220 protein-coding genes and 1 tRNA gene (2 of these 221 cut by a window edge) are annotated in these 229648 nt (G+C 68.7%); 150 read left to right on the top strand and 71 right to left on the bottom strand.

Annotated elements, in window-relative coordinates; translation table 11 throughout:
- The 7 genes from MA876_RS09950 to MA876_RS09980 form a co-directional block, all read right to left on the bottom strand.
- Positions 1–37, bottom strand: partial view of an ABC transporter substrate-binding protein gene (locus MA876_RS09950; protein WP_248148294.1) — the start only. It extends 1136 nt beyond the left edge of the window; 37 of the gene's 1173 nt are visible here — the first part of the coding sequence; it begins with the start codon at positions 35–37; the stop codon falls past the left edge of the window.
- Positions 38–79: 42 nt separating this feature from the next.
- Positions 80–901, bottom strand: a complete 822-nt coding sequence (locus tag MA876_RS09955; RefSeq protein ID WP_248148297.1) for an ABC transporter permease — start codon at positions 899–901, stop codon at positions 80–82.
- Positions 898–1701, bottom strand: a complete 804-nt coding sequence (locus MA876_RS09960; RefSeq protein WP_248148300.1) for an ABC transporter ATP-binding protein — start codon at positions 1699–1701, stop codon at positions 898–900. The genes MA876_RS09955 and MA876_RS09960 overlap by 4 nt, the downstream gene beginning before the upstream one ends.
- On the bottom strand, positions 1698–2564 hold the full coding sequence (locus MA876_RS09965) for an ABC transporter permease (protein WP_248148889.1): 867 nt from the start codon (positions 2562–2564) through the stop codon (positions 1698–1700). The genes MA876_RS09960 and MA876_RS09965 overlap by 4 nt, the downstream gene beginning before the upstream one ends.
- 65 nt (positions 2565–2629) lie before the next feature.
- Positions 2630–3646, bottom strand: coding sequence for a TIGR03842 family LLM class F420-dependent oxidoreductase (locus tag MA876_RS09970; protein WP_248148304.1), 1017 nt, complete (start codon positions 3644–3646; stop codon positions 2630–2632).
- A gap of 8 nt (positions 3647–3654) precedes the next feature.
- Positions 3655–5097, bottom strand: a complete 1443-nt coding sequence (gene hydA / locus MA876_RS09975) for a dihydropyrimidinase (protein WP_248148308.1) — start codon at positions 5095–5097, stop codon at positions 3655–3657.
- A gap of 2 nt (positions 5098–5099) precedes the next feature.
- A complete protein-coding gene (locus MA876_RS09980) occupies positions 5100–5948 on the bottom strand; it encodes a nitrilase-related carbon-nitrogen hydrolase (protein ID WP_248148310.1) in 849 nt (282 codons plus the stop codon).
- A gap of 194 nt (positions 5949–6142) precedes the next feature.
- On the opposite strand from MA876_RS09980, the gene MA876_RS09985 reads away from it, so the two are divergent.
- Together MA876_RS09985 and MA876_RS09990 are read left to right on the top strand one after the other, a co-directional pair.
- Entirely contained in the window at positions 6143–7288 is a 1146-nt protein-coding gene (locus tag MA876_RS09985; RefSeq protein WP_248148312.1) for a sensor histidine kinase, read from the top strand.
- On the top strand, positions 7285–7923 hold the full coding sequence (locus tag MA876_RS09990; RefSeq protein WP_308221652.1) for a response regulator: 639 nt from the start codon (positions 7285–7287) through the stop codon (positions 7921–7923). The genes MA876_RS09985 and MA876_RS09990 overlap by 4 nt, the downstream gene beginning before the upstream one ends.
- A 291-nt stretch (positions 7924–8214) precedes the next feature.
- Here MA876_RS09990 and MA876_RS09995 read toward each other — a convergent pair whose 3' ends face one another.
- Positions 8215–8904, bottom strand: coding sequence for a hemerythrin domain-containing protein (locus MA876_RS09995; RefSeq protein WP_248148314.1), 690 nt, complete (start codon positions 8902–8904; stop codon positions 8215–8217).
- Between the two features lie 135 nt (positions 8905–9039).
- Here MA876_RS09995 and MA876_RS10000 point away from each other — a divergent pair, with 135 nt between their 5' ends.
- Together MA876_RS10000 and MA876_RS10005 are read left to right on the top strand one after the other, a co-directional pair.
- Entirely contained in the window at positions 9040–9825 is a 786-nt protein-coding gene (locus MA876_RS10000) for an ABC transporter ATP-binding protein (protein WP_248148316.1), read from the top strand.
- On the top strand, positions 9822–11270 hold the full coding sequence (locus MA876_RS10005; RefSeq protein WP_372491510.1) for an ABC transporter permease: 1449 nt from the start codon (positions 9822–9824) through the stop codon (positions 11268–11270). Before MA876_RS10000 ends, MA876_RS10005 begins: the two co-directional genes overlap by 4 nt.
- Positions 11271–11377: 107 nt before the next feature.
- On the opposite strand, the gene MA876_RS10010 is transcribed toward MA876_RS10005, so the two are convergent.
- Positions 11378–11878, bottom strand: coding sequence for a hypothetical protein (locus MA876_RS10010; protein ID WP_248148318.1), 501 nt, complete (start codon positions 11876–11878; stop codon positions 11378–11380).
- A 46-nt stretch (positions 11879–11924) separates the two neighbouring features.
- Here MA876_RS10010 and MA876_RS10015 point away from each other — a divergent pair, with 46 nt between their 5' ends.
- Together MA876_RS10015 and MA876_RS10020 are read left to right on the top strand one after the other, a co-directional pair.
- The gene (locus MA876_RS10015; protein WP_248148319.1) at positions 11925–12647 is read left to right on the top strand and encodes a DUF1345 domain-containing protein; all 723 of its coding nucleotides are present in this window, start codon (positions 11925–11927) and stop codon (positions 12645–12647) included.
- A 17-nt stretch (positions 12648–12664) separates the two neighbouring features.
- Positions 12665–13291: a 2-phosphosulfolactate phosphatase gene (locus MA876_RS10020; RefSeq protein ID WP_248148321.1), complete on the top strand. Its 627-nt coding sequence runs from the start codon at positions 12665–12667 to the stop codon at positions 13289–13291.
- A gap of 2 nt (positions 13292–13293) precedes the next feature.
- Here MA876_RS10020 and MA876_RS10025 read toward each other — a convergent pair whose 3' ends face one another.
- The 3 genes from MA876_RS10025 to MA876_RS10035 form a co-directional block, all read right to left on the bottom strand.
- Entirely contained in the window at positions 13294–13782 is a 489-nt protein-coding gene (locus MA876_RS10025; protein ID WP_248148324.1) for a SprT-like domain-containing protein, read from the bottom strand.
- A 29-nt stretch (positions 13783–13811) separates the two neighbouring features.
- On the bottom strand, positions 13812–14339 hold the full coding sequence (locus MA876_RS10030) for a tetratricopeptide repeat protein (RefSeq protein WP_248148327.1): 528 nt from the start codon (positions 14337–14339) through the stop codon (positions 13812–13814).
- Between the two features lie 70 nt (positions 14340–14409).
- Entirely contained in the window at positions 14410–15273 is an 864-nt protein-coding gene (locus tag MA876_RS10035) for a spermidine synthase (protein ID WP_248148330.1), read from the bottom strand.
- Between the two features lie 171 nt (positions 15274–15444).
- Here MA876_RS10035 and MA876_RS10040 point away from each other — a divergent pair, with 171 nt between their 5' ends.
- The 4 genes from MA876_RS10040 (at position 15445) to MA876_RS10055 (ending at position 20057) form a co-directional block, all read left to right on the top strand.
- The gene (locus tag MA876_RS10040) at positions 15445–17139 is read left to right on the top strand and encodes an ABC transporter substrate-binding protein (RefSeq protein ID WP_248148333.1); all 1695 of its coding nucleotides are present in this window, start codon (positions 15445–15447) and stop codon (positions 17137–17139) included.
- Between the two features lie 87 nt (positions 17140–17226).
- Positions 17227–18231 carry an ABC transporter permease gene (locus tag MA876_RS10045; RefSeq protein ID WP_248148336.1) on the top strand — a complete coding sequence of 335 codons (1005 nt, stop codon included), beginning with the start codon at positions 17227–17229 and terminating at the stop codon, positions 18229–18231.
- Positions 18228–19190, top strand: a complete 963-nt coding sequence (locus MA876_RS10050) for an ABC transporter permease (protein WP_372491512.1) — start codon at positions 18228–18230, stop codon at positions 19188–19190. Before MA876_RS10045 ends, MA876_RS10050 begins: the two co-directional genes overlap by 4 nt.
- Positions 19191–19214: 24 nt before the next feature.
- Positions 19215–20057: a hypothetical protein gene (locus tag MA876_RS10055; protein ID WP_248148339.1), complete on the top strand. Its 843-nt coding sequence runs from the start codon at positions 19215–19217 to the stop codon at positions 20055–20057.
- A 49-nt stretch (positions 20058–20106) separates the two neighbouring features.
- On the opposite strand, the gene MA876_RS10060 is transcribed toward MA876_RS10055, so the two are convergent.
- Positions 20107–20712: an HD domain-containing protein gene (locus MA876_RS10060; RefSeq protein ID WP_248148342.1), complete on the bottom strand. Its 606-nt coding sequence runs from the start codon at positions 20710–20712 to the stop codon at positions 20107–20109.
- A gap of 177 nt (positions 20713–20889) precedes the next feature.
- Here MA876_RS10060 and MA876_RS10065 point away from each other — a divergent pair, with 177 nt between their 5' ends.
- Both MA876_RS10065 and MA876_RS10070 read left to right on the top strand, forming a co-directional pair.
- The gene (locus MA876_RS10065) at positions 20890–21888 is read left to right on the top strand and encodes a TIGR00341 family protein (RefSeq protein WP_248148345.1); all 999 of its coding nucleotides are present in this window, start codon (positions 20890–20892) and stop codon (positions 21886–21888) included.
- 268 nt (positions 21889–22156) lie between these two features.
- On the top strand, positions 22157–22435 hold the full coding sequence (locus MA876_RS10070; protein WP_248148347.1) for a hypothetical protein: 279 nt from the start codon (positions 22157–22159) through the stop codon (positions 22433–22435).
- Positions 22436–22698: 263 nt separating this feature from the next.
- Here the strand turns inward: MA876_RS10070 and MA876_RS10075 are convergent, their stop codons facing one another.
- Both MA876_RS10075 and MA876_RS10080 read right to left on the bottom strand, forming a co-directional pair.
- A complete protein-coding gene (locus MA876_RS10075; RefSeq protein WP_248148350.1) occupies positions 22699–25641 on the bottom strand; it encodes a discoidin domain-containing protein in 2943 nt (980 codons plus the stop codon).
- A gap of 195 nt (positions 25642–25836) precedes the next feature.
- Positions 25837–26865 (bottom strand): LacI family DNA-binding transcriptional regulator, encoded by a 1029-nt coding sequence (locus tag MA876_RS10080; protein ID WP_248148353.1) that lies wholly within the window; start codon positions 26863–26865, stop codon positions 25837–25839.
- 196 nt (positions 26866–27061) lie between these two features.
- On the opposite strand from MA876_RS10080, the gene MA876_RS10085 reads away from it, so the two are divergent.
- From MA876_RS10085 to MA876_RS10100, 4 genes are all read left to right on the top strand, one after another.
- Positions 27062–28357 (top strand): ABC transporter substrate-binding protein, encoded by a 1296-nt coding sequence (locus MA876_RS10085; protein ID WP_248148356.1) that lies wholly within the window; start codon positions 27062–27064, stop codon positions 28355–28357.
- 85 nt (positions 28358–28442) lie between these two features.
- Positions 28443–29417 carry a carbohydrate ABC transporter permease gene (locus MA876_RS10090; protein WP_248148359.1) on the top strand — a complete coding sequence of 325 codons (975 nt, stop codon included), beginning with the start codon at positions 28443–28445 and terminating at the stop codon, positions 29415–29417.
- On the top strand, positions 29414–30316 hold the full coding sequence (locus tag MA876_RS10095) for a carbohydrate ABC transporter permease (RefSeq protein ID WP_248148362.1): 903 nt from the start codon (positions 29414–29416) through the stop codon (positions 30314–30316). The genes MA876_RS10090 and MA876_RS10095 overlap by 4 nt, the downstream gene beginning before the upstream one ends.
- 2 nt (positions 30317–30318) lie before the next feature.
- Entirely contained in the window at positions 30319–31365 is a 1047-nt protein-coding gene (locus tag MA876_RS10100; protein ID WP_248148365.1) for a glycoside hydrolase family protein, read from the top strand.
- Positions 31366–31498: 133 nt separating this feature from the next.
- On the opposite strand, the gene MA876_RS10105 is transcribed toward MA876_RS10100, so the two are convergent.
- The 4 genes from MA876_RS10105 to MA876_RS10120 form a co-directional block, all read right to left on the bottom strand.
- Complete coding sequence (locus MA876_RS10105; protein ID WP_248148368.1) at positions 31499–31738, bottom strand: hypothetical protein; 240 nt, start codon at positions 31736–31738, stop codon at positions 31499–31501.
- Between the two features lie 175 nt (positions 31739–31913).
- Positions 31914–33137 carry a DUF2254 domain-containing protein gene (locus tag MA876_RS10110; RefSeq protein ID WP_248148371.1) on the bottom strand — a complete coding sequence of 408 codons (1224 nt, stop codon included), beginning with the start codon at positions 33135–33137 and terminating at the stop codon, positions 31914–31916.
- A 657-nt stretch (positions 33138–33794) separates the two neighbouring features.
- On the bottom strand, positions 33795–34397 hold the full coding sequence (locus tag MA876_RS10115; RefSeq protein WP_248148374.1) for a DinB family protein: 603 nt from the start codon (positions 34395–34397) through the stop codon (positions 33795–33797).
- Positions 34398–34712: 315 nt separating this feature from the next.
- A complete protein-coding gene (locus MA876_RS10120; RefSeq protein ID WP_248148376.1) occupies positions 34713–36920 on the bottom strand; it encodes a helix-turn-helix domain-containing protein in 2208 nt (735 codons plus the stop codon).
- A 228-nt stretch (positions 36921–37148) separates the two neighbouring features.
- On the opposite strand from MA876_RS10120, the gene MA876_RS10125 reads away from it, so the two are divergent.
- The 4 genes from MA876_RS10125 to MA876_RS10140 all read left to right on the top strand — a co-directional run bounded on the left by MA876_RS10125 (position 37149) and on the right by MA876_RS10140 (position 40074).
- Positions 37149–37868, top strand: coding sequence for an alpha/beta fold hydrolase (locus tag MA876_RS10125; RefSeq protein WP_248148379.1), 720 nt, complete (start codon positions 37149–37151; stop codon positions 37866–37868).
- A 5-nt stretch (positions 37869–37873) separates the two neighbouring features.
- Positions 37874–38695 carry an alpha/beta fold hydrolase gene (locus MA876_RS10130; protein WP_248148382.1) on the top strand — a complete coding sequence of 274 codons (822 nt, stop codon included), beginning with the start codon at positions 37874–37876 and terminating at the stop codon, positions 38693–38695.
- Positions 38696–38734: 39 nt separating this feature from the next.
- The gene (locus tag MA876_RS10135; RefSeq protein WP_248148384.1) at positions 38735–39103 is read left to right on the top strand and encodes a nuclear transport factor 2 family protein; all 369 of its coding nucleotides are present in this window, start codon (positions 38735–38737) and stop codon (positions 39101–39103) included.
- Between the two features lie 80 nt (positions 39104–39183).
- Positions 39184–40074, top strand: a complete 891-nt coding sequence (locus MA876_RS10140) for a DUF5996 family protein (RefSeq protein ID WP_248148387.1) — start codon at positions 39184–39186, stop codon at positions 40072–40074.
- Positions 40075–41233: 1159 nt separating this feature from the next.
- On the opposite strand, the gene MA876_RS10145 is transcribed toward MA876_RS10140, so the two are convergent.
- Positions 41234–41914, bottom strand: coding sequence for a DUF4238 domain-containing protein (locus MA876_RS10145; protein ID WP_248148390.1), 681 nt, complete (start codon positions 41912–41914; stop codon positions 41234–41236).
- Between the two features lie 511 nt (positions 41915–42425).
- Between MA876_RS10145 and MA876_RS10150 the strand changes: the two genes are divergently transcribed.
- Positions 42426–43265 carry a hypothetical protein gene (locus MA876_RS10150; RefSeq protein WP_248148393.1) on the top strand — a complete coding sequence of 280 codons (840 nt, stop codon included), beginning with the start codon at positions 42426–42428 and terminating at the stop codon, positions 43263–43265.
- A gap of 108 nt (positions 43266–43373) precedes the next feature.
- On the opposite strand, the gene MA876_RS10155 is transcribed toward MA876_RS10150, so the two are convergent.
- Entirely contained in the window at positions 43374–43571 is a 198-nt protein-coding gene (locus tag MA876_RS10155; protein WP_248148395.1) for a hypothetical protein, read from the bottom strand.
- A gap of 144 nt (positions 43572–43715) precedes the next feature.
- On the opposite strand from MA876_RS10155, the gene MA876_RS10160 reads away from it, so the two are divergent.
- Positions 43716–44159: a hypothetical protein gene (locus tag MA876_RS10160; protein WP_248148399.1), complete on the top strand. Its 444-nt coding sequence runs from the start codon at positions 43716–43718 to the stop codon at positions 44157–44159.
- 31 nt (positions 44160–44190) lie between these two features.
- Here MA876_RS10160 and MA876_RS10165 read toward each other — a convergent pair whose 3' ends face one another.
- Together MA876_RS10165 and MA876_RS10170 are read right to left on the bottom strand one after the other, a co-directional pair.
- A complete protein-coding gene (locus MA876_RS10165) occupies positions 44191–45573 on the bottom strand; it encodes a DUF1214 domain-containing protein (RefSeq protein WP_248148402.1) in 1383 nt (460 codons plus the stop codon).
- Positions 45574–45710: 137 nt separating this feature from the next.
- Positions 45711–46277, bottom strand: coding sequence for an NYN domain-containing protein (locus MA876_RS10170; protein WP_248148405.1), 567 nt, complete (start codon positions 46275–46277; stop codon positions 45711–45713).
- A 171-nt stretch (positions 46278–46448) separates the two neighbouring features.
- On the opposite strand from MA876_RS10170, the gene MA876_RS10175 reads away from it, so the two are divergent.
- Entirely contained in the window at positions 46449–47024 is a 576-nt protein-coding gene (locus MA876_RS10175) for a dihydrofolate reductase family protein (RefSeq protein WP_248148407.1), read from the top strand.
- 68 nt (positions 47025–47092) lie between these two features.
- Here the strand turns inward: MA876_RS10175 and MA876_RS10180 are convergent, their stop codons facing one another.
- From MA876_RS10180 to MA876_RS10190, 3 genes are all read right to left on the bottom strand, one after another.
- Positions 47093–47332 carry a toxin gene (locus MA876_RS10180; protein ID WP_248148410.1) on the bottom strand — a complete coding sequence of 80 codons (240 nt, stop codon included), beginning with the start codon at positions 47330–47332 and terminating at the stop codon, positions 47093–47095.
- A complete protein-coding gene (locus MA876_RS10185; RefSeq protein WP_248148413.1) occupies positions 47329–47592 on the bottom strand; it encodes a ribbon-helix-helix domain-containing protein in 264 nt (87 codons plus the stop codon). Before MA876_RS10185 ends, MA876_RS10180 begins: the two co-directional genes overlap by 4 nt.
- 66 nt (positions 47593–47658) lie before the next feature.
- A complete protein-coding gene (locus MA876_RS10190) occupies positions 47659–48063 on the bottom strand; it encodes a RidA family protein (protein WP_248148416.1) in 405 nt (134 codons plus the stop codon).
- A 198-nt stretch (positions 48064–48261) separates the two neighbouring features.
- Here MA876_RS10190 and MA876_RS10195 point away from each other — a divergent pair, with 198 nt between their 5' ends.
- Positions 48262–49062 (top strand): hypothetical protein, encoded by an 801-nt coding sequence (locus MA876_RS10195; RefSeq protein ID WP_248148419.1) that lies wholly within the window; start codon positions 48262–48264, stop codon positions 49060–49062.
- Between the two features lie 281 nt (positions 49063–49343).
- Here MA876_RS10195 and MA876_RS10200 read toward each other — a convergent pair whose 3' ends face one another.
- From MA876_RS10200 to MA876_RS10210, 3 genes are all read right to left on the bottom strand, one after another.
- Positions 49344–49562 carry a toxin-antitoxin system YwqK family antitoxin gene (locus MA876_RS10200; RefSeq protein ID WP_248148422.1) on the bottom strand — a complete coding sequence of 73 codons (219 nt, stop codon included), beginning with the start codon at positions 49560–49562 and terminating at the stop codon, positions 49344–49346.
- Positions 49563–49664: 102 nt separating this feature from the next.
- A complete protein-coding gene (locus MA876_RS10205; protein WP_248148425.1) occupies positions 49665–50237 on the bottom strand; it encodes a recombinase family protein in 573 nt (190 codons plus the stop codon).
- 54 nt (positions 50238–50291) lie between these two features.
- A complete protein-coding gene (locus MA876_RS10210; RefSeq protein WP_248148428.1) occupies positions 50292–50765 on the bottom strand; it encodes a DUF805 domain-containing protein in 474 nt (157 codons plus the stop codon).
- Positions 50766–51079: 314 nt separating this feature from the next.
- On the opposite strand from MA876_RS10210, the gene MA876_RS10215 reads away from it, so the two are divergent.
- Entirely contained in the window at positions 51080–52657 is a 1578-nt protein-coding gene (locus MA876_RS10215) for a hypothetical protein (protein ID WP_248148430.1), read from the top strand.
- 4 nt (positions 52658–52661) lie between these two features.
- Here MA876_RS10215 and MA876_RS10220 read toward each other — a convergent pair whose 3' ends face one another.
- Entirely contained in the window at positions 52662–54350 is a 1689-nt protein-coding gene (locus MA876_RS10220; protein WP_248148433.1) for an ABC transporter ATP-binding protein, read from the bottom strand.
- 181 nt (positions 54351–54531) lie between these two features.
- On the opposite strand from MA876_RS10220, the gene pxpA reads away from it, so the two are divergent.
- The gene (pxpA, locus tag MA876_RS10225; protein ID WP_248148436.1) at positions 54532–55287 is read left to right on the top strand and encodes a 5-oxoprolinase subunit PxpA; all 756 of its coding nucleotides are present in this window, start codon (positions 54532–54534) and stop codon (positions 55285–55287) included.
- On the top strand, positions 55281–56855 hold the full coding sequence (locus MA876_RS10230) for a 5-oxoprolinase subunit B/C family protein (RefSeq protein ID WP_248148439.1): 1575 nt from the start codon (positions 55281–55283) through the stop codon (positions 56853–56855). Before pxpA ends, MA876_RS10230 begins: the two co-directional genes overlap by 7 nt.
- Positions 56856–56862: 7 nt before the next feature.
- Here the strand turns inward: MA876_RS10230 and MA876_RS10235 are convergent, their stop codons facing one another.
- Positions 56863–59478: an ATP-binding protein gene (locus MA876_RS10235; protein WP_248148442.1), complete on the bottom strand. Its 2616-nt coding sequence runs from the start codon at positions 59476–59478 to the stop codon at positions 56863–56865.
- A gap of 61 nt (positions 59479–59539) precedes the next feature.
- Complete coding sequence (locus MA876_RS10240) at positions 59540–62173, bottom strand: DUF4062 domain-containing protein (protein WP_248148445.1); 2634 nt, start codon at positions 62171–62173, stop codon at positions 59540–59542.
- Between the two features lie 314 nt (positions 62174–62487).
- On the opposite strand from MA876_RS10240, the gene rpoB reads away from it, so the two are divergent.
- From rpoB to MA876_RS10255, 3 genes are all read left to right on the top strand, one after another.
- A complete protein-coding gene (gene rpoB, locus MA876_RS10245; RefSeq protein WP_248148448.1) occupies positions 62488–65985 on the top strand; it encodes a DNA-directed RNA polymerase subunit beta in 3498 nt (1165 codons plus the stop codon).
- 34 nt (positions 65986–66019) lie between these two features.
- On the top strand, positions 66020–69892 hold the full coding sequence (gene rpoC, locus MA876_RS10250) for a DNA-directed RNA polymerase subunit beta' (RefSeq protein ID WP_248148451.1): 3873 nt from the start codon (positions 66020–66022) through the stop codon (positions 69890–69892).
- A gap of 111 nt (positions 69893–70003) precedes the next feature.
- Positions 70004–70618, top strand: coding sequence for a hypothetical protein (locus MA876_RS10255; protein WP_248148454.1), 615 nt, complete (start codon positions 70004–70006; stop codon positions 70616–70618).
- 15 nt (positions 70619–70633) lie between these two features.
- Here the strand turns inward: MA876_RS10255 and MA876_RS10260 are convergent, their stop codons facing one another.
- A complete protein-coding gene (locus tag MA876_RS10260) occupies positions 70634–71239 on the bottom strand; it encodes a hypothetical protein (protein WP_248148457.1) in 606 nt (201 codons plus the stop codon).
- Between the two features lie 132 nt (positions 71240–71371).
- Between MA876_RS10260 and MA876_RS10265 the strand changes: the two genes are divergently transcribed.
- The 46 genes from MA876_RS10265 (at position 71372) to MA876_RS10490 (ending at position 110677) form a co-directional block, all read left to right on the top strand.
- Positions 71372–72262 (top strand): ABC transporter, encoded by an 891-nt coding sequence (locus tag MA876_RS10265; protein WP_248148460.1) that lies wholly within the window; start codon positions 71372–71374, stop codon positions 72260–72262.
- The gene (locus MA876_RS10270) at positions 72262–72747 is read left to right on the top strand and encodes a DUF6121 family protein (RefSeq protein ID WP_248148464.1); all 486 of its coding nucleotides are present in this window, start codon (positions 72262–72264) and stop codon (positions 72745–72747) included. Before MA876_RS10265 ends, MA876_RS10270 begins: the two co-directional genes overlap by 1 nt.
- Before the next feature lie 49 nt (positions 72748–72796).
- A complete protein-coding gene (locus MA876_RS10275; protein WP_248148467.1) occupies positions 72797–73450 on the top strand; it encodes a spermidine/putrescine ABC transporter substrate-binding protein in 654 nt (217 codons plus the stop codon).
- A gap of 135 nt (positions 73451–73585) precedes the next feature.
- Positions 73586–74722: a serine/threonine-protein kinase gene (locus MA876_RS10280; protein ID WP_248148470.1), complete on the top strand. Its 1137-nt coding sequence runs from the start codon at positions 73586–73588 to the stop codon at positions 74720–74722.
- A complete protein-coding gene (locus MA876_RS10285; RefSeq protein WP_248148473.1) occupies positions 74722–80682 on the top strand; it encodes an Ig-like domain-containing protein in 5961 nt (1986 codons plus the stop codon). The genes MA876_RS10280 and MA876_RS10285 overlap by 1 nt, the downstream gene beginning before the upstream one ends.
- 31 nt (positions 80683–80713) lie before the next feature.
- The gene (locus MA876_RS10290; protein WP_248148475.1) at positions 80714–81679 is read left to right on the top strand and encodes an AAA family ATPase; all 966 of its coding nucleotides are present in this window, start codon (positions 80714–80716) and stop codon (positions 81677–81679) included.
- Positions 81676–83046, top strand: coding sequence for a DUF58 domain-containing protein (locus MA876_RS10295; protein WP_248148478.1), 1371 nt, complete (start codon positions 81676–81678; stop codon positions 83044–83046). Before MA876_RS10290 ends, MA876_RS10295 begins: the two co-directional genes overlap by 4 nt.
- Entirely contained in the window at positions 83043–85547 is a 2505-nt protein-coding gene (locus MA876_RS10300; RefSeq protein WP_248148481.1) for a transglutaminase TgpA family protein, read from the top strand. The genes MA876_RS10295 and MA876_RS10300 overlap by 4 nt, the downstream gene beginning before the upstream one ends.
- Complete coding sequence (locus tag MA876_RS10305) at positions 85544–86992, top strand: DUF5684 domain-containing protein (protein ID WP_248148483.1); 1449 nt, start codon at positions 85544–85546, stop codon at positions 86990–86992. Before MA876_RS10300 ends, MA876_RS10305 begins: the two co-directional genes overlap by 4 nt.
- Positions 86989–87504 carry a hypothetical protein gene (locus tag MA876_RS10310; RefSeq protein ID WP_248148486.1) on the top strand — a complete coding sequence of 172 codons (516 nt, stop codon included), beginning with the start codon at positions 86989–86991 and terminating at the stop codon, positions 87502–87504. Before MA876_RS10305 ends, MA876_RS10310 begins: the two co-directional genes overlap by 4 nt.
- 302 nt (positions 87505–87806) lie before the next feature.
- Positions 87807–88175 (top strand): 30S ribosomal protein S12, encoded by a 369-nt coding sequence (gene rpsL, locus MA876_RS10315; RefSeq protein WP_013584051.1) that lies wholly within the window; start codon positions 87807–87809, stop codon positions 88173–88175.
- 5 nt (positions 88176–88180) lie between these two features.
- Positions 88181–88651, top strand: coding sequence for a 30S ribosomal protein S7 (rpsG, locus tag MA876_RS10320; protein ID WP_050722490.1), 471 nt, complete (start codon positions 88181–88183; stop codon positions 88649–88651).
- 83 nt (positions 88652–88734) lie between these two features.
- Positions 88735–90849, top strand: a complete 2115-nt coding sequence (fusA, locus tag MA876_RS10325; protein ID WP_248148489.1) for an elongation factor G — start codon at positions 88735–88737, stop codon at positions 90847–90849.
- A gap of 196 nt (positions 90850–91045) precedes the next feature.
- Positions 91046–92239, top strand: coding sequence for an elongation factor Tu (tuf, locus tag MA876_RS10330; protein ID WP_248148492.1), 1194 nt, complete (start codon positions 91046–91048; stop codon positions 92237–92239).
- 147 nt (positions 92240–92386) lie between these two features.
- Positions 92387–92605 carry an Rv0909 family putative TA system antitoxin gene (locus tag MA876_RS10335; protein ID WP_248148495.1) on the top strand — a complete coding sequence of 73 codons (219 nt, stop codon included), beginning with the start codon at positions 92387–92389 and terminating at the stop codon, positions 92603–92605.
- Positions 92606–93057: 452 nt separating this feature from the next.
- Complete coding sequence (gene rpsJ / locus MA876_RS10340) at positions 93058–93366, top strand: 30S ribosomal protein S10 (RefSeq protein WP_248148498.1); 309 nt, start codon at positions 93058–93060, stop codon at positions 93364–93366.
- 8 nt (positions 93367–93374) lie between these two features.
- Positions 93375–94034 carry a 50S ribosomal protein L3 gene (rplC, locus tag MA876_RS10345; RefSeq protein ID WP_248148501.1) on the top strand — a complete coding sequence of 220 codons (660 nt, stop codon included), beginning with the start codon at positions 93375–93377 and terminating at the stop codon, positions 94032–94034.
- 2 nt (positions 94035–94036) lie between these two features.
- The gene (rplD, locus tag MA876_RS10350) at positions 94037–94696 is read left to right on the top strand and encodes a 50S ribosomal protein L4 (RefSeq protein WP_248148502.1); all 660 of its coding nucleotides are present in this window, start codon (positions 94037–94039) and stop codon (positions 94694–94696) included.
- Positions 94693–94992 (top strand): 50S ribosomal protein L23, encoded by a 300-nt coding sequence (gene rplW, locus MA876_RS10355; RefSeq protein ID WP_248148505.1) that lies wholly within the window; start codon positions 94693–94695, stop codon positions 94990–94992. Before rplD ends, rplW begins: the two co-directional genes overlap by 4 nt.
- Positions 94993–95017: 25 nt before the next feature.
- Positions 95018–95857, top strand: coding sequence for a 50S ribosomal protein L2 (rplB, locus tag MA876_RS10360; protein ID WP_248148508.1), 840 nt, complete (start codon positions 95018–95020; stop codon positions 95855–95857).
- 12 nt (positions 95858–95869) lie between these two features.
- Positions 95870–96151 (top strand): 30S ribosomal protein S19, encoded by a 282-nt coding sequence (gene rpsS / locus MA876_RS10365; protein ID WP_248148510.1) that lies wholly within the window; start codon positions 95870–95872, stop codon positions 96149–96151.
- A gap of 40 nt (positions 96152–96191) precedes the next feature.
- Positions 96192–96590 carry a 50S ribosomal protein L22 gene (gene rplV / locus MA876_RS10370; RefSeq protein WP_248148512.1) on the top strand — a complete coding sequence of 133 codons (399 nt, stop codon included), beginning with the start codon at positions 96192–96194 and terminating at the stop codon, positions 96588–96590.
- Entirely contained in the window at positions 96590–97351 is a 762-nt protein-coding gene (rpsC, locus tag MA876_RS10375) for a 30S ribosomal protein S3 (RefSeq protein ID WP_248148514.1), read from the top strand. Before rplV ends, rpsC begins: the two co-directional genes overlap by 1 nt.
- The gene (gene rplP, locus MA876_RS10380; protein WP_018171451.1) at positions 97351–97770 is read left to right on the top strand and encodes a 50S ribosomal protein L16; all 420 of its coding nucleotides are present in this window, start codon (positions 97351–97353) and stop codon (positions 97768–97770) included. The genes rpsC and rplP overlap by 1 nt, the downstream gene beginning before the upstream one ends.
- Positions 97770–98084, top strand: a complete 315-nt coding sequence (gene rpmC / locus MA876_RS10385; RefSeq protein ID WP_274645346.1) for a 50S ribosomal protein L29 — start codon at positions 97770–97772, stop codon at positions 98082–98084. Before rplP ends, rpmC begins: the two co-directional genes overlap by 1 nt.
- Positions 98084–98485: a 30S ribosomal protein S17 gene (gene rpsQ / locus MA876_RS19035; RefSeq protein WP_275562587.1), complete on the top strand. Its 402-nt coding sequence runs from the start codon at positions 98084–98086 to the stop codon at positions 98483–98485. The genes rpmC and rpsQ overlap by 1 nt, the downstream gene beginning before the upstream one ends.
- Entirely contained in the window at positions 98482–98850 is a 369-nt protein-coding gene (gene rplN / locus MA876_RS10395) for a 50S ribosomal protein L14 (protein WP_248148516.1), read from the top strand. Before rpsQ ends, rplN begins: the two co-directional genes overlap by 4 nt.
- Positions 98851–98853: 3 nt before the next feature.
- The gene (gene rplX, locus MA876_RS10400) at positions 98854–99213 is read left to right on the top strand and encodes a 50S ribosomal protein L24 (RefSeq protein WP_248148518.1); all 360 of its coding nucleotides are present in this window, start codon (positions 98854–98856) and stop codon (positions 99211–99213) included.
- A gap of 2 nt (positions 99214–99215) precedes the next feature.
- Positions 99216–99806: a 50S ribosomal protein L5 gene (gene rplE, locus MA876_RS10405; RefSeq protein ID WP_248148520.1), complete on the top strand. Its 591-nt coding sequence runs from the start codon at positions 99216–99218 to the stop codon at positions 99804–99806.
- A gap of 91 nt (positions 99807–99897) precedes the next feature.
- Positions 99898–100296 carry a 30S ribosomal protein S8 gene (gene rpsH / locus MA876_RS10410; RefSeq protein WP_248148523.1) on the top strand — a complete coding sequence of 133 codons (399 nt, stop codon included), beginning with the start codon at positions 99898–99900 and terminating at the stop codon, positions 100294–100296.
- A gap of 7 nt (positions 100297–100303) precedes the next feature.
- Positions 100304–100840: a 50S ribosomal protein L6 gene (gene rplF, locus MA876_RS10415; RefSeq protein ID WP_248148526.1), complete on the top strand. Its 537-nt coding sequence runs from the start codon at positions 100304–100306 to the stop codon at positions 100838–100840.
- Positions 100841–100842: 2 nt separating this feature from the next.
- Complete coding sequence (gene rplR / locus MA876_RS10420) at positions 100843–101202, top strand: 50S ribosomal protein L18 (RefSeq protein WP_248148529.1); 360 nt, start codon at positions 100843–100845, stop codon at positions 101200–101202.
- A complete protein-coding gene (gene rpsE / locus MA876_RS10425; RefSeq protein ID WP_372491514.1) occupies positions 101199–101888 on the top strand; it encodes a 30S ribosomal protein S5 in 690 nt (229 codons plus the stop codon). Before rplR ends, rpsE begins: the two co-directional genes overlap by 4 nt.
- Entirely contained in the window at positions 101888–102073 is a 186-nt protein-coding gene (gene rpmD, locus MA876_RS10430) for a 50S ribosomal protein L30 (RefSeq protein ID WP_091484804.1), read from the top strand. Before rpsE ends, rpmD begins: the two co-directional genes overlap by 1 nt.
- Positions 102073–102747: a 50S ribosomal protein L15 gene (gene rplO / locus MA876_RS10435; RefSeq protein ID WP_248148532.1), complete on the top strand. Its 675-nt coding sequence runs from the start codon at positions 102073–102075 to the stop codon at positions 102745–102747. Before rpmD ends, rplO begins: the two co-directional genes overlap by 1 nt.
- 98 nt (positions 102748–102845) lie before the next feature.
- The gene (gene secY, locus MA876_RS10440) at positions 102846–104168 is read left to right on the top strand and encodes a preprotein translocase subunit SecY (RefSeq protein WP_248148535.1); all 1323 of its coding nucleotides are present in this window, start codon (positions 102846–102848) and stop codon (positions 104166–104168) included.
- On the top strand, positions 104165–104767 hold the full coding sequence (locus MA876_RS10445; protein WP_248148538.1) for an adenylate kinase: 603 nt from the start codon (positions 104165–104167) through the stop codon (positions 104765–104767). Before secY ends, MA876_RS10445 begins: the two co-directional genes overlap by 4 nt.
- A 1-nt stretch (position 104768) precedes the next feature.
- Positions 104769–105608 (top strand): type I methionyl aminopeptidase, encoded by an 840-nt coding sequence (gene map, locus MA876_RS10450; protein WP_248148541.1) that lies wholly within the window; start codon positions 104769–104771, stop codon positions 105606–105608.
- Positions 105609–105623: 15 nt separating this feature from the next.
- Entirely contained in the window at positions 105624–106301 is a 678-nt protein-coding gene (locus MA876_RS10455; RefSeq protein ID WP_248148544.1) for a DsbA family protein, read from the top strand.
- 149 nt (positions 106302–106450) lie between these two features.
- Positions 106451–106672: a translation initiation factor IF-1 gene (infA, locus tag MA876_RS10460; protein ID WP_028496510.1), complete on the top strand. Its 222-nt coding sequence runs from the start codon at positions 106451–106453 to the stop codon at positions 106670–106672.
- A gap of 64 nt (positions 106673–106736) precedes the next feature.
- A complete protein-coding gene (gene rpmJ / locus MA876_RS10465; RefSeq protein WP_005050492.1) occupies positions 106737–106853 on the top strand; it encodes a 50S ribosomal protein L36 in 117 nt (38 codons plus the stop codon).
- Positions 106854–106992: 139 nt separating this feature from the next.
- Positions 106993–107367 (top strand): 30S ribosomal protein S13, encoded by a 375-nt coding sequence (rpsM, locus tag MA876_RS10470; protein ID WP_248148547.1) that lies wholly within the window; start codon positions 106993–106995, stop codon positions 107365–107367.
- A gap of 33 nt (positions 107368–107400) precedes the next feature.
- On the top strand, positions 107401–107799 hold the full coding sequence (rpsK, locus tag MA876_RS10475) for a 30S ribosomal protein S11 (RefSeq protein WP_248148550.1): 399 nt from the start codon (positions 107401–107403) through the stop codon (positions 107797–107799).
- 174 nt (positions 107800–107973) lie between these two features.
- Positions 107974–108963: a DNA-directed RNA polymerase subunit alpha gene (locus MA876_RS10480; protein WP_248148552.1), complete on the top strand. Its 990-nt coding sequence runs from the start codon at positions 107974–107976 to the stop codon at positions 108961–108963.
- 40 nt (positions 108964–109003) lie between these two features.
- Entirely contained in the window at positions 109004–109561 is a 558-nt protein-coding gene (rplQ, locus tag MA876_RS10485) for a 50S ribosomal protein L17 (protein ID WP_248148555.1), read from the top strand.
- Between the two features lie 78 nt (positions 109562–109639).
- Positions 109640–110677, top strand: coding sequence for a GNAT family N-acetyltransferase (locus MA876_RS10490; RefSeq protein ID WP_248148558.1), 1038 nt, complete (start codon positions 109640–109642; stop codon positions 110675–110677).
- A 6-nt stretch (positions 110678–110683) separates the two neighbouring features.
- Here MA876_RS10490 and MA876_RS10495 read toward each other — a convergent pair whose 3' ends face one another.
- Positions 110684–112702, bottom strand: coding sequence for an acyltransferase family protein (locus MA876_RS10495; RefSeq protein WP_248148560.1), 2019 nt, complete (start codon positions 112700–112702; stop codon positions 110684–110686).
- Between the two features lie 187 nt (positions 112703–112889).
- Here MA876_RS10495 and MA876_RS19310 point away from each other — a divergent pair, with 187 nt between their 5' ends.
- From MA876_RS19310 to truA, 3 genes are all read left to right on the top strand, one after another.
- Positions 112890–115067, top strand: coding sequence for an adenylate/guanylate cyclase domain-containing protein (locus MA876_RS19310; RefSeq protein WP_248148562.1), 2178 nt, complete (start codon positions 112890–112892; stop codon positions 115065–115067).
- 7 nt (positions 115068–115074) lie between these two features.
- The gene (locus MA876_RS10505; RefSeq protein ID WP_248148564.1) at positions 115075–116505 is read left to right on the top strand and encodes a mechanosensitive ion channel domain-containing protein; all 1431 of its coding nucleotides are present in this window, start codon (positions 115075–115077) and stop codon (positions 116503–116505) included.
- A gap of 132 nt (positions 116506–116637) precedes the next feature.
- Positions 116638–117474 (top strand): tRNA pseudouridine(38-40) synthase TruA, encoded by an 837-nt coding sequence (gene truA / locus MA876_RS10510; protein WP_248148566.1) that lies wholly within the window; start codon positions 116638–116640, stop codon positions 117472–117474.
- A gap of 6 nt (positions 117475–117480) precedes the next feature.
- On the opposite strand, the gene MA876_RS10515 is transcribed toward truA, so the two are convergent.
- On the bottom strand, positions 117481–117924 hold the full coding sequence (locus MA876_RS10515; protein ID WP_248148568.1) for a hypothetical protein: 444 nt from the start codon (positions 117922–117924) through the stop codon (positions 117481–117483).
- A 114-nt stretch (positions 117925–118038) separates the two neighbouring features.
- On the opposite strand from MA876_RS10515, the gene MA876_RS10520 reads away from it, so the two are divergent.
- The 4 genes from MA876_RS10520 (at position 118039) to glmM (ending at position 121248) form a co-directional block, all read left to right on the top strand.
- Entirely contained in the window at positions 118039–118731 is a 693-nt protein-coding gene (locus tag MA876_RS10520) for an endonuclease/exonuclease/phosphatase family protein (protein ID WP_248148570.1), read from the top strand.
- A gap of 187 nt (positions 118732–118918) precedes the next feature.
- Entirely contained in the window at positions 118919–119365 is a 447-nt protein-coding gene (rplM, locus tag MA876_RS10525) for a 50S ribosomal protein L13 (protein ID WP_248148572.1), read from the top strand.
- Between the two features lie 29 nt (positions 119366–119394).
- A complete protein-coding gene (gene rpsI, locus MA876_RS10530; protein ID WP_248148574.1) occupies positions 119395–119877 on the top strand; it encodes a 30S ribosomal protein S9 in 483 nt (160 codons plus the stop codon).
- A 15-nt stretch (positions 119878–119892) separates the two neighbouring features.
- Positions 119893–121248 (top strand): phosphoglucosamine mutase, encoded by a 1356-nt coding sequence (gene glmM, locus MA876_RS10535; protein ID WP_248148576.1) that lies wholly within the window; start codon positions 119893–119895, stop codon positions 121246–121248.
- 3 nt (positions 121249–121251) lie between these two features.
- Here glmM and MA876_RS10540 read toward each other — a convergent pair whose 3' ends face one another.
- On the bottom strand, positions 121252–122196 hold the full coding sequence (locus MA876_RS10540) for a Ppx/GppA phosphatase family protein (RefSeq protein WP_248148579.1): 945 nt from the start codon (positions 122194–122196) through the stop codon (positions 121252–121254).
- A gap of 55 nt (positions 122197–122251) precedes the next feature.
- Between MA876_RS10540 and coaA the strand changes: the two genes are divergently transcribed.
- The 5 genes from coaA to tsaE all read left to right on the top strand — a co-directional run bounded on the left by coaA (position 122252) and on the right by tsaE (position 127150).
- The gene (gene coaA, locus MA876_RS10545; RefSeq protein ID WP_248148582.1) at positions 122252–123208 is read left to right on the top strand and encodes a type I pantothenate kinase; all 957 of its coding nucleotides are present in this window, start codon (positions 122252–122254) and stop codon (positions 123206–123208) included.
- Between the two features lie 63 nt (positions 123209–123271).
- Positions 123272–125125 carry a glutamine--fructose-6-phosphate transaminase (isomerizing) gene (gene glmS, locus MA876_RS10550; protein ID WP_248148584.1) on the top strand — a complete coding sequence of 618 codons (1854 nt, stop codon included), beginning with the start codon at positions 123272–123274 and terminating at the stop codon, positions 125123–125125.
- Between the two features lie 80 nt (positions 125126–125205).
- Positions 125206–125562 (top strand): holo-ACP synthase, encoded by a 357-nt coding sequence (locus MA876_RS10555; protein ID WP_248148587.1) that lies wholly within the window; start codon positions 125206–125208, stop codon positions 125560–125562.
- Positions 125559–126680: an alanine racemase gene (gene alr / locus MA876_RS10560; RefSeq protein ID WP_248148589.1), complete on the top strand. Its 1122-nt coding sequence runs from the start codon at positions 125559–125561 to the stop codon at positions 126678–126680. The genes MA876_RS10555 and alr overlap by 4 nt, the downstream gene beginning before the upstream one ends.
- On the top strand, positions 126677–127150 hold the full coding sequence (gene tsaE / locus MA876_RS10565; protein WP_248148592.1) for a tRNA (adenosine(37)-N6)-threonylcarbamoyltransferase complex ATPase subunit type 1 TsaE: 474 nt from the start codon (positions 126677–126679) through the stop codon (positions 127148–127150). Before alr ends, tsaE begins: the two co-directional genes overlap by 4 nt.
- Here tsaE and MA876_RS10570 read toward each other — a convergent pair.
- On the bottom strand, positions 127134–127931 hold the full coding sequence (locus tag MA876_RS10570; RefSeq protein WP_248148595.1) for an alpha/beta fold hydrolase: 798 nt from the start codon (positions 127929–127931) through the stop codon (positions 127134–127136). The genes tsaE and MA876_RS10570 overlap by 17 nt on opposite strands.
- Before the next feature lie 256 nt (positions 127932–128187).
- On the opposite strand from MA876_RS10570, the gene tsaB reads away from it, so the two are divergent.
- From tsaB to MA876_RS10590, 4 genes are read left to right on the top strand one after another with little or no spacing between them, the layout of a single operon-like run.
- Positions 128188–128862: a tRNA (adenosine(37)-N6)-threonylcarbamoyltransferase complex dimerization subunit type 1 TsaB gene (gene tsaB / locus MA876_RS10575; RefSeq protein WP_248148598.1), complete on the top strand. Its 675-nt coding sequence runs from the start codon at positions 128188–128190 to the stop codon at positions 128860–128862.
- Positions 128859–129353: a ribosomal protein S18-alanine N-acetyltransferase gene (gene rimI / locus MA876_RS10580; RefSeq protein WP_248148601.1), complete on the top strand. Its 495-nt coding sequence runs from the start codon at positions 128859–128861 to the stop codon at positions 129351–129353. The genes tsaB and rimI overlap by 4 nt, the downstream gene beginning before the upstream one ends.
- Entirely contained in the window at positions 129350–130417 is a 1068-nt protein-coding gene (gene tsaD / locus MA876_RS10585) for a tRNA (adenosine(37)-N6)-threonylcarbamoyltransferase complex transferase subunit TsaD (protein ID WP_248148604.1), read from the top strand. Before rimI ends, tsaD begins: the two co-directional genes overlap by 4 nt.
- Positions 130414–130854 carry a hypothetical protein gene (locus MA876_RS10590; RefSeq protein WP_248148607.1) on the top strand — a complete coding sequence of 147 codons (441 nt, stop codon included), beginning with the start codon at positions 130414–130416 and terminating at the stop codon, positions 130852–130854. The genes tsaD and MA876_RS10590 overlap by 4 nt, the downstream gene beginning before the upstream one ends.
- A gap of 379 nt (positions 130855–131233) precedes the next feature.
- Here the strand turns inward: MA876_RS10590 and MA876_RS10595 are convergent, their stop codons facing one another.
- Complete coding sequence (locus MA876_RS10595; RefSeq protein WP_248148610.1) at positions 131234–132421, bottom strand: THUMP-like domain-containing protein; 1188 nt, start codon at positions 132419–132421, stop codon at positions 131234–131236.
- Positions 132422–132599: 178 nt separating this feature from the next.
- On the opposite strand from MA876_RS10595, the gene MA876_RS10600 reads away from it, so the two are divergent.
- From MA876_RS10600 to MA876_RS10615, 4 genes are all read left to right on the top strand, one after another.
- Entirely contained in the window at positions 132600–133538 is a 939-nt protein-coding gene (locus MA876_RS10600; protein ID WP_248148613.1) for a hypothetical protein, read from the top strand.
- Between the two features lie 81 nt (positions 133539–133619).
- Positions 133620–134579: a hypothetical protein gene (locus tag MA876_RS10605; protein WP_248148615.1), complete on the top strand. Its 960-nt coding sequence runs from the start codon at positions 133620–133622 to the stop codon at positions 134577–134579.
- Positions 134580–134695: 116 nt separating this feature from the next.
- Positions 134696–136564, top strand: a complete 1869-nt coding sequence (locus MA876_RS10610; protein ID WP_248148617.1) for a dynamin family protein — start codon at positions 134696–134698, stop codon at positions 136562–136564.
- Positions 136564–138084: a dynamin family protein gene (locus MA876_RS10615; RefSeq protein ID WP_248148619.1), complete on the top strand. Its 1521-nt coding sequence runs from the start codon at positions 136564–136566 to the stop codon at positions 138082–138084. Before MA876_RS10610 ends, MA876_RS10615 begins: the two co-directional genes overlap by 1 nt.
- Here the strand turns inward: MA876_RS10615 and MA876_RS10620 are convergent.
- The 4 genes from MA876_RS10620 to MA876_RS10635 form a co-directional block, all read right to left on the bottom strand.
- Entirely contained in the window at positions 138013–138666 is a 654-nt protein-coding gene (locus MA876_RS10620; protein ID WP_248148621.1) for a hypothetical protein, read from the bottom strand. The two genes, MA876_RS10615 and MA876_RS10620, sit on opposite strands and share 72 nt — an antisense overlap.
- Positions 138653–139540 carry an IniB N-terminal domain-containing protein gene (locus tag MA876_RS10625; RefSeq protein WP_248148623.1) on the bottom strand — a complete coding sequence of 296 codons (888 nt, stop codon included), beginning with the start codon at positions 139538–139540 and terminating at the stop codon, positions 138653–138655. The genes MA876_RS10620 and MA876_RS10625 overlap by 14 nt, the downstream gene beginning before the upstream one ends.
- Positions 139541–139655: 115 nt before the next feature.
- Positions 139656–142178: a LuxR C-terminal-related transcriptional regulator gene (locus tag MA876_RS19315; RefSeq protein ID WP_248148625.1), complete on the bottom strand. Its 2523-nt coding sequence runs from the start codon at positions 142176–142178 to the stop codon at positions 139656–139658.
- Positions 142175–143674, bottom strand: coding sequence for an Hsp70 family protein (locus tag MA876_RS10635; protein WP_248148628.1), 1500 nt, complete (start codon positions 143672–143674; stop codon positions 142175–142177). Before MA876_RS10635 ends, MA876_RS19315 begins: the two co-directional genes overlap by 4 nt.
- A 217-nt stretch (positions 143675–143891) precedes the next feature.
- Between MA876_RS10635 and groES the strand changes: the two genes are divergently transcribed.
- Positions 143892–144188 (top strand): co-chaperone GroES, encoded by a 297-nt coding sequence (gene groES / locus MA876_RS10640; protein ID WP_017203655.1) that lies wholly within the window; start codon positions 143892–143894, stop codon positions 144186–144188.
- A 199-nt stretch (positions 144189–144387) separates the two neighbouring features.
- A complete protein-coding gene (gene rarD, locus MA876_RS10645) occupies positions 144388–145326 on the top strand; it encodes an EamA family transporter RarD (RefSeq protein WP_275562699.1) in 939 nt (312 codons plus the stop codon).
- Between the two features lie 3 nt (positions 145327–145329).
- Here the strand turns inward: rarD and MA876_RS10650 are convergent, their stop codons facing one another.
- Genes MA876_RS10650 through MA876_RS10660 form a run of 3 tightly spaced genes read right to left on the bottom strand, consistent with a single transcriptional unit; the run spans position 145330 to position 148124 of the window.
- On the bottom strand, positions 145330–145668 hold the full coding sequence (locus MA876_RS10650; RefSeq protein ID WP_248148634.1) for a metal-sensitive transcriptional regulator: 339 nt from the start codon (positions 145666–145668) through the stop codon (positions 145330–145332).
- A 15-nt stretch (positions 145669–145683) separates the two neighbouring features.
- Complete coding sequence (locus MA876_RS10655; protein WP_248148637.1) at positions 145684–147912, bottom strand: heavy metal translocating P-type ATPase; 2229 nt, start codon at positions 147910–147912, stop codon at positions 145684–145686.
- Complete coding sequence (locus MA876_RS10660; RefSeq protein ID WP_248148641.1) at positions 147912–148124, bottom strand: heavy-metal-associated domain-containing protein; 213 nt, start codon at positions 148122–148124, stop codon at positions 147912–147914. Before MA876_RS10660 ends, MA876_RS10655 begins: the two co-directional genes overlap by 1 nt.
- A gap of 231 nt (positions 148125–148355) precedes the next feature.
- Between MA876_RS10660 and MA876_RS10665 the strand changes: the two genes are divergently transcribed.
- Both MA876_RS10665 and MA876_RS19050 read left to right on the top strand, forming a co-directional pair.
- The gene (locus MA876_RS10665; protein WP_248148643.1) at positions 148356–149639 is read left to right on the top strand and encodes an ABC transporter substrate-binding protein; all 1284 of its coding nucleotides are present in this window, start codon (positions 148356–148358) and stop codon (positions 149637–149639) included.
- A 147-nt stretch (positions 149640–149786) separates the two neighbouring features.
- On the top strand, positions 149787–149918 hold the full coding sequence (locus tag MA876_RS19050) for a hypothetical protein (RefSeq protein ID WP_275562603.1): 132 nt from the start codon (positions 149787–149789) through the stop codon (positions 149916–149918).
- A 53-nt stretch (positions 149919–149971) separates the two neighbouring features.
- On the opposite strand, the gene MA876_RS10670 is transcribed toward MA876_RS19050, so the two are convergent.
- From MA876_RS10670 to MA876_RS10690, 4 genes are all read right to left on the bottom strand, one after another.
- Positions 149972–150754, bottom strand: coding sequence for an ABC transporter ATP-binding protein (locus MA876_RS10670; protein WP_372491515.1), 783 nt, complete (start codon positions 150752–150754; stop codon positions 149972–149974).
- The gene (locus tag MA876_RS19055) at positions 150751–151698 is read right to left on the bottom strand and encodes an ABC transporter ATP-binding protein (protein ID WP_308221655.1); all 948 of its coding nucleotides are present in this window, start codon (positions 151696–151698) and stop codon (positions 150751–150753) included. Before MA876_RS19055 ends, MA876_RS10670 begins: the two co-directional genes overlap by 4 nt.
- Before the next feature lie 76 nt (positions 151699–151774).
- Complete coding sequence (locus MA876_RS10685; protein ID WP_248148646.1) at positions 151775–152773, bottom strand: branched-chain amino acid ABC transporter permease; 999 nt, start codon at positions 152771–152773, stop codon at positions 151775–151777.
- Between the two features lie 3 nt (positions 152774–152776).
- Entirely contained in the window at positions 152777–154099 is a 1323-nt protein-coding gene (locus MA876_RS10690) for a branched-chain amino acid ABC transporter permease (protein WP_248148903.1), read from the bottom strand.
- A 338-nt stretch (positions 154100–154437) separates the two neighbouring features.
- Here MA876_RS10690 and guaB point away from each other — a divergent pair, with 338 nt between their 5' ends.
- The 3 genes from guaB to MA876_RS10705 all read left to right on the top strand — a co-directional run bounded on the left by guaB (position 154438) and on the right by MA876_RS10705 (position 157841).
- Positions 154438–155940 carry an IMP dehydrogenase gene (guaB, locus tag MA876_RS10695; RefSeq protein ID WP_248148649.1) on the top strand — a complete coding sequence of 501 codons (1503 nt, stop codon included), beginning with the start codon at positions 154438–154440 and terminating at the stop codon, positions 155938–155940.
- A gap of 212 nt (positions 155941–156152) precedes the next feature.
- Positions 156153–157001 (top strand): endonuclease domain-containing protein, encoded by an 849-nt coding sequence (locus tag MA876_RS10700; protein WP_248148652.1) that lies wholly within the window; start codon positions 156153–156155, stop codon positions 156999–157001.
- A 204-nt stretch (positions 157002–157205) separates the two neighbouring features.
- Positions 157206–157841 (top strand): TMEM175 family protein, encoded by a 636-nt coding sequence (locus MA876_RS10705; protein WP_248148654.1) that lies wholly within the window; start codon positions 157206–157208, stop codon positions 157839–157841.
- Here MA876_RS10705 and MA876_RS10710 read toward each other — a convergent pair.
- A complete protein-coding gene (locus tag MA876_RS10710) occupies positions 157825–159258 on the bottom strand; it encodes an MFS transporter (RefSeq protein ID WP_248148657.1) in 1434 nt (477 codons plus the stop codon). The two genes, MA876_RS10705 and MA876_RS10710, sit on opposite strands and share 17 nt — an antisense overlap.
- Positions 159259–159338: 80 nt before the next feature.
- Between MA876_RS10710 and MA876_RS10715 the strand changes: the two genes are divergently transcribed.
- From MA876_RS10715 to MA876_RS10760, 10 genes are all read left to right on the top strand, one after another.
- A complete protein-coding gene (locus MA876_RS10715; protein ID WP_372491516.1) occupies positions 159339–159941 on the top strand; it encodes a TetR/AcrR family transcriptional regulator in 603 nt (200 codons plus the stop codon).
- 31 nt (positions 159942–159972) lie between these two features.
- Positions 159973–160251, top strand: a complete 279-nt coding sequence (locus MA876_RS10720; RefSeq protein ID WP_248148660.1) for a DUF2277 domain-containing protein — start codon at positions 159973–159975, stop codon at positions 160249–160251.
- A 53-nt stretch (positions 160252–160304) separates the two neighbouring features.
- Positions 160305–161993, top strand: coding sequence for an ABC-F family ATP-binding cassette domain-containing protein (locus MA876_RS10725; protein ID WP_248148663.1), 1689 nt, complete (start codon positions 160305–160307; stop codon positions 161991–161993).
- A 37-nt stretch (positions 161994–162030) separates the two neighbouring features.
- Entirely contained in the window at positions 162031–163149 is a 1119-nt protein-coding gene (locus MA876_RS10730) for a GuaB3 family IMP dehydrogenase-related protein (protein WP_248148907.1), read from the top strand.
- Positions 163146–163979, top strand: coding sequence for an SURF1 family protein (locus MA876_RS10735; protein WP_372491517.1), 834 nt, complete (start codon positions 163146–163148; stop codon positions 163977–163979). The genes MA876_RS10730 and MA876_RS10735 overlap by 4 nt, the downstream gene beginning before the upstream one ends.
- Positions 163980–163989: 10 nt before the next feature.
- Positions 163990–164511 carry a DUF3817 domain-containing protein gene (locus tag MA876_RS10740; protein ID WP_248148666.1) on the top strand — a complete coding sequence of 174 codons (522 nt, stop codon included), beginning with the start codon at positions 163990–163992 and terminating at the stop codon, positions 164509–164511.
- Entirely contained in the window at positions 164508–166091 is a 1584-nt protein-coding gene (guaA, locus tag MA876_RS10745; RefSeq protein ID WP_248148669.1) for a glutamine-hydrolyzing GMP synthase, read from the top strand. Before MA876_RS10740 ends, guaA begins: the two co-directional genes overlap by 4 nt.
- 86 nt (positions 166092–166177) lie before the next feature.
- Entirely contained in the window at positions 166178–167575 is a 1398-nt protein-coding gene (locus MA876_RS10750; protein WP_248148672.1) for a glycosyltransferase, read from the top strand.
- A gap of 261 nt (positions 167576–167836) precedes the next feature.
- Complete coding sequence (locus MA876_RS10755) at positions 167837–168451, top strand: ClpP family protease (RefSeq protein ID WP_248148675.1); 615 nt, start codon at positions 167837–167839, stop codon at positions 168449–168451.
- Complete coding sequence (locus MA876_RS10760) at positions 168448–169035, top strand: ClpP family protease (protein WP_248148678.1); 588 nt, start codon at positions 168448–168450, stop codon at positions 169033–169035. The genes MA876_RS10755 and MA876_RS10760 overlap by 4 nt, the downstream gene beginning before the upstream one ends.
- Before the next feature lie 195 nt (positions 169036–169230).
- On the opposite strand, the gene MA876_RS10765 is transcribed toward MA876_RS10760, so the two are convergent.
- The gene (locus MA876_RS10765; protein ID WP_248148681.1) at positions 169231–169941 is read right to left on the bottom strand and encodes an MBL fold metallo-hydrolase; all 711 of its coding nucleotides are present in this window, start codon (positions 169939–169941) and stop codon (positions 169231–169233) included.
- 76 nt (positions 169942–170017) lie between these two features.
- Here MA876_RS10765 and MA876_RS10770 point away from each other — a divergent pair, with 76 nt between their 5' ends.
- Positions 170018–170587: a TetR/AcrR family transcriptional regulator gene (locus MA876_RS10770; protein WP_248148684.1), complete on the top strand. Its 570-nt coding sequence runs from the start codon at positions 170018–170020 to the stop codon at positions 170585–170587.
- Here MA876_RS10770 and MA876_RS10775 read toward each other — a convergent pair.
- The 4 genes from MA876_RS10775 to MA876_RS10790 form a co-directional block, all read right to left on the bottom strand.
- Positions 170539–171777, bottom strand: coding sequence for a DNA polymerase domain-containing protein (locus MA876_RS10775; protein WP_248148711.1), 1239 nt, complete (start codon positions 171775–171777; stop codon positions 170539–170541). The two genes, MA876_RS10770 and MA876_RS10775, sit on opposite strands and share 49 nt — an antisense overlap.
- Positions 171778–171817: 40 nt before the next feature.
- Positions 171818–172126 carry a helix-turn-helix domain-containing protein gene (locus MA876_RS10780; RefSeq protein ID WP_248148713.1) on the bottom strand — a complete coding sequence of 103 codons (309 nt, stop codon included), beginning with the start codon at positions 172124–172126 and terminating at the stop codon, positions 171818–171820.
- A gap of 67 nt (positions 172127–172193) precedes the next feature.
- Complete coding sequence (locus tag MA876_RS10785; RefSeq protein ID WP_248148714.1) at positions 172194–174104, bottom strand: alpha/beta fold hydrolase; 1911 nt, start codon at positions 174102–174104, stop codon at positions 172194–172196.
- A 179-nt stretch (positions 174105–174283) separates the two neighbouring features.
- Positions 174284–175213 (bottom strand): Bax inhibitor-1/YccA family protein, encoded by a 930-nt coding sequence (locus MA876_RS10790; RefSeq protein ID WP_248148911.1) that lies wholly within the window; start codon positions 175211–175213, stop codon positions 174284–174286.
- Positions 175214–175343: 130 nt separating this feature from the next.
- Between MA876_RS10790 and MA876_RS10795 the strand changes: the two genes are divergently transcribed.
- The 7 genes from MA876_RS10795 (at position 175344) to MA876_RS10825 (ending at position 183309) form a co-directional block, all read left to right on the top strand.
- Positions 175344–176357 (top strand): glycerophosphodiester phosphodiesterase family protein, encoded by a 1014-nt coding sequence (locus MA876_RS10795; RefSeq protein ID WP_248148715.1) that lies wholly within the window; start codon positions 175344–175346, stop codon positions 176355–176357.
- Positions 176358–176463: 106 nt separating this feature from the next.
- Positions 176464–178272, top strand: coding sequence for an oleate hydratase (locus MA876_RS10800; RefSeq protein ID WP_248148717.1), 1809 nt, complete (start codon positions 176464–176466; stop codon positions 178270–178272).
- Complete coding sequence (locus MA876_RS10805; protein ID WP_248148718.1) at positions 178269–179342, top strand: NADH:flavin oxidoreductase/NADH oxidase; 1074 nt, start codon at positions 178269–178271, stop codon at positions 179340–179342. Before MA876_RS10800 ends, MA876_RS10805 begins: the two co-directional genes overlap by 4 nt.
- 144 nt (positions 179343–179486) lie before the next feature.
- Positions 179487–180656 (top strand): cupin domain-containing protein, encoded by a 1170-nt coding sequence (locus tag MA876_RS10810; protein WP_248148719.1) that lies wholly within the window; start codon positions 179487–179489, stop codon positions 180654–180656.
- Between the two features lie 4 nt (positions 180657–180660).
- Positions 180661–181461 (top strand): DUF1275 family protein, encoded by an 801-nt coding sequence (locus MA876_RS10815; RefSeq protein WP_248148720.1) that lies wholly within the window; start codon positions 180661–180663, stop codon positions 181459–181461.
- Between the two features lie 70 nt (positions 181462–181531).
- Complete coding sequence (locus tag MA876_RS10820; protein ID WP_248148721.1) at positions 181532–181987, top strand: hypothetical protein; 456 nt, start codon at positions 181532–181534, stop codon at positions 181985–181987.
- A gap of 2 nt (positions 181988–181989) precedes the next feature.
- Positions 181990–183309 (top strand): ClC family H(+)/Cl(-) exchange transporter, encoded by a 1320-nt coding sequence (locus MA876_RS10825; protein ID WP_248148722.1) that lies wholly within the window; start codon positions 181990–181992, stop codon positions 183307–183309.
- Positions 183310–183315: 6 nt separating this feature from the next.
- Here MA876_RS10825 and MA876_RS10830 read toward each other — a convergent pair whose 3' ends face one another.
- Together MA876_RS10830 and MA876_RS10835 are read right to left on the bottom strand one after the other, a co-directional pair.
- A complete protein-coding gene (locus MA876_RS10830) occupies positions 183316–184608 on the bottom strand; it encodes a hypothetical protein (protein ID WP_248148724.1) in 1293 nt (430 codons plus the stop codon).
- Between the two features lie 58 nt (positions 184609–184666).
- Entirely contained in the window at positions 184667–185332 is a 666-nt protein-coding gene (locus tag MA876_RS10835; RefSeq protein ID WP_248148729.1) for an esterase/lipase family protein, read from the bottom strand.
- A 108-nt stretch (positions 185333–185440) separates the two neighbouring features.
- On the opposite strand from MA876_RS10835, the gene MA876_RS10840 reads away from it, so the two are divergent.
- The 4 genes from MA876_RS10840 to MA876_RS10855 are packed head-to-tail and all read left to right on the top strand — an operon-like array spanning position 185441 to position 187677.
- Positions 185441–185782, top strand: coding sequence for a PadR family transcriptional regulator (locus tag MA876_RS10840; protein WP_248148731.1), 342 nt, complete (start codon positions 185441–185443; stop codon positions 185780–185782).
- Between the two features lies 1 nt (position 185783).
- Positions 185784–186149, top strand: a complete 366-nt coding sequence (locus MA876_RS10845) for a DUF1048 domain-containing protein (RefSeq protein ID WP_248148733.1) — start codon at positions 185784–185786, stop codon at positions 186147–186149.
- The gene (locus tag MA876_RS10850) at positions 186146–186913 is read left to right on the top strand and encodes an ABC transporter ATP-binding protein (RefSeq protein ID WP_248148734.1); all 768 of its coding nucleotides are present in this window, start codon (positions 186146–186148) and stop codon (positions 186911–186913) included. The genes MA876_RS10845 and MA876_RS10850 overlap by 4 nt, the downstream gene beginning before the upstream one ends.
- A complete protein-coding gene (locus MA876_RS10855; protein ID WP_248148736.1) occupies positions 186913–187677 on the top strand; it encodes an ABC transporter permease in 765 nt (254 codons plus the stop codon). The genes MA876_RS10850 and MA876_RS10855 overlap by 1 nt, the downstream gene beginning before the upstream one ends.
- A 46-nt stretch (positions 187678–187723) precedes the next feature.
- On the opposite strand, the gene MA876_RS10860 is transcribed toward MA876_RS10855, so the two are convergent.
- On the bottom strand, positions 187724–188929 hold the full coding sequence (locus MA876_RS10860) for an alpha/beta hydrolase family protein (RefSeq protein WP_248148738.1): 1206 nt from the start codon (positions 188927–188929) through the stop codon (positions 187724–187726).
- Positions 188930–189077: 148 nt separating this feature from the next.
- On the opposite strand from MA876_RS10860, the gene MA876_RS10865 reads away from it, so the two are divergent.
- From MA876_RS10865 to MA876_RS10880, 4 genes are read left to right on the top strand one after another with little or no spacing between them, the layout of a single operon-like run.
- Positions 189078–190502 (top strand): LuxR C-terminal-related transcriptional regulator, encoded by a 1425-nt coding sequence (locus MA876_RS10865; protein ID WP_248148740.1) that lies wholly within the window; start codon positions 189078–189080, stop codon positions 190500–190502.
- 46 nt (positions 190503–190548) lie between these two features.
- Positions 190549–191709 carry a serine hydrolase domain-containing protein gene (locus MA876_RS10870; protein WP_248148742.1) on the top strand — a complete coding sequence of 387 codons (1161 nt, stop codon included), beginning with the start codon at positions 190549–190551 and terminating at the stop codon, positions 191707–191709.
- Positions 191706–193268 carry a D-alanyl-D-alanine carboxypeptidase/D-alanyl-D-alanine endopeptidase gene (dacB, locus tag MA876_RS10875; protein WP_248148744.1) on the top strand — a complete coding sequence of 521 codons (1563 nt, stop codon included), beginning with the start codon at positions 191706–191708 and terminating at the stop codon, positions 193266–193268. Before MA876_RS10870 ends, dacB begins: the two co-directional genes overlap by 4 nt.
- Positions 193269–193309: 41 nt before the next feature.
- Positions 193310–194086: an EI24 domain-containing protein gene (locus MA876_RS10880; protein WP_248148746.1), complete on the top strand. Its 777-nt coding sequence runs from the start codon at positions 193310–193312 to the stop codon at positions 194084–194086.
- Here MA876_RS10880 and MA876_RS10885 read toward each other — a convergent pair.
- Both MA876_RS10885 and MA876_RS10890 read right to left on the bottom strand, forming a co-directional pair.
- A complete protein-coding gene (locus tag MA876_RS10885) occupies positions 194083–194430 on the bottom strand; it encodes a LysR family transcriptional regulator (protein ID WP_248148748.1) in 348 nt (115 codons plus the stop codon). The two genes, MA876_RS10880 and MA876_RS10885, sit on opposite strands and share 4 nt — an antisense overlap.
- Positions 194431–194522: 92 nt before the next feature.
- The gene (locus MA876_RS10890) at positions 194523–194891 is read right to left on the bottom strand and encodes a VOC family protein (protein ID WP_248148750.1); all 369 of its coding nucleotides are present in this window, start codon (positions 194889–194891) and stop codon (positions 194523–194525) included.
- Between the two features lie 66 nt (positions 194892–194957).
- Here MA876_RS10890 and MA876_RS10895 point away from each other — a divergent pair, with 66 nt between their 5' ends.
- The 4 genes from MA876_RS10895 (at position 194958) to MA876_RS10910 (ending at position 198256) form a co-directional block, all read left to right on the top strand.
- Entirely contained in the window at positions 194958–195398 is a 441-nt protein-coding gene (locus MA876_RS10895; protein ID WP_248148752.1) for a MarR family winged helix-turn-helix transcriptional regulator, read from the top strand.
- A gap of 167 nt (positions 195399–195565) precedes the next feature.
- Positions 195566–196981, top strand: a complete 1416-nt coding sequence (locus MA876_RS10900; protein WP_248148754.1) for an HNH endonuclease signature motif containing protein — start codon at positions 195566–195568, stop codon at positions 196979–196981.
- 197 nt (positions 196982–197178) lie between these two features.
- On the top strand, positions 197179–197757 hold the full coding sequence (locus tag MA876_RS10905; protein ID WP_248148756.1) for a GNAT family N-acetyltransferase: 579 nt from the start codon (positions 197179–197181) through the stop codon (positions 197755–197757).
- A gap of 118 nt (positions 197758–197875) precedes the next feature.
- Positions 197876–198256 carry a rhodanese-like domain-containing protein gene (locus MA876_RS10910; RefSeq protein WP_248148758.1) on the top strand — a complete coding sequence of 127 codons (381 nt, stop codon included), beginning with the start codon at positions 197876–197878 and terminating at the stop codon, positions 198254–198256.
- Positions 198257–198277: 21 nt separating this feature from the next.
- On the opposite strand, the gene MA876_RS10915 is transcribed toward MA876_RS10910, so the two are convergent.
- On the bottom strand, positions 198278–199894 hold the full coding sequence (locus tag MA876_RS10915; protein ID WP_248148760.1) for an MFS transporter: 1617 nt from the start codon (positions 199892–199894) through the stop codon (positions 198278–198280).
- A gap of 178 nt (positions 199895–200072) precedes the next feature.
- Here MA876_RS10915 and MA876_RS10920 point away from each other — a divergent pair, with 178 nt between their 5' ends.
- From MA876_RS10920 to MA876_RS10930, 3 genes are read left to right on the top strand one after another with little or no spacing between them, the layout of a single operon-like run.
- Positions 200073–201278, top strand: a complete 1206-nt coding sequence (locus MA876_RS10920; protein ID WP_248148768.1) for an LLM class flavin-dependent oxidoreductase — start codon at positions 200073–200075, stop codon at positions 201276–201278.
- Complete coding sequence (locus MA876_RS10925) at positions 201275–202636, top strand: NtaA/DmoA family FMN-dependent monooxygenase (protein WP_248148769.1); 1362 nt, start codon at positions 201275–201277, stop codon at positions 202634–202636. Before MA876_RS10920 ends, MA876_RS10925 begins: the two co-directional genes overlap by 4 nt.
- Complete coding sequence (locus MA876_RS10930; RefSeq protein ID WP_248148770.1) at positions 202633–204516, top strand: FAD/NAD(P)-binding protein; 1884 nt, start codon at positions 202633–202635, stop codon at positions 204514–204516. Before MA876_RS10925 ends, MA876_RS10930 begins: the two co-directional genes overlap by 4 nt.
- Before the next feature lie 11 nt (positions 204517–204527).
- Here MA876_RS10930 and MA876_RS10935 read toward each other — a convergent pair whose 3' ends face one another.
- Positions 204528–205253 carry a GNAT family N-acetyltransferase gene (locus MA876_RS10935; RefSeq protein ID WP_248148771.1) on the bottom strand — a complete coding sequence of 242 codons (726 nt, stop codon included), beginning with the start codon at positions 205251–205253 and terminating at the stop codon, positions 204528–204530.
- 258 nt (positions 205254–205511) lie between these two features.
- Between MA876_RS10935 and MA876_RS10940 the strand changes: the two genes are divergently transcribed.
- Positions 205512–206612: an FAD-dependent oxidoreductase gene (locus MA876_RS10940; RefSeq protein WP_248148772.1), complete on the top strand. Its 1101-nt coding sequence runs from the start codon at positions 205512–205514 to the stop codon at positions 206610–206612.
- Between the two features lie 66 nt (positions 206613–206678).
- Here MA876_RS10940 and MA876_RS10945 read toward each other — a convergent pair whose 3' ends face one another.
- The 3 genes from MA876_RS10945 to MA876_RS10955 are packed head-to-tail and all read right to left on the bottom strand — an operon-like array spanning position 206679 to position 209625.
- Entirely contained in the window at positions 206679–207689 is a 1011-nt protein-coding gene (locus tag MA876_RS10945) for an ABC transporter substrate-binding protein (RefSeq protein WP_248148773.1), read from the bottom strand.
- A 47-nt stretch (positions 207690–207736) separates the two neighbouring features.
- Positions 207737–208525 (bottom strand): amino acid ABC transporter ATP-binding protein, encoded by a 789-nt coding sequence (locus tag MA876_RS10950; protein ID WP_248148774.1) that lies wholly within the window; start codon positions 208523–208525, stop codon positions 207737–207739.
- Positions 208522–209625 carry an amino acid ABC transporter permease gene (locus MA876_RS10955; RefSeq protein WP_248148776.1) on the bottom strand — a complete coding sequence of 368 codons (1104 nt, stop codon included), beginning with the start codon at positions 209623–209625 and terminating at the stop codon, positions 208522–208524. The genes MA876_RS10950 and MA876_RS10955 overlap by 4 nt, the downstream gene beginning before the upstream one ends.
- A 265-nt stretch (positions 209626–209890) precedes the next feature.
- Between MA876_RS10955 and MA876_RS10960 the strand changes: the two genes are divergently transcribed.
- The 3 genes from MA876_RS10960 to MA876_RS10970 all read left to right on the top strand — a co-directional run bounded on the left by MA876_RS10960 (position 209891) and on the right by MA876_RS10970 (position 212305).
- A complete protein-coding gene (locus MA876_RS10960; RefSeq protein WP_248148779.1) occupies positions 209891–210745 on the top strand; it encodes a sulfurtransferase in 855 nt (284 codons plus the stop codon).
- A gap of 98 nt (positions 210746–210843) precedes the next feature.
- Complete coding sequence (locus MA876_RS10965) at positions 210844–210984, top strand: anaerobic C4-dicarboxylate transporter family protein (RefSeq protein WP_248148782.1); 141 nt, start codon at positions 210844–210846, stop codon at positions 210982–210984.
- Between the two features lies 1 nt (position 210985).
- The gene (locus MA876_RS10970) at positions 210986–212305 is read left to right on the top strand and encodes a threonine/serine exporter family protein (protein WP_248148784.1); all 1320 of its coding nucleotides are present in this window, start codon (positions 210986–210988) and stop codon (positions 212303–212305) included.
- A gap of 21 nt (positions 212306–212326) precedes the next feature.
- Here the strand turns inward: MA876_RS10970 and MA876_RS10975 are convergent, their stop codons facing one another.
- Both MA876_RS10975 and MA876_RS10980 read right to left on the bottom strand, forming a co-directional pair.
- A complete protein-coding gene (locus MA876_RS10975) occupies positions 212327–212725 on the bottom strand; it encodes a hypothetical protein (RefSeq protein ID WP_248148786.1) in 399 nt (132 codons plus the stop codon).
- A gap of 262 nt (positions 212726–212987) precedes the next feature.
- Positions 212988–213923: a formylglycine-generating enzyme family protein gene (locus MA876_RS10980; protein WP_443677190.1), complete on the bottom strand. Its 936-nt coding sequence runs from the start codon at positions 213921–213923 to the stop codon at positions 212988–212990.
- A 35-nt stretch (positions 213924–213958) separates the two neighbouring features.
- Between MA876_RS10980 and MA876_RS10985 the strand changes: the two genes are divergently transcribed.
- The 7 genes from MA876_RS10985 (at position 213959) to MA876_RS11015 (ending at position 221972) form a co-directional block, all read left to right on the top strand.
- Complete coding sequence (locus MA876_RS10985) at positions 213959–214561, top strand: PadR family transcriptional regulator (RefSeq protein WP_248148790.1); 603 nt, start codon at positions 213959–213961, stop codon at positions 214559–214561.
- Positions 214558–216375: a sulfatase gene (locus MA876_RS10990; RefSeq protein WP_248148792.1), complete on the top strand. Its 1818-nt coding sequence runs from the start codon at positions 214558–214560 to the stop codon at positions 216373–216375. Before MA876_RS10985 ends, MA876_RS10990 begins: the two co-directional genes overlap by 4 nt.
- A gap of 65 nt (positions 216376–216440) precedes the next feature.
- Positions 216441–217865, top strand: coding sequence for an MFS transporter (locus MA876_RS10995; protein ID WP_248148794.1), 1425 nt, complete (start codon positions 216441–216443; stop codon positions 217863–217865).
- Between the two features lie 11 nt (positions 217866–217876).
- On the top strand, positions 217877–220087 hold the full coding sequence (locus MA876_RS11000; RefSeq protein WP_372491518.1) for a glycoside hydrolase family 3 C-terminal domain-containing protein: 2211 nt from the start codon (positions 217877–217879) through the stop codon (positions 220085–220087).
- Between the two features lie 71 nt (positions 220088–220158).
- On the top strand, positions 220159–220581 hold the full coding sequence (locus MA876_RS11005; protein ID WP_248148796.1) for a YidH family protein: 423 nt from the start codon (positions 220159–220161) through the stop codon (positions 220579–220581).
- On the top strand, positions 220578–220910 hold the full coding sequence (locus tag MA876_RS11010; protein WP_248148797.1) for a DUF202 domain-containing protein: 333 nt from the start codon (positions 220578–220580) through the stop codon (positions 220908–220910). Before MA876_RS11005 ends, MA876_RS11010 begins: the two co-directional genes overlap by 4 nt.
- Before the next feature lie 420 nt (positions 220911–221330).
- On the top strand, positions 221331–221972 hold the full coding sequence (locus tag MA876_RS11015; RefSeq protein ID WP_248148798.1) for a hypothetical protein: 642 nt from the start codon (positions 221331–221333) through the stop codon (positions 221970–221972).
- A 32-nt stretch (positions 221973–222004) separates the two neighbouring features.
- Here the strand turns inward: MA876_RS11015 and MA876_RS11020 are convergent.
- Positions 222005–222080: transfer RNA gene (locus MA876_RS11020), tRNA-Met, on the bottom strand.
- Positions 222081–222157: 77 nt separating this feature from the next.
- Entirely contained in the window at positions 222158–222634 is a 477-nt protein-coding gene (locus tag MA876_RS11025; protein ID WP_248148799.1) for a heme-degrading domain-containing protein, read from the bottom strand.
- A gap of 153 nt (positions 222635–222787) precedes the next feature.
- Here MA876_RS11025 and MA876_RS11030 point away from each other — a divergent pair, with 153 nt between their 5' ends.
- Positions 222788–226891, top strand: a complete 4104-nt coding sequence (locus MA876_RS11030; protein ID WP_248148802.1) for a S8 family serine peptidase — start codon at positions 222788–222790, stop codon at positions 226889–226891.
- A 19-nt stretch (positions 226892–226910) separates the two neighbouring features.
- Here MA876_RS11030 and MA876_RS11035 read toward each other — a convergent pair whose 3' ends face one another.
- Positions 226911–227309, bottom strand: a complete 399-nt coding sequence (locus MA876_RS11035) for a DUF8738 domain-containing protein (protein WP_248148804.1) — start codon at positions 227307–227309, stop codon at positions 226911–226913.
- Between the two features lie 25 nt (positions 227310–227334).
- Positions 227335–228324 (bottom strand): helix-turn-helix transcriptional regulator, encoded by a 990-nt coding sequence (locus tag MA876_RS11040; protein ID WP_248148805.1) that lies wholly within the window; start codon positions 228322–228324, stop codon positions 227335–227337.
- A 62-nt stretch (positions 228325–228386) separates the two neighbouring features.
- Here MA876_RS11040 and MA876_RS11045 point away from each other — a divergent pair, with 62 nt between their 5' ends.
- Both MA876_RS11045 and MA876_RS11050 read left to right on the top strand, forming a co-directional pair.
- Entirely contained in the window at positions 228387–229403 is a 1017-nt protein-coding gene (locus MA876_RS11045; RefSeq protein ID WP_248148806.1) for an ATP-binding cassette domain-containing protein, read from the top strand.
- Positions 229400–229648, top strand: partial view of an ABC transporter permease gene (locus MA876_RS11050; protein WP_248148807.1) — the 5' portion only. Its footprint extends 534 nt past the window's final position; 249 of the gene's 783 nt are visible here — the first part of the coding sequence; it begins with the start codon at positions 229400–229402; its stop codon lies beyond the right edge, outside the window. The genes MA876_RS11045 and MA876_RS11050 overlap by 4 nt, the downstream gene beginning before the upstream one ends.

Here is a 229648-nt window from a genome sequence, read left to right on the forward strand (position 1 = left end):
ACAGGGCGGCGAGGCCGCGCCCGGTGCTGTGTCTCATGCTGTTCCTTTCGGGTTCGGTGATGCGATGGTGCAATGCCGGTCAGACCGGCGATCTCCTCGTCGCGAGTCGCTCCAGGAGCGATGTCACGAGGAAGAAGACGAGACCGATGAGGATGCCGCCGAGGACGTACGCCCACGCGAGCGCCGCGCGCCCCGACTTGGCGTACGTCGCGATGGCGGTGCCGATGCCGTCGGCGGGACCGCCGAAGTACTCCGCGACGAGGGCGGCGATGACGGCGAGGGAAGCCGCGATCCGAAGCCCTGTCATCAGGTACGGCACGGCCGTCGGCAGAGTGAGGAACCGGAAGGTCTGGCCGCCCGTGGCAGCGGACGCGCGCAGCACGTCGCGGTGCACCGCGCGCGTCTGCCGCAGACCGCGCAGCACGTTGACGAACACGGGGATGAACGCGGCGATCGTCGCGACCGCCTGGCGGCCGAACTGGCTCGACGCCCCGAACATCGTGTTGAGGATGGGTGTGATCGCGACGATCGGGATGACGGCGAGGGCCGCGACGAGCGGCGCGAGCATGCCGTCGATCGGTCGTGCCGCTGCGGCGAGACCAGCAAGGAGGATCGCGAGGATGGCGCCCACGAGCAGGCCGATCAGGGCGTTCGTCGCCGTGATCAGCATGTCCTCCCAGATGATCGGGAAGCGCAGGACGAACTCCTCGCCGATCGCGATCGGGCTCGGCAGCATCCGTGGCGCCGCACCCGAAGCGACGTAGATCGTCCACAGGACGACGATGAGCACGCCGACGACGATCGGCGCGACGAAGCGCAGCCAGCTCGGCGGCTCGCGATCCGGGTTGCGGGTCTTGACGCGCCGGAGCGTGACGTCCTGCGCCTGAGCGGTCCCGGTCATCGCTCGTTCGCCCTCTCGACGCGCGTTCCGTGCAGGGCTTCGTGAACGGCCGTGACGCGGTCGAAGTAGGCGGGGGACTCCCGCAGGCTCTCGTTCCGTTCGCCGGTGAGACCGGTCTCGATGACGTCGGTGATACGCCCGGGCCGCGGGCTCATCACGACCACGCGGTCCGAGAGGAAGACCGCTTCCGGGATCGAGTGCGTGACGAACACGACGGCAGCCCCCGTCTCGGCGGCGATCCGCGCGAGCTCGGACTGCAGGTGCTCGCGCGTCATCTCATCGAGCGCGCCGAACGGCTCGTCCATGAGGAGGAGCTTCGGGCTCGTCGCGAGGGCACGGGCGATCGCGACGCGCTGCTGCATGCCGCCGGACAGCTGGTCGGGGTAGCGGTCGATGAACTCGGTGAGCCCCACGAGCTCTGCGAGCTCTGCGACGCGCGCCGCGCGGGCTGCTTTCGCCGTGCCGTGCAGCTCGAGCGGCAGCGAGATGTTCGCCGCGACCGTGCGCCACGGCAGCAGGCCCGCCTGCTGGAACGCGATGCCGTAGTCCTGATCCAGGCGCGCTTGGCGTGCGCCTTTGCCGAAGATCTGCAGGTCGCCGCTCGTGGCCTGGTCGAGATCCGCGATGAGGCGCAGGAGCGTCGACTTGCCGCATCCGGAAGGTCCGATCAACGACACGAACTCGCCCGCCGACACCGTCAGCTCGACGCCGGTGAGCGCCGTGATGTCGCCGTCCTTCGTGGGGAAGATCTTGCCGACGCCGACGGCGCTGACGGCGAGCTCTGCGGGGGACTCGGTCATGCGGTGGCCTCTCCTCGGCGATAGTTGCGCAGGCCCAGACCCAGGAGGGCGACGGAACCGGCGGCGATGAGCCCGAGGGCGATCGACCCGAAGGTCGGCCCCCACGGGGCTGCGGGGTCGCTCGAGGCCTGACCCGCGAGCTGGATGAGCATGCGGCCGATGCCCCCGCGCATGCCGATCGACACTTCGGCGACGACGGCGCCGAGGACGGCGTTCGCTGCGGCGAGTCGCAGGGCGGGCAGCAGATACGGCACGGCGGCGGGGATCCGCAGGCGTGCGAGCGTCGACCAGTACCCGGACGCGTACGTGCGCATGAGATCGAGATGGATGCGGTCGGGGGCCGCGAGACCGCGGAGGACGCCGACCGCGACCGGGAAGAACGCGAGGTACGACGCGATGACGGCGACCGAGAGCCACTGCGGCCACGGCGTCCCGCCGCGATCGATCTGATTGCCGATCGCGTTGACGACGGGCGCGAATGCGATGAGGGGGACGATCTGGCTCACGACGATCCAGGGGAGCAGGCCCCACTCGACGATGCGCCAGCGCTGCATCGCGAGGCCGAGGATCGCTCCGACGACGACGCCGATGATCCACCCGACGGCGGCGATGCCGAGTGTGACGAGCGCCGCCGAGACGACGGTGACCCAGAGCGGCGGGGTGTCTCCGCCGCTCGTGGACTCGAAGAGCCGCGCGACCATGTCCCACACGTGCGGCATCGCGCGATCGTGGGTGCGCGGCAGGATCATGACGCCCGAGCCCGCCGACCCGTCGCCGCCGATCGTCACACCCTCGGCGGGGCCGAGGAACTTGTACAGCTCCCAGATCACGAGAACCGCAACGATCCCCAGGACGCCCCACATCACGGCCGAGGCCGTGCGCGCCTGCGCGTCCCGCCGTCGGCGAGAGGTCGATGCGGGCGGAGCCGTCACCTCTTCGCCGTCGCGTGGGTCGTGAGGGCCGGGATGACGGTCTCGCCGTACACCCGCATCGTCTCCTCCTTGTTGTCGTGCTGGAGGTAGCCCGCGAACTGCGTGACGCCGATGCTCTTGAGGTGCTCGAGCTTGGCGATGTGGTACTCGGGAGAGCCGAGGATGCAGAAGCGATCGACGATCTCGTCGGGGACGAAGTCCACGTGGTCGTTGCCGGCTTTGCCGTGGGTGTTGTAGTCGTACCCCTTGCGGCCCTCGATGTAGTCGGCGAGGGCATCCGGGATCGCGCCGTGGTGACCGTACTTCGCGACGATGTCGGCGACGTGGTTGCCGACCATCCCACCGAACCAGCGGCACTGGTCGCGCATGTGCTCCCAGTCCTCACCGATGTACATGGGTGCCGCGACGCAGAAGGCCAGCGACTCGGGGTCGCGGCCGGCGTCGGACGCGGCATCCTTCACCGTCTTGATCATCCACTCGGCGATGTCGACGTCCGCGAGCTGCAGGATGAAGCCGTCGCCGACCTCTCCGGCGAGCTTGAGCGCGAGCGGGCCGTAGGCGGCGACCCACACGTCGAGCGACGAGCCACGACTCCACGGGAACTGCAGCGTCGCCCCGTTGTACTCCACGGCTCGCGAGTTGCCCAGTTCGCGGATGACGTGGATCGACTCCCGGAGCTCTGCCATCGTGACGGGCTTGCCGTTCGTGACGCGCACCGCGGAGTCGCCGCGGCCGATGCCGCAGATGGTGCGGTTGCCGTACATCTCGTTGAGAGTGGCGAAGACGGATGCCGTGACCGTCCAATCCCGTGTCGCGGGGTTGGTCACGAACGGGCCGACGATGACCTTCTTGGTCTCGGCGAGGATCGCCGAGTGCACGACGTAGGGTTCCTCCCACAGCAGGTGCGAATCGAAGGTCCACACGTGGCTGAAGCCGTGCGCTTCGGCGAGCTTGGCGAGCTGCACCGTGCGAGCGGCGGGCGGGTTGGTCTGGAGGACGACTCCGAAGTCCATCGTGATCCTTACGTCAGGTACTGGCTCAGGCCGCGCTTGAGGAATCGGCCGTCGCCCTTGGCGCCGAGGTAGGCGCCGCCGTCGACGATGACCTTGCCGCGCGAGATGACGGTGTCGACGTGCCCGTCGATCTCGTAGCCCTCCCACGCGGAGTGGTCCATGTTCATGTGGTGGGTCCTGCCCTCGCCGAAGCCGATCGAGGTGTGGCCGTTCGGGTCGTAGACGACGATGTCGCCGTCGGCGCCGGGCTGGATGACGCCCTTGCGGCCGTACAGGCCGAACATCCGCGCCGGGGTGGTCGAGGTGAGCTCGACCCAGCGCTCGAGCGTGATCTTGCCCGTGACGACACCTTGGTACATGAGGTCCATGCGGTGCTCGATAGAGCCGATGCCGTTCGGGATGGCGCGGAAGTCGCCGAGACCGAGGTCCTTCTGGCCCTTCATGCAGAACGGGCAGTGGTCGGTCGAGACCATCTGGATGTCGTTCGTGCGCAGCGCCTGCCACATGTGGTCCTGGTGACCCTCTTCGCGCGACCGCAGGGGAGTGGAGCACACCCACTTCGCGCCCTCGAAGCGCCCCCACTCGTCGCTCGACGCGCCGAGCTGCTCCTCGAGCGAGAGGTAGAGGTACTGCGGACACGTCTCGCCGAAGACGTTCCATCCCTTGTCGCGCGCGGTGGCGAGCTGCTCGACGGCCTGCTTCGCGCTCACGTGCACGACGTACAGCGGAGCGCCGGTGAGGTTCGCGAGCATGATCGCGCGATGCGTCGCCTCCTCCTCCATCTGCCACGCGCGGGCGATGCCGTGGTAATACGGATCGGTCTTGCCCTGCTCGACGAGCTGCGCCGCGAGGACGTCGATCGCGGGACCGTTCTCGGCGTGCATCATCGTCATGAGCCCCGTGTCGCGGCTCACCTGCATCGCCTTCAGGATCTGCGCGTCGTCGGAGTAGAAGACGCCGGGATAGGCCATGAAGAGCTTGAAGCTCGAGATGCCCTCATCGAGCAGCCCGCGCATCGCGGCGAGCGAGTCGTCGTCGACACCGCCGATGATCTGGTGGAAGCCGTAGTCGACGGCACAATTGCCGGCGGCGAGCTCGTGCCAGTGTGCCAGGCCGTCCTGGACGCGCTCGCCGTACTTCTGCACCGCGAAGTCGATGATGCTCGTCGTGCCGCCCCACGCCGCGGCGCGCGTGCCCGTCTCGAACGTGTCGCTCGCGAACGTGCCGCCGAACGGCAGCTGCATGTGCGTGTGCGCGTCGATGCCGCCCGGGATGACGTACTTTCCGGTCGCGTCGATGACGGTGTCGACGGATGCCGCGACATCCGTCCCCAGCAGCTCACTGCCCGGCTGCAGTACGGCCGCGATCGTCTCGCCGTCGATGAGGACGTCGGCCGCGGCGCGCCCCGTGGCCGAGACGACCGTGCCGCCCGTGATGAGTGTCGTCGCCATGATCAGGGCTTCGCGATCTTCGCGTAGGAGTCGGGCCGGCGGTCCCGATAGAACTGCCAGTCATCCCGCATCTGCAGGACCATGTCCATGTCGAGGTCGCGGACGAGGAGCTCCTCGTCCGTGCCGGAACCGCGCTCGCCGACGAAGTTGCCACGCGGGTCGATCACCTGGCTCGTACCGTAGAAGTCGACGGCGAGCTCGCCGTATTCGTTGTCCTCGCGCCCGACGCGGTTGGGCTGCAGGACGAAGTAGCCGTTCGCGACAGCCGCGCACGGACCCTCGACCTCCCACAGCCTGTTCGACAGACCGGGCTTGGTCGCGTTCGGGTTGAAGACGATGTGCGCGTCGTTGAGGCCGAGCTCGCGCCACCCTTCGGGGAAGTGCCGGTCGTAGCAGATGTACATGCCGACGCGGCCGACGGCGGTCTCGAAGACCGGGTAGCCGAGGTTGCCGGGGCGGAAGTAGAACTTCTCCCAGAACCGGTCGAGGTGGGGCAGGTGGTGTTTGCGGTACTTGCCGAGGATCGTGCCGTCGGCATCCACGAGCACGCTCGTGTTGTAGTAGACGCCGGTCTCGGCCTCTTCGTAGATCGGCAGCACGGTGACGAGCCCGAGCTCCTTCGCGAGAGCGGCGAACCGCTGGACGATGGGGCCTTCCGCGGACTCCGCGAAACGGTAGTACTTCTTGTCCTGCGTGATGCCGAAGTACGGCCCGTAGAACAGCTCCTGGAAGCACACCACCTGAGCGCCCTGGGCCGCGGCATCCCGCGCGAAGCCCTCGTGCTTGTCGAGCATGGACTCCTTGTCGCCCGTCCACGTGGTCTGCGAAATCGCTGCGCGTACCGTCGTCATCGTCTCTCCGTCCGTCTTCGTTGATCCTGGCGAGTCGACATTTCTCGTCTGTTTCCGCCCGTGACGCGACAGTAAAGCCTTCGCTCCGATGCCGCAATGGTGGGCTGGGCAGACCAATGGAAAGTCCGCAGGATGACGCGGAATACACCGAGCGATGGATGCCGCGGCCCTCGCCGCGACGTAGCGTGAGAATCGTGTTCCGTCCCATGAAGCCGTACCAGATCGTGATCGACGCCTGCGCGGCCGTCGCGCTGTTCGTCTTCTGCGTCGCCCTTCTCGCGCAGGGCGGCTGGCCCGTGGAGGACCTCAACGGCGTCGTGGTGACGGCGGCCATGTCGGTCGCGCTCGGCTTCCGGCGCGCCGCGCCTGGGCGCGCGCTCGGCGTCGCGTGGATCGGCGCCGTCCTCCAGATGATCGTCGGCCTCGGGCCGGTCCCTGCGAACATCGCGATCTTCTCCGTGCTCTACACGACCGCGGCCTACGGAACCACGACGGTGTTCCGATTGGGCCTCGCATCCTCGCTCGTCGGCGCCGTCACCATCACGGTCTACCTGTTCGCGACGGGGTGGTTCGGGGTGGGCGCATCCTGGCAGTCCGTTCCTCTCGCGATCGTCGTGCTGTTCGCCGCGGCATTCGCCCTTCTGCTGGCCTGGACGGCGGGCGCCCTCGTGCGCACGGCGATCAGAGCGAGGGAGAACCGCCGAGCGCAGGAGCGCGCCGAGTCCGAAGCGGTCGTCGAGCAGGAGCGGGTGCGCATCGCGCGCGATATGCACGACGTCGTCGCGCACTCCCTCGCCGTCGTGATCGCACAGGCCGACGGTGCGCGGTATGCCGCGGCATCCGATCCCGTTGCGGCGACCGCCGCGCTCGGCACGATCTCGACGACCGCTCGCAGCGCGCTCGCCGACGTGCGGCTGCTCCTGACGCAGCTGCGCCACAGTCAGTCGGACGGGCCGCAGCCTACGCTCGCCGACCTCGAGGGGCTCTACGCCCAGGTGCGCCACGCGGGTGTCGAGCTGCGGGTGTCGGTCGATCCCGCACCGCCGGGCGAGCCGCCGGCCGCCGTGCAGCTCGCGGTGTATCGCATCCTCCAGGAGGCGCTGACGAACGCGATGCGTCACGGCGACGGGCCCGTCGACGTCTCCCTCGCGTGGCGTGCCGACCGCGTCGAGCTGCGGGTGCGCAACCCTCTCGCGACAGCGTCGGTGACCGCCGGCGGAGGTCACGGCCTCGTCGGCATGCGCGAGCGCGCGTCGCTCGTCGGCGGTCGACTTGAGGCGGGTGCGGTCGCGGGCGAGTTCGTCGTCGATGCGAGGATCCCGATCGGAGGGATGCCGTGATCCGCGTCGTGCTCGTCGACGACCAGGCGCTGTTCCGTGCCGGCATCCGCATGCTCATCGATTCCCAGGCCGATCTCGACGTCGTGGGGGAGGCGTCGGACGGTGCACAGGCGCTCGCGATCGTGCGCGAGACGCGGCCGGACGTCGTGCTGATGGACATCCGCATGCCCGTCATGGACGGCCTCACCGCGACCGCCGAGCTGCTGCAGGATGCCGACCCGCCCCGCATCGTGATGCTCACGACCTTCGACCTCGACGAGGCGGCCGCGCGTGCGATCCGACAGGGCGCGAGCGGGTTCCTGCTCAAGGACGCCGACCCCGAGTTCCTCCTGGCCGCGATCCGCACGGTGCATGCGGGATCGGCCGTCATCGCGGCATCCGCGACCCGGGACCTTTTCGCGCAGGTGTCGGATGCCGCGTCGCGGCCGGTACCGGATTCCTACGGGCAGCTCACCGACCGCGAGCGCGAGATCTTCGCGCTGGCCGCCCGCGGGTTGTCGAACGCCGAGATCGCGGGACGCGAGTTCCTGTCGGAGGCGACGGTCAAGACGCACATCAGCCGCATCCTCACGAAGCTCGCGCTGCGTGATCGTGTGCAGCTCGTCGTGTTCGCCTTCGACCACGGTCTGGCCTGAGTCCGCTCGCCATGGTGCCGAGTGCCGGGCGTGTCGCGGGCGACGCGGTGCTCTCCTTTCTCGATTGAACTTCCGGCTCACACCCTGAGGTAGCGCACCGCCGTCGCCTCTGTGTGTGAGCGGGAAGTTCACTGCCGTGGAGGTATCAGTCGTCCTGACCTGTGTGTGAGCGGGAAGTTCACTGCCGTGGAGGTATCAGTCGTCCTGACCTGGTGTGTGAGCGGGAAGTTCAATGGCGTTGAGGCATACACGCCGTGGGCCGCGACACGCCGAGTGAGCGAGCCCGAGCGGTCAGCGGCCCTCGAGCGCGGCGCGCGTCCGTTCGTAGCGGGGCTTGCCGACCCAGCGCCACAGCAGGCGCACCGGCCCGGGCAGGTGCTTCTGCAGCCACTCCTGGCCGCCGTCGGGCTGTGCGGACAGGATCGCGCCGAGCGAGTTCCAGGTCTGGCCCTTCGGGGTCGAGGCACGCCCGTGCTCGGCGAACCACTCGACCTCCTTCTCGGTGATCGTGCGCTCCATGACGGGCACGATGTTCGCCTCCTCGTCGGGCAGATGGATCGCCAGCGCACCGTTGATGCCGTCGAGCGCCGCGATCAGCGGAGCAGCCTCGGTCGACGACGCCGACGCGCGCCACGCGGGCAGCGCAGCATCCATCGCCTGAAGCTCGACGAGCATCGCCGCGTGATGCTGCTTCATCCGCTCGACATGGGCGGCGCACGCCGGTGCGCGTTCGACGAGGGTTCCCCACAGGCGCTCGTCCTCGCCCTCGTGGTGGGCGTGCAGCGACGTGGACAGCAGGTCGAGCTGCGTCGCGACGACCTCGGCGTGCGCGGTGTCGCCGCTGTGCACGCCGCGCACGAGTGCGGGTCCCTCGCCGAAGCCGACCTTGTACATGCGATGGATCTCGGCCATTCCGCTCGCATCGCACGTCCGGGGTCCGCTGGGCGGATCCCCGCTCGGCGGGAGTGGTGTTGCGGTCATGACGGCTCCTTCGACGCTGACGGTGCAGACACTACGACGCGCGCGCCCGGCGCGGAAGAGGATCATCCTCGAGATGTAGCCGGATGCCTCGCCAGGCCGACGCGACGGCGGTATGCCGATCCGTACGTTCGAGGCATGGAGATCACTTCGACCGACCTCGGGCTCGCCGCCCGCGTCCAGCAGCTGACCAAGACCTACGGCACCGGCGAGGGCGCCGTCCACGCGCTCGAAGGGGTGAGCGTCGGCATCCGCCGCGGTGAGTTCACCGCGATCATGGGGCCCTCGGGCTCGGGCAAGTCGACGCTCATGCACATCATGGCCGGGCTCGACGCACCCACGAGCGGTCGCGCCTGGATCGGCGACACCGACATCACGGGGCTGTCCGACCTCGAGCTGACGATCCTGCGCCGTCGGCGCGTCGGGTTCGTCTTCCAGTCGTTCAACCTCGTGCCGACGCTCGACGCGATCGGCAACATCCTGCTGCCGTTCGACCTCGACGGGCGTCGTCCCTCGACGCTCGAGCGCGCGCGCATCGACGGCCTCGTCGAGACGCTCGGGCTCACGTCGCGGCTGCGGCACCGGCCGCACGAGCTGTCGGGCGGGCAGCAGCAGCGCGTCGCGATCGCCCGTGCGCTCGCGACGGCCCCCGACCTCGTCTTCGCCGACGAGCCGACCGGCAACCTCGACTCCCGCAGCGGCCGCGAAGTTCTCGCACTGCTGGCGGCCGCGAGCCGCGAGCACGGGCAGTCGATCGCGATGGTGACGCACGACCCGATCGCGGCGAGCCACGCCGACCGCGTCCTCTTCCTCGGCGACGGGCGCATCGTGGCCGACAAGCCGCGGCAGTCGGCGGACGAGATCTCGAGCTGGATGCTGGCGTCCGAGCTGCACGACACGAAGACCGCGGCGGTGACCTCGTGACCGCGCTCGCCGCCGCCCCGCGCCGTCAAGCAGCTGCTCCGCTGGCCTGGCTGCGCGAACGCGGGATGGGCGCCAGCATCCTCGTCGCGGCGATCTCGAGCGCCTTCGGCGTCGTGCTCATCTCGGCGACGGGCTTCATCGGGGCGATGCTCCAGAACAACCCCTACATCGGCGAGAGCGAGATCCTCGCGGTCGTGGTGGGCGTGCTCACCGTGCTGCTGCTCGCCCTCGCGCTCTACGTCGGCGCGATCGTGACGGCGAACACGTTCGCCACCGTCGTCGCGGTGCGCACGCGGCGCATCGCGCTCATGCGCCTCATCGGGGCCTCCGCGCGCTCGCAGCGCGCCGAGGTCGCCCGGCAGGGACTCGTCGTGGGAGCGATCGGGGCGGCAGTCGGGCTCGTCGGCGGCATCGCGCTCGCGGTCGTCGGGGTCTTCGCGGCGCAGCGCGCATTCGGCCTCTCGTTCGACTACGCCGTCGTGCGCCCCGAGCTCGTCGCTCCGGCGATCGTCGTCGCCCTCACGACGTGGGCGGCTGCCTGGGTCGGCTCGCGCAAGGTGCTCGAAGTGACGCCGCTGCAGGCCCTCGGCGGGTCGGTCGAGGCATCCCACACCGACGTCGCACGTCGCAAGGGACGCAACGTCACCGCTCTCGCGCTGCTGATCTCGGGCGCTGCGCTCCTCGCGCTCGGCATCCTCGTCGGACTCGTCTCGCCGCTCGGCGTCGTGATCGCGTTCTTCGGCGGGGTTCTGTCGTTCACCGGTCTCGCCCTCGCCTCGACGCTCGTCATGCCCCCGGTGCTCCGTCTCGTCGGGCGCTGGTTCGGCCGTTCGGCGACGGCGAAGCTCGCTGCCGAGAACGCCCTGCGCTATCCCGAGCGGTCGAGCCGCATGGCGATCGGCGTCGTGATGGGCGTGACGCTCGTGACGATGTTCGCGGTCGCGCTCGAGACGGTGAAATCGGTGCTCGCGGCATCCGGCGGCGGCGAGCCCCCCGCCGAGATGACGACCCTCATCGACACGTTCTCGGGCATCATGATGGGCCTCGTCGGCGTCTCGGCGGTCATCGCCGCCGTGGGCCTGGTGAACCTCCTCACGATCGGCGTGCATCAGCGCACGCGCGAACTCGGGCTCCTGCGCGCGCTCGGCGTCTCGAGCGGTCAGGTGCGGCGCATGGTGCTGCTCGAGGCTGCGCACATCACGATCGCCGCGACCGTCGCAGGGCTCGCGCTCGGCATCGTCTACGGCTGGGCTGGAGCGCAGTCGCTCCTCGGTTCGGTGCAGGTGCCGCCGTTGTGGATGTCACCCACGTTCGTGCTGCCGGCGATCCCGTTCTGGCCGATCGTGGCGATCGTCGTCGCGACGGCCGTGCTCACCCTGGTCGCAGCGGTCGCCCCCACGCGGCTCGCGACGCGCGTGGCGCCGGTCGAGGCGCTCGCCGAGTAGGCATCCATCACCCCGTCGAACCCACACATTTCGCTCGAACCCACACGATTCCGCCGGCCGGATCGTGTGGGTTCGGCGAATTCGTGTGGGTTCGACGCCTCAGCGCGTCACGCCGCCGCGGGGTCGTGCGCCCACGTCGGCGCCAGCGCTCGGATGCGGGCTGCACGCCACTGCCACGTCGACCACAGCACGGGCCACAGGAGCGGCGCAGAGGCACCGCCGATCACGAGCCGATCGCGCCAGAGGGTGCGATCGGGGTGGCCGGGGACGGGCGAGATCGCCATCTGGTGGTCCCACACGTCGAGGCTCGAGAGCGGACCCGTGAGCGGGATGCCGCTGTCGCGGAAGATGCGCACACGCCCCGCGGGCTCGTCGACGAACCGCTCGCTCATGTGGATGAGCTGCCGCCCCATCGGCAGGACGCCCAGCGCCGAGAGCGAGACGGGCACGTCGTCCCCCGGCTCCCACGCCGTCGGCATCCCGCTCGGCACGAGGGGTTCGAGCTGGAGGAGCGGACCATAGAGCTCGGCCACGGCGCGTGGGGAGTGGACGGCGCGCCACGCGGCATCCGGATCGCAGTCGATCTCGAGCTTCAGGAGGATCCGCATCGGCCCAGTCTCGCACCGCGGCCGTGCGTCGTGGCATCGTGTGACCATGACGACTCCGTCGGCTCCGGACTCCGCCCCGCCCGTTCCGCGCGTCGCCTTCGATATCGTCCGCCTCGGGTACGCGTGCGGCGCGGGGTTCACGTCGGCGGCCATCACACTCCTGCTGGTGCTGATCACGGGCGGAAGCGTCGCGGGCGACTCCATCGTGCTGTGCCTGTTCGCCTTCTCGGCGGGGTGGTCGATCGCGTATCTCGTGCACACGCTCGTCTTCTTCACCAAGCTCGACGCGCCGCGGCTCAAGCAGGTGCTCCTGGGGTCGCAGCCGAAGAGCCGCGCCGGGCAGTTCGGCGCGATCATCTCGGGCACCGGCCCGACGATCGGCGTGCAGTGGTCGATCATCGCGATCGCCGCCGTGCTGGTCTTCACCGTCTGGCCGGGACTCACGAGAGAGATCGTGACGGTCGTCTTCAGCTGCGTCGTCGTCGCAGCCTCGTGGGCGGTCACGATCGTCGCCTACGCGCTGCACTACGCGCGCGCCGATGCGCCGACGGGCGATTTCCAGTTCCCCGACAACGACCGCGGCCGGATCTTCGCGGACTACATCTACCTCGCCGTCCAAGTGCAGACGACGTTCTCGACATCGGACGTCTCGCTCATGTCACCATTGGCCCGACGGATCGTCACGGGGCACACGCTCGTGTCGTTCGCCTTCGCGACCGTCATCATCGCGATGCTCATCACCGTCATCTTCCTCGGCGGGTCGAGCTGACCGCCTAGGGTCGGAGGGTGCCTCCCTTCGATCAGCATCGCTACCAGGTCCGCCTCGACTGGGGCCTCGACGGACTCGCGCGGCTCGCGCCCGCCGACGTCGTCATCGTGGTCGACGTGCTGCGGTTCTCGACGACGGTGACGGATGCCGTCGCCCGCGGAGAGTCCGTGGCGATGGATGCCGCGGCCCGCGCAGTCTCGATCAACGGCGCTCCGCTCGCCGAAGCGGCGGCCGCCGCCGGCGCGGTCGTCCTGCTCGGGTGCCTGCGCAACCCCTCGGCCGTCGCCCGTGCCGTGCTGGAAGAGCAGCAGCGCCGCGGCACGCGCACGAGCATCGCGGTCCTCGCAGCCGGCGAGCTCGACGGCGACGGCACGCTCCGGTTCGCCGTCGAGGACCTCTTCGGCGCGGGCGCGGTCGTCGATGCGCTGAGCTCGCTCGGCATCGATCACACGTCCCCCGAGGCGGCCGCCGCGTGCGAGTCGTTCCGCGGCCTGCGCCCCGCCGTCCGACACCTGCTCACCGCGAGTGGGTCGGGTCAGGAGCTGCTCGACCGCGACCGCCGGGACGAGGTGCTCAACGCCTCGGAGGTGGATGCCGCATCCGTCGCCCCCGTCCTGCGCGACGGCGTCTTCGTCGCCGCCTGACGTCAGCGCGGGGTCATCGCCGCGAGACGCGCGGCGGGGCTGATCTCGCGGCGGGTCCAGCGGAAGAGGTTGCGCTCGTCGAAACGCGGCGCGCACTTCGCGCACGAGGTCGGGCGAGTCGGGCGACGGTGACGATAGGCGCTGTGGCCCGCGGGGCAGACGCCGACCCACGGGGCGAGTTCGGTCGCCGTCTCGCCGTGGTGCGTCGTGCCGCCGACGTAGCCGAGGTCGCGCGCGATCTTCTTCCACGCGGGGCCGTGACCGGCCGCGGGCCCCGCCATCGCGTGCGCCACCTCGTGCAGCAGCGTCTGGTGGTTGTCGTCGTCTTCGTAGCGCGCCGCGAGGTAGCGCGAGACGCTGATGCGCTTGCGCGTGTAGTCGCACAGACCCGCCCGGCGCTTGGCGTTGTCGAAGGCGAACGACCACGAGGGGTCGAGGTGCGCGGAGATCAGGGCCTCGGCCCACACGCGCACGCGATGCAGTTCGGTCATGCGAGCACGTTAGAACAGAGGTGCGACACTCAGCCGGCGATGGCTGCGTACGCACGCCGACGGTCGGCGGCGTCGATCGCGAGCAGAGTGGATTCGAGCTGGCCGTCGGACGCTCCGGCCTCCTGGCGCAGGAACAGTGCGCGCTTGAAGTCGTCGCGGGCCAGGGGGAAGTCACCGGCGTCGAAGTGCACCTTGCCCCGGTGCTGCGCGGCGAACGCCGCGATCGCCGACCAACCCTGCCCCTCGGCCTCCTCGACGCACGTCGTGAGCTCATGCTCCGCGGCCGCGTACGCGCCGCGGCTCTGCTCGACCGTCGCGTGCAGGATGCGCGCTCGCAGGAGGTCCTTGCGCGTGCCGGCCATGCGCGCGACCCGGACCGACTGCTCGGACAGCACGAGGGCGTCATCGAGGCGTCCGAGCACCTTCAGCAGCCACACGCGCTCGAGCAGCGCCGGCAGGGAGCGCTGCTCCCCGATCTCGTCCAGGCGATCGCGGCACTGGTGGGGATCGATGATCTCGCGCAGGGTCTCGGGGTCGTACCCCTTGATGTAGCTCACTCGGCGCCTCCCGTCATCGGCCTCTTCCAGTGTGCACGGGCCGGGCCGCGACGAACGACCGGCACGCCCGTCACCGCTCGAAGAGGGACGCCGCGGGTTTCGGGGACGCGGTGGAATCGGCATCCGTCGCGATCCGCGCGCCGCGGGCGAGTTCGTCGACCTCGGCGCCCTGCGCGACCTTGGCGGGGTGCGGACCTGCCGCCATGAGCCGCGGCAGCCACTCCGTCGGAAGGAGAGTGGGGGATGCCGCGACCACGAGATTCCCGAAGCGGCGCCCCTTGAGCACCTGCACCTCGGCGAGCACGATGACGTGGTCGAACACCGTCTGCACCGTCGCGATCTGGCGACGGGCGAAGGCGAGGCCCGCGCCGTCGGCGACGTTGACGAGGAGGACGCCGTCGGGCGCGAGCAGGTCGGCCGCCTCGCGGTAGAACTCGAGCGTCGTGAGGTGCGCGGGGGTCTGGGCGCCCGCGTACACGTCGGACACGAGCAGGTCGACGTTGCCGCGCAGCGCCGCGGGCATGCGCGCGAGGCCGGCGCGCGCATCGCCGATCCGCACGCGGATCTGCGCGTTGCAGGGCAGCGGCATGCTCTCGCGGACGAGGTCCCACAGGGCGGGCTCGAGTTCGACGACCTGCTGCCTGGACCCCGGCCTCGTCGCCTCGACGTAGCGCGGGATCGTCAGGCCCCCGCCACCGAGATGCACCGCCGTCAACGGCTGGCCCGGCATCCGGAGCCTGTCGATCACCGCGCCCATGCGCGCGACGTACTCGAAGTGCAGGTGCGTCGGGTCGTCGAGGTCGACGTGCGACTGCGGAGTGCCGTCGACGTCGAGTTCGAGACCCCCCGCGAAGGCCGACGGCACGACGCGTGCGATCCGTCCGTCCGAGAGGCGGACTTCGGGAATGGATGCCTCGATCCGCGCGCGTGCCATGGAACCACGGTATCCGCAAGGCCGCGCCCGGTCGGTCGGAGCGAAACACAATCGAGACATAGGTGTAATGGTCGCGACAGTCGCTCGCGGGTAGCGTCGAGGGATCACACCCCCGCGGCCCCGGGCGCCATCAGCGCGACGGGCCGCATTCCTACGGAAGGTGCACAGCAGATGCTCCACTCAACGAGAAAGCGCTGGCTCGCCGGCGCCGCGATGGTCGCCATCGGCGCTCTCGCTCTCTCCGCCTGCGCGAGCCAGCGCGACGACTCGGGCGACGAAGGCAGCGGCGAGGTCGACAGCACGTTCGTCTTCGGCGCATCGGGCGACGTCTCGAGCCTCGACCCCGCGTTCGCGAGCGACGGCGAGTCGTTCCGCGTCTCGCGGCAGATCTTCGAGGGTCTCGTCGGCGTCGAGCCCGGCACGGCCGACCCCGCTCCGCTTCTCGCCGAGAGCTGGACGCAGTCCGACGACGGTCTGTCGTACACGTTCACCCTCAAGGAGGGCGTGACGTTCCAGGACGGCTCCGAGTTCAACGCCGACGCGGTGTGCTTCAACTTCGACCGCCAGAACTCCTTCACGGGCGTCGCGGCGAGCCAGAGCATGGCCTACTACTGGGGCGTCATCATGCGCGGGTTCGAAGAGACCGGCACCTCGATCTACGGCAGCTGCGAAGCATCCAGCCCCACCGAGGTCACCATCACCCTCACCGAGCCCTTCGCCGGATTCATCCCCGCGCTGTCGCTCCCGGCGTTCGCGATCCAGAGCCCGACGGCGCTGCAGGAGTACAACGCCGACGAGGTGGGCGGCACGGCCGACGCACCCACGCAGAGCGAGTACGGCTCGGGCCACCCGACCGGAACCGGACCCTTCAAGTTCGACGAGTGGGCGGTCGGCGAGTCCGTCACGCTCAGCGCGTACGACGATTACTGGGGCGAGCAGGGTCAGGTCCAGGAGGTCATCTTCCAGGTGATCGGCGACACCACCGCCCGTCGCCAGGCGCTCGAGTCGGGCAGCATCGACGGCTACGACCTCGCGGCACCCGCCGACCTCGGCGCGCTCGAGGACGCCGGTTTCGTGCTCGTCAACCGCGACCCGTTCAACGTGCTCTACCTCGCGATGAACCAGTCGACGGGTGCGCCGCTGCCCGAGGCCGGGTCGCCGTCGCCCCTCGCGGACATCAAGGTGCGCCAGGCGATCGCCCACGCGATCGACAAGGACCAGCTCATCACGCAGGTTCTGCCCGAGGGCACCGAGACGGCGACGCAGTTCATGCCCGACAGCGTCATCGGCTGGAACGACGCCGTCACGACGTACGACTACGACCCCGAGGCCGCCAAGGCGCTCCTGGCCGAAGCCGGCTACACCGAGGCGAACCCGTTGACGATCACGTTCAACTACCCCGTGAACGTCTCGCGTCCGTACATGCCCAACCCGGAGCAGATCTTCACGAACCTGCAGAGCCAGCTCCAGGCGGTCGGCATCGTGCTCAACCCGGTGTCGAACGAGTGGGGCGACTACCTCGACCTCATGCAGGGCGGCCGTGACCACGGCATCCACCTCCTCGGCTGGACCGGCGACTACAACGACCCCGACAACTTCGTGGGCACGTTCTTCGGCCTGCCGACCAACGAGTGGGGCTTCGACAATGCCGAGCTCTTCGACGCGCTGACCGCAGCCCGCGGTCTCGCGACCGAAGAGGAGCAGTCGGCCGCCTACCAGGCGATCAACGAGCAGATCATGGAGTTCCTCCCCGGCATCCCGCTCGCCCACCCGGTGCCCACGCTCGCCTTCGCGGCGCGCGTGACGTCGTACCCGGCGAGCCCCGTGCAGGACGAGGTCTACAACCTGATCGAGCTCAGCGAGTAAGCCCGATCCGCGCCTGCCGCGGGCCCCTTCCGGCCCGTGGCAGGCGCATCGCCGCTCTCGACCCACGATCCCCCGGAGACCACCCCCGTGCTACGCACCATCGGCAAGAGGCTCCTCCTGCTCATCCCGACCCTGCTGGGTCTGTCCATCCTGCTGTTCCTGTGGGTCCGCTCCCTTCCGGGCGGCCCTGCTGTCGCGCTCCTGGGCGAGCGCGCGACCCCCGAAGCCATCGAGCAGATCAACGAGCTCTACGGCTTCAACCGCCCGCTCATCGAGCAGTACTTCACGTGGCTCGGCCGACTGCTGCAGGGCGACTTCGGCGTCTCGACGCAGACGCGGGCGCCGATCGTCGAGGAGTTCTTGCGGCGGCTGCCGGCGACCCTCGAGCTGAGCTTCTGGGCGATCATCATCGCTGTCGGCGTCGGCATCCCGCTCGGGTACCTCGCCGCGCGCCGTCACGGGAAGGCCGCCGACCACGTGCTGGTCGGGGCGAGCCTGCTCGGCATCACGATCCCCGTGTTCTTCCTCGCCTTCATCCTCAAGTGGATCTTCGCCGTCCAGCTCGGGTGGCTGCCCTCCGAAGGGCGACAGGATCCGAGGATGGATGCGACGCACTACACCGGCTTCTACGTGCTTGACGGCATCATCACCGGGGAGTGGGATGCCGCGTGGGACGCGTTCCTGCACCTCATCCTTCCGGCGATCGCGCTGGCGACGATCCCCCTCGCGATCATCGTCCGCATCACGCGCGCCTCGGTGCTCGAGGTGCAGAACTCGGACTACGTCCGCACGGGTATGGCGAAGGGCATCTCGACCGGGACCATCCGCCAGCGGTTCATCCTGCGCAACGCCCTGCTGCCGGTCATCACGACGATCGGTCTGCAGGTGGGACTGCTCATCTCGGGGGCCGTCTTGACTGAGACGGTCTTCGCGTATCCCGGGATCGGGTCGTTCATGTATCGCGCGATCTTCAACCGGGACTACCCGGCCCTGCAGGGCTTCATCATCTTCATCGCGATCGGCTATGCGCTGATCAACCTGCTGGTCGACGTCTCCTACAGCTTCATCGACCCGAGAGTGAGGGTCCAATGACCTCGGCGATGCTTCCTCCCGCCCCGATGGGCGGTCCCGTCGACGACACCTCGGTGGACGATCGTGAGCTGATGTCGGCGCGCGTCGGCGGCGGTGGATTCTGGCGCGGCGTGTTCCGCCGCCTCGTGCGCAACCCCAGCGCCTGGGTCGGTGCCATCATCATCGGGCTCTTCCTGCTCGTCGCTCTTCTGGCTCCGATCCTCGCGCCCTACGGACCGACCGACCTTCCGGGTCAGCGATACATCACTCCGACCCACATCCCCGGGCCGGGGGAGATCCCGGAGTTCCCTCTCGGCCTGGACCGCTTCGGCGGCGACGTGCTCTCGAAACTCATCTGGGGCGCCCAGGCATCCCTGTTGATCGGCGTCATCTCCACCGCGATCGGTCTGCTGGGCGGCATCATCCTGGGCTTCCTCTGCGGCATGTTCGGCGGCTGGGTCGACACGCTCATCATGCGCGTCGTGGACATCATGCTCTCGATCCCGAGCCTGCTGCTCGCGGTCTCGATCGCGGCTCTGCTCGGCCAGAATCAGCTGTCGATCATGATCGCGATCGGTGTCGCGCAGGTGCCGATCTTCGCGCGATTGCTGCGCGCGTCGATGCTGCAGCAGCGCACGGCCGACTATGTGCTCTCGGCGCAGACGCTCGGCCTCGGGCGCGGAACGATCACGATGAGCCACGTGCTGCCCAACTCGGTCGGGCCGGTCATCGTGCAGGGCACGCTGTCGCTCGCGACGGCGGTCATCGAGGCTGCCGCGCTGTCGTACCTCGGTCTCGGCGGCGGTCTGCCGCAGACCGCCGAGTGGGGACGCATGCTCACGTACGCGCAGCTCGAGCTCGCGGTCGCCCCGTGGCTCGCGTTCCTGCCGGGCATCTGCATCACGATCACCGCGCTCGGCTTCACACTGCTGGGCGAGGCTCTGCGCGAAGCGATGGATCCCCGGACCCGCAAGCGCTGAAAGCACCTGGGTAGGGTGAGGCGCATGTCATCCGCGGTGCCGTCGACCTCGCTCGAGCGCACGTACCGGTATCTCCGCATCGGTGTGGCCGGCACCGCGGTCGTCATCCTCGTCTCCGTGGCGGTGGCGGCGTCGTCCGTCGGATGGCTGCCGTCGCTCAGCGACTACTACTACACGTCTGCCCGTGACTCGTTCGTCGGCGCGCTCATCGCGGCATCGCTCGCCCTGCTCGCCCTGTCGGGACGCGGTGTCGATCGCGCGCTGCTCGACACGGCCGCCCTGTTCGCGCCCCTCATCGCGCTCATTCCCACCACTGTCGCGCCCGGTACGGTGCCGGGGGTCGAGGTGCCGTGCCAGTACCGCTGCTTCCCGCCGGAATACGAGGCCGGCGTCGCGACGAGCGTGCTCACCTACCTCGCCATCGGCACCCTCACCGTGCTCGTCGCGGTGCTGCTGCGGGCGATGCGCCAGGTGTCACTCGGGGCCGTGGCCGTGTCACTCACCATCACCGTCGCATGGCTGCTCGTCGTCGGCGGCACGTGGGTCTTCGCCCGCGACGCATTCCTGCAGCAGGGGCATTTCGTCGTCACGATCGCCTTCTTCGCGCTGTTCGCCGCCGTTGCCGTGCGCAATGCCTTCCCGCGCCGCACGGACCCGCCGCCCGCGGTCTTCCGCGTGCTCTATCTCGTGATCGCCGCGTTGCTCGTCGCTGTGCTGATCGGCTACGCGGTCTTGCTGCCGAGCGCGGCCGACGTCGACGTGCCAGTCGTGCTGATCGCCGAGGCGTCTGCCCTCGTCCTGTTCTCCGCTTTCTGGGTCGTGCAGGGCGTCGAGCGCTGGAGTGAGCCGGATCCGGCGCTGCGCTGAGTCCTCACGGTGCGGGCGACGGATCCCCTGCCGCCGCGATGCTGCGAGGTCAGCCGAGGCGTTCGAGGGGGTTGGCCGCGAGCTTGTCGATGAGACCGCCGTCGACGAGTCGTCTGGCGGCCGTATCGGGCTTGCGCGCTGCCTGGTCGCTCACGCATGAGCCGAACTCCGCAGCGAGCATCCCCCGTGGGTGGGCGGCGAGCACCTCGCGCCGGAAGTCCTCCGGCAGAGCGTTCGGCCGCGCACCCGAGATGTCCAGACCCGTGGCGATCTCGAGCAGGTAGCCTTCGGCGTCCAGCGCGGGATCGACACTCGGCCAGTTGTGACGCACGATCACCTCGAGCACCCGATCACGCCGGTGCGGGGGCCAGCCTGCTCCCGCGGTGAGCACGACACCGACGTGCCCGCCGGCGTGCTCGTACGAGATCCTGTGGTTGTCGAACTCCGCCACGGTGCCGATGTCGTGCAGAACGGCGGACACGTACAGCAGCTCGTGGTCGATGTCCGTGATGCCGTCGACCTGCGCGAAGGCCTCGGCCCAGAGCCAGGAGCGCAGCGCGTGAGCCGTGATCGCTGCGGACTGGTATTGCGTGGCGAGCTCGAGGGCGCCCCGGGCAGCAGGAGAGTCGGGCACAGGGAAGTCTGCGATGCGCATAAGTACATCCTGCGGGCGCATGAGACACCTCGACCCAGTCCGGTGCGACAGCGATCGTCCGAAAACAGCCATCCGCACGCGGAGGCATCGAGGTTCCACGTGCGAGCGGTGCACTTTCGTCACATGGTGAAGGGCATTTCCTGCCACGATGATCACAACCGCCCCGGAGGAGTGCCCATGTCCCGGTTCACGCAGACCCTGATCCCACGTGCGCAGCGGCAGAGTGTCGAGGCGCTGGATGACGCGCTCGACCTCGGCAGTGGAGACACGCTCAGCAAGCGGTCCGGATTCCTCATCATGCTGACGATCTCGGCGATCATCGCGACCGCGGGTGTGCTCGCCGATTCGACGGCGACCGTGATCGGCGCCATGATCATCGCTCCGCTCGGGACACCGATCCTCGGCATCGCGTGGGGGATCGTGATCGGGCGACTCTCGCTCGTCATCCGATCGATCCTGTGGGTGCTGCTGGGGCTGGCGATCGTGGTCGTGCTGGGTCTGTGCTTCGCCGTGTTCGTGGCCACTCCGGAGTCGCTCGCCACGAATTCGCAGGTGCTGGGCCGCACCTCGCCGAGTCTCATGGACCTCATCGCGGCGCTCGCGACCGGGTTCGTCGGCGGGTTCGCCATGTGCCGCAAGGATCTCAGCGCCGTGCTGCCCGGCGTCGCGATCGCCATCTCACTCGTTCCGCCCCTGGCGGTCGTCGGCGTCTGCGCAGGTCAGGGGCTGTGGAGTGATGCGCTCGGCGCGCTCGTGCTGTTCCTGTCGAACGTCGTCGCGCTCGTCATCGCCGGAAGCATCGTCTTCACGATGGCCGGCTATGCGCGCGACCCCCAAGCGTCTCCTCGCGCCAACCGACGACGTGCGTACACCGTCGTCACGGTGCTCGCCCTCATCATCGCCCTGCCCCTCGCGGCCAACTCGATCGTGTCGGTCGCGATCGCCCGGTGGACCGTCACGATCCAGGAGGCGACGACGGAGTGGCTTGCCCCGAGCGAGGGCGCACGGGTCTACAACGTCGCATGGAGCGGCTTGACCGCCACCCTGCAGCTCACGACCACCAATGGCCAGATCCCGACGATCGACGATCTCGAAGCCACCTTGGATGCGCAGATCCCGTCCTACGTCGGAGTGGTCCTCGATGTCGGCCAAGGCGTCGAGCACGTGGTGCGCTGATCACGGATACCGCGTCGAAGCGTGGAAGCAGGGATGGATCTCCGAACGACGAGGCCCCCGCTCGACAACGTCGGGCGGGGGGCTCGTTTTGGGTATCTCAGAGATCGCGGCTCATAATCTGTGTCCTTCCCTCGGGATAGCGAATCTAGTCATCGACGAGGACTTCGACAATGGCCCCGGCGACCTCAGCATCTTGCTCCGACCGGCGTCGCCGCGTAGCGTCCACGTCAGCACGGTGTTCGTGCAAGTACCTCTCGGTGGAGATGCAGTGTCCGATGAACCGGTCGGGCGGCCACGCACGCGTGTCGCGCGGCTCACGATCGCGTTGCCGGTGTTCCTTGTCGCTGTAGTCGCGATTTATCTCGTCTTCACGGGTCTCGCGTGGACGATCTTTGCGCCGGTCTTCTTCTATTCAGGTGAGACGACGGCCGGCATCATCGTCGGACGCATCCTCTTCTGGGCCCTCATGCTCGGATCAATGGTCGCTGTCGGCTGGGGCCTGGTCCGCTGGGTCCTCCGAGGCGCCCTGTCCGATCGACGCTCCTGACCTCCGCATATCGCAGCGGATCCGGCGGCCGCGGACGCCGTCGCCGCCAGGGTGACGGAACTGCGACGCGAGCCGACAGACGATCCCCAAACGGGCCTTGCGCGTAGGAGGGGCGATGCGGGCGGGCTCGAACCGCACCCATTCCATACGCCCCCGATTGTGACGACGGAGAATCCGATGACGTTCTCTCCCGTGTCGGCGCGACGACTTGCCGAATGGGTGCGCGGCCCGAAGACCGCGCACCCCACGACAACCTGTCGCAGTTAGCGGCCGAACACCTCGATCTCGGCCAATTGCATTCGGTACCCGCCGTCGGTCTGACGTAGCGACGTTCCGGTCACGCGCACGTACCGCGCGTCGCGCGGCTCGAACGACCATGTCGGCACATCGAATCCGGTGGGTTGAGAGAATCCGGTTTCCGCTGCCGCAGGCATCCACGTCTCGCCATCGACAGACGTCTCGATCGTGAAGTCGACGGGGAAGCCGCGGCCGATGTCGCGTCCGTCGTAGTTGCGCGGCAGCAGGTCTACTCGGGCGACCCGTGCGGTCGAGCCGAGGTCGATCGTCACCCACTCACTGTGGTCAACAGCCAACTCGGAATCGCTCGACCAGCCCATCGAGGGGTCGGTGCTGAAGCGCGAACCGTCGGTGACGCCGGGTTGCAGGAAGCGGTCTTCCTCCCACGAGCTGCTCACCATGGTGGGTGCACCGACAGCCAGGTTCTCGGGCACGTCCGTGGTGAGCACGTGCCCTTCGATCGAACCATCGACCAGCGTGACGCGGGTCTTCTTCACCCTGCCCTCGAGGGCGTAGCGCACGATGCCCGACTCATCGGCGGTCACCTCGTGCGTCCGCTTGCCCTCGCGCACGGTGTACTTGGCGCCGGGCTGCTGGCCCGACCATTCCATGACGACCGTCTGATCCTTCGCGGAGTAGTCCACGGTCTGGTCGAGCACCGAGTGGTACGTGACGGTCAGCTCGTCGTTCTCGTGGATCGTGCGCGTCACGGTCGTACCGTTCATCGCCGCCGGGAAGTTGGGCGCGATCTGCACACCGTCCGGTTGGGGTTGGATGCCGAGCATGGCCGTGTAGACGCCGCCCGCCGCGTTCGCGTTGGTGGGGAACCACTCCTCGCCGAAGCGGGGTTCGAGCGACCAGTCGAGGAAGCTCCAGCCGACGAACCCGTCGCGCGTGTAGCGCTCGAGCGTGGCGTCGAGGTACTCCAGCGAGCGGTCGCGCTCGCCGACGAACGCCGCCGCCTTCATGTACAGCTCGGTCATGAAGGGGTAGATGGGCCCGTCTTCGAGGCCCGACTGGAAGTGATCGCCGCTCCACTCCTCGGTGTTGGGGAGGATCGGGTAGAAGTTCATCGGCACCATCGGCAGCCGGTTCTTCTTCATCTCCACGTCGAGGTCGTCGAGAATCGCCCGTGCGCGGTCGATGTCGACCATGCCGAACGCGATCGCCTGCAGGTTCAGCTGCGTGTGCTTGACCGATGCCTGGACGGTGCCGTCGGGGCAGCGCCAGAACGCGAAGGAGCCCATCTCGGGATCCCAGAGACCGCCGTCGGCGGCGTCCTTGTTGAACTGCTCCTTGAGAGCTGATGCGGTGTCGGCGTAGTGCGTGGCCCGGTCGGTGTCGCCGAAGACGTCGCGCTCGAGGGTCGCCCACTTGGTGAGCGCGTGGTACATCAACTCGTTTACGTAGCCGCTCTGCCACTTGACGTAGAAGGCGTCGTTCCACTCCATGATGCCCCGGCGGCTGTTGCAATCGGTGATGCCGTTGTGGAACATCCCGGTCGGTGCGTCATAGCGCTCCTCGAGCATGTATCCGATCGCTCGGTGCGCGGAGTCGCGCATCGAGGCGAGCCACTCGCTGTCGGGCGAGTAGTCGTACATCTCGGCGATAGCGGCGGCGTAGGCCGGGTCTGCGTCGTGCAGGTTGTTGTCGCCCCACGGATTGCTGAGCCGGTAGGTGCGGCCGAACATGTGGCCGTTCGCGCCCTGGGCGTAGTCGCGGAAGTACTCCAGCATGCCCTTCTGCGACTCGGTCATGGCCGGGTCGAAGTAGCCCATGACCGTCGGGTTCGAGTGCGCCAGGTCGTACGGGCCGTTGCCGAGGTAGCGCAGACCCACGGTCGACATCCCGTACTCCTCGTCGACAACGCCCGAGCGGCCGAAGTCGTTGAGCAGTGACGTGAGGGCCGCTGTGTCGGCGATGCCGTTGATCCTGCCGCCCAGGTCGTAGTACGCGTCGAAGTCGGCCGTGGCGAACGAGAACGACACCGAGTCGGTGCGGTCGGCCGACGCGACGGGCAGGTAGATGTATCGGTCGGTGCCGTTCGAGCTGTGTCCGCTGTAGACGAAGCCCTGCTCCTTGGTGCCGACGATGTACTCCCACTCGCCGTCGTCGCGCACTTGGGTCTGCTGGTACGTGTTGTCACCGCCGTACGCGAACTCGGTCGCGAGGTCGCGATCGGCGCTGGTCGCGTCGACCGCGAGCGCGCGCTCGCCCTCGTTCGCGAGCATCACGAACGCCGACTGCTCGACGCCGTACCGGTCGTTCGGCTCGTTGAGGTAGAAGCCATCGGTGCCGGCGTAGGTGTTGCCGATGGGGATGTTGCCGCCGTCACCCGGCCGGCGGATGTTGTCCCACACGCGGGCCCAGCCGATCTCGAGCTGGCCGTTGTGGGCGAGGCTCGGTGCAGCATCGCCGGCCCAGTCGTAGGTGCGGTCGACGTCGAGGTCGATGTCGCCCTTGCTCAGCGAGAACGACCAGGTCTCGTCGATCGCGAGTTCATCGTTCGCCATCTCGAAGGTGAGGTCGACCTTCTTGCCCCGCACTTTCACCGTTGGGTCGGCCGCGAGAGTGCGGCTGTCGAGCACGGCACCGGATCCTGCGATCTCGGCCGTGCTGTACATGCCGTCGGCGAGCAGTTCAACACCGCCCTGCGTGAAGGAGGTGACTCGTGCGGCGCCGGCGTAGTCGACCACCATGCGCAGGTCGCCGTCGGTGAGGGTCAGCTGCCTGGCAGCCTTGTCGTGCGCGACCGTGCGATCGTTCCCGTTGGATGCCGCGGCGGGCGCGTCCTCGACGGGGGCGGCGGATGCGGGACCGAGTCCGGCGACGCCGGTCGCTACCAGGGCCGCGGAGGCGGCGACGGCCGCGACGCGTCGAGCCGTGATTCGTGGGCGGTTGAGTGTCATCTCTGAGCTCCTCGTTCTTCGCCAGGGCGCGCCGGAGCACGCCGGGGACGGCGAAGGGGGTGTGGATTCGACAGTGGATCGACACCGCGAGCACTTCGGCGTGCGGGGTCACGAGTACTATCGCAACCCGTTTCTCTATCTGTCAACATTTTCCGTGATCTTTCCGTGCAGATGCATCCCCGCATCTGTACGATCTCAGACGACGGCGGTCGACTCGCGGGGAATGAACTCGCAGTCGATGCGGCGGATACCGGGCTCGAGGCGCCCGGTCTCGATGGCCTCGAGCAGCGCCGTGGCGGCTGCCGCACCCACCTCATGAAGGCTCATGTCGATCGTCGACAGCGGTGGCTGACTGGCCTCCACCATGACATCCCAGTTGTCGAAGCCGATGACGCCGACCTGACGAGGAACGTCGATCTGCGCCTCACGCAGCGCCTCGGTCGCCCCACGGGCCACCTGATCGCTCGCGCACACGACGCCGTCAAACTCGACACCGGAGAGGATCACCTGTTTGACGGCCTGACGCCCCCACCGCTCACTCCACTCCCCGAAGAGTGGAGCGTGCACCAGGTCGAGGCCGCGCTCGGCGAGCACCTCGCGCGTGGCCGCCAGTCGCTTGCGTGACGCATCGTCGCGCTGCGGTCCCGATATGAACACGAGCTTCTCACGCCCGGTCGAGAGCAGGTGCCGGGTCGCCATGCGAGACCCCTCGGCGTCGTCCGGCACGACTGACGCGTCGTTTTCGTCTCTCGACCAGGACATCGCGTAAACCACCGGCACCGGCAGGTCGCCACGGAGACTGTCGCGGCCGAATTCCCCGGCCCCGGTCACCAGGATGCCGTCGACGCGGCGCCGCAGGAAGGAGTCGATGAAATGCTGCTCGCGGATCGGGTCACCACGACCGTCGCACAGGACGAGCGCGATCTCGCGCTCCGAGAGCTTCTCGATCGCTCCCAGCATCACCGGCACGGTGAGGCGCCCGAACTGGTCGCTGGTGATGACGCCGATCGTGTTCGTGCGACCGGTGAACAGGCTCGTGGCGACATGGTTCGCCTGAAAGCCGAGCTCGTCGGCGGCGGCGAGAATCCGCTGCTTGGTCTCGTAGCGCACGGCACCCTTGCCGGAAAGCGCCTTCGACACGGTCGAGATCGAGACGCCGGCGCGCTCGGCGACGTCGCCGGCGGTCACACGCCGCCGTTGGTTCGAGTCAGATGCGGTAGTCACGGAAGCGACTATAGCGGGATTGCGGAAAACTTTTCCATGCGAGCGATCGCAAACGTTTCATTTTTCGCGAATGGGTTGCGCTTCTATTTCCGAATGGCTATCTTCAATCCCGCAACCCGTTTCTGAAATTACTCAGTTGCGGCTTCTCTCCCGCTCTCGCGGGACCTCGTTTCCCTTCACGACAACGGAGTTCCCCATGAAACGATCGACCAGTGCGGCAACCCTCGCCGCTTCGGCTGGCATCTTCGTCCTCGCGCTCGCCGGCTGCGCCGGCGGATCGGCCGGCGGCGCGGCCTCGACCGACGAGATCACCGCTGAAGACACGGGTGCCACGCTCAGCCTCTGGGTACGTCCAGGCAACGAGGCGGTGACCGACGCGGTGGTCGAGGCGTACAACGACACGCACGAGAACCAGATCGAGATCACCCACGTGCCGGCCGACCAGTATGTGACCAAGTTCGCGCAGGCGGCGCAGTCCGGTTCGCTTCCCGACATCCTCGCGGCCGATCTGGTCTTCATGCCGCAGATCATCGAGACGGGCGCCGCGCTCGACATCACCGATCTGCTCGATGAGGCCGGTGCTCTCGAGAACCTGTCCCCCTCGCACATCATGGCCTCGACCGCCGACGAACGCGTCTACGGTGTGCCGTACGTGGCCGACACCTCGCTGTACCTCTACAACAAGGACCTGTTCACGCAGGCCGGCCTCGACCCCGAAGCCCCACCGACCACATGGGGGGGCATCGCCGATGCCGCCGCGGCGATCACCGCGCTCGGTGACGGCAACAAGGGCTTCTACCTCTCCGGCGGCGCACCGGGCAGTCTTGCCTACGACTTCACCCCCACCATCTGGGCGCAGGGCACCGAGGTCGTGAACGAAGACGGCACCTTCAATTGGGACAACGCCGCCACGCAGGACGCCCTCGCGTTCCTGCAGCAGATGTACGAAAACGGCGACATCCCCGACACTGCCAAGACCGACGCCGGCGACGGCTTCTTCGCCGTCTTCGCCTCGGGCAAGATCGGCATCAACTTCGCCGGCGGCAACGGGGTGAACACCGCCACCCTCGGCACCGACCCCGAGTTCGACTTCGGCCTGGCCCCCATCCCGGGCCAGAACGACGGCGAGTTCGCCACCTTCTCGGGCGGCGACGTGGCGGCGATCACCGCCGGCACCGAGCACCCGAACGAGGCGTGGGACTTCATCCAGTGGCTGACCTCGACCGAGACCTCGGAAGACGTCTACTTCTCGCTTCCGGCGTTACCCCCGCGCACCGATGTGACCGCCCCTGACGAGCTCGGGCCGCAGTTCACCATTCCCGCCGAACTCGTCAAGTCGGGCCAGACCTACGTATCGCCCTTCTACAACGAGGTCGTCGCCAGCGCCCAGGGTCCGTTCCTCGAGATGTTCCAGTCGGTCGTCTTCAACGGCGCCGATCCCGCCGAGGCCACGGCAAAGGCTCAGGAAGCCTCGGACGCGATCACCGAGTGAGTGTGAGGCGGGCTCCCGGCATCCCGCGCGCCGAGAGCCCGCTCTCCCTCCCGAACCCCTGTCGACCCGCTGAACGGAAGCCATGATGTCGAAGTCCGCAGTCCTCGCGCCGCCCGCGGCCGCGGCCTCAGCCGCAGGCAGCGGAACCCCCACGAAGGTGACCATGGCACGCGGACCCCGCAGCCGCCGGCGCGGTGAGAACCTCTCGGGCTGGGCGCTGGCCGCACCCGCCGCGATCCTGATCGCCCTCTTCTTCGTGCTGCCGTTCGGCCTGACGGTCTACATGTCGTTCTTCGACTGGCCGACGTTCGGTGTTCCCGAGGCCGTCGGCCTCGCCAACTACGGCGCCGTCGTCACCGACGGGGACTTCGGGGAGGCCGTGCTGTTCACGGTCGCCTACACCGTCGTGACGTCGGTGCTCGGCATCCTTCTCTCACTTGGTCTCGCTCTGCTGGTACGCCCCCGCTTCGCGGGACGCACCGCCGTACGGGCTCTGCTGTTCGCTCCGGTCACGATCGGCTTCGCTCCCGCCGGACTGCTCTGGCTGTCTATGAGCAATGCGCGCACCGGCGTGCTGCCGTCGATCTTCGTGTCACTCGGGCTCGCTCCCGATGGCGTCGACTGGTTCGCCGAACCGACCACCACACTGTCGATCGTGGTGGTCATGACCATCTGGAAGACCGCGGGCCTGGCGATGCTGGTGCTGCTCACCGGTATGGACTCGATCCCGGCCGAGATCTACGAAGCCGCCAAGCTCGACGGCGCCGGCGCGTGGACCACCCTCACCCGCATCACCCTGCCGCTGATCGTCAAGCCTCTGTCGCTGGTGATCCTGCTGACCGTCACGACGACGTTCCTGGCGTTCGACCAGTTCTACACGATGACCAAGGGCGGCCCCGACGGGTCGACGGTCACGGTCGTCTACTACCTCTACAACGCCGCGTTCGTCGCGCTCGACCGCGGCTATGCCGCCGCCGTCGCCGTGGTAGTCGTGCTGCTGATGGCTGTGTTCTCGGTGCTCCAGGTGCAGCTGCAGCGCGGAAGGAAGGTGAAGGCATGACCGCCACACAGGTGCTCACCACGGGATCGTCGGGCCGACGCGGTACGCGGCGCTCCCGCATCCATGCCCAGGACGTGTCGCGCAACCCGCTCCGCATCATCGTCGCGATCGTGCTCGCCGCACTGTTCGCCTTCCCGATCGTGTGGACGACGATCGGCGCTTTCAAGTCGCCGACCGAAGCGAACGCCTCACCGCCCGTGTGGTGGCCATCGCAGTTCACGCTCGAGAACTTCGCCAAGCTCGACAGCTCCGGCTCGTCACTTCTCGGATACGTGCTGAACTCCACGATGGTGACGCTCATGACGGTGGCCATCACCACCGTCGCCGCGGTCCTCGCCGGCTACGCCCTCGCCCGCTACCGCTTCCGCGGCAAGAACGTCTTCTTCGGCATCACGATCGGCATGCTGCTCGTGCCCTACCCCGCGCTGCTGGTCTCGCTGTTCACGGTCATGGTGTGGTTCGGACTCACGAACTCGCTGTTCGGGCTCGCGCTCATCTACTCGACGTTCCAGATGCCGTTCGCGATCTACATGATGAAGAACTCGTTCGACAGCGTGCCCGAAGAGCTGATCGAGGCCGCAGAACTCGACGGCTGCACCAAGTTCGGCGCGCTGCCCCGTGTGATCCTGCCCCTGGTGACGCCGGGTGTCGTGACGGTCGCTCTGTTCGCCTTCCTCGCCGCGTGGAACGAGTTCCTCGCCGCGCTCGTGCTCCTCAACGACAACCCGAGCTTCACGCTGCCGATCGCGCTGGTGAACGCGCAGAACGGCCCCCTCAACACCATCGACTGGGGTGCGCTGCAGGCCGGCATCACCGTGACGATGCTTCCTTGCGTGATCCTCTTCATCCTCCTTCAGCGCTACTACGTCTCCGGCCTTGTGGCCGGGACAGGAAAGTGACTATGACCGACACCCTCACGTCGCCCGACTACTCTGTCGAACGAGTCGCCACCCCCGTCCGCGAGAGTGTGCATGTCGTGCTGCCGTCGTTCGTCGATGGCGCCTTCGACAGCCTCGCCGTCGACTGTCCGTTCGTCTTCTCCGTCGATGGCCGCCACGGTATGACGTATGTCGGCTGGGACGGCGTCGGGTATCAGACCGCTGTGGCGTGGCGTGACGAGTCGGGATCGTGGGGACGCGGCGAGGTGGTGTTCCCGCGCGACCCGGCCGATCCCCTCCGCGAGTTCAATGCGGCCATGACCTCGATCGTGCGCGACAACGACCTGCGCTCGCCGGGTGAACTGCGCAGCATCGACGGCTGGTATTACGGCACGTTCCACGCGTACCCGGGCTCCGGATACGAGACGGGACCGGCATCCATCGGATTCGCACGCAGCCGCGATCTCATGTCGTGGGAACGTGTTGGCGGAGTGCTGTCTCCGGCCGACGCGGATGCCGGACAGTGGGAGCGCGGCGGGCTCTACAAGTCGTGGCTCATGGAACACGACGGCCTCTTCTATGTCTTCTACAACGCGAAGGACGTCGACGACTACGGCTCGGTCGTGGTGCCGCCCCCGTGGATCGAACAGACCGGCGTGGCCGTGTCGAGCGACCTGGTTTCCTGGAAGCGATTGTCGTCGACGCCGGTGCTGCCGGTGGGACCGGCCGGCGCGTTCGACGAGCGCTTCGCATCCGACCCGTGCGTGCTACGCGACGGCGACACCTGGGTGATGTTCTACTTCGGCCTCGCCGCCGATGGCCACGCACGCGAGGGCTTCGCCGTCTCGTCAGACCTGGTCACCTGGACGAAGTCTTCGTCCGTGTTGATCGACGTGGGTATGACCGGTGCCATCGACGCGCTCTACGCCCACAAGCCCGCGGTGATCACGTGGGACGGCCGGCTCGAGCACTACTACACAGCGGTGTCGCTGCTCGAGTCCCCAGTCGTGGTGGGACAGCATCTGCAGCACGAACTGCGGGGAATCGCCCGCGCCACCGATCGCGCCTGAAGCCGGTGCGGTCGGATCCGGCACGGGCCTTGCGCGATGCGGATGGACGATGCCGCAAGACAGAGCGTCCCACAGGGGCACGGGCATGCACCGGGGCTGGATCCGCAAACGGCCACCGCCCGCGAGCGGGCTGTCAGCGCACAATCCCAGTCAGCGGTCCTTTCACGGGACGCTTGGCGTGGAGCAGACCAAGGTCCTCGCCGAGCAGGACGGTGCGGCGGACCTCGGAATGCATCGGATGTCTCTCCTCTGGCCGCCGGGTTAGCCGGCCAGAGCTGAGGGCCACCAGCCGCTCGAGCGCCTCGTCGGGGATCTCGACGCCGGGGAACCGGGCGAACTGTCCCATCGGCATGGACTCGACCATCTTCAGCATGTGGCCGTCGTCCTCGGCGGCGCCAACTGCTCTGGCGTTGCGTTGGTCATCATCGCGTGTATCAGCGCCGGACCCACGGTCGGGTGGCCGAACCACTCGAGGCCGACCAGATGGCGGCCGCCACCGCGATGATGAAAGCGAGATCGACGGTCGTCGATTGCGCGAATCCCGCGACTCATCCCGCGGGCTTCGCTCTCGGAGGCGTCTCGGTCGCCCAGGCGCTGCGTGCGGCGGCGCGGAGCGCCTTGAAGTCCTGGCGCGCCATGGCCGCCCTCGCACGCTCGAGCGCGTCATCTGCTGCCGTCTCGAAAGCCGATGATCGCTTGGGGTCCGCCTCCCGCAACCCGGCGAGACACTTCTGCATCCGGATCTGCACCTCGACGAACGCCGCTCCGTCGCGCGCCAGCGGTCGAAAGCCGTCGACGGCGAGAGTCTCGAGTCGAGGCGGATCGATCCACACCCGCTCGAATCTGACGCGGTCGTCGCGCTCGGTGCGCAGCGCGGCGGAGAAGACGCGCTGGAACGCAGCGATGACCTCCACGGCCGTCCCCGGGTCGTTCGTCGCGGGTGAGAGCGCTCTGCTGCCGATCTCGGACAACGCGATGATCCCCAGTCGGGGATCCTGTTCATAGTCGCGGTGGGCGGCGATTCGAAACGCACCGCGCAGCGACGCCGCGGACTCGTCGTCCATCCGTCCGACGACGTAGGCGAGTGGATGCAGCGCATCCGCGGAGCGCCCGGGCGTCGCGTTCACATACACGTGCAGGTGGCTTCGAACGGCGAGTCGATCGAGAGCGGCGACATCGACACGGACGACGTAGCCGACTTCATCCGCCCATACCGCCTCCGCTGAGCGCGGGATGGTTTCGAGGCGCCGCGCACCAAGCGTCGGAGAGGCGGCATAGGCGATGAGCGATTCGGACGCCGCTCGTTCGACACGGTCGATGACGTCCGACATCCGCCCGAAGTTCGCGAGGTGCGCGATCCACCGCAGCAGCGTGATCACGACGATCGCGATGACGACGAGAGTCCCCAGGAAGAGGATCGTCCGGCCCTGTTCGGTGTAATAGCCGGTCGAGAGGGCGATGATCCCCACCATGGAGAAGACGAAGGCGCCGACGAACGTCGAGAGCGCGTTCTGAGACGTGGGATCCTCCACGAGCAATTGCGTCGCACGTGGCGTCGCGGTTGTCGTCGCCGACGAGTACGCGGTCACCATCGCCGTCACCGAGAATGTCGTCGCCGTCAGCATCGCCGTCGCGATGATCTGCAGCAGCGAGCCGACGGAATTCTGGCCGAGGTCGATGACGATGCGGAAGGGCACCACGGCGCCGATGAAGCCCGCCGCGAGGGCGAAGCCGATGGCGATCACGACGAAGAGCGCAGAACGGAACCACACTCGCCTTCCGAGCCGACGAAGAAGCGAAACCACGGGACCGCTCGCACTCGAAGCCATCGACACACCCTACGGTCGGGCCAGGTGGGATCTCGCGTTCCCGGGACCGTTTCGCGGTGTCGACCTCACGTCCGAGCCCTCATCTTCGGAACTCGGCCCGTCCGAATTCACCGGGGGCAGGTGGGGTATCGGAGCCGGCTTAGCGCTCGTCGACGGAGCTTCAAGCTCGCGAAGCGCGGTCGCATGGCGAACCACATCGTCGGGGGACGAATGAGTCGTAGTGCTCTCGCCGAACCGCAACCACACCGCTTCGATGTGCGCGTCAGACATCCTCTCGACATAGGCGACGAGTCGATTCGCGTCATCGGAGTCGAGGTCGTCGTCGCACAGGCGCCAGGCGTCGTCGCCAAGAGGATCGAGCAGCATTCCAGGCGGCATCATGCATCCTTTCTCGGGTTCAGCCAATCACCGAAACCCTGCCCAGCTGCAGAGGGTTGACAGCGCTGGCAGTCGTCGCGTCGATCCCTGGCGACCCCCTCGTCACCTGCAGCCGACTAACCAGCGTGTCAGGATCCGTGGCGTCGCGGAGCGCTCGGACTCTGCGAACTCACGAGATTCGCGTGTCGTGGGGCGGGTCTCGTAGCCGCAGTCGGTCGAGGGTCATGGCTGACGACCGGTGAGGGCCATCAGTCGATTCTGCAGGGGTGCTTCTGCGTCGATCTCGACGGCGGGACCGAAGACGCCCATGCTCCGCCACTCCTCTGCGTGCGGTTCGACGATCGCCCACGCCGATTCGATGAAGTCGTCCGGGAGGGCGGTGTCCGCTCCGATCGCTCTGGCGAAGTCGAACGCTCTGGTCGTTCGGAACACGATCGCGTGCCAGAGCGCCTCCCGCAGCGGGTAGTCCCCGTAGGTGTAGTGGACGGAGCGGGTGTCGAGCTCCGACTCCTCCAGTTCGCGCACCGACGCGACAGATTCTTCTACGAGGGCCTCGAAGCGACCTCTCGGGTCCGTTCCGAGGAGATCGTCGTCGAGTGGTCCGCCGTGGGCGTATTGACCCACCTCGTCAATGGTGCGCCCGGCCATCATGTCGGGGATCCACGCTTCGTCGTAGGCCTGATAGTTCAGCATTTGTCGGTACGTGCGGTCGTCCTGAGTGGGGAAGTCGGCAGGGAGGGCCTCTGCCATCAGAGCAGGCGGGATGCGGCTGACGACGTCGGCCAGCACTCGATCGGCGCGCATGAAGGTCTCGATCTCGTTCACTTCGCTCTCCTTCGGAATCTGCGTCCTTGCTCGTTCAAGACGAGCACGACACAGAGTCGCGTCGCCAGCGCCTTGACATCCAGCCAGGCTCCGGTCGCGCCGTCTGTCGGCGACCGCAGTCGAGCTGAAAATCCGACGGGTCGTCCGATCGAGCTGATCGCTCGACAGGATCCCCATCCGAACCGCGCCCGTTGGCGGCCCTCGGCGCGTCGGACAGCCAAACTCGACGATCGCAATAGCGAGAAGCTGCGGTGGGCGGCGACCGCCGATCGCAAACCTGTCAGTCTTGGCGGCGTTGAGTTCTCCGGTTGGCCGTCATGCTTCCATCCCGGAAACTTCCAGGAGGACGTGTCTCAGCTGGTGTTCGTCAGCCAGGTGGCGTGCCCGCTGCAGGTGGTGCGCGCGCAATGCCTCATCGTCGATGGCAGCGGCTGCGCGGGCGAGCTCGAGATGGCCGGCAGCTTGCCCGCCGATATGTGCATGTTCGGTGGCCTCGATGATCACGCCGGGCATGGTGTCCAATGCGTATCTGGGGTTCCCCGCCTTGGTCAGCGCCTCTGCCATGAGCGTCTTCGCGCTCGTGGACGTGACCATAGCGATGTTCCTTGGCAGGGAGGGGCCTCGTACATCGAGTTGATCGAGGATTCGCCGGTAGTGCTGGACGGATTCTTCGAGGCGGCCTGTCTGGCTGAGGACGTGCGCGGTCAGCGCAAGGATCTGGGTGACGCCCTCCTCATCGCCGGCGATCGTGAATCTTCCGAGCGCTTCCGCGGCGCTTTCCGCCGCATCGTCAAACTGGCCTGAGGCCGTCAACGCCCACGCCACGTAATAGAGGCTCCATCCTCGTTGACTGTCGTCATCGGCTCGGTCCGCGGCGGCCAAGGCAGCGTTCGCGGTGACGACCCCAGCTGTGAAGTCGTGGGTTCTGATCTGCACCCAGGCGAGGTAGCCGTTGTGGACGGCTTCGTTCCGTGGATCACCGGCGTCGATTGCGGCCTGCGCGGAGAGCGAGAACAGGCGGTACCAGTACTCCCATGCCGGCCAGGTGTCAGAGAACCAGTGAAGCGCATCGGCTGTTGCCAGAACGGTGGCGTGTTCGCCCGCGGATGCTGCGGCGCGCACGGCGGCGAGCCAATGCGGCGCTTCGACGAGCAGCCAGGCCCTGGCATCGTCCGCGCTCCGGAACGTCATCCCGGGACTGGCCACGTCCGCGGGGTCCGGCTCGAACCATGACCCGGCGTTCTGCGTCGTGTGCAGGATCCAGCGTCGGAGCCGTTCCGCAGGCTTCGTGGCGTCGGGTTCCGTGAGCCGCAGGTTGGTGTCGGCGAAGAAGCGGACCAGGTCGTGGAGGCGATATCTGTTCGCGCCGCGTGCTTCGAGGAGACCGAGGTCGCAGAGCTCGTCCAGCCTGTCTTCGGTGTCGTCTGTGTCGGCGCCGTCGGTCGCGGCCGCGAGTTGCGCGTCGAAGGTGCCGCCTTCGATGAGCGCCAGATGCCGGAAGAGTCTGCGCGAGCGAGTGTCGAGCTGGTCGTAAGACAGCGCCAGTGCCGTGTGCACTGCCAGATCGCCGGCGACGAGTGTTGAAAGGGGGTTCTGCCGACCGGACATCTTGACGGCGAAGTCGTCGGCACTCCAGCGTGGTCGCGCCGCGATCCGGTTGCCCGCGATCCGCAACGCCAACGGGAGGTCGTCGCACAACTCGGCGAGCCGCTCCAGGCTCTCCTCAGTACGCTGTTGCGCGGGAATGATGCGACCCAGCAGATGCACGCTGTCGGTGCGATCGAGGCTGCCGAGCGCGACGCGTCGGGCGTCCGCGATGCCGGACAGGCTACGGCGCGACGTGATAAGGACTGCGGTCCCCGCGCTCGCTGCGAGGACTGGGCGAACCTGCGCTTCACCTGCGGCGTTGTCGAGGACGACGCAGATCGCCTGGTCTGACGTGACCCGTTGCCATTGGCCGATGGCGGCGTCGAGAGTGTCGGCCGCGGTGGTGTCGGGCAGCTGGGAGATCAGTGCCTGCAGAATGCGAAGGGGCGACAGGGGCACCGGATCGAGGCCGTGCAGATCCACGAAGAGGCAGCGGATCGCAGAGCTGTCCACTCGTCTCATCGCTTCCAGGGCGAGCGTTGTCTTTCCCACACCCGGGGCACCGCTGATGACGAGCACCGAAAGTGCCGTGTCCGGCTCGCCGGTGTGCAGTCGTCGTTGGACCTCTTCGAGGATGTCGACGCGCCCCGTGAAGTCGGCGATCAGGTGAGGGGCGAGAATCGCTGACGCTCCCGTCCCTTTCACAGGTTGACGCGGCGCCCGCGCAAGGCGGAGCAGGTCCTGTTCCTCTTCGCCTGTCACGTCGAGCGCCTTGAGAAGGTCTATCAGCGTGCGCCGCTGCGGGACGGCGCTCACGCCCCGTTCGAGGTTGCTGATCGTTCGGTCGCTGATGCCGGAGATTGCCGACAGCGCTTCCAGGCTCAGCCCTGACGCAATGCGGCGTTCGCGGAGAAGCTCACCGAGCGAGGGGCTCAAAGCGAAGTCACTCTTGTGACGAATTTCTTCATGGTTTCTTCATGGTGCTGGTCGGCGGTGCGTCATGAAATGGATGTGGGTCCACATGACGATCCGCCACCGGAGTCGAAGCGAGCAGTTCGCTGATCTCCAGGGGAGGAGTCATGCCTACGTCGACCATATTGCCAATCCATCACATGGTCGCGTCCGTCGTTACACCGCGCCCTCGACAGAAAGCTGGAACCCGACATGCCCTCTCCCACCATCGTGCTCGTCCACGGCGCGTTCGCTGACGCCGCCTCCTGGGCGCCCGTCACGCGCGAACTCCTCGACCGCGGCCACCGTGTCCTGGTCCCACCGGTCCTGAACCGCAGCTTGAGCGGCGACGCCGCCTACGTCCGCTCCGTCGTCGAGAGCATCGACGGCCCGGTGATCCTGGCGGGCCACTCCTATGGCGGTGCCGTGATCGGCGTCGCGGGAGCGGCTGAGAACGTCGTCGGGCTCGTGTTCGTCTCCGGATACGTCCTCAACGAAGGTGAAAGCCTCGGCGAATTGCAGGGCGGTTTTCCCGATTCCGAGCTCGCGGCGAACCTCGTCTACACCCCGTATCCGATCGATGGCGCAGATCCTGGAACAGACGTCTCCGTCGCCATCGATGCGTTCCCCGCCGTCTTCGCGGCGGGCGTGGACCCCCGAGCGGCCGAAGTCTTCGCCGTCTCGCAGCGCCCGCTGAGCGCTGCCGCATTCGGCGAGCCCGCCGCGGTCGCAGCGTGGAAGACCAAGCCGAGCTGGGGGATCGTCTCCTCCGCAGACCACACCATCAACCCCGACGTCGAGCGCTTCGGCTATCAGCGCGCCGGTCTCAAGGAGGTCGTCGAGATCGACGCCCCCCACCTCGTCATGCAGACCCACCCCAGCGAGGTCGCCGACCTCGTCGAAAAGGCCGTCGCGGCCACGAACGAAAGCTGAAGCCCATGCCTCACATCACCACCGCAGATGGCACCCAGATCTACTACACCGACCTCGGAGAAGGTGCTCCGGTCATCCTCAGCCACGGCTGGCCGCTCAGCTCCGACGCCTGGCAGGTCGAGCTCAAGCTGCTCGCCGACGCCGGATATCGTGCCATTGCCCATGACAGGCGCGGTCACGGTCGCTCCTCGCAACCCTGGAACGGCAACGACATGGACACCTACGCCGCCGTCCTCGCGGCTCTCGTCGATGCCCTCGACCTCAAGGATCTGTCCCTCATCGGGCACTCCACCGGCGGCGGCGAGGTGGTCAGGTTCGCGGCCCAGCACGGAATGGGGCGAGTGAAGAAGATCATCACCGCGGGCGCAGTCCCGCCGCTGATGGTGAAGTCCGCCGCGAACCCGGAGGGCACGCCGATCGAAGCGTTCGACGGGATCCGTGCAGGGGTGCTGAAGGATCGCTCCCAGTTCTACCTCGACCTCGCGGAGAGCTTCTTCGGCGCCAACCGCCCCGGTGCGGAGGTGTCCGCGGGAGCCAAGTACGACTTCTGGCGGCAAGGAATGCTCGTCGGCCTCAAAGGTGCCTACGACTGCATCAAGGCGTTCTCGGAGACCGACTTCACCGAAGACCTGAGAGCGCTGGACGTGCCGATCTTCATCGCCCATGGTGACGACGATCAGATCGTTCCGATCGCCGCGGCAGCTGAGAAGAGCATCCGGCTCGTCAGCAAAGGCACCCTCAAGGTCTACCCCGGCGCGCCGCACGGCATCTACGGGGACTACCAGGAAAAGCTGGATCAGGACATCCTCGAGTTCCTCGCCGAATAACGACCCACCGATATTCGCCCAACGTCGATTGGATTGATCATGACCAACACAGTTTCAGAGCTCCTCGCGGCTAACCTTCACGAGGTATTCGGCAACCGAGACGTCGTCACAAGACGCGCGGCCATCGACCGGATCTACTCAGAGGACGTCGTTTTCACCGACCCCGAAGGCAGCGTGCATGGACGCGCGGCCGTCGAAGAGAAGGCAGCCGCGCTTCTTGACGGTGTTCCCGGCGACTTCGTGTTCACCGAAGACAGTGAGCGCTACGCCTCGGCGGACACGGGCGCACTCGCCTGGGCATTCGGCCCCACCACTGCACCCGTGGCTCGTGGAATCGACGTCATCACCGTGGACGGCGCCACCATCAGCCGCGTTCACACGCTCTTCATCGACACCCCTCGGAGCTGATCCCGGCGCAGGTCGCACCGCCATACCAGAAGGGAACCGCCTAGCCTGGACAAGCCCGTCGTTGTTGCAGAGGAGACCGCATGTGCACCGAGCTTCGTGTCGACTCGTGGCAGCCCACGCGGGACACCCTCCATATGTGGACGCAGATCGTGGGCAAGATTCGGATGGCTCTTGCTCCGCCGGTGAATCATTGGTGGCACGTGACGCTCCACGTCAGCGCGCGGGGGCTCACGACCGGCGCGATTCCGATCCCTTCGGGCGTTCTGGACATCGAGTTCGACTTCGTCCACAACGAGCTCGTTCTCCGGACCAGCTCGGCAGGTCTTCGCACGATCTCGTTCGCGGGGCAGTCGGTGGCGTCGTTCTACGCGGCGATCATGGGCGCGCTCCGTGAGCTTGGCGTCGAGGTGGAAATCCACCCCGTGCCGAACGAGGTCGAATCTGCCATCCCATTCGCCGAAGACATCGAGCACTGCACCTACGTGCCCGAACATGCCCGGGCGTTCTGGCGTCAGTTGATCGATGCGCAACGACAGCTGGAACTCTTCCGTGCGGGATTCGTCGGGAAGTCGAGTCCCGTGCACTTCTTCTGGGGTGCCATGGATCTCGCCGTGACGCGCTTCTCGGGACGAGTTGCGCCGCCGCACCCGGGCGGTGCGCCGAACTGCCCGGACAGTGTGATGCTCGAGGGTTACTCTCACGAGCTCAGCAGCGCCGGCTTCTGGCCCGGTGGTGGCGCCGAGGGCGCCTACTACGCATACGCGTACCCTGCGCCCGATGGATTCTCCGACGCTCGCGTTCCGAAGGGTGCGTACTACAGCGACGAGCTCGGAGAGTTCCTGCTGCCCGCAGAGACGGTTCGGCGCTCCGAGGACCCCGACGAACTCGTCCAAGAGTTCCTCGAGGCAACCTACCGCGCCGCCGCCGACCTCGGAAGCTGGCCGCGGCCTGCCCGCGAAGCCGCTGGATGAACCGCTGTCGAGTCCCGACGAGTGCGACGACCGTGGGTCGCTGAAGGGCAATCGCGACACGCTACACTCGGCGATCCCCAATCGGGCGATGCGCGGTTGAGGCGCCCTGGTCGCCCGTGACGTGCCTCGGATGCTCCCAGACCACTGGCGACCCCGTACGAAGGAGGGGCCTACCTGCCAGGGAGTTCCTGACTAGGTTCGTCTCGGCGCGGTCGCCGAGGGCGATCCGCAGCATTTTGGCCAGGAGTGCCGGCGGCCTCGTTTGAAGGATCTCTAGGGAGCAGCGTCGCTGGCGAGGGCGGGTCCAGTTCGAACCACTGAATTGCCTGCGAGTCGAACGTAACGGGTAGCGCGTCATTCAACTCAGCAAGCAAAGTCCTTTCCACCACCACCTCTCCTCCGGGGACGATTGCCTGGTCGCTGTCGAGCTCAAGCCACACCAACAGGCGTGCGAGTTCCAGCGGCCCGCTAGGTGCAGGGGTTCCTTGTCGTGGTCGCACATCGACACGAACGCTGCGGGTCCTGAATGCGTCGACCTGCACCAGCCCCTTCTGGTCAAGTGACAGTTCGGCGTTGAATCTAGAGGGCTGCTCCGCATCCTCCGTCCGTGCCACGACCTTTACGCGAGCGCGCTTCGGGCCGGGGTTCGTTAGTCGGAGAACCATACGACGGGCGAATCTGATCGGGATCCCACCACTCAAGACGTTTTGAAGCGTCATATCTGGGGAGTGGCGCTGGAGGCCAAGTTGGATCACAACCTGTCGATCTGGACCGGCAGCAAGCTCGGTTGCAGACGACAACCATCTACGCGCGGGATTCAAGCTGTACCTCCTTGCGATCGAAACGCTTCAAGGTAGTGCCACACGATACGCCGCGCGCCAGCGTCGGGGAAGGGCGTCATCGGTGGGCGGCGAACCGCTAGAGCGGGAGCACTCTGAAGGGTTCAGGCCGATCGTTAGCCGTGCTTCTTTCGTGAACCGCCGGGCAAGCCAGGTGAATGCTGCTGTGATGACGGGCACCGAGAGCAACGCGAACAGGATCTGGAGCGGAGCATCGAGATTATCCACGGGCGCAACCTACGCTTCGGCACCGACATTGGCTCGAGCGAACCCCTAAACGGGTCCGTCAGCGGATCCCGAGGGCACAGACCCGTGCTACTTCAGGGAGACCCGATCAACCATCGACGGGAACTGTCAGCGATCAGCGCGTTGATCGGCACCGTCGCACCGTTCAGGCCGCTTCCGATCACAAGTAGCCGGGACGGTGAGATCGGGAACGTGACGGTGCAGACGGCGTCACGCTCAGTCCAGAGAAGCACGGCGCCATCGCCGGTGATCAATCCGCTATCCACGGGCAGAACGTGCCAGCGCCACCGATCAATCGGGAGGTCTTTGATACGGACACGCGAAGTGTCGACAGAGCGGGACAAAACAATGCGATCGCCTAGACCGGCCTGCACAATCCGAGACTGGCCAGTGAACACGTTCGCGGAGGCCATCGGTACCCGCTCCTTTGTCTTGTCGGCGAAGCCACCGCGCTCCCGATGCATGTCAAGGAAATCGACTATCGCGACCTCACCGTCGCGGTCGACGCTTCCGCCATTCGCGAGATTGCGCAGCGCTGGTGTCGCGCGGCTCTCGGTTCGCGCGTAGTCGGCCTCGAGATCGAGAGTGGTGAGTTCCGTGCGATACGCGTATCGGACCACCGTGGCATCACGAACCGACCGCACCCCAGACGCCTCAGGGTTCTCCTTGTCGAACACCCAAACCAGCGAACGACCGTTTGCCCAGGTCTCAATGTAGGCCCGGGACACCATGTGCGCTCTCTTGACTTCGGGCACGATACGACACCCCCCCTCGCGGTCGGTTGCGCCCGAGATCAGGCGGCGATCAGTCACCCTATGGCGTGACGCCGACATCAGCGCTGGCCCCGCATCCGACGCGGAAGCAGCGCATAAGCTCGAACCGGTCTGCAAACGTCCGACGGCACCGGTGGAACGTATGGGGTCCTCCCCAGGCATTGAGGTGTGTCGTGATCCGATGCTGCGTGCCGGCGATGCTGGCATTTGGTGTTGGCCTGTTGTACCTGACGGCAGGCGGAATGTCTGGTTCGGCTTGTACCGTGTCCCGCATGCCCATCATCGCGAGCTTTGAGTGGTCAGAGGAGCGGGCGCTGCGTGGCGTCCCGCATTACGCGCACAGACGGATACGGACCGTCGCCGCGAGTCGGCCATAGTGGGGATCGAGTCGTTCCGCCGTTCGGGAGTCGGTCCCCAGCCCCAGGTCGAGTGGTTCGGAGACAGCGTTGAACCCACGGTTCTCACTCGGCAGCGTCTGGCCTACCGCCTTGAGATGATCGGCTCGCTGCGCAAACACCTTGGCGAGGGGGTCGGCGGCTTGGCGGTCGCTGGGTCGGAGATGCGAGCGGACGATGACGCCATCGCGCCGTACCAGTTGTCGCACCAGGTGTCCCACATGATCGCTGTCGCGTCCGACGCACTCGGCACTCTCGAGCTCATCCTCCGAGATCCGACGGAAGGGATCCGCATCCCCTTGTTCGGTGTCTACCCGGTAGCGCGTCAAGCGCTCGAGGCCGGCGCCTACGGAATCTGGATCGTTGCGCCGGACAACCCAACATTGCGGCGAACCCGAGCGCTTCGCACCCAGGTTCAGGAGTCTCGCGAGGAGACGAGCTTGATTGCCGAATTCCTCAAGGACCGTAGCGCGGACAACAAGAAGCTGAAGAAGCACAAGGCACGTGAACGACAGAAGCAGGGGCAGAGCGAGCGCCGCGCAGATAAGATCGCCGCGGTCGCAACCGCTGTTGGCCTGCCTACAGCCGAGGTCAAGAAGGGTGTGCCGAGCATGCGCACACTCCTCGACGAGGTGGACGCACACCGCCCTGCGCCCATTGCGACGACACGTGCCATCTGGCAGTACGTTTCCGGGTTGGCACACCCCTCCCTGCTCCGTGCAATCCAGGCGTCGGACCTCGACCTGTCCGATACACCAGACCCGCAAGTGCAGCATGCTCGCATGACCGCGAAGGAAGACATGGTGCTACTCGCGCTCGACGTCGCACTGACCCTCGTCGGTGACTTGCTCGACACCGCAGCTGTACGCGCCAACAATCCCGCAGTCCGGTGGCGTCGCGACGACATAGGGCTTCCGCCCGGATGGCGAAGGCGTTAGCGGCGACCGCAACTGCGGCTTTCTGCCCAACTAGATCCGACTGGTTGTTCGGGCCGCGCCCGGTTGCCGGTCGATATCCGCGCGGTAGATGGCTCGCCGCCGCGGCGGTCAAGGCGAGGATTCTGGCTTGGCTCGTGGCACGTTCGCGAGGACGTCCGCTGCCTGCGCCTCGTTGAGTTCCCAGCGCGCGTTCTTGATGTGATTCGGATAGACCTTGCGCAGGTAACTTCGGACGACCAGTCCAGGACGCGCCTCGTGGCGATAGCCGAGTAATCGTGCGAGCTCGACCGGCGTGTATGGCTCCATGCCGGGAGGCTATCGCGGTCAGCGGTCGGACTCGCGGGCACGTTTTGTGCCTCGCCTCCGTGTTCCCTGCCCGACCACCGGTCGTGCCGCGTGCGCAGTGAGTAGCTCTGCGCCGAGGGCGGCTAGCTCCGCTAGCGTTCGGACATGAGTGTTGAGCGCGCCTACGACCTTGCCGAGCGAATGCGTCAGCTCGGAGCCGAAGACCCCGAGGAGTGGGCAGAGTCAGAACTAACCGAGGACATCGCTCAGGAGGCCCGCTGGCTGGTGATTCGAAGGGTTCGCGAAGCTGTCACATGGACAAACGACAACGTCCGCAACTTGCCTGAAGTCGCGCAGTTGCTGGACGCTGGCACGGATGCTCGCCTGGTCCTAGGCGCAATGCGGGAGGTGGCGCGCGAGGCGGCTTTCGCTGTGCTGGACGTAATCGATGAGGGCGCTGATCCCGACGCGCCAGAAGATGCTCCAGGGTGGGTCGTCATGGAAACGCGCTTCGGCGATGACGGAGAGGTGACCTTCTCTGGCCGAGACGTGGGTGGACTTCATGAGAGCCTCGGATTCCCCAACTCGGACGGGATCTATCAGTCCTAGCGAGTCGTTTGGGCGCGCGGAAGCGGGTCGCTCAGCGTGCGGGTTCGGCGGTTGGGTCGCCGGGTTTCCACGTGCCGTCGAATGCGGCCTCGCTCGGCCCGTATATCCGGAAGTAGGCGAACCAGCCGCGCCCGGGAAGGGTCTGCACCCAGGGCGCCTCGTCAGCGGGGGCGTTGGGCCCGAAGTGGAGGTCGATGTGGTCGCCCGCGAGTTGCCCGTCGAGTTCGAACAGCGATCGCAGTGCTGCGTTGCCCTGGGGCGTGTCGATTTGGCTCCGGGTCTCGGCGTCGTAGACGGTGAGCGACCAGAACAGTCCGGCGGGAACCGGAAGCGGCACGCGCAGGCGGTAGGACGTCCCACCCTCTAGGTATGCGCCGTCGCCGTCGCGCGAGATAAACCAGTACAGCGACCCTGACCCGGCTTGGCGGCGGAACATCACCGGCGACGTCGCGATCGCTTGGTAGAACCAGGTCTCGCGCGCATCGACGTCAGTGCGCTTGTCGATCTCGAAATTCGGATTCTCGGGACGCAGCGTCACCCATTCCCAGTGACGATCCGGCCACACCACCCGGTCGGGCCGTCGGTCCGCGAGGGACTGGACGCGCAGCTGTGCGTCGGCGTCCGCGGCTGCCTGCGCGAGGATGCCGCGCATCCGGTCGTCGGGTGCGAACGGTTCGCCGGCACGGATGCCGATAGCGGCGAGCTCACCGAGGTAGGCGACATCCCCGGGGTGGGCGGGTTCGGTGTCGATGTACTGCTGGAGGAGCTCCCAGTAACCCATCGTGCCCTGCACCGCGAGGGGCGTGGTGTCCTGCGGCACGCCCGTCAGGTCCGTCCACGAAGGCTCCGCCCATTCGGCGCCCTCGTCCAGAGGCGCGACCTGCACCGATCGGAGGAGCGTGATCGCCGCGTCCACGTCGCGGTGCTGTGGAATGGCGCGCAGTCCGACCACGACGCGATTGCCGACGGGCCGGTGCACGAACCCGTCCGCGGGGTCGTCGCCAGTCCATCCCGGCGGGAGGAAGATGTGACGGCCACCGTGCCCATGGTCCGGGCCGGGGATGCCGATGTCGGAGATCCAGCTCTGGTCGGTATTCAGTGCCGCACCGATGATCGGTCCCGCCGGCACTGTGACTACGAGCGGTCCCACCGCGAGATCCAGCAGGACCGGGCCGTATGGGGTGTCGGAGTTCAGCGTGAACCCGACCTGGCCTGGCCGGGTGTCCATCGTCCCGAAGACCCGGTTCGGCACCACGCCTGCCGCTTGCGTCCCTGCCCAGATCGCCATGCCGGACACCGCAGGAAAGAAGTGCTTGTAGCAGACAACCGCTCGGGCGTGATCGGCAGCGTCGTACGCCGCCTGCACGGTCGCCGCCGTCGGAAAGCCACCCTCGAATCGATAATCCACTGCCACGCTCCGCATCCGAAGTCTCCCTCGGAGACTTCCACACCTGTGGCGACGCTGCCAGTATCGACCCTCATCGCCAACCGGGAAGGAGCACAAGAGATCGCCGGCTGTCACGTCGAGACCAGGGTGGGTCTGCGCGCCCGCTAGAGGCTGAGGAACGCGGCTGGGTCGAATTCCTCGATGGGGATGATTCGGATGCGCGGCAACGGGGAGTCGAATACGTGGGCGTCGTACTCGAGATCGAACTTCTCGAGTCCTTGCACGCTGTTGAAGCCGGCGTTGCGGAACTCGCCGAAAGCGACGACACCGACTCGGCGGGTCGGGTTGATTAATGCGGCGACCTCGTTCAGGAAGTCGCCGTCGTGGCTCACCAGCATGACGTCCTCGGCGCGATCACTCAGGGCGCGCAGAGTGCGCTGGATCGCGATGTCGACGATCTTCTCGTCCGGGGAGCCTGAAAGCGGAACGACCACGTACGCCATCGCCTTCAGGGCCTGCACGAAGGTCATGGGCAGGCCACCCGTTGCGTTCAAGAAGAACACCCCGCGTGCGGGTTGTGACCAGGTCTGCTCGGCGAATGACAGAAGGCGGTCCCACCGTGGTCGCTCATCTGGCTGCGGCCGGCGACTGAGGATGGACGAGCCGAGCGTCGCGTCGATGTTCTCGCCGTCGACCAACAGCCAGGTCCTGCGCATGCCACCTTCGGTCATGGTCGCCTTCCTTCAAGTCTCTTGGCGCATCCTATGGGCCGCGCGGGCATCGAAGCCATCCCGCGGCCAGCCCTCGAAACTACTAACCAAGACTCGACGGTGTCGCGCGAAGGACGGTCGGCGTGCGGGCATGCCCTTGATGCGGTATTGGTTCGGCGTCAGGCTGTGGAGATGGCGACTCTCACGATCGACTACATCACTTCACTTGACGGCTTCGGAGCGGCGACAGATTGGCCGGGATTCTGGGGGCTCGCTGGCAGGGAGTACCTCGACTTCCTCAGTGAGGACTCTGATCAGAGCTCAACGATGCTGATGGGAGCTCACACCTACAACGAGTACGCACGGATGGTCGAGGCGGGCGAACCGGGAGTGGACTCGATGGCCTCGCAGCCAATCGTCGTCTTCTCGAACACGCTTCAAGAATCCCTGATCTGGGATAAAGCGCGCCTCGTCTCCGGCGATGCCGTGGAAGCTGTGCGCGAGCTAAAGCGGGGCGACTCGCCGCTTGTGACGAATGGGAGCCCAACGCTGTGCGCCGCTTTGTTGGCCGCCGGTCTCGTCGACCGCTACCGGGTGGTCATCTTCCCCGTCATCACCGGCAGAACCGGCTACGCGCGGATCTACGACGGCTGGCCCGATGTCGTCCTCGACGACGTCTCCACGCGCACTTTCGACGGCAGCTTGCAGCTCTTCGAGGGCCGCCCACGCATCCTCGACAAGCCGCTACCCGCTGGCGACGTCGAATAGGAACCACCACGGCCCGGACGAAGGGGGGTCCTCCACCGCGCGCGGATGTGGGCTATTTTCGGTTGTCGCTATGGGAGGAGATCCAGCATCTGGGGTCGGGCCTTCATCGCGTGGATCACGAGTTCGTTGCCGCTGTCGAAGACCAGCACGACGAGTTCGGGCAGGCGCCCTTGAGAGTCAAGCCCGAGTCGGAGTTGGCGAGCCGGCGAGGCCTCATCGAGATCGTCGATCCACAGCGGCCACGACGCAGCCTGAATGATGTCCTCTGACGCGATTCCGTGCTTGAGTGCGGAGTCGTGGACCTTCACGCGGCGTACGCGGCGATCGCTTCGCGGATGAGCTCCGAGCGTGACTTGTGCTCGCGTTCAGCGCGGGCATCAAGAGCAGCCAGCTCCTCCGCAGTGAGTCGGAGCGCGACGACTTGGGCGGGCTCGGCTCCTCGGCCGGGCCGTCCGCGTCCTCGCCGTTTGAGAACCTCGACGTCGTAGCCGGCCTCAGCCTCAGCCGCCCAAGCCGCGATCTGCTCCTCCGTCACCGGAACTCCGTTGATCGACTCTTCGCCACCCATTGCGGCATCGTAATACGAAATTCCAAATGAGTCCACGATTAACGGTCGGTAGGCGTTCGCAGTCGGTCACCCGGGCACCCCGGCGACGGCCTCAATCTCGACGAGCTGGTGTCGATAGCCAAGCACTGTGACGCCGAACAAGGTGCTCGGTACTTCGTGATCGCCGAATGTCTCGCGTACAACGCTCCACACCGTTCCGAGGTCGTCGGTGTCTGTCGATGCGACGAGAACTCGCGTGTATGCGACGTCCGTGAGTTCTGCACCTGAAGCTCGCAGCGCCGTCAGCATGTTGGCGAGGCACCGCGCCGTTTGTCCCGCGAAGTCACCGACGGGTGTGATGGATCCGTCGGCATCGAGTGGGCATGATCCGGCCAGGTGGATGAGAGTTGAGCCGGCGGCGATCGCGGACCCGTACGCATACCCGGGCGTCTTCGCGAGGTCGTTCGATCGGATCAGCGTCACAACGGGCATGGAGCCACGATAGTCAGCGCACGGATGGCGGTCCTCTTCTGAGGCGGGATTGGACGCCGGCCGCCCGCCACTTCGCACCTGGAGAACTAGGTCGATCACCTTCAGCCAGGTACTCGCATGTACATCGCGCGGCTGTAGCGGGTCGTAACGCTGAACATCCGACTCGGGCTGCGGGCGCGCGGGCTTTATGCTCGTTCGGTGGTTGAGCCGGGGCGGGTGCGAGATGGCGATGCTTGGATTTCGCCGCGCTGGTACTGGTGGCTCTTTCGATGGTCTCCACTGATCATGCTCGTCGGCTTGACTGCTGGCGGATGGCTGCTCATCCGCGCGCTAATGCTTGCAGCTGACAACCCACCCTTGGCCTTTGGTGTTGACATTCCAGTGGCTGCCGCGTTCGCCACCGTCTGGGCGGGCCTCGTGGCGGTGCTCCTACATCCGCTGCGATCCGTGATCGCGCGTCGGTCGGGCCCGTTCACCGCCGCGGCCGTGTTGGTCTGGCCATTGGGACGGCGATTCCGGGTCTGGACGATGGTCGCAGCGCCGGTCTGTGGATTACTCGCGGCCGGGTGCGTGGTGCTGTTGCCGATGACGCTCTGGGGCGATCTCTACCAAGGTGCCGAGCTCTGGCTCGCGGTTCCATTCGCTATCGGCCTCACGGTTGTTGGGATCGCTGCAACCTGGATCGTTCTACGCGCGGCGCTCCACGGGGTTGAGCTGACGTCGACGCACCTCATTGCGCGTGGCTTCTTCATCACCCGACGCTACGTGGGTGCCCAGATTGTCTCGATCAACGTGGTCGAGCTCAAGTGGTGGCCGAGCCTGGTTCTCAGCATGATGATGAACCGTAGCGTCGAGCACACCCTCCAACTTTCACTGGAAGACGGCACGGAGCCGCTGCTCTTCGCCAGCAACTCACACCCAGAAGATGTCGAAGCCGGGGCCGAGATCGTGCGCGCGTGGCGAGCGGCACTCGATAGTGCCGCGCACGCGTTGCCTTAACCCGCAGATCGACATCCGCCAGGACATCCGATGCCGCACGGGAGCCGGTCGGCGAACGAACGGCTCCTACTCGGTCTAACGCTTCTCGATCTCCTTGAGGCGTTTGAGCTTGGCCCACGGCACGAATGCGATCCACGCGATTGACGCGATGGATGCGCCCATCAGCATTGAGGCGATGTCCATCCAGCCAGGCTAGAGGAGGCGCTCCGTCGCCACGTCCCTCGAGCGGGGGAACTTCACGCGTTCGGGCGCCGGTCGACGTGCGAGCGGCAAGCCGGTGACTACTGGCCGAAGTCAGTCTCCTTGTGCGGCGCACCCGAGCGGTCGTAAGTCGTCCAGACGCCGATTCGACGACCGCGATCGAACGAGCCGCTGCGCATGAGGGTCCCGTCGAGTCGGAACCACTCCCAGTAGCCATCCATCTCGTCGTCGAGCATGTGACCGCGCCCTCGCACACTCCCGTCCTTGTGGAGCTCCTGGTACGGCGTGGGCTCTGTCATCCGACCATGTTCGCAGAGGCAGGCACCGGCCGCTCCCTCATCCAGGCTCGACCGACGGTCCCCGGCCGGGCGGCGAGCGCGCCGGCCGAGGACCCGGATCACTCAATGGGCCGACGCGGCTCGACGCTGGACCTCGCGGGAGATCGTCGCGCGCGAGACGTTGAAGAGCTCCGCGATTTCGGTCTGCGTGTACTCCCTGTCGTCCAGCAGTTCGTAGAGATGACCTCGCTGGGTACGCGACAGCTTCGGCTGCTTGCCGCGCAGCCTGCCCTTCGCGCGCGCGATCGCCATTCCCTCGCGCGTCCGCATGAGGATCAGATCCGACTCGAATTCGGCGACCATCCCCAGCACGTTGAAGAGCAGGCGGCCGACCGGATCGGTCGGGTCGTAGAGGCTCCCGCCAAGACTCAGCACCACTCCTTTCAGTGTGAGTTCGTCGGCGATGCCGCGCGCGTCCTTCAGCGAACGTGCGAGGCGATCGAGCTTCGTCACCACGAGCGTGTCGCCGCGCCGCACGGCGGCGAGCGCCTCTCTCAGTCCGGGTCGCGCCCGGTTCGTGCCCGTCATCCCGTGATCCACGAAGATGCAGGCTTCATCCACTCCCAGCCGCGCGAGAGCCTCGCGCTGAACAGTGAGGTCCTGTTCGAGCGTGGAGACTCTGGCGTACCGCGACAACGAAGCGCGCCCCGCCGGAAGACCCGGCGGGGCGCACTCGTGAAAAGAAGGAAGTCAGACGTCGAAGCGAGCACCCTGCGGGTTGCTGTCCGACACGTAGAAGACGAGCAGGATGATCCAGCCGACGAAGGGGATGAGGCCGAGGAACCAGAACCCGCCCGACCGGTTGGTGTCGTGCAGGCGGCGCCACGCGAGCGCGAGGCTCGGGATCAGGACCGCGAGCCCCCAGAGTCCGAGCAGGCTCGAACCGACGACGAAGAGCGGGCCGGGGACGGTCGTGCCGGTCGTCGCGTCGATGGTCGCGCCCGAGAAGCCGAGGATGGCCGTGAGTGCGTAGAGCACGCCGACGACGATCACGTTCGCGAGGTACCACCACCAGAACTCGCTGCGGCTGGCGCGGCCTGTGAAGGTCGCGTACTTCTTCCAGAACCGCGAGAAGGCCTGGCCGAACGACGCGCCGTAGAAGGGCTGCGAGAGCGGCGGTTCGCCGGCGACGCCGGCGGGCTGCGGGGCGGGCGGCTGGGTCATGGGGTTCCTCCAAGGAAGCTGAGCGGATGCCTCGACCATCCTGGCGTATCCGCCGCGCCCGCAGGGAGAATTCTCGGCCGCGTGTCGCTGCGTGTCAGACGGCGGGCGGGGCGCGCCGCGCCGACATTCGGCGCGCTGTCGGGGATCGGGACGCGGTCCGCCCTATATTGACCGCAATGGCGACGCTGGGGGCAACAGCTCAGGGGACCGAATCCGCCCCTGAGCACTATCCGTGGGTGGAGCACCCGCGCAGTGCGATGCTGTTGCGGGGCGAAGTCAGCGACCTCACTCCAGAGCCCGGGCGGCGACTCGGGATGGCCTTGGTCACCCGCGGGGGCGGACGGATTCGATTGAACGAGGCGCTCGTACGCGAGAACGCACCGTTCATCGACTCTCGCACCCTGGTGGTGGCGGTCGGGTCCAATGCATCGCCCCAGGTGATCGAGCGGAAGTACGCGCGCGCGGATCACGTCCTCTCGCACGCCACGCCCTTCATGACGTGCAGCATCGAGGGCATCGGCATCGGTCATTCCGCACATGTGTCCAAGGGCGGCTACATCGCCGCGACGCCATTCGCGCGGGTCCATCATCGACAGCAGTTCGTGGCGTCGTGGTTCGACGACGATCAACTCGCCCTCGTCGATTCGACAGAGCCGAACTACGAGAGGGTCCTGGTGTCGGGTCGTGAGTATCCGCTCACGCTGGAATCAGGGGAGCGTCCCGAGCACTACTACCTCTATGTGTCCACGCACGGGCTGATTCGGGATCACGTGACGGACAGCCCTCTTCCCTTCCGCTCGCAGGGCGAACTCTTCGAATGGCTGCGCGCCGCCACCGGAGATGACACCTTCGCTGGGCCTGCGGCTGAGGTCTGTCTTCGTTTGATCGAGCCGGGCATCCAGCAGTCGACGACAGAACTGCTTCACCGAAGCACGCCGGCGATCCACGGATTGCGCGTGGTGGATCGGGCAGCCGTGGTGCACTACGGCGCCACGCGCGACTTGGCGAGGAGGGGCGATGGGCTCCTCGCGGTGTTGCCGACGGCGGACCGCGTCGCGCGCAAGGGAGAGAACGTCATCAGCGTCGGCGCCACGACCAAAGAGCGCCTGGGACTGAGTTCGCACGCGCTCGTTTCCGCTGAACCGTGGCGCGGCGCGTCTCGTCCTGGAGTGGTGGCAGCGGTGGTCGAGGACGCTTCGCTGCCAGACGGGGTCGTCGGCGCCGATCAGGTGGTGCGCAACGCGCTCGGGGTCGAACGGCAGGAGCACGTCTCACTGCGGCCGGTCTCAGCGAAGCGCTCGAGACTGGGCACGTTCCTCATCGGACGATCGATCGTGCTCTTCTGCCGCGTCGAGGCGGCGGACCTGGCGAACGTGGAGCAGGACGTCGTTCTGTGCGATCCCCTCGTGCTGCACCTGCTCGGCATCCAGGATGCGAGCCGCATCATCATCGAGGGTGCGCCCGCAGCAGGTCGGGATGATGCGCCGACGCTCCGGATCCGCGCAGTCACGATCACTGACGAGCTGAGCGCGAGGCGCCGCGAGCTGAGCGGCGGAAGCCTCACAGCCCGCTATCCGAGTTCAAGTGACGCGCTGGGGGTGTTTCCGGATCTGCCTCGGCTCTACCTGGACGCGAGGTATCGGCAGTTCCTCGGACTCGGCACGCACAAGCTCGCCGCGGTACGCGTGCGGGCCAGCAGAGGAGATCAGACCGTTCGCGAGCTCCGCGAGCTGGTGTTGATCTTCGCGCTGGCCATCATCGGCATCGCGACCTCGCTGACGAACCCCGTCGTGGTCGGAGTGTTCTTCGCCGTCCTCATCGCCGCCCTGATCGTCGTGCGGGAGCGGCTTCGAGGTCAGCTCGGGGTGCGCAAGACGAAGTACCGCCGATGAGGCTTCAGACGGCGATGTCGAGTTCGTTGCCGGGGATGGATGCCAGCAGCTTGCGCGTGTAGGGATCACGAGGGTTCGTGAAGATCTCCTCGGAGGTCGCGGCCTCCACGAGCTTGCCGTCCTTCATGACGCACACGTAGTCGCTGATGAGGCGGACGACGGCGAGATCGTGCGAGATGAAGAGGTAGCTCAGGCCGTACTCCCGCTGCAGGTCGCGCAGGAGGGTGAGCACCTGATCCTGCACGAGCACGTCGAGAGCCGACACCGGCTCGTCGCACACGATGAGCTCGGGCGAGAGCGCGAGGGCGCGCGCGATCGCGACGCGCTGGCGCTGGCCGCCCGAGAGTTCGGACGGATACCGGCTCATCATCGACGCGGGCAGGGCCACGTCATCCAGCAGCTTCTTGACGCGCGCCGTGCGCTCCTTCGACGAGCCGCGCTTGTAGAACGCGAGGGGCTCTTCGATGATGCGCTCGATCGTGAACATCGGGTTGAGCGACGAGTACGGGTCCTGGAAGATCGGCTGCACCTTCTGGCGGAAGTCCCGCAGCTCGCGGCCCTTGAGCGTCGCGACATCCTGGCCCTCGAACCGCATCGCGCCGCTCGTGGGCTCGATGACCTTGAGCAGCATGCGCGCCGTCGTCGTCTTGCCCGAGCCCGATTCGCCGACGATCGCGACCGTCTCGCCGCGGGGGATCGAGAGCGACACGTCGTCGACGGCGACGAAGTCCTCCTTCTTGCCGCGGATCTTGAACACCTTCGTCAAGTTCTCGATCTCGACGATGTTGTCGACGGGGGTGGATGCCTCGGCCGCGGCCTCGACCGGTGCCACCGGCGCCGCGGGCCGGGCGTGCGCTTCGGGCCGCAGTCGCACGGCGGCGACCGACGGCGCGGCCTTCACGAGCGCCTGCGTATACGGCTGCTGCGGGTCCTCGAGGATCTGGCGGGCGGGACCCTGCTCGACGATGCGGCCGCGGTTCATGACGACCACGCGCGAGGCGCGTTCGGCGGCGAGCCCCAGGTCGTGCGTGATGAGCATGACCGCTGTGCCGAGTTCGCCCGTCATGCGCTCGAGCTGATCGAGGATCGTCTTCTGCACCGTCACGTCGAGTGCGCTCGTGGGCTCGTCGGCGATCAGCAGCTTGGGGTTGCAGGCGAGACCGATCGCGATGAGCGCGCGCTGGCGCATGCCGCCCGAGAACTCGTGCGGGTACTGCTTCGCGCGCTCCTCGGCGTTCGGGAGCCCCGCCGCGGCGAGGGTCTCGATGACCTTGCGGTCGACGTCCTTGCGGGTCGCGAGACCGTGCGCGAGCAGGGTCTCGGCGATCTGCGTGCCGATCTTCGAGACGGGATTGAGGTTCGACATGGGGTCCTGCGGCACGAGCCCGATCGACCCGCCGCGGATGGTGCGCATGACGCTCTCGGGCGCGCCCACGAGGTCCTGACCCTCGAAGAGGATGCTGCCCCGCGTCACCCGTCCGTTGCCGGGCAGCAGACCGATCGTGGCCATCGCGGTGGTCGACTTGCCCGACCCCGACTCGCCCACGATCGCGAGCGTCTCGCCGGCCGCGAGGTCGAGATCGACGGCCTGCACGGCGTGCACGGGGCCCTCGAGCGTCTGGAACTCGACCGCGACATCCCGCACCTGCAGGAGGGGGGTGCCGGCGGCGAGGCGTTCGGTGGAGCGAGGCATCCCCCCATCCTGCCTCCCGACGTGCTCCGATGCACCCATGGCCGTGCAGCCTTTACCCAGTCGTAACGGCGGAGTGGTGTGCACAACGTCGGCAGGATCTCGCCGAGAGGGCCCGCAGAGGAGGTCACGAAAGGTCATCGCCTCGATCTGCCGTCGTTGTGCACGCCGCTACCGTGGACTCGTGACATCCATCGACCTCAATGCCGACCTCGGCGAGACGGTCGACGGCGTGCCCACGGCCGACGACGAGGCGATGTTCGCGGTGATCTCGAGCGCGAACATCGCGTGCGGCGCGCATGCGGGCGACGCCGAGTCGATGCGCGAGGCGGCAGATCGCGCGGAACGGTTCGGCGTCGCCGTCGGAGCGCATCCGTCGTTCCCCGACACGGCGAACTTCGGTCGCGTCGATGTGCGGATGCCTGCCGACGAGCTCACGGCGACGGTCGCGCAGCAGCTTGCGGCGCTGGATGCCGCAGGCGCGGTCATCCGGTACGTCAAGCCGCACGGAGCGCTCTACCACGCTGTATCGCGCCGCACGGAGGACGCACGAGCGGTGGCGTCGGCCGTCGCGATCGCGTCGGAGCGCCTAGGCCGGGCGCTGCCGATTCTCGGCATGGACGGCGCGATCGTCGATGCGGCGGCCGAGGCGGGCCTGCCGTTCGTGCGTGAGGCCTTCCTCGACCGCGGATACCTCGCGGACGGCACGCTGGTGCCGCGGTCCGCGCCGGGAGCGCTGCTCGACGATCCCGACGCGGTGGCTGCGCGCGCCGTGCTCCTCGTCGACGACGGCATCGTCGAGACCGTCGACGGCGAGCGGATCGCGATGGATGCCGCGTCCCTCTGCCTGCACGGCGACTCCCCGTCGGCCGTCGCGATGGCGCGCGCCGTACGGTCCGTGCTCGACGACGCGGGAGTGACGGTGCACGCGCCATGGTGATCCGCCCGATGGGGGAGCGCGCGTTCCTCGTCGAGGTCGGATCGCTGGATGCCGTGCTCGCGCTGCACGCGCGGCTCGAGGCATCCCGTCCCGAAGGGATCGTCGACCTCGTTCCCGCAGCCCGCACGGTGCTCGTGCGCGTCGACCCGCGCGTCCTGCCGCTCGCCGCGGCGCAGGCCTGGGCGCTGTCTGCGCCGGAGCAGGACGCCCGCCGCGAGCCCGGGCCGCTGGTCGAGGTCGACGTCGCCTACGACGGCCCCGACCTCTCAGACACCGCCGCTCTGCTCGGCGTCGGCGCCGACGAACTCGTCCGCCGGCATCAGGCCGCGGAGTGGACGGTCGCGTTCACGGGCTTCGCACCGGGGTTCGGCTATCTCGTGAGCCCCGACTGGCCCTACGACGTGCCGCGACTCGCGCAGCCGCGCACGCGGGTACCGGCCGGCGCCGTCGGTCTCGCGGCGGGATTCTCCGGCGCCTACCCGCGTGAGACTCCGGGCGGATGGCGGTTGATCGGGACGACGTCCGCGATGGTGTTCGATCCGGATGCCGCGGCTCCCGCACTCCTCGCCCCCGGCACGCGCGTGCGCTTCCGCGCGGGCTCGGAGGGTCTCGACTCGCGAAGACCGGCGCTGAGCCAGAGCGAGCGAGTCGACGTGCCGCTCGACGACCGAGGGAGCGGCTCAGTCCCGGCCGGTGAGACGGAACGCGGCATCCGGATCGTCGAGCCCGGCCTGCTCGCGACGCTGCAGGACCTCGGCCGTCCCGGGGCCGCGGCGCTCGGCGTCGCCGTCGCGGGCGCGTTCGACCGACGCGCGCTGCGCACCGCGAACCGCCTGCTCGGCAATCCCGAAGACGCAGCGGCGATCGAGGTCACGCTCGGCGGCCTGCGCGCGCTCGCCGCGGAGGACACGTGGTTCGCGGTCACGGGGGCATGGGGGCGGATCGTGCTCGACGGGCGAGTGGTCGACCCGTATGAGGCGCACCTGTGGCCGGCCGGTGCGGAGCTCCACCTCGACTGGTTCGCGCAGGGTGCGCGTGCGTACCTCGCGGTGCGCGGGGGGTTCACGGGGCGCACGGTGCTCGGGTCCCTCTCGACCGATCTGCTCGCGGGGATCGGACCGGCGGCGCTCTCCGCCGGCGCCACCGTGCCGATCGGAGGGCCGGCGATCGACCCCATCCCGGTCACCCCCGTCGCCCCGTGGGGCGCGCCGGCAGACGACCTCGAGCTCGATCTCGCCCCGGGCCCGCGGGCGGACTGGTTCGCGGCATCCGCCCTCTCGACGCTCTTCGAGAGCACGTGGACGGTCGGGGCGGCAGACCGCGTCGGGGTGCGGCTCGACGGTCCGGCGCTGGAGCGATCGAATGCGGGCGAGCTTCCGAGCGAGGGAATGGTCGCGGGAGCCATCCAGGTGCCGCCCGACGGGCGGCCCGTCATCCTGTGCGTGGACGGTCCGGTGACAGGTGGCTATCCCGTGATCGCGGTCGTGACGGATGCCGCGCTCGACCTGCTCGCGCAGGCACGGCCGGGAGCGCGCATCCGCTTCCGTCACGCACGCCCGTCGGGGTGACCGGGCGTCACGGTGCCCGCGACAGCAGGGGTGCGAGCCGCGCCGACGCGTCGAGCGCGAAGAGCGCCGCCTCGTGCGATCCCATGTCCCGTCCGCGGGCGAGCGCGGCTGCGGCGCGTTCGGCTGCGCCCGCTCCCGCGACGCCGATCGCCTCGTCGAGGTAGCGGTCGTGGAAGATGAACGCGGGGACGTCGAAGACGGCGACCCGGCGGCGGATCGCGTCGGCCGCGCCGACGAGGACTCCGGCGGACTCTAGGTCGCCGTTCGCCGAGGCGATCGCCGAGATGCCCTCGATGCCGTACGCGACGCCCTCGTCGTGACGCAGACGGAGGGACCCGTCGATCGCCCCCGCGAAGAGCGCGTTCGCTTCGGCCTGCTCGCCCACCGAGAGGAGCACACGTGCGAGGTGATGGGTCGCGATCGTCGCCGTGAACGCGTCGCCGCCCTCCTCGGACGCCGCCACCGCTCGCCGGAACCGCTCCGTCGCGGCTGCGGGTTCATCCCGCAGGAGATCGATCCGACCGAGCGCGACCTGACTGAGCGATTCGCCCCACCCCGCCCCGAGGCTGCTGAACCGGGTCGCGCCTTCGCGCAACCACGCCGTCGCCGTCGCGATGTCGGGGTCGGCGGTGACGATCTCGGCGAGTCCTGCAGTCGCCGTGAGCATCGCGACGCCGAGCGCGTCGTCCTCCTCGGTGAAGCCGCTCGCGGCGGCGAGCAGCCCCGCGGCCAGCTCATGCGACGGAGCGACCCACAGATCCCGCCACGAGACGTAGAAGACCGCGATCGCGCGTGATCGCGAGGACATCGTCGCGTCGGGACTCGCGAGCAGCTCCTCCATCCACAGCGCGACTTCGGCGAGGTATCCGCCGACCCACCAGTAGAGGAAGAGGCGCCACGCCATGTCGGCCGCCGTGTCCAGATCGCCCACGGACACGAGGTGGCGCACAGCGGCGCGCAGATTGCCGCGCTCGATGTTCAGTCGTGCGAGGGCGGCGACCCGGGGCGTGAACCCGCGGACGCCCTCGGCGCACGCGAGTGCCGCGAAGAGCGCCGCATGCGCGTCGCGGGCGTCGCGCTCCTGTCCTTCGGCCTGCAGCAGCTCGACACAGAACTCGCGCACCGTGACGAGCATCGAGAACACGATGTCGCCGTCGGACTCCGTCTGCCGCAGCAGCGAGGAATCGACGAGCCGCTCCACGACGTCGAGCGCATCCGCGTCCCATGCGCGACGCGCGCCGTAGTCCTCGATCGAGGCATAGGTGAAACCCGGTGCGAAGACGGCGAGGTCGCGCAGGGCGCGGCGTTCCGTTTCATCCAGGAGGCCGAAGGACCATTCGATGGTCGATCGCAGCGTGCGCTGACGTTCGGGCAGGTCGCGCGCGGCCGCGACGAGCAGCGGGAGCTGATGGTCGAGGCGGCGCAGGATCTCGCTCGTGCCGAGCACGCGCAGACGTGCCGCAGTCAGCTCGATCGAGAGGGGGATTCCTTCGAGGGAGCGGCAGATCGCGACCACGTCCGAGGCATTGGCGTCGGTCACCTCGAAGTCGGGCCGCACGGCGCGCGCACGCGTCACGAACAGCGTCACGGCAGCCGAGTCGAGCGCGCGACTGACGGAATCCGGGGATGCCGCATCCACGGTCGCGAGCGCGGGGACCTCGAAGACGCGCTCGCCCCGGATCCGGAGCATCGTCCGGGAGGTCACGAGGAAGGACGTCTCGGGCGCGATCGTGTAGAGCCGCACGACGACGTCGGCGGCGTCCACGAGCTGCTCGAAGTTGTCGAGGATCACGAGCATGCGTCGACCGGCGAGCGCGATGCGCAGGCGCTCGTCGAGAGGGAGCTCGCCGGTGTCGCGCACCCCGAGCGCGTAGCCGATCGTCGGCAGCAGGAGCGCGGGCTCGACCACGTTCTCGAGCGGCACGAAGACGGTGCCGTCCGGATAGAGGTCCTCGACCTCGCCCGCGACGGCGATGGCGAGCCGGCTCTTGCCGATGCCGCCGGGACCGAGCAGGGTCACCAGCCTCGTGCCCGGTTCGGCGAGCATGGCCCGGACCTCGGCGATCGCGTCCTCCCGCCCGATGATCGGCGTGAACGCCGCCGGCACCTGCACGGCGGGCGGTGGCGGGGCATCCCGAAGCGGAACCGTCACGGCGTCGAAGCGCTCCGCCATGAGCGTCGCGAGGTCGGCGAGGACGAGATCCTCGAGCTCCTCCGGCGTCGCGTAGGCCTTGTACGAGGCCGTGTCATCGAGTTGGATGCGGGCGATGAGCTCATCGAGGCGCGCCTCGCGATCGACCCCGCTCTTGAGGTACATGAGGCGGGGCATGTCGCGCGGAGCGAGCCGGTACTCGTCCTCGAGTCCCGAGATCTCCTCGTCGGGTGCGACCCAGCCGTAGCTCGCGGCGTAGATGCCCACGAAGACGTCGCTCTGCTCGAGGTACGCGCGATAGAGGTCCCGCGGCGGATGCGGCCGTGCGCCCAGCTCGAACATGACGGGTGCCATCCGCAGTCGCTCGATCGCCCGCCGCACGGCCACGCGCTCGTCGGCGAGCTCACGCAGCGTCGAGGAGACGAAGACGCGGATGCGCTGATCGGGCGTGCGGATGGCGCCTGCTGTCATCGCATCCCCCGCTCCATGCGCTTCATTCTGGGGTCGGGATGCCGCGCCCGTCCATCACGCGTCACCAGTGCGAGACCGCCTCGGCGACGCGTGCGAACTCGTCCCCCGGCAGCGCGAGCTTCACGGCGTCGGCCACCGTCAGGTCGGCACCGGCCCCCTCGCCTGCGGCGACGCCGGCGGCATCCCGTCCGCGGAGGATCTCGAGGTACGGCGTGTGCACCGTGAACGCCTCGGCGTCGAAGATCCCGATCCGACGTCGGATCACCCCCGCCGCCACGGCGAGCGCAGCTGCCCTCCACGCCTCGCCGCGCGCCGCCGCGACGGCGCAGATGCCCTCGAGCCCGTAGGCCACACCCTCGTCGTAGTGAAGCCCCACCGAGATCGTCAGGGTGTGCACGAACTCGATCTCGGCGACGTCGATGCGCCCGAGCTGGAAGTTGAGCCGCGAGCGCAGGTTGCCCGCGACCGAGCGGGTGAACAGGTCGCCTCCCTGCTCGGCGATCTCGGCGGCGCGGTCGAAGTGGGCGAGTGCGTCGGACGTCGACTCGCGCACCCACGCGAGCCGGCCGAGCGAGACTTCGGTGATGGCCTCCGCCCAGGCGTTCCCGGCGTCGCGCAGACGCCCGACCGCCTCGCGCAGTTCGGCATCCGCCTTCTCGGCATCGAAGTCCTGCAGCTGGATGCGGGCGGTCGCGCGAGCAGCGAGGGCCATCGCGGCCGAGTCGTCGTCGCCGGCTTCGGTGAACAGTCGCACGCACTCGCCGAGACCGGCCACGACCTGCTCGCTCGGGCGCTGCCACATCTCGCCCCACAGTGCGAGGAACCACGCCACCGCCCGAGTCCGCTGCGTGATGGGATGCGCGTGCTGCTTCTCGAGCAGCTCCAGCATCCACAGCCGCACCTCGGCGAAGAAGCCCGAGATCCACCAGTAGATGAGCAGGCTCCAGGCGAAGTCGCCGGCATCGTCCAGGCGGTTCGTGTACACGAGGTGGCGGACCGCGGCGCGCAGATTCGGCAGCTCCAGTCCCAGTTGCCGGACGGCGTCGGCCTGGCCCGTCCCGCCCAGGCCCGGGGCGAGGCGATGCACCAGTCCGCTGTAGTAGTCGGCGTGGGCCGCCCGCACGCGGTCCGCCTCGCCGCGCGCCTTGAGCCTGCCGATGGCGTACTCGCGGACGATCGCCAGCAGCGAGAACACCGACCGCCCGCCCATGTCGAACTGCTTGACGAGCGAGCCGTCCACGAGGGCCGACAGGGCGTCGAGCGCCTGGCCGTCCCAGGAGCGACCCGCTCCGAGAGCCTCGACGGCATCGAGGGTGAACCGCGTCGCGAAGACGCCGAGGTCCTCCAGCAGGTCGCGCTGCACCTCGGGGAGCAGCCCCACGCTCCAGTCGATCGTCGCGCGCATCGTGCGATGGCGTTCGGGCAGATCGCGCACCGCCGCCGACAGGAGGGGGAGGCTCTTGCCGAGCCGCTCGGCGATGCCCGATGGCGTCAGGATGCGCATCTTGGCGGCCGCGAGCTCGATCGCGAGCGGCAGACCCTCCAACCGCCGGCAGATGTCGGCGACGTCCTGGGCGTTGTCGGCCGTGACGTCGAAGCCCGGTCGGACAGCCTGAGCGCGGTCCACGAACAGCGCGACGGCGGCGGACCGGGTCGAGGCGTCGAGGCTCGCAGGGAACCCGCCGACCGGCATCGAAAGCGATGGCACGTCGAAGACGCGCTCGCCGCGGATGTGCAGGACGATCCTGCTGGTGACGAGGAAGACCGCGCTCGGAGCGACCGTGTACAGGCGCACGAGGACGGGCGCGGCATCCACGATCTGTTCGAAGTTGTCGAGAACGATCAGCACGCGGCGGGCGTCGAGTGCATGCGAGATGCGCTCCTCGAGCTCCGCTTCGCCGTTGTCGCGGATGCCGAGCGCGAACGAGATCGTGGGCAGCAGCAGGCCGGGCTCCAGCACGCCCTCGAGCGGCACGAAGTACGTGCCGTCGGGGAACAGGTCCTCCGTGGCGAGGGCCGTCTCGATGGCGAGCCGGCTCTTGCCGATCCCGCCGGGCCCGATGAGGCTGACGACCCGATCCGTCCCGGCCGTGAGCATGTCTCGCACCGTCGCGATGTCGTCCGCGCGGCCGATCGTCGTCGTGTACGGCACCGGGATGCGCGAGATCAGGGAGGGGACCGCGACATCCGGTTCCAGCTCGGAGATCACACGGGACTCATCGAACCGCTCGGCGAGGAGGGTCGCGAGGTCGCCGGCGACCTGCTCTTCGAGCTCCTGTTCGGATCGGAAGTGCAGGTACGCGGCGGTGTCGTCGGTCTGGATGCGCGCGATGAGAGCTCGGAGCCGGTCGTCGCGCTCGTCCGTGCTCTTGATGTAGATGAGCTTCGGCATCCGCGCGGGCGCCAGGCGGTATTCGTCCTCGAGGCCGGAGATCTCCTCGCCGGGGGCCACCCATCCGTAGCTTGCGCCGTAGATTCCCACGAACACGTCGCTCTGCTCGAGGTAGGCGCGGTAAAGATCGCGCGGCGGGTGCGGGCGAGCGCCGAGCTCGAACATGACAGGGGCCATCTGCAGGCGCTCCACGGCCGCGCGCGCCGCGCGTCGCTCGCCGGCGAGCTCGTGCAGGGTCGAGCTCACGAAGACCCGAATCCGCTGATCGGGGGTGCGGATGACGGGTCGGGTGTCCCCGGTCATGACCACATATTGGCCTCACGCGCCCCGAGTTTCCATGCTTTCGCGTGGAATCGTGCGGCGCGTCGCGCGGTTATACCGCAGCATCCCGAACCCGTCAAGAATCCCGCTTGCCATATGAGTGACGACGACGTATAGTTGGTAGTTGCGCTCTGGATCCCCCTGCCCTCATATGGTGGTCGGCTGTGCCTGCGTGCCCCCGCTCCTCGTCTCACGACGTCGAGCGTGTGAGGCGCCGGGTTTCGGGGAATGAACAGAGCACTCCACCCTGACGACAAGGAAACGAGCCCGGGCACGGGCCCACGGAGGTAATCCCCTTGGCTGCTGCGCGCAACGCATCCACCACCACCACCCCTAAGAGCGGCCGCGGGGCATCCCGCCTCTCGTTCGCCAAGATCACCGACAACCTCGAGGTCCCCGACCTCCTGGCTCTGCAGACCGAGTCGTTCGACTGGCTCGTCGGCAACGACGCGTGGAAGACGCGCGTCGCCGAGGCCGCCGCCGCCGGACGCACCGGCGTTCCCGAGATCAGCGGTCTCGAGGAGATCTTCGAGGAGATCTCGCCGATCGAGGACCTCAGCGAGACGATGCAGCTCTCGTTCACGAACCCCTACCTCGAGCCCGAGAAGTACTCGATCGACGAGTGCAAGGAGCGCGGCAAGACGTACGCGGCCCCGCTCTACGTCGAGGCCGAGTTCATGAACCACCAGACCGGTGAGATCAAGACCCAGACGGTCTTCATGGGCGACTTCCCGCTCCAGACCGACAAGGGCACGTTCATCATCAACGGCACCGAGCGCGTCGTGGTGTCGCAGCTCGTCCGCTCGCCCGGCGTCTACTTCGACAAGACCCCCGACAAGACGTCCGACAAGGACATCGTGTCGGCCCGCGTCATCCCGAGCCGCGGCGCATGGCTCGAGTTCGAGATCGACAAGCGCGACCAGGTCGGCGTGCGCATCGACCGCAAGCGCAAGCAGTCGGTCACCGTCTTCCTCAAGGCCCTCGGCCTCACGAGCGAAGACATCATGAACGAGTTCGCCGGCTTCGACTCCATCGAGGAGACCCTGTCGAAGGACACCATCGTCACGAAGGAAGACGCGCTCCGCGACATCTACCGCAAGCTGCGTCCGGGCGAGCAGGTCGCCGCCGAGGCCGCGCGTGCGCTCCTGGACAACTTCTACTTCAACCCGAAGCGCTACGACCTCGCCAAGGTCGGCCGGTACAAGATCAACCAGAAGCTCGGTCTCGACCAGCCGCTGTCGGACTCGGTGCTCACCGTCGACGACATCGTCGCGACGATCAAGTACCTCGTGCGCCTGCACCGCGGCGACGTCGTGTTCGACGGCATCCGCGGCGGACAGCCCGCCGAGATCCGCCTCGACACCGACGACATCGACAACTTCGGCAACCGTCGCATCCGCGCCGTGGGCGAGCTCATCCAGAACCAGGTCCGCACGGGTCTGTCGCGCATGGAGCGTGTCGTCCGCGAGCGCATGACGACGCAGGACATCGAGGCGATCACGCCGCAGACCCTGATCAACGTGCGTCCCGTCGTGGCCGCGATCAAGGAGTTCTTCGGAACCTCGCAGCTGTCGCAGTTCATGGACCAGAACAACCCGCTCGCGGGTCTGACCCACAAGCGCCGCCTGTCGGCCCTCGGCCCCGGTGGTCTGTCGCGTGAGCGCGCGGGCGTCGAGGTCCGTGACGTCCACCCGTCGCACTACGGCCGCATGTGCCCCATCGAGACCCCGGAAGGCCCGAACATCGGCCTCATCGGCTCGCTCGCGTCGTTCGCGCGCATCAACGCGTTCGGCTTCATCGAGACGCCGTACCGTCGTGTCGTCGACGGCAAGGTCACCGACGAGATCGACTACCTCACGGCATCCGAAGAGAGCGACTACATCGTCGCCCAGGCAGGTGTCGAGCTGAAGGCCGACGGCTCGTTCGCGAACGACCGCGTTCTGGCCCGCCGTGGCCAGGGTGGCGAGGTCGACCTCTTCCACGCCGACGAGATCGGCTACATGGATGTCTCGCCCCGCCAGATGGTGTCGGTCGCGACGTCGCTCATCCCCTTCCTCGAGCACGACGACGCCAACCGCGCCCTCATGGGTGCGAACATGCAGCGTCAGGCCGTCCCGCTCCTGCGCTCGGAATCGCCCGTCGTCGGAACCGGTATGGAGGGCTACGCGGCCATCGACGCCGGTGACGTGCTCACCGCCGAGAAGGCCGGCGTCGTGCTGGAGGTCTCGGCCGACGTCGTGACCATCCAGCTCGACGAGGGTGGCACGCAGGACTACTTCCTGCGCAAGTTCGACCGCTCGAACCAGGGCACGTCGTACAACCAGCGCGTCATCGTCTCGGCGGGCGACCGCATCGAGAAGGGCGAGGTCATCGCCGACGGACCCGCGACGGAGAACGGCGAGCTCGCGCTCGGCAAGAACCTCCTCGTGGCGTTCATGACGTGGGAGGGCCACAACTTCGAGGACGCCATCATCCTCAGCCAGGACCTGGTGAAGGACGACACCCTCTCCTCGATCCACATCGAAGAGTACGAGGTGGATGCCCGCGACACGAAGCTCGGCAAGGAGGAGATCACCCGTGACCTCCCCAACGTGAGCCCCGATCTGCTGAAGGACCTCGACGAGCGCGGCATCATCCGCATCGGCGCCGAGGTGCGTCCGGGTGACATCCTCGTCGGCAAGGTCACTCCCAAGGGCGAGACCGAGCTCTCGGCCGAGGAGCGCCTGCTCCGCGCGATCTTCAACGAGAAGAGCCGCGAAGTCCGTGACACGTCGCTCAAGGTGCCGCACGGCGAGCAGGGCACGATCATCGCGGTCAAGGAGTTCAATGCCGAGGACGGCGACGACGAACTCGGCTCGGGCGTCAACCGTCGCGTCGTGGTCTACATCGCCCAGAAGCGCAAGATCACCGAGGGTGACAAGCTCGCCGGCCGCCACGGCAACAAGGGCGTCATCGCGAAGATCCTCCCCGTCGAGGACATGCCGTTCCTCGCAGACGGTACGCCGGTCCAGGTCATCCTGAACCCGCTCGGCATCCCCGGTCGCATGAACTTCGGCCAGGTCCTCGAACTCCACCTCGGCTGGATCTCCCAGCAGGGCTGGAAGGTCGAGGGCAACCCGAAGTGGGCGGCGAGCCTTCCCGACGCAGCTCGTGAGGCCGCGGCCGGCACCAAGGTCGCGACCCCGGTGTTCGACGGCGCGTTCGAGGACGAGATCGCGGGTCTGCTCGACTCGACGCTCCCGACCCGCGACGGCGAGCGCCTCATCGACTCGACGGGCAAGACCCAGCTGTTCGATGGTCGCTCCGGCGAGCCGTTCCCGGCGCCCATCTCGGTCGGCTACATGTACATCCTGAAGCTGCACCACCTCGTCGACGACAAGATCCACGCGCGCTCGACGGGCCCCTACTCGATGATCACGCAGCAGCCCCTGGGCGGTAAGGCCCAGTTCGGCGGCCAGCGGTTCGGCGAGATGGAGGTGTGGGCCCTCGAGGCCTACGGTGCCGCGTACGCGCTGCAGGAGCTCCTCACGATCAAGTCCGACGACATCCTCGGCCGAGTCAAGGTGTACGAGGCGATCGTCAAGGGCGAGAACATCCAGGAGCCCGGCATCCCCGAGTCCTTCAAGGTGCTCATGAAGGAGATGCAGTCGCTCTGCCTGAACGTCGAGGTGCTCTCGGCCGACGGCACGGCGGTCAACCTCCGCGACACCGACGACGACGCCTTCCGCGCAGCGGAAGAGCTCGGCATCAACATCTCCAGCCGCTTCGAGTCCTCGTCGATCGACGAGATCTGACCCGGTCGATTTCTTACACAGGAGAACTGAACTAGTGCTCGAATCAACAACTTTCGACCAGCTCCGCATCGGCCTGGCCACCGCCGACGACATCCGTCGTTGGTCGTACGGCGAGGTCAAGAAGCCCGAGACGATCAACTACCGCACGCTCAAGCCCGAGAAGGACGGTCTCTTCGGAGAGCAGATCTTCGGGCCGAGCCGTGACTGGGAGTGCGCCTGCGGCAAGTACAAGCGCGTGCGCTTCAAGGGCATCGTCTGCGAGCGCTGCGGCGTCGAGGTCACCAAGTCCTCGGTCCGTCGCGAGCGCATGGGCCACATCGAGCTCGCCGCGCCCGTCACGCACATCTGGTACTTCAAGGGTGTCCCCTCGCGCCTGGGCTACCTGCTCGACATGGCGCCGAAGGACCTCGAGAAGGTCATCTACTTCGCCGCCTACATGGTGATCTCCGTCGACGAGGAGGCCCGCCAGCGCGACCTCCCCACGCAGGAGAACAACATCCGCCTCGAGATCAAGACGCTCGGCGACCGCCGTGACGCCAAGGTCGCAGCCCGCCTCCAGAAGCTGGAGGAGGAGCTCGCCGCTCTCGAAGAGGAAGGCGCCAAGGCCGACCAGAAGAAGAAGGTCAAGGACGCCGCCGAGAAGGAGATGGCGCTCATCCGCAAGGGTGCAGACGACCAGATCATCCGTCTCGAGAAGGTGTGGGAGGACTTCCGCACGCTCGAGGTCGGCCAGCTCAAGGGCGAAGACGAGATCTTCCACGAGCTGCAGGACCGCTTCGGGCAGTACTTCGAGGCCCACATGGGCGCGGAATCGATCAAGCGTCGCCTCGAGGCGTTCGACCTGGCCGCCGAGGCCGAGAACCTGCACCTGCAGATCGCCGAGGGCAAGGGCCAGCGCAAGATCCGTGCGATCAAGCGTCTGAAGGTCGTCAACTCGTTCCTGCAGACGGGCATGAGCCCGGCATCCATGGTCCTCGACGTCGTCCCGGTGATCCCGCCCGAGCTGCGGCCCATGGTGCAGCTCGACGGTGGTCGCTTCGCGACCTCCGACCTCAACGACCTCTACCGTCGTGTGATCAACCGCAACAACCGCCTCCGTCGCCTGATCGACCTCGGTGCCCCCGAGATCATCGTCAACAACGAGAAGCGCATGCTGCAGGAGGCCGTCGACGCGCTGTTCGACAACGGCCGCCGTGGTCGCCCCGTGACGGGTACGGGCAACCGTGCGCTCAAGTCGTTGTCCGACATGCTCAAGGGCAAGCAGGGCCGGTTCCGCCAGAACCTGCTCGGCAAGCGCGTGGACTACTCGGGTCGTTCGGTCATCATCGTCGGACCCCAGCTCAAGCTCCACCAGTGCGGTCTGCCCAAGCAGATGGCCCTCGAGCTGTTCAAGCCGTTCGTCATCAAGCGCCTGATCGACCTCGGTCACTCGCAGAACATCAAGGCGGCCAAGCGCGCCGTCGAGCGCACGCGTCCCGAGGTCTGGGACGTGCTCGAGGAGATCATCCGCGAGCGTCCCGTGCTGCTCAACCGTGCGCCCACGCTGCACCGCCTCGGCATCCAGGCGTTCGAGCCGCAGCTCGTCGAGGGCAAGGCCATCCAGCTCCACCCGCTCGTCTGCGCGGCGTTCAACGCCGACTTCGACGGTGACCAGATGGCCGTGCACCTTCCGCTGTCCGTCGAGGCTCAGGCCGAGGCGCGCATCCTGATGCTCGCGTCGAACAACATCCTGAAGCCGTCCGACGGTCGCCCGGTGACCCTGCCCTCGCAGGACATGATCATCGGCCTCCACCACCTGACCACGGTCAAGGAGGGCGCCCTCGGCGAGGGTCGCGCGTTCGGCTCCGTCGGCGAGGCCATCCTCGCCAAGGACGAGGGGACGCTCGACCTGCAGGCGAAGGTCCGCATCAAGGTCCCCGGACTCACGTTCCTCGAGGGCGAAGCGCCCGAGGGCTACGAGCGCCACGGACTGGTGGATGCCTCGCTCGGCCAGGCGATCTTCAACGACACCCTGCCCAAGGGCTACCCGTTCGTGCGCGAACAGGCCGACAAGGGCAAGCTGTCGCAGATCGTCAACAAGCTCGCCGAGGAGTATCCCAAGGTCGAGGTCGCAGCATCGCTCGACCGGATCAAGGACGCCGGCTTCTACTGGGCCACCCGCTCGGGTGTCACGGTGGCGCTGTCGGACATCCTCACGCCCCCCAACAAGGGCGAGATCGTCGCGGGCTACGAGAAGCGGGCCGCCAAGGTGCAGTCGCAGTTCGAGAAGGGTCTCACGACCGACGCCGAGCGTCGCCAGGAGCTCATCAAGATCTGGACCGAGGCGACCGACGCCGTCCAGAAGGCGATGCGCGACAACTTCCCGGCCGACAACACCATCAACCGCATGGTCTCGTCGGGTGCTCGTGGTAACTGGCTGCAGATCCGCAACATCGCGGGTATGCGAGGCCTGGTGAACAACCCCAAGGGTGAGATCATCCCGCGTCCGATCATCTCGTCGTACCGCGAGGGTCTGTCGGTGGCGGAGTACTTCATCGCGACGCACGGTGCCCGCAAGGGTCTGGCCGACACGGCCCTCCGTACGGCCGACTCGGGTTACCTCACGCGTCGTCTCGTGGACGTCTCGCAGGACGTCATCATCCGCGAGGACGACTGCGGCACGACCAAGGGTCTCGAGTTCGTCATCGCGGCGCCGGACTCGACGGGCACGCTCGTCAAGGACGCCAACGTCGAGAACTCGGTGTTCGCCCGTACGCTCGCCGAGCAGGTCGTCTCGCCCTCGGGCGAGGTGCTGGCAGACGCCGGCGACGACGTGGGCGACGTGCTGATCGACAAGCTGGTGGATGCCGGGGTCGAGACCATCAAGGTCCGCTCGGTGCTCACCTGCGACTCGGCCGTCGGCGTCTGCGCGCAGTGCTACGGCCGCTCGCTCGCGACCGGCAAGATCGTCGACATCGGCGAGGCCGTCGGCATCATCGCGGCCCAGTCGATCGGTGAGCCCGGCACGCAGCTGACGATGCGCACCTTCCACACGGGTGGTTCGGCCTCGGCCGACGACATCACGCAGGGTCTGCCCCGCGTGCAGGAGCTCTTCGAGGCGCGTACCCCCAAGGGTGCGTCGCCGATCGCGGAGTCCGCCGGTCGCATCACGATCGACGAGACCGACCGTGCGAAGAAGATCATCCTCACGCCCGACAACGGCGACGAGCCGCACGTCTACCCCGTGCTCAAGCGCGCGACGCTCCTGGTCGAGGACGGCCAGCACGTCACGGTCGGCCAGCAGCTGCAGGTCGGCACGCTCGACCCCAAGGAGGTCATGCGCGTCATGGGTGCCCGCGAGGTGCAGAAGTACCTCGTGAACGGCGTGCAGGGCGTCTACCGCTCGCAGGGTGTGCCGATCCACGACAAGCACATCGAGGTCATCGTGCGCCAGATGCTGCGCAAGGTGACGGTCGTCGACCACGCCGACACGACACTGCTCCCGGGTGAGCTGGTGGACTTCAAGCGCTACCAGAACATCAACCGCGAGACCGTGGCCGAGGGCAAGCGCCCCGCGTCGGGTCGTCCCGAGCTGATGGGTATCACGAAGGCGTCGCTCGCGACGGAGTCGTGGCTGTCGGCCGCGTCGTTCCAGGAGACCACCCGCGTCCTCACGCAGGCGGCCATGGAGGGCAAGAGCGACCCGCTCGTCGGCCTCAAGGAGAACGTCATCATCGGAAAGCTCATCCCCGCCGGAACGGGACTCTCGAAGTATCGGGGCGTCGCGGTCGAGGCGACGGAAGAGGCCAAGAGCGAGCGGTACCCCAACCGCATCTTCGCCTCGGACGGTGCGTTCTCGGACGCCGACCTGAGCTACGTCGACTTCGACAGCTTCTCGACGGACGGCGACTTCACGTCGTACAACTGATCCACCACGCAGTACCGAAGGCCTCCGGTTCACGCCGGGGGCCTTCGGCGTTCCCCGCGCGCCGAGACCGTCCTGCGGCCTCGGCGAACCTACCGTTGAGGGGGAGGGGAAATGGCACGTATTCCGGGGCGCAATTCGTGGATCGCCGTGCCCGCAGGACTCATCTGCGCCGGCGTGGTCGGTGCGCTCCTGTGGTTCTCGCTGCCGATGATGCCGGTCGCCGCGGCGTGGGTCGGGCAGACGGCCCATCGTGCCCTCACCGAGCCGCTCGTGACGATGGGGGAGCCGGCCCACGGGGTCGCGGATCTCGAGGCCGTGCGCGACTGCCGTGACCTGTACCCGGAGAACGTGTGGGCCGAGTTGCAGTGGCGCGGCGAGGGGCTGCTGGCCCAGACGACGGATCCGCCCTCCACAGCCGCGACCACGGTCGTCGAGGCGCTCGCTCCGACCGTGCGCCTCACGTGCGCGTGGTCCTATCCCGACGGCGGCTCGCTCGTCTCGACACTGGCGGACGTCGACGTGGATGCCGCGGCCGTCGCCCAGGCGGGGTTCGAGGGTGCGGGGTTCACGTGCACGTCGGACTCCGGCATCCTGCGCTGCACCCTCGCTCGCGACGGCGGCCTCGAGGAGCACGTCCTGCGCGAAGGGCTGTGGCTCTACGTGTTCACGAAGGGCTGGTCGCCCGGCGACTTCGCATCGCGGATGTCGGGATTCGTGCTCGGCTGATCAGCTCAGCCGTGGTCAGCCGAAGAGCGACGTCACGATCGCGTTCGTGTACCCCGACGGGGCGAGGTTCGAGAACCGCGTGTCGATGAGCACGTCATCGCGCCAGAACAGGGTGCGTCCGTCGGTGACGGGATAGGTCTCGTTCGTCCAGGTCTTCTCGCAGCGCGTGCCGCCGTCGGGTGTGTAGCACGTGAAGCCCTCGTCGTCGGCCAGACCGTTCAGCAGATCCAGTGCCGGGCCACGCGAGATCTTGGTGATGGTCGTGGTGAGGTTGGTCGTGTCGGCGCCGGGGTCGCCCCACACGCAGATGAGCGAGCCGTCCGGCTGGACGCCGGTCGAGCCGAATGCGGGGTCGTTGAGCGGAGTCTCGCCGAGCTCGGCGAGCACCGGGGCGGTGAGGATCGCGCGGCAGTCGGTCGGCATCGCGATGGTCTTCGCGGTGCTCGACGGGGAGGGAGTCGGCGACGCATCCGTCGATCCGCTCGGTGACGGCTCGGCGCCTGTGGACGCGGATGCTTCGGGTGCCGCGGACGGCGACGGCTCGGGCACGCAGCCCGCCAGGGCGAGGATCGACGCGAGTGCCGCGACGACGACGAACCGGCGGACGAGCGACGAGGGCATGGGCACACCCTAGCGGTCGAGACGAGGCGCGCTCCGCCGGCGCGGCGAACCACGGCACGCCTACGCGGCGTGCGCGCGTCGGGGCGTTACTCTCGCTCTGCAGGGATCAGCCCTGCGTGAGGAGTCCGTCCGATGAGCAACCCCACTTCGTCCCACGGCGAACCCGTCGAGGAGCCGGTCGTCGCCGACGACGACATCGTCGTGCGCGCGCAGGAGGGACTCGCGGACGCCGAGGCCGCACGCGTAGAGGATGCCGTTGTCGTCGAAGAGCCCGTCGCGGTGGAAGAGACCGCGGTCGCAGCGGAACCCGACCCGTGGGACAGCCCCGAAGCGGCCACACTGGCGTACGAGCCGGCCGCCGAGGCCGAGACGACGGTGTACGAGCCGGTCGTCACGCCCAGCGAGCCGGTCGTCGAAGCGCCCGTCGTCGCGCCGGCGCCCATCCTTCCCGGTCCGTCGCCGATCTTCGTGCAGGCGCCGGAGGCCCCGCGGCCGCGCGGCAACCGCGCCGCCGCCGGCGCGATCGGGCTGCTCGCGGCCGTCAGCTTCGCGGTCCTGTACCTCGGCGCGGCGCTCGGTTTCGGCGCGCTGCAGGGCGTCGTCACCGCGGAGAACGTCGGCAGCGCGGCCCTCACGGCACTCGGCACGTGGGGCCTGTGGGTTCCGACGGTCGTCTTCTTCATCGCCTTCTGGCTGCTCGGTGCCATCATCAACCGCGGTCGGTGGGGTGTCTGGGTCGTCACGGGTCTGCTCGTGGGCGTCGCCGCGTATGGCGGCCACATCCTCGGTCAGCTCTTCGAGGCTCCGTTCTGGGAGCTCACCGCGTCCGAGGGCCAGACCCTCGTCGAGGGCCAGCTCCTCGCGCCGCTCGCGATCGCGGCCTTCGTCTTCGGGCGTGAGCTCACGATCTGGTTCGGCGCGTGGGCGGCGGCTCGCGGCAAGCGGGTGACCGAGCTCAACATCGAGGCGCAGCGCGAATACGAGCGCACGCTCGAGGCAGGCCCGCAGCTCGTCCGAGCCTGATGTCCTCCGCGGGCGACGACCGCGCGCCGCGCGTGCGTCCTCCGGTGGCGGTGGCGTTGGCGACGGTCGTGTTCGCGACGCTCGTGATCTTCGGATTCGGGATGCTGTCGCTCGCGCTCGACGAGGACGTCATCGCGATGCCGGGCTTGGGTCAGGTCCCCGGCATCCTGTCGCTCTCCATCGCGGCGGTGTCGTTCGCGGTGCTTCTCGCGATCGCCCTCCGGCAGTCCGCGCCGTCGTTCTGGGCCGTCGCGTGGATCACTCCGGCGGTGTTCCTGGTGTATCTCGCGACCCTGTGGATCGGTGCTGTCGGTGTCGGGGCGGGTATCGCGGCGGCCGCGGCGATCGCCGGACGCGTCGCGACGACGTGGTTCGGAGCGGTCCCCGCGGGGGCGGCGGCGGTCGCCGCCTGGGGCGGGATGGCGCTCGTGCGCACACGCGCCGACCGGCCCAGGTGGCCGTGGGAGCACGACGACGATGAATGAAACCCCGCACAACCCCGGAATTCCGGGCGGGAACGGCTACCGTGGGACCGTGGAGCGTTCCCTCGAGACGCAGGTGAGCCAGGCGGTCGACGCCTGGCTCGCGTGGCTGCCCCGCTGGGAGCCCGCGACGCACCGCGGCCGTGTCGCCCCCTGCCGTCGCTGCCTCGGCTCGCCCGTGCTCTCGGCGGCCGGGCTCGGCGCGGACGTGCCGCACGGCGTCCAGCACGGCCTCTCGACGCGCATCAAGACGATCGTGGACCACTCGGTCGCCGACTACACGGCCCTGAATCTGCCGATGCTGCAGGCCGAGCTGGACCACCAAGCCGCCCGAAACCGCGCCCGCAGCTACCGCCCCGCCGAGGGCCTGGATCCCGAGTTCGAGGGCTTGCCACTGGACCCCGAGCCGATCCCGGGGGCGCCGTTCCTCTTCACCGTCGCGGGCCTCGCGCAGGAGGCCGACGCGGATGTGCCCGCGCTTCCGCCGCTGACCGAGGAAGCCAAAGCGGCGCTGCGGCAGGAAGTCGGTCTCGCCGACGACTACGCCAACATGGTCGGTCGTGAGGTGTGCACGGTACTCCTGCATCACCGACTGCGGATCCAGTCCGCCGTCGGCGAGTACGTCGAACCGCAGATCGAGGCGATGCTGGAAGAGCTCTCGCGGTCCCTCGACGTGCCGTTCGACCCGTCGGATCCCGCATCCTGACGCGGATCCCGGCACAGTTCTCCACAGTCTCCGCTCAGCCAGATGAGGCACCCTTTGTTAGCATGGGCGCACTCGGGCGTGCCATGTTCGAGCATCCCGTCGGATCCCGGCGGCTGACCCCTGGGGGAGGGATCCGTGGCGACACGTCTGCCTTCGGCTCCTCCCATCCTGCCCGGGCTCGCCTACATCCGCCCGCTCGGATCGGGTGGATTCGCGGATGTGTTCCTGTACGAACAGGACATGCCGCGGCGCAACGTCGCCGTGAAGGTGCTCCCGAGCGACGTCCGCGACCCCGACCTGCGGCGGATGTTCAACGCCGAAGCCGACGTCCTCGCGCATCTTTCGGCGCACCCCGCGATCGTCACGGTCTATCAGGCGAGCATCTCGGCCGACGGCCGACCGTACATCGTCATGGAGTACTGCCCGGGGTCGCTCTCGCGGCGCTACCGGATCGAGCGGATCCCGGTGCCCGAGGTGCTTGCGATCGGCGTCCGCATGGCGAGTGCACTGGAGTCGGCGCATCGCGCCGGCCTCGTGCACCGCGACGTCAAGCCGAGCAACATCCTGATCACGACCTTCGGCATCCCCGTGCTCGCCGACTTCGGGATCTCGTCTTCACTGCAGCGCGAGACCGCGGACGAAGTGCTCGCGATGTCGATTCCGTGGAGCGCACCCGAGGTCGTCGCCGAAGACACGGCGGGCACGATCGCGAGTGAGGTGTGGAGCCTCGGAGCGACCGTGTACTCGCTCCTCGCGGGCCACAGCCCGTTCGAGCGTCGTGAGCGCGGACAGAACACCAAGGAGCAGCTGCGCCGGCGCATCGCCCGAGCGACGTACATCGACATCCCCCGCACCGACGTGCCCCCTTCGCTCCAGGCCGTCCTCTCGCGCTCGATGAGCCGCGACCCCTCGCGTCGCTACGCGTCCGCCCGTGAGTTCGCCGAGGCGCTCCAGGATGTGCAGAGCGAATTGGGCATCTCGCCGACGGCGCTCGAAGTGCCGGACGAGGAATGGGCTCCGGCATCCGATCCGGTCGACTTCTCCGACGACTCCCTCCGCGGGCCCGCGCGGTCGCACCTCGACGACGCGACGAGGCGCAAAGTGCGCCCGGGGTCCGGCGTGGCCGCACTCGTGCGCGACGAGGACACCGACATCTCGTCGCCGCAGCGCACGCAGGGGCGCAGCGCCGCGACGATCGCGATCGTCGTCGCCGCCGTCGTGACCCTCGTCGCGGGTATCGTCACGGCGCTGTTCGCGACCGGGGTGATCTGATGCGCCGCCGTGTGGTCGGCGGCATCGCGGCGGTGACGGCCGCGACCGCGCTCGTCATCGGCGCGAGCATCGTCTGGCCGGGTCTCGACGCGAAGGAGACCCCTGATGTGGATGCCGCGGTCTGGGCGCTCCAGACCGCGGACGGCAAGCGGTACGCGCGCGTCAACACGTCGGTGGGTGAACTCGACACCGTCCGCAGCATCAGCAATCCGGATCTCGTGGCGCAGTCGCCGACGGGTGCGTACGTGTTCAGCGACAGTCTGAGCAAAGTGACCAGGATCGACGAGGCGATGCCGACCGACCTCGACGCCGAGGCGCTCCAGTCGTCGACGTCCACGCCCGGCGGCACCGTCGACGTCGCGACCGCCGACGACTTCGTGGCCTACCTCACCGACGCAGGAACGGTCTTCGCCGGCCGGCTGTCCGACGAGACCATCCCGCAGGTCGACCCCACGGGCGAGGACGAAGACGAGCCGCAGTACACCGCCGATGCGATCGCGGTCGACGATCGCGGCAATCTCTTCCTGTATTCGCGACAGGATGCCTCGGTCATCCGCTACGACATCGCCGGGGCGGTCGTGCGCGCGCGGGACGCCCTGACGGCCGAAGGTCTCGCCACCCCCGTCATCACGGCGGCGGGCGGTGCGTGGGCGGTCGTGGACGCCGACGACGGCGACGTGTGGCTCGAGGGCGCGGACGCACCGGCCGCGACCCCCACGACAGGTCCCGTCGTCGTCGGGGATGCCGACTCATCCGGCGACGCGATCTACCTCGCCGACGAGAGTTCGGTCGTGAAAGTCCCCGTCGACGGCTCGACGATCACCTCGCCCTTCGGGCTCGACAGCGTCCTGGGCACGCCCGCACGCCCGCTCATCCATGACGGCCTCGTCTACGCGGCATGGCTCGGCCAGGGTGACGCGGGCGGCACGTTCTGGCCCGGTGAAGGGATCGGGCAGACACTCGACTACGACGGCGGCACACTGGCGGGCCAGCGCCGACCGATGTTCGTCGAGAACGGCGAGTCGATCGTGCTCAACGAGACCCGGTCGGGGTGGGTCTGGACGATTCCGGACGGAGACATCGTCGCGTCGAGCCAGGACTGGACGCTCGACGACAACATCGCGCCGGCGGTCGAGACCAGCGACGAGCAGCTTTCCGTCATGCTCGATCCGAAGCCTCCCGTCGCCGAACCGGATGCCTTCGGCGTTCGGGCGGGCAGTCTCGCATCCCTCCCCGTCCTGATGAACGACCATGATCCGAACGAGGACGTCCTGACGATCGACCCCGCATCGGTGACGGGCCTCGATCCGGGCTTCGGCACCGTGTCGATCACCGACTCGGGCCAGCGACTCGCGGTCCGCCTCGCGCCGGGCGCGAGCGGCACGGCGACGTTCTCGTACGCGGTGACCGATGGCACGAGCGAAGGCGGTCTCGTCTCGCCGCCCGCGACGGTCACGCTCACGGTGGTTCCCGAGGCGGACAACGCCGCACCGGAGTGGTGCGGTGTTGCGGGCTGCCTCCTCGACTGGCCCGAGCCCGAGGTCTCCCGCGATGGCACCGTGACGATCCCCGTCCTCCAGGGATGGGTCGACCCCGACGGGGATCCCCTCCTGCTCCTGTCGGCCGAGATCGTCTCGGGCGGCGGGAGCGCCGTGGCCACGCCGGCCGGCGACGTCGTCTACCAGCACAGCGACGACGGCCGGACCGAAGACCTCACGGTCGAGATCGCTGTCACGGTCGCCGACACGCGCGGAGGCGAGACCCAGAAGCAGTTGAACGTCCGGGTGTCGTCTCAGCCCGAGTTGAGCGTCGAGTCCTTCGCGGTGACCGAGGAACTCGGCTCCGGTACGACGATCGACGTCGCCCCGCACGTGACCGGCACGACGGGAGTGCTCTCACTCGAGTCCGTGCGCGTGCTCGACGACGCCCCGGCGTCGGCGACGATCGTGGGCGGCACCACGGGCTTCGACTTCTCGCCGCGCAGTGCCGGCACCTACCGGGTCGATTTCACCCTGACCGACGGCACGGACGACGCGAGTGGCACGGTGCGCATCACGGTGCTCCCCGACGGCGCCGTGCCACCGCTCACGACGGCTCCCGTCGTGGCGTTCGTCCGTCCGCAGGAGGACGCGACGGTCGACGTGTTCACCGCCGTGTCCAACCCGACCAACCGCGTCCTGCTGCTGAGCGATCTGGTGCCGATCGCCGATCCCGGCGCGACGATGTCGGTGGATGCCGTGGGCCAGAACTACCTGCGTGTCTCGGGAACGACCGCCACAGGTGCGCCGGGGCGCCTGGGTACCGTGCGATACACGGTCAGCGACGGCACCGAGGACGAGGGGGCGAGCGTCGAGGGTGAGGCGACCGTCTACCTCCTGCCCGTCGCGCCGGCGCTGGCGCCGATCGCGGTCGATGACACGGTGGCGGTCCGGGCCGGGGCGCAGGTCGACATCCCCGTGCTCGAGAACGACATCTCGCCGTCGGGCGGGCGGCCGACGCTGGACCCGTCATCCGTGACGTCGACGGGAGACGCGCTCGCGTTCGGCTCGGGCGACCTCGTGCGATACCTTGCACCCGAGGAGCCGGGCGAATACACCGTCCAGTACTCGGTGTTCACGACCGGTGCGCCGCTGCTCGCCGACACGGCGCTCGTGCGGATCACCGTGCTCGCCGACGACGCGAACCGCGCACCGCTGCCGGAGACACTCGAGGGGCGTGTGCTCAGCGGGCAGTCCACGTCGATCGAGTTCGACGGGTTCGGCATGGACCCCGACGGCGACGTCGTGACCCTCGATCGCATCGTGGCGCAGCCCGATCGCGGCTCGGCCGCGATCGCGGCGGACGGGGCATCCATCGTCTACACGAGCGTCCCAGGCGACAAGGGACCCGTCTCGTTCACCTACCGCGTCGTCGACGAGTTCGGCGAGACCGGCCAGGGCACGGTGCGGATCGGCATCCTCGACGAGCAATCCAACCCGAGTCCGATCACCTACACCGACTACGTCCAGGTGCAGGCCGGGGCGACCAACACGATCCGGGTCAGCCCGGTCTCGAACGACCTCGATCCCGTGGGCGGCACGTTGGAGGTCACCGGGGTGCGTCCGGATGCCCCGCCGGCCCTCGTCGACGGCGAGCCCAACCCCGAGTACGAACGACTGGCCGATCACCTCGTCGCCATCGACGAGAGCACCGTCGTGATCTCGGCGGGGGAGACGCCGGGCACGCTCGCGTTCCTCTACGACGTCGAATCGAGCTCCGGCAACACCGCACGAGGACTCATCGTCGTCAAGGTCGTGCGCGAGAGCGTTCCCGATTACCCCGTCGTGGCCGACACGATCCTCACGGCGGAGACGCGCGAGGACTTCCCCGAGGGGGTCGACGTGCTCACGGGCAAGGTGACCTGGTCGGGCGGCGACATCGAGGAGCTCACGCTCGAGCCGTGGTCGACATCGAGCGACGTGACGGCGGACGGCTGGGAGCTCCAGGGTTCGCTGACGGCCCGGACGCGTGTCATCCCGTTCGTCGTGAGCGGGACCGGTGCCACCGGCGAGGTCACGACCTACGCCTTCCTGCGGGTGCCCGGCGACGACGACCTCACGCTCGCCCTCCGGCCCGGCTTCACGCCGCCCTCGGTGGAGGAGTTGCAGTCGACCACGTTCGACCTCGCCCGTCTCGTCGCCCGGCCGCGGGGCAGCCGCCTCGAGATCGGGCCCGACCTGGTCACGTCGGGCGCGCGCATCAACGCGACCTGCGCCGTCGAGTCGGGCACGGTCGTGCGCTACGACGCGGGATCGGGCGCGCCGTGGGGCGACACCTGCCGCGTGCCGGTGCGCATCGCGGGGCAGGAGGACTGGACCGTGCTCTTCGTGCCGATCACGGTCCGCGCGCTCGACCCGCAGCCCGAGCTGCGGGCGGGCTCGCTCACCGTCGCACCGGGTGACACCGCGACGTTCGATCTGAAGACGATGACCACGTGGCAGCTGCGTTCGGGGTGGGACGACATCACCTACGACCTGGTCTACGACGGCACGGCGTTCGATGTCACCCGCGACGGGGCGATCGTGACCGTGACGGGCCGTGACCGGGCCGTGCCCGGCACCGACGAGGTCGCGCTCGTCTCGGTCACGAGCCACGCCGATGTCGCTCCCGTCCGCCTGATCCTGCGCGTCGGTGCCGCGCCCTCGACGCTCGCCCGTGGTGGGGTGCTGTCGCAGCAGTGCTCGCAGGCCTCGGGCGCCTCCTGCGTCATCGATGTCGTCGGTGCGTCCGGCGAGGTCAACCCGCTGCCGGGAACTCCGCTCGAACTGATCGCGGTGAGCGACGCGGGGTCATGCGTGGGCGTGACGTTCCGCGCGTTGACCGCCACGGCCGTCGAGGCCTCATGGACGCCGGACGCGCCGGGCGCGACATGCATCGCGCGGTTCTCGCTCAAGGACGCGCAGGGCCGGCGCACGAACGGTGACCGGGACGGCACGCTGAACCTCGATCTCCTCGGGTATCCGAAGGCGCCTGCGACAGTCGCCCAGTCCGGCTTCGGCGACGAGACGCTCACCTTGCGGGTCGATCCCGGCGATGCGCGGTTGGCGTATCCGGCGCTCACGGAGTTCATCGTGCGCTCCAATGGTGTCGTGGTCGCCCGCTGCACGGCTGATGGCGCCTGTCCCACGCTCACCGCACCCAACGGCGAGAAGCGCGTCTACGAAGCGTTCGCGGTGAACGCGATCGGCGAGTCCCGCGCATCCGTGCGCACGACCGCGTGGGCGTACGATCCGCCCGAGCCACCGCGCTCCGTGACGGCCGCGCCCGTCGTGACGTCGGGCGGTGCAGGCGGCGTGGTCTCGCTCGCGATCGAGGGACTCGACCCCGCCAAGGCCGGGAGCGTCGAGATCACGAGTCCGACCGGCGAGCGGATGCAGGTGGCGTTGCCCCCGGGGCAGTCGCGCATCGACGTCCCGGCCTACAACGTCGGCAGCAACGCTCCCTCGGTCATCTCGGTCACCCCGTTCTCGCGGTTCGACCCGCCACCGGTCGTGGGCGGCAGCCCGTCGGGGCCGACGGTGACGGTGACGGCGAACGGAGTCGGAGCGCCACTCGCCCCCGTGCTCAACCTCTCGTCGGTATCGACGGGTGGCGGACAATCGACCGTCACAGCGACCGCGTCGGCACAGCTCAATGGAGCGGGTTCTGCGCTGCGGTTCGGAATCGTCCCGCAGGGTCAGCGCTGCACGGTGCGCGCGAACGGCGAGACCGCGACCTTCCGCGGCCTGCCGGACGGCGAGGAGTACGCGTTCACGATGTGCGTCGAGTCCATCGCGCTCGGCGGGGTGTCGTTCGGAAGCGCGACGGTCACCCAGACCGTCCGCGCGCAGCAGTCCCTCCAGCCTCCGACGGGGTATACCTTCGCGGTCGATGCGACCCCCGACATCGTCGACGGACGAGCGCAGTGGGTCATCCGCGCTGCACCGCGGTCGGATGAGGCGCCCCCCAACCGCAACGTGGCAGAGCTGAGCGGCGTCCCGAGCACCGTGTTCGGCGTCGACCCCGGCATCCGGGTCCGCTATGTGCATTCCGTGTGGGGCACCGCGACGGAGTGGGCGGCGGTGACACCGGCACCGGGGAGCGCGCCCTACCAGGTGCAGGCGAACTGGTCGGTCGCGTCGTGCGTGGGCGGGTCGCCGCTGAGCGCCGTGGGGAGTTCGTCGACGGATGCCGCGGGCAACGGGGCATCCATCGTCTTCGGCAACGCGGGCCTGCGCTACTACGATGCGGCAGGAGCGCTTCTGCCGCACGAAGCCGGCTCGTGGATTGTCCCCGTAGGCGCCACGCGGGTCGAAGGGATCTCCGTGACGGCGAGCTGGAACCAGCCGTGGGGTCTCTCCGCCGCTTCGAGCGAGTTCGCGGCGATCTGCGACCCCAATAACCCTCCGGCCCCTCCGGCGATCGAAGAGCCGGCCCCGTGACACCCCGACGAGATGACCGAGGATGCCCGCAATGACCATCACGCAAGAGCAGGCCACGTGGTTCGCCCAGACCTTCGGGCAGCTGGCTGACAACGTCGAGCGCGCCGTCCTGGGCAAGCGGCGTGTCGTCGAGCTCGTGTTGACAGCGATGCTGAGCGACGGTCATGTGCTGCTCGAGGACGTGCCGGGAACCGGCAAGACGTCGCTCGCGCGCGCTCTCGGACAGTCCGTGCGGGGCACGAACACGCGCATCCAGTTCACGCCCGATCTGCTTCCCGGTGACATCACGGGCATCAGCGTCTACGACCAGAAGGAGGGCGTCTTCGAGTTCCACGGCGGCCCGATCTTCGCGAACATCGTGCTGGCCGACGAGATCAACCGCGCGAGCCCCAAGACGCAGTCGGCACTCCTCGAGGTCATGGAGGAGGGCCATGTCACGATCGACGGCATCTCGCGCTCGGTCGGCGTGCCCTTCCTGGTGCTCGCGACGCAGAACCCCGTCGAGCAGGCCGGAACCTACCGCCTCCCCGAGGCGCAGCTCGACCGGTTCATGATGCGTATCTCGCTGGGGTATCCCGACCATGCGGCGACCGTCCGCATCCTCGACGGAGGGGCCGTCGCGACGGCCGAGCTCGCGCCCATCATCACGCCCGAGGCTCTCGTGGGCATGGCGGACCTCGCCGCCCAGGTCTATGTCGACGCCCTCGTCCTCGATTACATCGCACGGATCGTGGATGCGACGCGCTCCGCCGACGAGGTGCGGCTGGGTGTCAGCATCCGAGGCGCCCTCGCCCTCACACGCGCCGCGCGCACGCGCGCCGCGTCGCAGGCGCGCACCTACGCCACGCCCGACGACGTCAAGTCGCTCGCCGTCGCAGTGCTCTCGCACCGGCTCATCCTGCACCCCGAGGCGGAGTTCGACGGGATCACGCAGGAAGCCGTCATCGGTCAGGTGCTCCTGGACATCGCGCCACCCAGCCGCCGCGAGGCCGTATGAGCCTGACCGACACCAGACTCACCCGCACGTCGAGTTCGACCGGAACCGACGGTCGCACCCACGCGACCTCGGTCACCGCGACGTCGGTGTCGTCGGGGCGCCTCGTCGGCGCTGTCGTCACGGGCGCGAAGGTGTGGCGGTCGATCTCGTCGACGGCGGTCCAGGCTGCGGAATGGGTCGCGCGCACGGTGCGGCCGGCCGGAGCGCTCGTGCTCGTGGCGGCGACGGCGGGCCTGATCCTCGGCATCGTGTTCGGGTGGGTCGAGTGGATGGTCGCGGGCTCGATCGCGGTGATCCTCCTCATCGCGAGCGTGCCGTTCCTGTTCGGCGCGCGCTCGTACGACGTGACGCTGTCGCTCGAGCACGGACGCGTCGTGGCGGGAGACGGGATGACCGGCGAGGTCGTCGTCCGCAACCACGGTCGCGGCACGGCACTGCCCGGCCGCATCGACATCCCGGTCGGCGCGGGGCTGGTCGAGTTCGGCATTCCCCTGCTGCGGCCGGGGCACACCGTCGCGCAGCCGCTCGAGATCCCCGCATTGCGACGCGGGATCATCACGGTGGGCCCGGCGACGACCGTGCGAAGCGATCCGGTCGGGCTGCTGCGCCGCGAACATGCGTTCGACGACGTGCACGAGGTCTACGTGCATCCGCGAACCGTGTCCCTCCCCTCCACCAGCGCGGGCCTCATCCGCGATCTCGAGGGCAGTCCCACGCGCCGCACCGTGGACGCCGACATGTCGTTCCACGCGATCCGTCCCTACGTGCCCGGTGACGCGCGGCGCCACATCCACTGGAAGTCGACGGCCAAGACCGGGACGCTCATGGTCCGTCAGTACGAAGAGTCCCGTCGTTCCCGCATGGCCGTCGTGCTCGCCGTCGCCGAGGACGAGTACCTCGACGAGGACGAGTTCGAGCTCGCCGTCTCGTGCGCGGCGTCGCTCGGTCTGCGAGCGATCCGCGACGCACGCGACGTCGCGATCGTGACGGGCTCCGAGGTCCCGCGCGTCGTGCGGGGCAGAATCCGCACGATCCGCCACCTTCCGGCGAGCTCCTCGCGACTCCTGCTCGACGGGTTCAGCGGCGTCGAGATGCTCGAGAACACGATGCCGGTCGTCGAGGTGTGCCGTCTGATCGCCGAGTCCGATGAAGGGCTGTCGATCGCGGTCCTCGTCGTCGGCTCGGGGCTGCCTCTCGCCCGACTCCAGCAGGCGGCGCTCGCCTTCCCGTCCGAGACGAGGGTCATCGCGGTCGTGTGCGACGAGCGCGCTCATCCGCGCATGCGCGCGTTCGCCGGGCTCTCCGTCCTGACGGTGGGCACGATCGATGACCTCTCCGGCCTGATGCTGCGCGGAGCGACGGTATGACTGCGGTCGACGGGCGTCGCTGGAAGGTCCCCTCGCGAGTCCTCGCGGGATCGCTCTTCGCGCTCGCGATCGTCGTGGTCTCGGCGGTCGCCGCATGGCCGATCTACGCATCCTCGTCCTTCCTGCTGCTCATCGTGGTCTCGGCGGTCACCGCATTCGCGATCGCCATCGCAGCGCGGGTGCGGCGGTGGGGCGGGTGGCGGGTGACCGCCGTGATCGGCACGGCCTTCGTCGTCCTCGGCGTGCCGTTGGCCGTCCCCTCGCGCCTCGGCAGCCCTCTCGAGGTCGCGCGAGGGCTCGGCGAGCTCCTCCTCGGAGCGGTCCTCGCGTGGAAGGACCTCGTCACGGTCGACCTTCCGGTCGCGTCGTATCGGAATCTCCTGGTCCCCGCGCTCATTGTGTTTCTCATCGGCACATGCGTCCTGCTGCTGGCCTCGTGGCGCGACGACGGCCGGTCGGTGCTCGCGGCGGCGGTCGCGATCGCCATGGTCTCGTTCGGTCTCTTCTTCGGGCGCACGGTCACCAGCGCACCCATCTCGATCGGACCGTTGACGCTCCATGCTCCCGTCGAGACCGTCGTCGGCGTCCTCGGCCTGATCACGACCCTGCTGTGGCTGTCGTGGCGCACCCACGACGCGAGGCGCCGCGCCCTGCAGCGCGCGGCCGCGTCGAGCGGCGTCCGCATCACGGCGAGGTCGTCCTCGGCGGACCGCCGGCGGGCGGCGCTCGGCGGCGGCATGATCGCCGTGGCCGTCGTCGCTGCGGTCATCGTCGTCCCGTTCGCCGCGCAGGGTGCCGATCGCGACGTCCTGCGTTCGGCCGTCGGCCCCGAGATCGACCTCTCGAGGGCCGTGAGCCCGCTGACCGAGTACCGCTCGCACTTCGAGGAAGGTCAGGTCGACGACATCCTCTTCTCGGTCGAGTCGACGGGTGTCGCGCCCGATCGCATCCGCCTCGCGACGCTCACCGAGTACGACGGCGAGGTGTTCCGCACCGGATCCTCGAGCGCCGCATCGGAAGGGCGCTTCGTGCGCGTCCCCTCGAGGCTGGATGCCGGTGAGGGTGAGCCGTTCGAGGCCACCGTCACGATCGACGCGCTGGACGGATTGTGGATGCCGACGGCAGGTCGACTCGCGGCCGTCGACTTCGGCGGCCCTCGCGGTGCGGCGCTCGCCGACGGCTTCTACTACAACGCGACCACCTCCGCGGGAGTCCAGACGACAGGCGGCGGCCTCGCGAGCGGCGATGTCCTCCGCCTGGTCGGTGTCGAACCCGTGACGGCGTCGCTCGACGCCATCGAAGCGCCCGGCGCCACCGCCACCGAGATCGCGGCGCCTCAGAGTCTTCGCACATGGGTCGAGCGCCACAAGACCGGGACCGACGGCGCCGCCCTGGCATCCCTCGTCTCGCTCCTGCGCGAACGCGGGTACCTCAGCCACGGCCTGCAGTCGGGCCAGACGGCCAGGCCCAAGTGGGCCGAGCCCCTCGGCGCCTACTCTCTGCAGCCGAGTGCGTCCGGTCACTCCCTCGGGCGCATCGAGGCGCTCTTCGACCGCCTGCTCGAACGTGAGGCAGATCCGCGGGCAGAGGCATCCGGCAACTATGTCGCCGGAATCGGCGACGACGAGCAGTTCGCCGTCGCCGTCGCGCTCATCGCGCGCGAGCTCGGGTTCCCGTCGCGCGTCGTCGTCGGAACCCGCCTCGTGTCGGGTGACGTTGATGCCGCGGTCTGCCCCGACGGTGCGTGCAGGGCACAGGACGTCTCCGCGTGGGCGGAGGTGCTCTCGACGGGCGGCGACTGGGTGCCCATCGATGCGACCCCGCAGCACGCCGAGCCGCCGAGTCTCGAAGTGATCCAGCAGCGCGACCCCGAGAACGTCACGGACGTGCGACCCGACGCGCCCGAAGAGATCCTCCCGCCCGATCCCGTACAGCAGGACGCGGCGGCACCCGAGCCCGGCGACGATCCGAGCGGGGTGGACCTCGCGTGGCTCGGACCGACGTTGCGCGTCGTGGCGGCGTCGCTGCTCGTCCTGCTCCTGGTGGCAGGGCCCGTGGTGGCGATCGTCATCGCGAAGCACCTGCGACGGCGTGCTCGCCGCACGGCCGGGACGCCGGCGGAGCGGATCGTGGGCGGCTGGGACGAGTATGTGGATGCCGCGACCGACGCGGGCCGGGAGATCCCGCACGCCGCCACGCGCGCCGAGCTGGCCGCGGCCTTCGGCACCCCCGAGGGTGAACCGCTCGCCGAACTGGCCGACCGCGCGACCTTCGCAGGGTCGGCGGCCGGCTTCGGCGACGAAGACGCCGAAGCCTTCTGGAGCCGCGTGGAATCGCAGCGGCGTACCCTGACCAGGGAGCGAGGGTTCTGGCGAGGAGTCCTCACGACCGTATCGTTGAGATCGATAGTCCGTCCGCTGGCACCCGCATCGGGTTCCCGCACGCTGTTCACCGAGAGGGGGCGGCGCCAGGTTCCGCGACCTGCGCGCCCAACACCATGACCGTTGACGCATCTACCGCCGCCGCGATCACCCTGCTGTCGATCGTGGGCGTCGCGGTGCTCTACGTGTGGACGGCGCTCGCGCTCGCCGCCGTGTTCCGCAAGTCGGGTGAACAGGGATGGAAGGCGTGGGTGCCGTTCCTCAACCAGGCCGTGCTGCTGCAGCTCGGCGGGTTCTCGGGATTCCTCGTGCTCTTCTATCTGCTGCCCGGACTCGGCATCCTGATCGTCTGGGTCCTGCAGACCATCGCCTGCCACCGCATCGGCCACGCCTTCGGCTTCGGGTCCGGCATGACCGTCCTCGCGGCGCTCCTGCTGCCGGTCTGGGCATCGATCGTCGGGTTCGGTCCTGAGCGCTGGGTGGGGCGTGACGAGCCGGCACGGGCATCCGCATCGCCGTCGGCATCGCTTCCCGGCCCCGCCGCGACGGCCTACGCCGCGCCGCGGGGGCTGTACGCACCGTCCGAGCGCCCCGTCTATGGGCGAGAGACCCACGTCTCGGCGCCCGTGCCTCCTCTGCCCACCGCCCCGGCACCCGGCATCCCGGGCCGCTCGTCCGCGCGCGCGATGCCGTTGCCGCCGCTCGACGACGACGTCGAACAGACCGCGGGCCCGCTCGCGACGCGAGCCTCTTCGCCCGCCGCTCCGCCCGAAGGCGGATGGGGCCCCCCGCCGCTGCCCGCCCGGGCACGCCCCGTCCCGTTCGCCGAGGACGACGAAGACGACGACCCGTTCGTGCCGTCGAGGCGATCCTCCGCGCGCGCCACCGCAACGGATGAGTGGGCGGCTCTCGGTCTGTCACCGGAGCTCGAGTTCTCCGGCGAGGTGACCGGCGCGATCGCCGGCGCTCCGTCGCCCCTCTCGGCGGTCCCCGAGCCGGCCGTCACGCGTGTCCCCGCCGCGTCGCCCCCGATGCGATCTCGCGAGCCCTGGGCGCCCGCCCGCTCCCCGTTCCCCGAGTCGGAGGACTTCCCCGACTCGTCCGGTCCCGTGTCGGCGATCGTCGGAGCTCCGGTGGCCGGCGGCCCCCTCGCCGCACGGTCATCGGTGTCGGCGCAGACCCGTCGCCGGGAGATCCCCGACGAACCGGTCGACGAGACGGTCGTCACCAGACGCCGCCGGACCGAATGGACGCTCCTTCCGCCGTCGGGTCGCGCCGTTGCGATCACGGGGGAGGTGCTGCTGTTGGGCCGTCGGCCGACCGCGGATCCCGCGCATCCCGCGGCGCAGCTCATCGCGATCGACGACGCGACCGTGTCGAAGACCCATGCGCGCCTCGAACTGCGCGAGCGAGTCTGGTTCATCACCGACCTCGACTCGACGAACGGCATCGTCTTCACGACCGAACGCGGCGAGGTCGACGTCGTGCCGGGTGTCGCGATCGAAGCCGGTGACCGGTTCCTGCTCGGGGATGCGGAGATCCGACTCGTTCGGGGCGGAGAGTGACGGAGCGATCGACATCGCCCGGCGACTCGACGGGCGATGACGGCTTCGACGACGACACCCGCACGGTGCGCCTGCGCCGATCGGACGCGGCAGTGCGGGACGACGCGCCCATCGACGACGACGGGTCGACGGTGGTCGTCCGGCGGGAGTCGAGGCGTCGCGCCGAGGCTGCGGCATCCGCCGCAGCGAGGACGGAAGACGAAGGGGCGGATGACGCGACCGTCGTTTCGACGACCCGACGCGGATCGCGCGCGGAGGTCGAGTCCGCCGCTGTCGACGCGCGTCCCGTCGAGAGCGGTCCGATCCTCTACGGCCCGAGAATGGTCGAAGCCGCTCACGTGCCGCGCTCCGCGCGGGTGCCGCACGCGCCGCAGGCGCCCGTCGACACGGCCGGCATCGACGCGTCGCGCCGGCGCCGTGCCCGGCGTCGGCTCATGGTCGCCTTCGCCGTGGCATCCATCGTCATGGCGCTTTCGCTCACCGCGCTCGTCGTCCTGCTGACGACCGCCTGACGATCCGGCGAGCACGACGCCGCGCGTTTGCCCGGCCTCGGAATCACGGGTATCATTGATCGGGTGTGCGCGCTCGCGCGCCGTCCGCCGTGCCTCGGCGCGGAGACGGATCGTGAGCCGCCGCATCTCAGGGAACGGCCTGCGAACAGGCCACCCCCACGGCATATCCACCACACAACCGCTCGGCACCATCATGCCGCGCCGGTGGATACATGTGAGCCCGTGGCGTCACGGTTCGAAAGATCCGGATGCCGCGGGGGAGACACGAACGCTGTCACCGTGCAGCACAACAAGGAGAGAACGTGCCAACCATTCAGCAGTTGGTTCGCAAGGGTCGCTCGCCGAAGGTCTCGAAGACCAAGGCGCCCGCGCTCAAGTCGAACCCGCAGCAGGCGGGGGTCTGCACCCGCGTCTACACGACCACGCCCAAGAAGCCCAACTCGGCGATGCGCAAGGTCGCCCGTGTCAAGCTCCGCAACGGCACCGAGGTCACCGCGTACATCCCCGGCGAGGGTCACAACCTCCAGGAGCACTCGCTCGTGCTCGTCCGTGGTGGTCGTGTCAAGGACCTCCCCGGTGTCCGCTACAAGATCGTCCGTGGCGCTCTGGACACCCAGGCCGTCAAGAACCGTAAGCAGGCTCGCAGCCGCTACGGCGCGAAGAAGGGTTAAGCAAGATGCCTCGCAAGGGACCCGCCCCGAAGCGCCCCGTCGTCAACGACCCGGTCTACGGTGCTCCGATCGTCAGCCAGCTGGTGAACAAGATCCTCGTCGACGGCAAGAAGTCGCTCGCCGAGTCGATCGTCTACAACGCCCTCCGTGGTGTTGAGGCCAAGAACGGCCAGGACGCCGTCGCCACGCTCAAGAAGGCCCTCGACAACGTGCGTCCGACCCTCGAGGTCAAGTCGCGCCGCGTCGGCGGCTCGACCTACCAGGTGCCGGTCGAGGTCAAGCCTCACCGCGCCAACACGCTCGCCCTTCGCTGGCTCGTCAGCTACGCCAAGGGTCGTCGTGAGAAGACCATGACCGAGCGCCTCCAGAACGAGATCCTGGATGCCTCGAACGGCCTGGGGGCTGCGGTCAAGCGCCGCGAAGACACCCACAAGATGGCTGAGTCGAACCGCGCCTTCGCGCACTACCGCTGGTAATCATCAGCGTCTCGGTGACCGGCCGGGAGAACCCCGGCCGGTCACCCCGCGACATCCCGAACCACACGTAAGGAAGACATCCCGTGGCACAAGAAGTGCTCACCGACCTCAACAAGGTCCGCAACATCGGCATCATGGCGCACATCGATGCCGGCAAGACGACGACGACCGAGCGCATCCTGTTCTACACGGGCGTCAACCACAAGATCGGCGAGACGCACGACGGCGCGGCCACGACCGACTGGATGGAGCAGGAGCAGGAGCGTGGCATCACGATCACGTCCGCTGCTGTGACGTGCTTCTGGGACAAGAACCAGATCAACATCATCGACACGCCCGGTCACGTCGACTTCACGGTCGAGGTCGAGCGCTCGCTGCGCGTCCTCGACGGCGCCGTCGCCGTCTTCGACGGCAAGGAGGGCGTCGAGCCCCAGTCCGAGACCGTCTGGCGCCAGGCAGACAAGTACGACGTCCCCCGCATCTGCTTCGTCAACAAGATGGACAAGCTCGGCGCGGACTTCTACTTCACCGTCGACACGATCGTCAACCGCCTGAAGGCCAAGCCGCTCGTCATCCAGCTCCCCATCGGCGCCGAGAACGACTTCGTCGGCGTCATCGACCTCGTCGAGATGCGGGCCCTCGTGTGGCCCGGCGACGCCAAGGGCGACGTGACCATGGGCGCCAAGTACGAGATCCAGGAGATCCCGGCCGACCTCGCCGACAAGGCCGCCGAGTACCGCGAGCAGCTGCTCGAGACGGTCGCCGAGTCCGACGAGCACCTGCTCGAGAAGTACTTCGGCGGTGAGGAGCTCACGGTCGCCGAGATCAAGGGCGCCATCCGCAAGATGACGATCAACTCGGAGCTCTACCCCGTGCTCTGCGGCTCGGCGTTCAAGAACCGCGGTGTGCAGCCGATGCTCGACGCGGTCGTGGACTACCTCCCGTCGCCGCTCGACGTCCCCGCCATCGAGGCGAAGGACCCGAAGAACGAAGAGATCATCATCGAGCGCCACGCCGACCGTGACGAGCCGTTCGCGGCTCTCGCGTTCAAGATCGTGACGCACCCGTTCTTCGGCCGCCTGACCTACATCCGCGTCTACTCGGGGCACCTCGACTCGGGTGCCCAGGTCGTCAACGCGACCAAGGGCAAGAAGGAGCGCATCGGGAAGATCTTCCAGATGCACGCCAACAAGGAGATGCCGGTCGACTCGGTCACTGCGGGTCACATCTACGCCGTCATCGGCCTCAAGGACACCACGACCGGTGACACGCTGTCCGACAGCGCGAACCAGGTCGTCCTCGAGTCGATGACGTTCCCCGAGCCGGTCATCGAGGTCGCGATCGAGCCCAAGACGAAGGCCGACCAGGAGAAGCTGGGTCTCGCGATCCAGAAGCTCGCTGAAGAGGACCCGACGTTCCGCGTCGAGCAGAACTCCGAGACCGGTCAGACCGTCATCAAGGGCATGGGCGAGCTGCACCTCGACATCCTCGTCGACCGCATGAAGCGGGAGTTCAAAGTCGAGGCCAACGTGGGCAAGCCCCAGGTCGCGTACCGCGAGACGATCAAGAAGGCCGTCGAGCGTCACGACTACACGCACAAGAAGCAGACCGGTGGTTCGGGTCAGTTCGCGAAGATCCAGTTCGCGATCGAGCCGCTCGAGGTCACGGCCGACAAGACGTACGAGTTCGAGAACAAGGTCACCGGTGGCCGCATCCCGCGCGAGTACATCTCCCCGACCGACCAGGGCTTCCAGGACGCCATGAACGTCGGCGTGCTCGCAGGCTTCCCCATGGTGGGCGTCAAGGCGATCCTCCTCGACGGCGCGTCGCACGACGTCGACTCGTCCGAGATGGCGTTCAAGATCGCCGGATCCATGGGCTTCAAGGAGGCCGTGCGCAAGGCGAACCCCGTCATCCTCGAGCCGATCATGTCGGTCGAGGTCCGTACTCCCGAGGAGTACATGGGCGACGTCATCGGCGACCTGAACTCGCGTCGTGGTCAGATCCAGTCGATGGAGGATGCCGCGGGCGTCAAGGTCGTGCGTGCGAACGTGCCGCTGTCCGAGATGTTCGGCTACATCGGCGACCTCCGCTCGAAGACCTCCGGCCGCGCCGTCTACTCCATGGAGTTCGACAGCTACGCCGAGGTCCCGCGCAACGTCTCGGACGAGATCGTCCAGAAGACCAAGGGCGAGTAATGCTCCGGATGCCGGGGTCTGCTGATCCCGGCATCCGACCTACAACTGCATAGTGGTGTTCCCGGCGGCGCTGCCGCCGCGAGGGGGACACACAGATTCACAAGAAGCATCTCTACTAAAGTGGGGATATCCCCGTAGAGAAACGGTCGCAAACCAGCGACCGGACCCTCTACACGAACGTCCTGAGGAGGACCCAGTGGCTAAGGCCAAGTTCGAGCGCACCAAGCCGCACGTGAACATCGGAACGATCGGTCACGTCGACCACGGCAAGACCACGCTCACCGCCGCGATCTCGAAGGTGCTCGCCGACAAGTACCCGTCGGCCACCAACGTGCAGCGCGACTTCGCGTCGATCGACTCCGCTCCGGAGGAGCGCCAGCGCGGTATCACGATCAACATCTCGCACGTCGAGTACGAGACGCCCAAGCGTCACTACGCACACGTCGACGCGCCGGGTCACGCCGACTACATCAAGAACATGATCACCGGTGCCGCCCAGATGGACGGCGCGATCCTCGTGGTCGCCGCGACCGACGGTCCCATGGCGCAGACGCGCGAGCACGTGCTGCTCGCCAAGCAGGTCGGCGTGCCGTACCTGCTCGTCGCGCTCAACAAGTCCGACATGGTCGATGACGAGGAGATCCTGGAGCTCGTCGAGCTCGAGGTCCGTGAGCTCCTCTCGTCGCAGGACTTCGATGGCGACAACGCCCCCGTCGTCCGCGTCTCGGGCCTGAAGGCTCTCGAGGGCGACGCCGAGTGGACCGAGAAGATCGTCGAGCTCATGGAAGCCGTCGACGAGTCGATCCCCGACCCCGTGCGTGACAAGGACAAGCCTTTCCTCATGCCCGTCGAGGACGTCTTCACCATCACCGGCCGTGGCACGGTCGTGACGGGTCGCGCCGAGCGCGGCACCCTCGCGATCAACTCCGAGGTCGAGATCGTGGGTCTGCGTCCGACGCAGAAGACGATCGTCACCGGTATCGAGATGTTCCACAAGCAGCTCGACGAGGCCTGGGCCGGCGAGAACTGTGGTCTGCTCCTGCGCGGCACCAAGCGTGACGACGTCGAGCGCGGCCAGGTCGTCGTGAAGCCCGGTTCGGTCACCCCGCACACCAACTTCGAGGGCACGGCGTACATCCTGTCCAAGGAGGAGGGCGGCCGCCACAACCCGTTCTTCACGAACTACCGTCCGCAGTTCTACTTCCGCACCACGGACGTCACCGGCGTCATCACGCTGCCCGACGGCACCGAGATGGTCATGCCCGGCGACACCACCGACATGACGGTCGAGCTGATCCAGCCCATCGCCATGGAAGAGGGCCTCGGCTACGCGATCCGTGAGGGTGGCCGCACCGTCGGCGCCGGCACGGTCACGAAGATCCTGAAGTAATTCAGATCTGAGATCTCGGAAGAGGCCCGGTTCCCGAAAGGGACCGGGCCTCTTCTGCGTCGCATCCATGCCGAGTCCGTTGACGGATGCCATGTGCTTCTCAAGAATGAGTACGACGCGCCCACGGGGGGCCGCGAAGGAGCAGACATGGGCATCGAAGACCTCGTCAACCAGGGCAAGGATTTCCTCGACCAGAACAAGGACAAGATCGGCGAGGCGCTCAAGAGCGACCAGGCCGAGGACGTCAGCGACAACGTGCTGGATGCCGCCGCCGACTTCGTCAAGAAGGTCGCGCCCGACAGCGTCGACCAGCACGTCGACGGTGTGCGCGACACGATCGACGGTGCCATCGGCAACGAGAAGTAACGGTTCGCGAAGCATCGCTTCCACGACGCCCGACGCCGACAGCGTCGGGCGTCGCTGTGTGTCCGCCGTGCATCCCGCTCCGCGACACGCCCGAGTTTGCGACACGCCCGGGCTGCACGTAGACTAGGGAAGTTCCACATTCCTGCGCGCCCTTCGGCGTGCGACGGATCACTGCCAGGGCAGTGCATAGACGGCGCCTCTCACGGGGTGCAAGGTTCTAGGCCGCGGGCAGCAGAACACCCATCCGAACCCCACCACGGGCCTGCAAGGGCCGGAACGTGCGTTGCGGGGAGGAGCCGGATGCCGCGGCGTTCGGTCTGACAGCAGAACAGTGGTGCAGCATGCGCCGCGGCAACGCGGTGAACGAAGTGCCCAGGGCGAGGGAGCACCCTCCCACGCCCCCGTGCGTCCAATGCCCCCGAGGTACGACGCGGAAAGAGAGTGAGCAGACAATGGCGGGACAGAAGATCCGCATTCGCCTGAAGTCGTACGACCACGCCGGCCTCGACGCCTCGGCGCGCAAGATCGTCGACACCGTGACCCGTGCCGGCGCGACCGTCGTGGGCCCCGTGCCCCTTCCGACCGAGAAGAACGTCATCCCGGTCATCCGGTCGCCCCACAAGTACAAGGACAGCCGCGAGCACTTCGAGATGCGCACCCACAAGCGCCTCATCGACATCATCGACCCGACGCCCAAGGCCGTCGACTCGCTGATGCGTCTCGACCTCCCGGCCGATGTCAACATCGAGATCAAGCTCTGAGGCTCGCCATGACTGACATCAACTCCAAGGTTTCCAAGGGCCTGCTGGGCACCAAGCTCGGTATGACCCAGGTCTGGGACGAGAACGGCAAGATCGTTCCCGTCACCGTCATCGAGGTGGCCCCCAACGTGGTCACCCAGATCCGCACCCCCGAGAAGGACGGCTACAAGGCCGTGCAGATCGCCTACGGCCAGATCGACCCGCGCAAGGTCAACAAGCCGCAGACGGCCCACTTCGAGGCTGCCGGTGTGACGCCCCGTCGTCACCTCACCGAGGTCCGCACCGCGGACGCTGCTGACTACTCACTCGGTCAGGAGCTCACGGTCGAGGGCACGTTCGAAGCCGGCCAGCTCGTCGACGTCGTCGGTACGAGCAAGGGCAAGGGCTTCGCGGGTGTCATGAAGCGCCACAACTTCAAGGGCGTCTCGGCTTCGCACGGTGCGCACCGCAACCACCGCAAGCCCGGCTCGATCGGCGCATCGTCGACCCCGAGCCGCGTCTTCAAGGGCATGCGCATGGCCGGCCGTATGGGTGGCGAGCGCGTGACCGTCCTCAACCTCACGGTGCACGCCGTCGACGCCGAGAAGGGTCTGCTGCTCGTCAAGGGCGCCGTCCCCGGTGCTCGTGGCCGCATCGTCTACGTCCGCAACGCAGTGAAGGGTGCCTGAACATGGCTGACTCGACTCTCGCGCTCGACGTCCTGAAGGCCGACGGCAAGAAGGCAGGCTCCGTCGAGCTGCCCGCCGCGCTCTTCGACGTCAAGACGAACATCCCGCTGATCCACCAGGTCGTCGTCGCGCAGCGCGCGGCGGCTCGCCAGGGCACCCACTCGACCAAGCGTCGCGGTGAGGTCTCGGGCGCCGGCCGCAAGCCCTTCAAGCAGAAGGGCACGGGTAACGCCCGTCAGGGCTCGATCCGCGCGCCGCACATGACCGGCGGTGGCATCGTCCACGGCCCGAAGCCGCGCGACTACTCGCAGCGCACCCCCAAGAAGATGATCGCCGCCGCCCTCCTCGGTGCACTGAGCGACCGCGCCCGCGGTCAGCGTCTGCACATCGTCGACGGCTTCGGCATCGAGGGTGCGCCGTCGACCAAGGCCGCCGCTGCGGTGCTGGCTTCGGTCGCCCCCACCAAGAACGTGCTGGTCGTCATCACGCGTGACGACGAGCTCAGCATCCTGAGCGTCCGCAACCTCGCGTACGTCCACGTGCTGTACTCCGACCAGCTCAACGCCTACGACGTGCTCGTCTCGGACGACATCGTCTTCACCAAGGCCGCCTACGACGCCTTCGTCGCGTCGAAGACGACCACCGAGGAGGTCTCGGCATGACCGGCATCAACAAGGACCCGCGCGACATCATCCTGAAGCCGGTCGTCTCCGAGAAGAGCTACGGGCTCATCGACGAGGGCAAGTACACGTTCCTCGTGGACCCCCGCGCGACCAAGACCGAGATCAAGCTCGCGATCGAGAAGATCTTCGGCGTCAAGGTGGCTGCGGTCAACACGATCAACCGCGTCGGCAAGGCCCGTCGCACCCGCTTCGGCACGGGCAAGCGCAAGGACACCAAGCGCGCCATCGTGACGCTCAAGTCGGGCACCATCGACATCTTCACGGCAGTCGGCTGACGGTCGGGATAGAGGACTAGAGAACATGGCTATTCGCAAGTACAAGCCCACGACCCCGGGTCGCCGCGGCTCGTCGGTGGCCGACTTCGCCGAGATCACCCGATCGACGCCTGAGAAGTCGCTCCTCCGCCCGCTCGCCAAGACCGGTGGCCGCAACAACCAGGGTCGCATCACGACGCGTCACATCGGTGGTGGCCACAAGCGCCAGTACCGTGTCATCGACTTCCGTCGCAACGACAAGGACGGCGTCAACGCCAAGGTCGCGCACATCGAGTACGACCCCAACCGCACGGCGCGCATCGCGCTCCTGCACTACTTCGACGGCGAGAAGCGCTACATCATCGCGCCGAACAAGCTGTCGCAGGGCGACATCGTCGAGTCGGGTCCCTCGGCCGACATCAAGCCGGGCAACAACCTGCCGCTCAAGAACATCCCGACCGGTACCGTGATCCACGCGATCGAGCTGCGTCCCGGTGGCGGTGCGAAGCTGGCGCGTTCGGCGGGCACCTCGGTGCGTCTCGTCGCCAAGGACGGCCCCTACGCTCAGCTGCGTCTGCCCTCGGGTGAGATCCGCAACGTGGATGCCCGCTGCCGCGCGACGATCGGCGAGGTCGGCAACGCCGAGCAGTCGAACATCAACTGGGGCAAGGCCGGTCGCAACCGCTGGAAGGGCATCCGCCCGACCGTCCGCGGTGTCGCGATGAACCCGGTCGACCACCCGCACGGTGGTGGTGAGGGCAAGACGTCCGGTGGTCGTCACCCCGTCACTCCTTGGGGCCAGGCTGAGGGTCGCACCCGCCACGCCAACAAGGAAAGCGACAAGTACATCGTCCGCCGCCGTAACGCCGGCAAGAAGCGCAAGTAGGAGTAGAGGAAGATGCCTCGCAGCCTTAAGAAGGGCCCCTTCGTCGACGAGCACCTGCTTCGCAAGGTGGTCGTGCAGAACGAAGCCGGCTCCAAGAACGTCATCAAGACCTGGTCGCGTCGTTCGATGATCATCCCGGCCATGCTGGGTCACACGATCGCCGTCCACGACGGACGCAAGCACATCCCCGTGTTCGTGTCCGAGACCATGGTCGGCCACAAGCTGGGCGAATTCGCGCCCACCCGCACCTTCCGCGGCCACGAGAAGGACGACAAGAAGGGTCGCCGCCGCTGACGCGGGGGCGCTCCCAGAAGCAGAGATAGGAGGAGAAGCAATGGTGGATTCCATCGCACGCGTGAAGCACATCCGCGTGACCCCTCAGAAGGCTCGTCGTGTCGTCGCTCTCATCAAGGGCAAGCAGGCTCAGGAGGCCCTGGCCATCCTGAAGTTCGCGCCCCAGAGTGCCAGCGAGCCGATCTACAAGCTCGTCGCCGCCGCGATCGCGAACGCTCGCGTCAAGGCGGACAAGGACGGCGAGTACCTGGACGAGCAGGACCTGTACGTGGCCAACGCGTACGTCGACGAGGGCACGACGCTCAAGCGTTTCCAGCCCCGTGCACAGGGTCGCGCGTTCCAGATCAAGAAGCGCACGAGCCACATCACGGTCGTGCTCGCTACCCCCGAGGTCGCTGAGGCGACCCCGGCAGCCACGACCAAGAAGGCGAGCAAGTAATGGGCCAGAAAGTCAACCCGTACGGCTTCCGCCTCGGGATCACCACCGACCACGTGTCGCGCTGGTTCTCCGACTCGACGAAGCCCGGTCAGCGTTACGCCGACTACGTCGCGGAGGACATCAAGATCCGCAAGCTCCTGCAGACGCAGCTCGACCGCGCCGGCGTGAGCAACATCGAGATCGAGCGCACGCGTGACCGCGTCCGCGTCGACATCCACACCGCCCGCCCGGGCATCGTGATCGGCCGCCGCGGCGCCGAGGCCGAGCGCATCCGTGCCGACCTCGAGAAGCTCACGGGCAAGCAGATCCAGCTGAACATCCTCGAGGTCAAGAACCCCGAGGCCGACGCTCAGCTCGTCGCTCAGGGCATCGCCGAGCAGCTCTCCGCACGTGTGGCGTTCCGCCGCGCGATGCGCAAGGGTCTGCAGGGCGCGCAGCGCGCCGGCGCCAAGGGTGTCCGCATCCAGGTCTCCGGCCGCCTCGGCGGCGCCGAGATGAGCCGTTCGGAGTTCTACCGCGAGGGTCGTGTGCCGCTGCACACGCTGCGCGCGAACATCGACTACGGCTTCTACGAGGCCAAGACCACCTTCGGCCGCATCGGCGTGAAGGTCTGGATCTACAAGGGCGACCTCACCAACAAGGAACTGGCTCGCGAGCAGGCCAACGCGCCGAAGGCGCCCCGTGGTCGTGACGACCGTGGCGGCGACCGTCGCCGTGGTCCGCGCAACGAGGCCCCCGTCGCAGAAGGAGCGTCTGCCTGATGCTTATTCCCCGCAAGGTCAAGTACCGCAAGCAGCACCACCCGGGTCGCTCGGGCCAGGCCACCGGCGGCACCAAGGTGTCGTTCGGCGAGTTCGGCATCCAGGCCCTCACGCCCGCTTACGTGACCAACCGTCAGATCGAGTCCGCTCGTATCGCGATGACGCGTCACATCAAGCGTGGCGGCAAGGTGTGGATCAACATCTACCCCGACCGTCCGCTCACCAAGAAGCCCGCTGAGACCCGCATGGGTTCCGGTAAGGGTTCGCCCGAGTGGTGGGTCGCGAACGTCAAGCCGGGTCGCGTCCTCTTCGAGGTCGCCGGCGTCAACGAGGAACTCGCTCGTGAGGCCCTGACCCGTGCTATCCACAAGCTGCCGCTCAAGGCACGCATCATCAAGCGCGAGGAGGGCGACGCATAATGGCGATCGGCACCAAGACGCTCGCCCCGAGCGAGCTCGACACGTTCGAAGACCAGCGCCTCGTCGAGGAGCTGCGCAAGGCCAAGGAAGAGCTGTTCAACCTGCGCTTCCAGTCGGCCACCGGCCAGCTCGAGAGCCACGGCCGCATCCGTGCGGTCAAGCGCGACATCGCGCGGCTCTACACCGTCATCCGTGAGCGCGAGCTCGGCATCCGTGCCACGCCCGCTCCGGTCGAGACGGCCACGAAGGCGAAGAAGACGAAGGCCAAGAAGGCGGATGCCGCTGACGAGGCCGTGAAGGAAGAGGCCGAGTGATGGCTGAGACCACCGAGAAGAAGCCCGCCGCGCCCAAGAAGGCACCGGCGAAGAAGGCTGCCGCCAAGGTCGAGACCCCGGTCGCGACCGTCGAGGCCGTCGCCCTCAAGGGCCACGAGTCGGCCGAGCACGACGTCCGCGACGCGGACGCCCGCGGCTACCGCAAGTCGCGCCGCGGCTACGTGGTCAGCGACAAGATGGACAAGACGATCGTCGTCGAGGTCGAGGACCGCGTGAAGCACCCCCTCTACGGCAAGGTCATCCGCCGCACGTCGAAGGTCAAGGCGCACGATGAGGCCAACTCGGCCGGCATCGGCGACCTCGTCGTCATCAACGAGACCCGCCCGCTGAGCGCCACCAAGCGCTGGCGTCTGGTCGAGATCCTGGAGAAGGCCAAGTGATCCAGCAGGAGTCCCGCATCAAGGTGGCCGACAACACCGGCGCCAAGGAGCTGCTCACGATCCGCGTGCTCGGCGGCTCGCACCGCCGGTACGCCGGTCTGGGCGACATCATCGTCGCGACGGTCAAGGACGCCATCCCGGGCGGCAACGTCAAGAAGGGCGATGTCGTCAAGGCCGTCGTCGTCCGCACCAAGAAGGAGACGCGCCGTCCCGACGGCTCGTACATCAAGTTCGACGAGAACGCCGCCGTCATCCTGAAGAACGACGGGGAGCCCCGCGGCACCCGCATCTTCGGACCGGTCGGCCGTGAGCTTCGCGACAAGAAGTTCATGAAGATCGTCTCGCTGGCCCCGGAGGTCATTTAAGTCATGGCGAAGATCAAGAAGGGCGACCTCGTTCAGGTCATCTCGGGCGCCAAGCCCGAGCGCGGCGGAGACCGCGGCAAGCAGGGCAAGGTCCTCGAGGTCCTTACCGAGCAGAACCGCGTCATCGTCGAGGGCGTGAACTACGTCACCAAGCACACCCGCGTGGGCCAGACCCAGCGCGGCACCAAGACCGGCGGCATCGAGACCTTCGAAGCCCCGATCCACATCTCCAACGTCCAGCTCGTCGACCCCTCGACCAAGAAGCCGACCCGCGTCGGCCACCGTGTCGAGGAGCAGACGAAGGACGGCGTGAAGCGCACCGTTCGCGTGCGCTACGCGAAGAAGTCAGGCAAGGACCTCTGAGAATGAGCAACGCAACTGCCGTGGAGGCTGGCAAGATCCAGCCCCGCCTCAAGCAGAAGTACCAGGGCGAGATCAAGAAGGCTCTGCAGGACGAGTTCGGCTACGCCAACGTCATGCAGATCCCGGGCCTCGTCAAGGTCGTCGTCAACACGGGTGTCGGCGAGGCTGCTCGCGACTCCAAGGTGATCGATGGTGCGGTCGACGACCTCACCAAGATCACGGGTCAGAAGCCCGTCGTCACGAAGGCCCGCAAGTCCATCGCGCAGTTCAAGCTGCGCGAGGGTCAGGCCATCGGCGCGCACGTCACGCTTCGCGGTGACCGTGCGTGGGAGTTCGTCGACCGTCTCGTGAACCTCGCGCTGCCCCGCATCCGCGACTTCCGCGGCCTGTCGCCGAAGCAGTTCGACGGCAACGGCAACTACACGTTCGGTCTCCAGGAGCAGTCCGTGTTCCACGAGATCAACCAGGACAAGATCGACCGCGTGCGCGGGTTCGACATCACGATCGTGACGTCGGCGAAGACGGATGACGAGGGTCGCGCTCTTCTGCGTGCGCTCGGCTTCCCCTTCCGCAGCGAGGACGCTCAGGCCTGAGCAGGATGTCCCGGGCACGACCCGGGGCCGTCATCGTAGGTCGTCTGTCGTGTAACGGCAGCCGAAACCTCATGAACAAAGGAAACAACACATGACAATGACAGACCCGGTCGCAGACATGCTGACCCGTCTGCGCAACGCGAACTCGGCGCACCACGACACCGTGTCGCTGCCGAGCTCCAAGCTCAAGACGCACATCGCCGAGATCCTCCAGCAGGAGGGCTACATCGCCGGCTGGGAGGTCAGCGACGCCCGCGTCGGCCAGACCCTCACGCTGACGCTCAAGTACGGCCCGAACCGCGAGCGGTCGATCGCCGGCATCAAGCGCGTGTCGAAGCCCGGCCTCCGCGTCTACGCGAAGTCGACCGAGATCCCCACCGTCCTCGGTGGCCTCGGCGTCGCCATCCTGTCCACCTCCTCCGGTCTCCTCACCGACCGTCAGGCCGAGCAGAAGGGCGTCGGCGGGGAAGTCCTCGCCTACGTGTGGTGACCTGAGAATGTCTCGTATCGGACGTCTTCCCATCGACATCCCCGCCGGAGTGACCATCTCGGTCGACGGCCAGGACGTCGCCGTCAAGGGCCCGAAGGGCGAGCTCACGCTCACCGTTTCGAACCCCATCGAGGTCAAGGTCGAAGAGGGCCAGGTGCTCGTCACCCGTCCCGACGACGAGCGCGAGTCGCGTTCGCTGCACGGCCTGACCCGCACGCTCATCAACAACAACATCATCGGCGTCACCCAGGGCTACACCAAGGGGCTCGAGGTCGTCGGCACCGGTTACCGCGTCGCCCAGAAGGGCAGCTCGATCGAGTTCGCCCTCGGCTTCTCGCACCCCGTGCTCGTCGACCCGCCCGCGGGGATCTCGTTCACGGTCGAAGGCAACAACAAGGTCACCGTGTCGGGCATCGACAAGCAGGCCGTCGGAGAGGCGGCTGCCAACATCCGCAAGATCCGCAAGCCCGAGCCGTACAAGGGCAAGGGTGTGCGTTACGCGGGCGAGGTCGTCCGCCGCAAGGCCGGAAAGGCTGGTAAGTAACCATGGCTGTGAAGTCGAAGTCCGACGCGCGTTCGCGTCGTCACGCCCGCCTTCGCAAGAAGGTCGTCGGCACCGCCGAGCGTCCCCGCCTGGTCGTGAGCCGCTCGTCGCGTCACGTGTTCGTGCAGCTCGTCGACGACAGCAAGGGTCACACCGTGGCATCCGCCTCGACGCTCGAGGTCGACCTGCGTTCGCTCGAGGGTGACAAGACCGCCAAGGCCCGCAAGGTCGGCGAGCTCGTCGCCGAGCGCGCCAAGGCCGCCGGCGTCACCGACGTCGTGTTCGACCGCGGTGGCAACCGCTACGCGGGCCGTGTCGCCGCGATCGCCGACGGCGCTCGCGAAGGAGGTCTGAACCTGTGAGCGATGCAACCAACAACAACGTGGAGAACGAAGTGACCGAGCAGGCTCCTGCCGCCGCCACCGAGGCGCCCGCCGAGCGTGAGCGCGAGCCGCGTCGCGGTGGTCGCGAGCGCAACCAGAACCAGCGCGACCGTGGTGGTCGCGATGCCGACAAGAGCCAGTTCCTGGAGCGCGTCGTCACGATCAACCGCGTGTCGAAGGTCGTCAAGGGCGGCCGTCGCTTCAGCTTCACGGCGCTCGTCGTCGTGGGTGACGGCAACGGCGTCGTGGGCGTGGGCTACGGCAAGGCGCGCGAAGTCCCCCTCGCCATCTCGAAGGGTGTCGAAGAGGCCAAGCGCAACTTCTTCCGCGTGCCCCGTGCCGGTTCCACCATCCCGCACCCCGTGCAGGGCGAGGCCGCTGCCGGCGTCGTGCTGCTGCGTCCGGCCGCTGCCGGTACCGGTGTCATCGCGGGTGGTCCCGTGCGCGCCGTGCTCGAGTGCGCAGGCATCCACGATGTCCTGTCGAAGTCGCTCGGCTCGTCGAACACGATCAACATCGTCCACGCGACGGTGGAGGCCCTGAAGCAGCTCGAGGAGCCCCGCGCGGTCGCCGCGCGTCGCGGCCTCGAGTTCGACCAGGTCGCCCCCGCCCGTCTCGTCCGTGCCGAGGCCGAGGCCGCGGCTGCTGCGAAGGCAGGTGTCTGATGGCTGCGCGCCTGAAGGTTACCCAGATCAAGTCCAAGGTGAGCGAGAAGCAGAACCAGCGCGACACGCTGCGTTCGCTCGGTCTGAAGCGGATCAACGACTCGGTCGTCCGCCCCGACGACGCGCAGACGCGCGGCTACGTCAAGACCGTCGCGCACCTCGTGAAGGTTGAGGAGATCGACTGATGGCTGACAAGGCCGAGAAGAACGACGCCGTCGAGGAGAAGGCCCCCAAGGCCGCCGCGAAGGCACCCGCCAAGAAGGCTGCGGCTCCCAAGGCCGCGGCCGAGAAGGCCGCGCCCAAGAAGGCTGCGGCTCCCAAGGCTGCTGCCGCCGACAAGGCCGAGAAGGCTGAGAAGGCTCCCGCCAAGGCTGCTCCCAAGAAGGCCGCCGCGAAGAAGGCGGATGCTCCGGCATCCCGCCCCGGCGTTCTCAAGGTGCACCACCTGCGCCCCGTCCCCGGCGCCAACACCCCCAAGACCCGCGTGGGTCGCGGTGAGGGCTCGAAGGGCAAGACGGCCGGTCGTGGCACCAAGGGCACGAAGGCCCGCTACCAGGTCAAGATCGGCTTCGAGGGTGGGCAGATGCCGCTGCACATGCGCACCCCGAAGCTGCGCGGGTTCAAGAACCCGTTCCGCGTGGAGTACCAGGTCGTGAACCTGGACAAGCTCGCGGAGCTGTACCCGAGCGGTGGCGACGTCACCGTGAGCGACCTCGTCGCCAAGGGTGCTGTTCGCAAGAACGAGAAGGTCAAGGTGCTCGGCACCGGCGACATCGCGGTCAAGCTCACCGTTTCGGTCGACAAGGTCTCGGGTTCCGCCGAGCAGAAGATCGTCGCGGCGGGCGGTTCCGTCAAGTAGTACCTCTCAACGGGGGTCGGAGATCCTCCGGCCCCCGTTGGGTTACCCTGGATGGCGGACGCCGCGCGCGTTCCGGCATCCCCTCTGGAGGCATCCTCTTGTTCAGCGCCATCGCGCGGGTCTTCCGCACTCCCGACCTTCGGCGGAAGATCGCATTCACTCTGGCGATCATCGCCCTGTATCGCCTCGGCGCGCACGTACCCGCGCCGTTCGTGGACTTCCCCAACGTGCAGGAGTGCCTGCGTCAGTCGGCGGGCACGGACGGCCTGCTCTCGCTCGTGAACCTCTTCTCCGGCGGTGCGCTGCTGCAGCTGTCGATCTTCGCGCTCGGGGTCATGCCGTACATCACGGCGACGATCATCGTCCAGCTGCTCCGCGTGGTCATCCCGCACTTCGAGACCCTCTACAAAGAGGGCCAGGCGGGCCAGGCGCGTCTGACGCAGTACACGCGTTACCTCACGATCGCGCTCGCTCTGCTGCAGTCGACGACGCTCGTCACGGTCGCCCGCAGCGGTCAGCTCTTCGGATCCACCGGTGTTCCCGAGTGCGAGCAGCTCCTCACGAACGACGTGTGGTGGGCTCAGCTCCTCATGATCATCACGATGACCGCCGGCACCGGCCTCATCATGTGGTTCGCCGAGCTCGTCACCGAGCGCGGCATCGGCAACGGCATGTCGCTGCTCATCTTCACCTCGATCGCGGCGACGTTCCCCGCGGCGATGTGGGCCATCTGGCAGTCGCGCGGCTTCGAGACGTTCCTGCTCGTGCTCGCTGTGGGCGTCGTCGTCGTCGCCCTCGTCGTCTTCGTCGAGCAGTCGCAGCGGCGCATCCCGGTGCAGTACGCCAAGCGCATGGTCGGCCGTCGCACGTACGGCGGCACGAACACCTACATCCCGATCAAGGTCAACATGGCCGGCGTCGTGCCCGTCATCTTCGCCTCGTCGCTGCTGTACATCCCCGCGCTCATCGCGCAGTTCAACCAGCCGCAGCCGGGCGAGCCCGTGCCGGGCTGGGTCGCGTGGATCCAGCAGAACCTCGTGTCGGGCGACAGCCCGCTCTACATGCTGGTCTACTTCCTGCTCATCATCGGCTTCACCTACTTCTACGTCGCGATCACGTTCAACCCCGTCGAGGTCGCCGACAACATGAAGAAGTACGGCGGCTTCATCCCGGGCATCCGCGCGGGGCGCCCGACGGCCGAGTACCTCGACTACGTCCTCACCCGCATCACGCTGCCCGGGTCGATCTACCTCGGTCTGATCGCCCTCATCCCGCTCGTGGCACTCGCCACCGTGGGCGCGAACCAGAACTTCCCGTTCGGTGGCGCATCCATCCTGATCATCGTCGGTGTCGGCCTCGAGACGGTGAAGCAGATCGACGCGCAGCTCCAGCAGCGACACTACGAAGGGCTCCTGCGATGACCCGTCCCGCACGTCTGCTGATCGTCGGCCCCCAGGGTTCCGGAAAGGGCACCCAGGGTGTCCGGATCGCCGAGGAGTTCGGCATCCCGGTCGTCTCGACGGGAGATGTCTTCCGTGCGAACGTCAAGGACGGCACGCCGCTCGGGCTGCAGGTCAAGGCGATCATCGAGGCGGGCGATCTCGTGCCCGACGCGCTCACGAGCGAGATCGTCCGCGACCGGCTGTCGCAGGACGACGCGGCGAGTGGTTTCCTGCTGGACGGGTACCCCCGCAACCTCGGTCAGGTCGGCGACCTCGCGACGTTCCTCGACGGGCGTGGCGAGGGGCTCGACGCCGTGATCGAGCTGCAGGTCCCGCGCGCGGAGAGCATCGATCGTCTGACGCGACGCGCTTTCGAGCAGGGGCGCACCGACGACACCGAAGAGGTCATCGCCAATCGCCTCGCGATCTACGAGACCGAGACGGCGCCCATCCTCGACGTGTACCGCGAGCAGGGGATCGTCGACGCGATCGACGGGATCGGCTCGCTCGACGAGATCACCGATCGCATCATCGCTGCTCTCGAGGCGCGGGGTCTCGCGCGTCGCGCCGCGGCCTGAGATGGGGCTCCGCCGTTCGATCTACAAGTCACCCGCGCAGCTGCGGGCGATGATCGAGCCCGGCCTCATCACGGCTGCCGCACTCGACGCCGCGCGTGCGCTCATCGCTCCCGGCGTGACGACGGGGGAGTTGGATGCCGCGGCGTCCGCCGTCATCACCTCTCGCGGCGCGGTCTCGAACTTCCAGATGGTGCGCGGCTATCGCCACACGATCTGCGCATCGGTCAACGAGCAGGTCGTGCACGGGATCCCCGGCGCCCGCGTGCTCGAGCCCGGCGACATCGTCTCGATCGACGCGGGCGCCGAGTTCAAGGGGTGGAACGGCGACTCGGCCTTCAGCCTCGTGATCCCCGATCCGTCCCGGCCCGACGTGGTCGCGGCGCGACAGCGCCTGTCGGATGTCACCGAGGGCTCGCTCTGGGCCGGTATCGCGGCGCTCGCGTCGGCGAAGCGGCTCGGCGAGATCGGCACGGCCGTTCAGGAGCACATCGAGACGCACGCCCCTGAGGGCGGCTACGGGATCCTGCGCGACTACGTCGGTCACGGCATCGGCCGCAAGATGCACGAGTCGCCCTCGGTCTTCAACTACCGCGTGAGCGACCCGGGTCCCGAGGTGCGGCCCGGTCTCGTGCTGGCGATCGAACCCATGGTCGTCATCGGCGATCAAGAGACCCTGATCGAGGACGACGACTGGACGGTCTCGACCGTCGACGGCACAGCCGGCGCACACTGGGAGCACAGCGTCGCGGTGCACGATGGTGGTATCTGGGTGCTCACGGCACCCGACGGCGGCGCGGCGGGGCTCGCGCCGTTCGGTGTGACACCGGTCGCGATCGACTGAGTACGGGAGAGAGTCTTGGCACAAGCACAGCGCAGGTTCAACTGGTTCGCTGCGGGTATCAGCATCGCGGTCGTCGTGGTGCTCGTCCTCGTCGTGGTCCTCGTGGTGTGGATGAACAACGCCAACTCGGGCGGCGGCGCACGACCCGATGGCTCGGGGATCGACTCCGAGACCGGCGCGGTCGTCGTGGGCGAGGGATCGAACTCGATGGATCTGTGGTTCGACTTCTACTGCCCGCATTGCCAGGAGTTCGAGGACGAGTACGGTTCGACGGTGGACGACCTGCTCGAGCAGGGGGACATCACGCTCAATCTGTACCCCGTCGCCCTCGCCAGTCTCAACGCCGCTTCGGGCACCGACTTCTCGAAGCGCTCGGCCAACGCGCTGTACTGCGTCGCCGAGGCCGAGCCGAGCGCCGCGTACCCCTTCATGCAGGCGCTCTTCGCGACGCATCCGACGGGCCCGGGTCAGACCGATGAGGAGCTCATCGCGATGGCGGCGGACGCCGGGGCCACCGGAATCGACGCGTGCGTGACCGACGGCGAGTACATCTCGTTCGTCGAGGACCAGACGACGAAGCTGCCGACCAACCCCGCAACGGGCGGCGCCGGCACGCCGACGGTGATCGTGAACGGCGAGTTCGTCACCCTCACGGGCGACCCGCAGGCGGACCTCGTCGACCGCATGAAGTGACGACGGGATGCCGCGGCCGCGCATTTGCCGCGGCATCCAATATCACGTACTATTGATCTTTGGTGCCTTGCGCCTTCATTGGCGTGTCGGGGCACCGAAAATCCCATCCAACCCGCAGACCGACCGGTCTGCTTTATGTGAGCGAGTGTATGGCGAAGAAAGACGGTGTCATCGAGATCGAGGGCGTCATCTCCGAGGCCCTGCCCAACGCGATGTTCCGCGTCGAGCTGACCAACGGACATAAGGTGCTGGCCACGATCTCGGGCAAGATGCGGCAGAACTACATCCGCATCATCCCCGAAGACCGTGTCGTCGTCGAGCTTTCGCCCTACGACCTCACGCGCGGACGCATCGTCTACCGCTACCGCTAGACCGGTCGAGAAGTAACACCCCAGGCCCCGGCCTGCCCGGTGAAGACAGCGAAGAGAAGAAATCATGAAGGTCAACCCCTCCGTCAAGCCCATCTGCGACCACTGCAAGGTCATCCGTCGCCACGGTCGCGTCATGGTCATCTGCAAGAGCAACCCGCGTCACAAGCAGCGCCAGGGCTGATCGGATGCCGCGCGCGCGGCTCCGTGACTGACAACTCAACACACAACGGCAGGATCAGAACCTCTTCGGAGGGGACACCTCGGGCGGGGGCCCGGGCACCGATCCTGCTCCACACCCCCATGACTCCTAGGAGAATCGCATGGCACGTCTTGCCGGCGTTGACATCCCGCGTGACAAGCGCGTGGTGATCGCACTGACCTACATCTACGGTGTGGGTTCCACCCGTTCGCGTGAGATCCTCACCGCGACCGAGATCGATGAGAGCATCCGCGTCAAGGACCTCACCGATGACCAGCTCATCGCCCTTCGCGACTACATCGAGGGCAACTACAAGGTAGAGGGTGACCTCCGCCGTGAGGTCGCAGCCGACATCCGCCGCAAGGTCGAGATCGGCTCGTACGAGGGTCTCCGCCACCGCCGCGGTCTCCCGGTGCGCGGTCAGCGCACGAAGACCAACGCGCGTACCCGCAAGGGCCCCAAGCGCACCGTCGCCGGCAAGAAGAAGGCGCGCTAAGGCGCGGCCCCCAGGGTTTAGGAGAACACGCACATGGCACAGGCCAAGACCGCCGCGCGCAAGCCGCGCCGCAAGGAGAAGAAGAACATCGCGCTGGGCCACGCCCACATCAAGTCGACGTTCAACAACACGATCGTCTCGATCACCGACCCCACCGGCGCCGTCATCAGCTGGGCGTCCTCGGGTGGCGTGGGCTTCAAGGGCTCGCGCAAGTCGACCCCCTATGCCGCAGGCATGGCCGCCGAGTCGGCCGCCCGCCAGGCGCAGGAGCACGGCGTCAAGAAGGTCGACGTCTTCGTGAAGGGTCCGGGTTCGGGTCGCGAGACCGCGATCCGCTCGCTCCAGGCCGCAGGCCTCGAGGTCGGCTCGATCAACGACGTGACGCCGCAGGCGCACAACGGCTGCCGTCCGCCGAAGCGCCGCCGCGTCTGATTCCGGAGCCGGAGCCTTCTCGCGAGGCTCCGGCGTTCCGGGTCTCGATACGCCGCTTCGCGGCTGTTCGACCACCGGCATGGATGCCTGGCCCAGGCATCCCCTGAGAAAAACTCAACACCTCACAAAACCGCACGTGTCATATAGCGGGCACGTGATCGAAAGGAACACATAGTGCTCATCGCACAGCGTCCCACCCTGACCGAGGAAAAGGTCGGGGAGTTCCGCAGCCGCTTCATCATCGAGCCGCTCGAGCCCGGCTTCGGCTACACGATCGGCAACGCGCTGCGTCGCAGCCTTCTGTCGTCGATCCCCGGCGCCGCAGTGACGTCGATCCGCATCGACGGCGTCCTCCACGAGTTCAGCACCATTCCCGGTGTCAAGGAGGATGTCACCGAGATCATCCTCAACATCAAGCAGCTCGTCGTCTCGTCCGAGCGCGACGAGCCCATCACGGCGTACCTGCGCAAGACCGGTTCGGGCGAGGTCACGGCCGCCGACATCTCGGCTCCGGCCGGTGTCGAGGTGCACAACCCCGAGCTCGTCATCGCGACGCTCAACGACACCGCGAAGTTCGAGCTCGAGCTCACGATCGAGCGTGGCCGCGGCTACGTCTCGGCGACCCAGAACCGCAACGAGTACGCCGAGGCCGGGCAGATCCCGATCGACTCGATCTACTCGCCCGTGCTCAAGGTCTCGTACCGCGTCGAGGCGACTCGCGCCGGTGAGCGCACGGACTTCGACAAGCTCGTGCTGGACGTCGAGACGAAGAACTCGATCGCCCCGCGCGACGCCGTCGCGTCGGCCGGTCGCACGCTGACCGAGCTGTTCGGCCTGGCACGCGAGCTCAACGTCGAGGCCGAGGGCATCGAGATCGGCCCCGCGCCGGTCGAGACCGTCCTCTCGAACGAGCTGTCGATGCCGATCGAGGACCTCGATCTGTCGGTGCGCTCGTACAACTGCCTCAAGCGCGAGGGCATCAACACGGTCAGCGAGCTCGTCGCGCTCAGCGAGACGCAGCTCATGAACATCCGCAACTTCGGTCAGAAGTCGGTCGACGAGGTGCGCGACAAGCTCATCTCGCTCGGTCTGTCGCTGAAGGACTCGGTGCCCGGGTTCGACGGCGCGCACTTCTACGGCGGCTACGACGACGAGACCGTCTGAGCCCCGGTTCCCCCGAATTCTGATCCTGGAGTAATTGAGAATGCCCAAGCCCACGAAGGGACCCCGCCTCGGAGGCGGACCCGCACACGAGCGCCTGCTGCTTGCCAACCTCGCCGCGGCCCTCTTCACGCACAAGTCCATCAAGACGACCGAGACCAAGGCCAAGCGCCTGCGTCCGCTCGCCGAGCGTCTGGTGACCTTCGCCAAGCGCGGCGACCTGCACGCGCGTCGCCGCGTGCTGTCGGTCATCGGTGACAAGGAAGTCGTGCACGTCCTGTTCACCGAGATCGCGCCGCTCGTCGCCGACCGTGAGGGCGGCTACACCCGCATCACGAAGGTCGGCAACCGCAAGGGCGACAACGCGCCCATGGCGGTCATCGAGCTCGTTCTCGAGCCGGTCGTGAAGAAGCCGTCCGCCAAGAAGGCCGCGGCCAAGGCCGCGCCCGTCGAGGCGCCCGTCGAAGAGGCCGCAGCCGCGGAGGCTCCCGCCGAGGAGACCGTCGACGCCGGTGCCGAGTCGCAGGAGGAAGGCGCCGCCGCTGAGGCTGCTGCCGAAGACGCCGCCATCGTCGAAGAGGCTCCGGCCGACAAGGCCTGATCGCGCTCTCGCACGAGACCCGCTCGCCCTTCCGAGGGTGAGCGGGTCTCGTCGTTTCGCGGCGCGTACGCTGAAGGGATGAGCGAGAAGTCCACCGCCGACCGCATCGACGCCCCCGCCGTGGTCGCGCCGCCGCAGCATCCGGCCGTCGCGATCTGGCGCTCCGCGACGGCGGACGACGTCGAGCTCATCATGGACCTGGTCCAGGCGGCCGACCGCATCGATCACCCGTCGTGGCTCACGCCCCGCGAAGACGTCGAGGAGACGTTCGAGTCGTCGTGGATCGACCCGATCCGTGACACGATCCTCGGGCTCGACGCCGAGGGCCGGGCCGTCGCGATGGGTGGTGTGATGGTGCATCCGTCGCGCGATCATCACCTGCACGCGTACTTCACCGGACGCGTGCACCCCGAGCTCCGGGGTCGCGGAATCGGCCGCGAACTCATGCGCTGGGAGCACGAGCGCGCGCTGCAGGCGCTCGCCGAGCTCGACAGTCCACTCCCCGCCGCGATCTTCGTCTACGCGGAGGAGACTGACGTCGCGGCCCGTCATCTGGCGGAGCGGAGGGGACTGCGGGAGGAGCGCTGGTTCTCGACGATGGTGCGCGATCTCGCGCTCGAGATCCCGACGATCGAACAGACCATGGATGTCGGCGCCTCCGCGATCGACATCGTGGTCTACGACTCTTCCCGCAAAGAGGCCGCGCGTCTCGCGCGCAACGACGCGTTCCGCGACCACTGGGGGAGCCTCGAGACACCGCCCGAGCGCTGGTCGCAGTTCGTGGACGGGCCGTTCCTGCGCCCCGATCTGTCATGGCTCGCCGTCGAGGACGACCGCATCGTCGCCTTCGCGCTGGGCTCGGTCAACGAGGAGGACTGGGCGGTGCAGGGATACTCGAGCGTCTACATCGACCTCATCGGGGTCACGCGCGACCGGCGGGGACGCCGACTCGCGCCGGTCGTCATCACGGCTCTCCTTCGGGCGGCCCGGGCCGCCGGCCTCGAGAAGGCGGTGCTCGACGTCGACACCGAGAGTCCGACGGGCGCGAACAGCCTGTACGGCCGACTCGGCTTCGAGCCGACGGAGCGCTCGGTGGCGCTCGTCGCACACCACTGACAGCGGTTACTGGATCTGCGTGACCTTCTCGCGCGAGCTGCGGTAGAGCCGCTCCGCGAGGTCGTGCTGGATCTGGGCGCGCTGCAGCTCGATCGCGTCGATCGTGGACGCGACGGCGTCGGCGAAGACACGGCCTCCCGCGTCACCGGGATGGATCTGGTCACCGGCCAGCAGCTGCGGCTGCGCCCCGATGGCACCGGCCCAGTCCACGACCCGGACACGAGGATGGGTCTGCGCGAACGCGGCGAGGTCGGCGTTGACGCCCGGGATCCACGATCTGGGCGCGTAGGCGTTGACGAGGAGGACGGTGCGGTCCGGCCCCGCGACGGCGACCATCCGCTCGAGGGAGGGGATGTTCACCGGGCCGTTGGTGCCGAGTGCGATGACGACGTACGGTCGCAGCGCGCCCGCGGCCGCCAGGTTCTCGAGGATTCCCGGACCGGCATATGTCGATCGTGAGACGGCTGCATCGATCTGGATGCCGGGGTACCGCGCCAGCAGGGCGGGGGCGGATGCGAGCATGACCGAGTCGCCGACGGCGGAGATCTGGTCGCCTGTGACGACCGCGGGGATCACTTCGTCGACGGGATCCGTGGCAGGGGCCTCGGTCGGAGCAGGTGACGGCGTCGCCGTCGCCTCCGGCGCGGCCGACTCGAGCGCTTCCGCGCCCGCGGTCACGACGGCCTCGGCTGAACCCATCTCCGGTGCCGACGCGATGGCTGCCGACGTGCCGCCGGCGACCATGAGCGTCGCGGCGAGTGTCGCGAGTGCGCCGAGGCGGGCATCGGGCGATCCCTTGAGGCGCCGGCCGAGGGCGCGCGCTGCGCCGCGGAATCCCAGGCGTCGGATGGGGGCTTCGACCCACCGGTAGGAGACTTCGGCGAGGGCGAGGGTCATCGCGAGCACCGCGACACCGAGCAAGGGCGCGAAGCCGACCTCGGGTCCCGTGCCCTGCACGCCGGCGACGACGAGCACCAGGAGCGGCCAGTGCCACAGGTAGATGCCGTACGACCGGTCGCCGATCCAACGCAGCAGCGGACGATCGATGGCCGGCCCGAAGGCGGACCCCGGCCACACGCCGGCAGTGATCGCGACGGCGCTCAGAACGCTCGCCGCCACCAGCATCCCGGGGAAGGTCGCCGCCGTCGGCGTGGCGGGCACGAACGCGACGACGAAAAGGCCGATGAGCGCCAGCGCGCCGATTACGCCGGTGACGCGCCGCGTGCGCCGCTGCGCCGTCGTGTCGTGCACGAGCGTGACGACCCTCCACCCGCCCGCGAGAAGGATCGGCGGCTCGGCGCGCAGAGCGGCGCTGCGCAGCACCTGCTCGAGCGCGAACGCGAGCCCCACGCCGAGCAGGATCCCGAACGCGTGGGTGTCGGTGCCGAAGTAGCCGCGGGTGACGGCGCCGGATGACGTGACCGACGCCATCCACGTCGCCGACGCCGCAGCCAGCAGAAGCGTCGCACCGACCCGCCCCCACGTCCGTGGGATGAGGAGGAAGAGCGGCAGCACGAGCGGCCAGATCACGTAGAACTGCTCTTCGACCGCGAGCGACCAGAAGTTGCGGAAGAGCTCGGGGGCCGCGAGGCCGAAGTAGTCGGCGTTCCCCGCGATCGAGAGCCAGTTGTAGCTGAAGGTGAAGGCGCCGAGGACCTGCTCGCCGACTCGGAGGAGGACATCGCCTCCGATGAGCCAGGCCGCGCTCGCGCACACCGTGACGACCAGCGCGAGGGCGGGGAGGAGCCGGCGGGCGCGACGGATCCAGAACGCGCCCAGGCGGATGCCGCCGGTCGCGGCGTGCTCGCGCAGCAGGAGGGTCGTGATGAGGAATCCGCTGATCACGAAGAAGACGTCGACGCCGACGAAGCCCCCCGGGAAGACCGACGGAGGGAACAGGTGATAGCCGACGACGAGCGCGACCGCGATTGCACGCAATCCATCGAGACCCGCGTAGCGCCGACCGGGTACGCCGCTCTTCTCCGCTTCGCGGAGTGGCGGGGGCGCGGCCGGGCGCGACGTCATCGCTGGTTCCATATCGAGAGGTGACAGTCTACGTCGGACGGCTGGAAGGCCCGTCCGGGACGCGCGTGCGGCCGCTCCGGGATGCGCACTCTATCCGCGCGGCGGGCGGAGCGCTAGGGTGAGCGCATCCTCGGCACCGGCGAGGATGGGGATCGGCCGTGCGCGATGCGCACGACGAGGAGCGCGAGTGTCGGAGCAGACCGCATCTGCCGCGGCATCCACCCCGTGGGTGGGCACGCCGCGCGTACGCTCGCGCGCGGGCCTGTCGATCTACTCGATCCTGCTCATCATGCTGCTGTCGGTGAGCGTGCTGTCGAGCATCGTGGTCGGCGTCATCGGATATCTCAACGGCACCGAGGCGCTGCGCGCCATCGCCTACGAGAAGCTCCTCGAGATCCGTGAGAACCGCGCGCGCGAAGTCGCCCAGCTCTTCACGACGATCGAGAACTCGGTGCGTCTGAGCGCGATGAACGAGACGAGCACGCAAGCGGCGACAGCCTTCGCCGAGGGGTTCGCGCAGCTGCGGGAGCAGGGGACGGATGCCGCGGTCGACGACGCGGTCGCCGCGTACTACCAGGATGACTTCGCGACGAAGCTGTCCGAGGCGACGGGCGAGCCCGTCGACGGGTCGACCTTCGCGCCCAGGGACCCGGCCGCGGAGTACCTGCAGTACAACTACGTCATCCCCTACGACACGTGGGAGGACGCGATCCAGACGGATGACGCGGGCGACGGCAGCGCGTGGTCTGCGGCGCACGCGCAGTACCATCCGTACTTCCGCGCGATGACGGAGCTCAACGACTTCGAAGACGTGCTCATGATCGACACGACGGGCAACGTCGTGTACTCGGCCTTCAAGGGGGTCGACCTCGGAGCGAACCTGCTCGAAGGGCCGTACGCGCTGTCGAATCTCGCCGAGGCGTATCGCACGGCGATGAGCGGCAACATCGTCGGCGACGTCGTGCTCGCCGACTTCGCCGCGTACAGCCCGAGTCTCGGCAGCCCCGCCGGCTGGGCGGTCACGCCGATCGCCGAGGACGGCGAGGTGATCGGGGCGCTCGCGATCGAGTTGCCGATCGACCGCATCAACGACGTCATGACCGTAGGCGGCGACTGGGCGCAGAACGGTCTCGGTGAGACGGGCGAGACCTATCTGGTGGGCCGCGACGGCAAGATGCGCTCGATCTCGCGCGAGCTGTACGACGACCCCGAGTCCTACGAGCGGACGGCTCGGGATGCCGGGCTCTCGCCCGAGGCCGCGGCGCTGATCGTGCGCAACGGCGACACGCTCCTGCAGCAGACGGTCGCGGGCGACGCGATGGCGAAGGCCTTCGCGGGGGATGATGGGACGCTCCTGGAGCGCGACTATCTGGGGCGCGACAGCATGATCGCGTACGCCCCGCTCGGCGTCGGCGACCTGGGCTGGGCCATCGTCGCGCAGGAGACCTCGGCTGAAGCGCTCGTGCCCGTCGAGGACTTCACCCGGAACCTCATCCTGTCCACGGCGGGCATGATCATCTTCGTCTGCCTGCTCTCGCTCGTGCTCGCGCAGGTCTTCGTCCGCCCGCTCCGGCGGCTCAAGACGGCGGCTCGGCGGATCGCGGCGGGCGAAGAGGGTGTGCAGGTGGACGCCGGGTCCAGCGACGAGCTCGCCGACGTCGCGACGGCGTTCAACGACATGAGCCGCAGTCTGCAGGTGAAGTCGAACCTCATCGAGGAGCACGAGAAGGCCAACGAGCGGCTCATCCTGTCATTCATGCCCGAGGGCATGGCCGACCGCTACAAGCACGGCGACGAGGCCATCACGCAGGACAGCGAGGACGTCACGGTCATCTTCGCCGACATCGTGGGGTTCGAGGCGCTGTCGCTCACGCTGTCGTCGGAGGAGTCCATCGCGAAGCTCAACGACCTCATCCGCACGTTCGACGAGGCCGCCGAGAAGCACGGGGTCGAGCGCGTGCGCACGACACGGCAGAGCTACCTCGCGAGCTGCGGGCTGGCGACGCCCCGCGTCGACAACGCGCGGCGGGCCGTCGAGTTCGCGATGGAGCTCGACGCGATCCTGGAGCGCTATTCGGCGCAGCAGGGCGTCGATCTCGGCCTCCGCGCGGGCCTGGATTCCGGCAAGGTCACGAGCGGGCTCATCGGTCGTGCGCGCGTCGTCTACGACATGTGGGGGGATGCCGTGAACCTCGCATTCCGGGTGCAGGGCGACTCGGCCGAGCCGGGCATCTTCATCACGCAGCGCGTTGCCGACCGGATCCCGGACACCATCGGGATCATCCCGTCGGGCGAGGTCGAGACGCAGAGCGGGACGCAGCGCGTGTGGCGGATCGAGACCCCCGTGCCGGTCGTCGAGGCCTGAGGCATCCATGGGCGACATCGTCTCGCAGCCGTGGTTCTGGCCCGCCGTCATCGTCTCGGTGGGCCTGCCGCTCGCGCTCATCGGACTGACCGAGCTGCACAACATGCTCGCGCGGCGGGGGAGCCGTGCCGCTCCGATCGTCGCGATGGTGCGCAACTACCTCGTCCCCGTCGCAGGTGTGCTCGTGCTCATCAGCCAGCCCGGTGCGTGGGAGGGTGAGGGCACGTGGCCCCGCGTGATCTGGACGATCTTCGGACTCCTCGTGATCGTCGTGACGATCAATGCGCTCAATCACCTCGTCTTCCATCGCGCCGAGAAGGGATCCTGGCGGGACCGCTTCCCGACGATCTTCAGCGACCTGATCCGCTTCACATTCATCATCGTGGGCATCGCCGTGCTCTTCGCGTGGCTGTGGAATGCGGATGTCGCGGGCATCTTCGCCGCTCTCGGGGTGACGTCGATCGTCGTCGGTCTCGCGCTGCAGAACGCCGTCGGATCGATCGTCTCGGGCCTGTTCCTCATCTTCGAGGCGCCGTTCGAACTGGGGGACTGGATCGATGCGGGCGGTGTGCGCGGACAGATCGTCGAAGTCAACTGGCGGGCCGTCCACCTCGATACGGGCAACGGGATCGTCGTCATCCCGACGGCGAATCTCGCGGGGGGGTCGTTCACGAACCTCACACGCTCGAGCGATCCGTATGCGGCCGTCGTGGATGTCGCGTTCGCGACAGACGATGCGCCGCTGCGGGTGCGCGGTCTACTCGTCGACGTCGCCCGCGACATCCCCCTCGTGTCTCCGGATCGGGATGCCACCACCGCGACCCTGGGCGGGTCGGTCTACCGCGTGTCGATCCCGCTGCAGAACCCCGGCGACGAGGGAGCCGTCGCGGACGCGTTCTCGACGCGGCTCTGGTACGCGGCGCGCCGTGCCGACCTGCACCTGGACGGCGACCTGACCGACGATTGGAACACCCCGAGCCGGCTGCAGGACGCCCTGCACCAGATCGCTCCGCTGCTGAGTCTGCGCCCGGCAGATGCCGAGGCCCTCGCCTCCGAGGCGCGACTCGAGCGCTACAGCATCGGCGAGGTGCTGCTGCGGCCGGGCATCGTGCCGACCACGACGCGCTTCATCATCGCGGGTCGCGTCGTGCTCGGCATCCCGACCGAGGCGGGCTTCGTGCAGGTGACCGAGCTCGCGCGCGATGACGCCGTGGGCCTCACGGCGCTCACGCGCACGCCGACGATCTCCCGCGCCGTCGCGCTCACCGAGCTCGAGGTCGTCTCGGTGCCGGTCACGGTGCTCGACGACGTCGTCCGCACGCATCCCGTCCTCGCCCGCGAGATCGTGCGGGAGTCCGAGAACCGCGTGCGCCTGGCTCGCGCCGCACTCTCGGCCGTCGGCGAGTCCCTCCACCCGGGGCGCTCGGTGCTCGGCTGAGGCCCGTCGCAAGAGTGCCTCCGGCCGCGTGTCCCACTTCGCGCGGATCATGTCCCACTTCTGCTCGAATGCGGCCTGTATTCCGGGGCCAACTGGGACACGCATGGCAACTTGCCGCATAGGCTCGGTGCCGTGCGCATCCGCCTCGACATCGCCTACGACGGCTCGCATTTCCGGGGCTGGGCGAAGCAGCCCGGCCTGCGGACGGTGCAGGGGACGCTCGAAGACGCCCTCACCCGCGTGCTCGGCGGGGATCCGCGCCTCGTGGTCGCGGGGCGGACGGATGCCGGAGTCCACGCGTCCGGCCAGGTGGCGCACCTGGACCTCGACGAGTCGCAGCGCGAGCGGCTCGAGGCGCGACGCGGAGGCGCATCGGCCGTCGAGACGCTGGCCCGCCGTCTGACGGGCGTCACCGGCGCCTATTCCGATGTCGCGGTGCTGCGCACCTCCCTCGCGCCGGAGGGCTTCGACGCGAGGTTCTCGGCGGTGTGGCGGCGGTACTCGTATCGCCTCGCCGACGCCACCGCGGGCTATGACCCGCTCGAGCGGCTGCGGACGACGACCGTTCGTCCCGCGCTGGACGAGAAGGCGATGGATGCCGCGGCCCGCTCGCTGCTCGGCCTGCACGACTTCGCCGCATACTGCAAGCCGCGCGAAGAGGCGACGACGATCCGGACGCTGCTCGAGTTCGACTGGCGCCGGGACGCCGAGGGGGTCCTCATCGCGAACGTGCGGGCCGACGCGTTCTGCCACAGCATGGTGCGTGCGCTCGTCGGCGCCTGCGTCGCGGTGGGGGAGGGGCGGCTCGACGTCGACGATGTCGCGCTCATCCGCGACGGCCTCGAGCGCGTCCCCGAGGTCAAGGTGCTCGCGGCGCGCGGACTCACACTCGCCGAGGTCGGCTATCCGGCCGACGAGCTCCTCGCCGTCCGCGCCGAGCAGACACGGGCGCGCCGGGACGCCGAGTAGCCGCGCTCACGCGGGGGACAGGCCGGGGCCGCCCACGACGTCGCGCAGACGGTTCCACGCCTGCAGGATGCTCCCGAGACCGTCGGTGGCGGGGCCGGGAGACTCTGCGACCGCGGTCGCGATCTCGCGCGCCGCGTCGTCGAGGCGGGCTGCGCGCTCGAAGGCCTCGCGGCGACGGCCGACCTCGGCATCCGCCTCCGCATACTCCGCTCGCAGGGAAGCCCGGGTCGCTTCGTCGATGCGCATCGGGCGCAGGTCCTGCTCGAGCGCCTGCGCCGCGCGCCGGCGGGCGAGCTCGCTCACGCGCAGGTCGTGCGCGGCGCGTGCGCGCGCGTCCGACACGGACGAGAGCGCTTCGGCGAGACCGGTCGTCGCGTCGGGGGTGGATGCCGCGATGGGCGCGGCCGCGCGGCGCACGGGGCGTCGAGCGTGGTGGGTCGAGGTGGACATCTCTGCTCCTGTTGCAGTGCGGGCGCCGTGCACCCGGATCGTCGGCTAGGGGTCTTCTGTGCGTTCGTCAAGGGACATCCGTCGGCAACGTGCGCCCCGTATGGTGGAGTCGTCATGAGGGTGATTTCGTACAACCTGCGCAAACATCGCGCTGCGGGCGAGCTCGCGGCTCTCGTCGAGCGCCACAGCGCCGACGTGCTGTGTCTGCAAGAGGCCGACACCGCCGACATCCCGACCCATATCGGCGGACTCGTGCTCGCCGACGCGACGTCGCGCAATCGCCTGGGTCTGGCGGTCTACTACCGCGAGAACACCTACCGCGCACTCGAGGTGCGCGCGCTCGCGCTGAAGAAGTCCCTGCACGATCGCGTGCTCAAGCCGGCCGAGGAACGACTGCTCGGCGTGCGGCTGCACGACATCGACGAGAACCGACAGGTGATCGTCGCGTCGTTCCACGCCGCGCCGCTCACAGCGCTCAACTCGCTGCGGCGCCATCAGATCCGCACTGCTCTGTCCGAGCTCGGGCAGCTGGGCGAGGGGCTGCCGGCCCTCATGGTCGGCGACTACAACTACCCCGTCTTCAAAGAGAACCTCGGCCAGAAGGTGCGCGAGCAGGGGTACGAGCTCACCCTGAGCGATGCGCGCACCTACACGCGCTACCGGTTCTTCCGGGGCCACTACGACTTCGCGACCTCGATCGGGTTCGACATCGATCGCGTGCGGACGCTCCCGCAGGGGCTGAGCGATCACCTGCCGATCCTCGTCACCGCCGAGGTCTCGCAGCGGGTCGCCTCGGGCGCGGCCTGACGCGACGCCCTCGGTTTGGGCGTAGCATCCCGATGCCGTAGTATTGACCTTTGGTGTCCGTGCCCTGCTGGCCGGTACCGCGAACGTGAGCCCTCCACTGGCGTCTTCCTCCTCCCTCTCGGGCGGACAAGCACCCCGGAGTGGGATTCACGAACCTCTCCGTTCGATTCAAGAAAGCAGCACTACTGTGACGCGCACTTTCACTCCCAAGGCAAGCGAAGTCCAGCGCGACTGGCTCGTCATCGACGCGACCGACGTCATCCTCGGCCGCCTCGCCTCGCACGCCGCCGCGCTCCTGCGCGGCAAGCACAAGGCGACCTTCGCGAACCACATCGACTCGGGTGACTTCGTCATCATCATCAACGCCGACAAGGTCGCACTCTCGGGCAACAAGCTCGAGCAGAAGAAGGCCTACCGCCACTCGGGCTACCCGGGCGGCCTGTCGTCGGTCACCTACGGCGAGCTGATGGAGAAGAACTCCGTCCGCGCCGTCGAGAAGGCCGTCCGCGGCATGCTCCCCAAGAACAGCCTCGGTGCGGCCCAGCTGAAGAAGCTCAAGGTCTACCGCGGCGCCGAGCACCCCCACGGTGCCCAGCAGCCGACCGCGTACACCCTCGACCAGGTCGCCCAGTAAGCGCCGCACCGAAACCTAAGGACAACCTCGTGGCGAACATCGAAGAGACCACCGACTCCAACTACTCGACGGAGACCCCCGTCGACCAGACCGCAGCCGCTGCCGCACCGCGCCCCGTGCTGTCGGTTCCCGGCGCAGCCGTCGGCCGCCGCAAGGAGGCGATCGCGCGCGTGCGCCTCGTCCCCGGCTCCGGCGTCATCACCATCAACGGCCGCACGTTCGAGGACTACTTCCCGAACAAGCTCCACCAGCAGCTCATCACCGACCCGTTCACGGTGCTGAACCTCACGGACGCGTACGACGTGATCGCGCGCATCTCGGGTGGCGGCCCCTCGGGTCAGGCCGGCGCACTGCGCCTCGGCATCGCCCGTGCCCTCAACGAGATCGACGTCGAGAACAACCGACCGACCCTCAAGAAGGCCGGCTTCCTCTCGCGCGACGCCCGCATCAAGGAGCGCAAGAAGGCAGGTCTCAAGAAGGCCCGCAAGGCTCCTCAGTACTCGAAGCGCTAAAGCGAGTCCGATCCGATGCCGCTGTTCGGCACGGACGGCGTGCGGGGGCTGGCCAACGGCCCCCTCACCGCCGACCTCGCTCTCACCCTGGCCCAGGCGACCGCCGTCGTCCTGGGCCAGGGCCGTACCGCCGAGGCGCGCAAGGCCGCGGGCAAGCGGCTCACCGCCGTGGTCGCCCGCGATCCGCGCATCTCGGGTGAGTTCCTCGCCGCCGCCGTCTCGGCCGGTCTCGCCTCCTCGGGTGTCGACGTCCTCGATGCCGGTGTCCTGCCCACGCCCGCGGCGGCATTCCTGATCGCCGATCGCGATGCCGACTTCGGCGTCATGGTCTCGGCATCCCACAATCCCGCGCCCGACAACGGCATCAAGATCTTCGCGCGCGGCGGTGTCAAGCTGCCCGACGTGGTCGAGGAGCGCATCGAGCACGCTCTCACGCAGCCGAAACTGCAGCCGACGGGCGCCGAGGTCGGCCGCATCAGTCGCTTCGCGGATGCCGAGGACCGCTACGTCGTGCACCTGCTCGCGTCGCTGCCCCACGCCCTCGACGGGCTGCACGTCGTCCTCGACTGTGCGCACGGCGCGGCATCCGGAGTCTCTCCCGAGACGTTCCGGGATGCCGGAGCCCGCGTCACCGTCATCGGCGCAGACCCCGACGGCCTGAACATCAACGACGGCGTCGGTTCGACCCACCTCGACCAGCTCGCCGAGCACGTCGTGCGCGTCGGAGCGGATGTCGGCATCGCCCACGACGGTGACGCCGATCGCTGCCTCGCCGTCGATGCGTCGGGACGCATCGTCGACGGCGACCAGATCATGGCGATCCTCGCGGTCGCGATGAAGGACCGCGGACACCTCACGGACGACACGCTCGTCGCGACCGTCATGAGCAATCTCGGGCTTCATCGGGCGATGGAGGCGCACGGCATCCGCGTCGAGCAGACCGCCGTCGGCGACCGCTACGTGCTCGAGCGCATGAACGAGGGCGGTTTCTCGCTCGGCGGCGAGCAGTCGGGCCACGTCATCATGAGCGAGTACGCGACGACGGGCGACGGACTGCTGACGGGGTTGCACCTGGTGGCCGAGATGGCACGGCAGGGCAAGACGCTCGCCGAGCTCGCCGCGGTCATGACGGTGTACCCGCAGGTGCTCGTCAACGTCAAGGGTGTCGATCGGACACGGGTGGATGACGCGGGCGTCGCCGAAGCGGTGGCCGCCGCAGAGGCGGAGCTCGGTGATTCCGGTCGTGTGCTGCTGCGGGCCTCGGGTACGGAGCAGCTCGTGCGCGTCATGGTCGAAGCATCCGATGCGCTCGTCGCGCAGGAGATCGCCGATCGACTCGCCGAGGTCGTGCGCGAGCGCCTCGCGCTCTGACGACTACGCCGGGGCAGCGCTCCACGAGAGCGACTCGATGTAGCGCAGGAGCACGCCCTCGCGCAGAGCCCACGGCGAGACCTCGAGCTCGTCGACGTCCATCGCCGTCATGGCGGTGTGCAGCACGACGGCGGCGGCGACGATCTGGAACGTGCGGTCGGCGGTGATACCCGGGAGCTCCTGGCGGGCTTCGGCGGGGATACGCGCGAGGCGCGGGATCCACGAGCCGAGCGCGGCGCGCGGCAGCAGCATCCGCTCGATCCCCGACCATCCGGGGACGGGATAGCCCACGAGCTTCGCGAGCGAGCGGATCGCCTTCGACGAGCCCACGACGTGATCCGGGCGGGGCAGTGCGCCGAACGCCTCGACGACGGGTGCGAGGGTCGCGCGCGCGTGCTCGCGCAGCCGTTCGACATCGGCTTCGCCGGGTGGGTCGTGAGGGAGGAACTGCACCGTCATCCGTCCCGCGCCGAGGGGGACGGATGCCGCGGCCTCGGGCAGTTCGTCGGCGCCCGCCGCGAGCTCGAGCGAGCCACCGCCGATGTCGAAGAGGAGGATCTGCCCGGCCGCCCAGCCGAACCAGCGCCGGACGGCGAGGAACGTGAACCGCGCCTCGGTCTCGCCGCCGAGAACCTGCAGCGGCTGTCCGAGCGCTTCCTCGATCAACGCGATGACCGCGGCGCCGTTCGTCGCCTCGCGCACCGCTGATGTCGCGGTCGCGAGAAGCTCCGTCACGTTCTCGGCGGCGGCGACCTGTCGGGCCTCGGACACCGCCGCGACGAGAGCGGCCACGCCGTCGTCGGTGATGGATCCGTCGGGTGCGAGGTAGCGCATGAGTCGCAGAACGGTCCGGCGACTCGTCGTCGCGAGCGGTCTGCCACCCGGCCTGACGTCCGCGACGAGCAGGTGAACGGTGTTCGAGCCGATGTCGAGGACTCCCAGGCGCACGGGTTCAGGCTAGCGGTAGGTCGGTCGCCCGCCGGCCACCGGTAGCATTGCCCCGATGTCTGCCGAAGAAGCCGTCACGGCTCCCACCCTCGCTGATTCGCTCTATCGCGAGATCGATCGCGACGAATGGGCGCGACTGGCCGCCGGCCTCACCCAGCCGCTGTCCGAGACCGAGATCGTTCAGATCCGCGGAATCGGCGATCGCCTGGACATGGCCGAGATCGCGCAGGTCTACCTGCCGCTCAGCGGTCTGCTGAGCCTCTACGCGACGAGTTCGAAGCGCCTCGGCGCCGAGACGAGCTCGTTCCTGCGCGAGCACGACACGACGACCCCGTTCGTCGTCGGTGTTGCGGGCTCGGTCGCGGTGGGCAAGTCGACGATCGCGCGCCTGCTGCGCGAGCTCATGAGCAGGTGGCCCGGCACGCCGCGCGTCGAGCTCGTCACGACCGACGGCTTCCTCTACCCGAACGCAGAGCTCGAGCGACGAGGACTCATGGAGCGCAAGGGCTTCCCCGAGTCCTACGACCGACGCGCGCTCGTGGAGTTCCTCACGAACGTCAAGAGCGGGGCGCCCGAGGCGCGCGCGCCGTTCTACTCCCACATGAAGTACGACATCGTGCCGGATGCGCACGTCACCGTCCGTCGGCCGGACGTCGTGATCGTCGAGGGGCTCAACGTGCTGCAGCCCCCTCCATCACCGAACGACGTCGCGGTGAGCGAGCTGTTCGACTTCTCGATCTACGTCGATGCCGACAGCGATCACGTCGCGCAGTGGTACGTGGAGCGGTTCCTCGCACTGCGCAACGCCGCGTTCAGCAACCCGAACTCGTTCTTCAACGTCTTCGCCCACCTCTCGGACGAAGAGGCGGTCGAGCGCGCCCTCGGGTACTGGAACAGCATCAACCTGCCGAACCTGCTGGAGAACGTGCTGCCGACCAAGCATCGCGCGACGCTCGTGCTACAGAAGGCGCCCGATCACACCGTCGAACGGGTGCTCCTGCGCAAAGTCTGACCGATCTGGGGTTTGCGGGTTCGTTCGGGGTCCTCCCATATCCCGCCTCGTACCATTGACGACATGTGTGGAATCGTCGGATACGTGGGCCCCCGCCCGAGCCAGCCCATTCTCATCGCTGGTCTGTCGCGCCTCGAGTACCGCGGCTACGATTCCGCGGGAATCGCCGTGATCGACGGCGACGGCGATCTCGAGATGCGCAAGCGCGCGGGCAAGCTGCAGGTGCTGCGCGACGACCTCGCGGCGCACCCCATGGACGAGGGCACGACGGGCATCGGCCACACGCGCTGGGCGACGCACGGCGGCCCGACCGACGCCAACGCGCACCCGCACCTCGCCGACGACGACAAGCTCGCCGTCATCCACAACGGCATCATCGAGAACTTCGCGGAACTCAAGGCCGAACTCGTGAGCGAGGGCTACTCGTTCCGCAGCGAGACCGACACCGAGGTGTCGGCGGTGCTCCTCGGCCGCGAGTACCGTGCGAACGGCGGCGACCTCGTCGAAGCGTTCCGTTCGACCGTCGCCCGCCTCGAGGGCGCTTTCACCCTCCTCGCGATGCACGAGGAGCACCCCGGGCTCGTCGTCGGCGCGCGCCGCAACTCGCCGCTCGTCATCGGACTCGGCGAGGGCGAGAACTTCCTCGGCTCCGACGTCGCCGCCTTCGTCGAGCACACGCGCAAGGCTCTCGCGATCGGTCAGGACGAGATCGTCGCGATCACGCCGGCGGGCGTGGAGGTGACCGATTTCGCGGGCAACCCCGTCGAGGTCGAGCCGTTCGAAGTGATGTGGGATGCCGCGGCCGCCGACAAGGGCGGATGGCCGTCGTTCATGGCCAAAGAGGTGTCGGAGGAGCCTGAGGCGGTCGCCAACACGCTGCGCGGTCGCGTGCGCGACGGCCAGATCGTCATCCCCGAGCTCGACGGTCTCGACGAGCTGTTCGTGGGCATCGATCGCGTCATCGTCATCGCCTGCGGCACGGCCGCCTACGCCGGCCAGGTCGGCAAGTACGCCCTCGAGCAGTGGACGCGCGTGCCCGTGGACGTCGAGCTCGCTCACGAGTTCCGCTACCGGGATCCCGTGATCGGACCGAACACCCTCATCGTCTCGATCAGCCAGTCGGGCGAGACGATGGACACCCTCATGGCGGTCAAGTATGCGCGCGAGCGCGGTGCCAGGACGCTGTCGATCTGCAACACGCAGGGCGCGACCATCCCGCGTGAGTCCGACGCGATCATCTACACGCACGCGGGCCCCGAAGTCGCCGTCGCCTCGACAAAGGCGTTCGTCGCGCAGATCACGGCGCTCTACCTGCTCGCCCTCCACGTCGCGCGGGTGCGCGGTTCGATCTCGGCCACCGAGGTGGCCCAGCACGTGCTCGAGCTCGAGGCGATCCCCGACAAGATCTCGCAGATCCTCGAGCGCGAGCAGTCGCGCATCGAGCAGTTCGCGCACTGGATGGCGGACACCCGCTCGGTGCTGTTCCTCGGCCGCCACGTGGGCTATCCGATCGCACTCGAGGGCGCGCTCAAGCTCAAGGAGATCTCGTACATCCACGCCGAGGGCTTCGCCGCCGGCGAGCTCAAGCACGGCCCGATCGCCCTCATCGAGCCGGGGCAGCCGGTCTTCGTCATCGTGCCGTCGCCGCGCGAGTCGTCCGAGCTCCACAAGAAGGTCGTCTCGAACATCCAGGAGATCCGTGCCCGCGGGGCGCGTGTCATCGTGATCGCCGAAGAGGGCGATGCCGCCGTGCTGCCGTTCGCCGACGAGGTGCTGCGCATCCCGCTCGCCGGGCCGTTCTTCGAGCCGCTCCTGGCCGTCGTGCCGCTCCACATCTTCGCGATGGGTCTCGCGACCGCCAAGGGCCTCGACGTCGACCAGCCGCGCAACCTCGCGAAGTCGGTCACCGTCGAGTAGGCGGGATCGCGCCTCGCTCAGAGGACGGGGCGGATCGGTAGAGTGACGGATGCCGCGGCCGCGGCATCCAGGAGGACTCCATGATCGTGGGCATCGGCGTCGACCTCGTCGACATCGGGCGGTTCGAGCGCTCGCTCGAGCGCACGCCGCGCTTGGCCGAGCGGCTCTTCACCGAGACGGAGCGGACCCGCCCGCCACGGTCGCTCGCGGCGCGCTACGCCGCGAAGGAAGCGCTCATCAAAGCGCTCGGCGGCTCGGACGGCGTGCACTGGACCGAGATCGAGATCACGCCCGAGGCCTCCGGTCGTCCGTGGTTCACCCTCACGGGCTCGACAGCGGACGTGGTCGCCGAGCGCGGCATCCGCACACTCCACCTGTCGATGTCGCACGACGGTGGATTCGCGACGGCCTACGTCATCGCGGAGTCGGCGGCATGAGCGGGCTGCCCGCCGGGAGCATGCGCGAGGCCACGATCGACCTCGGAGCGATCGCGGCGAACGTGCGGCACCTGCGCCGACTGACGGAGTCCGAGGTCATCGCGGTCGTCAAGGCCGACGGCTACGGCCACGGCGCGGTGCGCTCGGCCGCGGCGGCCCTCGAGGGCGGCGCGACGCGCCTCGGCGTCGCCGACATCGGCGAAGCGCTCGCGCTGCGCCGCGGTGGCATCATGGCCCCCGTCCTCGCGTGGCTGCATGCTCCCGGGGCTTCGTTCGCCGAAGCGGCATCGGTGGGCGTCGAGCTCGGCATCTCGTCGTACGACCAGCTGCAGGCTGCGGCGGCCGCGGCATCCGGCGATCGTCCCGTCGGTGTGCACCTCAAGCTCGAGACGGGGCTGTCGCGCAACGGCATCGCGCCCGCCGACTACCGCGTCGTCTTCGCCGAGGCGGCGCGTCTCGAGAGGATCGGCCGCCTGCGTGTCATCGGGCTGTTCAGCCATCTCTCCAACGCCTCCGATTCGGACGACCGCGCGGCGCTGCGACTCTTCCACGACGGCGTCGAGGTCGCCGCCACGGCCGGGCTCGCGCCGCCGCTGCGCCACATCGCCGCGACTCACGCCGCGATCGCCCTGCCCGAGGCACGCCTCGGCTGCGTGCGCCTGGGCATCGGCATCTACGGGCTGTCTCCGTTCGCGGATCGTTCGTCGGCCGATCTCGGCCTGCGTCCGGCGATGACGCTGCGGGGTGCCGTCGTCGCGGTGCGTCGCGTGCCCGAGGGCACCGGTGTCTCGTACGGATACGACCACCGCACCGCGGGCGAGACGACGCTGGCACTCGTGTCGCTCGGGTACGCCGACGGGGTGCCGCGGCAAGCGTCGGGCCGCGGGCCCGTCCGGATCGGCGACGCCCACTTCCGTGTCGCGGGGCGCATCGCGATGGACCAGTTCGTCGTCGACGTCGGCGACCACCCCGTCGCGGTCGGCGACGAGGCCGTGCTCTTCGGCGACCCGACGCTGGGTGCACCGGCCGCCGACGACTGGGCCGCCGCCGCGAGCACCGTCAACTACGAGATCGTGACGCGCGTCGGCCCGCGCGTTCCCCGACGGTGGGTGTCGTGAGCGGACTCGACCCGCTCATCGGCGAGAGCGAGATCGCGACGCCCGGCGACATGGAGGCACTGGGGGAGCGCATCGGCGGGATGCTCCGCCCTGGCGACGTCGTCGTGCTGACGGGCGCGCTCGGCGCCGGCAAGACGACCCTGACCCGCGGGATCGCGGCGGGCCTCGGTGTGCGCGGACCCGTGCAGAGCCCGACGTTCGTCATCGCCCGCACGCATCCCTCTCTCGTCGGCGGTCCGCCGCTCGTGCACGTCGACGCGTACCGCCTGGGTTCTGCGCTCGAGCTCGACGACCTCGACATCGACACGGACCGCTCCGTCGTCATCATCGAGTGGGGGCGCGGCATGGCCGAGCACCTCGCCGATGTGTGGTGGGAGGTCGAGCTCGAACGCGGCTCGGGCGTCGTGGTGGCCGACGCCGAGCTCGACGCCGACGCCCCCCGGCGCGTCGTGATCACGCGGCGACCGTAGCCGCGCGGCTCCGCCGCCGCGACCGAAGCCGGTCGATCGAACGCAGCGCGGAGAGGACGACGTCGGGGCGCTCGATGTGGGCGAAGTGTCCGGCATCCTCGATCCGGTGCTCGACGAACATCGGGATGAGCCGTGCGAACGCCTCGCCGTCGTGCGCGCCGGCGAAGACGTCGGAGCGTCCCCGCAGCGAGATGATCCGGGTCGTGATGAGCCGCCAGCGCTCCCGGTCATAGGCGCGGGCGGCGCGCGCGGCGGCGACGAAGGCAGCGGGGCGGATCTCGTCGGCGAGGGCATCCACGACCGTTCGGTCGATCCGCGCCGGGTGCGCGAACAGCGGCGCCGCCGCGGCGCGCAGCAGCCGCATCCGGCAGAGCGCACGGAGGAATCCGCGACCGGCGGTCCGGGTGGTGGCGAGCAGTCGCATCGCGAGGAGCATGCCCGCGAAGCCGGGGAGGCGCAGGCCACCGCGCCACGGGCGGCGGACGGCATCCATCACCGCCGCACCCGACCCCGAGACGAGCACGACACCCTGTGTCGCCACCTGCTCCTGCGCCGCGAGCTCGAGAGCGACGAAGCCGCCGAGGGAGTGGCCCACGACGTTCCACGTCGAGTAGCCCAGAGCGCGAGCGACCTCTGCGACCGATGCGGCGAGGGAAGCCGGTCGGCGCCGTCCGGCAGCGTGCCGCTCTCGCCCCAGCCGCGCAGGTCGGGGATCACGAGGTCGCCGAGCGGTCGCCCCATCCTGTCGCCCGCGACGATCATCGGCGTCCAGGTCGTCCACGAGCCGGCCGCGCCGTGCAGGAGGATCGTCGCGGTCTGACCCGATCGACGCCCCGTCCGCACGGTGACGCGCCCGATGCAGGTGCCCACCACCTGCCGCCGCAGTCCGAGCACGGCTTCCGCGCCGACCAGCGCGAGCGATCGCCTGCGCATGCCTTCCATACCGGGTGTTCGTCGCGACCGCGAGCGTGGATTGTCGCGGTGCGGCCGCCGGGGCGGGTCGGCGGCTGCCCCGTAAGCGCGACTACCCTGGGAGGGTGATCCTCGGCATCGACACCTCGCTCGGCACGGCCGTCGCCGTCGTCGAAGACGACGGACTCGTGCGAGCCGAGGCATCCAGCGACAATCCGCTGGGCCACGCCGAGGTCATCGGCGATCTGCTGCAGCGCGTGCTCGCCGACGCCGCTCTCGGACCGATCGGCGCGACGCTCGCGCCGGGTGCCGTCGCCGTGACGTATGTCGCATCGGGCATGGGACCCGGACCGTTCACCGGTCTGCGGGTCGGGATCGCCGCCGCACGCGCGTTCGCGCTCGGGCGCGGTGTGCCCGTCATCCCGGTGCCGAGCCACGATGCGGTCGCCCTCGGCATCCTGCTCGACGAGGCGATGACGGATGCTGCGTCCACCCGATTCGCCGTCGTCACCGACGCGCGGCGCAAGGAGTTCGCCTTCACCGTGTACGAAGGCCTCGATGACGACGGCCTGCCCGTCCGCGTCACCGAACCCGCCCTCGTACCGCGCGACGACCTCGACGGTGTGCTCGAGGCGCTCGGCGCGCACCGCCGGGATGCGGCATCCGTCTCGGCCTCGATGCTCGCCCTCGCCGCGGCCCGCGCGCTCGCGGCGGGCCGCGAGCTCGCCACGAGCGAGCCGCTCTATCTGCGCGCACCCGACGTGACGCTGCCAGCGGGGCCGAAGCGGGTCACGGCATGATCCGCCGCGCCGAGTCCGCCGACCTCGCGGGGATCATGCAGCTCGAGCACGAGTCGTTCCCGACCGACGCGTGGTCCGAGGCGATGATGCGTGAAGAGCTCGTGTCACGCCACGGGTGGTACGTCGTCGACGAGGTCGCGGGTCGACTCGTCGGCTATGCGGGCCTGCGCGCGGTGGCGGGAGCGAGGGATGCCGACGTGCAGACGATCACGATCGCCGAAGCGTCGCGCGGCCGAGGACGCGGGCGGGCACTTCTGACCGCACTGCTCGACGAAGCCGCGCGGCGGCGTGTGCAGGAGGTCTTCCTCGAGGTGCGGGCCGACAACCCGGTCGCGCAGAAGCTCTACGCGTCGGAGGGATTCCTCGAGATCGCTCGGCGGCCCCGGTACTACCAGCCCGACGATGTCGACGCCGTCGTCATGAAGCTCGACCTCGTGGCCTGGGCACGCGCCCGGTCGGGCGACCCCGCCGATGCGGGGGTGTGCACGTGAACCGCGCGGAGCCGCTCGTGCTCGGCATCGAGACGAGCTGCGACGAGACCGGCATCGGCATCGTGCGGGGTCGCGCGCTCCTGTCGAACACGATCGCGAGCTCGATGGACGAGCACGCCCGCTACGGCGGGGTCGTCCCCGAGGTCGCCGCCCGTGCGCATCTCGAGGCGTTGCAGCCGGCGATCGAGGCGGCGCTCACCGAAGCATCCGTCCGCCTCGAGGATCTCGACGCGATCGCCGTGACCTCGGGCCCAGGGCTCGCCGGCGCGCTCATGGTCGGCGTGGGCGCCGCGAAGGCGCTCGCCGTGTCGCTGGGCAAGCCCCTCTACGCCGTCAACCACCTCGTCGGCCACATCGCGGCCGACCTGTTGACCGGTGACGAGGTCGAGTACCCGACCGTCGCGCTGCTCGTGAGCGGCGGGCACACGTCGCTGCTTCTCGTGCGCGACCTGACGAGCGACGTCGAGCTGCTCGGCGAGACGATGGATGACGCGGCCGGCGAAGCCTTCGACAAGATCGCCCGCATCCTCGGTCTGCCGTACCCGGGTGGTCCCGAGATCGACCGAGCCGCCGCGTCCGGCGACCCCGACGCGATCCGCTTCCCGCGCGGGCTCTCCCGCGCGTCCGACATGGCGAAGCACCGGTACGACTTCTCGTTCTCGGGGCTCAAGACCGCCGTCGCCCGCTGGATCGAGCAGCGCCAGGCCGAGGGGGAACCCGTTCCCGTGGCGGATGTCGCGGCGTCCTTCCGCGAAGCCGTCGTCGATGTGCTCGTGACCAAGGCCCTCGCCGCCTGCGCGGCGCACGGTGTGCCGCGACTGCTCCTGGGCGGAGGGGTCATCGCGAACCGCCGCCTGCGGGAGTCCGCGCTCGCACGAGGTGCGGAGGCGGGTGTCGCCGTGCGGATCCCGCCGCTCTCGCTGTGCACCGACAACGGTGCGATGATCGCGGCCCTCGCATCGCAGCTCATCGTGTCGGGCAGGCGCGCGTCGACACTCGCCTTCGGGGCGGACTCGACCCTGCCTGTCACCGAGATCCAGATCGCCGAGCAGGTGACGGCATGAGGCCGCACGACGACGACCGCCCGAAGCCGATCGTCGACGCGCCGTCCCCCGATGTGGACGTCTCGGCGGACTCCTCCGCCCTCCCGGGGATGCACCGCGGTGGCTTCCAGCGGCTTCCCACCGCGCCCGTGGACGTGACGATGCAGTCCGCGCCGACGCTCGATGCGCCGGTGGAGTGGGCGCCGTCCGCCCCCGTTTCACGCGGACTCGCGGGGTGGGCGCTGGGCAGCTCGATCGTCGGACTCGTCGTCTCGCTCGTGGTCGGCTGGGGCTTCCCGATCGGGCTCGTCGGAGCGATCACCGCGATCATCGCCCTCCGCCGTCCCGTCGAGAGTCGCCAGGTCGCCGTGTGGGCTCTCGTGCTGGGGATCGTCTCGGTGCTCTACAGCGCCGGGTGGCTCTGGTGGGCGGCCAGCCGCGCGAACCTCTTCGGCTGAGCCGAGCGCGCCCCTCAGACGGGCGTGTCGCGATGGTCTGCGCCGCCATCCCGGAAGCTCCTGGAGTGAAGGACGGGTTCGTTCCTGGAGTGAAGGACGGGTTCGGGATGCTCCTGGAGTGAAGGACGGGTTCGGGATGCTCCTGGAGCGAAGGACGGGTTCGGGATGCTCCTGGAGTGAAGGACGTGTTGGGTTCGTTCCTGGAGTGAAGGACACCATTCGTTGCCGTCCTTCGTTGCGGGAGCTTTTTCGGGTGTGTCCTTCGTTCCAGGAGCTTCTCGCGAGTGTCTACTGGGCGACACGAGCGTCAGGCGTGTCCTCGTTCGGGAACTCCGGCAGTGCGGTGCTGACGCTCCGGCGCTTGCGCAGAGGGCGCAGCTCAGGCGCGGTCGGCGAGGATCGCGGTGCGCTTGTCGCCGATGCGCGTGACGAAGAGCGTCGCCGATGCGTCGCCGCGGAGCTTCAGCTGCGTGCGCAGCCGCGCCGGGTCGATGTCGACCCCGCGCTTCTTGATCTCGAGCCGACCGATACCGCGCTCGCGCAATGCGCGGGAGAGCGCCTTCGGATCGGCCGGCAGCACTTCGCGCACGCGGAAGCTCGAGACGAACGGACTCGTGAGCGCGGCGTCGGACGTGAGGTAGGCGATGCGCTCGTCGAGCATGCCGGCGTCCAGAGAGCGGGCGACGTCGCCGATGAGGCGTGCGCGGATGACGGCGCCGTCCGGCTCGTGCAGGTAGGCGCCGAGGGGACGGACGGGCTCGTCCTCGGCATCCCTCGTCGACGTCACCTCGTGCGCCGTGTCGCCGCGCACGACGAGAGCTGCCCGGCGGACGCCCGGCCGGCTCAACACGCCCGACCACAGCACGAGCTCGATCGTCGAGCCGTCGGCGCTCACCCACTGCGCCTCGACGTCTGGGGGGAGCAGATCGCGGTCGAGCCCCGGACCGAGCTTGATCCCGGCCGGCAGACGCGACGCGAGGTCGAACACCCAGTCCAGCGACGGTGACCAGTCCGCGGGCCGCGTGCGCGTCGTCTCGCTGTGACCGGACGTCCGGCGGGCGGGGTCGAGCCAGACCGCGTCGACTCCCGACAGATCGGATGTCTCGGCCGTGCCATGGCGCACCGTCACGTCGTCGCCGAACGGTGCGAGGTTGTAGGCGGCGATCGCGGCGGTGACCTCGTCCGCGTCGACAGCCGTCACCCGGAGCCCGAGCGCCGCGAGACCGAGGGCGTCGCCGCCGATGCCGCATCCGAGATCGGCGACCGAGGTCATGCCCGCGTCGCGGAACCGCCCCGCGTGCCGGGCCGCGATCGACAGCCGCGTCGCCTGTTCGAGTCCCGCGCGGGTGAACAGCATGCGCTCGGCGAACTCCCCGAACTTCGCGCGGGCCTTGACCCGCAGCCGCGACTGGCCGACGACCGCCGACACGAGATCGGGTGTGTGGCCGTCCTTGCGCAGGCGCGTCACGGTGCGCGCGACGTCGTCGTCGGACTCGACGGGCGGGAGCGCATCCAGCAGCCGCAGGCCGTCGGGGGTGAGCAGCGCCTCGAGCTCCGCAGCATCCATCCCCTCACCCTATGGCGGAGCGGATCCCCCTCCCGCACGTCGGAACCGCACCGAAATCCCCCTCGGCCACCGGGGAAAGCCCCGTGTGCATCCCCGATGTGCCCCGCTCCGCGCGTTCGTAGCGTGAAACCACTATCAACCGCACGTGGGGCGCCGCCCCCGGAAAAGGGATGGACTCATGGACGACATCGACATCACCGAGTACGACGACTCTTTCAACTCGGGCACGTGGAACTCGGGCAACACCGCCAACACGACCAACAACGCCAACCTGGGCGTCGCCGTGGAGGACTCGTACAACGAGGACAGCTCCACGAACGACAGCGGCAACACGGACCTCGGCATCGCCGACTCGTGGAACCAGGACAACTCGACCAACGACAGCGGCAACCTCGCCGTCGACGTGAGCGACTCGTTCAACGAGGACTCGAACGACAGCTGGATGCAGACCACGGACTCGTACAACGACGACTCCGACAACTCGGTCGACGACCACAGCGACAACTCGACGAACGACTCGAACAACTCCTGGTCCGAGATGGTGACGGAGGACTCGTACAACTCGTGGACGGACGCCTCGACGGACGACCACTCGATCCACGTCGGCAACCGCGACTACAGCACCGGCTTCGGCAGCGTCAGCCTCGGCGGCGGCTCGGGTGCCGGCGGCGACGGCGACACGATGATCAACAACCAGAACACGATCATCGACCAGTCGTTCAACGCCAATGTGGCGGGCGGCGCGTGGGGTGCGGGCGGCGGCCACGCCGTCGTCGCCTCGGGCGATGACTCGATCGCCGCGGGCGGAGACGTCAACCTCACGACGAACGTGGACCAGTCGACGAGCTTCTCCGCACCCGAGGGGGACATCAACATCGGCAACGAGACGTCCGTCGTGAACATCACGGACTCGTACAACAGCTGGGAGGACAACTCCACGTGGGAGGACTCCTCGACGCACAGCGACACCAGCGGGTCGTACAACGACTGGTCCGAGGACTACACGGCCACCGACTCGTTCAACGAGACGAACGACCTGTTCGAGAGCACCGACGTCACGGCTGACGTCGACGCGATCATCCACAGCTCCGACGCGTCGATCGACTTCGCGGGCTGACCCGATCTCCGGCCGCCGGTGCCCAAGCGTCGGCGGCCGGAACCCAGACACTGACCACATCACGACAGGAAGCAGAAGATCATGGCCGATTACGACCTCGAGGACTTCGACGACTCGTTCAACACGAAGGTGCGGGACTCGAACAACACCACCAACACGACCAACAACACCAGCTACACGGCGGACCTGAGCGGCGTCGGCAACTCCGATGACTCCGTCAACGGCAGCGGCAACTCGATGACCGACATCACCGGCAGCGGCAACACCGACAACTCCGTCAACGGGAGCGGCAACGCCGACGTCTCGCTCGACGGCGTCGGGAACGTCGACTCGCACGACATGACGACGGGCATCGACGGGTCGTACAACGACAACTCCGACAACTCCATGGACGACCACTCGGACAACTCGACCAACGGGTCGGGCAACGCGTTCTCGTTCGAGCACATCTCGGGCTCGTACAACTCGCACCTGGACGAGTCGGTCGACGACCACTCGATCGAGGTCGGCACGCGCAGCTATGACACGGGCTTCGGCGACGTGTCGCTCGGCGGTGCCGGCGGCGGTGGCGGGGATGTCTGGGTCAACAACCAGAACACGATCGTCGACCAGTCCTTCAACGGCAACGTCGAAGGCTGGGGCGAGGTCGACGGGGCCGGCGGCAACACGGCGATCGTGGCATCCGGCAACGGATCGTTCGCGGCCGGCGGGGACGTCAACCTGACCCAGTCGGTCGATCGTTCGACGGACTTCACCGCGGGCGGCGACATCAACCTCAACAACACGACGGACGTCGTGAACATCGAGGGGTCGTACAACTCCGAGGTCGACAGCTCATCGTGGACGGACAGCTCGACGCACGAGTCGACCGACGACTCGTACAACGACAGCTCGCAGAGCTGGATGGCCGACGGCTCGTTCAACGAGGAGCTCACCTCGTCGACCGAGAGCACGTGGGACGTCGACGCCGACGTGATCTGGGGCAGCGAGGACGCCTCGATCGGGGCGACCGAGACGCCCGACATGGACTTCGACTCCTGACGATCCGTTCCGCCGGTCGCTCCGAATAGCGATCAGGACCGCGATGACCCTCGGATGCGCATCCGAGGGTCATCGTCGTCAGGATGCTCACGGCCCCCGAACGAGAGAAGTCGACGATGACGGATGCAGTCCAGACGGCCGCAGAGGCGGATGCCGGCACGATCACGACCGAGCGGGTGACCGACGAGCTCGTCCCTCTCGTCGACAGGGCGGCGGCGTACTCGCAGGCCGTCGGGCGGGCCGATCTGGTCGAGAGGCTCGAGCAGACGCGCGCGCGACTGCTCGACCCGTTCGTCCGGGTCATCGTCGTCGGGCAGTTCAAGCAGGGCAAGAGCAAACTCGTCAACGCCCTCGTGAACGCTCCCGCGTGCCCCGTGGACGACGACATCGCGACGAGCGTCCCGACCTCGGTCTCGTTCGCCGACGAACCGGCGGCGTTCGCGCTCGTGCGCGACGAATCGGCGGCCGAGCCGCGCATCGGCCGCATGCCGATCCCGCTCGACGACCTCGCGGAGTTCGTGTCGGAGCGGGGTACGAGCGAGATCAAGCAGGACATCGTGGGCGCCGAAGTGCTGCTGCCCCGCGCCATCCTGCGCGGCGGACTGCGGATCGTGGACTCGCCGGGCGTGGGCGGCATCGAATCGACCCGTTCGGTCAGCACCCTCGCAGCCCTGTCGACGGCTCATGCCGTGCTCCTCGTGTCGGACGCATCGCAGGAGTACACCGAGCCCGAAGTGCAATTCCTGCGCCATGCTCTGCGCGTTTCGCCCAACGTCGCCGCCGTCCTGTCGAAGACCGACATCTACCCCGAGTGGCGCGAGATCGAGCGTGTCGATCGCTCCCATCTCGGCGAGGTCGGGCGGATCCCGATGTTCGCGGTGTCGAGCGACCTGCGCCTGCTCGCGGCGAAGGAGCAGGACCGCGACCTCAATGACGAATCCGGCTTCCCCGCACTCGTCGCGCACCTGCGCAACGACGTGCTCGGTCGCGCCGAGGTGGTCCACCAGCGGGCGGCCGTGCACGACCTGGTCTCGGTCGTCGAGCAGCTCTCGATGACCGCCAAGACCGAGCTCACCGCCCTCACGAATCCGCAGGACACGCCGCGCATGATCGCGCAGCTCGAAGAGGCCAAGACCCGCGCGGACGAGTTCCGCAGCAGGTCGTCGCGCTGGCAGGTGACGCTGAGCGACGGGATCTCGGATCTCGTCGCAGACACCGAGCACGATCTGCGCGATCGCCTGCGCAAGGTGCAGCGCGAGGCCGAGACATCCATCGACGAAGGCGACCCCGGACCGATCTGGGATCAGATCGTCGAGTGGCTGAACCTTCGGGTGTCGGACGCGGTCTCCGAGACGTTCGTGTGGACCAACGACCGCTCGCGCTGGCTCTCTGAGCAGGTCGCCGAGGAGTTCATGGCGGATCAGGCCGAGATCCCGTACCTCGATGTCGGCGACACGGTGGGGGTGCTCGACCCCGTCGAACCGCTCCAGGGCATGGACGAGGGCAGGCTCGGAGCAGCCGAGAAGATCTACATCGGCGTGCGCGGGTCGTACGGCGGAGTGCTCATGGCGGGCCTCGCGACGAGCCTCATCGGCATGTCGCTCATCAATCCGCTGTCGCTCCTGGTGGGCGTGCTGGTCGGTCGCCGCGCGTACCGCGAAGACATGACATCCCGCCTGTCACGGCGGCAGGCCGAGGCGAAGAACCTCACGCGGCGCCACATCGAGGACGTCGTCTTCCAGGTGGGCAAGCAGCTGAAGGACAGACTGCGCCTCGTGCAGCGCGTCGCCCGCGACCACTTCGGCTCGATCGCCGACGAACTGCATCGCTCGCTGTCGGATTCCGTGCTCGCCGCGAAGCAGGCCGCGACGATGTACACCGCTGACCGTGATGACCGCATCCGCGAACTCCAGGCCCAGCTGGCCCGCATCGAGGCGCTGCGCGCCGAGGTGCCGGCGCTCGCCGCCGACGGTGCGGAGCGCTGATGCACGCCGGACTCCGCGAGCTCTCGTCGCTCCTCGACGCTGCGCGGGAGGTGTACGGCGACGACGAGGACGCTGTGGGGCGCCTCGACGAATGGATCGGGCGCATCCACGAGCCCCTGCGACTCGCCGTGGCCGGAATGGTCAAGGCGGGCAAATCCACTCTGCTGAACGCGCTCATCGGCGAGAAGATCGCACCCACCGATGCGGGGGAGTGCACGCGCACGATCACGTGGTACCGCTACGGGCAGACCGCGAAGATCACGCTGCACCTCGCGAACGGCGCCGAGGAGCAGCTCCCCGTGCGTCGCGTCGACGGACAGCTCGTCCTCGACCTCGAGGGCCGCACCGCGGACGACGTGGCGCGGATCGAGGTCGAATGGCCGTCCGAGAGCCTGCGCTCGCTGATCCTCATCGACACGCCGGGCATCGGCTCGCTCTCGGAAGCGGTATCGGCACGGTCCTTCCGCTTCCTGACGCCGGACGACTCGGAGTCCGGAGCGGATGCGATCCTCTACCTGCTGCGTCACGTCCACTCGACCGACGTCGGCTTCCTCGAGGCGTTCCGCGACAGCGCGGCGGGGTCGGCCCACGCGGTCAACGCGGTCGCGCTTCTCTCGCGCGCGGACGAGATCGGCTCCGGCCGCATCGACTCCCTGCTCTCGGCGGCGCAGATCGCCGGGCGGTATCGCCGGGACGGTGACCTGCGCACCCTCGCCCTCGACTGCATCCCCGTCGCCGGTCTGCTCGCCGAAGCGGCCCGCACGCTGCGCGAGAGCGAGTTCGCCGCCTTCAGAGAGCTCGCGGACCTCGATCGGGAGGTGCGGGACCGGATGCTGATCTCGGTCGATCGGTTCACACGCCCGTTCGAAGACGCGACTCTCACGGTCGAGACGCGCCGAGCGCTGCTGGATCGGTTCGGGCTCTTCGGCGTGCGGCTGGGTGCTGCTCTCGTGCGCGGAGGCGCGACGTCGTCGTCCGATCTGCGAGACCGCATGGTGCAGCAGAGCGGGCTGGTGGACGTGCAGCGCTTCGTCGCGGACCAGTTCCGCTCGCGTGCGGCCGCGCTCAAGGCACGGGGCGCCCTGCAGGTGGTCGAGACGCTCCTGCGCGAGCGTCCGATCGACGGATCGCAGGAGCTGCAGGGGGCGATCGAGCGTCTGCGCGCCGGAGAACACGATCTGCGGGAGCTCGAGCTGCTCGCGGCGCTGCGCTCGGCCGATCTCGGGCTCGATCAACAGGACCACGCCGAGGCGGAACGCCTCATCGGGGGCGACGGCACGACGCCGTCAGCGCGTCTCGGGCTCGCGGTGTCCGCGACCGATCAGCAGGCGGCATCCCGCGTCCGCGACGTCCTCGCGCACTGGCACGCTCTCGCCGAATCGCCCGTGACCGACCGCGGCGCCGCGGATCTCGCACGTGTCGTGATCCGCAGCGCCGAAGGAGCCGCGTCAGAGCTGGGCGTCGCCGACGGGCGCCTCGGGTCCGCGTCGGATGTCGTGACGACGGGCGCTCCAGCGTAGAGCCGGCGGCAGGACGCTCACGAGCAGTCCGAGTGCAGCCAGCACGACCTGCGCCTGCAGAATGCGCTCGAGGGGGAGACCGCGATCGCCGAACGCGACGAGTTCGCCCGCGATGAGCACGACCCCCGCGAGGAACAGCACCGAGCCGAACTGCCACCACCGCACTTTCGGTCGGCGGTTCGCGAACGACACGAGCAGGACGATCTGCAGCATGATCATCGCGACCAGCGGAGTGAACACCGACCAGAACACGATGTCGGCCGCCGACGTGTACGTCTCGTCTGCTCTGCTGCCGTCGACGCCGCGCACGAGGTCGGCGATCTCGGGCAGCTGTGCCTGTCGGATGACCATCAGGTAGACGACGCCCGCCGCTCCGGCCAGCAGGCTCGTCACCCACAGCAGCTGCGCGATCCGTACGACGACGGGCGGCGGAGCTTTCACGAGCACGGGAGCGGCGTCCTTGCCCGCGAGCGAGGGTCGCTCGGGCACGGCAGCGCGGCGCTCGAGGTGCGCCTCGGCGGGGCTGACGCGTGCGGGGGCCTCGGGGGCCGTCTCGTCGCGCGACGTCTCAGAGATCGTCATCGGCCGGGATCTCACTCGTCAGGGCGGCATCGAGCTCTTCGAACGCGGCCGAGGAATCCGTGGAGACGTCCGCCTCGGTGTATTCGGCCGCGGCGTCGGGGTAGACGTCTGCGGGCTCCTCGACGACGATCTCCTCGGTCGCCGGTTCCTCGACGACCTGCTCGGCTGGCGTCTCCTCGACGACGAAGCCTGCGCCGGTGTCGTCCACGATGACGGGGCCGTCGATCTGGGTGACGCTGGCATCCTCGATCGCCGTGTTGCCGGATTCGTCGATCGCGACGTCCGTGGACTCGTCGTTCGCAGAATCCTCGACCACGACGACCGTGGACTCGTCCGTCGACGTCGAGGTGTCGGAATCCTCGTTCATCGAGTCCTCGATGACGGTGACATCGGTCTCGTTGCCGATGTTCGCGTCGCCGCCTGCCTCGATCGTCGTGGACTGGTCGAGCGACTCCTCGTTGTCGAGGTCCTCGCCGGCGGCCATGGCTTCATCGCCCGAGGCGACGACGGCCTCCTGATCGAAGGTCTGCGTGACGTCGCCCTCGGCCCAGATGTTCTGGTTGACCGACTGGTCGACGACCGTGTCGCGATCGTCCACCCACTGCACGTGGGTCGTGACCTGCTTGATCTCGCGCACCACCGGGTTCGGATGATGCTCGACGTGCACCGGTTTGACGACCTGGATGACCTGCGTGCGTTCGATGACGATGGGGGCGACGGATGCGACATCCGACGCGCTCGCGTGGTTCAGGCCGCGGTGCGCCAGCATCCCCTCCGGATCCTCGTCGAACTCGGCGGCGGCCGCGGGATCCCGCAGCAGGCTGAGGATGAACTCGATGAGGGCATCCGCGATCGTGGTGAGCGTGAGGCTCATGGTCGGCTCCTTATGGTGTGGATCCTGCTTCGACGGTAGAGGTCGGGGTGCTCGCGCGCGTCGGGGTAATACCCGCAGTCCGCGCCCGAGGAGTAGGGGGAAATGCCCAGGGGGTTCACGCGGACGCCCGCTCGTCGACGGCGGGCTCGGGTTCGTCGTCGAGCACGACACGCAGCTTCGCGATGAGGTCCGACCTCGTCGTCGCCTCGAGGCGACGACGGATACGGGCGATGTGGTGCTCAGCAGTCCGCGGTGAGATGAAGATCGCCGATCCGATCTCGGCGTACGTCTTGCCTTCGACCACCAGGACGGCGACCTCTCGCTCTCTCGGGCTGAGTTCGGCGTGCGAGCGGGGCCGTACCACGGGGGCTTCGCGTCGGCTCTCGACGTTCGCCGGTCGCATGTCGTCCCGCGGATGCAGGCGCCGCGCGCACGCGAGCAGCTGCGACACGGCCTTGCGATCCTTCGAGCGGCTCGCTCCGTGGCCCGCGAGTCGGGCGCCGTCCCAGGCGAGACCGACAGACGCGAGTCCCGTCGCCGCCTTCTCGACGAGGTCGGCGTCGACGTCCCCCGACAGCACCGTCGTCCAGACCCGGCCGGCCTGCGCCATCATCGCCGCGAGACGATTGTGGGGAGCTGCCGCCACGAGAGCCCGCGCGTGCGGCGCCAGGTCGTCGGGTCGCCCGAGCAGGATTCCCTGTTGGATCCCGGCCCAGTGCAGGTGAGCGGACCACAGCGGGGGAGCCCCGAGCGCGGCCATGCGCGCGAGTGCATCCGTGAGATGAGGACCGAGGCGATCCGACTCGCCGATCCGCGCCGCGGTCGCCACGAACTCGCACAGTGGCAGGATGCTGAAGAGGTCGAATCGAGCGCGCAGAAGGCTCTCTCGGGTCCCGCGCCAGGCCGCCTCGAGTGCAGGTGCGTCGTGGTACCTCCGTGCGATCGCGAGCGAGAGCGCGTCGAAGAGGAGCTTGTCTCGAGGGCTCAGCCCGCGCGCTCGCGGGATCATCGACTGGATGGCGGCCTCGACCTCGGGCGCCCGCTCCTGCTGCAGTGCGATCCAGGCGCTCCACAGCACGAGCCGATCTCGTGCCCAGGTGCCGCCGTGACCATCGCGCACGGCCGCGTCGATGACGGATCGCGCGACGTCGAGCTCGCCCAGGTGGATGGCGGCCAGCGCGGCGACGACGGCAGGAAGTTCGGGCACGGGGCCGGTCTCGTCCGACGACGTGTACATCTCGCTCGCACGCACGAAGTCCGACAGCGCCGTCTGCGCAGCGCCGTCGAGGCTCGCTCGCACACCCTGCGCGAGCAGGTCGAGCGAGACTCCGAGCGTCGAGGGCATCTCACCGGCGCGCGTGCCGCCGGTCTGAGCGAGCGCCCGGTCGCGGTCGGCGGCGGCGAGGGCCGCGAGTGACGCGCGCGCAGCGGAATCGGGCGTCGTGGGCGGGTGCGTCCGATAGACCTGGTCGGCGAGCTCGGCGAGTCCGCGCGCGGACCAGATCGCCGCCGCGGTATCGGCGGCGATCGCGGCATCCGGGTCCCCGACCTCGATCGACACGGCGTCGAGCTGCGCGCTCGCCGCCTCGACGTCGCCGAGTGTCCAGTCCACGCGGGCGCGGCGGATCGCGATCATGGTCGCTCCCGCTCCGGCGTCGGCCGCGGTCTCGAGCAGCTGTGCGGCGCGCCGCGGCTCGTGCGCGGCCGCGGCGTCGGCGTGGTGGATGAGAGCCTCCACCGCCCGGGTGTCGCGCACGCCTGAGAGCAGCGCGGCGATCGAGTCGTCGCCGTCATCCCGCGCGTAGAGCTCGACGAGTCGTTCGACGGGCATGGTCGAACGGACCGCTGCGCGCACAATCGGCACGATCTGCCCGTTGCGCTGGACGAGCCCGTCGGAGTATGCCTCCTCGAACGTGTCGTCGTCGGCGCTCACCGCCGTGCCACTCGCGTGGGCGAGACTCAGCTCCTCGAGCAGCTCCCGCACACGCGGCGTGCTCGCGTGCAGGCGGTGTGCGATCACGTCCTGGAGGGCCTCCTGCAGGAACGAATGATCGGGTGGCTGCGTGCACGCGGTCGCGGCATGGATCTCGAGGGACTCCGCGACGAGCCATGCCGTCCCGCCCGTGCGGATCAGGATGTCGTCGGCACATTCGTCGGGCAGTTCGGCGTCAGACGCCAGGTCGGAGCGCGCGAGGTGACCGAGGACGATCGCGGGCTGCGTTCGTTCGAGGCGGCTCGAGATCGCCGCGAGCCTGGTCGACAGCGGCCAGGGGCGCGTCGCGACGATGAGGGAGGCGCCGTCATCGTCGGCGCGCTCGGCGGCGGCGTCGAGGCGGTCGTCGTCGAGCAGATGCGCGTCGTCGACGAGCAGGACGTGCGCGGCCGGCAGCGAGCGGATGTCGGACGCCGAGGCGTTCGTGACGACGGTCAGGCCGCGCTCGACGAGGACACGCCGGAGGTGACGGAGGATGCGCGACTTCCCGGACCCGGAGGGACCCACCACGAGGGTCCGCAGCGGTGCCTCGTCGGCGATCATGGCGTCGATGTGCACGCGCGCGAGGCGCGTCGACGGCGTCGGCATCTCGGCGAAGCGCGCCGCCGCCGTGACCGGGATGGGGGAGTTCGTCTTCGTGCTCACTGCTCGACCTCCGTCGGCGTCGGCTCGGGGGCGAGCGGGTCCTGCAGGTTCCGGATGCGATCGGATGCCGGTGCCGGCTCGAGGAGCGGAGTCTCGACCGGCAGTGGCTGCTGCGGAATGCTCACGGTGGGCGCTTCCGTTGCCGCACGGAGCCGTTCCTCCGCGAGGTCGGCGGTGACGGGTGCGGGCGTGCTCGAGATCGCCGGTGACGGTTCGCCGTCCCCCGTCGGCGCCGCGGGCGCGGGAAGTCCGACCGATAGTCCGATGCCGGCGACCAGGACGAGTGCTCCGGCGGCGACGGCGATGACAGGCCCCGCGGCGAATCTGCGCCGACGAGGAGCGAGCGCAACGGGGAAGGGCGGGGGTTCGGCGTCTGCCGCGGCATCCGTCTCGACATCCGTCGCCTCCACGGCGACCTGACGTTCCGCGGCGACGCGGGCGGCACCTCGTGCGATCGTGGCCTTGGGGTCGGTGTCGACGAGCAGGGGGCGCTCGAACGCCTCCGAGAGCTTCTGTGCGACCCGCGGGATGCGCGACGAGCCGCCGGTCAGCAGGATCGCGTCGAGCTCGGACGCCGAGGTGTGCGCGTTCTCGAGCGCGTCGGACAGCACGGCGACGGTGCGGGCGAGCTCCTCTTCGACGATCGCTTCGAACTCGGAGCGGACGATGCGCACGGTGTGGCGCCTCGCGCCGAGGAGCAGCGGGATGACGGCCTCGGAGTCGAAGGACAGGGCCTCCTTCGCGTCCGTGCAGTCGCGTCGCAGTGCCGAGAGCGCGAGACGCTCGCTTTCGCCGCCCTGCAGATCGTCGTCGTCCACCTCGGCGGATGCGAGCACATGGTGGAACACGAGATCGTCGATGTCGGCGCCGCCGAAGTCGGCGAGGCCGCGGGGTGTGCCGAGCACGTCGAGATCGCCGTCTTCGCGCTTGCGCACGACGGCGGTGTCGAACGTGCCGCCGCCGAGATCGTAGACACCCACCGTGCCGCCCGTGGACAGCGGATGCCCGGCCTCGTAGTGGCGGACGGCGGCTTCGGGCTCGGTGAGGACGTCGACGTCCGCCCAGCCTTCGCGTGCGAGTGCCGCACGGACCAGTGCGATGCGATGCGGGCCCCACGTCGCCGGAACGGTGACGGCGACGGCGTCGGGGGAGGACCCCTCGCGTTCGACGACGGTGTCCACGACCCACGCGACCGTCGACGCGTAGAGCTTCTCGGGAGAGAACCGCTCGTCCGCCACCAGGATCGGCACGCCGTCTCCGATCCGGCGCTTCACGTCGCGCAGGAGCCGGTCGGGCTGCCAGATGCCCCGCCGTTCCGCGGAGTCGCCGAAGAGCATCTCCCCGTCGGCGACGAACACGACGCTCGGTGCGGTGTCGGAGCGACGACCGAGCGGGAACGACTCCGTCTCGATCCGGCCGTCCGACGCGATTCTCGCGATCGCCGCGGCCGTGCGGCTCGTCCCGACGTCGACGGCGAGAGTGAAGTGCGCTGACATTGTGCATCTCCAAGCGACACGGTGGCGCACCGGGGTGAGTGCGTCGGGTTCCGCGTCATGCACCCTCCATTCGAACCCGCGCCGCATTCGGATTGTGGATGCTTCGAATTGGCACTCACATTGCGTGAGTGCCAGCGCATCCCTAGACTTGATTCAGCACTCTCCCTGTCAGAGTGCTAACGAGTCTTCAGTCTCCGTTCAAAGAAAGAGGTGGACCGTGTCGGTTTCCATCAAGCCCCTCGAGGACCGCATCGTCATCAAGCAGGTCGAGGCCGAGCAGACCACCGCGAGTGGCCTCGTCATCCCCGACACCGCCAAGGAGAAGCCCCAGGAGGGCGAGGTCGTGGCCGTCGGCCCCGGCCGCATCGACGACAACGGCAACCGCGTTCCGCTCGACGTCGCCGTCGGCGACCGCGTGCTCTACAGCAAGTACGGCGGCACCGAGGTCAAGTTCGGTGCGGACGAGTTCCTCGTCCTGTCGGCCCGCGACGTCCTGGCGGTCGTCGTCCGCTGATCTCGCGTCATCGCGATCCGAAGGGGTCCGGGTGCTTCGGCATCCGGACCCCTTCCGCATGGCGTGGCAGGGATCGCTCGATGATCGGCAGGGGATGGATGCCGCACCGGCCGTCCCCGCGTGCACGCGGTCGTAGGCTGAGGTGGTGACACCCGACGCCGCTCAGCCCGCCGACGGCGAGGCGCTCGGCGAAGCGGCGATGTCGACGGGCGGGATCTCGGTTCCCGCGGCAGCGCGCACGAGTGAGCGCGAGAGGCTTCTCGGCGGCTTCTACGCGTTCGCGTCGTACTTCCTGTGGGGCTTCCTGCCGCTGTACTTCCTGCTGCTTGATCCGACGGGGCCGTGGGAGCTCGTCGCGTGGCGCATCCTGCTCGCGCTCGGCTTCTGCATCCTGCTCCTCGCGGTCACACGGTCGTGGCGGCGGCTGTTCGCGATCATGCGACAGCCTCGGCTTCTCGGGCTCACAGCGGTCGCCGGCATCCTCATCTACGTCAACTGGCAGGTCTTCATCATCGGCACCCTCACGGGGCACGTGATCGAGACGAGCCTGGGCTACTTCATCAATCCGCTCGCGACGATCGTGCTGGGCGTCCTCGTGCTGCACGAACGGCTGCGCGTGACGCAGTGGGTCGCGGTCGGCATCGCGGCGGTCGCCGTCGGCGTCATCGTCGTCGGGTACGGGTCGTTCCCCTGGATCGCGCTGACGCTCGCGGCATCGTTCAGCCTCTACGGTCTCATCAAGAAGCGCATCGGTCCGTCGGTCGACGCCGTCAGCGGTCTGACGCTCGAGTCGATGTGGCTCGTGCCGGTCGGGGCCGTGCTCCTCGGCGTCGTCGCGGCGACGACCGGCCTCACGATGGGGTCGAACGGTCTCGGTCACGCCCTGCTGCTGAGCGGAGTGGGCGTCGCGACCGCGGTGCCGCTCCTGCTCTTCGCGGCGGGTGCCCGCCGCGTGCCGCTCACGGTCATCGGCCTGCTGCAGTTCCTCACTCCGGTCATGCAGTTCATCACGGGCGCCGTGATCCTGGGTGAGCCGATGCCGATCGAGCGGTGGATCGGCTTCGGCCTCGTCTGGATCGCGCTCGCCGTGCTCGCGACCGACTCGATCGTGTCCGCGCGCCGCGCGGCGCGGGCCTGAGCGTCAGCGCACGAGCCGTGCGATCGCCTGCGTCGCCTCGGTGATCTTGGCGTCCGCTTCGGGTCCGCCCAGACGCGCGGCGTCCACGACGCAATGGCGCAGATGATCGTCGAGCAGTCCCACCGCGACGGCCTCGAGTGCGGACGTGAGGGCGCTGATCTGCGTGAGGATGTCGATGCAGTACTTCTCGTCGTCCACCATCTTGTGGATGCCACGGGCCTGACCCTCGATGCGCTTGAGGCGATTGAGGTACTTCTCCTTGTCGGTGATATACCCGTGGTGCGCGTGGGTCTCGGCGGCCGGGGTTGCGTCGGCGATCGGTACATCATGTACAGAGTTCATTATGTCCACCATTCACTATGAGATCGAGCGGAAGCGGCGCAGGAGCAGGCTGTTGCCCACCACGAAGACGCTGGACAACGCCATCGCGGCTCCCGCGATCATCGGGTTGAGCAGACCCAGCGCAGCGAGCGGGATCGCCGCCACGTTGTACGCGAAGGCCCAGAAGAGGTTGATCTTGATCGTGCCGAGCGTCGAGCGCGACAGCCTGATCGCGTCGACCGCACTGCGCAGGTCGCCGCGGACGAGTGTGATGTCGGATGCCTCGATCGCGGCATCCGTGCCCGTCCCCATCGCGAGTCCGAGGTCGGCCTGAGCCAGCGCGGCGGCGTCGTTGACGCCGTCCCCGACCATTGCGACGACACGGCCTTCGGCCTGCAGCGTCTGGACGACCGCGACCTTGTCGGCGGGGAGCACATCGGCGTGGACGCGCTCGATGCCCACCTGGGCGGCGACGGCGCGCGCCGCGGCCCCGTTGTCGCCCGTCAGCAGAACCGGCGTCAGCCCGAGACCGCGCAGCCGTGAGATGGCCTCGGCGCTCGTGGGCTTCAGCTGGTCGGACACCACGAGCAGGCCGCGCGCCGCAGCATCCCACGCCACCCACACGACGGAGCGGCCCTGGTCCTCGGCTTCGCGCGCGCGCTCTGCCAGCGCGTCGGGGATCGGAACGGCCCACTCGCGCAGCAGTGCCGGGCGACCGACGATGACGGCGCGACCGTCGACGACGCCCGAGACTCCGAGGCCGGGCACGTTCTGGAATCCGTCGACCTCGGCGAGCGGACGCTCCTCGGCCGCCGCCCGCGCGATGGCCCGCGCGATGGGGTGCTCCGAAGCGTGCTCGAGCGATCCGGCGAGGTGGAGCACCTCGTCGCGGTCGTCGCCGATCGTCTCGACGAGCGCCATGCGCCCGGTCGTGACGGTGCCGGTCTTGTCGAGGACGACGGTGTCGACGCGGCGGGTCGATTCGAGGATCTCGGGGCCCTTGATCAGGATGCCGAGCTGCGCGCCGCGACCGGTGCCCACGAGCAGGGCGGTCGGCGTCGCGAGACCGAGCGCGCAGGGGCACGCGATGATGAGCACGGCGACGGCGGCGGTGAAGGCGGATGCCGCGTCGAACCCGAGCAGGAGCCACACGCCGAGCGTGACGACGGCGATGCCCAGCACGATCGGCACGAAGACACCCGAGATGCGGTCGGCGAGGCGCTGCACGTCGGCCTTGCCCGACTGGGCCTCTTCGACCAGCCGCGCCATCTGCGCGAGCTGCGTGTCGGCGCCGACGCGGGTCGCGCGCACCACGAGGCGCCCGCCCGCGTTGACGGTCGCACCCACGACGGCGTCGCCCGGTGCCACCTCGACCGGCACGGGCTCGCCCGTCACGAGCGACGTGTCGATCGCGGACGTGCCGCTCACGACGACGCCGTCGGTCGCGATCTTCTCGCCCGGTCGCACGATGAACTCGTCGCCCGCGCGCAGCTCGGCCACCGGGATGCGCGTCTCGACGCCGTCGCGGAGCACCGCGACATCCTTCGCCCCGAGTTCGAGCAGAGCGTGCAGCGCGGCGCCCGCACGGCGCTTGGAGCGCACTTCGAAGTAGCGCCCGGCGAGCACGAACATCGTGACCCCGGCGGCGACCTCGAGATAGATCTGCCCCGCACCGTCACCGGGCTGGACGGTCCATTCGAATCCGTGGGTCATTCCCGGCATGCCGGCGTGACCGAAGAAGAGGGCGTAGAGCGACCACAGGAACGCGGCCGAGACGCCGAGCGAGATGAGCGTGTCCATCGTCGCCGCGCCGTGGCGCAGGTTGATCCAGGCGGCGCGGTGGAACGGCCACGCACCCCACACCACGACCGGCGCTGCGAGCGCGAGCGACGCCCATTGCCAGTACGTGAACTGCAGCGCGGGGATCATCGCGAGCAGAATGACCGGCACCGACAGGATGACAGAGCCGATGAGTCGCTGGCGCAGACCCACGAGTTCGCTGTCGGTCACGTCGTGGTCGTGCTCGTCGTGCGCCGGCGGAGCGGGCACGGCCGCGGTGTAGCCGGTCTTCTCGACCTCGGCGATCAGCGTCGCCGGGTCGACGTCCTGCGACGCGTGGACGACCGCCTTCTCCGTCGCATAGTTGACGGATGCCTCGACGCCGTCGATGCGGTTGAGCCGCTTCTCGATGCGCGCGGCGCACGACGCGCACGTCATGCCGCCGATCTCGAGATCGATGCGAGAGGCGGCCGTCGGGGAGGACATCAGGCCCGTGCCGCCTCGTAGCCCGCCTCATCGACCGCGGCGACGACAGCAGCGTCGTCCAGCGGCGTCGCGGACTCGACCACGAGGGTGCCGCTCGCTGCGCTCACGGAGATGCTCTCGATGCCGTCGAGCTTGGCCACCTCGCTCCGCACGCTCGCCTCGCAGTGTCCGCAGCTCATTCCGGTGACGCGGTACTCGGTCGTGACAGACATGGTGGTCCTTTCGTGGAGGGATGCTCGCATACCCCTCGGGGGTACACCCAGCCTAACCGCATACGGAGAGGGGGTATTCCCGGAGCGTCTCGATCGGCGTTTGGTAACGATTGGATCGCGTTACACATCGTTAACGAACGGCAACATTGGCGAGACCGCGCCGCGGTTAGGTTAGACGAACTGGGTCGGCGCCCGAGCCTGCCCGCGTATTCACACACAGCAAGGAGCAACATGAGCGTCTTCACTCGCTCGCGCAAGGCCACCGTTCTCGGTGCCATCGCGCTCGCCGGCGCCAGCGCCCTCGTTCTCGCCGGGTGCTCCGGTGGGACGGGCGGCGAGGCCACGACCCCTCCCACGGAGTCGCGCGACCTCAGCCTCAAGATCGGCACGATCCTGCCGCAGACGGGCAGCCTCTCGTTCCTCGGCCCGCCCGAGGAGGCCGGTGTCGGACTCGCCGCCGCCGACGTCAACGCCTACGCCGAGACCTCGGGCCTCACGATCGACGACATCGTCTGGGGCGACTCGGGCGACACCGACAACAAGGCGTATGCGACCACCATCCAGACGCTGATCTCCGAGGGTGTGACCGCCGCCATCGGCGCCGCCTCGTCGGGTGTCACGAAGCTCTTCCTCGATGACGCCGTCGCGGCCGGCATCATCACCTTCTCGCCGGCCAACACGTCGCTCGACTTCACGTCGTGGGACGACAACGGCCTCTACTGGCGCACGGCTCCGTCCGACACGCTGCAGGGCGAGGTCCTCGGCAACCTGGTCGCGGAAGACGGCAAGGAGAACGTCGCCGTCCTCTACCTGAACGACTCGTACGGCACGGGCCTCAACGAGGTCTTCCAGGAGACCTTCACGGGCGCGGGTGGCACGATCGTCGCCGAGCAGTCCTACAACACGGGTGACACCTCGTTCGACGCTCAGATCAGCGCGCTCATGGCCTCGAACCCCGACGCGATCGTGCTCATCACCTTCGACGAGATCTACACGATCGGTCCGGCGCTCATCGCCGCGGGCTACCCGGCCGACCAGCTGTACCTGGTCGACGGCAACCTGAAGAACTTCGGTTCGGACGAGAAGTGGCCCGCCGACGTCAGCATGGAAGGCGCCAAGGGCACGACGCCCGCCGGTCCCCTCGAGGCGGACGCCGGCTTCCAGGACCGCCTCAACGAGTGGTGGGTCGCGGACGGCAACACCGAGCTGACCGACTTCTCGTACGCCAACGAGTCGTACGACGCGGTCATCCTGCTCGCCCTCGCTTCGCTCGCGGCCAACTCGACCGACGCGGCCGACGTCGCAGCGAAGCTGCAGGAGGTCTCGGGTGGCACCGGTGACGGTGAGAAGTGCGACACCTACGAGGCGTGCGCCGACATCATCCTCGCCGGCAACGTCGCGGACTACGACGGCCCCTCGGGCCCGATCACGTTCGACGAGAACGGTGACCCGACCGAGGCCACGATCGGTGTCTTCCAGTACGGTGCCGACAACCTCAACACGCGTATCGGCTGATCCCAGCTGACGCAGCCGAAGGGCTCCGGACCTCTCGAGAGAGAGGTTCCGGGGCCCTTCCGCTTTCCGTGCCAGCACCCTCGCGGGCGAGGCGGGACGCGAGTAACCTCAGCTCTGACGCAGCCCCTCGACTGACGGAGGTCTCCCATGGGCACCGAGAAGAAGCCCGCCGCAGTGACGCCGAAGCCCCCTGTGACGCCGCGGCCCACGGAGCCGAACCCGTTCAAGATGAACGGCGCACCCGCAGGTACGCAGACGCCGCCGACCAAGGACGCCTGAACGACGAAGACGCGGATGCCGAGGCATCCGCGTCTTCGTCGTTCGATCTGGGCTCAGACCCCGTCGGCGCCCAGCGTACCGAGGTAGAGGCCGATGACCTTCGGGTCGTTCAGCAGGTCGCGTCCCGTGCCCTCATAGGCGTCGCGGCCCTGGTCGAGGACGTAGCCGCGGTCGCAGATCTGCAGGCACCGGCGCGCGTTCTGCTCGACCATGATGGTCGTCACGCCCGCCTTGTTGATGTCCGAGACGCGGATGAACGCGTCATCCTGTCGCACCGGTGAGAGACCCGCGGAGGGCTCGTCGAGCAGGAGCACGGCGGGGTCCATCATGAGGGCGCGCGACATCGCGACCATCTGCCGCTCGCCGCCCGAGAGCGAGCCTGCGCGCTGCTTGAGCCGCTTGCCCAGCTCGGCGAAGATGCCCGTCACGAACTCGAGGCGCTCGTTGTAGGTCTTCGGCGCCTGGTAGAGGCCCATCTGCAGGTTCTCTTCGATCGTGAGCGACGGGAAGACGTTGTTCGTCTGCGGTACGAAACCCACGCCCCGCTGGACGAGCTTGTCGGACTTCAGCCCGACGACGCTCTCGCCGTTGACGCTGATCTCGCCCTCGCGCACCTTGACCATGCCGAAGATCGACTTCAGCAGCGTCGATTTGCCGGCACCGTTCGGGCCGATGATGCCGATGAGCTCGCCCTTGTGCGCGATGAGATTGGCACCGTTGATGATGTTGATTCCAGGCAGGTAGCCCGCGTAGAGGTCTTTGACCTCGACGACGACGCGATCTGTCTTGCCCTCGGCGAGGGCCGCGGCGCCCGTCGAGGCGGCAGGATTGCTCACTTGTTCTCCTCCTCAGCCTCGGCGATGGACGCCTCTTCGGCTTCCTTGATCTCCTCGAGAAGCTCCTTCGCCTCGGGGTCGAGATCGCCTTCGACACGGCCGGTCACGACTCCGAGGTCGACGTCCTGATGGCTGCCGAGGTAGGCGTCGATGACCGCCTTGTCGTTCATGACGGTCTCGGGCGGGCCCTCCGCGACGACGCGGCCTTCCGCCATGACGATCACCCAGTCGGCGATGTGGCGCACCATGTGCATGTCGTGCTCGACGAACAGCACCGACATCCCCAGATCCTTGAGGTCGAGGATGTGGTCGAGCAGCGACTCGGTGAGCGCCGGGTTGACACCGGCCATGGGCTCATCGAGCATCACCAGGGTCGGGTCGCTCATGAGCGCGCGGGCCATTTCGAGAAGCTTGCGCTGGCCACCCGAGAGCGACGCCGCGTAGTCGTCGGCCTTCGCGTCGAGCTTGAAGCGCGCGAGCAGCTCCATCGCCTTGTCCTCGATCTCGTCGTCCTGCTTGCGCCAGATCGCGGGGATGATGCTCGCCCACAGGCTCTCGCCCTTCTGGGCGGTCGCGCCGAGCTTCATGTTCTCGAGCACCGTCAGGAGCGAAAGGGCCTTGGTCAGCTGGAACGTGCGCACCTGACCCATGCGGGCGACCTTGAACGACGGGATACCCGACAGGTTCTTGCCGTCGAAGCTCCACGTGCCCGAGTTGGGCTTGTCGAAACCGCAGATGAGGTTGAACAGCGTCGTCTTGCCGGCACCGTTCGGGCCGATGAGGGCGGTGATGACGCCTCTCGGCACCTCTATGTGATCGACATCGACGGCGGTGAGACCGCCGAACCGCCGCGTCACGTGGTCGATGACCAGGATGGGATCGACCTTCGGCACGCCGGGCACGTTGTCGCCCTTGGCGAGGCCCGTCGTCTTGGGGCGACGGATGCTGCCGGTCGCCGTGGTGACGGCTCCCGTGGCGGGGGCGGCTGGCTCTTCTGGCACGGCCGGCTCGGTGGGCGGGTTACTTGACAAAGGTCAGCTCCCTCTTGTTTCCGAAGATGCCCTGTGGGCGGAAGATCACGATGAGCATCAGTGCGACACCCACGAGGATGAAGCGGAGCGTGGCCGCCTGCTGGCTCGACATCGGGAGGATGCCCGAGTTCGCGAGGGCCGGGAGCACGTTGCCGAGGAACCCCATGATGACCCAGAAGATCAGCGATCCCACGACGGGTCCGAAGACCGTCGCGGCGCCGCCGAGCAGCAGGATCGTCCAGATGAAGAACGTGAGGCTCGTCGTGTACGTCGCCGGCACCACCGCGGACGGCAGGGCGAACACCACACCGCCGAGGGCGCCGAAGACGCCACCGATGATGAGCGCCTGCATCTTGTAGGAGAAGACGTTCTTGCCGAGCGAGCGGACGGCGTCCTCGTCCTCGCGGATGCCCTTGAGCACGCGGCCCCACGGGCTGCGCATGAGGGCCCAGACGAGATAGACCGCGATAGCGAGCAAGATGATGCCGAAGACGCGCACCCACAGCTGATCGGCGGTCCAGGTCCACGGGCCGAACCCGTACGTCATGACGGATCCGTCGGCGGCCTCCTTGGGGAAGGGGTTCGCCGCGCGGAAGCCCGCGTGGTAGCCGCCCAGGCCGTCGGCCGAGTTCGTCCACTCGTCGAACAGCTGGGTCGTCAGCGCGAGTCGGACGATCTCCGCCGCCGCGATCGTCACGATGGCCAGGTAGTCAGCCCGCAATCGCAGCGTCGGGATGCCGAGGATGAACGCGAACACGACTGCGGCGAGGCAGCCCACGATGATGCCGACCCACCAGGGCCATCCGAAGCTCAGGATCGAGATGGCGTAGCCGTAGGCGCCGAGCGCCATGAAGCCCGCCATACCGAAGTTGAGCAGGCCCGCGTAGCCGAAGTGCACGGCCAGGCCGGTTGCGGCGAGGGCGTAGGCGATCGTCTCCGGGCTGAAGACCCAGTACGCCGTGTTGTTGAGAATCTGTCCCCAATCCATGGCCTAGCCCAGCCTCTCTTTTCGACCCAGCAGGCCTTGTGGTCTCACGAGGAGGATGATGATCAGGACGGCCAGCGCACCCACGTACTTCATGTCGGGGGGGATGCCCAGAAGGGTCGACATCTCGACGAGGACGCCGACGATGATCGATCCGATCAGTGCGCCGAATGCGGTGCCGAGACCGCCGAGGGTGACGGCGGCGAACACCAGCAGGAGCACCTGCACACCCATGTCCCACTTGACTCCGGGGCGGAAGTACGCCCACAGCACGCCTGCGACGGCGGCGAGCGCCGACGCGAGGATCCACACGATCCGGATGACGCGGTCGACGTTGATTCCGGATGCCGCGGCCAGGCTGGGATTGTCGCTGATGGCGCGCGTCGCCTTGCCGATTCGCGTGCGCAGCAGCCAGAACGCGACGGCGAGCAGAAGGACGATCGAGATGCCCATCGAGGCGAGGTCGATCCACGACACCGCGATCGGACCGAAGCGGATATCTCGCCCGGCGCCCGCTCCCGGAAGCTGATATGTCGAACCGCCGATGAAGAACTGATAGACGTACCGCAGCGCGAGCGAGAGCCCGATGCTCACGATCATGAGCTGCACGAGGCCGATGCCCCGTCGCCGCAGTGGCTTCCACAGGCCCGCGTCGAGCGACCAGCCGAGTCCGGCCCCGAAGGCGACGACGATCGGGAGCACGAGCCACATCGGCAGGGCGAGGTTGACGCCGAAGACGAGGGCGATGATCGCACCGAACGTCAGCATCTCGGCGTGCGCGAAGTTCGTCAGGCCGGTCGTGCCGAAGATGAGCGAGACGCCGACGGCGGCGAGTGCGAGCAGCAGACCGAAGTTGAGGCCGTTGACGAGCCGCTCCATGAACTGGTCGATGAACGACGTCGTCACGCGCTCACCCTCGCCGAGGAAGAGGTTGACGATCTTCGTCCCCGTCGCCCCGAAGCCGACGTCGAAGGCCCCGGAGGTGCCCTGCACGGCGGTGACGCCGTCGGGCAGCTGCTCAGCATCGACGATGACGCCGTCGGGGAGCGTCGACTCGTCGACCGTGATCCGGTACTCCTCCTTCTCGGGGACGTAGAGGCGCCACTTGCCCTCGGCGTCGGTGACGGTCTCGGCTTCGAAGCCGTTGCCCGAGACCTCCATCACGACGTCGGGCACGGGTTCGCCGTCGAACGAGATGAGGCCGCCGAAGTAGAACTCGGTCGGCTCCTGATCGCCCCCGGGCGTGTCAGGGGCGGTAACCGCGGCGTGCGCACCCGTGGGGGCGGCGAGCAGCACCAGCGCTGCGGCGAGCAGAGCGCCCGCCAGCATCACCAGCCACCGCAGCGATCGCCTCGCTGTCAAAGTCGTAGGACTCACGAAACCTCCCAGTCCAGCACAACGCAGACACCGAAGCTTCGGGTCGCATCGGCCGTGATGAACGACGGTACGACCCTAATGTGTCGTCCGTGTTTCACCTACAACTCCGCGAGCAGGTGTGACCGAATCGCTACTGACGTGCTCTGCACTGCCACGAGCCGCCGCGGGAACAATTCACCGCCCCCGCCGCTTAGAATCGAGTACGGCGGGTCACCCGCGCACCGGCCGTCGACGTCCACCTCGAGCATTGCGCCGATGCCCGCACCCGCAGGGTCCGCGCTGGAGAATCCATGGAGCACAACGATCCCTTCGGCTTCGTCGGACTGACGTACGACGACGTCCTCCTGCTGCCCGGTCACACCGACGTCATCCCGAGCGAAGCCGACACGTCTTCGCGTGTGACGCGACGCATCACGGTCGCGACGCCGCTCCTGGCGGCGGCCATGGACACCGTGACCGAGTCGCGCATGGCGATCGCGATCGCGCGCGAGGGCGGCCTGGGGATCCTCCATCGCAATGCGTCGATCGAGGAGCAGGCCTCCATGGTCGACCGCGTCAAGCGCAGCGAGTCGGGCATGATCACCGACCCGATCACGACGACGCCTGACGCGACGATCGAGGAGGTCGACGCGATGTGCGCGCAGTACCGCATCTCCGGCCTCCCGGTCGTCGACGACGACGGCAAGCTCGTCGGCATCATCACCAATCGCGACATGCGGTTCGTGTCGGGCTTCGAGCGCCAGACCACCCATGTGAAGGACGTCATGACGAGCGACGGCCTGGTGACGGGCCGCGTGGGCATCGGCGCGGGAGAGGTCATCGCGCTGTTCGCCCAGCACCGGGTCGAGAAGCTCCCGCTCATCGACGACGAGGGCCGGCTCGCGGGTCTCATCACGATCAAGGACTTCGACAAGAGCGAGAAGTACCCGCTCGCGACGAAGGACGAGCACGGTCGCCTGCGCGTGGGCGCGGCGATCGGATTCTTCGGCGACGCATGGGAGCGGGCCGAAGCGCTGCGCGACGCGGGCGTCGACGTTCTCGTGGTCGACACGGCGAACGGCCAGTCCGCGGGCGTCATCGACATGGTCAAGCGCATCAAGGCCGACCCTTCGTTCGACCACATCGACGTGATCGGCGGCAACGTCGCGACGCGCGAAGGGGCCCAGGCTCTCGTCGACGCGGGCGTCGATGCGGTCAAGGTCGGCGTCGGGCCGGGATCGATCTGCACCACCCGGATCGTCGCGGGTGTGGGCGTCCCGCAGGTGACAGCGATCTGGGAGGCCTTCCAGGCGACGCGCGATGCCGGCATCCCCGTCATCGCCGACGGCGGCCTGCAGTACTCCGGCGACATCGCGAAGGCGCTCGTCGCCGGCGCCGACTCGGTCATGCTCGGATCGCTCCTCGCGGGCACCGACGAGTCGCCGGGCGAGATCGTCTTCCAGGGCGGCAAGCAGTTCAAGCTCTACCGGGGCATGGGCTCGCTGGGTGCGCTGCAGACGCGCGGCAAGAAGACGTCGTACTCGAAGGATCGCTACTTCCAGGCCGACGTCCCCAACGACGACAAGCTCATCCCCGAGGGCATCGAAGGCCAGGTCGCGTACCGCGGCCCGGTCGCCGCCGTCGCCTACCAGCTCGTCGGGGGGCTGCGTCAGTCCATGTTCTACGTCGGTGCGCGCACGATCGACGAGCTCAAGGCCAAGGGCAAGTTCGTCCGCATCACCGCCGCGGGACTCAAGGAATCGCACCCCCACGACGTGCAGATCGTCGTCGAGGCGCCGAACTACAAGAAGTAGCCCGCGTTCCGGACGAGTGCCGGGGTCGTCTCCTCTCCATCCCCACGACAATCGGTCAACCACGCGTACTTCGGAGGATTCTCGCGTGTGGCTCCGAACTTCGCGCGGTTGACCGAACTTCGTGACTCCTCCACAGGCCCGCACCGCCGGAAGCTGTCCACGAACGAGCTGCGGTGAGGGTGTCATCGGGGACTAACGGTCATCCTCATTCGGTGGACATCTCGACCTGGATCGCAGAACGTGGCGGCATCGCGCATCGCGCCGATGTGATCGGCGCCGGGTTCGGTCTGGCGGCGGTACGCAGCGCCATGAAGAGCGACGAGATCGAGGTCGTACGGCGCGCCTGGCTCGTTCAACCCGCCGCGTCGCCCGATGTGGTCGCCGCGGCACGAGCCGGTGGTCGCGTCGCGTGTGTGAGCCTGGCGAGGCGGCGCGGGTGGTGGATGCCGGATGGCGTCGATGAACGGCTGCATCTGCGGCTGGCTCCGGATGCCGGCTCGCCGCGCAATCCGAAGGACTGGGACGGCGTTGTGCACTGGACGAAGGGCATCGCCCCCGTCGCGAAGCGATCGCTGGAGGAGTCCCCTGAGGACGCCCTCGCCCATATCGCCACCTGTCTGCCGCATGCCCAGGCTCTGGTCGTGTGGGAATCAGCGATGCGGTGCGAGCGCCTCTCACCCGAAGTCATCCGCGCGATCGTGTGGCCGACCGAGAAGTCGCGCCGCTGCGCCTCCGAGGTGAACGGGCTGTCGGATTCCGGGCTCGAGACGATCTTCGCCTCGGCCGTCCGATCATGGGGCGTCGCGCTGCGCCAGCAGATCGTGCTCGCGGGGAAGCCTGTCGACATCCTGATCGGTGATCGGCTGGTGGTCCAGATCGACGGGTACGCCCACCATTCCTCTTCCGCGCAGCGGACGAAAGACATCGCTCACGACGCCGAATTGCGTCTGCGGGGCTACACCGTACTGCGCTTCTCGTACGCGCAGGTCATCCATGACTGGGCGCTGGTCGAGCGGACTGTTCGCCGCGCGCTGGCATCCCGCCTTCACCTCGCGGACTGACCCACGGCATCCGCTCTCGCGCTGACGAATTCCCCACGCTCGCGACCACCTTGCACCGTACGAAAATCGGTCAACCACGCGTACTTCGGAGGATTCTCGCGTGTGGCTCCGAACTTCGCGCGGTTGACCGAAGTTCGTCGGAGGAGAGCACGGCAGATCAGGGGTGGCCACCGTGATCTCGGAGCGTGGCGCTAGCCTGGGCGCATGACGCAGGCGCCGGCGAAGAGGACGTTCTTCGCGCTCGGGCGCGTCGAGAACTACACGGACGCGGTGTTCGCCATCGCGGCGACGCTCCTCGTGCTCGACCTCACGACGACCGCGTTCGGGAAGATCTCGTCCGACGCCGAGCTGTGGCATCAGCTCGGCGCGATGTGGCCGTCGTTCATGGCGTTCGGCGTGAGCTCCGTGCTGCTCGGCGGTCTGTGGGTGAGCCACATCAGCCAGTTCCGCGACATCGCCCGCGCCGACATCGTGCTGCTGTGGCTCAACAACGCCCGGCTGCTGTTCATCGTCCTCATTCCGTTCACGACGAGCCTCGTGAGCGAGTACTCCGACTACTACGCGGGTCGCGTGCTGCTGCCGGTCAACTTCTTCTTCGCGATGGCCCTCGGCATCGCGACGTGGTTCTGGGCTGCGTCGAAGGACGGTCATCTGCTGAAGGACGAGGCGAAGCCGGATGCCCCGAGCCAGACGGTCGGCAGCGTCACGGCACTCATCGCCGGCGGCGTCACCGTCGCGCTCTCCCCGTGGTTGGGGTCCTGGGCCTTCCTGACGTTCGCCGTGAGCGGTCCGATCTCGGGGGTGCTCCAGAAGCGTCGGAAGGCTACGCCGTCGGCGTGAGCTCACGCTGATCGGCGGGCGCGGCATCCATCGTCGTCTGCGACGTTCCCGCCGGCAGCCACAACGCCGCGATCATGGCGGCGAACAGCACGGCGGCTCCGACGAGCACGGCAGGGCGCGCCGCGTCGACGTACTGGTCGGGCAGCAGTTCGCCGCCTGCGCCGACGAAGACCGCGGTCATGACGGCTGTGCCGAGCGCGATGCCGATCTCGCGGACGGTCGAGTTGACGCCGGATGCCTTCGCGTGGTCGATCGGGGCGAGCGTCGCGAGCAGCGCGGTCGCCGAGGGCGCGAACACGAGTCCCATGCCGATCCCGGCCATGACGAAGGGAGCGATGAGCAGCCCGTAGTCGAGGGTCTGCGACAGCATGAGCCCGAGCCACAGCAGCGCGCCGCCCTGCAGGGCCAGCCCCGAGACCATGAGCGCCCGCGTGCCGACCCGCGGGGCGATGAAGCCCGCGAGCGGCGCGACGAACATAGGCGCCAAGGTCCACGGAGTCGTCTGCACGGCAGCCTCGAGCGGCGTCGAGCCCTGCACGACCTGCATGTACTGGATGAGGATGAACACCGCCCCGAACGTGCCGAAGCTGAACGCGAAGCCGACGATGTTCGTGACCGAGAACGAGCGGTCGCGGAAGAGTCGCAGCGGCACGAGCGGCGCCTTCGCGCGCGACTGCCACCACACGAACGCCACGAGCAGGAGTGAACCCGCGACGACCTCGGCGATGACTCCGAGCGAGTCCCACCCGTCGTCGTTGCCGCGCACGATCGCATGCACGAGCGCGAGCACGCCGACGCCGGCGAGAGCCGCGCCGACGACGTCGATGCGGGCGCGCAGGCCGTAATCGTTGTTCAGCGCGTACAGCGCGAGGGGGATCGCGACGATCGCGACGGGCACGTTGATCCAGAAGATCGCCTGCCAGCTCCAGCCCTCCATCACGGCACCGCCGACGAGGGGGCCGACGGCGACGCCCAGGCCCGAGATGCCGCCCCAGATGCCGATCGCGAGCGGGCGCCGTTCGGGGGCGACGCCGCCCGAGATGAGCGCGAGCGAGAGGGGGAGGACTCCGGCGGCGCCGAACCCCTGCAGCGCGCGGGCCGCGATGAGCGAGGCGGGATCGCCCGACAGCGCCGCGAGCACCGAGCCGATGCCGAAGATCGCGATGCCGGCGATGAACACCGAGCGCCGGCCGAAACGGTCTCCGAGCGCGGCCGCGACGAGGATGAACCCGGCGAAGGCGAGGGTGTACGCGTTGACGAACCACTGGAGCTCCTCGACGGTCGCGCCGAGCTCGCTGTGCAGGACCGGCAGCGCGTTGGTCATGACGAGGTTGTCGAGCGTCGCCATGAACATGGGGACGGATGCCGCGGCCACGACGAGTCCGAACGGACGGCGCCGAGTGGTGGATGAGCTCATGGCGGTTCCTCACGCGTGTTTGTAATCGGATGATTACTTGGATGAGGACACTGTAGTAATCGACTGATAACCTGTCAACCGTGACCGCGAAACCGACCCGTATGAGCTCCGAGGAACGTCGCGAGCAGATCATCGAAGCCGCGATCGCCGTCTTCGGCGCCAAGGGCTATGTCGGCACGACGACGGATGACGTCGCGAAGGCCGCATCCGTCTCGCAGCCCTACGTCGTGCGGCTCTTCGGAACGAAGGAGAACCTGTTCCTCGCCGCCCTCGACAGCGCGCTCGAAGAGCTCCTCGCCGCGTTCGCGACCGTGCCCGCGGCATCCGATCTCCACACCCGCGGCGAGCTCATGGGTCAGGCCTACCTGCGTCTGCTCGAGGTGAGGGGCCTTCACCAGCTGCTGTCGCACGCCTTCCTGCTCGGCGCTCACCCCGTCATCGGTCCGGCCGCCCGCGACGGCTTCGCCCGGGTGTGGCGCTACCTGCGGCATGAGGCGGGGTTCACGTCCGAGGAAGCGCAGAAGTTCCTCGCGATGGGCATGCTCATCAACACGATGCTGGGCCTGCGCCTCACCGAGGAGTACGGCCGCGATGCCGGCATGACCGAGCTCTTCGACGAGTGCTTCCCCGTCAGCATCGGCCTCGTGCTCGAAGAAGCTCCGCGCGCGCACGAACCCTGGTGAGCGGAGGATGCCGCGGCGTATCGTCGATCGTATGTGCCGCAGCATCCACACCCTCCACAACTTCGAGCCCTCAGCGACGTCGGAAGAAGTGCACGCCGCTGCGCTTCAGTACGTGCGCAAGATCAGCGGGTCGACCAAGCCCTCCAAGGCCAATCAAGAGGCCTTCGACAGGGCCGTCCACGAGATCGCCCACATCACGCAGCACCTGCTGAACGACCTCGTCGCCGTCGTGCCGCCCAAGAACCGCGAAGAAGAGGCGGCGAAGGCCCGCGCCCGCGCGGTCGCGTCGGGCCGGTACTCCGCCGCCTGACAACCGGATAGGCTGATCGGCTCGGCACCCCGCCCGGGCAGACAGGATCCGTCGTGGGCTACATCGACATCAACAGCGTCTCGTTCACGCTGCCCGACGGCAGGCCGCTCCTCGACGAGGTGTCGTTCCGTGTCGGCGAGGGCTCGACGACAGCCCTCATCGGGCAGAACGGCGCGGGCAAGACGACGCTGCTGCGGATCGTCCGCGGCGAGGTGCCGGCGCACGGGGGAGCCGTCACGATCGACGGCGGCCTCGGCGTCATGGACCAGTTCGTCGGGCACGGCACGGCCGAGCAGACCGTCCACGATCTGCTGATCTCGGTCGCCCCCGACCGCGTCCGGCGTGCGGCGCGCGAGCTCGAGGACTCCGAGGCCGCGATCATCGAGCAGGACGACCTCGACACGCAGATGCGGTACGCGGGCGCGCTCGCCGACTATGCCGAGGCGGGCGGCTACGAGTACGAGACGGTGTGGGACACCTGCACGATCGCCGCCCTCGGCATCCCGTTCGCCCGAGCGCGGTTCCGCGAGCTCACGACGCTCTCGGGCGGTGAGCAGAAGCGACTCGCGCTCGAGGCGCTGCTGCGCGGTCCCGACCAGGTTCTGCTGCTCGACGAGCCGGACAACTACCTCGACGTGCCCGGCAAGCGCTGGCTCGAGGAGCGGCTGCGCGAGACATCCAAGACCGTCCTTCTCGTCTCGCACGACCGGGAGCTCCTCGCCCGCGGCGCCGACCGGATCGTGACTCTCGAAGCGGGCGGCGCGGGCAGCACGGCATGGGTGCACGGCGGCGGCTTCGGCACGTATCACCGCGCACGCGAGGAGCGGATGGACCGCCTCGACGAGCTACGCCGCCGGTGGGATGAGCAGCACGCGAAGCTCAAGAAGTTCGTCGCCGACATGAAGGTCAAGGCGGCGGCGAGCGACGAGTTCGCCTCTCGCTACCGCGCCGCCCAGACCCGCCTGCGGAGGTTCGAAGAGGCCGGTCCGCCCGAGGAGCGACCCCCCGCGCAGGAGCTCGACGTCCGCCTGCGGGGCGCGCGCACCGGCAAGCGCGCGGTCGTCGCCGAGAAGCTCGAGCTCACGGGGCTCATGAAGCCGTTCGATCTCGAGGTGTGGTTCGGCGATCGTGTCGCGGTGTTGGGTTCGAACGGCTCGGGCAAGTCCCACTTCCTCCGCCTGCTCGCTCGGGGCGGGACCGACCCGGATGCCCTGCTCGGACACGTGACGGCGGTCGGCTCCGACCTCGAACCCGTCGCGCACACGGGACGCGGCGTGCTCGGGGCGCGGGTCGTGCCGGGCTGGTTCGCGCAGACCCACCGGCACCCCGAGTTCACGGGGCGCACCCTGCTGGACATCCTCCACCGCGGCGACGATCGCCGTACGGGAATGCCGCGGGATGCCGCGAGCTCCGCGCTCGACCGGTACGGGCTCGTGAAGCAGGCCGAGCAGGTGTTCGACAGCCTCTCGGGCGGTCAGCAGGCGCGGTTCCAGGTGCTCCTGCTCGAGCTGTCGGGTGCGACGCTCCTGCTGCTCGACGAGCCGACCGACAACCTCGACCTCGTCTCGGCCGAGGCCTTGGAAGACGCGCTCACGCGATTCGAGGGCACGGTGCTCGCCGTCACGCACGACCGGTGGTTCGCGCGCTCGTTCGATCGTTTCGTCGTGTTCGGCGGCGACGGGCAGGTGTACGAGGCTGACGCGCCCGTGTGGGACGAGTCGCGGGTCGCCCGCGCCCGCTGAGGCCCGCACGGGCGCCGAGTAGGCTGGGGTCGTGAGCATGGACATGGAGCTCGGCCGCGCGAAGCGCGCCCGCCGGGCGTATGCGTTCGATGACATCGCGGTCGTGCCGTCCCGGCGCACCCGCAACCCCGAGGACGTCTCGACGTCGTGGACGATCGACGCGTTCTCGTTCGCGATCCCCGTGCTGGGGGCTCCGATGGACTCGGTCATGAGCCCGCGCACGGCCATCATGCTCGGTCAGCTCGGTGGCCTCGGCGTCATCGACCTCGAGGGTCTGTGGACGCGTTACGACGACCCGGATCCGCTGCTCGCCGAGATCGCTTCGCTCTCCGACGGCGCCGCCACGCAGCGCATGCAGGAGCTCTACGCCGAGCCCATCAAGCCCGAGCTCGTGCGGGACCGCCTCGCCGAGGTCCGTGCCGCGGGCGTCACGGTCGCTGGTTCCCTCACGCCGCAGCGCACGCAGGAGCTCTACGAGACCGTCGTCGCGGCGGGTGTCGACCTCTTCGTGATCCGCGGCACTACCGTGTCGGCCGAGCACGTGTCGTCGGGCGAGCAGCCGCTCAACCTCAAGAAGTTCATCTACGACCTCGACGTGCCGGTCATCGTCGGCGGGGCCGCGACCTACACGGCAGCTCTGCACCTCATGCGCACGGGCGCAGCGGGCGTGCTCGTCGGCTTCGGCGGGGGAGCGGCATCCACGACGCGCGCGACCCTCGGCATCCACGCTCCCATGGCTACTGCGGTCGCCGACGTCGCGGGCGCGCGCCGCGACTACCTCGACGAGTCGGGCGGGCGCTACGTACACGTGATCGCCGACGGCGGCGTGGGCACGTCGGGCGACATCGTGAAGGCGCTGGCGATGGGGGCGGATGCCGTCATGCTGGGCGTTGCGCTCGCTCGGGCGACTGATGCTCCGGGTCGCGGCTTCCACTGGGGCCCTGAAGCGCATCACCCGAAGCTGCCGCGCGGCCACCGCGTCGGGGTGACGCAGGTCGCTCCCCTCGAAGAGGTGCTCTACGGCCCTGCGCCGGTCGCGGACGGCACGGCCAACCTGATCGGCGCGCTGCGTAAGTCGATGGCGACGACGGGGTACTCCGACCTCAAGGAGTTCCAGCGGGTCGAGGTCGTCGTCGCGCCCTACAGCGGCGGATGACCAGCACTCCGCACACCCCGACGGACGTCGAGGTCTTCCCGCCGACGCTGCGCGAGGTCATGCTGCGTCCGCGGTGGATCGCGATGCTGCTGCTGTCCCTCGTGGTCGCGGGGGTCTTCGCGTGGCTCGGGCAGTGGCAGCTCAGCCGCGCGATCGACACGGATCCGCCGCCGCCCGGCGCGACCGAGGTCGTGCGTCCGCTCGCCGACGTCGTAGCTCCCGGCGAGTACCTGCCCGAACCTCTCGTGGGACAGCGGGTCGAGGCATCCGGATCCTGGATCCCCGGCGACTTCCTCGTCGTCTCGTCGCGCTTCAACGAGGGTGTCGAGGGGTACTGGGTGACCGGACAGCTCCGCCTCGACGACAGGGACGAGCCGACGTCGATCGCCGTCGCGATCGGCTGGGCGTCGACGGCCGACGAGGCGGCGGACGCGGTCGCCCAGCTGCAGTTCGACGCGGAGGCTCCGGATGCCGCGCCCGTCACGATCACCGGGCGCATCATCTCGGACGAGGGTCCGGCGCTGCCGCCGCGCGGCGCGGACCCGCAGGAGATGACGAGCATGTCGCCGGCCGTCCTGCTCGGTCAGTGGCACGACGTCGAGGGTCTCGACGTCTACCGCCCGTACCTCGCCTCGGAGGTCGCCCCGCGGCTCCTGCTCGACATCTCTTCGCCCGCACCGGCCGAAGGCTCGAACGTCAACTGGCTCAACATCTTCTACGCGCTCGAGTGGGCCGTCTTCGCGGGCTTCGCGTTCTACCTCTGGTACCGCCTCGCCAAGGACGCCTGGGAGAAGGAGCTCGAAGATCTGGAGCCCGAGCCTGGCGGGTAAACTCGATCCCATGCCCCGCGCCCCCAAACTCGCCTCGTTCCCGGCGATCCGCGGAGCCCTCCGCTTCTACGAGATCTGCTCCACCATCACGGGCATCGGCCTGCTGCTGCTCGTGGCCGAGATGATCCTCAAGTACACGCCGCTGCACGTCGAGCTCTTCGCGGGCGGATCGGGCGGTGCGCTGTGGTTCGCACCGGTCATCGCGGGTCCCGGTTGCGAATGGTGGTCGCTGTTCCTGCCGATGACGAACGACTGCGAGATGACCTCGGTCGGCGACGGCTTCAACATCTCTTTGTTCATCCTCGTGGCGCACGGCTGGTTCTACGTCGTGTACCTCTTCTCGTGCTTCCGCATCTGGAGCCTCATGCGCTGGCCGTTCGGCCGGTTCATCGTGCTCGCCCTCGGCGGCGTCGTCCCGCTCCTGTCGTTCTTCATGGAGGCCCGCGTCGCCCGCGAGGTGCGCGGCTATCTCGCCGAGCGCGAGGCATCCGAAGCATCCGTCCCCGTCCCCGCAGCGGAAGGCTCCCGTTGACCGAGCAGACCGAAACGTCTCAGCGCCCCGTCCTCGTCGTGGACTTCGGCGCGCAGTACGCGCAGCTGATCGCCCGTCGCGTGCGTGAGGCGGGCGTGTACAGCGAGATCGTGCCGCACACGGCATCCGCCGCCGAGATCGCTGCCAGGAACCCCGTCGGCATCATCCTCTCGGGCGGTCCGTCGTCGGTCTACGAAGAGGGGGCGCCGTCGCTGGATGCCGGCGTCTTCGACCTCGGCGTGCCGACGCTCGGCATCTGCTACGGCTTCCAGGTCATGGCGCAGGCGCTCGGCGGCGAGGTGGCGAACACGGGGCTTCGCGAATACGGGGCGACGGATGCCGCGGTCACGGGCGACGGCGGTGTCCTGCTCGCAGGGCAGCCGGCCGCGCAGAACGTGTGGATGAGCCACGGTGACCAGGTGTCGCGGGCGCCCGAGGGCTTCGAAGTGCTCGCCTCGACGGCGGCCACGCCCGTCGCGGCGTTCGGCAGCGACGAGAAGCGCTTCTACGGTGTGCAGTGGCACCCCGAGGTCAAACACTCCGACCACGGTCAGCGCGTCATCGAGAACTTCCTCCACGTCGGCGCCGGGCTCCCGGCCGACTGGAACAGTGGCAATGTCATCGCCGAGCAGGTCGGTCGCATCCGCGAGCAGATCGGCGCAGGCCGAGTCATCTGCGGTCTGTCGGGCGGTGTCGACTCCGCCGTCGCGGCCGCCCTCGTGCACGAAGCGGTCGGCGATCAGCTCGTGTGCATCTTCGTCGACCACGGGCTGCTCCGTAAGAACGAGCGCGAACAGGTCGAGCAGGACTACGTCGCCTCGACGGGCGTGCGCCTGGTCACCGTCGACGCGCGCGAGCGCTTCCTGACGGCGCTCGCCGGCGTGAGCGACCCCGAGCAGAAGCGCAAGATCATCGGGCGCGAGTTCATCCGCACGTTCGAAGAGGCCGAGAAGGCGCTCGTCGCCGAGGCCGCTGCCGACGGCGAGCCGATCCGCTTCCTCGTGCAGGGCACGCTGTACCCCGACGTCGTCGAGTCGGGCGGCGGCACGGGCACGGCGAACATCAAGTCGCACCACAATGTCGGCGGCCTGCCCGAAGACCTGCAGTTCGAGCTCGTCGAGCCGCTGCGCACGCTCTTCAAGGACGAGGTCCGCGCGATCGGCCGCGAACTCGGCCTCCCCGAGGTGATCGTCGGCCGCCAGCCCTTTCCGGGCCCCGGCCTCGGCATCCGGATCGTGGGTGAGGTCACCGCTGACCGCCTCGAGATCCTGCGTGACGCCGACGCCATCGCCCGCGAAGAGCTGACGCGCGCCGGGCTCGACGGCGAGATCTGGCAGTGCCCCGTCGTCCTCCTCGCCGACGTGCGGTCGGTGGGCGTGCAGGGCGACGGCCGCACCTACGGGCATCCGATCGTCCTGCGGCCCGTCTCGTCGGAGGACGCGATGACGGCGGACTGGACGCGTCTGCCGTACGACGTGCTCGCCCGCGTCTCGAACCGCATCACGAACGAGGTGCGCGACGTCAACCGTGTCGTGCTCGACGTCACGTCGAAGCCACCGGGCACCATCGAGTGGGAGTGATAGAGGGATGCCTCGGCTTGCGCCGGGGCATCCCTCATTCGTCGACGCGGTCGTGCTGCGTCGCCGCGCGAGGCAGGATGGAGACTGTGACCGAGCCGACCTTCCCCGACGCCGACTACGTCGTCCTGTCGAGCCGGCTCATCCCCGACCTCGATGGCGGCTACACGCTTGCGACGCTCGCGCGGGCGAGGCAGATGGCGGCCGCCGGCGTGCAAGACGGCCGTGGACCGCTGCTGTTGACGGTCGATCCGGGCACGGCGGCGGATCACGCGCGGCATCGGGCGGCCTTCGACGGTCGCGACCTCATCACCGAGCCTTCGGTCATGCGCAATCTGTTCGATGAGGCCGTCGCGCCCGAGGGCGGAGCCGCCGCCTGGCTGATCGGAGCGGCGCATCCGGGCGATCCCGATCCGTCGCTCGAGTACCGTTCGGTGGCGGATGCCGCAGTCGACCTCCCGGTCATCGTGGGCGATCCCGACTGGCACATCAGCACAGCGCCGGTCGTCGTGCGACGCGCCGACGGCTCGGTCGCGGGCGTCCTGGACGGCTTCGGGTCGCTGTATCGGGCCTGGCTGGACCACGTCGTCACAGGACTGAGGGCGGGCGATCCCGATCGCCAGGTCGTCGTCGTGTGCGAATCGCGTCAGCTCGGGGAGCTGCTCGCGGGGTGGGATGACCCGGATGCCCGGCTCATGCATGCGATCCACACGATCCACCTCGAGGCCCCGTACACGCCCGACGCCGCGGTGAACGCGCTCTGGTCGCGCTGGTTCTCGCTCGCCGAGAGATTCGACGCCGTCCTGTGGCCGACGGAGGCGCAGCGCGCCGATGTCGCGGACCGGTTCGGTGGCGCGGGGGTCCACATCGTCGCCCCGCACGGCGTGCCGGCCGCGGCATCCGTCTCTCCATCGTCCGGACGCGTGCTCGGTCGCGTGGTCATGCTCAACCGCCTCGCTCCCGGGAAGCGCATCGATCACGCCGTGCGTGCGTTCGCAGCCGTCGTGGAGGCGGTGCCGGATGCCACGCTCGACGTCTACGGCGACGGCCCCGAGCGAGCGCGTCTGCAGGCGCTGATCGACGAGCTCGGGCTCGGCGCGCACGTCGTGCTGCGCGGCCAGACCGATGAGCCCGGGCGGGCGCTGCGGGAGGCGATGGCCTTCGTGTCCACGTCCGCCTACGAGGGGCAGGGGCTCTCGATCGTCGAGGCGCTCGCCGACGGATGCCCGGTCGTGTCCTATGCGGCACCGTACGGACCGCGCGAGCTGCTCTCGCGAGGCGGCGGACTGCTGGTCGCCGACGGTGATGAGGGCGCCCTCACCCAGGCGATCGTGCGCGTGCTGACCGACATCGAGCTGCACGAGCGGCTGGGGCTCGAGGCCGTCCAGGCGGCGCGGGCGGTCGATCCCGAGCGCGCGATGGCTGCGCTCGCCGGCGCGGCGCGCGACGTGCTCTCGCGCCCCAGCAGGCGCTCCTCTCGAGAGTGATCCGCTCGGGCTGATCCACCCTGGGCCGAAGCATCCGTCACGCCGCCGCCCTCGGCTCGGCCAAGGGAATCTGCCCTGCTGAGGTCCGAGACCCGTGATCCCATCCTCCCTCCGGCAACCGACCTTGGCCCGGGCGAGGATCGGTTCCACTGAGAGCGATCCGCCGCCGGCGGAAGAGCGTGCCGGGCCGATCTGCGGTGGGCTGATCCGCGGTGGGCAGACACGCCACTTCTGCCGCGACCGAAAGCGCAGGCTGGGGTCATGGCAGAAGACGGCAAGATCCCGCAGTTCGGAGCCGAGGCGCGGCGCGAACTGCTCCACCAACGCGTGCTCGTGCTCGACGGTGCGCTCGACGACGACAACGGCACGCTGATCGCGACGCAGATGCTCGCCCTCGCGGCGGAGGACGAGGCATCCGACGTCGCCCTCTGGATCCACTCGCCGGGCGGCTCGGTGCCGTCGATGCTCGCGATCCGAGACATCATGCGGATCATCCCGAACGACGTGTCGACGCTCGCCCTCGGGCTGGCGTGCAGCGCGGGGCAGTTCCTGCTGTCGGCGGGAACGCCGGGCAAGCGCCGCGCGCTGCCGCACGCGCGCATCCTCATGCACCAGGGCTCGTCGGGCATCGGCGGCTCGACCGTCGAGGTCGAGGTGCAGGCGGGCGACCTGCGGCACACGCGCGACACCGTTCTCGGGCTGATCGCCGAGGACACCGGTCAGCCGATCGCGCAGATCTTCGAGGACTCGCTGCACGACCGCTGGTACACCGCGCAGCAGGCGCTCGAGTACGGCTTCATCGATGCCGTCGTCGACGACTTCTCGCAGATCGCGCCTCTGCGTCGGCGCTCGGCGGGACTGGGGGTCGCGGCGTGAGCACGTATACGATCCCGAACGTCGTCGCCCAGCATCCGCGGGGCGAGCGCATCATGGACGTCTACTCGCACCTGCTCGCCGAGCGCGTCGTCTACCTCGGCACGGGCATCGACGCGGGTGTCGCGAACGCCCTGATCGCGCAGCTGCTGCACCTCGACGCCGACAGTCATGACCGCGACATCCAGCTCTACATCAACTGCGAGGGCGGCGATCCGGCGGCGATGCTCGCGATCTACGACACGATGCAGCACATCCGCCCCGACGTCGCGACGACTGTCGTCGGTCAGGCGATCGGAGTCGGCGCGGTCATGCTCGCCGCCGGCGCGGCGGGCAAGCGCGCCGTGCTCCCGCATGCGCGCGTCGTGCTGCACCAGCCCGCAGCACAGGGCCGGGGCACGATCCCCGACCTCATCCTGCAGGCGGACGAGCTCGTGCGCGTGCGCGGCGACGTCGAGGCCATCCTGGCGCGGCACACGGGTCAGGACGCTGCGCGCCTGCGCGCCGACACCGATCGCGACCGCATCTTCACGGCGTTGGATGCTGTGGCCTACGGCCTCGCGGATCGCGTGCTCTCCCAGCGCTGAGTGGGCGATTTCCCGGCGACGGACTTCTCTGTGTCAGATCGGAGGAGAATCGTGTTTCGAGCGGGCGGTGGCGCGTGGGCACGGCCGGATCTCCTACGGTTTGCGACGGCCACGAACGTACGCCGCCAGCGCCCAGACCTGATCGGCGCGAGCTCGACGCTCGATCTTCTCGACCAGTGCTCACGGCTGCTCTCGTCAGGCGGCGGCGCGCACGGCGGCGACGGCATCGGCGGGGGAGCCGTGCCAGGGGCCGCCGTGCCCTGGGAGCACCCACGCCGCGTCGAGATCGGCGATGCGCTCGAGCGATGCGAGCGCCTGTGCGGGGTCATCGGTGAACGGCGCCGGGGCGGGGCCGGTCCGGCCCGTCGTGACGTGGCGCGTCGTGAGGGCGTCGCCGACGAACACGGCCTTCGCGACGGGCGAATGGATCGCGATGCTCCCGGGCGAGTGGCCCGGCATCCCGATGACCCGCGGAGCTCCCGGCAGGTCGAGGACGTCGCCGTCGGCGACCTCGACGACCTCGGTGAGGGGGCGAGTCCGCATCGCGCCCTTGCGCAGTCCGTAGGCGAAGAACCCGAGTGTCGGGCCGAGCTTCATCTTCGGCATCTCGTTCTTCGGCTTGTCTCCGCCCTTGGCGCGCGCGGCGTCGGCACCGTGCACGAAGATCGGCACCCCCGCCTCGGTCCGCAGCCGCTCGGCGAACCCGATGTGGTCGGCGTCCCCGTGCGTGATGACGGCGCCGCGCACGTCGGCGAGAGATCGACCGATCGCGGTGAGCTCGGCAAGCAGATCCTTGAACTGGCCGGGCATCCCCGCGTCGATGACGGTGACGCCTTCGGGGGTGACGACGAGGTAGGCCGCCACGATGTCGTTGCCGATCCGGTACAGGTGTTCGTCGAGTCGCATGAGGTCCTCCAGGGTTGCGCATGGCTATGATAGGTAGCTATGATAGCTTACGTCAATAGCCATCAAGGAGGCCCGGATGCCGACCCCCGACCGCACGTCGCTCGCTGACATCGTCGCCGCCGGGCGGTCGCTGCTCGAGACCGGTGGCCCCTCGGCGGTCACGATGAGTGCTGTCGCCGCACGCGTGGGCGTCCGCGCGCCCTCGCTCTACAAGCGCGTCCGCGACCGCGACGCGCTGATCGTGCTCATCGCCGAGGCGACCGCCGACGCACTGACCGAGCGGCTCGCGGCATCCGATCCGTCGATCCCCGGCTACGCACGCACGTTCCGCGCGTTCGCCCACGAGCAGCCCGAAGGCTTCCGCCTGATTTTCACGACCGACGGCGCAGCGGCCGCGACCGCTCGGTCGGCCGCGCCGCTGCTCGTCGCGGTGCGCGACGTCGTGGGACCTGAACACGAGTTGGATGCCGCACGCCTGTTCACCGCGTGGGCGATGGGCTTCGTCACCATGGAGCTCGCCGGCGGGTTCCGCATGGGCGGCGATGTCGACGGCGCGTTCGAGTTCGGGCTCGCCGCGGTCCAGTCCGGGCTCGCGGCTCAGGCGCCGCGTGCTCCGGGCCAGGTCTTGCCGGCCCACGGATCGTAATCTGCGATCAGGTCCTCCTGCTCGGGACGCTCCGCTTCGGGCACGTGCTGCAGGTTCACCCGCACGCGATACCAGAGCGATGACGAGCCGCGCATCCCGTCGACGAGGACGTCGGCCGGATGCAGCTGCGCGGCGACGGAGGGATGCGTCGCCTTCCACATCTCGAGAGCGTCGAGCGCCTCCGGCTTGGTCTTCGTCCGGGCGAGCTCGATGAGGGGCATGACGGACTGCCGACGACCGTCCGCACCGCCGCGCGGCGGCTTCTCGGCGGGGCCGAGCTCCTGGGCGAGGGCGAGAAGCCCCGCGAGCGACCCCGCTGAACGGTCGATACCGGCGTGGGGGTCGCCGATCTCGGCGTAGCGCTCGAGCACGGTCGGCACCGTGAACTCCTCGGGCCGACGGACACGCACCTCGCTCCAGTCGAGCGGCGTCGACACGCGCGCGTCGGGGAGGGGCCGGATCGAATAGGCCGACGCGACCGTGCGGTCCTTCGCGTTCTGGTTGAAGTCGACGAAGACGCTCTCGCCGCGCTCCTCCTTCCACCAGCGCGCGGTCGCGAGGCCCGGTGCGCGATTCTCGACCTCGCGGGCGAGGGTCTCGGCCGCGAGCCGCACTTTCGCATAGTCCCACTCGGGTGCGATCCGCACGAGGATGTGCATTCCCCGCGATCCGCTCGTCTTCGGCCACCCGACCAGACCCGTGTCGTCGAGCACCTCGCGGGCGACGAAGGCGACGTCCACGATCTGCGACCAGTCCACCCCCGGCATGGGATCCAGGTCGATGCGCAGCTCGTCGGGGTGGTCGAGATCCTCGGCACGGACGGGATGCGGGTTGAGGTCGAGGCAGCCGAGGTTCACGACCCACGCGAGGCCCGCGGCATCCCGGATCACCGCTTCTTCCGCCGACGTCCCGCGAGCGTAGTGCAGCGTCGCGGTGTCGATGAACTCGGGATGATTCTCGGGTACGCGCTTCTGGAAGAAGGCCTCCTGGTCGATCCCCTTCACGAATCGCTTGAGCACCATCGGTCGGCCGCCGGCGCCGCGCAGCGCGCCATCGGCCACCGCGAGGTAGTAGTTCACGACGTCGAGCTTCGACAGGCCGACCTGCGGGAAGACGATCTTGTCGGGGCTCGAGACGCGCACCTCGTGGCCCTCGACGTCGAGGAAGGTCTCTTTGCGTACGGGGCTCACTTCTCACACGCTAGTGAGCGATGGATGCCGCCCGCCAGAGCTACGCGGCGAGCACCATCGCTGCCGCGGGCGCGGGAGCGGCCGCCCGCAGCTCCTCGGCGACCGCGGTCGTGAGGTCGACGAGCGTCACCTCGAGGGCTCCGGCGACCGCAGCGATCATCTCGCTCGACGGTTCCTTGAGCCCGCGCTCCATCTCGGACAGGTACTGGGGAGAGACGCCGGCCCGTTCCGCGGTGTCGGCGAGACGCTCGCCCCGCTCATGACGCAGGTGGCGCAGTAGAGCGCCCAGGACGTCGCGCCACAGAGGTTCGGGAGTGCGGGGAGCGCGGAGCGGGATGATCTCGGCCATGCGCTCACGATAGGCCGCGGCATCCGTCGTTCCGAGTCAGTTCCGCCGACAGCAGAACGTGGCGGCCTCAGAGCGTGAGCAGCCCGCGCACCAGCAGCCAGACGGCGAAGCCGAGGGTCCCGATGGCGGAGACGGTGAGGATGACGCGGTGCGCGAGTCCGCCGTCGCCCTGCATCCACGCTCGCACGAGCAGGACGATGAGGACGACGGCGCACGCCAGTGCGGCGAACGGAAGGAGCAGAAGCGGCCAGGAGGCGGACGGCAGGCCGTACGCGAGGACGAGCGGGTCGGCCATCGTCAGGACGAGGGCGAGCACTCCGACGAAGGCGAGGTTGAGAGCGGACGCCGCGACGGCGGCGACGACCGCGCCGGGCGGGGCATCCCACCGCCGGCGCAGTGCGTAGACGACGCCGTAGGCGAGCGTTCCGACGAAGACGAGGACGGCTGCGATCGCGATCCCGATCTGACCGGGTCGCGGCGCCGTGCGCAGATCGCTGTCGAGGAGGTAGGTCGCCGCAGTGGGATCGATGTCCGCCGTCGTGAGGAAGTCCGTCGCGGGAACATGGTCGATGCACTTCGAGCGTGGTTCGAGGAGAGGGTCCTGCAGGAACTGGCCGGCGATGTACGCCGCGCAGCCCCCGTGCCAGACAGCCGCCTCGCCCGTCGCCGGCAGGACGTACGAGAAGTGGCGCTCGAGTCCGGCCGCCGCCGACGCGCTCCAGGCGGCGCGCGGGTCGTATTCGCCGGTGATCAGCAGGGTGGGAACGTTGCTCGTCACCGCCGCATCTTCCCGCTCACCGGCCGGCGGGACTTCCCAGACCTCGCATTCGGCGACCCTTCGCTCGTACGTCGTGATGCCCCGTGTCAGGGCCTCGGCATCCTGCGCCTGTCCGACGGCCGCCGCGTCGTGGAACGGCAACTCCTCGGCGCACGCGAGCGAGAGGTCGCGGCCCTCGGATGTCGCGGCCGCGACATCGACGCGGCGCTGCGCGAGGGGGGCCGCTGCTGCCACGTCTCCGCCGGCGAGCCGATCGATCACGTAGGGGACGATGCGCGCGGCATCCGGATCCTGCAGCGCAGCCAGCAGCTCGGCGACGAGTTCGTCGGCATCGACGGCGATGTCCTGCGGCCGGCCGAGGGTCGGGTTCCAGGTGGTCGTCACGAGCGGATCGCTCTGCGCGCGAGTGACGGCGGCGATGAGCTTCTTGGCCAGGTCGGGGTACCGCGTGCGGCAGTTCTGTGACGCGTGGCAGTTCGCCAGCAGCCGGTCGGCGACGGCAGCGATCCCGGCCGGGAGCGCCTCGTGGACATCGATCTCGGCCGGCTCCGCACCGTCGAGGATGACGGCCCGCAGACCCGAGGGTTGATCGCGAAGGATTGTCGAGGCGAGTCGTGAGCCGCTGCCGACGCCGTAGAGGTTCCAGGTGTCGTATCCGAGGGCGAGGCGCAGTTCGGCGAGATCGGCCGCGCTCGCCGCGCTCGTGTAGGCACCGAGATCGACACCGTCCTCGAGGAGGCGGTCACGGCACGCCGCGATGCCCTCGAGACGCTCGTCGGTCGGCCACCTTCCTTCGACCTCGGGGCAATCGAGCGACGGCTCCGCGTGCAGGTCGCCGCGCTGATCGACCAGGACGACGTCGCGTGGTCCGACCCAGGTCGGTCGCGCGAGAAACGAGGCGAGCGCGTCGAGGCTGCTGCCGCCCGCCGTCGCCGAGACCGGCACGAAGAGCGCGTCGGTCGCGTGGTCCGCGGACTCGTCGACGATCACGATGACGGGAAGGCTCACCTTCCGATCGGGGTCGCTGCCGTCGGCGCGGCGTTCGGGCACCACGAAGGACCCGCACCGGACGTCGTCGAGCCGCGATTCGGGAACGGCGGCGGGGCAGCGGCCCTCGACGAAACCGAGCGGTTCATCGACGGGTGCGGCGGCCGCGGGCCCGGCCGGGACGAGGCAGGCGATCCCGAAAAGCGCTGCCACGGCGCGTGCGCCCCAACGGGCCCCAGGCACACGCGAGCGCGATCGCGGACGATGCGACGGCGCGCGGAGCGCGTTCATGTCGTCACCCTAGCGACGAAGCGGGATGCCGCGACAGTAGCGCTCGCGAAACGACGGAGGGGCCGTCCTCGCGGACGGCCCCTCCTGAACGATGCGCGGTGCTAGTTCGAACCCCGCACGATCGCGATGATGCGCAGGATCTCGATGTAGAGCCAGACGACCGTGACCATGATGCCGAAGGCGCCGAGCCAGCCGTACTGGCGGGGAGCCCCGTTGCGCACGCCCTGCTGGATCGAGTCGAAGTCGAGCACGAGCGAGTACGCCGCCATGATCACGACGAGGACGCCGATGATGAGGCCGAGCGGGATGCCGGCGATCGTCGCGCTGTACAGGCCGAACGCCTGGTCGGCGGGGAGCACACCGGTCCACATCAGGATGAGGTTCAGCAGCGAGAAGACCGCGTACCCGATGAGGGCGATCATGAAGATCTTGGTCGCCTTCTTCGACGCACGGATCTTGCCGCTCGCGAACAGGGCGAGGGTGACGCCGACGACGGCGAGCGTCGCGAGCGTCGCCTGCATGACGATGCCCGGCCACTGGACCTCGAAGAACGCTGAGATGCCGCCGATGAAGAGACCCTCGAGGGCCGCGTAGGCCCAGATGAGCGCGGGCCGGATCTTCTTGCGCGACGTGAAGATGATGACCATCGACAGGACGAAGCCGCCGAGCGCTCCCAGCATCCACGGAACGATGCTGATCTGCTGGTTCGGGTCGCCCGTGATGGCGAGGTTGCCGCCGAGCGTCCAGAACCAGCCGACCGCGGCGGTCACGACGAGGATCGCGAAGAGGCCGACCGTCTTCCAGATGGTGTCTTCGTACGACATCCGGCCCGTGTCGATCGCTCCGGCCGAGGGAGCGGCGAACGCGCCCTCGAGCTGTGCGCTGGCTGCGGCATCCACCGTCGCGTGCTGCGCCGAGGCGGTCTGCGTGCCGAAGCCGAGGTTCGCCGCCTGCGCGCCACCCGGGTAGGTGTTCACGGCCTTGGGATCCTGGAAGGCGGGGTTGTTGAATGCGGGGTTGTTGAGGGCCACTGCTCTCACACTCCAAAGTCGGGGAAATCCCAGCACTGTGCTGTGAACCCACGATATCCGAACTCGGCTCGTGCCCGCCCGTCGCGACCTGTGAGACGGCCATGAGCGGAGCCGCGGGTAGCCTGGAACCGTGCCGCGCCGCATCCCGCTCGTCATCGGCCACCGAGGTGCGCCGGGCTACCGACCCGAGCATTCCCGCTCCTCCTACGACCTCGCCCTCGAGATGGGCGTCGACGCGGTCGAGCCCGATGTGGTCGTCTCGAAGGACGGCGTGCTGGTCGTTCGCCACGAGAACGAGATCTCGGGGACGACGGATGTCGCATCCCGTCCCGAGTTCGTGAACCGGCGCACGACGAAGTCGATCGACGGCGCCGAACTCACCGGCTGGTTCACCGAGGACTTCACGTGGGAGGAGCTCGCGACGCTGCGCTGCCGCGAGCGCCTGCCGAAGCTGCGGCCGTCGAGTGCGACCTTCGACGACGAGCAGCCGGTCCTGCGCCTCCGCGACGTGCTCGATCTCGTGCGCGACGGCTCGCTCGAGCGTGGCCGCGAGATCGGGGTCGTGCTCGAGATCAAGCACGCGACGTACTTCGCGTCGCTCGGCTGGGACGTCGCCGAACTGGTCGCCGCAGAGCTCGCCGAGGCCGGCTGGAGCCGCGGAGAGCTCCCCCTCACGATCGAGTCGTTCGAGTCGACCGTGCTGCGACGTCTGCAGGAGCGCGAGGTCCGGGCGGCCTACATCTACCTGCTCGAGGCCGCAGGGCGACCCTTCGACCTCGCGACGGCGCAGGGGCGCGCAGCGCTCACCTATCGCCAGACCGCTGCGCCCGGCGGACTCGACGGCCTCGTCGGCTTCGTCGACGGCATCAGCGTCGACAAGCGCATGATCCTCGCCCCCGACAAGCTCGGCCGGCTCACGGGGCCGTCCTCCGTCATCCGCGACGCCCATGAGCGGGGCCTGCGCGTCTTCACGTGGACCTGCCGCCCCGAGAACGCGTTCCTCATCGGGCAGTACCGGGTCGGTCGCGCGCCGGGGGAGTTCGGCGACTGGGAGGCCGAATGGGCGGTGATCCGGGATGCCGGCATCGACGGCGTCTTCGTCGACCACGCCGATCTGGGCGTCGCGTTCTTCCGCGAGGTCTGATCCGTGCCGGTGCCGCTGAGCACGTTGGCGTGGCGTGACGTGGTCGGGTAGACAGAAACCTGGGCCTCCCGCCGCGAATCACGACCGCAGTGCACGAAGGAGAACGATGTATTTCAGCAACGGCAACTACGAAGCACTGGCTCGGCCCAAGAAGCCCGAAGGCGTCGACGGCAAGACCGCGTGGTTCGTCGGAGCGGGGCTCGCCTCGCTGTCGGGCGCCATCTTCATGATCCGGGACGGGCAGCTGCCGGGGCGTGCGATCACGATCCTCGAGGAGCTCGACCTGCCCGGCGGCGCGCTGGACGGCATCAAGAAGCCCAAGAAGGGCTTCGTCATCCGTGGGGGTCGTGAACTCGAAGACCACATGGAATGCCTGTGGGACATGATGAGCACGATCCCGTCGCTCGAGATCGAGGGCGCGAGCGTGCTCGACGAGTTCTTCTGGCTCAACAAGGAGGACCCGAACTACTCCCTGTGCCGCGTGACCGAGAAGCAGGGGCAGGATGCCAAGACCGGCAAGCTCTTCGGCCTCAGCAAGAAGGGTCAGAGCGAGATCCAGAAGCTCATCCTCGCGACGCGGGCGGATGTCGAGAACAAGCGGATCACGGATGTCTTCACCGACGAGGTTCTCGGGAGCAACTTCTGGCTCTACTGGCGCACGATGTTCGCGTTCCAGGAGTGGCACTCCGCGCTCGAGATGAAGCTGTACCTGCACCGCTTCATCCATCACATCGGCGGACTTCCCGACCTCTCGGCGCTCAAGTTCACGAAGTACAACCAGTACGAGTCGCTCGTGCTGCCGATGTACACCTGGCTGCTCGACCAGGGCGTGAACTTCCGGTTCTCCACCACCGTGACCGACATCGACTTCGATCTCGCCGAGGGGCGCAAGCAGGCGACGCGCATCCACTGGACCGACGCCGACGGCGAGGGCGGTGTCGATCTCGGTGAGAACGACCTCGTGCTCGCGACGATCGGCTCGCTCACCGAGAACTCCGACGAGGGCGATCAGCACACCCCGGCGAAGCTCAACACCGGCCCCGCGCCCGCATGGGATCTGTGGCGCCGCATCGCGGCGAAGGACCCGTCGTTCGGCCGTCCCGACGTCTTCGCGGGCGACTTCGACCAGACGAAGTGGGAGTCGGCGACGATCACGACGATCGACGAGCGGATCCCGGCGTACATCGAGAAGATCGCGCAGCGCGATCCGTTCTCGGGCAAGGTCGTGACCGGCGGCATCGTGACGGCGAAGGACTCGGCGTGGCTGCTGAGCTGGACCGTCAACCGTCAGCCCCACTTCAAGGCGCAGGCTCCCAACGAGATCGTCGTATGGTTCTACGCGCTCTTCTCCGATGTCGCCGGCGACTTCGTGCACAAGCCCATCCAGGACTGCACGGGCGAGGAGATCATCAAGGAGTGGCTGTACCACATGGGGGTGCCGATCGAAGAGATCCCCGAGCTCGCCGCGACGGGCGCGACCGCCGTGCCCGTCATGATGCCGTACGTGGATGCCTTCTTCATGCCGCGCGCGGCGGGCGACCGTCCCGACGTCGTGCCCGAAGGTGCGGTCAACTTCGCCTTCATCGGCCAGTTCGCCGAGACGACGCGCGACACGATCTTCACCACGGAGTATTCCGTGCGCACGGGCATGGAGGCGGCCTACCAGCTGCTGGGCGTTGACCGCGGCATCCCCGAAGTCTTCGCCTCGACCTACGACATCCGCTGGCTCCTCAAGGCGACGACGCGTCTCGCCGATGGCGTGGCCGTCGACATCCCCGGCCCGAACTTCATCAAGGGACGTGTCATCGACAAGCTCGACATGACGCAGCTCGGCGAGCTGCTGACCGACTTCGGGCTGCTTCCCGAGACCGGGACGACGACGGCGCGACCGCGCCTCGACGACGCGATCGAGTGACCGCGCTCTTCGAACCGCTCACGGTCGGCCCGCGGCAGGCTCGCAACCGGCTGTGGGTCGCTCCACTCTGTCAATACAGTGCCGTGGACGGGATGCCGCAGGAGTGGCATCACATGCATCTCACGCAGTTCGCCACGGGCGGCGCGGGGATCGTGATCGCCGAGGCGACCGCGGTCTCGCCCGAGGGGCGCATCTCGCCCGACGACACGGGGCTGTGGAACGACGCGCAGCGCGACGCGTGGACGCCGATCGCGGCGGCGATCCGTGCCCGCGGCGCGCTCGCCGGCATCCAGCTCGCGCACGCCGGACGCAAGGGCTCGACGTGGTCGCCGCTCATCGCGGGCCGGTATGGAAGCGTTCGCGTCGACGAGGGCGGGTGGCCCGCCGTCGCACCGTCGTCGATCGCTTTCGAGGGCTACGCGCGCCCTGAGGCGCTCGACCTCGACGGGATCGATCGGGTCGTGGCCGACTTCGCCGCCGCCGCAGTACGGGCCGCCGATGCCGGATTCGATGTGCTCGAGATCCACGGCGGCCACGGCTACCTGATCCACGAGTTCCTCTCGACGCTGTCGAACCAGCGCACCGACGAGTACGGCGGGTCGCTCGAGAACCGCGCTCGGCTGCTGATGCGCGTCGTGGCGTCCGTGCGGGACGCGGCGCCGGGCGCCGCGCTGTTCGTGCGCCTGTCGGCGACGGACTGGACCGCGGGCGGATGGACGGTCGAAGAATCGGTGCGGGTCGCCGCGTGGGCGGCGGAGCAGGGTGCCGACTTCTTCGACATCTCGAGCGGCGGCGCCGTGCCCGGTGAGCGGATACCGCTGAGTCCCGGCTACCAGGTGCCTCTCGCGGCCCGCGTCAAACGCGAGGCGGGCGTCGCCGTCGGCGCGGTCGGGCTCATCACCGACGGCGCACAGGCCGAGGCGATCCTCGAAGCGGGCGACGCCGACGCGATCCTGGCGGGGCGGGAGTGGATGCGGGACCCCCACTTCGCGCTCCGCGCCTCCGTCGAGCTCGGCGTGCAGGTGCCGTACTGGCCGCTGCAGTACGCCCGCGCTCGCCGGACCCGCTGACCGGGGGTGCGGATTCGTGCCAGATCGGTCGGGGGATGAGAACGCTCTGGCATCGTCGCGAGAGCGCTCGATACATTGACAGGTACTGGCGCCGCGGGTTCCGATGAGCCCGTCGTCGAGGCGTCATCATGAACGGGAGTGGGAATGACCGATACGCCGCAGCCGATCCGCCCCTCGGACGGAAAGGGATGGCTCGACCTCGGGCCGCGCGACATCTGGCGCGACCGCGAGGATCCCGACATCCTCGTTCCGCCCCCCACCGACGGCGGCACCGTCATGAACCTCAAGTACTCCTTCTCGGACTCGCACCAACGGCTCGAGCCGGGTGGCTGGGCGCGCGAGGTGACGAACCGCGATCTGCCGTCGTCGCAGGATGTCGCGGGCGTCAACATGGCCCTCGAGCCCGGCGCCTACCGCGAGCTGCACTGGCACAAAGAGGCGGAATGGGGTCTCATGCTGACCGGCAACGTGCGGGTCACCTCGGTCGACGAGCGCGGCCGCTATTTCATCGACGACCTCGTCGCAGGCGACCTGTGGAACTTCGAGGCGGGCCTGCCGCACTCGATCCAGGCCCTGGACCAGGGCTGCGAGTTCCTCCTCGTCTTCAGCGAGCCCGACTTCTCCGAGAACAACACCTTCCTGCTGTCGGACTGGTTCGCACACACACCCACGGACGTCGTCGCGGCGAATTTCCGCAAGACCGAGGTCGAGATCTCGCAGTTCCCGAAGGACGAGCTCTACATCTTCAAGGCGAACGTCCCCGGCCCGATCGCCGACGTCGAGCGTCCCACGCCCGCGGGCAAGGTGCCCTCGCCGTTCTCCTTCCACATGAAGGACGCTCCGGTCATCGAGTCCGAGGCCGGCCGCGTCCGGATCGTCGACGTCAACAACTTCCCCGCAGCCAAGACGATCTCCGCCGCGTTCATCGAGGTCGAGCCCGGGGGCATGCGGGAGCTGCACTGGCACCCGAAGGCCTCGGAGTGGCAGTTCTACATCCAGGGCAAGGCGCGGATGTCGGTGTTCCTCTCCGGCGGAACGGCCCGCACCTTCGACTTCCGGGCCGGCGACGTCGGCATCGTCCCGATCGTGGCGGGGCACTACGTGCAGAACATCGGCGATGAGACGCTCATCTTCGTCGAGATCTTCAAGCACCCCGAGTACTCCGACATCTCGGCACGCAAGTGGCTCGCATCCAACCCGACCCAGATCGTCGCGGACCACCTGCTGTCGACGGATGCGTTCGTCGAGTCGCTGCCGACCGACGACCTGCCGGCGCCGGTCATCTGGTACGACCAGTCGAAGATCCAGAAGTAGCGTCGTGTCGACGACCTCGACGGGCGCCGGGAGGCCGGCGCCCGAGACCTCGAACTTCCCGCTCATGGAGCTGCCGCTCGTCGGCTTCTTCCTGGCACTGGCTGCGGGGGCGATGAACGCCTGGTCGCTCGCGAACGCCGCGACGTTCTCGACCGTGCAATCCGGCAACATCATCTCGATGGGGTACTGGCTCATCCAGGGCGATCTCGGCAAGTTCGCCTTCCCGGCCCTCGCGGTGCTGGCCTTCGGCCTGGGCTCGGCACTGTGCGGTGTGCTCATGACGACGTTCCAGCGCAGCGGAAGACCGTACACACCCGGGGTCCTGCTCGTCGGAAGCGTTCTGCTGGTTATCATCGCGATCCTCGCCATCGTGCTGGTCGGTTCGGGTGATGGCCGCGCCGCCGGCGTCGACCTCTCGGCAGACCACACGATCACGGCCCACGTGCTCGCCCTGGCGATCTCGTTCATCGCCGGAGCGCAGGGCAACGCGTTCCACAAGAACAGCGGCATGCTCTACGGAAACGTGGCGGTGACGTTCGTCGTCCAGATGGCGTTCAACTTCCTGGTCCAGTCCGCGTTCAAGCGCGAGGGCATCAACGGTTCGACGAACATCAAGTGGGCGGGATTGTTCTTCTTCGTCCTGCTCGGATTCGCCGGCGGTGCGGCGATCGGCTTCGGAGCGGACCAGCTCCTCAACGGAGCATCCATCTTCATCCCCGCCGTGATCCTGCTCGCGCTGTTCTTCGTGGCGCTGGCGAAGGGGTTCAAGAACGTGGATCCCACGCCGGGCGGCAGCTTCGCGTGACGCGGCGAATATGAGACCGATGCTCGCTCGTGGCGCGGGCGGCGCCGACGGTGCCCGATAATCTCGAAGCGTGAGCGACACGTCATCCCCTATCGCGGCAGCCGGACTCGAGGTCGGACTCACGACGTGGTCCGCGCCCAACCCCTTCGGCGAGCCGACGGCGTACGTCCTCGTGCATCCGCTCACCGATCCAGATGACGGGTCGCTCGCCGAGGCTGTCTCGGGCATGGGGCTCAAGCGCCTCGACGCCGACGGCGACATCCTGCCGATCGGCACGGAGATCCTCTACGCGTCCCTCCGCGCTCTGCGCGTCGAACTGTGCACGCCCGCAGGCGTGTGGCTCGATCAGCCCGTCACCGACGACTGGACGGCGAACGCGATCGGGCGGCGCTACGTCGTGCTCGTGGTCGGCACGCGGCCGCTCGCCGAGGACGCCGATGCCGCTGCGATCTCTGCCTACCTGTCGAATCGAGAGCACATCTACACGGCGCTCGTGAAGATCCGTGTGCGGGTCGAGAACCCCTGATCGTGGCTGACGCGCCCCCTGCCGACAACGAGCCCGGACTGGGCCGGGCCGCGCGCGTCCTGGTCGTGCTCGGTGGGCTCGCGATCATCTCGGGCGTGCTCATCGGATTCATCGGAGGGGCTTTCCGCTGGCTGCTGCTGCACGCCGCGGCCTTTCGCGAGCAGCTGTCGACGTGGGCGCACACCGTGCCCTTCGGCTGGGTGGCGGTCATCGGCTTCTGCGCGGCGGGCGCCATCGTGGCGATCCTGCTCGTCCGGCTGTCGCCGGAGTCGGCGGGCAGCGGCATCCAGGACGTCGAAGCGGTCTACCGGCAGCAGCTGCCGTCGCCGCCTCTGTCGGTCGTGCCCGTGCGCTTCGCGGGCGGTCTGGCAGCCATCGGCTCGGGAATGGTGCTGGGGCGCGAGGGGCCGACGGTGCACATGGGAGCCGCACTCGGGGCCGGTGTGGGCAAGGCCGCCGGCTTGGATGCCGATGATCACCGGCTCCTGCAGACGGCGATGTCGGGGGCGGGTCTCGCGGTCGCCTTCAACGCCCCCGTAGGCGGCGCGCTCTTCGTGATCGAAGAAGTGACGAAGTCGGCGAGCTATCGGCTCATCGTGCCCACCGTGCTCGGCGTCGGTGCCGCGATCGCGTGCGCCCGTCTGGTGATCGGCGACCATCCCGACTTCCTCGTGCACCACGTGCCGAATCCACCGATGTACACGCTGCCGATGTTCCTCGTCTTCGGCGTTCTGCTCGGTTTGCTCGGAGCGGCCTACAACGCGCTCGTGGTCGGTCTGGTGAATCTCGATGCAGCGCTTTCGCGCGTCCCCGCCGTCGTGCGGGCCGGCGTCGTGGGCGCTCTCATCGGGCTGGCACTGTTCGTCGACCCGCTCACGGTCGGCGGCGGTGACGCCCTGACGCAGCTGCTCTTGACGGGCCAGGCGTTCGCGCCGCCTCTTCTGCTGATGTACCTGTTGATCCGGTTCGTGGCCGGCCCCTTGTCGTATGCCGCGGGCACGCCCGGGGGGTTGTTCGCTCCCCTGCTCGCCGTCGGAGCGCTGCTCGGCACGATCTTCGGTCAGATCGTGCTGGTGATGGCGCCGAGCCTCGGCGCCGATTTCCTCATCGCGATGGCGATCGTCGGCATGTCGACGATGTTCGGCGCGACCGTGCGAGCGCCGCTCACGGGCATCGTCCTGATCGTCGAGATGACGGCGGTGACGACGGTCACGGTGCCGATGCTCCTGGCCGCAGGAGCGGCCGTCGTGACGGCGATGCTCGTGAAGTCCGCGCCCGTCTACGACAGCTTGCGCGAGATCACGCTGCGCGCTCGATCCTGAGTGCGCTCACCCGTTCGCTGCGCGCATCGCGAGGACACCCGCACCGACGTCGAGCGCCGCTGCAAGTGCCGACAGCAGCTCGCCTCGCGGTGTCTCGCCGGTCGAGGTGACGGCCGGCTCGGGAAGGATGCTGCGCGCGACCGGTCGACCGAGCAGAGCGGTGAGATCTCGAGCCGTGACGAGGAAGTCGAGGCCGTTGCCGGGCCGGTAGGAGTGCTCGGCGCGCACGTCGCCGTCGCCGTCGAGCACCGCGACGTGGAGCGCGAGCATGCGCTGCTCACCGCCCTCGTAGACCTCTTCCGACGTGTGGCTCCAGTGCCGCATGACGGCGACGGGGCGCTCGAGGTCGGAGATTCCGGCCACGGACTCCGTGTCTTCGGTGCGCGCCGAACCCGGCTCCAGCGTCGTCTCGAAGGCGGCGCGCACGTCGCCCGGTTCGCGTTCTGACCCGAGGTCCACCCGCACGCGGAGGCGCTGTCGCGTGCGGTTGGTGAGTTCCAGCGTCGTCGCGGTGAGGCGGACATGGACGACGTCCGACGTGCGGATCGCCGCAAGGTCCGGTAACGGGTCCGGCGCCTCGACCGGGGCCGCGTCGCGCGGCCGCTCGGCGTCGACCTCGGGTGCCGTCGGCACGCCGAGACCGAAGGCCAGCTCGACCATCGCCGCCGCCTGATCCGCGACGGTCGCGCCGTGCTGCACGTGCGCGCGGTCGAAGACGACGAAGACATCGGCGTCGGGATGACCGGCGATCACCCCGGCGGCCTCCGTCGAGCCTGGAGGAACGGCGACGACGATCGCGGCCGGACGCGTGACGAGCTCGTGCAGCGAGCGCTCCGGACGCGCGAAGGTCAACTCGTGCCACGCGGGCGCTGCCGCGCGAGCGAGCACTCGACTCGCGATGCCCGAGTGGGTCGCCGAGGCGAGCGTCCCGCGACCGTTGAGGTGCTCGACGCGACGGCCGGATGCCGCGGCCACCGCTGCGGCGATGTACAGCTCGTAGGCCGACACCGCGCCCGCGGGGGAGAGCACCGCGACCGGCCCCGGCTGGAGCGGCAGCGTGGCGGGGAACACGACGACGGCGAGAGGGCCGCCACCGGTCGCCGAGAGTGTGTCGGCGGCGGCGAGGAGGTCGGCTGCGGCATCCGTCCCGCGCTCGGCGATGCCGATGAGCGCGCCGTAGGCGAGCGCGCCCGCGAGCGACGCGTCGCCGTCTCGCTGCTCGACCTCGATGCCGAGGAGCCCCAGGCGCTCCGTCGTGGTGGCGTCGACGCGATGCGCTGCGACGGCGGTGATTCCCATGGTCGTCAGCCTAATGAGCGGACGTCGATCGGTAAGCGATGCTCACTCTTCCGGGGCGTCAGTCGGCGAGAGACAGGAGCTCCGCGAGGACCCGCGGGTGGTCGAGGATGCGGAAGTGCCCGCCCGTGTCGAGCTCGATGTTCGTCGCGCCCGGCAGCTCGCTGCGCTCGGGGATGTGCGGGTCGAAGTGCCCGTACATCGACACGATGCGCGCGTTGACGTCGCGCTGCTCGGTGAGCGCGAGGATCGTGGCATCCGTCGTCGAGAAATCGCGCAGAGTGCGTCCCCACATGAGGTTCGCGTAGCGCGAGCCGCCGAACGGAGTGGCGACGGCGAGCATCGATCGCACGCGGTGGCCCGAGGGCCCGATCATGACTTGCTTGCCGATGAGGCCGCCCTTGCTGTGCGCGGCGATGACGGCATCCGTCAGGTCATGCTCTTCGAGGTATCCGGCGACGCTGTCCGCCGACTCGACGACGGGGTGCCGATTGTGGCGGAGCCTGCCGAGCACGTGCACGGGATGCCCCGCCGCGTGGGCGTCCTCGACAAGCGGCTGGAGGAACTTCCAGGTCTCGTAGACGCCGGGGATCACGACGATCGGCGTGCGCTCGCCCGTGCGGTACGTCGTCGGATCGACGCGGTTGAAGAACGCGCGCACCTGCCAGATTCCCGCGTACACGTAGTCCTGCGCCCACCAGGCGAGGTTGCGGAAGGCGGAGGTCACCGTCCGATTGTGATGGATGCCGCGAAGAATTCGCTATTCAGTCTTGCTGAGTACCGGTACTCAGTGTTACCGTCTAGTGGTAGTCAGCGATACAGAGTAGGGGTGAGCATGGCCAGTCAGATGACCGAGATGCTCAAGGGCACGCTCGAGGGGATCGTGCTCGCGGTGCTCGCCGAGCAGCCCGCATACGGGTATGAGATCACCGCGCGGCTGCGGGACGAGGGATTCACCGAGCTCGTCGAAGGAACCGTCTACGCGCTGCTCGTGCGCATCGAGCAGCGGGGGTTCGTCGACGTCGAGAAGGTGCCCTCCGAGAAGGGCCCGCCGCGCAAGGTCTACACGATCAACCTCACCGGTCGGGCTCAGCTCGACGAGTTCTGGAGGACATGGAGCTTCCTCGCCGAACGCATCGAACAGCTCCACCGAAACCGCGAAGAGAGAGAGAACTGACATGGCCGCCAAGTGGATCGAATTCATCACCGGACCGCTCGAGCAGAAGAAGCAGTGGCGAGAGGCCAAGGCGCGTCTCGAAGCGCTGCCCGAGCCGTACCGCACCACCGCCGCTGCGGTGAACCGCTACCTCATGTACTACGGCGGCGTCGTCGAGGGCGACGTGATCGTGCAGATGTTCCTCGACAGTGCCGACTTCTGGGAGCGCGCGGCGCTCGACGGCACGCCGATCCGCCAGATCGTCGGTGACGACCCGGCCGCGTTCGCGGAGGAGTTCGCCGCCGCGTACGGCGGCAAGCAGTGGATCGACAAGGAGCGCGCGCGCCTCAACAAGGCGATCGACGACGTCGAGAAGGAGCAGTCATGACCGACGCAGCCATCCGGGTGCAGGGGATCGAGAAGTCCTTCAAGGACCTCGCCGTCCTGAAGGGCGTCGACTTCGAGGTCGAGCGGGGCAGCATCTTCGCCCTGCTCGGCTCGAACGGCGCCGGCAAGACGACGCTCGTCCGCATCCTCTCCACGCTCCTGAAGGCGGATGCCGGGTCTGCTGCCGTCCACGGCTTCGACATCGCGTCGCAGGCGCAGGACGTTCGCGAATCGATCAGCCTGACCGGGCAGTTCGCCGCCGTCGACGAGATCCTCTCGGGACGCGAGAATCTCGTGCTCATCGCGCAGCTGCGACACCTCGAGAACCCCGGCGCCGTCGCCGACGATCTGCTCGCGCGCTTCTCGCTCACCGAAGCCGGCTCTCGCCGCGCCGGAACCTACTCGGGAGGGATGCGACGCCGGCTCGACATCGCGATGAGCCTGATCGGCGACCCGCCCATCATCTTCCTCGACGAGCCGACGACAGGGCTCGACCCCGAGGCCCGCATCGAGGTGTGGCAGACGGTGAAGAAGCTGGCCGCATCCGGCACGACCGTCCTGCTCACGACGCAGTACCTCGACGAGGCCGAGCAGCTCGCCGACAGGATCGCGATCCTGAACCGCGGCACCATCATCCAGAACGGCACGCTCGCCGAGCTCAAGCGGCTCCTGCCGCAGGCGAAGGTCGAGTACGTCGAGAAGCAGCCCACGCTCGAAGAGGTCTTCCTCGCGCTCGTGGGAGAAGAGAAGAAGGAGGCGGCCTGATGACCGCTCACGTCATCGGCGACACCAGCGTCCTCACCGGGCGCTCGCTGCGCCACATCCTCCGCAGCCCCGACACGATCATCACGACCGCGGTCACCCCGATCGCGCTCATGCTGCTGTTCGTGTTCGTGCTCGGCGGCGCGATCGACACGGGATCCAGCGAGTCCTACATCGATTACATGCTCCCCGGCATCCTGCTCATCACGATCGCGTCGGGCATCGCCTACACGGCGTACCGGCTGTTCCTCGATCTGCAGGGCGGGATCTTCGAGCGCTTCCAGTCGATGCCGATCGCGCGGTCGAGCGTGCTGTGGGCGCATGTGCTCACGTCCCTCGTCGCCAACCTGGTGTCCGTCGCGATCGTCGTCGGTGTCGCTCTGATCATGGGCTTCCGCACGGGAGCGTCGTTCGGCGCGTGGCTGGCCGTCGCCGGCATCCTGATCCTCTTCACCCTCGCCCTGACGTGGATCGCCGTCATCGCGGGGCTCTCGGCCAAGACCGTCGACGGCGCGAGCGCCTTCAGCTACCCGTTGATCTTCCTGCCGTTCATCAGCTCGGCCTTCGTGCCGACGGATTCGATGCCCGCGCCGGTCGCGTGGTTCGCCGAGAATCAGCCCGTCACGTCGATCGTCGACACGATGCGGTCGCTGTTCTCGGGCCAGCCCGTCGGCACCGACATCTGGGTCGCGCTCGCGTGGCTCGTCGGCATCCTCGTGGTCGCGTACTTCGCGGCGGCCGCGATCTACCGCCGCAGGTTCCGCTGAATCTGCGCGATTTCGAAGGGCCGCTCCCGGTGGGGGCGGCCCTTCGTCAGCGCCCGAGCGTCTCGTCGAGCCAATCGAACGCCCGCTGGCTGAACAGGGCCGCGGCGCCCGCTTCGTCGTGCTCGCCCGCACCTTCGGCGTTCGTGAAGCGGATGTACTCCTTCGGGGACGGCAGCGCGTCGTAGAGCTGCTGCGCGGAGCGGTTTCGCGGGTCGTTCTCGCCCGTGGCGAGCAGCACGGGGCAGCTGATCCGGTCCGCGAGTCCGGCGAGCGTGTACGGCGCGGAACCGCGCAGATACTCCAGCGGCGTGTCGAAGCCGTGCGTGAGCATGCCTCGGTCGAAGGTGAACGCGAGCTCGGCGGATGCCGCCATCTCGGCCCGCAGCGCCGCGTTCAGCGTGTCGGCGTCGCCGGTCTCCAGCTGGTCCCGATACTCGGCCGGCAGCAGGAACTTCGCGCCGGCGCCCACGTCGTACTGCGGAGCATCGCCGATCACGGCCGCGAGCCGATGCTCGGCCGTCGCTGCGCGCGGCGCCAGGAACCCGCCCCAGCTGCGGCCGAGGGCGACGATCTTCTCGGCATCGACCTCGGGTCGCGTGAGCAGCCAGTCGACTTCGGCCGTCACGACGGTCTCCCAATCGGGTCGGAAGTGCAGCCCCTTCTCGATGAGCGCCCCGCCTTGCCCGGGCCCGTCCATCAGGAGGATCGCATAGCCGCGCCGGAGTGCGGCGGCGCCCCCCGCGAAGTACGTCTCCTCCATCGTGCCGTCGTACCCGCCGACGAGGATGACGGTCGGGAACGGGCCGTCTCCGGCGGGTGTGGCGAAGTACGCGTCGAGTTCCTGGCCGTCGACGGGGATCGTCACGCTCGTGAAGGTCTCGTCCATGAGAGCGGATGCCCGGCGGAAGGCGTTCTTCTGGTTCCGGTAGGACGCGATCAGCCGATCGTCCAGCGGGGGAGCGAGATGGAAGATCCCCGACGTCCGGTAATAGGTCGTCGCGCGCAGGAATCCCTCTCGAGCGCTCACGGCGTGGCCGGCAGCGAGGCTCTTCTCGGCATCCGCCATGATCCTGTCTCCGAGCGCCTGCCACTGCACGAACCAGGCATCGCGGTCGTCGCCGATGAGCTTCGCGGTGATGAACGCTTCGCCGAAGTCGGCACCGCCGTAGGGGATCGTGTCGAGCAGGCGGACGAACTGGCCGTCGAACTGCGGATCGGCGAACGCGACGCCGGTGAGGGTGGGATCGGTCATGGCGGCCTCCGTGGGGCATCGGTGAACGTGCGGACGCACGTCCATGATGGCCACCGGCGCGCACCTCGAACAGGGACCTGGGTCCTCAATGCGGTCCTTCCCTAGACTGGCGACGGAATCGCTGCGCGTCGTCCGGGGGAGGATGCAGATGACCCCCGCTCGGGTACGATCCGACACCGCGCGCTCACTCGACCGCGCCCTGTTCGCGATCGCGGCTCTGAGCCTCCTGGTCGTCGTGATCGAGGTCGCCGTCCTGCTGCAGACCGTACAGCTCCACGCGATCGCGACGCTCGCTCTGCCGTTCGGATTCGCCGTGTACGTCATCGCGGGAATCATCGCGTGGCGGCGCCGGCCGAGCAACGCCATGGGCGCGCTGATGGTCTGGACGGGCGCCGCCGTGCTGCTCGGCGGCATCGCGAGCACGGAAGTCCCCGTTCTCGAGGCGATCGGAGCCGTCTTCGCGACGGTCGCGCTCGCGGCCGTCATCCATCTCGTCCTGGCTTTCCCGACCGGGCGCCTCGAGACGCCCGCCGCCCGGTGGACCGTCGCGGCCGCCTACTTCGTTTCGCTCGTCCTGCAGATGCCGCTGTATCTGCTGGACCCGGGCAGCCCGCTCGCCGTGGCAGACGCGCCCGGCGTCGTCGCCATCGCCAAGCCGGTGCAGTCGCTCGCCGGCGCAGCGGTCACCGTCAGCGCCGTCGTGATCCTGTCGGGTCGCCTCCGGCGCGCCGAGGACGCGCACCGGCGGCTCCTCATTCCGCTGCTGGCATACAGCATCTTCGCGGTGCTCTTCACGCCGGTGCGTTCGCTGCTGCGCGCCTTCGTGCCGATCGATCCGCTCTTGGGCGACATGCTGCAGTTCCTCGTCCTCGCCGGAGTGCCCATCGCCTTCGTCTTCGGACTGCTGCGCGGTGGCTTTCCGCGCACCGGCGGTCTGGAGGAGCTCGGAACGTGGCTCGGCGAGGCATCCGCGACCGATGACCGCCTCGCCGAGGTGCTGTCCCGCGCATTGGGCGATCCGTCACTCGCCCTGTATGTCTCATCGGAGCAGTCCGGCGCGCTCGTCGATGCGGACGGGCGCGAGGCGCCGCCGCGCAACGACCCTCGCCGAGGGTGGAGCGACATCTCCGCACACGGCGTGATCGTCGGTGCGATCGCCTACGACGCGGAGCTCATCACCGACGCCGCACTGGTCGCCGCCGCCGGGAGCATCGTCGCGATCGCGGTCGAGCGCGAACGCCTCAGCGCCGACCTGCGCGCGACCAAGCAGGCCGCCCTCGTGTCGCAGGAGCAGCTCGTCTCGACGATCGGGGCGCTCACTCCTCGGCAGCGCGAGGTGCTCGAGCTCGTCGCCGAGGGGCGCAGCAACGCGAGCATCGCCGCGAAGCTCGTGCTCACCGAGAAAGCCGTCGTCCAGCACGTCTCGCGCATCTACGACGCGCTCGGATTGCCGATGCATGCCGAGGCCCACCGCCGCGTGCAGGCGGTCGTGCTCTACCTGACGGCTCAGGAGGACGCATCGGGGAGTGGTGAGGACCTAGGTCCCTCCCACGCGACCTCCCTGGGTCGATAGATTTCGAACACATCGACTTCGGGGGGCCGTCTTGACCGTTTCATCCGTGCGCCATCGATCCGTGCAGCGCCGTGCTGCTCTCGCCGCGGCATCCATCGTCGCCATCGCGGGCCTCGCCGGCTGCGCGCCGGCGTCCGCTCCCGATCCCACCCCGTCGGTGAGTGAAGAGGGCGCGTTGCCGGATGACCTGCAGGCACAGCTGCAGGCAGTGCTCGACGACACGATGGCCGAGTACGACGTCCCGGGTGCGGCCGTGGGCGTCTGGGTCCCAGGCGCAGGATCGTGGACGGTGGCGGCCGGAGTCGCGGACATCGAGAGCGGAGAGCCCACGACGACCGAGATGTCGTGGCCGTTGCGCAGCGTCACGAAGTCCTACACCGTGACCCTGTTGCTGCAGCTCGTCGACGAGGGCGAAGTCACGCTCGACGACACGATCGACCGGTACGTCGACGGCGTCACGAACGGCGACCGGATCACGCTGCGCCAGCTCGCCAACATGTCGAGCGGCAATGCCGATTACACGAACGACGATTTCGTCGCGGTCTTCAGCGAGGACCCGACACGCATCTTCACGCTGGACGAGCTCAACGGCTTCATGCTGGGCAAGCCGGCGCAGTTCGAGCCGGGTGCCGAGCACGTCTACACCAACGCGAACACGAATCTGCTCGGTGCGGTGATCGAGAAGGTCACCGGAGCCTCGTATGAAGACGTGCTGAACGACCGCATCCTCGAGCCGCTCGGGCTCCAGGACACGCGGTACCTGCTCGACGTGGCGACCTGGACCGAGCCGCACGCGCTCGGGTACGGCCCCGACGCCGATCCGCGGGAACCGGCGGACCAGAACTTCTCGATCTTCGGGCCGGCGGGTTCGATGGTCTCGTCACTCGAAGACACCCGCCTGTGGGCGGAGACCCTCGCGACGGGCGCGCTGCTCGATCCCGCGACGCAGGCCGAGCGCGAAGACGGGTGGCCGTTGGATGCCGGACCGCCGTACGACGTCTATGCCCTCGGCATCGGCGAGACGAACGGGTGGTGGGGCCACAACGGCGAGGGCCTCGGATACACGGCCGCCGTCTTCCACAACCCCGAGACGGGAGCGAGCATCGTGGTGTTCATGAACGAGTCGAACGTCGAACCGAAGGCCCATCCCGCCGACCAGACCTTCCGGCGTATGGCCGCGGTGCTCGCGGGCGAGGCGACGTCATGACGCGCCGGATGTGGTCCGTCGCCGCGGTCGCGGCGCTCGTCGGGTCGCTCACGGCCTGCACGTTCGGCACCCCCGAACCCGAGGCGAGCGACGCCGCCGTGCCGGCTGCCGCGCTCGAGGTCATGAACCAGCCGCAGTACGCGAACGGCCGCTGGCTCATTTCGGTGCGGGACATCGCGACGGGCGACGTCCTGATCGATCTGGGCGCCGATCAGATGGCCGAACCCGCGTCGTTCACCAAGAGCTACAGCGTCGGCGCGGCATGGCTCAAGTGGGGGCCCGATCACGTCATCACGACGCCCGTCAAGAGCACCGGCGACATCACCGGCCCGACGATGAACGGCGACCTCGTCCTCGTCGGCATGGGCGACATCACGCTCGGCGGCAGGACGAAGCCCGACGGCACCGTCGATTTCGCCGACCTCGACCACAATGACGCGAATCCGATCCCCGGCGCGACGCTCACGACCGAGGATCCCCTTGCGGGGCTCGACGAGCTCGCGGCGCAGGTCAAGGCATCCGGCATCGACACCGTCACCGGTACGGTCATCGTCGACGACCGGCTCTTCCAGGGCGAGCTCGCGGACGAGCCGATCACGCCCATCGTCGTCAATCAGAATCTGATCGACGTGCTCATCACGCCCGGCGAGCCCGGCGAGCCGGCGACGGTCGAGATGACTCCGGCCGTCGCGCCTTGGCACATCGTGAGCACGGTCGAGACCGTCGCGGCGGGGGAGGACTTCGAGGTCTCCAACCCGGAATCCACGGGTGGTGGAGCGCTCGCCGTCGGCGGGACGATCGCCGCCGACAGCGATCCCGTCCTGAAGGTGTACGCGCTGGAGGACCCCGCGACGTTCGCTCGCACGGCGTTCATCGAGGCGCTCGCGCGTGCCGGCGTGACGGTCGGCGGCGACCCGATCGCCGAGAATCCGGCGGCGTCGCTGCCTTCGAAGGATGCGGTGGCCGCACTGCCGGCGGTCGCGGAGTTCGACTCGCTGCCGCTCTCGCAGCAGGCGACGTACATCATGAAGATCAGCTACAACCGCGGCGCGCAGGCCTATGTGTGCCTTCTGTCGGTCGAGGCGGGCGAGGACGACTGCAGTGCGGGCCTCGAGGAGGTCGGCAGGCTGTGGGCGGATGCCGGCCTCGACATCACCGGCATGTCGCTCGTCGACGGCTCGGGTCTCAACGGCAACTACATCACTCCCGAGAACGGCGTCGCGGCGCAGACGATCATGGCCGAGCGCCCCGATGCGGATGAGTGGCGGGCGACGATGCCGATCCTGGGTGTCGACGGATCACTCGCGACGGTGCAACCCGACAGCCCCGCTGCGGGCAAGGTCTTCGCAAAGACCGGCACGCTCGTCGAGGGCGATCTCGTGAACGGTCGGCTGAGGCTCAACACCAAAGCGCTCGGTGGCGTCATGGAGGCCGAGAGCGGGCGAGAGCTCGCGTTCGTCATCATCATGAACCAGGGCTTCTCGGACGACATCGAGGGCGTCTTCACGAGCAACGACGATGTGGGGGCGGTCGCGGCGGCCATCCAGCAGTCCTTCTGAGGTGCCCTGTTCGCGGAGCCGCGCACGGCACGGCAGAGTGGATGCGTGATCAGGTCCGCGAGAGCCCCGCAGTGAGAGCCATGCGCGAGTTCCTGGGCGGTGCGGGTCTCCTGGCTCGCGGATTCGGGTGGTGGACCCGCCGCCCCGGACTCATGGCGCTCGGACTCGTGCCGGCTGCGATCGTCGCGCTGCTCTTCCTGGGCGGGTTGATCGTTCTCGGCGCATACCTGCCGGGCATCGTCACCGCCGTGACGCCCTTCGCCGAGGGGTGGCCCGGCGTGTGGGCGACCGTCATCCGCATCACGATCGGCACGGCCATGGTCGGCGCGGCCCTCGTCATCGTCGCCGTCTCGTTCACGGCGCTGACACTGCTGCTCGGCGAGCCGTTCTACGACCGGATCTGGAGAGCGGTGGAGCGGGATGCCGGGGGCGACGCCGTCGACGGTGCGGAGGGATTCTGGCGCGCCGTCGGCGACACCTTCTCGCTCCTCGCGCGCGGAGCGCTCGTGGCGATCTTCGCCGCAGTGCTCGGACTCATCCCGGTCGTGGGCGGTGTCATCGCGGCGGTCGTCGGCGTGGGCCTCACGGGATGGCTGATCGCCGACGAGCTGAGCGCGCGCGCTCTCTCGGCGCGGGGCATCGATCGTGCCGCGCGTCGGCGACTCCTGGCTCGGCATCGCGCGCGGGCGCTCGGGTTCGGTGTCGCGACGCAGCTCTGCTTCCTCGTGCCGTTCGGTGCGATCGCCACGATGCCGGCGGCCGTGGCGGGATCGACGCTGTTGGCGCAGTCCTTCTTGGCGCCCACCGCCCGCTCCTAGCGACCCTGGCGCTTCTTGTAGGGCTTCGGCTGCCCCTTGACGGCGGGGGCGCGACCCTTCCCCTTCGATGCCTTCGCCTTGCCTCCGGCAGGTGGGGGCGTCCTCGGTGCAGGCGGCGGCGCGCTCGCGATCAGCTCGTGGGCATCGGCGAGGAGCAGTGACCCGGCCTTCGTCAGGCGCGTCTGGCCGCCGTCGCGGCTGAACAGAGGCTGCCCCACCTCTGCCTCGAGCTTGTCGATCGACGTGTAGAGCGATGCCAGCGGGATGCCCAGCTTCTCGGCCGCGCGCGGGAAGTGCAGTTCGTCGGCCGCGACGACGAACCGGCGGAGCAGAGCGATCTTCACGAATGTGCCTCCCCGCCCAGGATACGGAGACATTCAGCCGCACGGTGTCTTCGTGGATCGCAGCTCCTACGTCGCGACGGCTCGTGGGGCGGTCAGGCGCGGTCGTGCAGGGTGACGTGGTAGCCGTCGGGATCGGCGAAGGTGAACGTGCGGCCGAACGGGCCGTCGACCGGAGCCGATACGATCGTCCGCCCGTCAGCGACGAGTGCATCGTGGATCTCCTGCACGTCGGTGGCGTGGAGCCACAACGCCACCCCGATCCCCGGCTGCGGGGTCGCGGTGATGTCGGTGCCCGGGACGACCTCGCGCAGGGCGAAGGCGATCGGCGTCGTCTCGAACACGACCGCATGCGGCGGCCCGGCGGGGGAGCGCACGAGGCCGAGATGGCGCTCGTAGAACTCGTGCGATGCGGCGAGGTCGGTCGTCTGCAGCGAGATGAAGTCGGGGCCGGTGACGGGCATGTTGCGCTCCTCGCATCCTGATGTCAGTTATCTGACACGTGCCCTACCGTATGTCAGACTACTGACATGAGTCAAGCCGGGATCGATCTCGAGACGTCGCTGGGCTACCTGCTGAAAGAGGCCGCGAGCGCCCTTCGGGGTGCGATGGAGGAAGCGCTGCGGCCGCTCGGCATGACGATCACGCACTACTCGTGCCTGGAACTGCTCGCGCAGCGCCCGGGGCTGTCGAATTCCGAGCTCGCGCGCGGAGCCTTCGTGACGCGGCAGTCGATGAACGTCCTGCTGCAGACGCTCGAGCGGGATGGGCAGGTCGTCCGTCCGGACGAAGCGCCGGTCGGCAAAGCACTGCCGGCGCGACTCACCCCGCGTGGGCGGGCCCTTCTCGCGAAGGCGACGGTCGCCGTGCGTTCGGTGGAGCTCCGGATGCTGCGCGGCATGACACCGGAGGAGCAGGCGATCGCGTTCACGGCGTTGAAGACCGTGGTGCGCTCCCTGCGCTCTCCCTGACCGCGCTGCGGGGCGCGCTGGTCGGTGACGAATGGCCGCGTACCGCGCCCGCCGCAGCCCCGGTCGTTGAGCGAGCGAAGCGAGACGAAACGCCCGCCCGGAAATCCTGCTCTGCCTGGGGTTTCAACCTCGGGTTGAATGTCGGTGGCCCTGGGCAGAATGGTCGTATGGATGCACTGCTCGACCACCTCGAAGAGGCTGTCGAGCAGACGCGCGCGCACGTGACGGGGGCCCTCGGCGAGGGTCGTGTTCTGACCGCTTCCGACGAGCAGATCACCCGCGCACTGGCCCTCGCAGCCGAGCTGCAGCGCCTCACCGAGGCGGTGCTCGTCGAGGCGACGGGTGAAGTATCGCGCCGGTCTCAGTCGGCTGCGCGGGATGATCGGCTCACGTCGCGGATGGGCTGTCATGACGTGTCGGAGCTCGTGCAGCGACTGGCCCGGTGCTCCGCGTCGACCGCGGCCAGGTTGCAGCGGGCGGCGAAGCCGACCATGGCGCGAGTATCGTTCGCCGGCACGGCGATGCCGGGGATGCTTCCCGCACTGCACGACGCGATGATCGACGGGGTCATCGGGCTCGACGGGGTGCTCGCGGTCGCGAGTCCGCTGGCCGAGATGTCGCGGCGGGTGCCGTACGAGAAAGTCCTCACCGCCGATCAGGTCATCGCCGCGATCGCTCGCGGGGAAGGCCCCGACGGCGCGCCGCCCGCATCGGCGGATCTGTTGAAGATCCACGCGACGACGTGGGCGACCTACCTCGACCAGGATGGCGCCGAACCCCGCGAGGAACGCGCGCTGCGGGTGCGCGGGATCACGCTCGGACGAGAACGCGACGGGGTCGTCCCGATCAGCGGCAATCTGATGGTCGAGGTCGCGAAGCAGTTCGAGCTGATCTGTCACGCGATCGGGTCACCGCGCGTCGACCAGGACGGGCCGGTCATGTTTCGCCCGTCGGCGGACGTCGAGCCCGACCCGTTGGACTATCGCTCCGACGTGCGCACGCCCACACAGAAGCGACACGACGCTCTGGCGACCGCGCTGTCGGTCGCGGCATCCAGCCGGCTCCTTCCCACGATCGGCGGCGCCGCACCGACCCTGGTCGTCTCGGTGCGGGAAGAGGATCTGATCGAAGGTCGCGGGTGGGCGCACATCGACGGGCAGCCCGTCTCCCTCGCCGCCTCCGTGCACGCGGGCTGCGCGGGGGTCATCCAACGGATCCTGACCGGTGGGAACGGGCGGATCGTGAAGCTCGGCACCGAGGAACGCGTCTTCAACCGCCGGCAGCGCCGCGCCATCGCCCTCAGAGACGGCGGATGCGTCATCCCCGGCTGCGGGGTGCCCGCCGCCTGGTGCGAGATCCACCACGTCGTCGACTGGGCCCTCGGCGGCTCCACCCACACCGAGAACGGTGTGCTCCTGTGCTGGTACCACCACCGCCACCTCGCCAATCACGGCTGGCAGATCCGCATGAGCAACGGCGTCCCCGAAGTGAAGGCCCCACCCTGGGCCGAACGCGAGCCCCGCTGGCGTCCCGCCACCACCTCACCCACCAGACTCCTCGAGCGACTCAACCGGCGCACATGAAGCGATGGTCGGAACGATGACGGCGGTTGAGAACCCGCGCGGATGTCGCCGCGCCGGAGACGCTCTCGGCGCTCAGTTCATCCCAGTCCGGCTTCGTCACTCAACGACGTGCGGGCACAGGTGCATGCCACGACCGTCACGGCGGAGCATCCCGATCCCTCATTCCCTTCATCGCGCGATACGCCCACAATGGGCCCATGACCGACCACGTCATCAAGCCGCTGACACTCGACACCTTCCCGGCGTGGCTCGCGCTCGCCGAGAAGCACAACGGCGTGTGGGGCGGATGCTACTGCTCGTACTTCCACGGCGACACCGCCGACACCGTCAAGAGGGAGTACGACGGCCCCACCTTCAAGCGACGACTCGTCGAAGAGGGGGTCGCGCACGCGGCACTCGTCTTCGACGGCGATCAGGCGATCGCGTGGTGCGAGTACGGCAGCCCTCTCGAGCTGCCGAACATCTACCACCGCAAGCAGTTCGACGCCGAGGAGTCGCACCAGGCACCGTGGCGGATCACGTGCTTCTTCGTCGATCGCGACCATCGGCGCGGCGGCGTCGCGACCGAGGCGCTCCACGGCGCGCTGGACCTCATCGCGCAGGCGGGCGGCGGCGAAGTCGTGTCGTTCCCCAACGTCGTCGAGCCCGGCAAGCGGGTCTCGGCGTCCTTCCTCCACAACGTCACGCCGGGGATCTTCGAAGCGGCGGGGTTCACGTTCGAGCGCCGTATCGGCAAGAACAAGACCGTCATGCGGAAGGTCGTCGCACCGGCCTGACAGCAGCGGCGAGTCGGCTGCGCGTGTGGCGCAGTATGACATCGGTGGGAGCGCGCGATGCCAGGGCCGACGTAGCGTGACGGACGAACCGAGATCCGCACGCTCGAAAGGACCCCGCATGGCCGATTCGACCCCCGTCGAGACCGAACCCACGTACGACGCACCGCTCATCACCCCGGAAGAGGCGGCGCAGCGCGCGGCCGGCGGAGCCCTCGTCATCGATGTGCGCAGCGACGCGGGTCGGGCGCGGGACGGGGTCATCCCCGGATCGGTGCGTGGCGATCGTGAGAACCTCGACGCGCAGTTCCTCATCGATTCTCCCGAGAAGCTCGCGGAAGTCACGGAGTGGGATCAGGACATCGTGATCGTCTGCGGGTCGATCCGCGGGTCCGGGCCGGTCGCCGAGCAGCTCCGCGCGAAGGGCTTCACGAACGTCGCACACGTCGACGGCGGCTTCCCGGCGTGGAAGGAATCCGGCGCACCGACCGCAGAGGTCTGACCGCCCCGCTCGCCCCGCCGTTCACGGTGAGGCTGCCGGCTTGTCACTCGATGCGACGACCTTCGCGGGCAGCCCGCGCGAGAGGAGCAGCCCGATCACGGTGAGCGCGAACACGAGGAACAGCGACTGCTGGAGTGACTCGACCTGCGCATCGGCGTAGGCCTGCGCGACGTCGGAGGCGACCTCGGCCGTGGCTCCTGCATCCGTCAGCGCCGTCTCGGCCTGCTCCTGCGAGAGGATCGGCGCACCCATCGAGGTGGCGGCGACCACCTGCTGCCGCACGTCTTCGGGGATGGATGCGTCGCCCTCGACCGCGGTTGCGAACCCACTCGTGAGCATGAGGATGAAGACGGACCCGACGACGGCCGTGCCGAACGATGACCCGAGGTTCTGGAACGTGCCCTGCAGGCCGCCGACCTCGGAGGTGTCCTTCTCGCCGACGGCGGACATGTTCACGTTGCCGAGCTGCGATGCGAGGAGGCCGAAGCCCGCGCCGACGACGAACATGCCGACCGCGAAGAGCCAGCCGGAGAGCGTGGGTTGGATCGCGCCGAGCACGAGCAGCACGCCGGCCGCGAGCGTGAACTGCCCGATCCGCCCCAGATTGCGTGCCGAGCGGACGGTCGAGAGGCGTGACCCGAGGATCGAGAACAGAATCAGGCCGACCGACAGCGGCAGGATCTTCAACCCCGTCTGCAGTGCGTCGTAGCCGAGGATCGTCTGCAGATAGACCGGCACGACGAAGAACAGCGCGGCGATCGCGAAGTACTGCGCCATGAACATCGTGAGTCCGCTGCGCAGGGCGGGGATGCGCAGCAGGCTCACCGAGAGGAGCGGCTTGCGGCCCGATCGTTCGAGAGCGCGCTGACGCTGGAAGAAGAGCCACAGCACGACGACGGCGATGAGGATCAGATAAGCGACCGGCGAGACGCCGAGAGGAGCGATGATCACGTCGCCGACGACCGGGGGGTCGAGGGGGACGATCCATCCCCATGTCTTGCTCTGCAGCAGACCGAAGACGAGGATCGCCATTCCGCTGGCGGACAGCACGACGCTCAGCAGATCGATCCGCAGCTTCGGATCAGGTTCGACGTCCCTGATCCGTCCCGAGACGAGCAGGACGATGATCATGACGATCGTCTCACCGACGAAGACGTACCGCCAGGACGCGTAGGTCGTCACGAGTCCGCCGATCAGCGGGCCTGCGGCTGCGGCGAAGCCGGTCACCGCACCGAGAGCCGAGAACGCGACGATGCGCTCCCTTCCCGAGTAATTGATCGCGGCCAGCGCCGCGATCGCGGGGATCACGAGCACCGCGCCGAGGCCCTCGACGAGCGACCAGCCGAGCATGAGCACCGTGAGATTCGGGCTGAGGGCGGTCGTCAGCGACCCGATCCCGTAGACGATCGACCCCACTCGGAACGCACGACTGCGCCCCCACTTGTCCCCGAGCTTGCCGCCCGTGAGCATGAACGCCGCCATCGTCAGCGCGTAGAACGTGATCGCCGCCTGCATGCCCGAAATGTCGGTGCCGAGATCGGCGGCGACCGTCGAGATCGAGACGTTCATGACGGTGCTGTCGAGAATCATCACGAACTGCGAGACCGCCAGGAGGACGAGCACGAACCATCGCTTCATGCACTGCACCGTACTTCTCCATGACCCGCTGCGTCATCGCCCGTCACGGATGATCTCGGGCTTTCGTTACGTCGTCGGGCGTCGTGAGTCGTCATGTGTCATCCGCCGTTGGAGGACGCCGCGGCGCGACGGGAAAGTGAAGATCGATCGTCGCGCCTCGCGGCGGGGAGGAGACATCGTGACCCATCAGGTTCATCTCGGGATCGCGCTGGAGCGCGCCGGCTGGCATCCCGCCGCCTGGCGTGCGGCCTCCGCCCACCCGCGTTCATTGACGTCACCCGCATACTGGCGCGACCTGCTGCGGGCGTCGGACGATGCAGGGATCGCCCTGGCGACGATCGAGGACGGTCTTTCGCTGACGGATCGCTTCGAGTCGGTCGACGCCCTGCGCCCGGGCCGCGTACGCGGGCGCCTGGACGCCCTCCTCATCGCGTCCTACGCGGCTCCGCTCACCCGCCGCATCGGCCTCCTCCCCACTGTCACGACCTCGCACACCGAGCCGTTCCATGTCGCGACCGGCATCCAGACTCTCGACTTCGCGAGCAGGGGACGCGCCGGGGTCCGTCTCATCGCCGGAGCGTCGGCGGCCGAGCGCGCCAACTTCGGCCGTCGTGCCATCGGTGTGGACGAGATCCCCGCCTCCGGTCGCGTGGAGGACGCGCCCGCGATCCTCGCGGCCTTCCGCGAAGCCGGCGAGTTCGCCGACGTCCTCGCTCGGCTGTGGGACTCGTGGCAGGATGACGCGATCATCCGCGACGTCGCGAGCGGCCGGTTCCTCGACGCCGACCGCGTGCACAACATCGAGTTCGAGGGGGAGTTCTTCTCGATCACGGGGGCATCCATCGTTCCGCGCTCGCCGCAGGGTCGGCCGCTGATCTCCGTGCTCGCGCATCAGACGGTGCCGTTCCGTCTCGCGGCGGAGCGCGCCGACCTCGTCTACGTGACGCCGCACGACGAGTCGGGCCTCGTCGCCATCCGCGCCGAGCTGGACGCCGCGGCCGACGAACGGGACCGCGCTCTCGAGCCGCTGCGGGTGTTCGTCGACCTCGTCGTGCTGATCGAGGACACCCCGGGAGCCGCCCGTTCGGCGGCCGAGCAGCTCGACGAATGGGCGGGCGAGCCCCTCGCATCCGACGCGCGGGTCATCGTGGGCACCCCGGGCGATGTCGTGGACGCCGTGCGTGGGCTCGCGGCATCCGGTGTCGACGGCGTGCGCCTGCGTCCCGCCCGTCAGCCCGCCGACGTCATCGCGATCACCGAGAAGGTGACGCCGATTCTGCGGTCGACGGGCGCCCTGCGAGAAACCGACGGCGCCTCATTGCGCGCACGCCTCGGCCTCGCCCGACCCGCGAGCCGCTACGTCCGAGAGAAGGTCGCGCTGTGAGCCGTTCCGTTCGCCAGGTCCATCTCGCCGCGCACTTCCCCGGCGTCAACAACACGACCGTCTGGACCGACCCCGCGGCGGGCAGCCAGATCGACTTCTCGTCGTTCGAGCACTTCGCCCGCACGGCCGAACGGGGCCTGTTCGACTACGTCTTCCTCGCCGAGGGACTCCGGCTGCGCGAGCACAACGGTCGCGTGCACGAACTCGACGTCCTCGGCCGCCCCAACACGCTCGCGATCCTCGCGGCACTCGCCGGCATCACGGAGCATGTCGGACTGGTCGGCACGCTCACCACCACCTTCAACGAGCCGTACGAGCTCGCGCGCCAGCTCGCGACCCTCGACCACCTCTCGGGCGGCCGCGCCGGGTGGAACGCCGTGACGAGCTCGGACGCCTTCCACGGCGCGAACTTCCGTCGAGGGGGATTCCTGGACCACGCCGACCGATACGAGCGAGCGCGGGAGTTCGCGGCTCTCGCGAAGGATCTGTGGGATTCCTGGCCCGCGGACGGCGTTCGAGCGGATGCCGCGACCGGCGAGTTCCTCGGCGACGGGGTGCCCTCGCGTGTGCGTCATCAGGGGCCGCAGTTCGACGTCGACGCCCTCTTCGACGTGCCGCGCTCGCCGCAGGGGCGACCCGTCATCGTTCAGGCGGGCGACTCCGCCGACGGGAGGCGGTTCGGCGCCGAGCACGCGGAGGTCATCTTCTCGCTGCACACGGGCTTCGACGATGCCCGCGCGTTCTACGACGACGTCAAGGGGCAGCTGCCGGCATGGGGTAGGACCGAGGATTCGCTCAAGATCCTCCCGGCCGTGACCTTCGCGATCGGCGATACGCCGGCTGAGGCGACGGAGCGGTCGCGCGAGATCGCTTTGGCTCAGGTGCGCCCCGAGATCGCCATCCGCTACCTGGAGGGCGTCTGGAACCGCGATCTCTCGCAGTACGACCCCGACGGCCCACTGCCGGACATCGAACCCGACACCGGTGCGGCGACGGCGCAGGGCTGGGCGAACCGGCATGCGGCCGTCGGCAAGCGCATCGGCGCATTGCGGGAGGTCTCCGAGACCGAGGGGCTCAGCATCCGTGACACCGTCATCCGCCTCACGGCGAATCACACGTTCGTCGGCACCCCCGGCCACATCGCGGCCGAGATCGACCGGTACGTGCAGGAGCGGGCGACCGACGGCTTCACGGTGGTCGGCCACGTGACCCCCCACGGTCTCGACGAGTTCGCCGAGAAGGTCGTGCCGCTCCTGCAGGAGCGCGGTTCGTACCGCGAGTCCTACGAAGACGGGGCGACGCTGCGGGACCTGCTCGGCCTTCCGGCGCCGCATCCGGCTGTCGTCGCGGCGCGATGACGGCTCCTGCGCGGCTCGTCTTCGTCGGAGCCGGCCCTCGGGCCGTCATGCTCCTGGAACGCGTGCTGGCACGCGCGGACGAGCACACCCGGCTCGACGTCGCGCTCATCGATCCTCACCCGCCCGGAGCGGGTCGGATCTGGCGGCACGCGCAGTCGCCGTTGCTCAAGCTCAACTCGATGACGCGCGACGTGACGGTGTTCACCGACGACAGCTGCACGATCGACGGCCCCGTCCGGCCGGGACCCGCGCTGGACGAGTGGCTCGCCCTCTGGCGAGCCGGCCTGCTCGACGGTGTGGAACTCGACGAGCTGTCGGCCGTCGAAGCGGCATCGCTCGCGCCCGACGGCTTCCCGACGCGCCGGCTGCACAGCCACTACCTCGACTGGTTCTTCCGCCGCACGGTCGCGGGCGCTCCGGATGGTGTGACCGTGCGGGTCATCACCGACACCGTGCGCTCGGTGCGACCGGATGCCGGAAGTGGGCACGTCGTCGTGCTCGAGAGCGGCGGAGAACTTGCGGCGGATGCCGTCGCCTACTGCATCGGGCACACCGAGAGCGAGATCGACCCGGCGTCCGCCGACCTCCTCCTGCGATCTCGGGAGCGCGGGCTCGTCTATGTGCCGCCGGCCTACACGGCCGATGCCGATCTGTCGGCGATCGATGCGGGGGCGGACGTTCTCGTGCGCGGGATGGGTCTGGCTGCCGTCGACCTCGTCGTGCTGCTCACACAGGGCCGAGGCGGACGATTCGAGCGCGATGCCCACGGGGCGCTGCGCTACCTCGCGTCGGGCAGCGAACCGCGTCTGCACCTCGGGTCCCGGCGCGGCGTGCCGTACCGCTCGAAGGTCACCTCGACGCTGCAGGGCGATCCGCCCCGGCGCGACGTGCTCACCGCAGAGGTCATCGCAGCGCTCGCGGTGTCGGACGAACCGCTCGACTTCGAGCGCGACGTCTGGCCGTCGATCGCGAAGGAACTGCTCTACGGGCACTACCGCGAACTGTTCACGGGGCACCCCGACCGGGTCGGCGCGAGCTGGTCCGACTTCCGTGGCACGCTCGACGAACTGGCGTGGGACGATCCGCGGCTCTTCGATGCGATCGCCGGGGCGGTGCCGGATCCGCTCGACCGCTTCGACGTGGCGGGCTTCGACCGCCCCTTCGCCGACGCGTCCTTCGTGGATGGGGATGACGCGCACGAGCGCGTCCGCACCCACATCGCGCAGGACCTCCGACTCCGCACGACGCAAGAGCACAGCCCCGCGCAGGGCGTCTTCATCGCGGGACTGCTGTCGTTCCTGGCGCTGGCGGAGATCCCGAAGGAGAGATGGAACGCGCGGTCGCGCGCGCACACGCTGCCGGTGCGCTGGCACACGTTCTTCAGCTACCTCGCGAGTGGACCGCCGCCACATCGGCTGGAGGAGCTGATCGCCCTCGCCGACGCAGGCGTCGTCGACTTCCTCGGGCCCGACGTCGAGATCGCCGTCGAGGAGCGCGGGTTCGTCGCATCCAGCGCCCGCACCCCCGGCGAGACGATCGCAGGCGCGCTCATCGATGCCTGGCTGCCCGCGTCGAATGCGGCGCGCAGCACGAACCACGCGCTGCGCGAGCTGGCGACCGTGCACGGGAGCGAGCTGCGGATCGCCGATGCCGAGTACGAGGGCTCGCTCGGCCGCGTCCGCGTGACCGACGACGGTCGGGTGCTGAGCGGGGACGACGTCGAGCACGGCGCGCTGTTCGCGATCGGGCCGTTCACGTCCCAGACCGAAGCGGGGGCGTTCACTCGCCCCGCGACCGATTCGCTCTCGCTCCGGCAGACCGACCGGGTCGCCGGCGCGATCGTCCTCCGGCTCGGGGTCCCTGTCGCAGGCAGCGTCTGACGAGGCTGGAGTCAGGCGGGCGTCCGTGCCGCGGCGAAGGTCGTGCGCCGGCGCAACGCGAAGCCGAGTCGCTCGTAGATCGCGATCGCGCCGACGTTGGTCGCGGCGGCGTGCATGAGGGCGCGGTCGCCGCGCTGCTGGATGTGGAACGCGACATCCAGCACGAGGCGCGAGGCCAGACCCTGGCCTCGGTACTGCTCGTCGGTCGACACGGCGCTGATCTCGGTCCATCCGTCGGGGTGCAGACGCTCACCCGCCATCGCGATCAGTCGCCCGTCCCGCCGGATGCCGACGTACCGGCCGAGCTCGTGCGTGCGCGGCTTGAACGGACCGGGCTGATTTCGCTCGACGATCGCGAGCATCTCGTCGACGTCGTCCGCGCCGAGCAGGACCGCTTCGTCATCGGGCTTCGGAGCGAGGGCCGCGGTCTCGATGAGCTGCACGCCCTCGCCGTGCCACAGGACCTCCCATCCCGGCGGAAGCTCGGGATCGGCGCCGGAGTACCCCACTTCCGCGCCGGGACCGACGAGGTCGATCAAGGCATCCCACACGCCGGGGTCGTCCCACGTGCGCACGGCGAGGAACGGCGCGACGTCGTCGGGGTAGGTGCGCACCAGATCGCCGCCGATCGCGAAGTGCCTGTGCGGCCCCGTGAGCGCGTACCACGCCGGGTTGTCGAGGATGACCTCGTCGTGGGGCGAGAGCGCGGACGGGGCACCGAGGGAGGTATGCGGCATCAGCTCAGAATGTGCTTGCTCCCCCCTCATCGCAAGCGACGTCGAAACTTCGCGCAATCGATCAGTCCGACGCGGGAAGGTTCCGACATCCGTCGACGAAATCGGCGGCTATCCACGTCCTCGTGGCTTCGGATGACGGCGTGTGACATGTGCCGCCCCGGGGCGTCCGCAGTGAGTGCGAGTCTGGGCCGATGCCCGCGCTCGCGGACCGGACGAAAGTGGTGAGCACGTGACCTGCTGCACGAAGGCGCACGGCGCGTGAGCGTCGATGCCGAGGTCGTCGTCATCGGCGGCGGAGTCATGGGTACCGCGACCGCGTGGCAGCTGGCGCGCCGCGGTGTCGACGTGGTCCTCGTCGAGCGGTTCGGGATCGGGCACCGCTACGGCGCCTCGCACGGCACGTCGCGCAACTTCAACCTCGGCTACGAGGATCCGACGCTGCTCGCCTGGCTGCACGAAGCCGCCGCCGACTGGCGCGAGCTCGAGCGAGTGACCGGCGCTCAGCTCCTCACCCGCACCGGAATCGTCAACCACGGACCGGGACGCGACTACGCATCGGCTGCCGTCGACATCGCCGCGGGCGGATTCCTGACCGAGATGCTGGACGCAGCGGAGGCGGCACGGCGCTGGCCCGGGTTGCGCTTCGACGGGCCCGCCCTCTACACGCCCGAGGCGGGGCGACTGCATGCGGATCGCGCGGTCCTCGCGTTCTCTTCGGCGGCGGCGAAGCTGGGCGCCCGCGTGCTCGCCGAAACCAGGGTCGTGGCCGGAGCCGTCCTCGACGATCGGGTGAACCTCGTCGTGCGCGATGCCGGGGGAGTCGAGCACACCCTCACTGCGCGCCGCGCGGTCGTGACCTCGGGCGCGTGGACCACGGATGTGCTCGCCGCCCTCGGCGCGACCTTCGCGCTGCCGCCGTTGCGTGTCACCCAGGAGCAGCCCGCGACCTTCGCGGCGCTCGCACCCGCCCCCGAGCACTGGCCGGGCTTCAATCACGCCCCGTCGCCCGACGACCCGACGACGGCGTGGTTCCCGACCGCTGTCTATGGCATGGGCGTTCCCGGCGAAGGCGTCAAGGCCGGATGGCACGGCGTCGGGCCCGTGGTGCACCCCGACCGACGGACCTATCTGCCCGAGCCTGCGCTCGCCGAGTCGGTCCGTCGCTACGCGCGGGAGTGGCTGCCTGGCGTCGATGCGGATCGCGGTGTCGAGATCTCGTGCACGTACACGTCGACGCCGGATGCCGCGTTCGCGCTCGATCGGGTCGGACCGGTCGCCCTCGGCGCCGGCTTCTCGGGGCACGGCTTCAAGTTCGCCCCGACGATCGGCCGCGTGCTGGCGGATCTGGTCACGCGCTGACGCCGACGCTCGGCGCACGACAGGAAGCGGGGGCGGCGCTCATGACGCCGCCCCCGCCTCGAAAGGTCAGGACGCGGGAAGCCCCGCGGGGTTGACCACCGACTGCTCGATCGCTTCGCTCTCGAGTCCCCAGAACTCGAGGAGATCGGTGTACGTGCCGTCCGCGATGATCGCGTTCAGCACGATGCTGACGGGTTCGATGAGGCCATTGCCCTTCGCCGTACCGGCCGCGATCTCGGCCGTGAGAGGCCATCCGCCCGACACGATGCCGACGAGCTTGGTGTCGCCTGTCTCGCGGGCGGCCCAGGCCGATGTCGCGTTCGGGCCGAAGTTCGCGTCAGCACGACCCGACTGGATCGCGAGGGTCGCCGCGGCGGTGTCGTCGAAGTACTGGAGTTCGGCGGGCTGCTTGCCGTCCGCCTCGAGCTCCTCGTTCCACGCGAGGAGGACCTGCTCCTGGTTGGTGCCCGAGCCGACGATGATCTTCAGGCCCTCGATGTCGGCGGCTTCCGCGATCGACTCGATGGGGCTGTCGGACTTCACGTAGAACCCGAGCAGGTCCTGGCGGTAGCTCGCGAAGTCATAGAGCTCCTTGCGTTCCTCGGTCACTGTGACGTTCGCGGCGATCAGGTCGTACTTGCCCGACTGGATGCCGAGTGGCCAGTCGGCCCACGCCACGACCTGCGGGTTGTACTCGAGTCCGAGTCCCTCGGCGATGAGCGCGCCGAGGTTCGGCTCTGTTCCTGCGACGTCGGTCGCAGCCGACGTGCCGTCGGGCTGGTAGCTCAGCGGCGGCACGAAGGCGCCGACCGCGACGGTGAGCTTGCCCGCTTCGATGGGTTCGAAACCGCTCGCCTCGAGCGCTGCGACGGCCTCGGGAATGGGGCCGTCGAGATGAAACCACTCGATCTCTTCGGTCGTCGTGTTCGCTTCGGCGGTCGGAGTCGCCTCGCCGCCGGGGGCCGCCTCCGCGCTCCCGGCGTTGAGGTTCACGACGGCGAAGACGCCGCCGACGATCGCCGCGACCGCGGCGACTCCCACTCCCAGGGCGACGCCCTGCTTCTTGCTGATGGCCATGCTGTGTCTCTCTATCTGTGTGGATGCCGGAACCTTCGCGGTGCGCGTCAGGCCAGGACTTTGGCGAGGAACTCCCGCGTGCGCGGGTGCTCCGGGGCGACGAGAACCCTGCTGGGCGGGCCCTCCTCGAGAATTCGGCCGCCGTCGACGAACACGATGCGGTCGGCGACTTCGCGCGCGAACCCGATCTCGTGCGTGACGATCACGAGAGTCGTTCCGGTGCTCGCGAGTGTGCGGATGACATCGAGCACTTCGCCGACGAGCTCGGGGTCGAGGGCGCTCGTGGGCTCGTCGAAGAGCAGCACCTTCGGGTCGAGCGCGAGCGCGCGGGCGATCGCGACGCGCTGCTGTTGCCCGCCCGAGAGCTGCCTCGGGAAGTGATCGGCTTTGTCGCTCAGCCCGACCCGCGCGAGCAGCTGCAGGGCCTGCTCGCGGGCATCCGCTTTCGATGCGCGCTTGAGTGCGAGCGGCGCCTCGGTGATGTTCTCGATGGCCGTGAGGTGCGGGAAGAGGTTGAAGTTCTGGAAGACGATCCCGATCTGGGTTCGCCGCTGCAGGATGTCCTTCTCGCGCAGCTCGTAGAGCTTGTCGCCGCGCAGCTCATAGCCGATGAGCTGGCCGTCCACGGTGACCGAACCCTGATCGACGCTCTCCAGATGGTTGATCGTGCGCAGGAGGGTGGACTTGCCCGACCCGCTCGGTCCGAGGATCGCGACGACCTCGCCGGGCGCGATCGTGAGGTCGATGCCCGCGAGCACCTCGAGACCGCCGTAGCTCTTGTGGACGTCGTGGATCTCGACGAGACCCTTCGTGGGGGCGGCGGCTGCGATGGTCATCGTGTCTCCTCGTTCGCGTCGATGCCGGCAGCCGGCCGGATGGGAAGCGAGGGCACGTTGCGTGGGTCCTCCGACGGGGCGGGTCGTGCGGGGGAGTCGCCGAGCCGCGACCACTGCTCCGACACCCAGCGGCGGACCCGCTGGAGGGGCGTCGGCGGGAGCACGCGCACCGAGCCGCGGGCGTAGTGCCGTTCGATGTAGTACTGCGCGATGCTCAGGATCGTCGTGATGATCGTGTACCAGACGACGGCGACGAGCAGCAGCGGGATGACGCGGCTGTTGCGCATATAGATGACCTGCACGGCGTAGAACAGCTCGGGGATCGCGATGACGAAGACGACCGATGCGCCCTTGACGAGGCCGATCACCTCGTTGGTCGCGTTGGGCACGATCGAGCGCATCGCCTGCGGCAGGATGATGCGGCGCAGCCGCTTGCCCGAGGGGATGCCGAGGGCCGCCGCGGCTTCCAGTTGACCCTGATCGACCGAGAGGATGCCGCCCCGCACGATCTCGGCCGAGTACGCCGCCTGGTGCAGGCTCAGGCCCAGGATCGCCGCCGCGAACCCGCTGATGAGCTGCACCGTCGGGAACTCGACGATCCAGAAGTCCGTCGTGAACGGAGTGCCCAGGCCCAGCGTTGGGTAGAGGTAGCCGAGGTTGTACCAGACGACGAGCTGCACGACGAGGGGCACCGAGCGGAAGAACCAGATGTAGAGCCAGGCGGCGGATTGCAGCAGTGGTGACTTGGAGAGTCGCCCGAGCGCGAGGACGGTGCCGAGCAGGAATCCGATGGTCGCCGAGATCGCCGTGAGCGAGAGGGTGAAGCCCACGCCGCGCAGTACGGGCTCGGTGAAGAAGTACTCCGCGAAGACCCCCCACTCGTAGTTGGGGTTGGTCACGAGCGACCACGCGAACTGCGCGACGGCGAAGGCGATCAGCGCGCTGAGCACCCAACGGAACCAGTGTCGTGTGTGCACGACTCGGATCGTCCCGAGGTCGACACGGTCGCGCGCGGGGGGCGCGTCGGCCCGGTCGTCGACGAGGGATGCCGCGTCCCGGCGCCCGTCTTCGCGGATGCGATCGTCAGCAGTCGTCGTCATGGCCGCTTCCTCCGTTCGTGTCGTCCCGGCCCGACGAGCCGAGGTGTCCGATCACGGTAGGTCGGGGGCTTCAGCCGGGGAGGAGACCCGGATCACATCCCGAAATGTTGCGACTCACGCGTTAACACACGTCGGCCGACGCGTCCCGCGGCCACGAGCAGCGCCCCGGGGGGTCGTGTGAAGGAATGTGTCGGGATCTTTCGTCATCTTGCGTCGTGTTTCGACACACGATGCACGCGAGGGGCGGGCATCCGACGCTGTATTCATGCCCCACGTGATCGATGTCCCGGCGCTCAGCGCCGCGCTGGCCGAAGACCGGCCCGTGCGGCTGCTCGACGTGCGCTGGCGACTGGACATCCCGCAGGGGCGCCCGGCGTATCTCGCCGCGCACATCCCGGGGGCTGTATACGTCGACCTGGAGCACGACCTCTCGCGTGCCGGGCATCCCGAAGAGGGGCGTTTCCCGCTTCCCGCGCTGGATCAGCTGCAGTCCGCGGCACGCCGATGGGGCATCGACGGCGGCGACCTCGTCGTCGCGTACGACGACAACGACGCCGTGGCGGCGTCTCGCGCGTGGTGGCTGCTGCGACGGCGGGGCGTGGACATCCGCGTGCTCGACGGGGGGATCCGCGCCTGGGTCAGGCGCGGTCTGCCGGTCGAGTCGGGCGATCACGGGGCCGCTCCCGGTACGGTGCGACTCCTCGACGAGGACCCTGGCGCGGCATCCATCGACGACGCGGCACGCGCGCCGGCGACCGGCGTGCTCGTCGACGTGCGCGGTCCCGATCACTATCGCGGGCGCGTGAGCGGCGAGGATCCCGCGGCCGGACACATTCCCGGAGCGGTCAACCTTCCGACCGTCGCGCACATCGCGGGCGACGGAACCCTGCGCTCGCCGCGCGAGATCCGCGGGATCATCCAGGCGAGCGGCGTCGATCCGGACCGCGACATCGTCCTTTACTGCGGTGTGGGCATCGCCTCGACCCACTCGGCGCTCGCCTTCGCCGAAGCGGGCATCGAGACACGGGTCTACACGGGGGCCTGGAGTCAGTGGTCGCGCAGCCGCGGGCGTGCGGTCGCCGTCGGCCGCACGCCGGCCGACGCGTTCAGCGGCTGGTGACCAAGGTTCCCCCCGCCGGCTGAGCGCGGAGAGCCTCGACGTGCGCTCCCTCGATCGATAGGTTGTCGGGCAAGGGCTTCGTCGATTCAGGAGGACCGATGGCGCACGTCGTGGCGACCGGAGCGGGTACGACGAAGATGGGCGGGTTCGTTTTCGTCCACTCGTTCCAACTGCCGAACCTCGTGTGCATCGGCGTTGCGATCATCGTCGGCGTCTCGCTGTCGTTCGTGCTGTCCTGATATGGCGGAGGTCACGGACCAGGCGACGCTCAGCAGGTTCCTGCTGGGTCTCGCCGAGGGCATGAACGCCTCGGCCGAATCCGTCGATCGGATCCGATCGACCATGGAGGCCATCTCGCAGGCGTACGGCCGCGCCGACAGCGAGTTCGTGATCCTCCCGACCGTCATCCTCGTCCAGACCTCGGGCGAGGACGAGAGGGTCGTCCTGCGGTCCGCTCAGAACGCGTCGTTCCGATTCGATCAGATCGCCGCCCTGTACGCGCTGCTCGAGCAGGCGAAGCGAGCCGAGGTCACGCCGACCGACGGCATCCATCGCCTCAACGAGATCGGGGCGATGAAGCCGCGCTTCGGCTGGGCGGTCCGCACGCTCGGGCATGCGATCCTCACGGCGGGACTCGCGCTGCTGCTCGCCCCGACGTGGCAGGGTGTGCTCATCGCCTTCGGGCTCGGAGCCCTCATCGGCGTCCTCAAGCTCGTCCGTTCGCCCACGCTGCAGCTGATCATGCCCGTCGTGGCGGCCTTCGGCAGTGCGATCGCGGTCTTCCTCCTCGCGACCGTCATCGACATCGGTGATCCCATCCACCTGCTCATCGCGCCGCTCGTGACGTTCCTCCCCGGGGGTGCGCTCACGACCGCGACGGTCGAGCTCGCTGCCGGTCAGATGCTGGCGGGCGCGTCGCGCCTGGTGTACGGCTTCGTGCAGCTCGCGCTGCTCGCCTTCGGCATCCTCGCCGCGGGGGCGGTCGTCGGGGTCGACTCGTCCGCCTATCAGACGGTGGAGTCCAGCGATGGGCTCCCGTGGTGGGTGCCCTATCTCGGCGTCCTCGTCTTCGCCGTCGGCAACTACCTGCACTTCTCGTCGCCGCCGTCGACGTTCGGGTGGGTGCTCCTCGTGCTCGTCGTCGCCTACACGGCGCAGACGATAGGAGCGTTGGTGCTGGATGCCACGGTCAGCGGCTTCGTCGGAGCCGTCGCCATGACGCCTCTCGTGCTGTGGATCGCATCGCTGCCGAAGGGCGCGCCCTCGCAACTCACGTTCCTGCCGGCGTTCTGGCTGCTCGTTCCGGGGGCCGCGGGTCTCGTCGGTCTCACCGAGGCGGTTGCCGAGGACGGCACGGCCGCGGACTTCGTCGCCGCCCTGGTCTCCGTCATGTCCATCGCGCTCGGCGTGCTCATCGGCACCGCGCTGTACCGCGCGGTGCGGCACGGGACGGAGGAGGTCGTGCAGTTCGCCGTGGCGCTGCCGCCCGACCGCGACGCCGAGACGCCGTCGACGCTGGGCGAGCGGCTCACGCGCTGGTGGCGGAGCTCACGGCGCTGACCGGGAGGCGCGGGGAACCGCTCAGGTCAGCAGGTCGTCCCAGCTCGCGAGCGCGACGATGCCGGCCGCTGCGGCGACGAGCGCGGGATCGTCGGTGACGAGCGCGTCGGACTGGAGCTTCGCGACGGCGAGGTACTCGGCGAGTTCGGTGTCATCCCACCCGAGCTGGTCGGCGATCTTCCACGCCGTCGATCGAGACACCCGGTCGCCGAGCAGGCGAACCTTGAGTTCGGCGACGCCCTCGAGCTGCCGGCGTCCCGTCCGCTCGTCGAGCCTGCCGGCGTGCACGTCGCGGTACAGGGTCGAGAGTGCGTGCGAGCGCAGGATCGCCGGCGCAACGAGCTGATGGGCTGAGGGCACCGTGATGCTCTCGCGGATGAGGCGGAGTGCGGTGCCGGAATCGATGGCGTAGCGCGTCATCCCGTGATCGTCGCACCTGGGTGCGACATCCGACACCCCGGGGTGCGTCGAGGCGAGTGGACGCGACGGCGGGAGTCGCCGGCCGCGCGCTTTTCGGGATTGCTCAGGAAGCGCGGAATCCTGCCGGAGTGAGTCATTCTGCCGCGGAAAATCAGGGGTTCCCGGTCGATTTCCGAGCCTCGTGTCGTTCGGTCTCGATCAGTGAAGATGGGGCTCAATCTGCGGGGTCTACGTCCGCCTGGTGTCCACGCGGAGCCCGGCTCTAGGTGGCGCTGACTGTGCGGAATCCGCAGTTGCCCATGGTCGAGTCGGGGGTGTTGCCGGTGCGTGCGGCGACGCGATATCGGTTGCAGTAGGACTCGTGGCAGAGGTATGAGCCGCCGCGGGTGACGCGCCGCTCCTCCTGCACGATGGGCAGCGAACGCGCGCCGAAGCTGGATGCGGGTGCCACTGTCTCGAACCGGTCGGCGCACCATTCCCAGACGTTGCCCGCGACGTCGACCAGTCCGAACCCGTTCGCGGGGTAGGTCCCGACCGGCGACGTCGTGAGCCACCCGTCCTCGCGGGTGTTGTGCGTGGGGAATCGGCCCTGCCAGATATTGCACATCCACCGTCCGCCCGGGGTGAGATCGTCGCCCCAGGCATAGCGGGCACCGCGCAGGCCGCCGCGCGCAGCGGCTTCCCACTGGGCCTCGGTGGGAAGTGCCCTGCCCGCCCAGGCCGCGTACGCCTGCGCGTCGGCCCATGAGACGTGGACGACGGGGTGGTCGTCGAGGCCGTCGACGCTCGAGAGCGGCCCGTTGGGATGCCGCCAGTCGGCGCCGGCGACCGACAGCCACCATGGTGCACTGCCGAATCTCCCGCGCACGTGCTCGGGTCGAGCCGCGACGGCGAGGTGGAAAACAGCCGAATCACCGAAGGTCTCGGCCTCGGTCACATATGCGGTGGCATCGACGAAGCGTCGAAAGGCGGCGTTCGTGACAGGGGTCGCGTCGATGTCGAAGCCCTCGAGCTCGACCTCACGCTGGGGGCTCTCGGCGTCGAAGGGGTACCCCTCGTCGAAGGCGTCGCCGAGCAGGTAGCGGTCCGCGGGTATCAGGCAGGTCGCGGCATCCGTCGGTGAAGTCGTCACAGCGAAAGCTTGACACATCAGATTCAAGCAAGCTATAACACTAGTTACATATGTGCAGTTGCACATAGAAAATCAGGTTCTCGACGAAGAGGAGAGCGACGATGAAGTTCGAGCACGTGCTGCTGGGCGTTCTGGCGAACAAGCCCTACCACGGCTATGAGCTGATGAAGTGGTTCGACGTCGAGGGCCAGTTCATCCGGTCGAACACCCACCACAGCCAGATCTATCGCGAGCTGGCGCGGATGGTGAAGAACGGTCTCGTCGAGTTCGAGGTCGACCCGCGCGAGGGCAGGCCTGACGCCAAGGTGTATCGCATCACCGAGATCGGACAGCAGGTGCTGCTGGAGTGGGTGCGTTCGCCGTATCAGCCGACCAGCCGCTTCCAGGACGCCGACTTCAACACTCGGTTCTCCTTCACGATCGGGCTCGACATCGAGGCCGCTCTGCGGGTCGTCGAGACCGAACTCGCCTATCGCCGGGCTCAGGTCGCCGCCAGTCGCGTGCGCAAGCGCGGATACGTCGGAGTCGAGCCCATCCCGGGGCTCGACATGCAGCGCTCCGCTCGCTATGGCGAGCAGATGCATGTCTTCGGTGCCGACTCCGTCGACCGCTGGATGGATTGGCTGGAAGAGATCCGGGCGCTGCTCATCGCCGACATCGCACAGACCGCGTCGCCTGCCGACGCTGAGGAGGAGTCCGCATGAGGGCGATCATGGTCATGTTCGACAGCTTGAACCGCCGGATGCTGCCGACCTACGGCGGCGACTGGGTGCACGCTCCGAACTTCGAGCGGCTCGCTTCTCGCACAGTCACGTTCGACAACTGCTACGGCGGATCGATGCCGTGCATGCCGGCGCGGCGCGAGATGCACACGGGGCGCTACAACTTCCTGCATCGGTCGTGGGGTCCGCTGGAGCCGTTCGACGACTCGGTGCCGTCGATGCTGAAGTCGGCCGGGGTCCACACGCACCTGGCCACGGATCACCAGCACTACTGGGAGGACGGCGGCGCGACCTACCACAACCGCTACTCGACGTACGAGTTCTTCCGCGGTCAGGAGGGCGATCCCTGGAAGGGGCAGATCGCCGATCCTGAGATTCCGGACGCCCTCGGCATGACGTCGAAGGTCAAGCCGAAGCTGTGGCGACAGGACTGGGTGAACCGCGCTCATCTCGGTGACAAGGCCGACCACCCGCAGACCCTCACGTTCGACGCGGGAGTCGAGTTCATCGAGACGAACAAGGGCGAAGACTCGTGGTTCGTCCAGATCGAGACGTTCGACCCGCACGAGCCCTTCTTCAGTTACGCCGAGTACAAGACCCACTACGCCGGGGCCGAGTACGACGGTCCGCACTTCGACTGGCCCGACTACGCCAAGGTGACCGAGGCCCCCGAAGCGGTCGAGCATGCCCGAGCGGAGTATGCGGCGCTGCTGACGATGTGCGACGAATCGCTGGGTCGAGTGCTCGACCTCATGGACGAGCACGACATGTGGGACGACACGATGCTCATCGTGTGCACCGACCACGGCTTCATGCTCGGCGAGCACGGCTGGTGGGGTAAGAACGTACAGCCCTGGTACGACGAGACGATCCACAACCCGCTGTTCGTGTGGGACCCTCGCGCACAGGTCGCGGGCGAGCGCCGCGGAGCCCTCGTGCAGACCATCGACTTCGGCCCGACGCTGCTCGACTTCTTCGGCGTCGACCCGACGGGCGACATGCAGGGGGCCTCGCTCGCGCCGGTCGTCGCGGACGACACCCCGGTGCGCGAGTACGGACTGTTCGGTGTGTTCGGCGGGCATGTGTGCGTGACCGACGGCCGCTATGTGTACATGCGCGCATCTGCGACGCCCCAGAACCAGCCTCTCTCGGAGCACACGCTGATGCCGACGGTGATGACCGGGTTCTTCCCGCAGCAGCAGCTCACCAATGCAGAACTCGTCGACCCGCTGCCGTTCACCAAGGGACTCAAGGTGCTGAAGACGCCTGCTCAGGCGTGGGTGAGCCCGTTTGCTTTCGGCACCCAGCTGTTCGACCTGCACACCGATCCCGAGCAGGTCGCGCCGCTGGGCGACGCCGACCTCGAGCTTCAGCTGGCGACGGCGCTGCGCGATGCGATGCTCGCGGCGGATGCCCCGGCCGAGCAGTTCGCACGCCTCGGGCTTCCCGCCTACGGCGAGCTCACGGCAGAGCATCTGCTGATCGAGGCGCAGTGGCAGATGCTGCAGCTGTCGCTGGCGCCCGCAGCACGCGCCGACGACTTCGGCGCCGACGGTGTCATCCTCGACACCCCGATCTCGCAGCTGTTGGCCGACGCCCGCACCCGCGCGGTGCTCGTCGAACGGGCGCCGATGCTCGCGGGCGGACCCATGATCCAGATGATCGGCGGCATGAGCCTGCTGCAGATCGCGGCAATGATGGTCGGCCTCCTGCCCCGACCCGTGCTGGCCGGACTCGCACAGCTGCTTACAGCGGCTGAGACGTCCGATCAGCCGGTGCCTGTCGAACCCGCCTGACGGCCCACCTCCCCCATCCATCCACGACCCGACTCACCACACGCACCATTCACGAAGGAGTGACCATGACCACCGAAAGCACGACCCCCGCCGAAGCCGGGTACACCCCGGCGCCTGCGGCCTCTGCACCCACCGTCACCGCCGCGATCCGTCACGGCGACCTCGACAAGAAGGGCGGCGTGCCGCGCCGCAAAACCAACCTCGTCATCCTCGGCGGATCGATGATCGCCGACGGCGGCGAGGGTTCGATGGCGACGACCCTCTTCCCCGTGATCGCCGCCGCGCTCGGTCTTGCCACCAGTGCCCTGGGCATCCTGGCCGCCGTCGGCCGCGTCGTCGGCGTCGTGGCGGGACCCGCGTGGGTGTTCCTCTCGAAGAAGATCGGCCGCAGGTGGGTGCTCGCGATCGCCACCGGGTTCTGGGGCGTCTGGGGAGCGGCCGCGGGTCTCGCGCAGGACTTCACCCAGCTGCTGGTGCTCTACGGCGTCATGGCCGCCGGCACCGCGGCCGCCCACGTGCTCGTCCCCGAGGTCATCGGAGACTCGTTCGAAGACAAGAAGCGCGGCCGCGTCGTCGGCTGGGTCTACGGTGGCACCGCTGCCGTCGGAGCGCTGCTGGCACCGCTCATCGGCAGCCTCGCCAACATCGAGGACGGCTGGCGTTACGGCTTCTTCTTCTTCGGCGCGCTCAACGTCGTCTTCGGCCTGCTGATCCTCGCGTTCTACAAGGATCCCGGCACCGGCGGCGGCGAAGAGCAGCTCAAGACCTTCTCGAAGGAGGAGCGCGAGGCTGCCTCGAAGATCACGTGGGCCAAGGTTCGCAAGCTCCTCACCATCCGCAGCTACCTCATCCTCCTGGTCAGCCGCCTGCTCTCCAGCCACATGCTGCTCTCCGTCTTCGGCGTCACGATGCTCGTGCAGGAGTTCGGCTTCGACGTCGCCCTTGCAGCAACCGTGATGGCACCGTTCGGCATCGGCTTCCTCCTCGGAAACGTCTCGGGCGGTCTGCTCTCGGACTGGCTCAACAAGGTCAGCGTCAATTACGGCCGCATCGCCATGCTCCAGGCCGCGCAGCTGCTGTTCGCCGTGTTCGCCTTCTTCACCACCCAGGTCGTGTACGGCGGGATCATGCCGTACCTCGTCCTCTTCGGACTGTGCGGTCTGGCCCAGGGCCTCAACCCCGCCGTGAACCGCCCGCTGGTGATGGCGATCGTGCCGCCCGAGCTGCGCGGTGCCGCATTCGCGATCTTCGTCTCGATCATCGAATCGATCGGCTTCGCGATCTACTCCGTGCTCGGCGGGGCGCTGGCGGCGACGATCGGACTCCAGGGAGTGATGCTCTGGATCGTCTGTGGCGTCATGGTCGTCAACGCCGTCTGGCTCTCGCTGCTCTACCGGCCGTTCAAGAAGGACCGGCTCGCGCTCGAGGCCGACCTCGACGCGCGCCGCGCCCACATCCTCGACGCCGAAGCCCACGGCCAGGCGATCTGAAAGGAATGACCATGACATCCCTGAGCACAGAAGAGGCCGCAAGCCTCGGCTCCGGAGCCAGCTTCTGGACCACCAAGGCGGTCGGCGACATCCCCGCGATCTTCGTCACCGACGGCCCCCACGGTCTGCGCAAGCAGACCGGATCGGCGGACCACCTCGGCCTCGCAGGCAGTGTGCCCGCCACCTGCTTCCCTCCTCTGGCCGGTCTCGGCCAGAGCTGGGATCCCGAGCTGATCCACCGCGTCGGCGAGGCACTCGGCGACGAGTGCCAGGCTGAGAACGTCCACGTGCTGCTCGGCCCCGGCATCAACATCAAGCGCTCGCCTCTGGGTGGTCGCAACTTCGAGTACCTTTCCGAAGACCCGCACGTGTCCGGTGTGCTCGGCGCGGCGTGGGTCTCGGGGGTGCAGAGCCGCGGCGTCGGCACATCACTGAAGCACTACGCGCTCAACAACCAGGAACACGACCGCATGCGGGCCACCTCCGACGTCGATCCGCGACCGCTGCGCGAGGTCTACCTCCGAGGCTTCCGCCGCGTCGTTTCAGAGGCCGACCCGTGGACCATCATGTGCTCGTACAACCGCGTCAACGGGGTGCAGGTCTCGGAGGACCCCTTCCTGCTGACCCAGGTGCTGCGCGACGAATGGGGATACGAGGGCGTCGTCGTCTCTGACTGGGGGGCTGTGCGCGATCGTGTGGCATCGGTCGCGGCAGGCCTCGACCTCACCATGCCCTACGACGGCGGCACTGGAGACGCAGAGGTCGTCGCGGCTGTCGAGTCGGGCGCCCTGGATCGTGCTCATGTCGAACGTGCAGCGCACCGCGTCGAGGCGCTCGCGCGCAAAGCGACCGCCGCTCAGATCGATGGTGCGACGTACGACGTCAACGAACATCACGCGCTCGCCCGAGAGGCCGCCGCTCGCTCGATCGTGCTGCTGAAGAACGAAGATCGGATGCTTCCGCTGGCACCGGCGGGATCCATCGCGGTCATCGGCTCCTTCGCCGAGAAGCCCCGGTATCAGGGCGGCGGAAGCTCGCACGTGAACCCGACTCGCGTCGACGTGCCCCTCGATGAGATCCGGGCCGCCGCAGGGGACGCATCGGTCACCTTCGCACAGGGATTCACGGTCGACGGCAGCGGTGCGCAGTCGGCCCTGGTCAGCGAGGCGGTGGATGCCGCGGCCGCGGCCGATGCGGCGATCGTGTTCCTCGGGCTCGATGCCCGCCAGGAATCGGAGGGCTTCGACCGCGAGCACATCGACCTGCCGGTCGAGCAGATCGAGCTGCTTGTCGCAGTCGGGTCCGTTCAGCCGAACGTCGTCGTCGTGCTGTCGCACGGCGGGGTGCTCGACCTACGCGACGTCGCCGCCCACGCCCCGGCGATCCTCGACGGAAACCTGCTCGGCCAGGCCGGGGGCGGTGCGATCGCGGATGTGCTGTTCGGCGTCGTGTCTCCCTCGGGCAAGCTCACCGAGACGGTGCCGCTGCGCATCCAAGACACGCCCGCCTACCTCGACTTCCCGGGTGAGCACCAGCACGTCCGGTACTCGGAGGGCCTGTATGTCGGGTACCGCTGGTACGACGCGCGCGACCTCGAGGTCGCGTTCCCGTTCGGCCACGGCCTGTCGTACACGACGTTCGAGTACGGACAGGCCTCTACCCGGGTCGACGCTGACACCGTCGTCGTCGCCCTCGACGTCATCAACACGGGCCATCGCGCCGGTCGCGAAGTCGTCCAGGCCTATGTCGCCGTGCCTGACTCCGAGCAGGTCCGGGTGCCGCGCGCGCTCGCGGGCTTCGCAAGCGTCGACCTCCAGCCCGGCGAACGCCGGGAGGTCGAGATCCGCATCGATCGAAGCGACCTCGAGTACTGGGATGTGCGCCTCGACCGGTTCGTTCTCGAGGGTGGCCGCTACGTCGTATCGGTCGGGTCGTCCAGCCGCGACATCCGCACCCGCGTAGAGGTGGACCTCGCCGGTGACGCCGTGTCGTTCCCGCTGACCCTCGATTCGACGATGGGGGAGGTCATGGCGAACCCGGTCGCCGCAGCGCTCCTCACCCAGGCGATGTCGATGCCTGACGTGCCCGAGGGCGATGCGATGGGCACGGACATGGCGCGCATGATGGCCAGCATCCCGATCGAGCGCACGCTGATGTTCGGAGGCGGTGGCACTCGCGAGCAGCTCGAACAGCTTCTCACCGCCGCAAACGCGAACTCCTGACAATGGGGGTGTGAGGCCGGGCGGCGATCCGCCCGGCCTCACACCGTCACACCCACGATCGAGAGAAGACGATGACCAGCCCGAACGCCACCGACGTTGAGTCCCCGCGACACCGCAGTCCGGACGGCCACCATACGGACCGCCGCTTTCCGCGCGCAGTGTTCCGCCACGGCACCGAACCCGATGTCCGCTTCACGCTCGCCAACGAGCGCACCTTCCTCGCGTGGATCCGCACCGCGCTCGCTCTCATCGCCGGCGGCGTCGCGCTCGAGCTGCTCGGACTCGACCTTCATCCCGGCCTCCGGCTCGCGGCATCCCTCGTGCTGGTGATCGCCGGGATCATCACACCGGCGCTCGCGTGGCTCAATTGGACCCGCAGCGAGCGCGCCCTCCGGTGTGGCGAGCAGCTCCCGGCTACGCTCCTCGGGCCGTTGCTCGCCGTCGCCGTCACGGTGGCCGGCGTGCTTGTGCTGCTCGCGATCCTGATCCGATGAGCGCGCTGTTCGACCCCGGCCTGCAGCCGGAGCGCACCGAACTCGCGTGGCGGCGCACCTGCCTCGCCTTCGCCGTCGGCTCCCTCGTCGCGCTGCGCCTGCTGCCGGTCGCGCTGGGCAGCGCGTGGTGGGTGCTCGTCGGCGTCGCCGGGCTCGCGGCATCCGGTGTCCTGTGGCTGTGGGCGCGCCGACGCTACCACGCCGTCAACACCATCCTCGCGCGCGACGGCGACCGGGGGCGGTTGCCGGGGGCCGGCCCTCTCTTCGCGCTCTGCCTCTTAGCCCTGGTGGCGGGTGTCTTCAGCCTCGCGGTCGTCCTCGGCGCGTGACCCTGGGGATCTTGGGAGGCCGTCGTGATGCGAGATGACTCTTGAGAGAAAGGCGGGCCCGCTGTTCCACGTGATCTGTCCAAGCCAGGGTGGTCACGACGACGGCCGCCGTGCTGAGGGCGTGTCCACCTCGTGTCCAAGAAGTCGTGAACGACCAGGCGGGAGGCGCCGCGGTCCGCTGGACGCACTGAGTTCTCTACCCGAGACCGATCATCCCGGGTTGCGTCGTGCGCGACGCCCTGGGGGACACTCCTCGCAACCGACGCAGTCATGTCTCCGCGACTGAACAGCACAGGCTGAGAAGAGTCGGCCAACGGGCGACGACCTCGTGCGGGTCGAGGCTGACCGGGTCACTGCCGGGATGGCAGGACGCGCGACTCGGTGATTGACCAGGTGGGCCGCTGATCAGAGACTTCACACATGACCGATGAGCTTCCCCCGCGGACGACCAAGGGCGCCCACGAGAAGAAGAAGGCGATCGACGTCGTCACGGTGTTCCTCCTGTCGATCACCGCCGTGCTCACGGCGTGGTGCGGATTCGAGGCATCCAAATGGGGTGGCGAGATGTCCATCGCTTTCAGTCAGGCATCCAGTGCGCGCATCCAGGCCGCCGCCGCTGAGGGTGAGGCCCGTGACGCACGACAGTACGATCTGTCGATCTACACCCAGTGGGTGCTGGCCGACCTCGACGGCGACACGGAACTCGTCAGCTACATCGAAGAGCGGTTCACCCCCGAGTTCCGCGTCGCCTTCGACGCATGGAATGCCGGCGGGCGGTCCGATCGCGGTCCGTTCGCCACGGAGGAGTACGTCCCGCCCGGGACGGACGAAGCCGTGGAGTTCACCGCCCGCGCGGACACCAAGTTCGACGAGGCCCTCGAGAACAACCAGCGGGGTGACAACTACGCGCTGCTGACGGTGCTGTTCGCGCTGGTGCTCTTCCTCACGGCTATGGCGCAACGCGAACTCGCGCCCTGGGTACGTCGGGCATTCCTCATCCTCGCCATCGCCGTCGCAGCCGTCGGGATCGCGATCATGCTCACGTTCCCCATCCGGATCTGACGGCGCGACCCTCGCCGAGTAACCCGAGGGAGTGGACGCGACGGCGGGAGTCGAACCCGCAACGCTTCCGGGTATGAGCCGGAGCCCGGGACCACCCGGATCGCCGCGATGTGAAGCGATGGCACCACGCTAGGCGATCGCGCCGACACCGCTCCAGGGTGTGAACCCCCGTGACCGCATGTGTCTCAGAGCGTCGCGGCGTACTCCCGCAGATGGGACACCACGAACGCGTGATCATCGGCCTGCGGCAGGCCCGAGACGCCCACCGTGCCGACGACTCCGACGCCGATGATCGTGATCGGGAAGACGCCGCCGTGCGCGGCGTAGAGCGACGTGTCGAGGCGTCCGTCGGTGTCGAAGTCGCGGCCGGCGGCGCGGAACGCCAGCCCGACACCGTACGAGGAGCGCCCGTAGCGCCGCGCGACGCGCGCCTTGCGGTCGAGCCAGCCGTCGTTGTCGGCGCTCGAGCCCGGGAGCGCCGCGTGGAAGACGCGCGCCTCGCCGAGCGCGATGCCGATGACGATCGGCAGTGCCGCGGCCGCTGCGGCCTCGCGCATGCGGGATCCGAGGGCCCAGGCATCCCTCACGTCGAAGCGCGGAAGTACGACGTCGCGCTCCTCCGCCTCGACGCGGGACAGGGTCTCGAAGACGTCGTCGCTCATGCGTCGAGGGTAGCCGGGGCGGTGCAGGATGCTCGATCTTTCCTCGTAAGCGAGCAAAAAGATCAACCTGGGAATCGGCTGTTGATTTCCCGTGCAAACCGACATAGCGTGCCCACTTAGGTCCGTCGAAGAACGTTTGAGCAAAGGTGCGCTATGCCCCGTCGTCAAGTCCTCGCCGTAATCACCGCCATGACGCTCGTCGTCGGATCGGCATTCGTCGGTTCCGCTGCCTCCGCGACGAGCTCACCGCCCGACCTGCCGCCGGCGGTGGATGCGAGTCAGCTCGACGCGCGGGCCACGGCCAAGCTCGGCGGCGCGATCACTGCCGCCGAGGGAAAGGTCACGGCGTTCGTCGAACTCGCGACCGACTCCGGCGTCGAGGTCGAGCAGGCCGGCGGTGACGCGGCGGCGGTTCAGGATGCCGCGGCAGAGACCGAGGCAGTCGCCGCCGAGGTCGTGCCGTCGTCGGCCGACGCGAACGCGCGCTCTCGCAGCGACGCACCCGCCAGGGTCTCGGTCGTCACGAACCTCATCTCGGGCACGATCGTCACCGGCGACGCCGCGCAGGTACGCAGCCTCGCCGACGACCCGGCGGTCGTGAGGGTCTCCCTCGTGCGAACCCACACGGTCGACAACGCGAACAGCGTCGCCTTCACGCGCGCTCTCGAGACCTGGCAGAGCACGGGCCAGACGGGCGAGGGCGTCCGCATCGGCATCGTCGACACCGGCATCGACTACACCCACGCGGACTTCGGCGGTGGCGGAACAGTCGAGGCCTACGATGCGGCCTATGGGGAGGACGGCACCCAGCCGATCCCCGAGGGATCCTTCGATGCCACGAAGTTCCTCGGCGGTCACGACTTCGCCGGTCCCACCTACGACGCCGAACTCGCGGACTCCGTTCCGATGCCGGACGACAACCCGATCGATTCGCCCTTCACGACGGCCAACTCGGGCCACGGCTCGCACGTCGCAGGTTCCGCCGCCGGGTTCGGCGTACTGCCGGACGGCACGACGTTCCGCGGTGAATACTCCGCCCTGAAGTCGGTGGCCGACTGGCAGGTCGGACCCGGCACGGCGCCGGGAGCCGGTCTCTACGCGCTGAAGGTCTTCGGCGATGCCGGCGGTTCGACGAACCTCGTCATCCCGGCTCTCGACTGGGCGTCCGATCCGAACGGCGACGGCGACTTCTCCGACCGCCTCGACATCGTCAACATGTCGCTGGGCTCGGACTACGGCCCCGCGGACGATCCCGAGAACGCGGTCGTCGATCGCCTCAGCAAGCTCGGCACGCTCGTCGTCAACTCCGCGGGCAACGCGGGTGACCTCACCGACGTCGGAGGCAGCCCGGGCAACTCGGCCAGCGCACTGACCGTCGCCAACTCGGTCGGCGGACCGCAGACCTACGACGGCATCGAGGTGACCGCGGCATCCGACTCGAACCTCGTCGGGCTCCACGCGGGACAGAACTCGGTCTCGTACGTCGGTGACGACGTCACCGCCCCCGTGGCGTTCGTCGGTGCGGACTTCGACGGTTGCACGGCGTTCACTCCCGATCAGGCCGCGGCCGTCGCGGGCAAGATCGCCTACCTGTGGTGGGAAGATGACGACGCGGCACGGGTCTGCGGTTCGGTCGTGCGCTTCAATAACGCCACCGCCGCGGGCGCGGTCGGAGTTCTGCTGCCGACCGAGCAGTCGGTCTTCGCCGCCGGCATCTCGGGCAACGCAGCGATCCCCGGCGCGCAGATGACGTCCTCGACGACCGACGCGCTCCTGCCCGAGATCGAGGCGGGCACCCTGACGGTGCACATCGGTCCGGGCCTCGCATCCGCGGTGGTGGCCGACATCACGCCCGACGTCCTCAACACCGGCTCCTCGCGTGGTGAGCACGGCTCGCTGGGCATCGTGAAGCCGGATGTCGCGGCTCCCGGCACAGGCATCCTGTCCGCCGCATCGGGCTCGGGCAGCGAACCGCACGCGCTGTCGGGCACGTCGATGGCCTCGCCGCACGTCGCGGGTATTGCGGCTCTCGTGCGCGAGGCGAATCCCGGATGGGACTCCTGGCAGATCAAGGCCGCCGTCGTGAACACCGCGACCCACGACCTCTACACCGGAGCCGGACGCACCGGCCTGACGTACGGCCCGGAGCGCGTCGGCTCGGGGCGTGTCGACGCCCTCGACGCCGTCACCAACAGGACGATCGCGTATGACAGCGAGAACCCCGCGCTCACCTCGGTGGCGTTCGGTGTCGTCGACGTCGGTGACACGACCGTCGTGCAGAAGCGCACTGTCACGGTCAAGAACCTCGGCTCGACGTCGCAGCGGTACTCGACCTCGGTGTCCAGCGCGTCGACGGCCGGTGGAGCGAGCATCACGGCTTCGCCCGAATCGATCACGATCCCGGCCGGTGGACAGGCGCTCGTCACACTCACGCTGACCGCGGATCCGGCGACCCTCTCGCGGGACATGGACCCGACGTCGGTCGAGTTCCAGGCGGGCGTGCCGCGCGACTACATGACCGAGGTGTCCGGACGCCTCGTGCTGACCTCGGGTGAGGCCGAGCTGCGGGTGCCCGTGCGTGCGGCGCCCCGACTCGTGACCGACCTCACCGCGCAGGACGTCGCATTCGCGAGTGCCGGTGCCGAGACCGCCGAGCTCGCCGTCGAGGGCCGGGGCGTGGCCTCGGGAGGCTGGTTCGGTCTCACCTCGCCGTTCATCCTCGCCGCGACGAGCCCGAAGCTCGAGGCGGACGCATCGGCCGGCACGTCGGCAGCGACGGTCGGCTCGGGTGACCTGAGGTACGTCGGCTGGGCGAGCACGGCGCCGAGCGCGGATCCGAGCTCCGACGGTTACCTGGGCGTCGGAATCGCGGTGGACTCCGATTGGAGCAACCTCGGCACGGTGATGATCCCCGTCATCGACATCGACCTCGACGGCGATGGGGCGTTCGACATCGAGACCTACGTCCAGAAGCTCCAGGACACCGACATCACGCTCGCGACCACGGTCGACCTCAACTCGGGCGATGTCGTCGGACTCGAGCACGTCAACGAGTTCTTCGGCAACGTGGAGACCGGCGTCTTCGACCGCAACGTCGCCGTCATCCCGATCCCGCTGGGTTCGTCGGGCATGACCGAAGGTGTGAAGCCCACGCTCTCGGTGTGGACCTTCAGCGGGCTCACGGGCGACATGATCGACGCCGTCGACCCGTTCACGGTCGACCCGTTCGCTCCTCCGGTCTGGTTCGAGAACAACGCAGGCGACTTCAGCTCGGTGCTCGACGGCGGAGAGTCCGTCACCGTGCATCGCGGGACGGGCGCGCTGCCGGAGCAGCTGCTCGTGCTGCAGCACCACAACGCGGATGCGGGTGCGCGTGCACAGGTCGTCGATCTGACGAGCCCTGCGGCGACCGCGACGACGACGACGCTCAAGGTCACTGGCGGCAAGACGGTGGGGAAGGATGCCACGCTGACCGCGACCGTCAAGCCGAAGGCAGCGGCGGGCACCGTGTCGTTCCTCGACGGGACGACCGAGATCGCCTCCGCCGCGGTGGAGAACGGCAAGGCGACCGCGACCGCCAAACTCGGGGCGGGCACGCACAGCCTCACAGCCGTCTTCACGCCCGACAGCGCGGAGTACGCATCGTCGACCTCCGAGGCTGTCGTCGTCGAGACGGCGCAGTCGACGTCGAAGACGACCGTCACCCTCTCGCCGAGCTCGGTGTCGTTCGGCACGTCATCGACCGCGAAGGTCACCGTGACGGGCAAGACCGCCGCGCCGAGCGGAAAGGTCGAGCTACGCGAGGGGAAGACCGTCCTCGCAACGGCTGACCTGACGGTCACCGGTCTGACCGGGACGGCGTCGGTCGCACTGCCGAACACGCTGGGAAAGGGATCCCACACCATCACGGCCGTCTACCTCGGCAGTGCCGATGTCGCCGGATCGAAGGCGGAGGCGACGCTCAAGGTGAAGGCCGCCACGGCGACGGTCACGATGTCGGCGCCCTCGTGGAAGGTCAAGCCCGGCGCGCCGACCCAGATCGGGGTCGCGGTGACGGGACCGAGCGGCGCCCCCGCCCCGACCGGAACGGTCACGGTGTCGGTCAACTTCCGGGTCGTCGCCAAGGTCGCTGCGTCCTCGACGCCGGTGTCGGTCACGGTGCCGGGTCAGCGGTTCTTCGCCGTCGTGACCGCGGTGTACTCGGGTGACGCGGGCTACTCGACCGCCATCGACGTGGGAGTGCTCACCGTCCGGTGATACGCGGACGTGCCACGGCTCAGCGACCGCAGAGCCGTGGCACGTCGCCGTTTCCGAAGCGATAGTCGTAGCGCACGCCGTCGACGGTCACGATGACCTGCATCCCGTCGATCTGAGCCTGCGTGTAGGAGGAGCCGGGCTTCGGACACCCGAGCGCGCCGTCGTTCCAGGTGACCGCGATGGCGGAGACGAGCGTCGGGGTCCCCGCGACGTCGCGCTGCGCGAGATCATCGACGATCGCGCTCCATCGGGCATCCGGAACGTCGACCGGTTCCCCCGTCGGCGTCGGCAGGGCGGGCTGAACGCGGGTCCGCGTCGGCGATGGCTGTGTCGGATCCGTCATGGCGCCCCCTGAGCACGCGGCGAGCAGAAGCACGAGAAGGATGCCGACGGACGTGCCGGCGAAGCGTCTGGCCATGTCGCTCCCGGTGCTCGCGCCCAGCCTAGACCGCGGAGTGCGGCGGCGGGGGAGCATCGAGCGCCCGCAGCATCCGCTCCAACGTCTCGCGGAGCTCTTCCCGTGCCGGCGACGCGAGATCCGTCGCGTACTCGACGCCCGCTGGGATCCACGACAGGCCGTACATCGTCTCGCGGAAGTCGCTGCCACCCACGGGCCAGCGGGTGTGCGTCGCGTCCTCCGCCGTCGCGCCCTGCGCCCATTGTCCGAAGTTCTCGCGCATGACCTCCAGCGGAAGCTCCATGACGGCATCGGCCTCGACGGCGGTGCGCACCCACGAGCGCGCGACGAAGACGAACTCCTCGATCTCTTCGGCCGTGAGAGGCTTCGGCTCGAAGAGCACGCGGGTGTGCTCGACATCGGCGAGGCGGTCGACGCGGAACGTGCGCCAGTCGTCCTTCTCGAGATCCCAGCACAGCAGGTACCAGTGCCGATCGGCGGGTGCGAGGGCATGCGGCTCGACGCGGCGCCTCGTCACCTCGCCCGACGCGGCGGTGTAGACGAAACGCACCCGCTCGTGATCGCGGCAGGCGAGCGCCAATTCGCCGAGGATCTCGCTGTCGACCGGCGCGCCGGCGTTGATCCCCGACGGCTGGACGGTCTCGGCGAGCGCGTTCACCCGGCGACGCAGGGGAGCGGGCAGCACCTGCTCGAGCTTCGCGAGAGCGGTGATCGTCGTCTCTGGGCCTGAGACGAGACGTTGGGATGCCGCGACCCGCAGTCCGATCGCCATGGCCACGGCTTCCTCGTCGGTCAGCAGCAGGGGCGGGACGGCGCTGCCCGCCTCGAGTCGGTAGCCGCCCGCAGCTCCGGGAGAGGACTCGATGCGGTACCCGAGGTCGCGCAGGCGCTCGACGTCGCGGCGCACCGTCCGCTCGGTCACGCCCAGGCGCACGGCCAGTTCGGTTCCGGGCCAGTGCCGATGGGTCTGGAGCAGATTGAGCAGCGAGAGTGCGCGGGTCGTGGTGTCGGACATGCTCGAAACTCTAGCGATCGATGCGGACAGGATCTGACCGGGACGCTTCGTAGCCTCGATCCATGGCGAACGAACCGATCATCCACGCGCAGGGTCTCACCAAGCGCTTCACCGTGAAGAAGAAGACCGTCGAGGCCGTCACCGACCTCACCTTCGAGGTCGCGCGCGGAGAGCTCGTGGCCTTCCTCGGGCCGAACGGTGCGGGCAAGTCCACGAGCCTGCGCATGCTCACGACCCTCATCCCGCCGACCTCGGGCACCGCCCGCGTGGTCGGGTACGACATCCTCAAGCGACCTGCCGATGTACGGGCGCGGATCGGCTATGTCGGACAGCTCACGAGCGGCAGCTTCGCGCAGCGGGTGCGCGACGAACTGCTCAGCCAGGGAGCGTTCTACGGCATGCCGACGAACGCGGCGAAGAAGCGGGCCGACGAGCTCATCGAGTCGCTCGATCTCGCGTCGTTCGCGACCCGCTCCGTGCAGCAGCTCTCGGGCGGGCAGAAGCGCCGCCTCGACATCGCGCTCGGGCTGATGCATGCGCCGCCGCTCATCTTCCTCGATGAGCCGTCGACGGGACTCGACCCGCAGAGTCGGGCGAACCTCTGGCAGCACATCCTCGACCTGCGAGCGCAGCACGGCACGACGATCTTCCTCACGACCCATTACCTCGAAGAGGCCGATCGCTACGCCGAGCGCGTGATGGTCATGGACAAAGGCCGCGTCATCGCCGATGACACCGCGACGGCACTGAAAGCCGAACTCGCCGGTGACGTTCTGACGTTCGGCTTCGGGTCCGCCGCCGAGGCGGGACGAGCTCTCGACGTGCTGTCGGGTCTGACCGATCGCGAGGTGCGGCAGGAGGAGGCATCCGTCACCGTCACCGCCCCCGAGGGTGACGCGCTGCTACCGCACGCCGTGCGGGCGATGGATGCCGCGGGCATCACCGTGGCGCGCGCGACCGGTGTGCCGCCCACGCTCGACGACGTCTTCCTCGCGCTCACGGGGCGCACGCTCCGCGAAGCCGGCGAGGGAGAGCATCAGGAAGAAGAAGTGAACGAGACGACAGGAGTCCAGCGATGACCACAACGAACGACACCGCCGTCACCGCCAACCCGGCGCGCGACACCTGGAACGTGCTCACGCGCGAACTCAAGCCCGTCTTCCGCGATCCGTTCACCCTCATCTTCAGCCTCGTGCAGCCGCTCGTGTTCCTGGGGCTCTTCGCGCCGCTGCTCGTCGGCTCGTCGGGTGCGCCCGTCGGTGAGACGCTGCAGTGGTTCGTGCCGGGAGTCCTGGTCATGATCGTGCTGTTCGGCACCGGGGCG

It is taken from the genome of Microbacterium aoyamense (assembly GCF_023155855.1).
Classification (GTDB): domain Bacteria; phylum Actinomycetota; class Actinomycetes; order Actinomycetales; family Microbacteriaceae; genus Microbacterium; species Microbacterium aoyamense.

Coding starts and splice junctions, on each gene's coding strand:
- MA876_RS09955 (WP_248148297.1), bottom strand. CDS start 901: ATGACCGGGACCGCTCAGGCGCAGGACGTCACGCTCCGGCGCGTCAAG.
- MA876_RS09960 (WP_248148300.1), bottom strand. CDS start 1,701: ATGACCGAGTCCCCCGCAGAGCTCGCCGTCAGCGCCGTCGGCGTCGGC.
- MA876_RS09965 (WP_248148889.1), bottom strand. CDS start 2,564: ATGTGGGGCGTCCTGGGGATCGTTGCGGTTCTCGTGATCTGGGAGCTG.
- MA876_RS09970 (WP_248148304.1), bottom strand. CDS start 3,646: ATGGACTTCGGAGTCGTCCTCCAGACCAACCCGCCCGCCGCTCGCACG.
- hydA (WP_248148308.1), bottom strand. CDS start 5,097: ATGGCGACGACACTCATCACGGGCGGCACGGTCGTCTCGGCCACGGGG.
- MA876_RS09980 (WP_248148310.1), bottom strand. CDS start 5,948: ATGACGACGGTACGCGCAGCGATTTCGCAGACCACGTGGACGGGCGAC.
- MA876_RS09995 (WP_248148314.1), bottom strand. CDS start 8,904: ATGACCGCAACACCACTCCCGCCGAGCGGGGATCCGCCCAGCGGACCC.
- MA876_RS10000 (WP_248148316.1), top strand. CDS start 9,040: ATGGAGATCACTTCGACCGACCTCGGGCTCGCCGCCCGCGTCCAGCAG.
- MA876_RS10010 (WP_248148318.1), bottom strand. CDS start 11,878: ATGCGGATCCTCCTGAAGCTCGAGATCGACTGCGATCCGGATGCCGCG.
- MA876_RS10015 (WP_248148319.1), top strand. CDS start 11,925: ATGACGACTCCGTCGGCTCCGGACTCCGCCCCGCCCGTTCCGCGCGTC.
- MA876_RS10025 (WP_248148324.1), bottom strand. CDS start 13,782: ATGACCGAACTGCATCGCGTGCGCGTGTGGGCCGAGGCCCTGATCTCC.
- MA876_RS10035 (WP_248148330.1), bottom strand. CDS start 15,273: ATGGCACGCGCGCGGATCGAGGCATCCATTCCCGAAGTCCGCCTCTCG.
- MA876_RS10040 (WP_248148333.1), top strand. CDS start 15,445: ATGCTCCACTCAACGAGAAAGCGCTGGCTCGCCGGCGCCGCGATGGTC.
- MA876_RS10050 (WP_372491512.1), top strand. CDS start 18,228: ATGACCTCGGCGATGCTTCCTCCCGCCCCGATGGGCGGTCCCGTCGAC.
- MA876_RS10055 (WP_248148339.1), top strand. CDS start 19,215: ATGTCATCCGCGGTGCCGTCGACCTCGCTCGAGCGCACGTACCGGTAT.
- MA876_RS10060 (WP_248148342.1), bottom strand. CDS start 20,712: ATGCGCATCGCAGACTTCCCTGTGCCCGACTCTCCTGCTGCCCGGGGC.
- MA876_RS10065 (WP_248148345.1), top strand. CDS start 20,890: ATGTCCCGGTTCACGCAGACCCTGATCCCACGTGCGCAGCGGCAGAGT.
- MA876_RS10075 (WP_248148350.1), bottom strand. CDS start 25,641: ATGACACTCAACCGCCCACGAATCACGGCTCGACGCGTCGCGGCCGTC.
- MA876_RS10085 (WP_248148356.1), top strand. CDS start 27,062: ATGAAACGATCGACCAGTGCGGCAACCCTCGCCGCTTCGGCTGGCATC.
- MA876_RS10090 (WP_248148359.1), top strand. CDS start 28,443: ATGTCGAAGTCCGCAGTCCTCGCGCCGCCCGCGGCCGCGGCCTCAGCC.
- MA876_RS10095 (WP_248148362.1), top strand. CDS start 29,414: ATGACCGCCACACAGGTGCTCACCACGGGATCGTCGGGCCGACGCGGT.
- MA876_RS10100 (WP_248148365.1), top strand. CDS start 30,319: ATGACCGACACCCTCACGTCGCCCGACTACTCTGTCGAACGAGTCGCC.
- MA876_RS10105 (WP_248148368.1), bottom strand. CDS start 31,738: ATGCTGAAGATGGTCGAGTCCATGCCGATGGGACAGTTCGCCCGGTTC.
- MA876_RS10125 (WP_248148379.1), top strand. CDS start 37,149: ATGCCCTCTCCCACCATCGTGCTCGTCCACGGCGCGTTCGCTGACGCC.
- MA876_RS10130 (WP_248148382.1), top strand. CDS start 37,874: ATGCCTCACATCACCACCGCAGATGGCACCCAGATCTACTACACCGAC.
- MA876_RS10135 (WP_248148384.1), top strand. CDS start 38,735: ATGACCAACACAGTTTCAGAGCTCCTCGCGGCTAACCTTCACGAGGTA.
- MA876_RS10140 (WP_248148387.1), top strand. CDS start 39,184: ATGTGCACCGAGCTTCGTGTCGACTCGTGGCAGCCCACGCGGGACACC.
- MA876_RS10150 (WP_248148393.1), top strand. CDS start 42,426: ATGATCGGCTCGCTGCGCAAACACCTTGGCGAGGGGGTCGGCGGCTTG.
- MA876_RS10155 (WP_248148395.1), bottom strand. CDS start 43,571: ATGGAGCCATACACGCCGGTCGAGCTCGCACGATTACTCGGCTATCGC.
- MA876_RS10160 (WP_248148399.1), top strand. CDS start 43,716: ATGAGTGTTGAGCGCGCCTACGACCTTGCCGAGCGAATGCGTCAGCTC.
- MA876_RS10170 (WP_248148405.1), bottom strand. CDS start 46,277: ATGACCGAAGGTGGCATGCGCAGGACCTGGCTGTTGGTCGACGGCGAG.
- MA876_RS10175 (WP_248148407.1), top strand. CDS start 46,449: ATGGCGACTCTCACGATCGACTACATCACTTCACTTGACGGCTTCGGA.
- MA876_RS10185 (WP_248148413.1), bottom strand. CDS start 47,592: ATGGGTGGCGAAGAGTCGATCAACGGAGTTCCGGTGACGGAGGAGCAG.
- MA876_RS10190 (WP_248148416.1), bottom strand. CDS start 48,063: ATGCCCGTTGTGACGCTGATCCGATCGAACGACCTCGCGAAGACGCCC.
- MA876_RS10200 (WP_248148422.1), bottom strand. CDS start 49,562: ATGACAGAGCCCACGCCGTACCAGGAGCTCCACAAGGACGGGAGTGTG.
- MA876_RS10210 (WP_248148428.1), bottom strand. CDS start 50,765: ATGACCCAGCCGCCCGCCCCGCAGCCCGCCGGCGTCGCCGGCGAACCG.
- MA876_RS10215 (WP_248148430.1), top strand. CDS start 51,080: ATGGCCTTGGTCACCCGCGGGGGCGGACGGATTCGATTGAACGAGGCG.
- MA876_RS10220 (WP_248148433.1), bottom strand. CDS start 54,350: ATGCCTCGCTCCACCGAACGCCTCGCCGCCGGCACCCCCCTCCTGCAG.
- MA876_RS10230 (WP_248148439.1), top strand. CDS start 55,281: ATGGTGATCCGCCCGATGGGGGAGCGCGCGTTCCTCGTCGAGGTCGGA.
- MA876_RS10235 (WP_248148442.1), bottom strand. CDS start 59,478: ATGACAGCAGGCGCCATCCGCACGCCCGATCAGCGCATCCGCGTCTTC.
- MA876_RS10240 (WP_248148445.1), bottom strand. CDS start 62,173: ATGACCGGGGACACCCGACCCGTCATCCGCACCCCCGATCAGCGGATT.
- MA876_RS10255 (WP_248148454.1), top strand. CDS start 70,004: ATGGCACGTATTCCGGGGCGCAATTCGTGGATCGCCGTGCCCGCAGGA.
- MA876_RS10260 (WP_248148457.1), bottom strand. CDS start 71,239: ATGCCCTCGTCGCTCGTCCGCCGGTTCGTCGTCGTCGCGGCACTCGCG.
- MA876_RS10265 (WP_248148460.1), top strand. CDS start 71,372: ATGAGCAACCCCACTTCGTCCCACGGCGAACCCGTCGAGGAGCCGGTC.
- MA876_RS10270 (WP_248148464.1), top strand. CDS start 72,262: ATGTCCTCCGCGGGCGACGACCGCGCGCCGCGCGTGCGTCCTCCGGTG.
- MA876_RS10285 (WP_248148473.1), top strand. CDS start 74,722: ATGCGCCGCCGTGTGGTCGGCGGCATCGCGGCGGTGACGGCCGCGACC.
- MA876_RS10290 (WP_248148475.1), top strand. CDS start 80,714: ATGACCATCACGCAAGAGCAGGCCACGTGGTTCGCCCAGACCTTCGGG.
- MA876_RS10295 (WP_248148478.1), top strand. CDS start 81,676: ATGAGCCTGACCGACACCAGACTCACCCGCACGTCGAGTTCGACCGGA.
- MA876_RS10300 (WP_248148481.1), top strand. CDS start 83,043: ATGACTGCGGTCGACGGGCGTCGCTGGAAGGTCCCCTCGCGAGTCCTC.
- MA876_RS10305 (WP_248148483.1), top strand. CDS start 85,544: ATGACCGTTGACGCATCTACCGCCGCCGCGATCACCCTGCTGTCGATC.
- rpsG (WP_050722490.1), top strand. CDS start 88,181: ATGCCTCGCAAGGGACCCGCCCCGAAGCGCCCCGTCGTCAACGACCCG.
- MA876_RS10335 (WP_248148495.1), top strand. CDS start 92,387: ATGGGCATCGAAGACCTCGTCAACCAGGGCAAGGATTTCCTCGACCAG.
- rpsJ (WP_248148498.1), top strand. CDS start 93,058: ATGGCGGGACAGAAGATCCGCATTCGCCTGAAGTCGTACGACCACGCC.
- rplC (WP_248148501.1), top strand. CDS start 93,375: ATGACTGACATCAACTCCAAGGTTTCCAAGGGCCTGCTGGGCACCAAG.
- rplD (WP_248148502.1), top strand. CDS start 94,037: ATGGCTGACTCGACTCTCGCGCTCGACGTCCTGAAGGCCGACGGCAAG.
- rplW (WP_248148505.1), top strand. CDS start 94,693: ATGACCGGCATCAACAAGGACCCGCGCGACATCATCCTGAAGCCGGTC.
- rplB (WP_248148508.1), top strand. CDS start 95,018: ATGGCTATTCGCAAGTACAAGCCCACGACCCCGGGTCGCCGCGGCTCG.
- rpsS (WP_248148510.1), top strand. CDS start 95,870: ATGCCTCGCAGCCTTAAGAAGGGCCCCTTCGTCGACGAGCACCTGCTT.
- rplV (WP_248148512.1), top strand. CDS start 96,192: ATGGTGGATTCCATCGCACGCGTGAAGCACATCCGCGTGACCCCTCAG.
- rpsC (WP_248148514.1), top strand. CDS start 96,590: ATGGGCCAGAAAGTCAACCCGTACGGCTTCCGCCTCGGGATCACCACC.
- rplP (WP_018171451.1), top strand. CDS start 97,351: ATGCTTATTCCCCGCAAGGTCAAGTACCGCAAGCAGCACCACCCGGGT.
- rpmC (WP_274645346.1), top strand. CDS start 97,770: ATGGCGATCGGCACCAAGACGCTCGCCCCGAGCGAGCTCGACACGTTC.
- rpsQ (WP_275562587.1), top strand. CDS start 98,084: ATGGCTGAGACCACCGAGAAGAAGCCCGCCGCGCCCAAGAAGGCACCG.
- rplX (WP_248148518.1), top strand. CDS start 98,854: ATGGCGAAGATCAAGAAGGGCGACCTCGTTCAGGTCATCTCGGGCGCC.
- rplE (WP_248148520.1), top strand. CDS start 99,216: ATGAGCAACGCAACTGCCGTGGAGGCTGGCAAGATCCAGCCCCGCCTC.
- rpsH (WP_248148523.1), top strand. CDS start 99,898: ATGACAATGACAGACCCGGTCGCAGACATGCTGACCCGTCTGCGCAAC.
- rplF (WP_248148526.1), top strand. CDS start 100,304: ATGTCTCGTATCGGACGTCTTCCCATCGACATCCCCGCCGGAGTGACC.
- rplR (WP_248148529.1), top strand. CDS start 100,843: ATGGCTGTGAAGTCGAAGTCCGACGCGCGTTCGCGTCGTCACGCCCGC.
- rpmD (WP_091484804.1), top strand. CDS start 101,888: ATGGCTGCGCGCCTGAAGGTTACCCAGATCAAGTCCAAGGTGAGCGAG.
- rplO (WP_248148532.1), top strand. CDS start 102,073: ATGGCTGACAAGGCCGAGAAGAACGACGCCGTCGAGGAGAAGGCCCCC.
- MA876_RS10445 (WP_248148538.1), top strand. CDS start 104,165: ATGACCCGTCCCGCACGTCTGCTGATCGTCGGCCCCCAGGGTTCCGGA.
- map (WP_248148541.1), top strand. CDS start 104,769: ATGGGGCTCCGCCGTTCGATCTACAAGTCACCCGCGCAGCTGCGGGCG.
- infA (WP_028496510.1), top strand. CDS start 106,451: ATGGCGAAGAAAGACGGTGTCATCGAGATCGAGGGCGTCATCTCCGAG.
- rpmJ (WP_005050492.1), top strand. CDS start 106,737: ATGAAGGTCAACCCCTCCGTCAAGCCCATCTGCGACCACTGCAAGGTC.
- rpsM (WP_248148547.1), top strand. CDS start 106,993: ATGGCACGTCTTGCCGGCGTTGACATCCCGCGTGACAAGCGCGTGGTG.
- rpsK (WP_248148550.1), top strand. CDS start 107,401: ATGGCACAGGCCAAGACCGCCGCGCGCAAGCCGCGCCGCAAGGAGAAG.
- rplQ (WP_248148555.1), top strand. CDS start 109,004: ATGCCCAAGCCCACGAAGGGACCCCGCCTCGGAGGCGGACCCGCACAC.
- MA876_RS10490 (WP_248148558.1), top strand. CDS start 109,640: ATGAGCGAGAAGTCCACCGCCGACCGCATCGACGCCCCCGCCGTGGTC.
- MA876_RS10495 (WP_248148560.1), bottom strand. CDS start 112,702: ATGACGTCGCGCCCGGCCGCGCCCCCGCCACTCCGCGAAGCGGAGAAG.
- MA876_RS10505 (WP_248148564.1), top strand. CDS start 115,075: ATGGGCGACATCGTCTCGCAGCCGTGGTTCTGGCCCGCCGTCATCGTC.
- MA876_RS10515 (WP_248148568.1), bottom strand. CDS start 117,924: ATGTCCACCTCGACCCACCACGCTCGACGCCCCGTGCGCCGCGCGGCC.
- MA876_RS10520 (WP_248148570.1), top strand. CDS start 118,039: ATGAGGGTGATTTCGTACAACCTGCGCAAACATCGCGCTGCGGGCGAG.
- glmM (WP_248148576.1), top strand. CDS start 119,893: ATGCCGCTGTTCGGCACGGACGGCGTGCGGGGGCTGGCCAACGGCCCC.
- coaA (WP_248148582.1), top strand. CDS start 122,252: ATGTCTGCCGAAGAAGCCGTCACGGCTCCCACCCTCGCTGATTCGCTC.
- glmS (WP_248148584.1), top strand. CDS start 123,272: ATGTGTGGAATCGTCGGATACGTGGGCCCCCGCCCGAGCCAGCCCATT.
- MA876_RS10555 (WP_248148587.1), top strand. CDS start 125,206: ATGATCGTGGGCATCGGCGTCGACCTCGTCGACATCGGGCGGTTCGAG.
- alr (WP_248148589.1), top strand. CDS start 125,559: ATGAGCGGGCTGCCCGCCGGGAGCATGCGCGAGGCCACGATCGACCTC.
- rimI (WP_248148601.1), top strand. CDS start 128,859: ATGATCCGCCGCGCCGAGTCCGCCGACCTCGCGGGGATCATGCAGCTC.
- MA876_RS10590 (WP_248148607.1), top strand. CDS start 130,414: ATGAGGCCGCACGACGACGACCGCCCGAAGCCGATCGTCGACGCGCCG.
- MA876_RS10595 (WP_248148610.1), bottom strand. CDS start 132,421: ATGGATGCTGCGGAGCTCGAGGCGCTGCTCACCCCCGACGGCCTGCGG.
- MA876_RS10600 (WP_248148613.1), top strand. CDS start 132,600: ATGGACGACATCGACATCACCGAGTACGACGACTCTTTCAACTCGGGC.
- MA876_RS10605 (WP_248148615.1), top strand. CDS start 133,620: ATGGCCGATTACGACCTCGAGGACTTCGACGACTCGTTCAACACGAAG.
- MA876_RS10610 (WP_248148617.1), top strand. CDS start 134,696: ATGACGGATGCAGTCCAGACGGCCGCAGAGGCGGATGCCGGCACGATC.
- MA876_RS10615 (WP_248148619.1), top strand. CDS start 136,564: ATGCACGCCGGACTCCGCGAGCTCTCGTCGCTCCTCGACGCTGCGCGG.
- MA876_RS10620 (WP_248148621.1), bottom strand. CDS start 138,666: ATGACGATCTCTGAGACGTCGCGCGACGAGACGGCCCCCGAGGCCCCC.
- MA876_RS10625 (WP_248148623.1), bottom strand. CDS start 139,540: ATGAGCCTCACGCTCACCACGATCGCGGATGCCCTCATCGAGTTCATC.
- MA876_RS10635 (WP_248148628.1), bottom strand. CDS start 143,674: ATGTCAGCGCACTTCACTCTCGCCGTCGACGTCGGGACGAGCCGCACG.
- rarD (WP_275562699.1), top strand. CDS start 144,388: ATGTCGACGGGCGGGATCTCGGTTCCCGCGGCAGCGCGCACGAGTGAG.
- MA876_RS10650 (WP_248148634.1), bottom strand. CDS start 145,668: ATGAACTCTGTACATGATGTACCGATCGCCGACGCAACCCCGGCCGCC.
- MA876_RS10655 (WP_248148637.1), bottom strand. CDS start 147,912: ATGTCCTCCCCGACGGCCGCCTCTCGCATCGATCTCGAGATCGGCGGC.
- MA876_RS10660 (WP_248148641.1), bottom strand. CDS start 148,124: ATGTCTGTCACGACCGAGTACCGCGTCACCGGAATGAGCTGCGGACAC.
- MA876_RS10665 (WP_248148643.1), top strand. CDS start 148,356: ATGAGCGTCTTCACTCGCTCGCGCAAGGCCACCGTTCTCGGTGCCATC.
- MA876_RS19050 (WP_275562603.1), top strand. CDS start 149,787: ATGGGCACCGAGAAGAAGCCCGCCGCAGTGACGCCGAAGCCCCCTGTG.
- MA876_RS10685 (WP_248148646.1), bottom strand. CDS start 152,773: ATGGATTGGGGACAGATTCTCAACAACACGGCGTACTGGGTCTTCAGC.
- MA876_RS10690 (WP_248148903.1), bottom strand. CDS start 154,099: ATGCTGGCGGGCGCTCTGCTCGCCGCAGCGCTGGTGCTGCTCGCCGCC.
- guaB (WP_248148649.1), top strand. CDS start 154,438: ATGGAGCACAACGATCCCTTCGGCTTCGTCGGACTGACGTACGACGAC.
- MA876_RS10705 (WP_248148654.1), top strand. CDS start 157,206: ATGACGCAGGCGCCGGCGAAGAGGACGTTCTTCGCGCTCGGGCGCGTC.
- MA876_RS10710 (WP_248148657.1), bottom strand. CDS start 159,258: ATGAGCTCATCCACCACTCGGCGCCGTCCGTTCGGACTCGTCGTGGCC.
- MA876_RS10720 (WP_248148660.1), top strand. CDS start 159,973: ATGTGCCGCAGCATCCACACCCTCCACAACTTCGAGCCCTCAGCGACG.
- MA876_RS10730 (WP_248148907.1), top strand. CDS start 162,031: ATGGACATGGAGCTCGGCCGCGCGAAGCGCGCCCGCCGGGCGTATGCG.
- MA876_RS10735 (WP_372491517.1), top strand. CDS start 163,146: ATGACCAGCACTCCGCACACCCCGACGGACGTCGAGGTCTTCCCGCCG.
- MA876_RS10740 (WP_248148666.1), top strand. CDS start 163,990: ATGCCCCGCGCCCCCAAACTCGCCTCGTTCCCGGCGATCCGCGGAGCC.
- MA876_RS10755 (WP_248148675.1), top strand. CDS start 167,837: ATGGCAGAAGACGGCAAGATCCCGCAGTTCGGAGCCGAGGCGCGGCGC.
- MA876_RS10765 (WP_248148681.1), bottom strand. CDS start 169,941: ATGCGACTCGACGAACACCTGTACCGGATCGGCAACGACATCGTGGCG.
- MA876_RS10770 (WP_248148684.1), top strand. CDS start 170,018: ATGCCGACCCCCGACCGCACGTCGCTCGCTGACATCGTCGCCGCCGGG.
- MA876_RS10780 (WP_248148713.1), bottom strand. CDS start 172,126: ATGGCCGAGATCATCCCGCTCCGCGCTCCCCGCACTCCCGAACCTCTG.
- MA876_RS10800 (WP_248148717.1), top strand. CDS start 176,464: ATGTATTTCAGCAACGGCAACTACGAAGCACTGGCTCGGCCCAAGAAG.
- MA876_RS10810 (WP_248148719.1), top strand. CDS start 179,487: ATGACCGATACGCCGCAGCCGATCCGCCCCTCGGACGGAAAGGGATGG.
- MA876_RS10830 (WP_248148724.1), bottom strand. CDS start 184,608: ATGGGAATCACCGCCGTCGCAGCGCATCGCGTCGACGCCACCACGACG.
- MA876_RS10840 (WP_248148731.1), top strand. CDS start 185,441: ATGGCCAGTCAGATGACCGAGATGCTCAAGGGCACGCTCGAGGGGATC.
- MA876_RS10845 (WP_248148733.1), top strand. CDS start 185,784: ATGGCCGCCAAGTGGATCGAATTCATCACCGGACCGCTCGAGCAGAAG.
- MA876_RS10850 (WP_248148734.1), top strand. CDS start 186,146: ATGACCGACGCAGCCATCCGGGTGCAGGGGATCGAGAAGTCCTTCAAG.
- MA876_RS10855 (WP_248148736.1), top strand. CDS start 186,913: ATGACCGCTCACGTCATCGGCGACACCAGCGTCCTCACCGGGCGCTCG.
- MA876_RS10860 (WP_248148738.1), bottom strand. CDS start 188,929: ATGACCGATCCCACCCTCACCGGCGTCGCGTTCGCCGATCCGCAGTTC.
- MA876_RS10865 (WP_248148740.1), top strand. CDS start 189,078: ATGACCCCCGCTCGGGTACGATCCGACACCGCGCGCTCACTCGACCGC.
- dacB (WP_248148744.1), top strand. CDS start 191,706: ATGACGCGCCGGATGTGGTCCGTCGCCGCGGTCGCGGCGCTCGTCGGG.
- MA876_RS10880 (WP_248148746.1), top strand. CDS start 193,310: ATGCGTGATCAGGTCCGCGAGAGCCCCGCAGTGAGAGCCATGCGCGAG.
- MA876_RS10890 (WP_248148750.1), bottom strand. CDS start 194,891: ATGCCCGTCACCGGCCCCGACTTCATCTCGCTGCAGACGACCGACCTC.
- MA876_RS10895 (WP_248148752.1), top strand. CDS start 194,958: ATGAGTCAAGCCGGGATCGATCTCGAGACGTCGCTGGGCTACCTGCTG.
- MA876_RS10900 (WP_248148754.1), top strand. CDS start 195,566: ATGGATGCACTGCTCGACCACCTCGAAGAGGCTGTCGAGCAGACGCGC.
- MA876_RS10905 (WP_248148756.1), top strand. CDS start 197,179: ATGACCGACCACGTCATCAAGCCGCTGACACTCGACACCTTCCCGGCG.
- MA876_RS10910 (WP_248148758.1), top strand. CDS start 197,876: ATGGCCGATTCGACCCCCGTCGAGACCGAACCCACGTACGACGCACCG.
- MA876_RS10915 (WP_248148760.1), bottom strand. CDS start 199,894: ATGAAGCGATGGTTCGTGCTCGTCCTCCTGGCGGTCTCGCAGTTCGTG.
- MA876_RS10930 (WP_248148770.1), top strand. CDS start 202,633: ATGACGGCTCCTGCGCGGCTCGTCTTCGTCGGAGCCGGCCCTCGGGCC.
- MA876_RS10935 (WP_248148771.1), bottom strand. CDS start 205,253: ATGCCGCATACCTCCCTCGGTGCCCCGTCCGCGCTCTCGCCCCACGAC.
- MA876_RS10945 (WP_248148773.1), bottom strand. CDS start 207,689: ATGGCCATCAGCAAGAAGCAGGGCGTCGCCCTGGGAGTGGGAGTCGCC.
- MA876_RS10950 (WP_248148774.1), bottom strand. CDS start 208,525: ATGACCATCGCAGCCGCCGCCCCCACGAAGGGTCTCGTCGAGATCCAC.
- MA876_RS10955 (WP_248148776.1), bottom strand. CDS start 209,625: ATGACGACGACTGCTGACGATCGCATCCGCGAAGACGGGCGCCGGGAC.
- MA876_RS10960 (WP_248148779.1), top strand. CDS start 209,891: ATGCCCCACGTGATCGATGTCCCGGCGCTCAGCGCCGCGCTGGCCGAA.
- MA876_RS10965 (WP_248148782.1), top strand. CDS start 210,844: ATGGCGCACGTCGTGGCGACCGGAGCGGGTACGACGAAGATGGGCGGG.
- MA876_RS10970 (WP_248148784.1), top strand. CDS start 210,986: ATGGCGGAGGTCACGGACCAGGCGACGCTCAGCAGGTTCCTGCTGGGT.
- MA876_RS10975 (WP_248148786.1), bottom strand. CDS start 212,725: ATGACGCGCTACGCCATCGATTCCGGCACCGCACTCCGCCTCATCCGC.
- MA876_RS10980 (WP_443677190.1), bottom strand. CDS start 213,923: ATGTGCAACTGCACATATGTAACTAGTGTTATAGCTTGCTTGAATCTG.
- MA876_RS10985 (WP_248148790.1), top strand. CDS start 213,959: ATGAAGTTCGAGCACGTGCTGCTGGGCGTTCTGGCGAACAAGCCCTAC.
- MA876_RS10990 (WP_248148792.1), top strand. CDS start 214,558: ATGAGGGCGATCATGGTCATGTTCGACAGCTTGAACCGCCGGATGCTG.
- MA876_RS10995 (WP_248148794.1), top strand. CDS start 216,441: ATGACCACCGAAAGCACGACCCCCGCCGAAGCCGGGTACACCCCGGCG.
- MA876_RS11000 (WP_372491518.1), top strand. CDS start 217,877: ATGACATCCCTGAGCACAGAAGAGGCCGCAAGCCTCGGCTCCGGAGCC.
- MA876_RS11005 (WP_248148796.1), top strand. CDS start 220,159: ATGACCAGCCCGAACGCCACCGACGTTGAGTCCCCGCGACACCGCAGT.
- MA876_RS11010 (WP_248148797.1), top strand. CDS start 220,578: ATGAGCGCGCTGTTCGACCCCGGCCTGCAGCCGGAGCGCACCGAACTC.
- MA876_RS11015 (WP_248148798.1), top strand. CDS start 221,331: ATGACCGATGAGCTTCCCCCGCGGACGACCAAGGGCGCCCACGAGAAG.
- MA876_RS11025 (WP_248148799.1), bottom strand. CDS start 222,634: ATGAGCGACGACGTCTTCGAGACCCTGTCCCGCGTCGAGGCGGAGGAG.
- MA876_RS11030 (WP_248148802.1), top strand. CDS start 222,788: ATGCCCCGTCGTCAAGTCCTCGCCGTAATCACCGCCATGACGCTCGTC.
- MA876_RS11035 (WP_248148804.1), bottom strand. CDS start 227,309: ATGGCCAGACGCTTCGCCGGCACGTCCGTCGGCATCCTTCTCGTGCTT.
- MA876_RS11040 (WP_248148805.1), bottom strand. CDS start 228,324: ATGTCCGACACCACGACCCGCGCACTCTCGCTGCTCAATCTGCTCCAG.
- MA876_RS11045 (WP_248148806.1), top strand. CDS start 228,387: ATGGCGAACGAACCGATCATCCACGCGCAGGGTCTCACCAAGCGCTTC.